At 70.9% G+C, this 189,866-nt stretch carries 144 protein-coding genes, 1 tRNA gene, 2 rRNA genes, 3 pseudogenes and 1 riboswitch; of the genes and pseudogenes, 102 read left to right on the plus strand and 48 right to left on the minus strand.

What is annotated here, in order from left to right; translation table 11 throughout:
• The 4 genes from H343_RS0118735 to H343_RS0118750 all read left to right on the plus strand — a co-directional run.
• Window positions 1-231, plus strand: a 23S ribosomal RNA gene (locus H343_RS0118735); the annotation flags it as partial.
• A gap of 159 nt (window positions 232-390) precedes the next feature.
• A 5S ribosomal RNA gene (rrf, locus tag H343_RS0118740) occupies window positions 391-507 on the plus strand.
• A 103-nt stretch (window positions 508-610) separates the two neighbouring features.
• Window positions 611-1,297, plus strand: a complete 687-nt coding sequence (locus H343_RS0118745) for a DegT/DnrJ/EryC1/StrS family aminotransferase (protein ID WP_028432405.1) — start codon at window positions 611-613, stop codon at window positions 1,295-1,297.
• Window positions 1,298-1,423: 126 nt separating this feature from the next.
• Window positions 1,424-1,496, plus strand: a tRNA-Thr gene (locus H343_RS0118750).
• An 87-nt stretch (window positions 1,497-1,583) separates the two neighbouring features.
• On the opposite strand, the gene H343_RS0118755 is transcribed toward H343_RS0118750, so the two are convergent.
• Complete coding sequence (locus tag H343_RS0118755) at window positions 1,584-4,199, minus strand: SpoIIE family protein phosphatase (RefSeq protein WP_028432406.1); 2,616 nt, start codon at window positions 4,197-4,199, stop codon at window positions 1,584-1,586.
• A 514-nt stretch (window positions 4,200-4,713) separates the two neighbouring features.
• Between H343_RS0118755 and H343_RS0118760 the strand changes: the two genes are divergently transcribed.
• The 9 genes from H343_RS0118760 (at window position 4,714) to H343_RS0118800 (ending at window position 19,272) form a co-directional block, all read left to right on the plus strand.
• Window positions 4,714-10,371: a HAMP domain-containing protein gene (locus tag H343_RS0118760; RefSeq protein ID WP_028432407.1), complete on the plus strand. Its 5,658-nt coding sequence runs from the start codon at window positions 4,714-4,716 to the stop codon at window positions 10,369-10,371.
• 246 nt (window positions 10,372-10,617) lie between these two features.
• Window positions 10,618-11,319 (plus strand): response regulator, encoded by a 702-nt coding sequence (locus H343_RS0118765; RefSeq protein WP_028432408.1) that lies wholly within the window; start codon window positions 10,618-10,620, stop codon window positions 11,317-11,319.
• A 274-nt stretch (window positions 11,320-11,593) separates the two neighbouring features.
• Window positions 11,594-14,326: a DNA translocase FtsK gene (locus H343_RS0118770; protein WP_028432409.1), complete on the plus strand. Its 2,733-nt coding sequence runs from the start codon at window positions 11,594-11,596 to the stop codon at window positions 14,324-14,326.
• A gap of 191 nt (window positions 14,327-14,517) precedes the next feature.
• Window positions 14,518-15,321, plus strand: coding sequence for a helix-turn-helix domain-containing protein (locus tag H343_RS0118775; RefSeq protein WP_028432410.1), 804 nt, complete (start codon window positions 14,518-14,520; stop codon window positions 15,319-15,321).
• A 138-nt stretch (window positions 15,322-15,459) separates the two neighbouring features.
• The gene (gene rimO / locus H343_RS0118780; protein WP_028432411.1) at window positions 15,460-17,070 is read left to right on the plus strand and encodes a 30S ribosomal protein S12 methylthiotransferase RimO; all 1,611 of its coding nucleotides are present in this window, start codon (window positions 15,460-15,462) and stop codon (window positions 17,068-17,070) included.
• Complete coding sequence (gene pgsA / locus H343_RS0118785) at window positions 17,067-17,756, plus strand: CDP-diacylglycerol--glycerol-3-phosphate 3-phosphatidyltransferase (protein WP_028432412.1); 690 nt, start codon at window positions 17,067-17,069, stop codon at window positions 17,754-17,756. Before rimO ends, pgsA begins: the two co-directional genes overlap by 4 nt.
• Window positions 17,753-18,313, plus strand: a complete 561-nt coding sequence (locus H343_RS0118790; protein WP_051265523.1) for a nicotinamide-nucleotide amidohydrolase family protein — start codon at window positions 17,753-17,755, stop codon at window positions 18,311-18,313. Before pgsA ends, H343_RS0118790 begins: the two co-directional genes overlap by 4 nt.
• Before the next feature lie 130 nt (window positions 18,314-18,443).
• Complete coding sequence (locus H343_RS0118795; protein WP_028432414.1) at window positions 18,444-18,827, plus strand: helix-turn-helix domain-containing protein; 384 nt, start codon at window positions 18,444-18,446, stop codon at window positions 18,825-18,827.
• 145 nt (window positions 18,828-18,972) lie between these two features.
• Window positions 18,973-19,272 (plus strand): hypothetical protein, encoded by a 300-nt coding sequence (locus H343_RS0118800; protein ID WP_028432415.1) that lies wholly within the window; start codon window positions 18,973-18,975, stop codon window positions 19,270-19,272.
• Window positions 19,273-19,369: 97 nt separating this feature from the next.
• Here H343_RS0118800 and H343_RS0118805 read toward each other — a convergent pair whose 3' ends face one another.
• Entirely contained in the window at window positions 19,370-20,188 is an 819-nt protein-coding gene (locus H343_RS0118805; protein ID WP_028432416.1) for a DNA-formamidopyrimidine glycosylase family protein, read from the minus strand.
• Window positions 20,189-20,200: 12 nt separating this feature from the next.
• Entirely contained in the window at window positions 20,201-24,910 is a 4,710-nt protein-coding gene (locus H343_RS0118810) for an ATP-dependent helicase (protein ID WP_199778952.1), read from the minus strand.
• 168 nt (window positions 24,911-25,078) lie between these two features.
• Here H343_RS0118810 and H343_RS0118815 point away from each other — a divergent pair, with 168 nt between their 5' ends.
• The 5 genes from H343_RS0118815 to recX all read left to right on the plus strand — a co-directional run bounded on the left by H343_RS0118815 (window position 25,079) and on the right by recX (window position 28,525).
• Window positions 25,079-25,819, plus strand: coding sequence for an AzlC family ABC transporter permease (locus tag H343_RS0118815; RefSeq protein ID WP_028432418.1), 741 nt, complete (start codon window positions 25,079-25,081; stop codon window positions 25,817-25,819).
• Window positions 25,816-26,172: an AzlD domain-containing protein gene (locus H343_RS31480; RefSeq protein WP_051265525.1), complete on the plus strand. Its 357-nt coding sequence runs from the start codon at window positions 25,816-25,818 to the stop codon at window positions 26,170-26,172. Before H343_RS0118815 ends, H343_RS31480 begins: the two co-directional genes overlap by 4 nt.
• Window positions 26,163-26,357: a DUF3046 domain-containing protein gene (locus tag H343_RS0118825; protein ID WP_028432419.1), complete on the plus strand. Its 195-nt coding sequence runs from the start codon at window positions 26,163-26,165 to the stop codon at window positions 26,355-26,357. Before H343_RS31480 ends, H343_RS0118825 begins: the two co-directional genes overlap by 10 nt.
• Window positions 26,358-26,668: 311 nt before the next feature.
• Entirely contained in the window at window positions 26,669-27,796 is a 1,128-nt protein-coding gene (gene recA, locus H343_RS0118830; protein WP_028432420.1) for a recombinase RecA, read from the plus strand.
• 3 nt (window positions 27,797-27,799) lie between these two features.
• Window positions 27,800-28,525, plus strand: a complete 726-nt coding sequence (gene recX / locus H343_RS0118835; RefSeq protein WP_028432421.1) for a recombination regulator RecX — start codon at window positions 27,800-27,802, stop codon at window positions 28,523-28,525.
• A 150-nt stretch (window positions 28,526-28,675) separates the two neighbouring features.
• On the opposite strand, the gene H343_RS31485 is transcribed toward recX, so the two are convergent.
• The 5 genes from H343_RS31485 to H343_RS0118860 all read right to left on the minus strand — a co-directional run bounded on the left by H343_RS31485 (window position 28,676) and on the right by H343_RS0118860 (window position 34,176).
• Window positions 28,676-30,382, minus strand: coding sequence for an FAD-dependent monooxygenase (locus H343_RS31485; RefSeq protein ID WP_037904322.1), 1,707 nt, complete (start codon window positions 30,380-30,382; stop codon window positions 28,676-28,678).
• A gap of 349 nt (window positions 30,383-30,731) precedes the next feature.
• A complete protein-coding gene (locus H343_RS0118845) occupies window positions 30,732-31,601 on the minus strand; it encodes an amino acid ABC transporter permease (protein ID WP_028432422.1) in 870 nt (289 codons plus the stop codon).
• Window positions 31,598-32,245: an amino acid ABC transporter permease gene (locus H343_RS0118850; RefSeq protein WP_028432423.1), complete on the minus strand. Its 648-nt coding sequence runs from the start codon at window positions 32,243-32,245 to the stop codon at window positions 31,598-31,600. The genes H343_RS0118845 and H343_RS0118850 overlap by 4 nt, the downstream gene beginning before the upstream one ends.
• 104 nt (window positions 32,246-32,349) lie before the next feature.
• Complete coding sequence (locus H343_RS0118855) at window positions 32,350-33,270, minus strand: glutamate ABC transporter substrate-binding protein (RefSeq protein ID WP_028432424.1); 921 nt, start codon at window positions 33,268-33,270, stop codon at window positions 32,350-32,352.
• Between the two features lie 129 nt (window positions 33,271-33,399).
• The gene (locus H343_RS0118860; RefSeq protein ID WP_028432425.1) at window positions 33,400-34,176 is read right to left on the minus strand and encodes an amino acid ABC transporter ATP-binding protein; all 777 of its coding nucleotides are present in this window, start codon (window positions 34,174-34,176) and stop codon (window positions 33,400-33,402) included.
• A 297-nt stretch (window positions 34,177-34,473) separates the two neighbouring features.
• Here H343_RS0118860 and H343_RS0118865 point away from each other — a divergent pair, with 297 nt between their 5' ends.
• Together H343_RS0118865 and H343_RS31490 are read left to right on the plus strand one after the other, a co-directional pair.
• Window positions 34,474-35,208, plus strand: a complete 735-nt coding sequence (locus H343_RS0118865) for a response regulator transcription factor (protein ID WP_028432426.1) — start codon at window positions 34,474-34,476, stop codon at window positions 35,206-35,208.
• Between the two features lie 27 nt (window positions 35,209-35,235).
• Window positions 35,236-36,678, plus strand: a complete 1,443-nt coding sequence (locus tag H343_RS31490) for a sensor histidine kinase (protein WP_037904323.1) — start codon at window positions 35,236-35,238, stop codon at window positions 36,676-36,678.
• 130 nt (window positions 36,679-36,808) lie between these two features.
• Here H343_RS31490 and H343_RS0118875 read toward each other — a convergent pair whose 3' ends face one another.
• From H343_RS0118875 to H343_RS0118885, 3 genes are all read right to left on the minus strand, one after another.
• Window positions 36,809-39,856 (minus strand): glycoside hydrolase family 38 N-terminal domain-containing protein, encoded by a 3,048-nt coding sequence (locus H343_RS0118875; RefSeq protein ID WP_028432427.1) that lies wholly within the window; start codon window positions 39,854-39,856, stop codon window positions 36,809-36,811.
• A gap of 268 nt (window positions 39,857-40,124) precedes the next feature.
• Entirely contained in the window at window positions 40,125-40,469 is a 345-nt protein-coding gene (locus H343_RS31495; RefSeq protein ID WP_051265526.1) for a hypothetical protein, read from the minus strand.
• A gap of 124 nt (window positions 40,470-40,593) precedes the next feature.
• On the minus strand, window positions 40,594-41,625 hold the full coding sequence (locus tag H343_RS0118885; protein WP_028432428.1) for a TAXI family TRAP transporter solute-binding subunit: 1,032 nt from the start codon (window positions 41,623-41,625) through the stop codon (window positions 40,594-40,596).
• A gap of 78 nt (window positions 41,626-41,703) precedes the next feature.
• On the opposite strand from H343_RS0118885, the gene miaB reads away from it, so the two are divergent.
• Both miaB and H343_RS0118895 read left to right on the plus strand, forming a co-directional pair.
• Window positions 41,704-43,197: a tRNA (N6-isopentenyl adenosine(37)-C2)-methylthiotransferase MiaB gene (gene miaB / locus H343_RS0118890; RefSeq protein ID WP_037904325.1), complete on the plus strand. Its 1,494-nt coding sequence runs from the start codon at window positions 41,704-41,706 to the stop codon at window positions 43,195-43,197.
• A gap of 277 nt (window positions 43,198-43,474) precedes the next feature.
• Window positions 43,475-44,206, plus strand: coding sequence for a hypothetical protein (locus H343_RS0118895; RefSeq protein WP_028432430.1), 732 nt, complete (start codon window positions 43,475-43,477; stop codon window positions 44,204-44,206).
• Window positions 44,207-44,335: 129 nt separating this feature from the next.
• On the opposite strand, the gene H343_RS0118900 is transcribed toward H343_RS0118895, so the two are convergent.
• Together H343_RS0118900 and H343_RS0118905 are read right to left on the minus strand one after the other, a co-directional pair.
• Window positions 44,336-44,554, minus strand: coding sequence for an antitoxin (locus H343_RS0118900; RefSeq protein ID WP_028432431.1), 219 nt, complete (start codon window positions 44,552-44,554; stop codon window positions 44,336-44,338).
• 39 nt (window positions 44,555-44,593) lie between these two features.
• Complete coding sequence (locus H343_RS0118905; protein WP_028432432.1) at window positions 44,594-44,824, minus strand: hypothetical protein; 231 nt, start codon at window positions 44,822-44,824, stop codon at window positions 44,594-44,596.
• A gap of 183 nt (window positions 44,825-45,007) precedes the next feature.
• Between H343_RS0118905 and miaA the strand changes: the two genes are divergently transcribed.
• The 6 genes from miaA to hflX all read left to right on the plus strand — a co-directional run bounded on the left by miaA (window position 45,008) and on the right by hflX (window position 53,268).
• The gene (gene miaA / locus H343_RS0118910; protein ID WP_051265528.1) at window positions 45,008-45,979 is read left to right on the plus strand and encodes a tRNA (adenosine(37)-N6)-dimethylallyltransferase MiaA; all 972 of its coding nucleotides are present in this window, start codon (window positions 45,008-45,010) and stop codon (window positions 45,977-45,979) included.
• Between the two features lie 106 nt (window positions 45,980-46,085).
• Window positions 46,086-46,649 carry a hypothetical protein gene (locus tag H343_RS36020; protein ID WP_028432434.1) on the plus strand — a complete coding sequence of 188 codons (564 nt, stop codon included), beginning with the start codon at window positions 46,086-46,088 and terminating at the stop codon, window positions 46,647-46,649.
• A gap of 84 nt (window positions 46,650-46,733) precedes the next feature.
• Complete coding sequence (gene dapF, locus H343_RS0118920; RefSeq protein WP_028432435.1) at window positions 46,734-47,603, plus strand: diaminopimelate epimerase; 870 nt, start codon at window positions 46,734-46,736, stop codon at window positions 47,601-47,603.
• A gap of 136 nt (window positions 47,604-47,739) precedes the next feature.
• Complete coding sequence (locus H343_RS0118925; protein ID WP_051265530.1) at window positions 47,740-49,935, plus strand: HD domain-containing protein; 2,196 nt, start codon at window positions 47,740-47,742, stop codon at window positions 49,933-49,935.
• Between the two features lie 159 nt (window positions 49,936-50,094).
• Entirely contained in the window at window positions 50,095-51,552 is a 1,458-nt protein-coding gene (locus H343_RS31500; protein WP_051265532.1) for a M1 family metallopeptidase, read from the plus strand.
• Between the two features lie 186 nt (window positions 51,553-51,738).
• Window positions 51,739-53,268, plus strand: a complete 1,530-nt coding sequence (hflX, locus tag H343_RS0118935) for a GTPase HflX (RefSeq protein ID WP_028432437.1) — start codon at window positions 51,739-51,741, stop codon at window positions 53,266-53,268.
• 123 nt (window positions 53,269-53,391) lie between these two features.
• On the opposite strand, the gene H343_RS0118940 is transcribed toward hflX, so the two are convergent.
• Window positions 53,392-54,591 (minus strand): hypothetical protein, encoded by a 1,200-nt coding sequence (locus H343_RS0118940; RefSeq protein WP_028432438.1) that lies wholly within the window; start codon window positions 54,589-54,591, stop codon window positions 53,392-53,394.
• Window positions 54,592-54,745: 154 nt separating this feature from the next.
• Window positions 54,746-55,963: a hypothetical protein gene (locus tag H343_RS0118945; RefSeq protein WP_028432439.1), complete on the minus strand. Its 1,218-nt coding sequence runs from the start codon at window positions 55,961-55,963 to the stop codon at window positions 54,746-54,748.
• 243 nt (window positions 55,964-56,206) lie between these two features.
• Between H343_RS0118945 and H343_RS31505 the strand changes: the two genes are divergently transcribed.
• The 4 genes from H343_RS31505 to H343_RS0118965 all read left to right on the plus strand — a co-directional run bounded on the left by H343_RS31505 (window position 56,207) and on the right by H343_RS0118965 (window position 63,091).
• Window positions 56,207-58,240: an IucA/IucC family protein gene (locus tag H343_RS31505; RefSeq protein ID WP_486586955.1), complete on the plus strand. Its 2,034-nt coding sequence runs from the start codon at window positions 56,207-56,209 to the stop codon at window positions 58,238-58,240.
• 64 nt (window positions 58,241-58,304) lie between these two features.
• Window positions 58,305-59,090: a GNAT family N-acetyltransferase gene (locus H343_RS0118955; protein ID WP_028432440.1), complete on the plus strand. Its 786-nt coding sequence runs from the start codon at window positions 58,305-58,307 to the stop codon at window positions 59,088-59,090.
• Between the two features lie 82 nt (window positions 59,091-59,172).
• Window positions 59,173-61,032, plus strand: a complete 1,860-nt coding sequence (locus H343_RS0118960; protein WP_486586963.1) for an IucA/IucC family protein — start codon at window positions 59,173-59,175, stop codon at window positions 61,030-61,032.
• Window positions 61,033-61,072: 40 nt separating this feature from the next.
• Window positions 61,073-63,091, plus strand: coding sequence for an ATP-dependent DNA helicase (locus H343_RS0118965; RefSeq protein WP_028432442.1), 2,019 nt, complete (start codon window positions 61,073-61,075; stop codon window positions 63,089-63,091).
• A gap of 161 nt (window positions 63,092-63,252) precedes the next feature.
• Here the strand turns inward: H343_RS0118965 and lexA are convergent.
• Window positions 63,253-63,927 (minus strand): annotated as a pseudogene (gene lexA / locus H343_RS0118970) (transcriptional repressor LexA); the annotation flags it as partial.
• A gap of 559 nt (window positions 63,928-64,486) precedes the next feature.
• Between lexA and nrdR the strand changes: the two are divergent.
• From nrdR to H343_RS36025, 7 genes are all read left to right on the plus strand, one after another.
• Complete coding sequence (nrdR, locus tag H343_RS0118975) at window positions 64,487-65,053, plus strand: transcriptional regulator NrdR (RefSeq protein ID WP_028432444.1); 567 nt, start codon at window positions 64,487-64,489, stop codon at window positions 65,051-65,053.
• 126 nt (window positions 65,054-65,179) lie between these two features.
• Entirely contained in the window at window positions 65,180-68,074 is a 2,895-nt protein-coding gene (locus tag H343_RS0118980) for a vitamin B12-dependent ribonucleotide reductase (protein ID WP_028432445.1), read from the plus strand.
• A 206-nt stretch (window positions 68,075-68,280) separates the two neighbouring features.
• Complete coding sequence (locus H343_RS0118985; protein ID WP_028432446.1) at window positions 68,281-69,129, plus strand: NAD(P)H-binding protein; 849 nt, start codon at window positions 68,281-68,283, stop codon at window positions 69,127-69,129.
• 74 nt (window positions 69,130-69,203) lie between these two features.
• Window positions 69,204-69,812, plus strand: coding sequence for a YdbC family protein (locus H343_RS0118990; protein WP_028432447.1), 609 nt, complete (start codon window positions 69,204-69,206; stop codon window positions 69,810-69,812).
• Between the two features lie 27 nt (window positions 69,813-69,839).
• A complete protein-coding gene (locus tag H343_RS0118995; protein ID WP_028432448.1) occupies window positions 69,840-70,499 on the plus strand; it encodes a histidine phosphatase family protein in 660 nt (219 codons plus the stop codon).
• 192 nt (window positions 70,500-70,691) lie between these two features.
• The gene (locus H343_RS0119000) at window positions 70,692-71,387 is read left to right on the plus strand and encodes a ribonuclease HII (protein WP_028432449.1); all 696 of its coding nucleotides are present in this window, start codon (window positions 70,692-70,694) and stop codon (window positions 71,385-71,387) included.
• Window positions 71,388-71,747: 360 nt separating this feature from the next.
• A complete protein-coding gene (locus tag H343_RS36025) occupies window positions 71,748-72,083 on the plus strand; it encodes a hypothetical protein (RefSeq protein ID WP_028432450.1) in 336 nt (111 codons plus the stop codon).
• Window positions 72,084-72,151: 68 nt separating this feature from the next.
• On the opposite strand, the gene H343_RS0119010 is transcribed toward H343_RS36025, so the two are convergent.
• Entirely contained in the window at window positions 72,152-74,350 is a 2,199-nt protein-coding gene (locus H343_RS0119010; protein WP_028432451.1) for a DEAD/DEAH box helicase, read from the minus strand.
• Between the two features lie 141 nt (window positions 74,351-74,491).
• On the opposite strand from H343_RS0119010, the gene H343_RS31510 reads away from it, so the two are divergent.
• The 6 genes from H343_RS31510 (at window position 74,492) to H343_RS0119040 (ending at window position 84,623) form a co-directional block, all read left to right on the plus strand.
• On the plus strand, window positions 74,492-75,733 hold the full coding sequence (locus H343_RS31510; RefSeq protein ID WP_051265534.1) for a DUF4192 domain-containing protein: 1,242 nt from the start codon (window positions 74,492-74,494) through the stop codon (window positions 75,731-75,733).
• A 109-nt stretch (window positions 75,734-75,842) separates the two neighbouring features.
• Window positions 75,843-77,978, plus strand: coding sequence for a glycogen debranching N-terminal domain-containing protein (locus H343_RS31515; RefSeq protein WP_078505882.1), 2,136 nt, complete (start codon window positions 75,843-75,845; stop codon window positions 77,976-77,978).
• 85 nt (window positions 77,979-78,063) lie between these two features.
• Window positions 78,064-78,819, plus strand: coding sequence for an NUDIX hydrolase (locus H343_RS0119025; protein ID WP_028432452.1), 756 nt, complete (start codon window positions 78,064-78,066; stop codon window positions 78,817-78,819).
• 122 nt (window positions 78,820-78,941) lie between these two features.
• Window positions 78,942-81,413 carry an ATP-binding cassette domain-containing protein gene (locus H343_RS0119030; RefSeq protein WP_028432453.1) on the plus strand — a complete coding sequence of 824 codons (2,472 nt, stop codon included), beginning with the start codon at window positions 78,942-78,944 and terminating at the stop codon, window positions 81,411-81,413.
• Between the two features lie 140 nt (window positions 81,414-81,553).
• The gene (locus tag H343_RS0119035; protein ID WP_078505884.1) at window positions 81,554-82,561 is read left to right on the plus strand and encodes a FadR/GntR family transcriptional regulator; all 1,008 of its coding nucleotides are present in this window, start codon (window positions 81,554-81,556) and stop codon (window positions 82,559-82,561) included.
• Window positions 82,562-83,009: 448 nt separating this feature from the next.
• Window positions 83,010-84,623 carry an RNA polymerase sigma factor gene (locus tag H343_RS0119040; RefSeq protein WP_486586956.1) on the plus strand — a complete coding sequence of 538 codons (1,614 nt, stop codon included), beginning with the start codon at window positions 83,010-83,012 and terminating at the stop codon, window positions 84,621-84,623.
• A 525-nt stretch (window positions 84,624-85,148) separates the two neighbouring features.
• On the opposite strand, the gene H343_RS0119045 is transcribed toward H343_RS0119040, so the two are convergent.
• Window positions 85,149-85,379: a DUF7455 domain-containing protein gene (locus H343_RS0119045; protein ID WP_028432456.1), complete on the minus strand. Its 231-nt coding sequence runs from the start codon at window positions 85,377-85,379 to the stop codon at window positions 85,149-85,151.
• 425 nt (window positions 85,380-85,804) lie between these two features.
• Between H343_RS0119045 and H343_RS0119050 the strand changes: the two genes are divergently transcribed.
• The 4 genes from H343_RS0119050 to H343_RS0119065 all read left to right on the plus strand — a co-directional run bounded on the left by H343_RS0119050 (window position 85,805) and on the right by H343_RS0119065 (window position 91,416).
• Window positions 85,805-87,988, plus strand: coding sequence for a DNA topoisomerase IV subunit B (locus H343_RS0119050; protein ID WP_051265536.1), 2,184 nt, complete (start codon window positions 85,805-85,807; stop codon window positions 87,986-87,988).
• A 109-nt stretch (window positions 87,989-88,097) separates the two neighbouring features.
• Complete coding sequence (locus H343_RS31520; protein WP_051265539.1) at window positions 88,098-88,640, plus strand: DUF485 domain-containing protein; 543 nt, start codon at window positions 88,098-88,100, stop codon at window positions 88,638-88,640.
• Window positions 88,637-90,223 (plus strand): sodium/solute symporter, encoded by a 1,587-nt coding sequence (locus H343_RS0119060; protein WP_028432458.1) that lies wholly within the window; start codon window positions 88,637-88,639, stop codon window positions 90,221-90,223. The genes H343_RS31520 and H343_RS0119060 overlap by 4 nt, the downstream gene beginning before the upstream one ends.
• A gap of 332 nt (window positions 90,224-90,555) precedes the next feature.
• The gene (locus tag H343_RS0119065) at window positions 90,556-91,416 is read left to right on the plus strand and encodes a glycoside hydrolase family 16 protein (RefSeq protein WP_028432459.1); all 861 of its coding nucleotides are present in this window, start codon (window positions 90,556-90,558) and stop codon (window positions 91,414-91,416) included.
• A gap of 59 nt (window positions 91,417-91,475) precedes the next feature.
• Here the strand turns inward: H343_RS0119065 and H343_RS31525 are convergent, their stop codons facing one another.
• The gene (locus H343_RS31525) at window positions 91,476-93,320 is read right to left on the minus strand and encodes a sensor histidine kinase (RefSeq protein ID WP_051265541.1); all 1,845 of its coding nucleotides are present in this window, start codon (window positions 93,318-93,320) and stop codon (window positions 91,476-91,478) included.
• Between the two features lie 252 nt (window positions 93,321-93,572).
• Here H343_RS31525 and H343_RS31530 point away from each other — a divergent pair, with 252 nt between their 5' ends.
• Window positions 93,573-94,787, plus strand: a complete 1,215-nt coding sequence (locus tag H343_RS31530) for a CobW family GTP-binding protein (RefSeq protein WP_037904333.1) — start codon at window positions 93,573-93,575, stop codon at window positions 94,785-94,787.
• 297 nt (window positions 94,788-95,084) lie between these two features.
• Here the strand turns inward: H343_RS31530 and H343_RS0119080 are convergent, their stop codons facing one another.
• Window positions 95,085-97,532: a DNA topoisomerase IV subunit A gene (locus H343_RS0119080; protein ID WP_028432460.1), complete on the minus strand. Its 2,448-nt coding sequence runs from the start codon at window positions 97,530-97,532 to the stop codon at window positions 95,085-95,087.
• A 286-nt stretch (window positions 97,533-97,818) separates the two neighbouring features.
• On the opposite strand from H343_RS0119080, the gene H343_RS0119085 reads away from it, so the two are divergent.
• The 3 genes from H343_RS0119085 to H343_RS0119095 all read left to right on the plus strand — a co-directional run bounded on the left by H343_RS0119085 (window position 97,819) and on the right by H343_RS0119095 (window position 101,944).
• A complete protein-coding gene (locus tag H343_RS0119085; RefSeq protein ID WP_028432461.1) occupies window positions 97,819-99,159 on the plus strand; it encodes a M16 family metallopeptidase in 1,341 nt (446 codons plus the stop codon).
• 44 nt (window positions 99,160-99,203) lie between these two features.
• Window positions 99,204-100,574 (plus strand): M16 family metallopeptidase, encoded by a 1,371-nt coding sequence (locus tag H343_RS0119090; protein ID WP_028432462.1) that lies wholly within the window; start codon window positions 99,204-99,206, stop codon window positions 100,572-100,574.
• Between the two features lie 524 nt (window positions 100,575-101,098).
• Entirely contained in the window at window positions 101,099-101,944 is an 846-nt protein-coding gene (locus tag H343_RS0119095) for a M23 family metallopeptidase (protein WP_028432463.1), read from the plus strand.
• Window positions 101,945-102,293: 349 nt separating this feature from the next.
• On the opposite strand, the gene H343_RS0119100 is transcribed toward H343_RS0119095, so the two are convergent.
• The gene (locus H343_RS0119100; RefSeq protein ID WP_028432464.1) at window positions 102,294-102,578 is read right to left on the minus strand and encodes an HPr family phosphocarrier protein; all 285 of its coding nucleotides are present in this window, start codon (window positions 102,576-102,578) and stop codon (window positions 102,294-102,296) included.
• Window positions 102,579-102,718: 140 nt separating this feature from the next.
• Between H343_RS0119100 and H343_RS0119105 the strand changes: the two genes are divergently transcribed.
• The 4 genes from H343_RS0119105 to H343_RS31535 are packed head-to-tail and all read left to right on the plus strand — an operon-like array spanning window position 102,719 to window position 108,040.
• Window positions 102,719-105,457 (plus strand): GNAT family N-acetyltransferase, encoded by a 2,739-nt coding sequence (locus H343_RS0119105; protein ID WP_028432465.1) that lies wholly within the window; start codon window positions 102,719-102,721, stop codon window positions 105,455-105,457.
• 27 nt (window positions 105,458-105,484) lie between these two features.
• Window positions 105,485-106,069 (plus strand): DUF5998 family protein, encoded by a 585-nt coding sequence (locus tag H343_RS0119110; protein WP_028432466.1) that lies wholly within the window; start codon window positions 105,485-105,487, stop codon window positions 106,067-106,069.
• The gene (locus tag H343_RS0119115) at window positions 106,069-107,262 is read left to right on the plus strand and encodes an alkaline phosphatase family protein (protein WP_028432467.1); all 1,194 of its coding nucleotides are present in this window, start codon (window positions 106,069-106,071) and stop codon (window positions 107,260-107,262) included. Before H343_RS0119110 ends, H343_RS0119115 begins: the two co-directional genes overlap by 1 nt.
• Before the next feature lie 49 nt (window positions 107,263-107,311).
• Window positions 107,312-108,040, plus strand: a complete 729-nt coding sequence (locus H343_RS31535; protein WP_078505888.1) for a thymidine kinase — start codon at window positions 107,312-107,314, stop codon at window positions 108,038-108,040.
• A gap of 15 nt (window positions 108,041-108,055) precedes the next feature.
• On the opposite strand, the gene H343_RS0119125 is transcribed toward H343_RS31535, so the two are convergent.
• Window positions 108,056-108,850 (minus strand): VOC family protein, encoded by a 795-nt coding sequence (locus tag H343_RS0119125; protein ID WP_051265543.1) that lies wholly within the window; start codon window positions 108,848-108,850, stop codon window positions 108,056-108,058.
• A 176-nt stretch (window positions 108,851-109,026) separates the two neighbouring features.
• Here H343_RS0119125 and H343_RS0119130 point away from each other — a divergent pair, with 176 nt between their 5' ends.
• Window positions 109,027-109,854: a sulfurtransferase gene (locus H343_RS0119130; protein WP_028432469.1), complete on the plus strand. Its 828-nt coding sequence runs from the start codon at window positions 109,027-109,029 to the stop codon at window positions 109,852-109,854.
• A 182-nt stretch (window positions 109,855-110,036) separates the two neighbouring features.
• Here H343_RS0119130 and sepH read toward each other — a convergent pair whose 3' ends face one another.
• Window positions 110,037-111,113 (minus strand): septation protein SepH, encoded by a 1,077-nt coding sequence (gene sepH / locus H343_RS0119135; RefSeq protein WP_028432470.1) that lies wholly within the window; start codon window positions 111,111-111,113, stop codon window positions 110,037-110,039.
• Between the two features lie 575 nt (window positions 111,114-111,688).
• A complete protein-coding gene (locus H343_RS0119140; RefSeq protein ID WP_028432471.1) occupies window positions 111,689-113,026 on the minus strand; it encodes a D-arabinono-1,4-lactone oxidase in 1,338 nt (445 codons plus the stop codon).
• 128 nt (window positions 113,027-113,154) lie between these two features.
• On the opposite strand from H343_RS0119140, the gene H343_RS0119145 reads away from it, so the two are divergent.
• Entirely contained in the window at window positions 113,155-114,336 is a 1,182-nt protein-coding gene (locus H343_RS0119145) for a ferrochelatase (RefSeq protein ID WP_078505890.1), read from the plus strand.
• A gap of 173 nt (window positions 114,337-114,509) precedes the next feature.
• The gene (locus H343_RS0119150) at window positions 114,510-115,319 is read left to right on the plus strand and encodes an inositol monophosphatase family protein (protein WP_028432473.1); all 810 of its coding nucleotides are present in this window, start codon (window positions 114,510-114,512) and stop codon (window positions 115,317-115,319) included.
• A gap of 76 nt (window positions 115,320-115,395) precedes the next feature.
• Here H343_RS0119150 and H343_RS35605 read toward each other — a convergent pair whose 3' ends face one another.
• Window positions 115,396-115,569: a hypothetical protein gene (locus H343_RS35605; protein ID WP_199778955.1), complete on the minus strand. Its 174-nt coding sequence runs from the start codon at window positions 115,567-115,569 to the stop codon at window positions 115,396-115,398.
• A 310-nt stretch (window positions 115,570-115,879) separates the two neighbouring features.
• On the opposite strand from H343_RS35605, the gene H343_RS0119160 reads away from it, so the two are divergent.
• The 4 genes from H343_RS0119160 to H343_RS31540 all read left to right on the plus strand — a co-directional run bounded on the left by H343_RS0119160 (window position 115,880) and on the right by H343_RS31540 (window position 119,414).
• Entirely contained in the window at window positions 115,880-116,533 is a 654-nt protein-coding gene (locus H343_RS0119160) for a response regulator transcription factor (RefSeq protein ID WP_028432474.1), read from the plus strand.
• Between the two features lie 5 nt (window positions 116,534-116,538).
• Complete coding sequence (locus H343_RS0119165) at window positions 116,539-117,819, plus strand: sensor histidine kinase (RefSeq protein WP_486586957.1); 1,281 nt, start codon at window positions 116,539-116,541, stop codon at window positions 117,817-117,819.
• 397 nt (window positions 117,820-118,216) lie between these two features.
• Window positions 118,217-118,516, plus strand: a complete 300-nt coding sequence (locus H343_RS0119170; RefSeq protein WP_028432476.1) for a DUF4193 domain-containing protein — start codon at window positions 118,217-118,219, stop codon at window positions 118,514-118,516.
• 19 nt (window positions 118,517-118,535) lie between these two features.
• Window positions 118,536-119,414 (plus strand): hypothetical protein, encoded by an 879-nt coding sequence (locus tag H343_RS31540; protein ID WP_486586958.1) that lies wholly within the window; start codon window positions 118,536-118,538, stop codon window positions 119,412-119,414.
• 10 nt (window positions 119,415-119,424) lie between these two features.
• Here the strand turns inward: H343_RS31540 and H343_RS0119180 are convergent, their stop codons facing one another.
• Window positions 119,425-119,913, minus strand: a complete 489-nt coding sequence (locus H343_RS0119180; RefSeq protein ID WP_028432477.1) for a DUF3093 domain-containing protein — start codon at window positions 119,911-119,913, stop codon at window positions 119,425-119,427.
• A gap of 94 nt (window positions 119,914-120,007) precedes the next feature.
• On the opposite strand from H343_RS0119180, the gene H343_RS0119185 reads away from it, so the two are divergent.
• The 5 genes from H343_RS0119185 (at window position 120,008) to H343_RS31545 (ending at window position 123,424) form a co-directional block, all read left to right on the plus strand.
• Window positions 120,008-120,628, plus strand: a complete 621-nt coding sequence (locus H343_RS0119185) for a PaaI family thioesterase (protein ID WP_051265544.1) — start codon at window positions 120,008-120,010, stop codon at window positions 120,626-120,628.
• Window positions 120,625-121,146, plus strand: coding sequence for a dUTP diphosphatase (gene dut / locus H343_RS0119190; RefSeq protein WP_028432479.1), 522 nt, complete (start codon window positions 120,625-120,627; stop codon window positions 121,144-121,146). Before H343_RS0119185 ends, dut begins: the two co-directional genes overlap by 4 nt.
• A 1-nt stretch (window position 121,147) precedes the next feature.
• On the plus strand, window positions 121,148-121,933 hold the full coding sequence (locus H343_RS0119195; protein WP_028432480.1) for a DUF3710 domain-containing protein: 786 nt from the start codon (window positions 121,148-121,150) through the stop codon (window positions 121,931-121,933).
• A 169-nt stretch (window positions 121,934-122,102) separates the two neighbouring features.
• On the plus strand, window positions 122,103-122,519 hold the full coding sequence (locus tag H343_RS0119200) for an OB-fold nucleic acid binding domain-containing protein (RefSeq protein ID WP_028432481.1): 417 nt from the start codon (window positions 122,103-122,105) through the stop codon (window positions 122,517-122,519).
• Window positions 122,516-123,424, plus strand: coding sequence for a DUF3159 domain-containing protein (locus H343_RS31545; protein WP_078505894.1), 909 nt, complete (start codon window positions 122,516-122,518; stop codon window positions 123,422-123,424). Before H343_RS0119200 ends, H343_RS31545 begins: the two co-directional genes overlap by 4 nt.
• 51 nt (window positions 123,425-123,475) lie before the next feature.
• Here H343_RS31545 and H343_RS0119210 read toward each other — a convergent pair whose 3' ends face one another.
• Both H343_RS0119210 and H343_RS0119215 read right to left on the minus strand, forming a co-directional pair.
• A complete protein-coding gene (locus H343_RS0119210; RefSeq protein WP_028432482.1) occupies window positions 123,476-124,153 on the minus strand; it encodes a potassium channel family protein in 678 nt (225 codons plus the stop codon).
• Window positions 124,154-124,187: 34 nt separating this feature from the next.
• Window positions 124,188-124,856 (minus strand): potassium channel family protein, encoded by a 669-nt coding sequence (locus H343_RS0119215; protein WP_028432483.1) that lies wholly within the window; start codon window positions 124,854-124,856, stop codon window positions 124,188-124,190.
• 78 nt (window positions 124,857-124,934) lie between these two features.
• Here H343_RS0119215 and H343_RS31550 point away from each other — a divergent pair, with 78 nt between their 5' ends.
• The 17 genes and pseudogenes from H343_RS31550 to H343_RS0119305 all read left to right on the plus strand — a co-directional run bounded on the left by H343_RS31550 (window position 124,935) and on the right by H343_RS0119305 (window position 150,656).
• Complete coding sequence (locus tag H343_RS31550; protein ID WP_486586964.1) at window positions 124,935-126,980, plus strand: APC family permease; 2,046 nt, start codon at window positions 124,935-124,937, stop codon at window positions 126,978-126,980.
• A 350-nt stretch (window positions 126,981-127,330) separates the two neighbouring features.
• The gene (locus H343_RS0119225) at window positions 127,331-128,362 is read left to right on the plus strand and encodes a 2,5-dihydroxypyridine 5,6-dioxygenase NicX family protein (protein ID WP_028432484.1); all 1,032 of its coding nucleotides are present in this window, start codon (window positions 127,331-127,333) and stop codon (window positions 128,360-128,362) included.
• Window positions 128,363-128,413: 51 nt separating this feature from the next.
• A complete protein-coding gene (locus H343_RS0119230; protein ID WP_028432485.1) occupies window positions 128,414-129,682 on the plus strand; it encodes an FAD-dependent monooxygenase in 1,269 nt (422 codons plus the stop codon).
• A 106-nt stretch (window positions 129,683-129,788) separates the two neighbouring features.
• On the plus strand, window positions 129,789-131,207 hold the full coding sequence (locus H343_RS0119235) for an MFS transporter (RefSeq protein ID WP_028432486.1): 1,419 nt from the start codon (window positions 129,789-129,791) through the stop codon (window positions 131,205-131,207).
• A gap of 166 nt (window positions 131,208-131,373) precedes the next feature.
• Window positions 131,374-132,243, plus strand: coding sequence for an FAD binding domain-containing protein (locus tag H343_RS0119240; protein WP_028432487.1), 870 nt, complete (start codon window positions 131,374-131,376; stop codon window positions 132,241-132,243).
• Window positions 132,240-134,651 carry a xanthine dehydrogenase family protein molybdopterin-binding subunit gene (locus H343_RS31555; protein ID WP_051265547.1) on the plus strand — a complete coding sequence of 804 codons (2,412 nt, stop codon included), beginning with the start codon at window positions 132,240-132,242 and terminating at the stop codon, window positions 134,649-134,651. Before H343_RS0119240 ends, H343_RS31555 begins: the two co-directional genes overlap by 4 nt.
• Window positions 134,648-135,151 (plus strand): annotated as a pseudogene (locus H343_RS31560) ((2Fe-2S)-binding protein); the annotation flags it as partial. The gene H343_RS31555 and the pseudogene H343_RS31560, both read left to right, overlap by 4 nt.
• Before the next feature lie 143 nt (window positions 135,152-135,294).
• Entirely contained in the window at window positions 135,295-136,041 is a 747-nt protein-coding gene (locus tag H343_RS0119255) for an SRPBCC family protein (RefSeq protein ID WP_028432488.1), read from the plus strand.
• Window positions 136,038-136,736, plus strand: a complete 699-nt coding sequence (locus tag H343_RS0119260) for an isochorismatase family protein (protein WP_486586959.1) — start codon at window positions 136,038-136,040, stop codon at window positions 136,734-136,736. The genes H343_RS0119255 and H343_RS0119260 overlap by 4 nt, the downstream gene beginning before the upstream one ends.
• Before the next feature lie 28 nt (window positions 136,737-136,764).
• The gene (locus H343_RS0119265) at window positions 136,765-137,649 is read left to right on the plus strand and encodes an alpha/beta fold hydrolase (protein WP_028432490.1); all 885 of its coding nucleotides are present in this window, start codon (window positions 136,765-136,767) and stop codon (window positions 137,647-137,649) included.
• 42 nt (window positions 137,650-137,691) lie between these two features.
• On the plus strand, window positions 137,692-138,174 hold the full coding sequence (locus H343_RS0119270; RefSeq protein ID WP_028432491.1) for a MarR family transcriptional regulator: 483 nt from the start codon (window positions 137,692-137,694) through the stop codon (window positions 138,172-138,174).
• 200 nt (window positions 138,175-138,374) lie between these two features.
• Window positions 138,375-139,127 (plus strand): aspartate racemase/maleate isomerase family protein, encoded by a 753-nt coding sequence (locus tag H343_RS0119275; protein ID WP_028432492.1) that lies wholly within the window; start codon window positions 138,375-138,377, stop codon window positions 139,125-139,127.
• Between the two features lie 214 nt (window positions 139,128-139,341).
• A complete protein-coding gene (locus tag H343_RS0119280; protein WP_028432493.1) occupies window positions 139,342-140,691 on the plus strand; it encodes a class I SAM-dependent RNA methyltransferase in 1,350 nt (449 codons plus the stop codon).
• Window positions 140,692-140,983: 292 nt separating this feature from the next.
• On the plus strand, window positions 140,984-141,178 hold the full coding sequence (locus H343_RS0119285; protein ID WP_028432494.1) for a ribbon-helix-helix protein, CopG family: 195 nt from the start codon (window positions 140,984-140,986) through the stop codon (window positions 141,176-141,178).
• Complete coding sequence (locus H343_RS0119290; protein WP_028432495.1) at window positions 141,175-141,567, plus strand: type II toxin-antitoxin system death-on-curing family toxin; 393 nt, start codon at window positions 141,175-141,177, stop codon at window positions 141,565-141,567. Before H343_RS0119285 ends, H343_RS0119290 begins: the two co-directional genes overlap by 4 nt.
• Before the next feature lie 854 nt (window positions 141,568-142,421).
• Window positions 142,422-144,500: a hypothetical protein gene (locus H343_RS0119300; RefSeq protein ID WP_486586960.1), complete on the plus strand. Its 2,079-nt coding sequence runs from the start codon at window positions 142,422-142,424 to the stop codon at window positions 144,498-144,500.
• 84 nt (window positions 144,501-144,584) lie between these two features.
• Window positions 144,585-150,656: a hypothetical protein gene (locus H343_RS0119305; protein WP_028432497.1), complete on the plus strand. Its 6,072-nt coding sequence runs from the start codon at window positions 144,585-144,587 to the stop codon at window positions 150,654-150,656.
• Window positions 150,657-151,409: 753 nt separating this feature from the next.
• Here the strand turns inward: H343_RS0119305 and H343_RS0119315 are convergent.
• Window positions 151,410-152,471, minus strand: coding sequence for a class I SAM-dependent methyltransferase (locus tag H343_RS0119315; protein ID WP_028432498.1), 1,062 nt, complete (start codon window positions 152,469-152,471; stop codon window positions 151,410-151,412).
• Window positions 152,472-152,816: 345 nt separating this feature from the next.
• Between H343_RS0119315 and H343_RS0119320 the strand changes: the two genes are divergently transcribed.
• Entirely contained in the window at window positions 152,817-153,455 is a 639-nt protein-coding gene (locus H343_RS0119320; RefSeq protein ID WP_028432499.1) for a hypothetical protein, read from the plus strand.
• 118 nt (window positions 153,456-153,573) lie between these two features.
• On the opposite strand, the gene H343_RS0119325 is transcribed toward H343_RS0119320, so the two are convergent.
• From H343_RS0119325 to H343_RS0119335, 3 genes are read right to left on the minus strand one after another with little or no spacing between them, the layout of a single operon-like run.
• Window positions 153,574-155,058, minus strand: coding sequence for an MFS transporter (locus tag H343_RS0119325; RefSeq protein ID WP_078505900.1), 1,485 nt, complete (start codon window positions 155,056-155,058; stop codon window positions 153,574-153,576).
• Window positions 155,055-157,067, minus strand: a complete 2,013-nt coding sequence (locus H343_RS0119330) for a PEP/pyruvate-binding domain-containing protein (RefSeq protein WP_028432501.1) — start codon at window positions 157,065-157,067, stop codon at window positions 155,055-155,057. The genes H343_RS0119325 and H343_RS0119330 overlap by 4 nt, the downstream gene beginning before the upstream one ends.
• Entirely contained in the window at window positions 157,064-158,548 is a 1,485-nt protein-coding gene (locus H343_RS0119335; RefSeq protein ID WP_028432502.1) for an ATP-grasp domain-containing protein, read from the minus strand. The genes H343_RS0119330 and H343_RS0119335 overlap by 4 nt, the downstream gene beginning before the upstream one ends.
• A 387-nt stretch (window positions 158,549-158,935) precedes the next feature.
• Here H343_RS0119335 and H343_RS0119340 point away from each other — a divergent pair, with 387 nt between their 5' ends.
• On the plus strand, window positions 158,936-160,243 hold the full coding sequence (locus H343_RS0119340) for a PAS domain-containing protein (protein ID WP_028432503.1): 1,308 nt from the start codon (window positions 158,936-158,938) through the stop codon (window positions 160,241-160,243).
• A 93-nt stretch (window positions 160,244-160,336) separates the two neighbouring features.
• On the opposite strand, the gene H343_RS0119345 is transcribed toward H343_RS0119340, so the two are convergent.
• Window positions 160,337-161,107, minus strand: a complete 771-nt coding sequence (locus H343_RS0119345; RefSeq protein WP_028432504.1) for a D-Ala-D-Ala carboxypeptidase family metallohydrolase — start codon at window positions 161,105-161,107, stop codon at window positions 160,337-160,339.
• Between the two features lie 519 nt (window positions 161,108-161,626).
• Here H343_RS0119345 and H343_RS0119350 point away from each other — a divergent pair.
• Both H343_RS0119350 and H343_RS34335 read left to right on the plus strand, forming a co-directional pair.
• Window positions 161,627-162,358, plus strand: coding sequence for an NAD(P)H-binding protein (locus H343_RS0119350; protein WP_028432505.1), 732 nt, complete (start codon window positions 161,627-161,629; stop codon window positions 162,356-162,358).
• A 36-nt stretch (window positions 162,359-162,394) separates the two neighbouring features.
• On the plus strand, window positions 162,395-162,835 hold the full coding sequence (locus tag H343_RS34335) for a DUF3800 domain-containing protein (RefSeq protein WP_078505902.1): 441 nt from the start codon (window positions 162,395-162,397) through the stop codon (window positions 162,833-162,835).
• Between the two features lie 77 nt (window positions 162,836-162,912).
• Here the strand turns inward: H343_RS34335 and H343_RS36030 are convergent.
• The 3 genes and pseudogenes from H343_RS36030 to H343_RS34340 all read right to left on the minus strand — a co-directional run.
• Window positions 162,913-163,047 (minus strand): annotated as a pseudogene (locus tag H343_RS36030) (hypothetical protein); the annotation flags it as partial.
• A gap of 27 nt (window positions 163,048-163,074) precedes the next feature.
• Complete coding sequence (locus tag H343_RS35610; RefSeq protein ID WP_199778959.1) at window positions 163,075-163,278, minus strand: hypothetical protein; 204 nt, start codon at window positions 163,276-163,278, stop codon at window positions 163,075-163,077.
• A complete protein-coding gene (locus H343_RS34340; RefSeq protein ID WP_037904339.1) occupies window positions 163,275-163,547 on the minus strand; it encodes a hypothetical protein in 273 nt (90 codons plus the stop codon). The genes H343_RS35610 and H343_RS34340 overlap by 4 nt, the downstream gene beginning before the upstream one ends.
• Before the next feature lie 309 nt (window positions 163,548-163,856).
• Between H343_RS34340 and H343_RS31580 the strand changes: the two genes are divergently transcribed.
• The 4 genes from H343_RS31580 (at window position 163,857) to H343_RS0119385 (ending at window position 169,784) form a co-directional block, all read left to right on the plus strand.
• On the plus strand, window positions 163,857-168,485 hold the full coding sequence (locus H343_RS31580) for an RHS repeat domain-containing protein (RefSeq protein ID WP_158679582.1): 4,629 nt from the start codon (window positions 163,857-163,859) through the stop codon (window positions 168,483-168,485).
• Between the two features lie 4 nt (window positions 168,486-168,489).
• Window positions 168,490-169,125, plus strand: a complete 636-nt coding sequence (locus H343_RS35335) for a hypothetical protein (protein WP_158679583.1) — start codon at window positions 168,490-168,492, stop codon at window positions 169,123-169,125.
• 160 nt (window positions 169,126-169,285) lie between these two features.
• Window positions 169,286-169,462 carry a hypothetical protein gene (locus H343_RS34345; RefSeq protein ID WP_199778957.1) on the plus strand — a complete coding sequence of 59 codons (177 nt, stop codon included), beginning with the start codon at window positions 169,286-169,288 and terminating at the stop codon, window positions 169,460-169,462.
• Window positions 169,455-169,784, plus strand: a complete 330-nt coding sequence (locus H343_RS0119385; protein WP_028432506.1) for a hypothetical protein — start codon at window positions 169,455-169,457, stop codon at window positions 169,782-169,784. The genes H343_RS34345 and H343_RS0119385 overlap by 8 nt, the downstream gene beginning before the upstream one ends.
• A 117-nt stretch (window positions 169,785-169,901) precedes the next feature.
• Here H343_RS0119385 and H343_RS0119390 read toward each other — a convergent pair whose 3' ends face one another.
• The gene (locus H343_RS0119390; RefSeq protein ID WP_028432507.1) at window positions 169,902-170,234 is read right to left on the minus strand and encodes a hypothetical protein; all 333 of its coding nucleotides are present in this window, start codon (window positions 170,232-170,234) and stop codon (window positions 169,902-169,904) included.
• A gap of 179 nt (window positions 170,235-170,413) precedes the next feature.
• On the opposite strand from H343_RS0119390, the gene H343_RS31585 reads away from it, so the two are divergent.
• The 4 genes from H343_RS31585 (at window position 170,414) to H343_RS0119405 (ending at window position 172,000) form a co-directional block, all read left to right on the plus strand.
• Window positions 170,414-171,247: a Scr1 family TA system antitoxin-like transcriptional regulator gene (locus H343_RS31585; RefSeq protein ID WP_078505904.1), complete on the plus strand. Its 834-nt coding sequence runs from the start codon at window positions 170,414-170,416 to the stop codon at window positions 171,245-171,247.
• Complete coding sequence (locus H343_RS36035) at window positions 171,169-171,381, plus strand: DUF397 domain-containing protein (RefSeq protein WP_486586961.1); 213 nt, start codon at window positions 171,169-171,171, stop codon at window positions 171,379-171,381. The genes H343_RS31585 and H343_RS36035 overlap by 79 nt, the downstream gene beginning before the upstream one ends.
• 83 nt (window positions 171,382-171,464) lie before the next feature.
• Window positions 171,465-171,749, plus strand: a complete 285-nt coding sequence (locus tag H343_RS0119400) for a type II toxin-antitoxin system prevent-host-death family antitoxin (RefSeq protein ID WP_028432508.1) — start codon at window positions 171,465-171,467, stop codon at window positions 171,747-171,749.
• Window positions 171,746-172,000, plus strand: a complete 255-nt coding sequence (locus H343_RS0119405) for a Txe/YoeB family addiction module toxin (RefSeq protein ID WP_028432509.1) — start codon at window positions 171,746-171,748, stop codon at window positions 171,998-172,000. Before H343_RS0119400 ends, H343_RS0119405 begins: the two co-directional genes overlap by 4 nt.
• Window positions 172,001-172,064: 64 nt before the next feature.
• Here the strand turns inward: H343_RS0119405 and H343_RS0119410 are convergent, their stop codons facing one another.
• Both H343_RS0119410 and H343_RS0119415 read right to left on the minus strand, forming a co-directional pair.
• On the minus strand, window positions 172,065-172,889 hold the full coding sequence (locus H343_RS0119410; protein ID WP_028432510.1) for an aldo/keto reductase: 825 nt from the start codon (window positions 172,887-172,889) through the stop codon (window positions 172,065-172,067).
• A gap of 93 nt (window positions 172,890-172,982) precedes the next feature.
• A complete protein-coding gene (locus H343_RS0119415) occupies window positions 172,983-173,777 on the minus strand; it encodes an SDR family oxidoreductase (RefSeq protein WP_028432511.1) in 795 nt (264 codons plus the stop codon).
• Between the two features lie 389 nt (window positions 173,778-174,166).
• Between H343_RS0119415 and H343_RS0119420 the strand changes: the two genes are divergently transcribed.
• Entirely contained in the window at window positions 174,167-174,628 is a 462-nt protein-coding gene (locus H343_RS0119420) for a MarR family transcriptional regulator (protein WP_028432512.1), read from the plus strand.
• 99 nt (window positions 174,629-174,727) lie between these two features.
• On the opposite strand, the gene H343_RS0119425 is transcribed toward H343_RS0119420, so the two are convergent.
• Both H343_RS0119425 and H343_RS0119430 read right to left on the minus strand, forming a co-directional pair.
• The gene (locus tag H343_RS0119425) at window positions 174,728-176,230 is read right to left on the minus strand and encodes an SLC13 family permease (protein ID WP_078505906.1); all 1,503 of its coding nucleotides are present in this window, start codon (window positions 176,228-176,230) and stop codon (window positions 174,728-174,730) included.
• A gap of 17 nt (window positions 176,231-176,247) precedes the next feature.
• Complete coding sequence (locus tag H343_RS0119430; protein ID WP_158679584.1) at window positions 176,248-177,435, minus strand: CoA transferase; 1,188 nt, start codon at window positions 177,433-177,435, stop codon at window positions 176,248-176,250.
• 143 nt (window positions 177,436-177,578) lie between these two features.
• On the opposite strand from H343_RS0119430, the gene H343_RS0119435 reads away from it, so the two are divergent.
• Window positions 177,579-178,523, plus strand: a complete 945-nt coding sequence (locus tag H343_RS0119435; protein WP_028432515.1) for a LysR substrate-binding domain-containing protein — start codon at window positions 177,579-177,581, stop codon at window positions 178,521-178,523.
• Window positions 178,524-178,567: 44 nt separating this feature from the next.
• On the opposite strand, the gene H343_RS0119440 is transcribed toward H343_RS0119435, so the two are convergent.
• Complete coding sequence (locus H343_RS0119440) at window positions 178,568-179,752, minus strand: 4-hydroxybenzoate 3-monooxygenase (RefSeq protein ID WP_028432516.1); 1,185 nt, start codon at window positions 179,750-179,752, stop codon at window positions 178,568-178,570.
• On the minus strand, window positions 179,749-181,014 hold the full coding sequence (locus H343_RS31590; RefSeq protein ID WP_078505910.1) for an MFS transporter: 1,266 nt from the start codon (window positions 181,012-181,014) through the stop codon (window positions 179,749-179,751). The genes H343_RS0119440 and H343_RS31590 overlap by 4 nt, the downstream gene beginning before the upstream one ends.
• A gap of 118 nt (window positions 181,015-181,132) precedes the next feature.
• On the opposite strand from H343_RS31590, the gene H343_RS0119450 reads away from it, so the two are divergent.
• Complete coding sequence (locus H343_RS0119450; RefSeq protein WP_486586962.1) at window positions 181,133-181,909, plus strand: IclR family transcriptional regulator; 777 nt, start codon at window positions 181,133-181,135, stop codon at window positions 181,907-181,909.
• A gap of 130 nt (window positions 181,910-182,039) precedes the next feature.
• On the opposite strand, the gene H343_RS0119455 is transcribed toward H343_RS0119450, so the two are convergent.
• Genes H343_RS0119455 through H343_RS0119465 form a run of 3 tightly spaced genes read right to left on the minus strand, consistent with a single transcriptional unit; the run spans window position 182,040 to window position 185,004 of the window.
• Window positions 182,040-182,846 carry an ABC transporter ATP-binding protein gene (locus tag H343_RS0119455; protein ID WP_028432518.1) on the minus strand — a complete coding sequence of 269 codons (807 nt, stop codon included), beginning with the start codon at window positions 182,844-182,846 and terminating at the stop codon, window positions 182,040-182,042.
• Complete coding sequence (locus H343_RS0119460) at window positions 182,843-183,958, minus strand: iron ABC transporter permease (protein WP_028432519.1); 1,116 nt, start codon at window positions 183,956-183,958, stop codon at window positions 182,843-182,845. Before H343_RS0119460 ends, H343_RS0119455 begins: the two co-directional genes overlap by 4 nt.
• The gene (locus H343_RS0119465) at window positions 183,955-185,004 is read right to left on the minus strand and encodes an ABC transporter substrate-binding protein (protein WP_028432520.1); all 1,050 of its coding nucleotides are present in this window, start codon (window positions 185,002-185,004) and stop codon (window positions 183,955-183,957) included. The genes H343_RS0119460 and H343_RS0119465 overlap by 4 nt, the downstream gene beginning before the upstream one ends.
• 30 nt (window positions 185,005-185,034) lie before the next feature.
• Window positions 185,035-185,200: riboswitch (cobalamin riboswitch) on the minus strand.
• Between the two features lie 310 nt (window positions 185,201-185,510).
• Here H343_RS0119465 and H343_RS0119470 point away from each other — a divergent pair.
• The gene (locus H343_RS0119470) at window positions 185,511-188,402 is read left to right on the plus strand and encodes a BTAD domain-containing putative transcriptional regulator (RefSeq protein WP_028432521.1); all 2,892 of its coding nucleotides are present in this window, start codon (window positions 185,511-185,513) and stop codon (window positions 188,400-188,402) included.
• A 345-nt stretch (window positions 188,403-188,747) separates the two neighbouring features.
• Here H343_RS0119470 and H343_RS0119475 read toward each other — a convergent pair whose 3' ends face one another.
• Window positions 188,748-189,323, minus strand: coding sequence for a M23 family metallopeptidase (locus H343_RS0119475; RefSeq protein ID WP_037904342.1), 576 nt, complete (start codon window positions 189,321-189,323; stop codon window positions 188,748-188,750).
• Window positions 189,324-189,455: 132 nt separating this feature from the next.
• A partial coding sequence (locus H343_RS0119480; protein ID WP_028432523.1) for an ATP-binding protein occupies window positions 189,456-189,866 on the minus strand: 411 nt, incomplete at its 5' end.

Genomic DNA, 189,866 nt, shown 5'->3' on the forward strand with positions numbered 1-189,866 from the left:
GACGGACGGACCTCTGGTGTGCCAGTTGTTCTGCCAAGAGCATGGCTGGTTGGCTACGTTCGGGAGGGATAACCGCTGAAAGCATCTAAGCGGGAAGCCTGCTTCGAGATGAGGACTCCCACCCCCGTGTGGGGTTAAGGCTCCCGGGAGACGACCGGGTTGATAGGCCAGATATGGAAGACCCGTGAGGGTTGGAGTTGACTGGTACTAATAAGCCGAGGGCTTGACCACAGGTACTTCTGCTCGCGTCCACTGTGCGGTTTCTGAGACAGCAACCCCACACCCAGCACCACGTGACATGTGAACAGTGTGTGTTTGCTGAGACTTCCCCCCCTTGCCGGGGCGTGCCACTACGTGTGGCAGGCCCCGGGAGAAGTGGGGGGTGTGAGTTTCGGTGGTCATAGCGTCGGGGAAACGCCCGGTTACTTTCCGAACCCGGAAGCTAAGCCTGACAGCGCCGATGGTACTGCATGCGGGAGCGTGTGGGAGAGTAGGACACCGCCGAACAACACGTGAATGGGCCGTGGTTCCCGGAGACTTCACTCCGGGAACCACGGCTCTTTTTCATGCTGTCACCGGCAGTTCATGTCCCGCCCCCAGCATCGTTTCCATGGGGACGACAGAGATAGCGGCATCGGGTGTCGCCACAGGGGACGAGGTCGTGGTGCCTGCCTTCGGGGGCACCGAAGTGGCGGAAGCTGTACGGGCGTTGGGTGCCCGGCCGGTCTTCGCGGACATCGATCCGAGCAGCTTCTGCCTCGATCCCGTCGCGGCTGATGCGGCGGTCACGGACAGGACGGCCGCCATAGCGCCCGTCAGTCTCTTCGGACATCCCGCCGACATGGTGTGCCTCCAGGAGCTTGCCCAGCGGCGTGGACTGCGGGTCGTCGACCCCGGCTCCGGCAGTTCCCTGGTGTCGGTCGACGCGGTGCGGCGTCGGCAGAAGGCAGCGCACCTGGACGCCCGACTGCGCGGTGTGGTCGTTCCGCGTGTCGCTCTGGGAGTTGAGCACGCCTACACGGACTACGTGGTGCGCGTACCGGGCAACGGACGGCCGGATCGTGACGCCTTCAAGCACGCGCTGCGCGCACGCGGGGTGGAATGCTACGTACCGGTGAAGACGCCGGCGCATCGCACCTCTGAATTCCGCACCGATGTACGGCTGCCGGAGTCCGAGCGTGCGGCGGACGAGACGCTCGCGCTGCCGCTCAGCGCGTCTATGACGAAGCGTGAACTGCAGCGAGTGGTATCGGCGTGCAACGGCCTCGGCGGTCTGCTGATGGAGCCTGCCTGCTGAACCTGCCTGCTGAACGCTCCTGAGCCGGCAGCGTGTTGACGGTCAGCGGGGATCTCCGCCGAGGACGGGGCGCCGTTCGTTCGGCGCACTGCCGCACATCGGGTAAGATCAGTGACGCCGCAGCGCGCCCCAATAGCTCAGTCGGCAGAGCGTCTCCATGGTAAGGAGAAGGTCAACGGTTCGATTCCGTTTTGGGGCTCAGGGTTTGTGAGTCGGAGAGGCCTTCGCCAGTGGGCGGGGGCCTTTTCGGTGTTCTGAACGCCTTCGGGCAGCAGCCGGAGGGTCCCTATTCGGGAACGCGCATGGCGACGATCGCCATGTCGTCGGATGGTGCGTCGCTGGCGAAGCGTTCGACGGCACGCATGATGCGTGCCGCCACCGCGCCCGCGGTCAGGCCCGTGCAACTGGTGAGCACCTCCGCCAGGCCGTCGTCGCCCAGCATGCGGGTGCCTTCACGGCGTTCCGTGACCCCGTCGGTGACGCAGAGCAGGACATCGCCGGGGGCGAGGATGATCGTTTGTTCGTACAGTTCGAGGTCGTCCATCACGCCGAGGAGGGGCTGAGGGTCGGCGGCCGGCTCCACGCTGCCGTCCTGTCGCAGGCGGAGCGGCAGCGGATGGCCCGCGCAGACGACCTTGAGCTCGGCGCTGCCGTCGTGCTGCGGCCGCAGTTCGCCGTACAGCAGCGTCAGGAAGCGGCTGCGCGCGCCCTCGTCGAGGATGGCGGTGTTGAGGCGGTCCAGCACGGCCGGGCCGCCCAGGCCCTCGCGTGCCAGCAACCGCAGGGCGTGCCGCGCGAGTCCGGTGACGGCGGCAGCCTCGGGACCGGTGCCGCACACGTCGCCGATGGCGAAGCCGTAGGTGCCCTCGGAGATGTCGAAGAGGTCGTAGAAGTCGCCGCCGACCTCGTTTCCCTCGCCGGCGGCGCGGTAGATCACCTCGACCTCCACGCCTCCGCTGACGTCTGGCAGCTCCGGAGGCAGCAGACTGCGCTGCAGGGACTGGCTGATGGCCGTGCGCTCCGAGTAGAGCCTCGCGTTGTCGAGTGCGAGCGCGGCACGACGGGAGAGGTCTTCCGCGAGTTCGAGGATCTCCTGGCGGAAACGCTCATCGGTCGGCTTGCCGAGCGTCAGCATGCCGATGACACGGTTGCGGGCGACGAGCGGAAGGACGACTGTCTCTCCGCCGACCGCGGTTGCGGTGGCCCGGGCCGCGCCGGGCGAGAGGTGGTGTTCCTCCTCGCCGAGGACCACGGTCCGCAGGGAGGTGCGCAGCGCGGCGGAGTGGGCGGCGTCGGCCGGAGCGCTCCACACACGGGCGCCCGGCGTGGGTACCGGGTCGGGCGGGTCGACTCTGGAGAGCAGGGCCTTGAGGTGGTCGATGCGGTCCTCGTCCTCGTGCAGAACATAGGACAGCTTGGGGTCCGATCCGGGCTCGGCGACCGTATAGACCGCGCACCAGGCGGCCAGCGTGGGCACCGTCATCTGGGCCATCAGCGCGAGTGTCTGGTCGCGGTCGAGTGTGCCCGCCAGCAGGTCGGACGCCTCGACGAGGAAGGAGAGCGAGCCGCGGCGCAGGCGCTCCAGCTCGGTGAGGCGGGCGCGTTCGACGGCCAGTGCGATCCGGTCGGCGGCGAACTGGAGCCGGAGTGCCTCCTCGTTCGTGTACCGGCCCGGTGATTCGGTGGCCACGCCCAGCGAACCGGTCAGCCGGCCCTCGACCTTGAGCGGCACGGTGACCACGGAGCGCATGCCGGTTCCGGCCAGCAGCGGGACCGCACCGGGAACGACTGCGAGGTCCTCGTGCACGGACGGCATCCGCGCGGAGCCGTAGCGCCCCGTCCCCGCCTCGACCGGGACCCGCGCGAAGCGCTGCCGGGCGGAGGGGAGGCCGGTGGAGGCGCGTACCTCGAGCTCGGTCTCGTCGTCGGTGGCCAGCAGGAGGTAGGCGGCATCGCCGTCGAGCATGTCGCGTGCGCGCTCGACGGTTCGCTGCAGCAATCCGTCGAGGTCGTCGGGCGCGGGGGAGCCGATGAAGATCTCGAACGGGTCGGCTGGGCTCTCGCCGCCGTCCTGGCGGCTGGCGGAGTCGGGTGCCGGGGAGCGCAGCGGGGTCTGGAGGACGGCCCTTTCGTGGTCGCGCACGAGCAGGCAGACGGTGGACGGCTCGCCGTCGCTGTCCCTCACGCGAAGGTGTGACGCGTAGACGGGGATCGTACGGCCGTCGGAGCCCCGCATCCCGTAGGAGCCCTCCCAGCGGGAGAGCTGCAGCGCGTCGGCGATGCCCGTGCTGGTACCGGGGGTGTGCGGCCAGGCGGCGAAGTCGGTGAAGGGTTTGCCGACGACCTGATCGGCCGGATACGCGAAGAGCCGCTCGGCGTCCTGGTTCCATGCGGCGACGGCACCTCCCCGGTCGACCTGTACGACGGCGACGTGTACGCGCGTATCGGCCACGGGAAGCGCGTCGTCGGGCAGTGCGGGACCGGCGGCCCGGGTGCCCACGGGGCGGTCGGGAAGATCGAGGCTGAACCAGACGCGCTTGTCGGCGGCCGTGTAGTCCACGCCCCAGTGGGAGGCCAGCGCGGCGCACAGCAGCAGTCCGCGTCCGCCCTCGCGGTCGGGGCTGCCCAGGACCTGGGCGGGGTCCTGGAGGGGCAGCTCGCGTTCGGGGTAGCGGTCGACGACCTCGACGCGGACGCCGTCACCGTCCCGCAGGCAGACGACTTCGGCCGCGGTGCCGGCGTGGACGACGGCGTTGGTGACGAGTTCGCTGGTCAGTACGACGGCGTCGTCGACGATGTCGCCCAGTCCCCAGCCCTGGAGGGTGTCCCGCACGAAGGCGCGGGCCGTCGCGACGGAACGTCCGACAGGTTCGAACGTGGCCGCTGCCCTCGCGGTGATCACTGGTCTCCCTTTGCCTCGCTGCTCACTGCCCGCGGGCGCGCCGTCCTCCGCCCCGGCCGGGTCGTGCTGCGCCACTATGGCGGGTGCTCTCAAGCTGTCGGAGGCCGGGTCGCCGCCGTTGCCGCCGTTGCCGGTGAACGGGAGACCCATGTCGCCGTCGACGGGTGCACCCCCGCGCCCGGCGCTGTGTTCCTGCGTCACCCGCGGCGCCCCTCCGTTGCCCATTGTGCTCTCACGGCTGCCCCAGCAGTTTCGTACTCTTTTGCGCGCCTTCGCACCCTTGTGCCCTCCCCCGGCACATCGGGTGGATGGACAGCCGGAGGCCAGGTTACTTACGTTCGCAGTGTGCGCGGGTGCCGGATCCAGTGTGTTTTCCGTCCGGGCCCTGTGGAGAGCTGGGTGCCATGCCGCCGAACTGTTATCGCCTGGTTCGGGCGGGGTGAAACACTGGGAAGGCTCGAAGCGAAAACCCGGGTATGGCGGGCAGGACGGTCGACCCTTCGGGAGGGACACGGTGGAGTCTGGCGCGACGGCGCGTGGTACGAGTACGCGCGCGAAGGGCGGGCGCTCCCGGAAGAGCGGCAAGATCGAAGTGGACGCGGCCTCCGTGAACCGGCTGCTGACGGCTCTGACGGCCATGCGCGACGGTAACTTCCGTAAACGGCTCACCGTCACGGGCGACGGGCCGATGGCGGAGATCGCCGCGGTCTTCAACGAGGTCGCCGACCAGAACCTGCACCTGACGGGTGAGCTGGCGCGGGTCCGCAGAGTGGTCGGCCGTGAGGGCAAGCTGACCGAGCGGCTGGAGACCGGTACGTGCGAGGGCTCCTGGGCCGCCGCCATCGACGCGTCGAACGCGCTGGTGGAGGACCTGGTCAGGCCCGTCTCCGAGGTCGGCAGGGTGCTCTCCGCCGTGGCCGAGGGCGATCTGGAACAGCGCATGGATCTGCGCTCGCGCGGTTCGGACGGCAGCGGGCATCCGCTGCGGGGCGAGTTCCTGAAGGTCGGGCGTACGGTCAACGGGCTGGTGGATCAGCTCTCGACGTTCACGGACGAGGTGACGCGCGTCGCCAGCGAGGTCGGTACGGAAGGGAAGCTGGGCGGTCAGGCGCGGGTGCGCGGCATGTCCGGCTCCTGGAAGGACTTGACCGACTCCGTCAACACCATGGCGTCCCGGCTGACCGCGCAGGTGCGGGACATCGCCCTGGTGACGACCGCGGTGGCCAAGGGTGATCTGTCGCGCAAGGTCACCGTGCACGTGGCCGGCGAGATGCTGGAGCTGAAGAACACCGTCAACACGATGGTCGACCAGCTCTCCTCCTTCCAGTCCGAGGTGACGAGGGTCGCGAGGGAGGTCGGCACCGAAGGGGAGCTGGGCGGTCAGGCCCGGGTTCCGGGTGCCGGCGGCGTATGGGAGGACCTGACCGACTCCGTCAACCTCATGGCGGGCAATCTCACCTCGCAGGTACGCGAGATCGCACAGGTGACCACCGCGGTCGCCAACGGCGACCTGTCCCAGAAGATCACTGTGAACGCGCGCGGCGAGGTCGCGCAGCTCGCCGAGACCATCAACACGATGACCGAGACGCTGCGCACCTTCGCCGACGAGGTGACCCGCGCGGCGAACGAGGTCGGCACCGAGGGCGTCCTGGGCGGTCAGGCCCAGGTCCCGGGCGCCGCCGGCATCTGGAAGGACCTCACCGATTCGGTGAACACGGCCTTCCGCAACCTCACCGCGCAGGTGCGGGACATCGCGCAGGTGACGACGGCGGTGGCGAACGGTGATCTGTCGCAGAAGGTGACCGTGGATGTCTCCGGCGAGATGCTGGAGCTGAAGACCACGGTCAACACGATGGTGGATCAGCTCTCCTCCTTCGGCGCCGAGGTGACGCGCGTCGCGCGGGAGATCGGCGTCGAAGGGGAGCTGGGCGGTCAGGCGCAGGTGCCCGGAGCGGGCGGCACCTGGAAGGACCTCACCGATTCGGTGAACACGGCCTTCCGCAACCTCACCGGACAGGTGCGCAACATCGCGCAGGTGACGACGGCGGTGGCGAACGGTGATCTGTCGCAGAAGGTGACCGTGGATGTCTCCGGCGAGATGCTGGAGCTGAAGAACACCGTCAACACGATGGTCGACCAGCTCTCCTCCTTCGCCGAGCAGGTCACGCGGATGGCCAGGGACGTGGGTACGGAGGGCCGGCTCGGCGGTCAGGCACGCGTGGACGGCGTCTCCGGAACGTGGAAGGACCTCACCGACTCCGTCAACTTCATGGCGGGCAACCTCACTTCGCAGGTGCGCAACATCGCGCAGGTGACCACCGCCGTCGCGCGCGGTGACCTTTCGCAGAAGATCAAGGTCGACGCGCGCGGGGAGATCCTCGAGCTGAAGAACACCATCAACACGATGGTGGACCAGCTCTCCTCGTTCGCGGAGCAGGTGACGCGGGTGGCCCGCGAGGTGGGCACCGAGGGCCGGCTGGGCGGTCAGGCGCAGGTGCCGGGGGTCGCGGGCGTATGGCGCGATCTGACGGACTCCGTCAACGGCATGGCGGGCAATCTCACCGACCAGGTGCGCAACATCGCGCAGGTCGCGACAGCGGTGGCCCGCGGTGACCTTTCGCAGAAGATCACCGTGGACGCGCGCGGGGAGATCCTCGAGCTGAAGAACACCCTGAACACGATGGTGGACCAGCTCTCCTCGTTCGCGGAGCAGGTGACGCGGGTGGCCCGCGAGGTGGGCACCGAGGGCATCCTGGGCGGTCAGGCGGAGGTCAAGGGCGTCTCCGGGACGTGGAAGGACCTCACCCAGTCCGTCAACTTCATGGCGAACAACCTGACCTCCCAGGTGCGCAACATCGCCGAGGTGACCACCGCGGTCGCCCAGGGCGATCTGTCGAAGAAGATCACCGTCGACGCGCGCGGGGAGATCCTCGCGCTGGTGACGACCGTCAACACGATGGTGGACCAGCTCTCCTCCTTCGCGGAGCAGGTCACCCGCGTCGCCCGTGAGGTGGGTACGGAGGGCATGCTGGGCGGCCAGGCACGGGTGCCCGGTGTCACCGGCATCTGGAAGGACCTCAGCGAGAACGTCAACCTGATGGCGAACAACCTCACCAGCCAGGTCCGCAACATCTCCCAGGTCGCCACCGCCGTGGCGAACGGTGACCTGACGAAGAAGGTCACCGTCGAGGCGAGCGGCGAGGTCGAGCAGCTCGCGGACACCCTCAACACGATGGTCACCGCGCTGTCGACGTTCGCCGAGGAGGTCACCAGGGTCGCCCGCGAGGTCGGTACGGACGGAGTGCTGGGCGGTCAGGCGAGGGTGGCCGGTGTCGCCGGCACCTGGAAGGACCTGACCGAGTCGGTGAACTCCATGGCCTCGAACCTGACCGGACAGGTGCGGAACATCGCGATGGTCACCACGGCCATCGCGCGCGGTGACCTGACCAAGAAGATCGACATCGAGGCCAACGGCGAGATCCTGGAGCTGAAGACGACCATCAACACGATGGTGGACCAGCTCTCCTCGTTCGCCGAGCAGGTGACACGAGTGGCCCGCGAGGTCGGTACGGACGGGCAGCTGGGCGGCCAGGCGCGCGTCCAGGGCGTGGCCGGTACCTGGAAGGACCTGACCGACTCGGTGAACGAGATGGCGTCCAACCTGACGCGTCAGATGCGCGCCATCGCCGACGTGGCCACCGCCGTGACCCGGGGCGACCACAACGTGCGCATCGACGTGGAGGCGGCGGGCGAGATCCTGCAGCTCCAGGGCTACATCAACACCATGATCGCCAATCTGCGCGAGACCACCCTCGCCAACCAGGAGCAGGACTGGCTCAAGGGCAACCTCGCCCGTATCTCCGGCCTCATGCAGGGCCGCCGCGACCTCGCCGACGTCGCCGGTCTGATCATGAGCGAGCTGACGCCCGTGGTCTCGGCGCAGCACGGCGCCTTCTTCCTCGCCGTCTCCACCGACGAGGACAACGAGGGTGTGGGCATCGGCGCGGGCCACAGCGCGGACGGGCAGTACGAGCTGCGTATGAGGGGCAGTTACGGCTACTCGAAGGGCACCATGCCCACCACCTTCGCGCCCGGCGAGTCGCTGGTGGGCACGGCGGCCCAGGAGGCGCGCACGATCCTGGTGGAGAACGCGCCGCCCGGCTATCTGAAGATCTCCTCCGGGCTCGGTGAGGCGCCGCCGGCGCACGTCATCGTGCTGCCGGTCGTCTTCGAGGGAACGATCCTGGGTGTGATCGAGCTGGCGGCCTTCCAGCCCTTCGAGCAGATCCAGAAGGACTTCCTCAACCAGATCGCCGAGATGATCGCGACCAGCGTCAACACCATCAGCGTCAACACCAAGACCGAGGTGCTGCTGCGCCAGTCGCAGGAGCTGACCGAGCAGCTGCGGGAGCGCTCGGCCGAGCTGGAGAACCGGCAGCGGGCCCTCCAGGAGTCGAACGCGCAGCTGGAGGAGAAAGCGGAACAGCTCGCGCAGACCAACAGCGACATCGAGATCAAGAACAGGGAGATCGAGGAGGCCCGGCAGGTGCTGGAGGAGCGCGCCGAGCAGCTGTCGGTCTCGATGCGCTACAAGTCGGAGTTCCTGGCCAACATGAGTCACGAGCTGCGTACACCGCTCAACTCGCTGCTCATCCTCGCGAAGCTGCTCGCGGACAACGCGGAGAGCAACCTCTCCCCCAAGCAGGTGGAGTTCGCCGAGACCATCCACGGCGCCGGCTCCGACCTGCTCCAGCTCATCAACGACATCCTCGACCTGTCGAAGGTCGAGGCGGGCAAGATGGACGTCAGCCCCACCCGTATCGCGCTCGTCCAGCTCGTGGACTACGTGGAGGCCACGTTCCGGCCGCTGACCGCGGAGAAGGGGCTGGACTTCTCCGTACGCGTCTCGCCCGAGCTTCCCGCCACACTGCACACGGACGAGCAGCGGCTGCTGCAGGTGCTGCGCAACCTGCTCTCCAACGCGGTGAAGTTCACCGACGGGGGCGCCGTCGAGCTGGTGATCCGCTCCGCGCGCACCGACGTCCCCGAGGTGATCCGCGAGCAGATGCTGGAGCACGGCTCACTGCTGGACGCGGACGCGGAGATGATCGCCTTCTCGGTGACCGACACCGGCATCGGTATCGCCGCCGGCAAGATGCGGGTGATCTTCGAGGCGTTCAAGCAGGCGGACGGCACGACCAGCCGCAAGTACGGCGGTACGGGTCTGGGGCTGTCCATCAGCAGGGAGATCGCCCGTCTGCTGGGCGGCGAGATCTATGCTGCCAGCGAGCCGGGCCGTGGCTCCACCTTCACCCTCTACCTTCCGCTGCATCCGACCGAACTGCCGCCCCAGGGCTATGCGCAGATCGGTTCGGGCACGCTTGCCGTCTCCGCCGCGGCGGAGACCGGGGCGGCCGCGGCGGAGCGCGTCGCGGGGCTCCAGCGGTCCGCGGCACCGGAGCTCGAAGCCGGTGAGGGCGCCGCGGAGGCGGGCGAGGAGTACGAGGAGGAAGATGTCGCCACCTCCGAGGCGGAGCGTGCCGCGGCCTCGCTCGTACGCCGCCGCCGGCAGCGCTCGGACACGGAGCCGGGCGCGCAGCGGCAGCTGCCCGTCGAGGCGCAGCCCGAGCCGCGGGCCCTGCAGAACGGCCGGGGAGCGAGTACCGCCAACGGCCGCCAGAGCGAGGGCCGTACGGTCTCGGGGCCGGGGGCGGGCCCGGATTCCGGACGGACGCCGGACGACGCCTGGCTGCACAGCGGGCAGGATCTGGTCGAGCCCGGCCCCGGTGGCGACTTCGGTGGTGAGAAGGTGCTCATCGTCGATGACGACATCCGCAACGTCTTCGCGCTCACGAGCGTGCTCGAACAGCACGGTCTGCAGGTCCTCTACGCCGAGAACGGCCGTGAGGGCATCGAGGTGCTGGAGCAGCACGACGACGTGACCGTGGTGCTGATGGACATCATGATGCCCGAGATGGACGGCTATGCCACGACCGCGGCCATTCGCCGGATGCCGCAGTTCGCGGGGCTGCCGATCATCGCGCTGACGGCGAAGGCCATGAAGGGGGACCGGGAGAAGAGCATCGAGGCGGGGGCGTCCGACTACGTGACCAAGCCCGTGGACACCGACCACCTGCTGTCCGTCATGCACGAGTGGATGAGCGCGCGTTGATGTGGCACGGTGCAGTTGGCGCTCGTCTGCGCACGCAGTGTGGCGAAGACGTGTGGAGATGTGGTCAACGGGGAACCTTCTGATCCCCGGGGACGTTTCTGATGTGTGCACAGTGACATCACGGTGACAGGGTGTGGCGAACGGCGGCGTGCGACTACGATGACACGCACAAGGACGGGCGGCGGTGTCAGAGAGCCGTCCCCAGGGGCGGCGTCCGAGGCGTTGCCGGGGCGAGGAGGACGGGCCATGGTGCAGAAGGCCAAGATCCTCCTGGTCGATGACCGGCCGGAGAATCTGCTGGCGCTGGAGGCCATTCTCTCCGCGCTCGATCAGACGCTGGTACGGGCATCGTCAGGGGAGGAAGCGCTCAAGGCGCTGCTGACGGACGATTTCGCGGTCATTCTGCTCGACGTTCAGATGCCGGGCATGGACGGTTTCGAGACCGCGGCACACATCAAGCGCCGGGAGCGTACGCGCGACATCCCCATCATCTTCCTCACGGCCATCAACCACGGCCCGCACCACACCTTCCGTGGCTATGCGGCCGGCGCGGTGGACTACATCTCCAAGCCGTTCGACCCGTGGGTGCTGCGTGCGAAGGTCTCGGTCTTCGTCGAGCTCTACATGAAGAACGTCCAGCTGCGCGAGCAGGCCTCCCTGCTGCGGCTCCAGTTGGAGAACGGCGCCGCCCCGGGGCACTCCCCGGAAGGACCGGGGGACGAGGCGGGCGAGCCCCCGGGGCTGCTGGCGGAGCTGTCCGCGCGGCTGGCCGCGGTGGAGGAGCAGGCCGAGGCCCTCTCCAAACAGCTCGGAGACAGTTCGGAGTCGGCCACCGTGGCGACCGCCGCGCACCTGGAGCGCAAACTGAGCGGTCTCCGCAGGGCACTTGACGCGCTGGAGCCCGGTGCGGGCGGCGGCGCCTCGGCGCAGGTCCCCTCGCAGAACTGAAGCGCCCGTCGGGGACGCCGACCTGTCCGGGCGACGGCCACGGCCGCCTGTGCCGGCCGGTCCGTCGGCCCGGGTCCGTCGGCCGGCCCCGTGCCCGTCCGCCGCGCCCGGTCCGTGAGGGGCGGAAGTGAGCGCGAGTCGCGTGTCCTCCCTCCCGGCTCTGCGCCGCGGGGCGGTCTGATCTCCCGTCAGGGGCGCCCGCACGCTGTGCCCGGCAGCCCCTGCTGCCGGTCCGTTCGTGCCTCGAGCGCCCGGCGGCGGTAACCTCACCGGCATGGCCTCTCGTACGTCCGGCACCGGAAAGGCAGCCAGGAAAGCGCCCGCGAAGAAGACTGCCGCGAAACGGCCGCCGGCGAAGAACGCCACCGCCAAGAAGGCAGCGGCCAAGAAGCCGGCCGCCAAGGCGAAGGCCAAGTCCCCGGCCAAGCCCGCGCCTTCGCCCACGAACGGCGTCTTCCGGCTCGTACGGGCGTGCTGGCTCGGCGTGGCGCATGCGGTCGGTGCGCTCTTCCGCGGCATAGGACGCAGCACCAAGGGGCTCGACCCGGCCCACCGCAAGGACGGTCTCGCTCTCCTGCTGCTCGGTATCGCGCTGGTGGTCGCCGCCGGTACGTGGTCCAACCTGGAGGGGCCCGTCGGCGATCTCGTCCAGATGCTCATCACCGGTACGTTCGGGCGGCTGGATCTGCTGGTGCCGATACTGCTCGGGGCGATCTCCGTACGGCTGATCCGGCACCCGGAGAAGCCGGAGGCCAACGGCCGTATCGTCGTGGGCCTTTCCGCCCTCGTCATCGGCGGGCTCGGGCTGGTGCACATCGCGTGCGGATCGCCGGGACGCGGGGAGGGGAACGAGTCCGTCCAGGACGCGGGCGGTCTGATCGGCTGGGGGGCGTCCCGGCCGCTCATCCAGACGGTCGGAGAGGTGCTGGCCGTTCCGCTGCTCGTCCTGGTCGCCGTCTTCGGGCTGCTGGTCGTCACCGCGACGCCAGTCAACGCGATTCCCCGGCGGCTGCGTGGGCTGGGGGTACGGCTGGGTGTGCTGGACGAGCGCTCCGGCTCCGACCCGTTCGAGGACGGCTCGCACGACGAGGACCTGGAGGAGGGACGCCCCGCCCGTCGGTCCCGCTCCCGCCCGCACAACATGCGCAAGGACTATCTGGACCCGGCCCACGCGGAGAAGGAGGCCCTGGACGAGCGCCGCGTCACTCGTAAGAGGCGGGCCGGGCGGGGAGCGGGCGATTCCTCCGACTCCGTCGACGTAGCCGCCCAGGCGGCGGCCTCGCTGGACGGGGCGCTGCTGCACGGCGTTCAGCCTTCACCGCACGTCGCCGATGTCAGCAGCGGCGTCTCCTCCGCCGAGCGGCGCAGGGCCGCGGGGGACAGGCCGGTGACCGAGTCCCCGCAGGAGGGCCGCGAGGGAGCGGACGAGGTGGGGGTCGAGCGCACCCCCGTACCCGATCTGACGAAGCCGCCGGTGGCGAAGGAGCCTGAATCGCTCCCTCCGCGTGCCGAGCAGCTTCAGCTCTCCGGCGACATCACCTATGCGCTGCCTTCCCTGGACCTGCTGGAGCGTGGCGGTCCGGGGCGTACGCGCAGCGCGGCCAACGACCAGGTGGTCGAGTCCCTGACGACCGTCTTCAGCGAGTTCAAGGTGGACGCCGCCGTCACGGGCTTCACACGCGGCCCGACGGTCACCCGTTATGTGATCGAACTCGGTCCCGCGGTCAAGGTCGAGAAGATCACGGCGCTGACGAAGAACATCGCCTATGCCGTGGCCAGCCCCGACGTGCGCATCATCAGCCCCATCCCGGGCAAGTCCGCGGTCGGCATCGAAATCCCCAACAGCGACCGGGAGATGGTCAATCTCGGTGACGTGCTGCGGTCGGCGGACGCCTCCGGCGAGGAGCACCCGATGCTGGTGGGGCTCGGCAAGGACGTCGAGGGCGGCTACGTCTCGGCGAATCTCGCACGGATGCCGCACATCCTGATCGCCGGCGCGACCGGCTCCGGCAAATCCTCCTGCATCAACTGCCTCATCACCTCCGTCCTGGCCAGGGCCACTCCGGAGGACGTACGGATGGTCCTGGTGGACCCCAAACGGGTGGAGCTGACGTCGTACGAGGGTGTCCCGCACCTGATCACGCCGATCATCACCAACCCCAAGAAGGCCGCCGAGGCCCTCCAGTGGGTCGTGCGTGAGATGGACCTGCGCTACGACGACCTGGCGGCCTACGGGTACCGCCACATCGACGACTTCAACACGGCGGTGCGGAGCGGCAAGGCCACGGCGCCGGAGGGCAGCGAGCGGGAGCTGGCGCCTTACCCCTATCTGCTGGTCATCGTGGACGAGCTGGCGGACCTGATGATGGTGGCGCCGCGCGACGTGGAGGACGCCATCGTGCGCATCACGCAGCTCGCGCGCGCCGCCGGCATCCATCTGGTGCTGGCGACCCAGCGTCCGTCCGTCGACGTCGTCACCGGTCTGATCAAGGCGAATGTGCCCTCCCGGCTCGGTTTCTCCACCTCCTCCCTGGCGGACAGCCGCGTCATCCTCGACCAGGCGGGTGCCGAGAAGCTGATCGGCAAGGGCGACGGTCTCTTCCTGCCCATGGGGGCGAACAAGCCGGTGCGTATGCAGGGTGCCTACGTCGGCGAGGACGAGATCCACGCGGTCGTCGAGCACTGCAAGGCGCAGATGTCGCCGGTCTTCCGTGAGGACGTGACCGTCGGGCAGGGCAAGAAGAAGGAGATCGACGAGGAGATCGGGGACGATCTGGACCTGCTGTGCCAGGCGGCGGAACTGGTGGTCTCCACGCAGTTCGGCTCGACGTCGATGCTCCAGCGGAAGCTGCGGGTGGGCTTCGCCAAGGCGGGACGGCTGATGGACCTGATGGAGTCGAGGGGCGTGGTCGGGCCCAGCGAGGGGTCCAAGGCGCGCGATGTGTTGATCAAGCCCGAAGAACTCGATGGTGTGCTCGCGGTGATCCGCGGGGAACCTCATTCGTAAGGATGAGTGAGGCAACCGTTTCTCCGGCGGATACGTCAAGTTGGAGAAGGGGAGCGGCCGGAGGTGTCCCGAGTCAGGCGGTATGACAATCCTGATGGCGTACATGGTCCGGCCGCCCGCTTGCCCCGCTCTTTTGCTCCGCCCCTAGACTGAATGTCCAGCAGGTGGCTACACGCTCGAAAGGCGCCCCCGTGTCCATCGGCAATGAAGCGGAAGAGGACCGGCCCACAGTCGGTCAAGCCCTCCAACAAGCCCGTATCGACGCACGGCTGACCATCGACGAGGTCAGTACGTCGACGAGAGTGCGCGTCCCCATCGTGCAGGCCATCGAAGCGGATGATTTCACCCGTTGCGGCGGTGATGTGTACGCCCGCGGGCACATCCGTACACTCGCTCGCGAAGTCGGACTGGAAGCCGAACAGCTCGTCTCGCAGTACGACGCGGAGCACGGCGGCCGCCCCCGGCCGACGGAGCCCGCGACGCTCTTCGAGGCCGAGCGCATCCGTCCGGAACGCAGAAGGCCCAACTGGACCGCTGCCATGGTCGCCGCGATCGTCGCGGTGGTCGGGTTCGTCGGCTTCACCCTCGTCGGTGGGGAAGGCGGTTCCACGCCCTCGACCGCGGAGGAGACCCCGTCCTCCTCCAAACCCTCCAAGTCGAGCGAGCCTTCGAAGTCCGCCGATCCCGCTCCCGCCGACCCCAAGCCCTCCGACAGCGCGATCGCCGCCGCACCCGCCGACAAGGTGACGGTGCAGATGACGGCCGAGCAGAACGTGTGGATCTCCGCGGAGGACCACAACGGGCGCCTGGTCCACGAGGGTGTCCTCCAGAAGGGCAAGAGCAAGACCTTCACGGACGACAAGCGGCTCAACCTCGTCCTCGGCAACGCCGGCGGGGTGACGCTGTACGTCAACGGCAAGGAGGTCGAGGACGTCGGCGAGGACGGCCAGGTCCAGCGGCTCTCCTACACCCGCGGAGACCCCGAAGCGGGCTGACGAGTGGGTCCGAAGTTCCGCCTTCCTCCCCTGAAGCGGGCGGCGGGACTTCGGACTTACTCGTCCGCGTTCATCCTTGCGGGAACGGCACCGTCACCTCCGGATGGTGGGCACGACGCGACAAAGTACGCTGAGTCCATGCCCGAGACCCGCACCGTCGCCCTTGTCACCCTTGGCTGCGCACGCAACGAAGTCGACTCCGAGGAGCTCGCAGGCCGCCTGGCGGCGGACGGCTGGGAGCTCGTCGAGGAAGCCGCGGACGCCGATGTCGCGGTGGTCAACACCTGCGGCTTCGTCGAGGCCGCGAAGAAGGACTCCGTCGACGCGCTGCTCGAAGCGAACGATCTCAAGTCCGGCGGGGCCCCGGCCGGGAGCGCGAACCGCACACAGGCCGTCGTGGCCGTCGGCTGTATGGCCGAGCGGTACGGCAAGGAACTGGCGGAGGCCCTTCCCGAGGCCGACGGTGTGCTCGGCTTCGACGACTACGCCGACATCTCCGGCCGTCTGCAGACCATCCTCGGCGGAGGCGTGCACGCCCCGCACACCCCGCGCGACCGCCGCAAGCTGCTTCCGGTCACCCCCGCGCAGCGGCAGCACGCCGGTGAGGACGTGGCGCTGCCCGGCCACGGTGCCGGAGGGGGCAGCCACGGCGGGACGGGCACAGCCGACGCTGACGCCCCTCTGAGCGCCCCCGCGGACCTGCCTGCGGGTGTGGCCCCGGCCTCCGGTCCGCGGGCGCCCCTGCGGCGACGGCTGGACGGGAGCCCCGTCGCCTCCGTGAAGCTGGCCTCCGGGTGCGACCGGCGGTGCTCCTTCTGCGCCATTCCCTCCTTCCGGGGTTCCTTCATCTCGCGCCGGCCCTCCGACGTCCTGGGTGAGACGCGCTGGCTGGCCGGGCAGGGCGTGCGCGAGATCATGCTGGTCTCGGAGAACAACACCTCCTACGGCAAGGACCTGGGCGACATCCGGCTCCTGGAGACCCTGCTGCCCGAACTGGCCTCGGTGGAGGGCATCGAGCGGGTCAGAGTGAGCTATCTGCAGCCGGCCGAGATGCGGCCGGGGCTGATCGACGTACTGACCGGGACCGAGAAGGTCGCCCCTTACTTCGACCTGTCCTTCCAGCACTCCGCGCCGGGTGTGCTGCGCGCGATGCGCAGGTTCGGGGACACCGAGCGGTTCCTTGGGCTGCTTGAGTCGATCAGGGCCAAGGCCCCGCATGCGGGTATCCGGTCGAACTTCATCGTCGGCTTCCCCGGCGAGCGTGAGGAGGACGTCGCCGAGCTGGAGCGTTTCCTCGGCGCGGCGCGGCTCGATGCCGTCGGTGTGTTCGGTTACTCGGACGAGGACGGCACGGAAGCGGCCGGCTACGAGGACAAGAACGACCCGGACGAGGTGGCCGAGCGCCTCGCACGTGTCTCCCGGCTGGCGGAGGAGCTGTCCGCGCAGCGTGCCGAGGAGCGTCTCGGCGAGACGGTGCGGGTGCTCGTGGAGTCCCACGAGGACGCTGAGGAGGGCGAGGACGGCGGCGGGGCCAGGGCCGTGGGGCGCGCGGCGCACCAGGCGCCGGAGACGGACGGCCAGGTCCTGCTGAGCGGTGGCGCCGCACCGGTACAGGAGTTCGCGATCGGACGTATGGTCGAGGCGAAGGTTGTCGCCGCCGAAGGCGTGGACCTGATCGCCGAGCCGCTGGGCGGCGTCCTCGAAGGGGGTCACGCAGGCGGCCGAGCCGGCGAGGAGACTGGCGGATGACGGGCATGCCGGCCTCCGCGGCGAGTGGTGGTGCGATGGCCGAACCCAAGCCCCAGCCGTCCCCCAAGCCTGCGGCCGTCCCGGCCGCACGGCAGGTGAGCCTGTGGAACATCGCCAACATCCTCACGATGGCACGGCTGCTCCTGGTCCCCGGATTCGTCGCGCTGATGGTGTGGCAGGGCGGCCACGACCCGGTCTGGCGTTCCTTCGCGTGGGCCGCCTTCACCGTGGCGATGATCACGGACCTCTTCGACGGGGAACTGGCCCGCCGCTACGACCTCGTCACCGACTTCGGCAAGATCGCCGACCCCATCGCCGACAAGGCGATCATGGGGGCGGCCCTCGCCTGCCTCTCCGCGCTCGGCGACCTGTCCTGGTGGGTGACGGGCGTGATTCTCTTCCGGGAGCTGGGCATCACGGCGATGCGCTTCTGGGTCATCCGGCACGGCGTGATCCCGGCCAGCCGCGGCGGCAAGCTGAAGACGCTGGCGCAGGGCGTGGCCGTGGGCATGTACGTACTGGTCCTCACCGGTCCGCTGGCGACGATGCGCTGGTGGGTGATGGCTGTGGCCGTGGCGCTGACGGTCCTGACCGGGCTCGACTACGTGCGGCAGGCGGTCGTCCTGCGCAGGGCGGGACGTGCACGTGAGCGCACGGAGGGGGCCGGAGGGGCGGTGCAACCGTGAGCGGCGCCTCCCAGCAGGCCGAGGAGGACTACTTCGATGTCGCCGCACACGTTCTGGAGCTGCTCGTGGACGCCGGTGAGACGGTCGCCGCGGCGGAGTCGCTGACGGGCGGCATGGTCGCCGCCGAGATCACGGCGGCACCCGGCTCCTCGCGGGCGTTCCGCGGATCGGTCACGGCGTACGCGACGGACCTGAAGCGGAAGCTGCTGGGCGTGGAGGGCACACTGCTGGCCGAACGGGGTGCGGTCGACGGAGAGGTGGCGGGCCAGATGGCCCGGGGCGTACGGGCAGCTCTGGGGACCGACTGGGGCATCGCCACCACGGGAGTCGCCGGCCCGGAGCCGCAGGACGGGCAGGAAGTCGGCACCGTCTTCGCAGCGGTCACCGGCCCGCGGGGCAGGACCGTCGTGCGCGAGCTGAGACTGGACGGGGACCGCGCGACGATCCGTAAGGGGAGCGTCACCGGCGTACTGGGGCTGCTTCGCGATGAACTCGCGGGCGGTGCGCGGCCGAAGAGTACGGAACAAGACGGGGGGAATGGATGTTTGCAGCCCTGAGTGAACACGACATCGCTCCCCGCACGGGCACAGCCCGAGGCGGTACGGTGGATGCTGAAGGATTCACGCCCCCTGGGGTGGTGGGTATCAAGCTGTGGAAGACGCCGCGCGTTGAGAGGGAGGAGCACCGATGATTCTGCTCCGTCGCCTGCTGGGTGACGTGCTGCGTCGGCAGCGCCAGCGCCAGGGCCGGACCCTGCGCGAAGTCTCTTCATCTGCCCGGGTTTCGCTCGGGTATCTCTCCGAGGTCGAGCGTGGCCAGAAGGAAGCATCTTCGGAGCTGCTGTCCTCGATCTGTGATGCGCTGGACGTGCGGATGTCCGAGCTCATGCGGGAAGTCAGCGACGAGCTGGCCCTCGCGGAGCTGGCAGAGTCCGCCGCGAGCGACACGGTGCCTGCGCCGATGCGCCGTACGGTGCTCAACCCCGTCTCCGTGACATCCGTCACAGGCGTTCCGGACGAGCGTGTGACGATCAAGGCGCCTGCGGAGGCCGTGGACGTGGTCGCGGCCTGACGCGTCTCGCACGGCGCGCACACTGTTCTGATCGTCGAAGGCCCCACCGGCAGGTCCGGTGGGGCCTTCGTGTGTGGTCGCGCGATTGCGCACGGTGCGTGAACATGGACGGTGCGTAGTCCCGATCCGGGCAGCGGGAGGTGAGATGACGGCGCCGAGCCGCTCACTGCTGTCGCGCTGCGTCCTCTCGGTGGTCGGCGGCATGTGCTGGGCGTGCGCGGTGTGGCGCCCGGAGGGCGGCGGGAGCGGCCCGGAGGAGACGGCTCTGGCCGCCGTCCTCGGATGGGGGCTGGGAGTGCTGCCGGTCCATGTGCGGCTGTGGGGCCCGTGGTCAGGTGACGAGGAGCGCGGGCGTGGCGGTGAGTCGTCCCGCCGTGGGGGGAAGCGCCCGACAGTCAGGAGGTACAGGGCAGATCAGCGGTCGCGCGGGGACCGGCGCGGCTGACAGGGGACCTGCCCGGCCCGGCAGGGCTCCTCCGCGCCGTGCGGGCGTGGCTGCCCGTCCCGCCCGTCCCACCCGTCCCACGCGTGCGGCCGCTGACTCAGCCCGGGTGCGGGCCCGGCTGGCAGCGGGGGCAGTAGAAGGCGGTACGCAGCCGCTGGGGCGGGCCGTGCGGACCCGCGCGCACGAGGGCGCCGCAGCGGTGGCAGGGCCGGCCCGTACGTCCGTACACCCACAGGGCGCGGTCGCGGTCAACTCCGCCGGGGGCACGGGTCGTACGGCGGGCGAGGCGGTCCTTGTTCGCCTCCAGCAGCCTCTTCGCCGCGCCGAGCAGCCGGACGGGCAGCGGCGCGGTGAGCTCGCCGACCGGGGTCCAGGGCGATGTGCCGGCGAGGAAGCACAGTTCGCTGGCGTAGACGTTTCCGATCCCGGCGAGATTGCGCTGGTCCAGCAGGGCTTCCACCAGGGGGCGGCCGGGCTGGGCCGACAGGCGGCGCCCGGCCTCGTCGCCGTCCCAGTCGGCGCCCAGAAGGTCGGGGCCCAGATGTCCCAGAGCGGTCGACTCCTCAACTGTGCGCAGCAGTTCGAGAAGGGGGAGCCGGTATCCGGTGGCGGTCGTGGTGTCTGCGGCGAGGACCGCCCGGATCTGGTGCGCCGGGCCGCCTCCGCCGCGCGTACGGCCCGAAGGGGTGCTGATGCGCCAGGCGCCCTCCATCCCGAGGTGCGAGTGGATGGTGACGCCGCCCTCGACGCGCATGAGGATGTGCTTTCCCCGTGGGGCGACTTCGAGGACCCTGCGTCCGGTGAGATCGGCCGTGGCGATCTGCGGCACCCGGAAGTCCGTACGGGACAGGGTCCGTCCGCCGAGGGCCTCGTGCAGCCGGTGTGCGCTGTACCAGACGGTGTCTCCTTCGGGCACGACTTCCTCCCGCTACCGAGCGCGCAGCCGCAGGCCCTTGGGCGTGGCGTGGAAACCCGCGCCCTCCAGCAGCGTTCCGATGGGGGAGCCCAGAGCGGACGCCCCGTTGACCCGCTCCACGGTGACCGTGCCGAGGGCGCCCTCCTGCGCCGCACGCGCCAGCGCCTCGGCGGCGGTGGCCAGGGCCGGTGAGGCATCAGGGGAAGGGGCCTGACCGGCCTGTGTGCCGGGCGGGTTGCCGCCCGGCCAGGCCAGCAGTGTCCTGCCGCCGCGCTCCATGTAGAGGGTCAGCTCACCGCCGACCAGGACGACCACCGATCCCGCCTTGCGCCCGGGCTTGTGGGTGGCGCCCTCGGGGGCCTCCGGCCAGGGCAGAGCCGCGCCGTAGGCGTTGGCGGGGTCGGCGGCGGCGAGGACCACCGCCCGTACGTGAGCTTCCCGTTCCCGTGCGGTGTGCACGGCACGCAGCCGGTCGATGGCGCCGTCCATCGCGAACTGGGCCGCGCCCAGGCCCTCGACGACATACCCCCGGCGGGCCTGGCCGCTCTCCTCGAAGGCCGCCAGCACCCGGTAGGCGGCGGAGAATCCGCCCTGCACCCCCTCGGCGGCGACCGCGCCCCGCGTCACGATGCCGTGCCGGTCCATCAGGGTGCGGGCCAGGGCGTGCGCGCGGTGCGTGGCGTCGGTCTCGGCCTCGGGCAGCAGGGACCAGCGGCCGGCGACGGTCGGCGGGCCGTTACGGGAAGCGGCGGGCCGGTTCGTACCGGTGCGGACAGCGGCGGCGGTCAGCGAGCCGTAACGCCCGCGGGGCGCCGCCCGCTTGGCCCGGTGGGCGGTGGCCCCCGCGGTGCGGCCGGAACCGAGGAGGGCGCGCAGCGGGGCCAGCGAGTCGTTGCTGACCCGGCCCGACCAGGCCAGCTCCCACAGGGCGTCGGCCAGTTGAGGATCGGTCACGGCCGGGTCGGTGCCGGCACGCACATGGTCGGCGATCTGACGGAAGAACAGCCCGTAACCGGCGCCCAGCGCCTCCAGGACGGCGCGGTGAAGCGGCGTCAGCTCCAGTGGCAGCGGCGGCGGGAGGAGGAGCGGGGCGGTGTCGGCAGGATAGAGGGAGAGCCAGCCGTCCTTGCCCGGCAGCGAGCCGGCACCCGCCCAGACGATCTCTCCGGACGTGGTCAGTTCGTCCAGCAGAGCCGGGCTGTAGTCCCGTACGCGGCCCGGCAGCACCAGCTTCTCCAGAGCCGACGCGGGCACCGGCGCGCCCTGCAACTGCTCGACCGTACGCACCAGTCCGTCGGTGCCGCGCACACTGCCCGTCCCCAGGTGCTGCCACTGCGGGAGGAACGCCGCGAGCGCCGGCGGCGGCACCGGTTCCAGTTCGTGCCGCAGCGCGGCCAGGGAACGGCGCCGCAGCCGGCGCAGCACCGCGGGGTCGCACCACTCCTGCCCCACCCCCGCCGGATGGAACTCGCCCTGCACGAGACGGCCGCCCGCCGCGAGACGCTGCAGCGCCCCCTCTGCGACCGCCGTGCCCAGACCGAAACGTGAGGCGGCGTCCGCGGACATGAACGGCCCGTGCGTACGCGCGTACCGGGCCAGGAGGTCACCCAGCGGGTCGGGCACCGGCTCGGTGAACGCCTCGGGCACGCCCACCGGCAGCGCGGCCCCCAGAGCGTCCCGCAGCCGGCCCGCGTCCTCCACGGCCGCGAAGTGCTGCCGTCCCGCGACACGGACGCGCACGGCACGGCGAGCGGCTTCCAGGTCGGCCGCCCACTGCGGGTCGGCGCCCCGCTCCCGCAGTTCGTCCGTGGTCAGCGGTCCCAGGAGCCGGAGCAGATCGGCAACCCCTTCGGCGTCCTTGACGCGCCGGTCCTCAGTGAGCCACTGCAGCTCGCGCTCCAGCTCACCCAGAACCTCCGCGTCCAGCAGCTCCCGCAGCTCCGCCTGGCCCAGCAGCTCCGCCAGCAGCCGGGAGTCCAGCGAGAGCGCGGCGGCACGGCGCTCGGCCAGCGGCGAGTCGCCCTCGTACAGATACTGCGCGACGTAGCCGAACAGCAGAGACCGGGCGAACGGCGAGGGGTCGTTGGTGGTGACCTCCACCACGCGGACGCGGCGCGACTCGATGTCGCCCATCAGCTCGGACAGGCCCGGCACGTCGAAGACGTCCTGCAGGCACTCGCGCACCGCCTCCAGCACGATCGGGAAGGAGCCGAACTCGGAAGCGACCTGCAGCAGTTGCGCCGCCCGCTGCCGCTGCTGCCACAGCGGGGTGCGCTTGCCGGGGCTGCGCCGCGGCAGCAGCAGCGCCCGGGCAGCGCACTCGCGGAAGCGGGCGGCGAAGAGGGCCGAACCGCCGACCTGGTCGGTGACGATCTGCTCGACGTCGCCCTTGTCGAAGAGGACGTCGGAGACGCCGACCGGAGCCTGACCGGAGTCGAAAGCGGCGTCCCCGCCAGAGGTCTCCTCCTCAAGCAGGTCCAGCCCCATCAGATCGGCGTCGGGCAGCCGCAGCACGAGCCCGTCGTCGGCGTGCATGACCTGGGCGTCCATGCCGTGCCGCTCGGTCAGCCGGGCGCCGAGGGCGAGAGCCCAGGGCGCGTGCACCTGGGCGCCGAAGGGTGAATGCACGACCACGCGCCAGTCGCCCAGCTCGTCACGGAAGCGCTCCACGACGATCGTGCGGTCGTCGGGCACGTGGCCGCAGGCGTCGCGCTGCTCGCCGAGGTAGGCGAGCAGGTTTGTGACGGCCAGTGTGTCGAGCCCGGCAGCGGACAGCCGCTCCCTTGCGGCCTCCTGCGTGAGCGAGCCGACCTCCCGCAGGAACGCGCCCAGCGCACGCCCCAACTCCAGGGGACGCCCCAGCTGATCGCCCTTCCAGAACGGCAGCCGGCCCGCGACGCCCGGTGCGGGCGAGACCAGCACGCGGTCGCGGGTGATGTCCTCGATCCGCCAGGACGTGGTGCCCAGCGTGAAGACGTCCCCGATCCGCGACTCGTAGACCATCTCCTCGTCCAGCTCACCGACCCGGCCCCCGCCCTTCTTCGGATCGGCACCGGCCAGGAAGACACCGAACAGGCCGCGGTCCGGGATCGTGCCCCCCGAGGTGACGGCGAGCCGCTGCGCGCCCGGCCGGCCGCGGACCGTCTGCGCCACCCGGTCCCAGACCAGACGGGGCCTCAACTCCGCGAACGCGTCGGACGGATAGCGTCCCGCCAGCATGTCCAGCACCGCGTGGTACGCCGACTCCGGCAGGGAGGAGAAGGGAGCGGCACGGCGGACGAGCAGCAGCAGCTCCTCCACGTCCCACGTGTCCACCGAGACCATCGCGACGAGCTGCTGAGCCAGCACGTCCAGCGGATTGGCCGGGACGCGCAGAGCCTCGATGGCGCCCTGACGCATCCGTTCCGTGACGACCGCCGACTGCACCAGGTCGCCGCGGTACTTGGGGAAGACGACACCCGCCGAGACCGCACCGACCTGATGGCCCGCACGGCCCACCCGCTGCAGCCCGGACGCCACGGACGGCGGCGACTCGACCTGTACGACCAGATCCACCGCCCCCATGTCGATGCCCAGCTCCAGGCTGGAGGTCGCCACCACGGCGGGCAGCCGCCCCGATTTCAGCTCCTCCTCGACCAGGGCGCGCTGGTCCTTGGAGACCGAGCCGTGGTGCGCGCGGGCGAGCAGCGGGGGCGCTCCCCTGGCCGAGCCCGCCTCCGCCATCAGCTCGGCGGGGGAGTGGTGCTCGGGCATGGGCTCGCCCGTCGCCCGCTCGTAGGCGATCTCGTTGAGCCTGTTGCACAGTCGCTCCGCCAGCCGGCGGGAGTTGGCGAAGACGATCGTCGAGCGGTGCGCCTGCACGAGATCGGCGATGCGCTCCTCCACCGACGGCCAGATGGACGGCTTCCCGCCGCCACCGGGGCCGTCGCTCTGCGGAGCGGTGCTGTCCTGGGCGGGCGAACCGCCCAGCTCCCCCATGTCCTCGACCGGCACGACCACCGACAGGTCGAACTCCTTGCCGGACGGCGGCTGCACCACCGTCGCCCTGCGCTGCGGTGAGAGGAACCGGGCCACCTCGTCCACGGGACGTACCGTCGCGGAGAGTCCGATCCGCCGCGCAGGACGCTCGAGGATCTCGTCGAGCCGCTCGAGGGAGAGAGCCAGATGGGCGCCGCGCTTGGTGCCGGCCACGGCGTGGACCTCGTCGAGGATCACCGTTTCCACACCCGAGAGGGCCTCGCGGGCCGCGGAGGTGAGCATCAGGAACAGCGACTCGGGCGTCGTGATCATGATGTCGGGCGGCCGGCGGGCCAGCGAGCGGCGCTCGGCGGCCGGGGTGTCACCGGAACGGATGCCGACCCTGATGTCCGGCTCGGACAGGCCCAGCCGCAGCGCCTCCTGGCGGATGCCCGTCAGCGGACTGCGCAGATTGCGCTCCACATCGACCGCGAGAGCCTTCAGAGGCGAGACGTACAGCACACGGCAGCGTTTGAGCGGGTCGGCGGGCGGGGGCGTGGAGGCGAGCCTGTCCAGGGAGGCGAGGAAGGCGGCCAGGGTCTTGCCGGAGCCCGTGGGGGCGACGACCAGGGTGTCCGACTCCTCGGCCAGGGCACGCCAGGCCCCCGCCTGCGCGGCGGTGGGCGCGCGGAACGCCCCCGTGAACCAGGCGCGCGTCGCGGGGGAGAAGACCTCGAGCGCCGAGGCCGGTGACGTCTGACCCATGGGATCCATCGTGCACCCCGGCGCTGACAACGCCGCCGCACGGCGCAGACGGCGGGCGTCCCGGCGGCGGGCGTCCTGGCGGCGGCGCTCCGGGACGGGCGCGGTCCCGGGGCGTGAGCCGGAAGAACGCACGTGACCGGGCAGCCCCGCCTCGCCCAGCGTGGGCCCGTGCTCGAACAGACAGACCCCTCCCAGCCGCCGGCCGGGCCTTCCGGGACGGCGGGCGAGGACCGCGCGGTCATACGTGACGCGCTCGGCGTGGGAGTCGCGGTGGGGCTGTCCGGCTTCGCCTTCGGCGTGACGGCCGTGGGCGCGGGGCTCAGCCTTCCGCAAATCTGCGCGCTCAGCCTGTTCGTCTTCACCGGGGCGTCCCAGTTCGCACTCGTGGGAGCACTCGCGGCGGGAGCGAGCCCGCTCACCGCCGCGGCGGGCGCGTTCTTCCTGGGAGTGCGGAACACCTTCTACGGCCTGCGTCTGGCCACGCTGCTCCGGCTGCCACGGCTCACGCGTCCCTTCGCCGCCCACCTGGTCATCGACGAGACCGCGGCGGTCGCCCTGGCCCAGAAGGGCTGGCGCGACGCCCGTATCGGCTTCACCGTCACCGGCGTGACCGTCTTCGTGCTGTGGAACCTCACCACGCTGCTCGGCGCGATGGGCGCGGACGCCCTGGGGGACACCCGGCGCTGGGGGCTGGACGCGGCCGGGCCGGCGGTCTTCCTCGCCCTGCTGGCCCCCATGCTGCGTACGGCCTCCGCACGGATCACCGCGGCACTGGCGGCCGTGGTGGGTCTGGGCCTGCTGCCCGTACTTCCCGGCGGGGTGCCGGTGCTGCTCGCGGCACTGGCGGCACCGGCCGTTCTGGTGGTGCGGGGGCGCGTCGCCAGGAGGACGGGAGGGGAGGCCACGTGACCGTCTGGACGGCTCTCGCGGTGACCGCGGTCGCCTGCTACGGGGCAAGGCTGCTCGGACTGTCCGTGCCCGAGGGCATGCTCGAACGCCCCTTCGTGAGGAGGCTGGTGACGCTGCTTCCGGTCGCGCTGCTCGCGGCGCTCACCGCGCAGCAGACTTTCAGCGACGGTGGTGCGCTTCTGGTCGACGCCAGGGCCGCGGGGCTGTCCGCGGCATTCGTCGCGCTGCTCCCGCGTGCGCCCTTCCTCGTCGTGATCGCGGCGGCGGTGCTCGTCACCGCGGGCGTGCGGGCGCTGGGTCAGGCGGGTCGGGTCCGGCGCGGAAGGGCTGGATACTGGGTGACATGCGGTTGACGGACTTCTGGCAGCGGATGGCGGACCACTTCGGGGAGGCTTACGCGGACTCCTTCGCCCGGGACCATGTGATGGCGGAACTCGGCGGCCGTACGGTCTGCGAGGCGCTCGACGCGGGGTGGGACGCGAAGCAGGTGTGGCGGACGGTCTGTGCCGTCATGGACGTTCCCGCCGAGAGGAGATGAGAGGAGCCCGGCGTGGGCGGCCGCGTCCGTGAGTGCCGGCGCACGGACGCAGGGGAAGCCCGGCGAGGGCGGGTGCGGTACTTCGTTGCGTCTCCAACCGGGAGCACGTTCCTGAGCAGCGCTTTCGTGGGTTATCCACAGCAAACCGGGGCGACTTGACGCGAAAATCGAACATCGATTCTCATGGAGCTCCTGGCGGGTACTCCCGTTCCTGCCCCCTCGCCCCGGAGCGAGATCCGGGGCGATTGTCAGTGGCAGCCGCTAGCGTCGTTGACGTGAAGCGATCGACTCAAGCAAACCGGGTGGCACCGATGGCAGAAACCGACCGCGAGAAGGCGCTCGAAACAGCCCTCGCGCAGATTGAACGGCAGTTCGGCAAGGGCGCCGTGATGCGCATGGGGGAGCGGCCGAACGAGCCGATCGAGATCATCCCCACCGGGTCCACCGCCCTCGACGTCGCTCTCGGTGTCGGCGGTCTGCCGCGCGGCCGTGTCGTCGAGGTCTACGGCCCGGAGTCGTCCGGCAAGACGACCCTGACGCTGCACGCGGTGGCCAACGCGCAGAAGTCGGGCGGCACGGTCGCGTTCGTCGACGCGGAACACGCACTCGACCCCGAGTACGCGAAGAAGCTCGGCGTCGACACGGACTCGCTGATCCTCTCCCAGCCGGACAACGGCGAACAGGCCCTGGAAATCGTCGACATGCTGATCCGTTCGGGCGCGCTCGACCTGATCGTCATCGACTCCGTGGCCGCGCTGGTCCCGCGGGCGGAGATCGAGGGCGAGATGGGCGACTCCCATGTCGGCCTCCAGGCCCGCCTGATGAGCCAGGCGCTGCGGAAGATCACCGGCGCGCTCAGCCACTCCAAGACCACGGCGATCTTCATCAACCAGCTCCGCGAGAAGGTCGGCGTCATGTTCGGCTCGCCCGAGACCACCAGCGGTGGCCGTGCGCTGAAGTTCTACGCGTCGGTGCGGCTCGACATCCGCCGGATCGAGACGCTCAAGGACGGCACCGACGCGGTGGGCAACCGCACCCGCGTCAAGATCGTCAAGAACAAGGTCGCCCCGCCGTTCAAACAGGCCGAGTTCGACATCCTCTACGGCCATGGCATCAGCCGTGAGGGCGGGCTGATCGACATGGGTGTGGAGAACGGATTCATCCGCAAGTCCGGCGCCTGGTACACCTACGAGGGCGACCAGTTGGGGCAGGGCAAGGAGAACGCCCGCAACTTCCTCCGTGACAACCCCGACCTGGCCAACGAGATCGAGAAGAAGATCAAGGAGAAGCTCGGTGTCGGGCTGACACCGCAGGAGCCCGAGGCGGAGCCCGGCGCCGATGCGGCGGGCGCGGGACCGGCGCAGCCTCCCGCGGCCAAGGCGGCGGCTGCTCCCGCGTCGAAGGCCAAGGCGGCCAAGTCGGCCGCCGCGAAGAGCTGATCCGTGACACGGCGCAGCCAGTGGCCGGTGCGCGAAGACAGCGGTGATCCCACCTCGTCGAGGGCCGAGGTGGGATCACCGCGCACACGGCGCGGCCGTGCACGCGGTCGCGTGGGACGTACCTCCACCGACGGACCCGGTGATCCGGACGCTGGCGGAGGCCCGCAGGAGTCCGAGGACGCCGGCGGCACCCTCCGGTCGGAAGCGGGACATGCCCAGGACCGGGACCCGGCGGAGCAGGCGCGTGCCATCTGCCTGCGGCTGCTGACCGGGACGCCGCGTACCCGGCAGCAGCTTGCCGATGCCCTGCGCAAGCGCGACATTCCCGAGGACGCCGCACAGGAGGTGCTCTCCCGATTCGAGGAGGTCGGGCTGATCGACGACGTCTCGTTCGCGGACGCCTGGGTCGAGTCCCGGCACCACAGCAAGGGGCTGGCGCGCAGGGCACTCGCCCGTGAACTGCGTACCAAGGGTGTGGAGCCGGCGGTCATCGACGAGGCCGTGGGGCAGCTCGACTCCGAGCGGGAGGCGGAGACGGCGCGCGCGCTGGTCGAGGGCAGGCTGCGCGCCACCCGGGGGCTGGAGCGCAACAAGCGCATCCGCCGCCTCGCCGGGATGCTGGCACGCAAGGGGTACGGCGAGGGCATCGCACTGCGCGTGGTCCGTCAGGCTCTGGAGGAAGAGGGCGAGGACCCGGAGTTGCTGGAGCGGTATCTGCCGGATGACTGAGCGGCCGAAGACGTGCACAACGGCAATGGCGGCCGCCGAACACCCCTGCGGTCGCCCGGCGCTGCGCCCCTGAATCGTTGAGCCGTTGAGCCGTTGAGCCGCTGAGCCGCTGAGCCGGTGTGACGGTGCCGACGGTGGACCACAGGCCCGCTACCGGCGTGCCTCCCCCGATGCCTGCCGTCGGCCGGGAAGGTTGAGCGTGCCGCCACGCACCGCGTCCGCGCAGGCCCGCAGCTGACCGATGCGAGGTCCGGGCAGCGCCGCCACGAGATGCCCGTCCGGCCGTATCACCAGCACCGTGTGGGCGGTCGCCCCCGGGTAGTCCTCGGTCACCAACAGCTCGGCCCGCAGCGGCAACGCCTCCACCGCGCGCGCCAGTTCGGGCATCATCCCCGCCGACAGCCAGTGCCGGCTGTCCCACACCCCGGTGCCGGGAGCCACGAGCACCACCAGCAGTTCGCCGCCCCTGCCGCACAGTCGCTCCCGCAACCGCCCCCGCTCGCCGTTCAGGGCGATGACCGGTACGTCGTCCACGGGTGCTCCCGGCCGGGTGCCGACGAGCACCGAGTCGACGGAGCCGGCCGGCGGCGCCAGTGGCGAGCGCCTGTAGGCGGCGGGCGCCCCCAGCAGTCCGCGTCCCAGGTGCCCGTCCGTCAGCAGCTCCAGCGTCGTGCGGGAGCTGCCGGGCAGTATCCCGCGCAGTCCGCCGCCGTCCCGGCGCGCCACCGGCAGCGCCTGGTCGACTGCGCGGAGCCGGGCACCGACGGCGCCCCGCCGCTCGGCCTCGTAGCTGTCGAGCAGTGTCTCCAGGGCGTCCCGGTCGACGCGCGGGCCTCGTACACCGCCCGCGTCGTGCCAGGCCACGGCGAGTTTGAACGCCAGGTTGGCGGCGTCGCGAAGTCCTTCGTCCACGGACTGCACGCCCAGTGCGCCGACTTGGTGGGCGGCGTCCCCGGCGAGGAAGGCACGTCCGACACGCCAGTTCCGGGCGAGACGCTGGTGCGAGGTGTGCACACCGGTGTCGAGGAGTTCGTAGGGGCCCGGCTCGGCGGCACCGGACTTCCGGCCCCGCCCGGTGCCGTACCACTGGGCGAGGGTGGAGTGGACGCGGTCCAGCAGCGCCTCAGGGGTGACGAGTTCGCCGCGTGGCGGGAGCAGCCAGTCCAGTCGCCACACCCCGCCGGGCAGCGGCCGTGCCGTGACTTCGCGGTGGGCGCCGCCGAGGTCGCGGTCCAGCAGGGCTTCGGTCCCCGCTTCGGTCTCCCACGGGAGTTCGGTCCGCAGCGCGGCGACGGCGTGCCGTTCGACGGCGGTGCGTCCGGGGAAGCGCACGCCCAGCAGCTTCCGTACGGTCGACCGGGCGCCGTCGCAGCCCACCAGATAGCTGCCGCGCCACCATGTGCCGCCGCCGCGTGCGGGTTCGCCGCCGGAGCCGCGCGGCCGGGTGTGTGCGGTGATGCCCGCCGCGTCCTGTTCGAGGATGTCGAGGTGGCTGCCGGGGAGGACGCGGGCGAGCTTCTCCTGTGCGAGTGCGGTCCGTAGCCCGCGTTCCAGTGTGTGCTGTTCCAGGTGGAAGGGCGCGGTCTCCTGCGTCAACTCCACGTCCTGCACGGGCTGCTGACGCCGTCGTGTACGCCAGTGCGTCCAGCGTGCGGCCGGGAGTGCGGGCGGGGCGCCGCCGACGGGCAGCCAGGCCGCGGTGTCGGGCCGCAGCAGGCAACTGCGGGCGGCGCGGGGGACGACCTCGCCGTCGCCGCTGTCCAGTACGAGCGAGGGCACCCCGAACCTGGCCAGGGCCAGCGACAGCGCGAGCCCGGTCGGTCCCGCACCGACGACGATGACTTCGGATTCGCTCACGCGCGCGTCTCCGGGCGCCGCAGGGCACCACGAGCCGCCCAGGCCGCGCAGGCGGCCGACGAGGGGGATGTGGGAACAGGTGGAGCCGTGCGCACGATCACGGAATGTATGCAACCCAGTGCGGGAGCACCCGTCAAGCTGCGGGGGCTCCACGGAGCCGGGCGCCCGGACAGATCATGACAAGTCAGGGTCGCCTCTTCCCGCTGCTTCCCAGCGCTCCCCGAAGCATCAGCACGCCACGCACGTGGCGCCCGACGCACGTACGCACGTGGCGCACGTACGGCATGTACGTGCGCCACGTGCGTCGGGAGGCGGGAGGCGGGAGGCCCGCTCCGTCAGACCCGCTCCGTCAGGCGGCGGGCCCTCCGCCGGGGGCGGCCTCGGGGGTCGCCGGCTGTGCCTCGGCCACCTTGATGCCCGTCTTGGCCCGGCGCCCTCGCTTCTCGATCCAGTTGGCGAACGCCGAGAGCGCGAGGCACATCGCGACGTAGATCGCACCGAAGACGAGGACGACGGGGACGTAGGGGTTCTCGCCGTCGACGAGGATGGTGCTGGCCATCTGGCGTCCCGCGTAGAGCAGTTCCTCGTAGGTGATGACGAAGCCCAGAGAGGTGTCCTTGAGCGTGACGACGAGCTGACTGACGATCGTCGGCAGCATGGCCCGTACGGCTTGCGGGATGAGTACCGTGATCATCACCTGGGTCTTGTTCATCCCCAGCGCGTAGGCCGCCTCGCTCTGTCCCTTGGGGACGGAGAGGATGCCCGCGCGGAGCACCTCCGCCTGTACGGCGCCGTTGTAGAGCGTGAGACCGATGACCACAGCCCACAGCGGGTCGCTGGTGAAGAAGCCCACCCACAGCACGTAGATGGTGATCAGCAGCGGTACGGCGCGGAAGAGTTCGATGACTCCGGTCGCCACCCAGCTCACGGCCTTGTGGTCGGAGAGCCGGCCCACGGCCAGCAGTGCCGCGAGCAGCAGGGAGAGAACTCCGGCCATCGCGAACGCCTGCAGCGTGCTGATGAGGCCGTTCGCGATGGAGTTGCGCACGCCCGCGTAGTTGAAGATGTCCCACATCGCGCCGTCCAGCTGCCCCTTGGCCGCCAGCCGGTAGACGATGAAGGCGAGGAGTGCGAGCAGTGCGCCCGTGCCGGCCACGGCGTAGATGCGGTTGCGCATGCGGGCCTTGGGGCCCGGGGTGTCGAAGAGGACGGAGCTCATCGGGCGACCTCCAGCTTCCGCTCGAGCAGCCGGAAGAAGCCGCTGATGAGGAAGACGAGAACGAGGTAGGCGAGGGCCACCCAGACGAAGATGACCATGACGTTGAAGCCCTTGTCGCTCAGCACCTTCTGGACGCTGAAGAGTTCGGGGTTGTTGAAGGCGCCCGCGATGGCCGAGTTCTTCGTGAGCGCGATGATGATGCTGCTCAGCGGCGGCAGCACGGTACGTGTCGCCTGCGGCAGTACGACCATGCGGAGCGTCTGCACGAAGGTCATGCCCAGGCTGCGGGCCGCCTCCGCCTGCCCGAGCGGGACGGTGCTGATGCCGGAGCGCACCGCCTCGCACACGAAGGCCGAGGTGTAGAAACCGAGCGCCAGCACGCCGAGGACGTACGAGCTGATGCCGGGGAAGACGATCTGCGGCAGCACGAAGAAGGCCACCAGGAACAGCAGTGTCAACGGGGTGTTGCGCAACAGCGTCACCCACACGGTGCCGAACGCACGCAGGGGCGGCACGGGCGAGACCCGGAAGCCGGCTATGAGCACGCCCAGCACGAGCGCGAGCAGAGCGCTGGTCGCGGTCAGCGAGACCGTTCCGAGGAAGCCGTCGCGGAACAGGTCCAGGTGGTCGAGCAGAACATTCATAGGGTCTCCGCAGGGCGGTCAGGGAATGCCGCGTCCCGTACGCCCGCCCGCGTGTGCGGGCGTACGGGACGCGGGTGGCGCGGTCGGCCGGCGGTCGGCCGGGGTCAGCGCTCGAGGGCCGGGGGCTCCTCGAACTTCGAGCCGGAACGGCCGAGCGTCGCGTCGTACGCCTTCTTGTAGCTGCCGTCCTTCTGGTGGGCCTCGACGGCGTCGAGAACGGCCGTCTGGAGCTCCTTGTCGTCCTTCTTCAGGCCGATGCCGTAGGGCTCGTCGCTGAAGGTCTCACCGACGACCTTGAGCTTGGTGGGACGCTCGGCGGCGTAGCCCTTGAGGATGGCGTCGTCGGTCGTCATGGCGTCGACCTGGCCGTCCAGAAGCTGCTTGACGCAGTCGGTGTACTTGCCGAACTCGACTGCCTCGGCGCCGTACTTGTCCTGGTTGTCCTTGATGTTCTGCAGCGGCGTGGAGCCGGTGATCGAGCAGATCTTCTTGCCCTTGATGCTGTCCGGGCCCTTGATCGACTTCTCGTCCTTGCGGACGAGCAGGTCCTGGCCGGCCATGTAGTACGGGCCCGCGAAGCTGACCTGCTTCTTGCGCTCGTCGTTCATGGTGTAGGTGCCGACCATCAGGTCGACCTGGCCCTTGGAGATGGCGGTCTCCCGGATCGAGGAGTCGATCGTCTTGAAGGTGACCTCCTTCTCCGGGTCGAAGCCCAGGTCGGCGGCGACCATCTTGGCGACCTCGATGTCGAAGCCCTCGTACTCCTTGGAGGAGGGGTCCTGGAAGCCGAGGTAGGGCTGGTCGGACTTGGCGCCGATGATCAGCTTGCCGCGCTTCTGCGCCTTCTTCAGCACCGGCGAGTCGACGTCGACGTCCTCGGCGACCTTGTACTCCGGCAGAGCCTTCTTGTCGGTGTCACCGCCCGGCTTGTCGCCGGCGGTGCCCTCCTTGCCTCCGCAGGCGGAGGCCGACAGCACGACGGAGAGGACCACGGCCGCCGAGGCGGCGGTCTTGCGGAACTTCATGAGGAACATCCCTTGCTCAGTGATTCTGCGGGGCGGCGTCCGACTGCCGGTGGGGTGGCGGCCGGCGGACCGGGGCGCCGGGGTGCCGGTCCGCCCACTGCGGGGACCCCGCTCGGCCCGGCGGACACGTCAGTGGTGAAGGATCTTCGCGAGGAAGTCCTTCGCCCGGTCGCTGCGGGGGTTGTTGAAGAACTGCTCCGGTGTCGCCTCCTCGACGATCCGGCCGTCGGACATGAAGACGACCCGGTTCGCGGCGGAGCGCGCGAAGCCCATCTCGTGGGTGACGACGACCATCGTCATGCCCTCGTCGGCGAGCTGCTTCATCACCTCGAGGACCTCGTTGATCATCTCGGGGTCGAGCGCGGAGGTGGGCTCGTCGAAGAGCATCACCTTGGGGTCCATGGCGAGCGCGCGGGCGATGGCCACCCGCTGCTGCTGCCCTCCGGAGAGCTGCGCCGGGTACTTGTCGGCCTGGTTGCCCACGCCCACCCGGTCGAGCAGCGCGCGTGCCTTCTTCTCGGCGGCCTGCTTCTCCGTGCGCCGGACCTTGGTCTGTCCGAGCATCACGTTCTCCAGCACCGTCTTGTGTGCGAAGAGGTTGAAGGCCTGGAAGACCATGCCGACGTCGGAGCGCAGCTTGGCCAGCGCCTTGCCCTCCTGGGGCAGCGGCCTGCCGTCGATGGAGATGCTGCCGGAGTCGACCGTCTCCAGGCGGTTGATGGTGCGGCACAATGTGGACTTGCCTGACCCCGAGGGCCCGATGACGACGACGACCTCTCCGCGCGCAATGGTCAGGTCGATGTCCTGGAGCACATGCAGCGCGCCGAAATGCTTGTTGACGTTGTCCAGTACGACCAGGTCGTCCGCGGCCGGCGCGGCGTCCTTGGTCACCGATACTTCGCTCATCGGCGTGTAGCTCCGTCCTCGTCGGTTGCGAGGACACTAATGAGCCTCTACCACCAGCGTCATTACATCTGAGGGGAAATTGAGCATAACGATCCCGTCGCGGAGCGGAACACCGCACGAAGAGCGGGCCACGCCGAGCCGGAACGGCAGCGCGTCGCTCACTGTGCCGTACCGGCTGCATAACGGAAACCCCCTTACGGCGAGGAACCCCTTGACTCACCTGCGCAATTACGGGTGGATGCACTGCCAGGGCACACTCGCCGCAGGGTCGGCACGGCACCGCGGAGGGAGGTCCGGATGAGGCTTCTGCTCGTCGAGGACGACAACCATGTCGCCGCGGCGCTCTCCGCCGTGCTCGAACGGCACGGCTTCGAGGTCGTGCACGCCCGCAACGGCGAGGAGGCGCTCCGGGAGCTGCTGCCCTCCGGCGACGCGGCCCCCTTCGGGGTGGTCCTGCTCGATCTCGGCCTGCCCGACCAGGACGGCTTCGAGGTGTGCGGCCGCATCCGGAAGATCAGCTCCACCCCCGTGATCATGGTCACGGCCCGCGGCGGCGTACGCTCGCGCATCCACGGCCTCAACCTCGGCGCCGACGACTACGTGGTCAAGCCCTACGACACCGGGGAGCTCCTGGCCCGTATCCACGCCGTCAGCCGCCGCTCCGCCCCCGAGGAGAGCGCCGAGGCCGCAGGCGCGGAGGACACGGCCGGCGGTTCCGCGGCCTCCGGAAGCACGATCGACCTGGGCCGGGTCGTGATCGAACTGCCCACCCGCAAGGTGACCGTCGACGGAGCGCTGGTGGCGCTGACCCGCAAGGAGTTCGATGTGCTGGCGCTGCTCGCCCAGCGTCCCGGTGTCGTCTTCCGCCGGGAGCAGATCATCAGCGAGGTCTGGCGCACGAGCTGGGAGGGGACGGGGCGCACGCTGGAAGTCCACGTGGCATCCCTGCGCTCCAAGCTGAAGCTGCCCGCGCTGATCGAGACGGTGCGCGGCGTCGGGTACCGGCTCGTCGAGCCGGGTCTGTCGGCCTAGGTGCGCGAGGAGTCGGTTCGGTCCGGTATGCGCAGTCGCCTGCTTCCGCTTCTGATCGTCCTGCTCGCCGGGGTGCTGCTCGCTCTGGGTTTCCCGCTCGCCGCGAGCCAGGCCGCGGCGGAGCAGCAGCGCGTCGTCGTCGACCGCATCGACGACACCGCGCGCTTCGCCGCGCTCGCACAGTTCGTGGCCTCCTCGGACGACGAGGACGAGCGCAGGGAGATCCTCCAGGACGAGCTCGACCGCTACCACGCGCTGTACGGCATCAACGCCGGTGTCTTCCTCCGCGACGGCCGCGCGATGGCCGCCTCGCCCGACGGATGGGAGGTGCCCGGGGACGGAGCGGGCGCCGACGCGTTCGCCGAGGCGCTGGCGGGACGGCGCAGCCATGACCCGGCTCAGGTGTGGCCCTGGCAGCGGGAGGCACGTATCGCCGTCGCCTCTCCCGTCATCCGTGACGGCGACGTGGCGGCCGTCGTCTTCACCGACTCGCCGACCCACCAGCTGCGTTCACGCATCCTGCAGGACTGGCTGCCGATCGTCGCGGGCGAGTTCGCCGCGATGCTCCTCGCCGTCGGCCTCGCGCTGCGCCTGACGGGGTGGGTGCTGCGCCCCGTACGGACGCTGGACCGGGCCGCCCACGAGATCGCGCTGGGCAAGTTCAAGTCCCGCGTCGCCGCCTCCGGCGGTCCGCCGGAGCTGCGGCGGCTGGCCCGTTCGTTCAACGAGATGGCCGACAACGTCGAGGACGTGCTGGAGCAGCAGCGTGCCTTCGTGGCGGACGCCTCGCACCAGCTGCGTAATCCGCTCTCCGCGCTGCTGCTGCGCATCGAGCTGCTCGGACTGGAGCTGCCCGGACAGCACGAGGAGTTCGCGTCCGTCCAGGCAGAGGGCAAGCGGCTCGCGCGGGTGCTGGACGACCTGCTCGACCTGGCGCTGGCCGAGCACTCTCCGGCCGACCTGCGGCTCACCGATGTGGCGGAGGTCGCGGCCGAGCGCGTGGAGGCGTGGCGTCCCGTCGCCGAACGCAAAGGCGTCACGCTGGAGTCGGCCGGACAGTCGGCCGCGACCGGCTGGGCGGACTCCGTGGCGCTGTCCAGCGCGCTGGATGCCGTGGTCGACAACGCGGTGAAGTTCACCCCGGAGGGCGAGCACGTCACCGTGAGCGTCGCCTCCGAGGGAGACCATGTGCGCGTCGACGTCGCCGACGGAGGGCCGGGGCTGAGCGAGGGGGAGCTGGAACGCATCGGCGACCGCTTCTGGCGCAGCAACCGGCACCAGAACATCTCCGGGTCGGGGCTCGGCCTGTCCATCACGCGGGCTCTGCTCACCGCCGGCGGGGCGAGTATCTCCTACGCGCCCAACGAGCCGCGCGGGCTGCGCGTCGTGATCACCGTGCCGCGCAGCAAGCCGTCGCCGGACGACGAGTCGGTGCCGCAGCCGTCCACGCGTCCGTCACCGAAGGTGTGACGCACAGCGGCCGGGCGGTTGGACGCCGGCCCGGCCCGGCCGCTGTGCACATCGGGTCTCCCGGCGAACCGGCGAAACCGGCGAACCGGACGCCGGCCCGTCCGCCGGTCACCTCACCCGGGCGTGCGGTTCACTGCCCGGACGCCTCCCTGCCCAGCCGGAGAGTGAGGATCTGGAACGGCCGCAGGGCCACCTCGACCGAACCGTCGGCCGACAGCTCCCGGCGCGGGGCGTCCGCGATCGGCCGCTCCAGCAGATCGGTCTCGGTCACCGACGTGACCGGCGTCCCCGTCGAGAGCACCGCGCGCGCACGCCCGCCGTGCGACTCGTACAGCCGCACCACCAGATCGCCGCTGCGGTCGTCCGCCAGCTTGACGGCTTCGACCACCACCTGATCGTTGTCCACTCCGAGCAGGGGGGCGACAGCGCTTCCACCGCCCCGCACGGTGCGTTCCGGCAGGTTGATCCAGTGGCCCTCACGTACGGCGTCGCCCACCGTCGCGCCCGGCGCGAGGGCGAAGCGCAGCGTGTGCGTGCCCTGGTCGGTCTCCGGGTCGGGGTAGCGGGGGGCGCGCAGCAGCGACAGCCGCACCGTGGTGGTCTGGCCGCCGTCCTCGCGGATCTCGCGGGTGACGTCGTGCCCGTACGTGGAATCGTTGACCAGGGCGGTTCCCCAGCCCGGCTCCTCGACCTGCACCCAGCGGTGCGCGCAGATCTCGAACTTGGCCGTCTCCCAAGAGGTGTTGGTGTGCGTGGAGCGGAAGACGTGACCGAACTGCGTCTCGGCCGCCGAGCGGTCCGCCTTCACATCCAGCGGGAACGCCGCCTTGAGGAACTGCTCGGTCTCGTGCCAGTCCACCTCCGTCTCGATGTCCAGCACCCTCGAGCCCGCGCGCAGCGTGAGCAGCTGCACCACGGTGGAGACACCGAAGGAACGAGCGACGCGGACGGTGGCACGGTCCTCGGCCGCTTCCGTCAGCGACAGCTCGTCGGTGCCGGTGAGGTCGGTGACGTTGTGCCGGTAGAAGGCGTCCACGTCCCAGGCGTCCCAGTGGTTGGGGAAGTCCGGGTGCACCTGGAGGAGGTTGGCCGCCGCACCAGGTGCGACGCTCTCACGGCGTGCGTCCTCGTCGTAGGCGGAGACGACCAGGCCGCGCCCGTCCACCTCGATCCGCAGCAGCCCGTTCGTCAGCACCCAGCCGCCGCCCGGCCGCTCCTCGGCCGAGACGGGCGTGCCGAGCGCGAGTTCACGCTCCGGGGCGGCGCCGCCGGCCGCGACTCCGCGCCGTGCGTGCGGGGCGGCGTTGAAGACGAGCGGGGTGTCGCCGTCCCCGGCGAGCGCCGCCTGCGCCTCCTTGATGATCCCTTCCAGCTCCGCCCGCACACGTGCGTAGGTCTCACGTGCCTCACGGTGGACCCAGGCGATCGACGAGCCCGGCAGGATGTCGTGGAACTGGTGGAGCAGCACCGTCTTCCACAGCGCGTCGATCTGCTCGTACGGATATACGTGCCCGGTGCGTACGGCCGCCGTCGCCGCCCACAGCTCCGCCTCGCGCAGCAGCGACTCGCTGTGCCGGTTGCCCTGCTTGGTCTTCGCCTGCGAGGTGTACGTGCCTCGGTGCATCTCCAGATACAGCTCGCCCGCCCACACGGGCGCCTTGTCCGCGTACTCCTCCTCGGCCTTGGCGAAGAACTCCGCGGGCTTCTCGATCGTCACCCTCGGTGAACCCTCCAGGTCCCGCAGCCGCTCCGCACGGGCCAGCATCTCCCGCGTGGAGCCGCCGCCGCCGTCACCCCAGCCGAAGGGCGCCAGGGAGCGTGTGGCGGCGCCCTTCTCCTGGTAGTTGCGAGCGGCGTGCGCCATCTCGGCGCCGCCCAGGTCGGAGTTGTAGGTGTCCACCGGCGGGAAGTGAGTGAAGACGCGTGTCCCGTCGATGCCCTCCCACCAGAAGGAGTGGTGCGGGAACTTGTTCGTCTCGCTCCAGGAGATCTTCTGGGTGAGGAACCACTTCGCGCCCGCCAGCTTCACGATCTGCGGCATCGCCGCCGTGTAGCCGAAGGAGTCCGGCAGCCACACCTCCCTGGTCTCCACGCCGAACTCGTCGAGGAAGAAGCGCTTCCCGTACACGAACTGGCGGGCCATGGCCTCGCCGCCGACCATGTTGGTGTCGGACTCCACCCACATGCCGCCCACCGGCACGAACTGGCCGTCCGCCACCTTCTTCTTCACCCTCGCGTAGACCTCGGGCCGGTGCTCCTTGATCCAGGCGAGCTGCTGGGCGGAGGACATCGCGAAGACGAACTCCGGGTGGTCGTCCATGAGGTTGACCATGTTGGAGGCGGTACGGGCCACCTTTCGCACGGTCTCGCGCACCGGCCACAGCCACGCCGAGTCGATGTGCGCGTGCCCGACAGCGCTGATGCGGTGCGCGGACGGGCGCGCGGGTGTGGCGAGCACACCGCGCAGCGCGGCGCGTGCGCGGGAGGCGCTGCCAACGATGTCATGCAAGTCAGTGGCGTCCAGGGAGTCCTCGATCGCACGCAGCAGTTCCCAGCGCCGGGCGTCCTCCAGGGGCAGCTCCTGCATCAGCGAGCCGGCGACCTCCAGGTCCTGCACCAGCTCCCAGACCTCGGCCTCGAAGACGGCGAGATCCATCCGCCGCAGCCGGTAGAGGGGCCGGTCGCTGGAAGTCAGCCGGTCGCCCTGGTACGTCGGCGTCTGCGGTGTGTTGACGATGGGATTCGCCGCCGCCTCGACGAACAGCTCCACCTCCTCGCCGCCGGCCGCCGCCTCCGCGACACGCACCCAGTCGTTGCGCGGGTTGAGCGCCTTGACGGCTTCACCGTCCGCCCGGTAGATCAGCCCCTCGCACTGGAAGCCGGGCATGTCCCGGTCGAAACCGAGGTCCAGTACCGCCTCGACGGTGCGGCCCTGCCACTCCTGCGGTACGCGTCCGGTCACCCGGAACCACGTGGTGCCCCACGCGGGCCCCCACCGCTCACCGACCTTCGACGGCCCGTACGCCGCGGACAGTCCCTCCGCCACGGGTACGGGCTCGCCCGGCGCGTCCCACCGCTGCACGGTCAGTTCGAGAGGGCTGCTGTACACGGCGGGCCTGATGCGCTCGGCCAGCACACGGCGCAGGCGGTCCTCAACGATGCGTCGGTCGTCGTGCATGGAGGCTGCTCCGATCTATGGGTCCGTTCCACCTGATGAGGACCCTGCCACCATGAGCGCCGGGAAGATAGCGGTTGTACGCCGGCCCGCTGTGGCGTATGGGAGGAAGCGCGGGCGGGCCGAGCGGAGACCGTGAACGCGCCGAGCATTCCGAGGCTTCGCGCCGTGAAGATGCCCGGGTCGCCGAGGGAGCGCTGTGCGGTGGCCGTGGAGCTCTCCGCGGCGTCTGCCGCATCCGCCGCTTCCGCCGCGTCCCCCCCGTGCGTGTTTACCGGTGCACCTTCCTCTTCGAGACGTTGCCGTCCCTGTCGTGGGTGACCCATTCCCCGGTCTTCCTGCCGTGGTCGTAGGAGCCCTCGTCCCAGAGCGTCCCGTCGGCGTACCAGCGCTTCCACGGGCCGTGCTGTTCGCCGTCCACGAACGCCCCCTGCTGGAGCAGGCCGCCCTCCTTGCGGTGCCAGACCCATTCGCCGTCCAGCACGCCGGCCTTGTACGTGCCCTTCGCCTTCACGCCGCCGTGCTGGAAGTAGAAGGTCCACGGGCCGTGGCGTTCACCGTCCGCGTACTCGCCTTCGGCCGAGACCGTTCCGTCCCTGAAGTGCTCCTGCGCCATGGCCCGGAGCCTAAGCTCCGGCACGGTCCGGTGCCCACATGCGGGGGCACGGGACCTGACTGCCCCGGTCGGCGGACGCGGGAAGCGGCAGCCGTCCGTGCGGTGCGCAACCAGCCCGCCCGGCCTACGGTTTGACCGACCTGTAGTAGCGGCTTGCCCCCCTGTGCAGCGACAGCGGAGCCGTGTAGATCGCCGTCCGCAGGTCGACCTTCTGCGCGGCGTGCACACGGTCGCCTATCTGGTCGCGGCTGTTGAGCACGGCGCGGGTCATGCCCTCCGTCAGGGCCGCGTCCGTACGTTCGGTCGTCACCAGCAGGTTGGCCACGGCCACGGTGTCGACGGGCTGGCCCTGCTGAACGGACGGATAGGCGTCGGCCGGCATGACCGCGGCGCGGTAGTAGCGCGTCTCGGGCTGCAGTGCGTGCAACTGCGGCACGAGGTCACCGAGCTGGACGAGCTGGATGTTCGTCTTCGCCGCCAGGCTCTCGATGGCGATCGTCGGCAGCCCGCCGGACCAGAAGAACGCGTCCAGCTCGCCCTTCTCCAGCATGTCGGGCATGCGGTCGATGCCCGCACGCACGGCGCGCACGTCCTTCTCGACGTCCAGTCCGGCGGCGCGCAGCAGACGGCCCGCGATGAGGTTCACGCCGGAGCGTTCCTGGCCGACGCCCACGCGCAGGCCCTTGAGGTCCTTCGCGCTGCGCACGCCGGAGCCGCCCGGGACGATGAGCTGCATGTAGTCGTCGTACAGGCGCGCACACGCGCGCAGCCGGTCCGCGCCCGGCTCCTCGTCGTCGCGGTAGGTGGCCACCGCGTCCGCCGCCGCGATGGTGAAGGAGGCCTTGCCGGACGAGACCATGTCCAGGTTCTGCACGGAGCCCTGACTGGGCAGGAGCCGCAGGTCGACACCGGGCATGTCGCGGTGCAGCCGCTCCTTGAGGAGGCTGCCGTAGCGCGCGTAGACACCCGTGGGGACGCCGGTGGCGAAGGGGACCTTGCCGCTGGGGGCGGGGCTGCCTCCCGGAACCAGCCACCACGCCAGCAGCCCGAGCACGACGGCGACGGCCCCGGCCGCGCGCAGCAGCGCCCTTCTGCTCGGGCGGTGGCCGCCGGGACGGAGCGCGAGACGGCGCGCGAGAGGGCGGAAGCTGACCATGGCGGTGATCGTGCCAGCCGGGAGCCCGGGAAGCGAGGGGCGGGCTGCGGGGGTGAACGCGTACTCTGGTCGACTGAGATGACTGCGAAGACTTATGAGCTGCGGACGTTCGGCTGTCAGATGAACGTCCACGACAGCGAGCGCATGGCGGGCCTGCTCGAGGACGCGGGCTATGTACGGGCGCCCGGGGACGCGGACGGCGCCGATGTCGTCGTCTTCAACACCTGCGCGGTGCGGGAGAACGCGGACAACCGGCTGTACGGCAACCTCGGGCAGCTCGCCCCGAAGAAGGCCGCCCGCCCCGGCATGCAGATCGCCGTGGGCGGCTGCCTGGCGCAGAAGGACCGAGACACGATCGTGAAGAAGGCCCCCTGGGTCGACGTCGTCTTCGGCACGCACAACGTCGGCAAACTGCCCGTGCTGCTGGAGCGCGCCCGCATCCGGGAGGAGGCGCAGGTCGAGGTCGCCGAGTCGCTGGAGGCCTTCCCCTCGACGCTGCCCACACGGCGTGAGAGCGCGTACGCGGCCTGGGTCTCCGTCTCCGTCGGTTGCAACAACACCTGCACGTTCTGCATCGTTCCGCAGCTGCGCGGCAAGGAGAAGGACCGCAGGCCCGGCGACATCCTCGCCGAGGTGGAGGCGCTGGTCGCCGAGGGCGTCTGCGAGATCACGCTGCTCGGTCAGAACGTCAACGCCTACGGCTCGGACATCGGCGACCGTGAGGCGTTCAGCAAGCTGCTGCGCGCCTGCGGACGCGTCGAGGGTCTGGAACGGGTCCGCTTCACCTCGCCGCACCCGCGCGACTTCACCGACGACGTGATCGCCGCCATGGCCGAGACGCCGAACGTGATGCCGCAGCTGCACATGCCGCTGCAGTCGGGCTCGTCCCGGGTGCTCAAGGCGATGCGGCGCTCGTACCGGCAGGAGCGCTTCCTCGGAATCATCGAGAAGGTGCGTGCGGCGATGCCGGAGGCGGCCGTCTCCACGGACATCATCGTGGGCTTCCCCGGCGAGACCGAGGAGGACTTCCAGGAGACCCTGCACGTGGTGCGCGAGGCGCGCTTCGCGCAGGCGTTCACGTTCCAGTACAGCAAGCGGCCCGGTACGCCCGCCGCCGAGATGGACGGGCAGATCCCGAAGAAGGTCGTGCAGGAGCGGTACGAACGGCTCGTCGCCCTCCAGGAGGAGATCTCCTGGGAGGAGAACAAGAAGCAGGTCGGCCGCACGCTGGAGGTGCTGGTCGCCGAGGGCGAGGGACGCAAGGACGACGCCACCAGGCGCCTGTCCGGCCGCGCGCCCGACAACCGGCTCGTCCACTTCGCCCGTCCCGGGGAGCCCGTACGGCCGGGCGACACCGTCACCGTCGAGGTGACGTACGCGGCGCCCCACCACCTCCTCGCGGAGGTGCCGCCGACTGCGGTGCGCCGCACCCGCGCCGGCGACGCGTGGGAGGCGCGGAACGCGGCACCGGACGCGCCGTCGAAGCAGCGGGGCGTGATGCTGGGTCTGCCGGGCCTCGGCGCTCCCGCGGAACCGCTGCCCGCCGACGCGGGCGGCTGCAGCGTGTGCTGAGGCGCCGGCCGACGGGCGCGAAGGGCAGCGAGAGGGCGTGAGGCGCACAGCCGGGAGCTGATCGCTGAGGCGCTCCCGCTCCGCGGCACTCGTGCACCGGCAGCTCGGCGTACAGGCCGACCCGCCAGATCAGGCCGACCGGACCGGACCGGGCCGCGGGAGGGCCGGAGGGCCGTCCACCGGCCGTCAACCTGCCGCGACCCGAACCGGCCCCGGTCCGGTGAGAGTCCGGATCACGCGGGTACGGACGGCGACCCGCGGCGCTAGGCTGCCCGCCATGCTTGTCGCCGCCGCCGTGTGCCCCTGTCCGCCGCTGCTCGTTCCCGAGGTCGCGGGAGGCGCCGCCCACGAGATGGACGACGCCCGCGCCGCCTGCGACGACGCGCTCGCCGTCCTCGCCGCGGCCCGTCCGGACCGCCTGATCGTGGCCGGCCCCGCCGATCAGGCCGCGCGGGGAACCCACCCGCAGGGCACGCGGGGCTCGTTCAAGGGCTACGGGGTGGATCTGGAGGTCCGCCTCGGCAAGGGGGACGCACCCGACGCCCATCCGCTCCCCTCTTCCCTGGCCGTGGGGGCGTGGCTGCTCGGGCGTGCGGGCTGGACGGCCGCACCCGTCGAGGGTCTGGGCGTCGGCGAGCCGCTGAGCCGGGAGCGCTGCGAGGAGACGGGCCGTCAACTCGCCGGCGGTGCCGAACGGACGGCTCTGCTGGTGATGGGCGACGGAACCAACTGCCGCACCCTGAAGGCCCCCGGCTACTTCGACGGGCGTGCCGCCGCGTTCGACGCGCAGGCCGCCCGCGCGTTTCAGGTCGCCGACCCCGCCGGACTGCTCGCGCTGGACGAGGAGTTGGGCTTCGAGCTGGGCGCGTCCGGACGTTCCAGCTGGCAGGTCCTCGCGGGAGCGGCGGCAGCCGCCGGCGTACCCGGAGGGGGCGGCGCGCTCGACGGACGCCTGCTGTACGACGAGGCTCCCTACGGTGTCGGATATCTGGTCGCGAGCTGGGCCTGAGCTTCCGGCCGAGCGGCACAGGGAACACGTCACGCGGCCGGACGCGAGGGCGCCCGCCCACCGTCGTCGCGGTGGACGGGCGCCTGTGCGCCGCGGCCGTCTGCGGGGCTGCGGAAGCCGGCGAGCGGGTCAGGACCCGGTCGGGCCCTTCCCGCCGCCGTGTCCTTCTCCGCCCTGGCGGCCGAGCTTCTCGGCCTGCTCCTTGGCCTTCTGCGTGCCGGTGCGGATCTTGTTGCTGTACTTGCCCTTGGTCTTCGAGTCAGCCACGTTCCCGGCCTTGTCGAGTCCCCTGGACACCTTGTCGCTGTGCTGGCTCAGCATCCCTTTGACCTTGTCCATGAAACTCATGGTGGCCACCTTCCTTCTGTCCGGCGTGCCTGCGGCTTGTCAGTTGCGGGCGTCGTCGGCGGCTTCGCTGTCGGCCACTTCCTCGGCGGACTGCTGCTTCGGAATGCCGACGTCCTGGGATTCGTGTCCGTCCCCGGTGCCGTGCTCCGCGCCGGTCCTCTCTTCCTTCGGCTTCTCGCCCGCCCCGGCCTCGGCAGCCGTCGCGGCGCCGGGGGCCGGCTTCCGCGGTGAACGGGAAGAACGGCGCAGAAGCCTTGCAAAGACGCCCATAACTACACTCCTGACCTTACTCTGTGGCCGCGTTCCGGGAAGCGGGGGCTTCCGGTGCCCGCGGCCGCACCGTCCCTGAATTCGGCTCCGGGACCCTCGAACAGGCAACGAACCGGAAGGTGCGGCGTCACGTCGCCCGTTCGGGGTTGAGGGGGTGCGCGGGAGGTTTGCGAGACTGACGGCGTGAATGCCGCAACTCCCTCCTCGCCCTCCTCACCTTCCTCCCGCCGCGGCGCTCCGCCCGTCGTGGCCGTCGTGGGACCCACCGCCGCCGGGAAGTCCGACCTGGGCGTGGACCTCGCCCGCCATCTGGGCGGCGAGGTCGTCAACGCGGACTCGATGCAGCTCTACCGCGGTATGGACATCGGCACGGCGAAGCTGAGCCCCGGAGAGCGCCGGGGCGTGCCGCACCGTCTGCTGGACATCTGGGACGTCACCGTCGCCGCGAGCGTCGCCGAGTACCAGAGGCTGGCGCGTGCCGAGATCGACAGGCTGCTCGACGCGGGCCGGGTCCCCGTCCTGGTGGGCGGCTCGGGACTGTACGTACGGGGCGCGATCGACGTCATGGAGTTCCCGGGCACGGACCCCGCCGTACGGGCGCGGCTGGAGCGGGAGCTGGAGGCAGACGGCTCGGGGCCCCTGCACGCGCGGCTGGCGGAGGCCGATCCGGGGGCCGCCCGCGCGATCCTGCCCAGCAACGGCCGCCGCATCGTGCGCGCGCTGGAGGTCATCGAGATCACGGGACGTCCCTTCACCGCCAATCTCCCCGGGCACGAGGCCGTCTACGACACGGTGCAGCTCGGCGTCGACGTCGCACGGCCCGAGCTGGACGAGCGGATCGCCCTCCGCGTGGACCGTATGTGGCAGGAGGGGCTGGTCGCGGAGGTGCGGGAGCTGGAGGCGGCCGGGCTGCGTACGGGCCGCACGGCGTCGCGGGCACTGGGCTACCAGCAGGTGCTCGCGGCGCTGGCGGGGGAGTGCAGCGAGCAGGAGGCGCGCGAGGAGACGGTGCGCGCCACGAAACGCTTCGCCCGCCGCCAGGATTCGTGGTTCCGGCGCGACCCGCGCGTCCACTGGCTGAGCGGCGCGGCGGGGGACCGGTCGGAACTGACCGGGAAGGCGCTGGCCCTGCTGGAAGAAGCGGTCACAGCCTGATCACGTCATGGCATCATGACGCCCCGCGCGCCCGTCGTGGGTCTTCCGGCGTGCCATCATCGACCTCGTTCGGAGCCTGCAGCCGTAGTTGGGAGGGCGGGTGGCGATGGAGGCCGGCCCTCGTGACAATGAGGAGACTGCCGTCGACGACGCCGAGCGCGACGGGTCAGTCGGAGGTCCCGGCGGCCTCACGGGTCCCGGCGGCCGCGGCGCGGGCACGCACCACGGCAATGGCGGTGCCCTGACCGACGGCAGGCACGGAGAGGACGTCGAGGGCGTCGACGGCATCGGCCGCGACGAGAGCACCGACTTCCCGCTCGACGAGACCCCCGTGGAACCGCACGAGCTGCGTCCGCCGCGGAAGCTGCGGCTGTGGCAGATCGCTCCGGTCGTGGGGCTGAGCGCGCTCGGTTCGCTCATGTTCGCCTTCCCGCTCGCCTTCGAGCCGGGCGGCGGAACCGGCGCCGTCGTCTCCATGCTGGGCCTGCTGATCTGCGGGTGCGCGGCCGGCTGGGGAGTGATGACCGCCCGGCGTGTGGGTCTGACCTGGCCGGGGCTGCCCGCGCGGGGCTCGGGCGAGCGTCCGGACTGGCGGGTCGTCCTCCTCTACACGGTGATCGTGGGCACGGTCGTCGTGCTGGCGATCTGGCGTGTGGCCAGACTGCGCTGAGCGTCCGGAGAGCCTGCTCACGCTGCTGCGCACCGTAGGGCGGCGAGCGGCGACGCGGCGTCCTCCTCCCGTACGATCGGGGCCATGACCAGCGCACAGCCCGTGCCGTTCCTCAAGGGGCACGGCACCGAGAACGACTTCGTGATCATTCCCGACCCGGACGGCTCCCTCGATTTGTCTGCCCGGACCGTCGCCCGGCTGTGCGACCGGCGTGCCGGCATCGGCGGCGACGGGCTGCTGCGCGTGGTGCGCTCAGCGGCCCACCCTCAGGCGCGGACGATGGCCGGGGACGCCGAGTGGTTCATGGACTACCGGAACGCCGACGGCTCGTCCGCGGAGATGTGCGGGAACGGCGTACGTGTCTTCGTGCGCTACCTGCAGCACGCCGGCCTGGCCAAGGCGGGCGAGATCGCCGTCGCCACCAGGGCCGGTGTGCGGCGTACGCGTCTGCGGGAGGACACCGCGGAGGTCACCGTGGCCATGGGGCCCGCGACGTTGCCGGGCGGCGAGGTCACCGTCCGCGTCGGTGCACGTACCTGGCCCGCCACGCACGTGACCACCGGCAACCCGCACGCGGTCGCCTTCGTCGAGGAGCTCGCCCACGCGGGGAGGCTGTTGGACGCCCCGGAGGTCGCCCCCGCGGCCGCCTATCCGAACGGTGTGAACGTCGAGTTCGCCGTCGGCCGCGGGCCGCGGCACGTCGCCCTGCGCGTACACGAGCGCGGCTCCGGGGAGACCCGGTCGTGCGGGACGGGCGCGTGCGCCGTGATGGTCGCCGCGGCGCGGCGTGACGGCCTCGACCCGGCGTCGGACGGCGTGCCGGCGACGTACACGGTCGACGTGCCCGGCGGACGGCTGGTGATCACCGAACACACCGACGGCGAGGTCGAGATGACGGGCCCCGCCGTGATCGTCGCGGAGGGCGTCATCGACTCGGACTGGCTGCACGGCTGAGCACATCCGTGCCCAAACGACGCTCGAATGGGTGATCCGTTTCACGCTGCGCAGGACCCGGTCATCACCGTGTGCTGGGGTCGGTACCATCACAGGCCCGGGCCTGGCCGGGGTGTCGCGTCAGCGGGAGGTGCCCATGAGGAGTCTGCGAAGGCTCAGCCACGCGGCCCTGCTGGGGCAGGCGCCACGCCGCCACGGTCTCCCCGACGCCATCGAGCACGTCGCGAAGGTCCACCGTGCCCACCACCCCCGCGCGGATCTCGGCGCTCTGCGCCGCGCGTATTTACTGGCCGAGTCCTCGCACCGGGGCCAGATGCGCAAGAGCGGCGACCCCTACATCACGCACCCCCTGGCCGTGACGCTGCTCCTGGCCCAACTGGGCGCGGAGACCACCACGCTGACCGCGTCCCTGCTGCACGACACGGTCGAGGACACCGACGTCACGCTGGAGCAGGTGCGCCGCGAGTTCGGTGAACAGGTCGGCTATCTCGTCGACGGCGTCACCAAGCTGGAGAAGGTCGACTACGGCGCGGCGGCGGAGCCCGAGACGTTCCGCAAGATGCTGGTGGCCACCGGCAACGACGTCCGCGTGATGTCGATCAAGCTCGCCGACCGGCTGCACAACATGCGCACGCTCGGCGTCATGCGTCCCGAGAAGCAGGTCCGCATCGCCAACGTGACCCGCGACGTACTCATCCCGCTCGCCGAACGGCTGGGCGTCCAGGCCCTCAAGAGCGAGCTGGAGGACCTGGTCTTCGCCATCCTGCACCCCGACGAGCACGCGCTGGCCCGGGAGCTGATCGCGGAGCACGCGCGGCAGCCCGATCCGCTCACGGGCGTGGCCACCTCGGTGCGGCGCCTGCTGCGGGAAGCGGGCATCGCCGCGCAGGTCCTGATCCGGCCGCGGCACACGGTCTCGGTGCACCGGCTGCGCCTGAAACGGGGCGAGTTGGGGCCCTGCGACTTCGCACGACTGCTGATCATGGTCGAGGAGGACGCGGACTGCTACGCGGTCCTGGGCGAGCTGCACACCTGCTTCACGCCCCTCGTCGCCGAGTTCAAGGACTTCATCGCCGCACCGAAGTTCAACCTCTACCAGTCCCTCCACACGGCCTTCGCCGACGACGAGGGCAGAGTGGCCGAAGTCCTGGTGCGCACACGGCAGATGCACCGCATCGCCGAGGCCGGAGTCATCGCGCTCGGCGATCCGCACGGCGCTCAGGCCCAGGAGAACGACGGCGCCGCCGAACCCGGCCCCGGCTGGCTCTCCCGCCTCCTGGAGTGGCAGAGCCACGCCACCGACACCGAGACCTTCTGGGCGGAGCTGCGCGACGAACTCGCCCAGGACCGTGAGATCACCGTCTACTGCGCCTCGCCCGGCGTCGCCTCCGCGCCCAGCGGCGGGGCCCTGCCGCTGCCCGCGGGCGCCACGTGCGTCGACGCGGCCTACGCCCGCTACGGCGAGGCGGCACACCGCTGCATCGGCGCCCGCGTCAACGGACGGCTGACCGCGCTCAGCACCGTGCTGCTGGACGGCGACGCCCTGCAGCTGTTCCTGGAGCCTGCCGCGAGCGCGCCGTCCGGCCCGTCGCCGGAGTGGCTGAGCCACGCCCGTACGCCGGCCGCCCGAATCGCCATCCGGCGCTGGCTGGAGGCCCATCCCTCTTCGTCCGAAGGGGAGTTGACGACGGTGGGCGCGGCCGGAACCGCCGGCGCCGCAGCCGGTGCGGTCGGCCGTACGCTGACCAGCGCCGCGACCGCTGCGCCACCGCCTCCGCCGCACCCGTCGGCCACGGTCGCGCCGCCCGGGGACGGGGGCGGACACACGCCCTCCGGGGATGCGACGTCCGCCGAGGAGACCCGTGTACCGGAAGGGGCGGTCCCCGTCGTCGCGGACGACGCGCAGGCGGTCGTGCGCCTGGCGCGCTGCTGTACGCCCGTGCCGCCCGACTCCGTGACCGGCTTCGCGGTGCGCGGCGGCACCGTCACCGTGCACCGTGAGGGCTGCCACGCGGTCACGCGCATGATGGCCATGGGGAGACAGCCGGTCGCCGTGAGCTGGGAGAAGGGCGCGGCGGGCTGCCGGGTGACGCTGCGCGCCGAGGCGTTGGGCCGTCCGCATCTGCTGGCCGACCTGACCGAGATCATCGCCGCGCAGGGCGCCGCGGTCGTCTCCGCCGACGTCGAACCCCCGCGTGAGCAGCGCGTCGTGCACACCTACACGCTGCAACTCCCCGATGCCGCCGGGCTTCCCGGCCTGATGCGCGCCATGCGCCGCGTCCCCGGTGTCTACGACGTCGCCCGTGCCAGCCGTCCGCTGCCCACTCGCTGATCCGCACACCGCCGCGTCTCCGCGTCCGGTCCTCGCGGGGCCTCGGGCGCGGGCCCGCTGCCGCTGCTCAGCGCACCGGCTGCCGCCTTCTGACTCCTTTCGGGTGTGCCGCTGCTGCGGCATCGCGGAGCGCCGCGGGCCTGCTGGTAGCGGTGAGGCATGGTGCTCTCATACCGTCCCGCGACGCGGCAGGTCCACCCCTGCACGTGTACGGCCGTGGTCGCCACCGTCTTCGCGCTCGTCGGCGCGGGTGTGCCCGCACCGGCGCCGCTCGGCGTGGGCGACCGGATCTATCCCTACCTGGGCAACCCCGGCTACGACGTACGCGCCTACGACCTCTCCTTCGACTACTCGGGAGAGAACACCGAGCCGCTCCGTGCCCGTACAGCCATCGAGGCGGACGTCACCGCCCCGAGCGGACTGCCGCGCTTCAACCTCGACTTCACGGCGGGAAAGGTGAGTTCCGTCCGGGTCAACGGCCGGCCCGCCCACCACCGGACGCTGAAGGAGGACCTGGTCGTCACGCCCGCCGACCCGGTGCGCACCGGCGAGCGGATGCGCGTGGTGGTCCGGCACACCAGCCCCACCGGCGAGGCCGGGAAGGGCGGCTGGCTGCGTACGCGCGACGGACTGGCCATGGCGAACCAGGCGGACGCCGCTCACCGCGTCTTCCCCGGCAACGACCACCCCTCCGACAAGGCCGCCTTCACCTTCCACGTCACGGCCCCCAGCGCTCTGTCGGTGACTGCGGCAGGCAAGCTGACCGGGAAGAAGCGGAAGGGCGGCCGGACGGAGTGGACGTACCGGCTCGGACACCCCATGGCCACCGAACTCGCGCAGGTCTCCATCGGCCGCTCGTCAGTGCTGCGCTCGAAAGGCCCGCACGGGCTGCCCCTGCGGGACGTCGTGCCGCGCGGGGACCGTGAGGCGCTGAAGCCGTGGCTGGAGAAGACCCCCGGGCAGATGAAATGGCTGGAGCGGCGCCTGGGCCGCTACCCGTTCGAGACGTACGGGCTGCTGGTCGCCGACGCGGACACGGGATTCCAGCTGGAGACCCAGACGCTCTCGCTCTTCGAGAAGTCGCTGCTGACCTCCGACGCGGTCCCCGCCTGGGAGAAGGAGGCGGTCATGGTGCACGAACTGGCCCACCAGTGGTTCGGCAACAGCGTCTCCCCGCACCGCTGGGAGGACCTGTGGCTCAGCGAGGGCAACGCCACCTTGTACGAGTGGTTCTACGCGGCCGGGCGGGGCGGCCCGTCGGTGGCCTCACGGGCGCGCGACGCCCACAGGCAGTCGGACTCCTGGCGGCAGAAGTACGGGCCGCCGGCCAGACCGCGCCGGACCGGGCCACACACGGACATCTTCCGGCCCAGTGTCTACGAGGGGTCCGCACTCGTGCTCTTCGCGCTCCGCGCGAGGATCGGCGCCGACGACTTCGAGCGCCTTCAGCGGGAATGGGTCTCCCGTCATCGCGACGGCAGCGCCTCCACCGAGGACTACATCGACCTCGCCAGCCGGATCTCCGGCAAGAACCAGAGCCGGTTCCTGAAGGGATGGCTCTTCGGCGAGAAGACCCCGCCGATGCCCCGCCGTGGGGGCGTGCCCGAATCCAGGTGACGCGACGTGGGCTTCGTGCCACCATTTCCAGCGGCGCACGAAGCGCCCGGCGGCGCCGGGCCGGGAATCAACATGGCCCGGCGAGCGTTCACGAAGCAGGGACGACCCCTGCAACCCGGAGCCTGAGCGTTTCAGGCGCCGGGGCATTCCGGGCCTCCCCGCCCCTTCCCACGACGTAAGGATCAAATGACCCTCTCCTCTTCCTCATCGCCTGCTTCTGCGTCCCGTACAGCCCGTGGTCTGCGTGCCGCCGAGTCCGATCACCGGGCCGACGCCCTGATGGAAGAGGACGTCGCCTGGAGTGACGGGGTCGACGGGGACCGCGACGGAGAGCAGTACGACCGCTCCGAGCGGGCCGCGCTCCGCCGCGTCGCCGGTCTCTCCACCGAGCTGGAGGACGTCACCGAGGTCGAGTACCGGCAGCTCCGGCTGGAGCGTGTGGTGCTGGTCGGCGTGTGGACCTCCGGCACCCCGCAGGACGCCGAGAACTCCCTCGCGGAGCTCGCCGCCCTTGCCGAGACCGCCGGTGCCAACGTGCTCGACGGCCTCATCCAGCGCCGCGACAAGCCCGACCCCGCGACGTACATCGGCTCCGGGAAGGCGGAGGAGCTGCGTGAGATCGTCCTGGGCAGCGGCGCCGACACCGTCGTGTGCGACGGTGAGCTCAGCCCGGGCCAGCTGATCCACCTCGAGGACGTCGTCAAGGTGAAGGTCGTCGACCGCACCGCGCTGATCCTCGACATCTTCGCCCAGCACGCCAAGTCCCGTGAGGGCAAGGCGCAGGTGGCGCTGGCGCAGATGCAGTACATGCTGCCGAGGCTGCGCGGCTGGGGTCAGTCCCTGTCCCGTCAGATGGGCGGTGGCGGCTCCGGCTCGGCCGGAGGCGGCATGGCCACCCGTGGCCCCGGTGAGACCAAGATCGAGACCGACCGCCGGCGCATCCGCGAGAAGATGGCCAAGATGCGCCGCGAGATCGCGGAGATGAAGACCGGCCGCGAGATCAAGCGGCAGGAGAGGCGCCGCCACAAGGTGCCCTCGGTCGCCATCGCCGGATACACCAACGCGGGCAAGTCCTCGCTGCTCAACCGCCTCACGGGCGCCGGTGTCCTGGTGGAGAACGCCCTGTTCGCCACCCTGGACCCGACAGTCCGCAAGGCGGAGACTCCCAGCGGGCAGCTGCACACGCTGGTCGACACCGTCGGCTTCGTCCGGCACCTGCCGCACCACCTGGTGGACGCCTTCCGCTCCACGATGGAGGAGGTCGCCGAGGCCGATCTCATCGTGCACGTGGTGGACGGTGCGCACCCGGCTCCCGAGGAGCAGCTCGCTGCGGTACGCGACGTCATCCGGGACGTCGGCGCCGCGGACGTCCCCGAACTGGTGGTCGTCAACAAGGCGGACGCGGCGGAACCGCTCGTCCTGCAGCGACTGTTGCGCGCCGAGAGGCGTGCGCTGGCCGTCTCCGCCCGCACGGGGCAGGGCGTCGAGGAGCTTCGCGAGCTCATCGACAGCGAACTGCCACATCCCGCCTCTCAGGTGGAGGTGCTGGTGCCCTACACCGCGGGCAACCTCGTCTCACGGGTGCACAGCGAGGGCGAGGTGCTCTCCGAGACCCACACGGAGGAAGGCACGCTGCTCAAGGCCCGGGTGCACGCGGAACTCGCTGCGGAGCTGAGCGGCTTCGAGCCCGCACCGGCAGCAGCCGAGCGGCTGTAGCGGCCGCGGCCGCCGGCGTGCCGAGGGGCACCGCCCCGGTTCGCTGCGGCTGCCCGGCCGTCCCCGGCACGACGCAGGGCCCGCCTCCTCTTACGGAGGCGGGCCCGGTTGCGTCCTCTCGCCTCAGTTCCGGCCCGCGTACTTCTTGCTGACCCCGTCGAAGACGCCCTTCGCGGTCGGGCCCAGACGCGGGCCCGCCAGCCAGGTGGCCGGCTGCGGACCGATCGAGTTCACCGAGACCAGTTCGGGCTTGCCGCCCTCGCCCTTCATGAACCAGCCGCCGCCCGAGGACCCTCCCGTCATGGTGCAGCCGATGCGGTACAGGGCGGGCTGCGACGGGTCGAGCGTCAGCGCGCCGGGCCTGTCCGTGCAGCTGTACATCCGCGCCCCGTCGTACGGGGGCGCCGCCGGATAGCCGTAGGAGCTGAGGCCGGAGAAGCTGTCGGCGCGCGGCGCACTGAAGTTGATCTTCACGGCGGCCCCGACCGTCTCCTCCAGGGACTTACCGGTGCGCTGCTCCGGCCGTACATGCAGCACGGCGAAGTCCTGCTGCGCACCGCCCCCACCGGAAGCCGCGCCCTTGGTGATCCAGTAGTCGGTGGTCTGCGCCCACTCCCCCCACCACTGCCCGTACGGAGCGACGTCCTGCGGCTGCGCGTTCTGCACCCGGGCGGGGGAGAGGCCGCGGTTGTTGTAGGCGGGCACGAACATGATGTTGCGCAGCCAGCCGCCGCTCCGCCCGGAGTGGACACAGTGCCCGGCGGTGGCGACCAGATTGGACTTGCCCGGGTTGCGGGGGTCCTGGACGACGGTGCCGGAGCAGACCATGGGCCCCTTCGGGGTCTCCATGAAGACCTTGCCCGCGGGAGCCGCGTTCCTGGTGTACGGAGTGTCCACGGTGCGGGCGTCGACCGGGCGTGGTTCCGGCCCGCTGGCGCTCGCGCCGGTGGCGGCCTCGACATCGGAGGGGACGCGCTTGCCGTTGTCCTCCGCCTCGTCCATGCGGTCGCGCTTCCAGTGGTCCTCGATGTACGGGTTGACGAAGTCGGACCCCTCACGGATCCACTGCTCGCGGTCCCAGTTCTTCCACTCGCCGTCCCGCCACTTCTCCAGGTCCTCCATCGAGCTGGGCAGGTCCTCGGGCAGCTTGTCCGGGATGCCGAGGTCCTCGGTCGAGGACGGCTCGGCCGAGGGCCTGGCTCCGGCGTCCGAGGTGCCGCCGTCGCCGGACTGGCAGGCGGTGGCGGTCAGGGCGAGCGCCGCGGCCAGAGCGGCGGCGTGGAGTACGGGGCGGTGGCGCCCCTGCCTGCGTATCGATGGCATCGGAAGATTCCCCCGGGCGGGCTCGTGTGTCAGAAGGCCGTGCTGACGTGCTGCTGTGTTGCTGTGCTGACGGGACTCGGGTGTCCCGCGGGGAGCAGCCGGGACGAACACGGCGCGAAGTGCCGCGCCGGCCGTCCCGGCCGCTCCCCGTTGGCTACTTCTTGGCGATCCGGTCGAAGACGCCCTTGGCCTCCGCGCCGATGCGCGGACCGGCCAGCCAGCCGCCCCCGACAGGACCGATGGAGGTGACGGACAGCAGTTGCCTGCCGCTGGGGCTGAGCCAGCCGCCGCCGGAGGACCCGCCGGTCATGGTGCAGCCCACGCGGTACATGGTCGGCTCGCTCGGGTTGATCGTCAGACGGCCGGGCTTGTCGGTGCAGGAGAGCATCTTCGCCCCGTCGTAGGGCGGCGCCGCCGGGTACCCGTACGGCGTGAGGCCGGAGACGGACTTCACCCGGGGCGTGCCGAAGTTGACCTTCGCGGCCTTGCCGACGGTCTCCTCCAGCGACGGCCCCGCCTTCTTGTCCTCCGGCTGCGCCTTCAGTACGGCGAAGTCCTGCGCGGCACCCTTGCCGCCGACCTTGGAGCCTTCCTTGATCCAGTGGTCGGTGGTGCCCGCGTACTTCGCCCACCAGACGCCGTCCGGTGCGACGTCCTTGCGTTCCGCCTTCTCCACCTGCGCGTTGGAGAGGCCCTTGGGGTTGTACCGCGGCACGAAGACGACGTTGCGGAACCAGCCGCCGCTGCTGCCCGCGTGCACGCAGTGCCCCGCGGTGGCCACGAGGTTGGACTTGCCCGGGTTCTGCGGGTCCTCGACGACGGTGCCGGAGCAGACCATGGGGCCCTTCGGGGTGTCCATGAAGACCTTGCCGACGGGCGGGGTGCTCTTGGTGTAGGGGAGCTTGACCGGCTTCGCCGGCACCCGTGAGGGGGCCGGGTCGGTGACGCCCTCGTCCTCACCGGTGCCGTTGTCGCCGCCGCTGCCGTCGTCGAACTCGTCGTCCTCGACCTTGCGGTCGTTGCTGTCGGCGTCCTTCATCCGGTCGGGGTCCCACAGGTCCTCGATGATCGGGTTGACGAACTCCTTGGCCTGGCGCAGCCATTCGTCCCGGTCCCAGTTCTTCCACGCGCCGTCGCGCCACTTGTCGAGGTCCTCCAGCGAGCTGGGAAGGTCCTTCGGCAGCTCCTCCGGCAGTCCCAGCTCCCGCTTCTCGTCACTGCCCGGCTCGGCTGCCGACCGGGAAGCGCTGGGCTTGCTGTCCGGGTCCTCGTCTTCGGGCCCGCAGGCGGTGGCTGTCACGGCCAGGGCGGCGACGACGGCGGCGACGGTCAGCGCGGGACGTCGCCGCGTGGACCGGAGGTTGGCTGACATGAATGAACTCCCCCTGAAACTCTCTTGCTGCCTCTTGAGTTGTCGTGACCCCGCCCGCGGCGAGGTGGGCACCCACTATGCCCGGTGACGTGGGGGACGGGTCCGGCAGGGTCCACGGTTCCGACCGGTTCACCCCAGGGATGTTCACCTCGCCCGTGATCCGGGGGCGCCGGCTTCGTTGGTACGTACGGGGGACACCGGCCCGCTCTGACAGCGGGCCCGGCCGAGACCGGAGGAGACCTCGTGAACGCCCGTACCGGAGCCGCAGGCACCAGGCCAGAGACGGTGCGCGAAGTGCCCGTTCCAGATGCTCCCTCTCCCTCTGCCTCCACCGTTCACTCTCCTCCTCCCGCCGTCCTGCCGGGGCAGGCCCGGACCTCGCCGGGGGGCGTACACCCGCAGCCGGGCGCCGCATTCGAAGCCGATGCGCCCGAAGCCACCGCGCTCGAAGCCGACGTGCCCAGGGTCGTTGCTGCGCCGGGACCCACGGCCCGGCCGGGGGAACCCGCACACGCCGCGAACGCCGAGGCGGCCGGGAATCTGCTGCGCTGCTGGGTACGCGAGAACGACGTCCCGCAGCCCGCGCAGGACATCCTCCGCATCGTCCTCGAGGCCACCGGCGTCGTCCTGCGTGTACGCGTGCACCACTGGTCGCCCACCGGGCGGCACCACTTCGGACCGCCGCTGCTCGACGACGCCCCGGCGGAGGCCGCACCTCTCGACGCGGTGTCGCTGGCGGCACTCATGGGGCGTGAGGCGGCACACCGGACCCGTACAGCGGGCTCAAGACCGACGGGAGCCGAACTCGCGGAGGCCGCCGGGCTCGTCGCCCGTGTCGCCGACTCCGTCCAGCGCACCGCCGAGTTCCTCACGCGGCGCGGCGCGGAGCCCGAGGACCCGCCGGGCACCGGCCCGTTCCTGGCCGGTGAGCAGGCGCTCGTACTCGGTCACCCCCTGCATCCCACGCCCAACAGCCGCCAGGGGCTCACCGATGCCGAGTCCGCGGCGTACTCGCCCGAACTGCACGCCGCCTTCCCGCTGCACTGGATGGCGGTGGACACCTCCGTGCTCGCCCGGGACTCCGCCTGGACGGAGCGCGGCAGAACCGTCCCCGGCGAACAGCTCGCCCTGCGGCTGGCTGGCGAGGAGATGACCTCGCGGCTGCCGCCCGGCACCGTTCCGCTGCCGCTGCACCCGTGGCAGGCGCGTCAGCTCCCTCACCGGCCCGACATCGCCCGCCTCCTGGAACAGGGCCTGCTGCACGACCTGGGAAAGGCGGGGGAGCGGTGGCACCCCACGTCCTCCGTGCGCACCGTCGCCCGTCCCGGCGGACCCGCCATGCTCAAGCTGTCGCTGGACCTGCCCATCACCAACTCCCGCAGGAACAACCTCCGCAAGGAGCTGCTGCGCGGTCTGGAGGTGCACCGTCTGCTGCGCGCGGGCCTCGGCGTCAAGTGGCGTGCCGCGCACCCCGGTTTCGACATCGTCCGGGACCCCGCGTGGCTGGGCGTGGACAGTCCGGACGACGGGCTGCCGGTCCCCGGCCTCGACACGGTCGTCCGGCACAACCCGTTCGGGCCCGCGGACGACGCCGTGTGCGTCGCCGGACTGACCGCCCCGCGGCCCTGGCCGGGAGCGGGAGGAGCGCTGCGCTCACGCCTGGCCGACATCGTCGCGCGGCTGTCGGCGTGGACGAACCGGCCCGCGGAGGCGGTGGCCGCCGAGTGGTTCCTGCGCTACCTCGACGCCGTCGTCACCCCCGTTCTCTGGCTGGACGCGCACGCGGGCATCGCCCTGGAGGCCCACCAGCAGAACACGCTGGTGCTGCTGGACGGGGCCGGGTGGCCCGCAGGCGGCCGCTACCGCGACAACCAGGGCTACTACTTCCGCGAGTCCCGCCGCGACGAGCTGCGGCAGCGGCTGCCCGGCGCGGAACTCGGCGCTGCCAGTGACTCCTTCGTCCCCGACGCGGTGACCGATGAGCGCTTCGCGTACTACCTCGGCATCAACAACGTGCTCGGTCTGATCGGGGCGTTCGGTGAGCAACGGCTCGCCGACGAACGCCTGCTGCTCGCCGGTCTCCGCCGCTACCTGCGCAGGCAGGCCAAGCGCGACGGGGGCGAGCCCGTCTCACCGCTGCCCTCGCTGCTGCTGGACTCACCGACGCTGCGCTGCAAGGCCAACCTGCTCACACGGCTGCACGGCATGGACGAACTCGTCGGCCCCGTGGACACCCAGTCCGTCTACGTCACCATCACCAACCCGCTGGTCCACTGACCCGCGGGCCGAAGCCGCCACGCGCGGCACGGCCCCGAGCACCGGAGAGGAGGCGCGTACCGGAATGGACCAGCCCACCCCGCCCCCTTCCGGCTCCTCCAGCGGCGACGACACCCTCGACCTGCAACTGGCCGACGAGCTGGCCGCGTTGCTGGCCGGGCACGGGACCGCCACCGGGGAGGCAGCGCGGACCGCAGGGGACGAGCAGCCGCCCCGGGGTCAGTTCGCGGAGAGCCAGTTCGCGGAGGGCTCCGCGGCGGCCGTTGCTCCGGCGCAGTCCGCCCTGCTCGACGCGGTCCACACCTGGCCGCCCTCCCGCACACCCGTCGGCACGATGCGGCTCGTCCCCGTCCGCATGGAGCGCGACCTGCGGCTGATCACCGCCTGGATGAACGACCCGGCAGTGGACGCCTTCTGGGAGCTCTCCGGGCCCGAGGACGTGACAGCCGCGCACCTGCGCAGACAGCTCGAAGGTGACGGACGCAGCGTGCCCTGCCTCGGCGTCCTGGACGGCGTCCCGATGAGCTACTGGGAGATCTACCGCGCCGACCTCGACCCCATCGCACGGCACGTACAGGCCCGGCCGCACGACACCGGCGTGCACCTGCTGATCGGCGGCGTACCGGACCGCGGCCGCGGCCTCGGCACCGCGCTGCTGCGTGCCGTCTCCGACCTCGTCCTGGACCGGCGGCCCACGTGCGGCAGGGTGCTGGCCGAGCCGGACGTGCGCAACGTCGCCTCCGTCGCGGCCTTCCTGAGCGCGGGATTCCGGCTGTCCGCAGAGGTGGACCTGCCGGGCAAACGCGCGGCCCTCATGGTGCGCGAACGGCAGCTGCGGGAGGTCCTCTGACAGTCGGCCGGCCACGCCCGTACGTGCGCGTTCCCCACACTCCACTGCCCCTGTCCCCGAGCAAAGGAGAACCACAGTGCACCTGCCGACCGCTGACGACGGCCGCGACGATCCCTGCGGCCCGGCGGAGCTGCGTGTGCCGCCGGGCCTCGACCCGGACAGCTGGCGCCGTGCCGGACACCGGCTGCTGACAAAGATGATCAGCGAGTTCGCGTACGAGGAGATCATCCACCCCGAGCCGGAGGCCGGCCCCGGGCACGACGCTCCGCAGGAGTCCGGGCCCGACAGCGTCCTGCCGGGCACCGCTCGCGCGTACCGCCTGCGCGTCGACGGCGAACTCACCCTCCGCTTCCGGGCACGCCGCGGCGCGTACGGACACTGGTGTGTCGACCCCGCCTCCCTCACGCCCCCGGGCACGGGTCCCTGCGAGTTCCTCGCCCGCGGCCACGAGACCCTGCTCGGACTGAGCGGCGACACCGCCGGTCACCTCATCCGCGACGTGACCGCCACCCTCACCGCCGACGTCCACCTGGCCGCGCGCGAGCTGACCGCCGACCGCCTCGTCGACCTGGACTACGCGGAGCTCGAAGGCCACCAGAAGGGCCATCCCTGGCTCGTCGCGAACAAGGGACGGCTGGGCTTCTCCGCATCCGACGCCGCCCGGTGGGCACCCGAGGCGCGACGCGCGCAGAGCCTGCCCTGGATCGCGGTACGCACCGGCCTCGCCGCCTACCGCGGCGTTCCCGCACTCGCCGAGGCGCACAGCCTCTACGCCCGCGAGCTGAGCCCCGACACCCTCCGCGACTTCCGGCAGACCCTGCGCTCCCGCGGGCTGGACGACGAGGAGTACCTCTATCTGCCCGTACACCCCTGGCAGTGGGACGAGACGGTCGCCCCGCTCTTCGCGGAATCCCTCGCCGCCGGGGACGTCGTACCGCTGCGCACGGACGGCGATCTGCGGCTGCCCCAGCAGTCGGTCCGCACCTTCCTCAACACCAGCCGGCCCGAGCGTCACACGGTCAAGCTGCCGCTGTCCGTCCTCAACACCCTCGTCTGGCGCGGACTGCCGACGGAGCGGACGCTCGCGGCCCCCGCCGTGACCGAGTGGATCCACGCACTGCGTGACGGCGACCCGTATCTGCGGGAGGAGTGCCGGGTCGTCCTCCTCGGCGAGGTCGCCTCCGTCACCGTCGCCCACCCGCTCTACGACCGGCTGCCGCGAGTGCCGTACCAGTACCGGGAACTGCTGGGCTGCATCTGGCGCCAACCGCTGGCCGCGCAGCTGGAGTCCGGTGAGCGGGCCAGGACTCTGGCCTCACTCATCCACACGGACGCCCGTGAGAGGTCCTTCACCGCGGAACTGGTCGAGCGTTCCGGACTGGAGGGCGGCGTGTGGCTGCGCCACCTCTTCTCGGCCCTGCTCCCACCGCTGCTGCACTTCCTCTACCGCTACGGGACGGTCTTCTCGCCGCACGGCGAGAACGCCGTCGTCGTCTTCGACGAGTCGGACGTGCCGGTGCGGCTGGCGGTCAAGGACTTCGTGGACGACGTCAACGTCAGCGCCGCGCCGCTGCCCGAACTGGAGGACATGCCCGAGGAGGTCGGGGAGGTGCTGCTGCGTGAGGAGCCCGGCTTCCTCACGCAGTTCATCCACTCCGGCCTCTTCGTGGGAGTCCTCCGCCATCTGGCCCCGCTGTGCGCGGAGCAATTGCGCGTACCGGAGGAGCAGTTCTGGTCACTCCTGCGGGCGGAGATCGACCGCTACCAGGCCCGGTTCCCCGAACTGAAGGACCGCTTCGCGCTCTTCGACCTGCTCACCCCGCGCATCGACCGCCTGTGCCTCAACCGCAACCGTCTGTATCTGGACGGATACCGCGACCGCGCGGAACGCCCGCACGCCGCCGTGCACGGTACGGTCGCCAACCCCCTGTACCGGGTGTGACCGACGTGCTGTCAGAGGCTCCGCGTAGGGTGCGGTGTCTATGAGCAAGCCCGCCCTCCCCGATCTCCTCCATGCCGCTGTCACCGCCGTCGGCGGCACGGAACGTCCGGGTCAGGCCGCCATGGCCGAGGCCGTCGCCGAGGCCGTCGACAGCGGCACCCACCTGCTGATCCAGGCGGGCACCGGCACGGGCAAGTCCCTGGGCTATCTGGTCCCCGCCCTGGCACACGGCGAGCACGTCGTGGTGGCGACGGCCACGCTCGCGCTGCAGCGTCAACTCGTCGAGCGCGACCTGCCGCGCACGGTCGAGGCACTGCACCCGCAGCTGCGCCGCCGCGCCGAGTTCGCCATGCTCAAGGGCCGGTCCAACTACCTGTGCCTGCACCGGCTGCACGAAGGCGTGCCGCAGGAAGAGGAGGAGGGCCTCTTCGACCCGTTCGAGGCGGCGGCCCCCACCTCCCGGATCGGCAAGGACCTGCTGCGTCTGCGCGACTGGTCGGACGAGACCGAGACCGGCGACCGGGACGACCTTCGCCCCGGCGTCTCCGACCGGGCCTGGTCCCAGGTGTCGGTCTCCGCCCGCGAATGTCTCGGCGCGAGCAAGTGCGCGTACGGGGCGGAGTGTTTCGCCGAGGCGGCGCGCGAGCGCGCCAATCTCGCCGACGTCATCGTCACCAACCACGCACTGCTCGCCATCGACGCCATCGAGGGCGCCTCGGTGCTGCCGCCGCACGACGTGCTGATCGTGGACGAGGCACACGAGCTGGTCTCCCGCGTGACGGGCGTGGCCACCGGCGAGCTGACACCCGGCGGCGTCAACCGGGCGGTGCGCCGCGCCGCGAAGCTCGTCGACGAGAAGGCCGCCGACCGGCTCCAGACGGCCGCGGAGAGCTTCGAGAGGCTGATGGAGCTGGCCCTGCCCGGGCGGCTGGAGGCCGTCCCGGAGGACCTGGGGCACGCGCTCATGGCCCTGCGGGACGCCGCGCGCGGCTGCATCACCGCCATCGGGAACACCCGTGACCGGTCCGTGCAGGACGAGGACGCCGTACGCAAGCAGGCCCTGGCCTCCATGGAGTCCGTGCACGACGTGGCCGAACGGGTCGTCGAGGGCTCCGAGTTCGACGTCGTCTGGTACGAGCGCCACGACCGGTACGGCGCGTCGCTGCGTGTCGCTCCGCTGTCGGTCGCGGGGCTGCTGCGCGAGAAGCTGTTCGCCGACCGTTCCGTCGTGCTCACCTCGGCGACACTCAAGCTGGGCGGAGACTTCAACGGCGTGGGGGCCTCGCTCGGCCTGGCGCCCGAGCGCGTGGTCGAGGACGATTCACCGGGCGGCGACGGCGAGGCGTCCGGGGATGAGACCCCGCAGTGGCGCGGCCTCGACGCCGGCTCTCCCTTCGACTACCGCAAGCAGGGCATCCTCTACGTCGCGAAGCATCTGGCCCAGCCCGGACGCGAAGGCCAGCGGCGGGACATGCTCGACGAGCTCGCCGAACTGGTCGGCGCGGCAGGCGGCCGTACGCTCGGGCTCTTCTCCTCCATGCGGGCCGCCCAGGCTGCCGCGGAGGATCTGCGCGGCCGGCTGGATGTCCCCATTCTGCTGCAGGGGGAGGAGACGCTGGGCGAGCTGATCCGCCGCTTCGCGGAGGACGCCGAGACCTGCCTGTTCGGAACGCTCTCCCTGTGGCAGGGCGTCGATGTGCCCGGCACCAGCTGCCAGTTGGTCGTGATGGACCGCATTCCCTTCCCCCGGCCCGACGACCCGCTGATGAGCGCCCGTCAGAAGGCCGTCGAGGAGCACGGCGGCAACGGCTTCATGGCTGTGGCCGCGACGCACGCGGCGCTGCTGATGGCGCAGGGGTCGGGGCGGCTGGTGAGGGCGTCCGGCGACCGTGGAGTGGTCGCCGTGCTCGACCCGCGGCTGGAGCGGGCGCGTTACGGCGGCTTCCTGCGCTCCTCGATGCCCGACTTCTGGTACACGACGGACCGCAATCAGGTGCGGCGCTCCCTCGCCGCCATCGACGCCGCGGCCAAGCAGGGAACCGCGCCCGGCCAGGCGTAGCGCGGCGCGCTCGGTGTCCGGGCACCCCGCGCACGCAGGGGGTGCTGGGCGCCCGGTGCTGACCGCGTGCCTGGGTGCGCGGTCGTGCGTCCGGTCACGGCAGAGCCGCCGGCCCCGGCAGGGAGCGGCGGCTCACGACCCGTGAGAGGCGGGCTGGTGCCTCACACCCTGCGCAGTACCGCGACCACCTTGCCGAGGATCGTCGCGTCGTCACCCGGGATCGGCTGGTAGGAGGCGTTGTGCGGGAGCAGCCACACATGTCCGTCCTCGCGCTTGAAGCGCTTGACGGTCGCCTCGCCGTCCAGCATCGCGGCGACGAAGTCCCCGTTCTCGGCGACGGGCTGGCGGCGCACGGTCACCCAGTCGCCGTCACAGATCGCCGCCTCGACCATCGAGTCACCGACGACCTTCAGCACGAACAGTTCGCCGTCCCCGACGAGTTGACGCGGCAGCGGGAAGACGTCCTCGACCGATTCCTCGGCGAGGATCGGGCCGCCCGCGGCGATGCGGCCGATCAGCGGTACGTACGAGGCGGACGGCTTGCCCGTCGTGTCCGTGGTGGTCTGTGTGCTGGGAGTGTCCGATCCGCGCACCTCGTAGGCGCGGGGACGGTGCGGGTCCCGGCGCAGGAAGCCCTTGCGCTCAAGAGCCATCAGCTGGTGGGCGACGGATGAGGTGCTGGACAGGCCGACGGCCTGTCCGATCTCCCGCATGGACGGCGGGTAGCCGCGCCGCTGCACCGAGTCACGGATCACCTCGATCACCCGGCGTTGCCGGTCGGTCAACCCGGAACTGTCCGCGCGGATTCCCGGAGGTCGGCCGGGCAGCGAGCGCTTGGCTTGCTGCCCCTCCTGTGCCTCCGCGTCCAAGGCCTCATCCAGCGGCTGAATGTGGTCGAGTGACTGCGCGGAGCGGTTCTGGGAGGTGATGGTGGCACTGTCTGCGGTGGTGGTCACGTCAGCCCCTCTCGAGCGGTTCTCCCTAGTGGGACAACGGTAGTTGGTTTCGAAAGGTTGCGCCAAACACACGTTCGAGTGAAAATTTCTGGTTCTTCTGACTCGGGCCGCGCCGACGGTGTAACCCCTCACCCGCGGCCGGCTCCGGGGCTGCCGCCAGGAGTCTCGCAGCCGCGCCCCCGTCGCGTCGCCCGTGCCCGGCTCGCGTAGTCTCGGGGAGCGCCGCAGGGGTGCGACACGCGTCGCCGCATCTGACGCACCGACACCAGATCTAGTGGTTAGATTGGCGGGCGCCACCACAAGTTGTGGTCCCCCGGGATCCCTTCGCGCATTCGTCGCTTATGCTTGTGGCAACTTCGCGAGGCCCGTGCAGGGCCCGCCGAGGGCGTACCTGTCATGCACGATCCGGGCTTTCGCAGGCTCAGGAGGGTGGGGAGAAATGCACTGTCCCTTCTGCCGGCACCCCGACAGCCGCGTGGTCGACAGCCGTACCGCCGACGACGGCACGGCGATCCGGCGACGCCGTCAGTGTCCCGACTGCTCCCGGCGCTTCACGACGGTGGAGAGCGCGTCCCTCATGGTGATCAAGCGCAGCGGCGTCACCGAGCCCTTCAGCAGGGAGAAGGTGATCGCCGGCGTGCGCAAGGCGTGCCAGGGGCGCCCCGTCACGGAGGACGCCCTCGCCCAGCTCGGCCAGCGGGTCGAGGAGGCGGTGCGCGCCACGGGCAGCGCCGAGCTGTCCGCGCATGACGTCGGCCTCGCGATACTCGGCCCGCTCCAGGACCTCGATCTTGTGGCCTACCTGCGCTTCGCCTCCGTCTACCGCGCCTTCGAGTCCCTGGAGGACTTCGAGGACGCCGTCCAGGAGCTGCGTACCGCCCGCTCCGGCGGCGCGGGAGACGCGGACGGGGCGCAGGGCGCGCAGGAGCCGGGCGGCGGGGGCAGTGGGGCGGAGGGCGCGGGCGGAAGCCCCGGAGCGCCCGTGGCGGTGCCCGCCGCCGACTGAGCGGCGGCAACTCGGACCTTTGGACCAGGCCGGCGCGCGCAGGAGCGCGGCGGCCGTCGGACAGACATCGTGCCCCGGGAAGATTCGGGGTACATCGGGGCGTTATGCCCGGTACAGGGAGGCGGAATGACAGAGACGACCAGCGGTCCGGCACGCGGCTGGCGCGCGAAGGGCGGCAAGGTGAAGACGGGGCTGCGCATGGAGCGCATCCACACCACTCCCGGGGTGCATCCGTACGATGAAGTGGAGTGGGAGCGCCGCGACGTCGTCATGACCAACTGGCGTGACGGCTCGGTGAACTTCGAGCAGCACGGCGTCGAGTTCCCCGCCTTCTGGTCGGTGAACGCGGCCAACATCGTCACCAGCAAGTACTTCCGCGGGGCCGTCGGCACGCCGCAGCGCGAGAGCAGCCTCAAGCAGCTGATCGACCGCGTGGTGAAGACCTACCGCGCAGCCGGGGAGCAGCACGCCTACTTCGCCACTCCCGAGGACGCGGAGATCTTCGAGCACGAGCTGGCCCATGCCGTGCTCCACCAGATCTTCAGCTTCAACTCCCCTGTCTGGTTCAACGTCGGCACCGCACAGCCGCAGCAGGTGTCGGCCTGCTTCATCCTCTCCGTCGACGACTCCATGGAGTCGATCCTCGACTGGTACAAGGAAGAGGGGATGATCTTCAAGGGCGGCTCCGGTGCGGGGCTCAACCTCTCCCGTATCCGCTCCTCCAAGGAGCTGCTCTCCTCCGGGGGCAACGCCTCGGGCCCGGTCTCCTTCATGCGCGGCGCGGACGCCTCCGCCGGCACGATCAAGTCCGGCGGTGCCACCCGCCGGGCCGCGAAGATGGTCGTACTCGACGTCGACCACCCGGACGTCGAGGCGTTCATCGAGACGAAGGTGAAGGAGGAGGAGAAGATCCGCGCGCTGCGCGACGCGGGCTTCGACATGGACCTGGGCGGCGACGACATCGCCTCCGTCCAGTACCAGAACGCCAACAACTCGGTCCGTGTGACGGACGCGTTCATGAAGGCTGTCGAGTCCGGGGCGAAGTTCCCACTCCGCGGCCGCATGACCGGCGACGTCGTCGAAGAGGTGGACGCCAAGTCCCTCTTCCGCAAGATGGCCGAGGCCGCGCACGTGTGCGCCGACCCGGGCATCCAGTACGACGACACGATCAACACCTGGCACACCTCGCCGGAATCGGGCCGCATCACCGCCTCCAACCCGTGCAGCGAGTACATGCACCTGGACAACTCGTCCTGCAACCTCGCCTCGCTGAACCTGATGAAGTTCCTGCGGGACGACGACGAGGGCAACCAGTCCTTCGACGCCGAGCGCTTCGCCAAGGTCGTCGAGCTGGTCATCACGGCGATGGACATCTCCATCACCTTCGCCGACTTCCCGACGGAGAAGATCGGCGAGACCACCCGGGCCTTCCGCCAGCTCGGCATCGGCTACGCCAACCTCGGCGCACTGCTGATGGCCACCGGCCACGCCTACGACTCCGAAGGCGGCCGCGGCCTCGCCGGCAGCATCACCTCCCTGATGACCGGCACCTCCTACCGGCGCTCCGCCGAACTGGCCGCCGCCGTCGGCCCGTACGAGGGCTACGCACGCAACGCCGACGCCCACAACCGCGTCATGCGCCAGCACTCCGACGCCAACGCCGCCGCGCGGCGCGCCGACGACCTGGACACCCCCGTCTGGGCCGCGGCCACGGAGGCGTGGCAGGACGTGCTGCGGCTGGGCGCGAAGAGCGGCTTCCGCAACGCGCAGGCATCGGTGCTGGCCCCGACCGGCACCATCGGCCTGATGATGGACTGCGACACGACCGGCGTCGAACCGGACCTGGCCCTGGTGAAGTTCAAGAAGCTGGTCGGCGGCGGGTCGATGCAGATCGTGAACAACACGGTGCCCAAGGCACTCAAGCGGCTCGGCTACCAGACGGAGCAGGTGGAGGCGATCGTCGAGCACATCGCCGAACACGGCAACGTCGTCGACGCCCCCGGCCTGCGGCCCGAGCACTACGAGGTCTTCGACTGCGCCATGGGTGACCGCTCCATCTCCCCGATGGGGCACGTACGGATGATGGCCGCGGCGCAGCCGTTCCTCTCCGGCGCCATCTCCAAGACCGTCAACATGCCCGCCTCCTCCACCGTCGAGGACGTCGAGGAGATCTACCTCCAGGGCTGGAAGCTCGGCACGAAGGCTCTCGCCGTCTACGTCGAGAACTCCAAGGTCGGCCAGCCCCTCTCCGCCAAGCGCAAGGAGGAGAAGGCGAAGGCGGAGCCCGAGCCGGAGAAGGTCATCGAGTACCGGCCCGTACGGCAGCGGCTTCCCAAGGGGCGTCCCGGCATCACCACCTCCTTCACGGTGGGCGGCGCCGAGGGCTACATGACGGCGAACTCCTACCCGGACGACGGTCTCGGCGAGGTCTTCCTGAAGATGTCCAAGCAGGGCTCGACCCTCGCGGGCATGATGGACGCCTTCTCGATCGCCGTCTCTGTCGGCCTGCAGTACGGGGTGCCGCTGGAGACGTACGTATCGAAGTTCACCAACATGCGCTTCGAGCCCGCGGGGATGACCGACGACCCGGACGTGCGCATGGCGCAGTCGATCGTCGACTACATCTTCAGGCGCCTGGCGCTGGACTTCCTGCCCTTCGAGACGCGTTCGGCGCTCGGTATCCACTCCGCCGGTGAGCGTCAGAGGCACCTGGAGACGGGCTCGTACGAACCGTCCGACGACGAACTCGACGTGGAGGGACTCGCCCAGTCCGCCCCGAAGGCCGAGACGGTCGGCGAGGCACGGGAGAAGGCCAAGGAGGAAGCCAGGGCCGAAGGCACCGGTGAGGTTCAGGCCGCCGCTCCGGCACCGGGCGGTGCCCACAACTCCACGGAGCTGATGGAGATCCAACTCGGTCTGAACGCCGATGCGCCGCTGTGCTTCGCCTGCGGCACCAAGATGCGCCGGGCGGGCAGTTGCTACCTCTGCGAGGGCTGCGGCTCGACCAGCGGGTGCAGCTAGGTTCTGTCCCACGGAGGTCGGTGACGGTGATCACGGGCGGCGCCGGCAGCGACACCCGTGACCCGGGCTGACGCCCGTGACCGGAGCTGAGGGGCGGGGACCGGCGGTGAGCCGGGCCCCGCCCCTGCCGTTTCTCCAAGCTGTCCCTGCGGGTGTCTTCGGGCCGGGCCGTGCGCCGGTTGCGTCGCTGCCCGAGGATGGACGGTATGAGCGCCGGCAGCATCCCTGTACTGGTGACCGGCGGCACCGGCACTCTCGGCCGGGCCGTCGTCGCGCGGCTGAGGGAGGGCGGGCACGCCGTACGGGTGCTCAGCCGCCGTCCCCGTCCTGCGGAAGGCGGCGGGCCCGGAGCTCGGCGAGCGGAAGCGGGCAGGCAGGAGACGCCTGCCGGGCCGGACGTGCCGGAGTGGGTGACGGGAGATCTCTGCACCGGAGAGGGCCTCGATGCGGCGGTGAGTGGCGTCGCCGGCATCATCCACTGCGCCACGACCGGATCGGGGAAGGACGTCGTGGCGGCACGGCAGCTGACGGAAGCGGCGCGGAGGGCGGGCGGAGAAGCGCACCTCGTCCACATCTCCATCGTGGGCGTCGACCGCGTGCCCTTCTTCTACTACCGGGCCAAGCTCGAGTCGGAGCGCGTCGTCCAGGACAGCGGGCTTTCCTGGTCCCTCCTGCGCACCACGCAGTTCCACGACCTGATCGCACGCGTCACCACGGTCCAGCGCAAGCTGCCGGTCACTCTCTCTCCCGCCGGGATGACGGCCCAGCCGATCGACGTGAGCGAGGTGGCGGAGCGTCTGGTGACGCTGGCGCAGGGCCCGCCCGCCGGGCGGGTGGCCGACATGGGCGGACCCGAGGTGCGTACCGCCCGCGAACTGGCCCAGCTCACACTGCACGCGTACGGGCTGCGCCGCCCCGTGCTGTCCGTGCCGCTGCCCGGCAGAGCCGCGCGCGCCTACCGCGCGGGGCACCACACCGCACCCGAGCACGCGGTGGGCCGCGTCACTTACGCGGAGTATCTGACGGCCGCCGCCGCGCGCGCGAAGAGAGGGTGATTCCGCTCCCGGCGCGGGACGGCACGGGACGGTGTGCGTACGGCTTGTCACCCTGTTGGCCGTACGATGGCGCGGTGCTGGTCAAGTGGATGCGCTGCACCGTGGTGGACCGTCGGGGGTTCGAGCGGGGGCAGCGGAAGTGGGCGGGGCTGCTCGGCGAGCCGGGATTCCGGGGGCAGGGCGGCGGCTGGAGCCGTGCCCGGGAAGGTGTCGCGCATCTCTTCGGGTTCTGGGAGAGCCGTGCCTTCTACGACTCGTTCATGGCCCGCTCGCACGACCGGCTGCACGCCGCCCAGCTCGGCACGTACAAGGACATGCGGGTGCGGCTCTTCGAGTACCGCTTCGATGTCAAGACCGGCTTCCGTCCCGTCTTCTCGGACGCCGACCTGCTGCGGGTCGCCCACTGCCGGGTGCGCGGGGACCGTATCGATCACTACACGCTGATGCAGGAGAAGGTGTGGAACCCGGCGATGGCGGGGTCGCCCGGAATGTTGCGCGGGGTCTTCACCCAGGCACAGGCCGAGGACGAGTTCATGGTGCTCTCCATGTGGGATTCGGCCGCCGAACACGGCAAATACCGCACGGAGCGGGTCGAGCGGCTGGCGCTGCGGGCCCAGCTGGGAGCGGATGTGACCGGAATTGCCGGAGATGTGATCGATCTCGAGCCTTCCTGGACCGTCTGATTCTCCGGGGGACCCTAGAGTGGCCGTATGGCACGCCCCCGTCGCATCGTCCTGATCCGGCACGGAGAGTCGGAGGGGAACGATGACGACTCCATCTACGAACGTGTGCCCGACCATGCTCTGGCACTGACCGAGACAGGTGTGCGGCAGGCAGAGGAGACGGGGGAGAGACTGCGCAAACTCTTCTGCGAGGAGCGGGTCTCCGCCTACGTCTCGCCCTATCGGCGGACGCATCAGACGCTCACCGCCCTCGGGCTCGACCCCGCCCTGCTGCGCGTTCGGGAGGAACCTCGTCTTCGGGAGCAGGACTGGGGGAACTGGCAGGACCGCGAGGACGTCGGCAAGCAGAAGGCCTACAGGCAGGCATACGGGCACTTCTTCTACCGTTTCGCGCAGGGCGAGTCCGGTGCGGACGTCTACGACAGGGTGAGCGTTTTCCTGGAGAGCCTGTGGCGCAGCTTCGAGCAGCCTGATCACCCGCCCAACGTGCTGATCGTCACCCACGGTCTGACCATGCGGCTCTTCTGCATGCGCTGGCTGCACTGGTCGGTGGCGGAGTTCGAATCGCTGTCCAATCCCGACAACGCGGAGACGCGTACGCTGGAACTGGGGAAGGACGGGCGCTACCACCTCGACCGGCCCTTCGAGCAGTGGTGCACCCCCCGCCCGTACGGCCCCAGCATCTGAAGACGCCGCGAAGAACGCCGCATCATGAACGACCGACCTCAAGACCCCGCATCCAGCAGCCTGTTGGGCGAGCCCGAGCCGGCTCTTCCCGAGGGCGGGGCGGCCCTCACACCTCTGGAGGCGCCAGGCTCCGTGAGGAGGGGCCACCCCGGCCGACGAGGAGCGGAGAGTTGGCGCTACGCTGATCCCGCCATGCCGTACGAGCCTCCAACTCACCGCGTCGAGCGGTCGCTCCGCGCCACGACCGGTGCCAAAGTCATCGCCGGGATCGACGAAGTGGGGCGCGGCGCGTGGGCCGGGCCCGTGACGGTCGGTGCCGCGATCACCGGGCTGCGGCGGCCGCCCGAAGGACTCACAGACTCCAAACTCCTCACCGTCAAGAGGCGCACGGAACTCGCGCGGGTCCTGGACGGCTGGGTCTCGGCTCATGCCCTCGGCCACTCCTCGTCGGAGGAGATCGACGCGCTGGGTATGACAGCGGCGTTGCGGCTGGCCGCGGAGCGTGCTCTCGAAGCGCTCCCGCTGCGGCCCGACGCGGTCATCCTCGACGGCAACCACGACTATCTCGGGGCTCCGTGGCGGGTGCGCACCGTGATCAAGGGGGACCAGTCCTGCGTCGCGGTGGCTGCGGCATCCGTGCTCGCCAAGGTGCGCAGGGACGGGCTGATGGCTGAACTCGGCGCCGAACACGCCGACTTCGCCTTCCACGACAACGCGGGCTACCCCTCGCCGGTGCACAAGACCGCTCTGCGGGCCCTCGGCCCCACGCCGTACCACCGGCTGTCGTGGGCGTTCATGGACGCGCTGCCGCGCTGGCAGCACCTCAAGCGCACACGTGTCGATCCGGCCGGAGAGGATTCCAGCGCCGAGCAGTTGGGCATTTTCTGAACCGGCCCCGCGGAGGTCGTACGTGACCGGCTGAACCCGCTTACGGGCCCCGCACCGACGTTTGATAGACATCACTCCATGCCTCTCACTCCTGAGGAGCCACAGATTCGCGAGACCGTCCCGGGCGCCCAAAGCACAGCGGCCACAACCCGGACTCCACAGCCTTCCCGCCCCGCAGCACCGGTTCCCGGCCCCCGGGCCGCGTCGCGCCCCGCGCCGCCGCGTACGGACAGCAAGGGGCCCACGCCCGGCCGTCCCGGCACCGTCCGCAGCGGTGGACCGTCGGCGGCGCGTCCCGCCCCGGCCGCCGCTGCGCCGGCGGCGCAGATCGAACTGGTCCCCGCCACCGACACCACAGCAGTGGATGTCGCGGACGAGACCGTCGACAAGCTCCTCGACGACGGCACCGCCCCGGGCGAGATCCTCCTGATCACCACCGGCGAGCAGCACCCCTGGGCTCAGCACGAACTCTCCTTCGGTGAGGACGCCTACTGGCGTCAACTTGCCGACGGCGGGGACGTCTTCTGTGTGCACGCCACAGCCCTGGCGCCTGTGCCACAGCGTTCCGTGGTGGTCCTCGCCGTGAACGGCGGCACGGACGGGGAGGCCGCACAGGCACTGCCCGCCGCGCTGGCGAAGGCGAAGAACCGTCTTGTCGTCTGCGGTGACCCGCAGCGGCTGCGCGACCTTCTCTGAACCGGGCGGACCCGGCTCTTCGTGACCGGGTACCGCGGTACCGCGGCCCGGTCCGGGCCGGGTGCCGCTCAGCCCGCCACTGCGAGAACCAGCGGCAGCACACGTGGCGCCCCGGCCTGCCGCAGCAGCCGGGCCGCGACCGCGAGGGTCCAGCCCGTCTCGGTGAAGTCGTCGACGAGCAGCACCGGGCCGCGTGCTTCTGCTACGGCCTGGGCCGGGCCCGCCGGCAGGGTCAGTGCCCCGTGCAGCGCACGGAGCCGCTGCGCTCCGTTGCTGCGTGCGCCGACGGGCGGGGCCGCACCCTCCGTGCAGGTCACCGTCCCGAGCAGGGGTATGCGGCCGACGGCCGAGATCCGTTCCCCCAGTGACCGCACGAGCTGTGGACGCGTCCGCGAGTCGACGGTGACGACGCCGACGGGACGGGCCGACGACTCCTCGGCGCCGGGCGCCCAACCGCCGGGCCCCTTGGCCCAGTCGGCCAGCACCTCCACGACGGCACGCGCCACATCGTCGGGGACCGGGCTGTCCTGAGCCCGGGGAGCCAGCAGCGGGCGGAGCCGATTGCCCCACCCGATGTCCGACAGCCTTCCCAGCGCCCGCCCTGTCGCGGCCTGTTCGGCAGCGGGGATGCGCCCCTTCAACTGCACACCGATCGCGGGCAGTCCGGTAGGCCACATCTTCCGGGGTTCCACCTCGACGCCGGGCCTCGCCAGTTCCCCGCGGGCCGCGTCCAGCGTGGCGCCGGAGACCTCCGGGGCGAACCGTGCTCCCGCGCAGTTGTCGCAGCGTCCGCACGGGGCGGCTTCCTCGTCGTCCAGCTGACGGCGGAGAAACTCCATCCGGCACTCGGTGCCCGCCGCGTACTCCCGCATGGCCTGCTGCTCGGACTCGCGTTGTCGCGCCACCCACGCGTACCGCTCGGCGTCGTACGTCCACGGCCGGCCCGTGGCCGTCCAGCCGCCCCGTACGCGCCGTACGGCCCCGTCCACGTCCAGAACCTTGAGCATGGTCTCCAGCCGTGACCGACGCAGCTCCACACGAGGCTCCAGCGCCTGCAGCGACAACGGGCCGTCCGCCGCCGCCAGCACGTCCAGAGTCCTGCGCACCTGATCCTCCGGGGGGAAGGCGAGCGAGGCGAAGTAGCTCCAGATCGCCTCGTCCTCGCGGCCGGGCAGCAGCAGCACCTCGGCGTGTTCCACACCGCGACCTGCCCTGCCCACCTGCTGGTAGTAGGAGATCGGGGAGGAGGGCGAGCCGAGGTGGACGACGAATCCCAGATCTGGCTTGTCGAAGCCCATTCCCAGAGCGGACGTGGCCACCAGTGCCTTGACGCGGTTCGCCAGCAGGTCGGCCTCGGCGGCCTCCCGCTCGGTGTTCTCGGTTCTGCCGGTGTAGGAGGACACATGGTGTCCGCGCCCCCGCAGGAACGCCGTGACCTCCTCGGCCGCCGCGACCGTGAGCGTGTAGACGATCCCCGAGCCCGGAAGCTTCTCCAGGTGGTCGGCGAGCCATGCCAGACGGTGTGCCGCGTCGGGCAAGCCGAGCACTCCCAGGCAGAGACTCTCCCGCTCCAGCGGCCCCCGCAGCACGAGCGCGGCGCCCTCGGCCGACTCCGCCCCCGTGACCGCTCCCTCGCCCTGCGCCCCGGTACCGAGCTGTTCGGCGACGTCCGCGGTCACTCTCGCGTTGGCGGTGGCCGTGGTGGCCAGGACGGGAACTCCTGCGGGCAGTTCACCCAGCATGGTGCGCAGCCGGCGGTAGTCGGGGCGGAAGTCGTGGCCCCAGTCGGAGATGCAGTGGGCCTCGTCCACGACGAGGAGTCCTGTCGCCGCGGTGAGTTCAGGCAGGACCTGATCCCGGAAATCCGGGTTGTTGAGCCGCTCCGGACTGACGAGCAGGACGTCCACGCTGCCCTCGGCGATCTCCGCCTGCACGGCCTCCCACTCCTGAGCGTTGGAGGAGTTGATGGTGCGGGCGCGGATCCCGGCTCCTTCCGCTGCCGCCACCTGGTTGCGCATCAGAGCGAGCAGGGGCGAGACGATGACGGTCGGACCGCTGCCGCGGGCCCGCAGCAGTGCCGTCGCGACGAAGTACACCGCCGATTTCCCCCAGCCGGTGCGCTGCACGACCAGAGCCCGCCGCCGCTCGGCGACCAGGGCTTCGACAGCACGCCACTGGTCCTTCCGCAGCCGGGCACCGCCCGAGACGTCACCGACGAGGCGGGAGAGAACACCGTCGGCCTGGACGCGCAGCTCTGTGTCGTTCATGCCTCCATGCAACCGGATGGCGGGCGCATCCGGCGAATGCGCCCTGTGGACGAACAGGAGTCAGTACTACAAGAAGTATGAATGGGGCTGCCTGTGGACAATCAATGACATCGGGCCTGACGGATCCGGCACTGTCCTCGCATGACACGTGAGCACAAGCACCGCGGCGACGGCGAACATCCGGCACATGAAGAGCAGGGGAGAGGCGCGGCCGCCGATGGCCGGTCAGGGGCAGGGAACGAGATCTCGCTTCGCGGTCCGGCCGAGCTGGCCGATGCCCTGCCGTATCTGCTGGGCTTCTACCCGGACGACTCCATCGTGGTCGTCGCTGTGCACGGGGAGCGCGGACGATTCGGCGGGCGGATCAGGATCGGCATTCCCACCCGCCCCGAGGAGTGGCGCCCGGTCTCCGCCCAGGTCGCCGCGTGCCTCGAGGAGCACGTGAAAGCAGGGGGCCGGCGGCCGGACGGCGCCATCGTCTACCTCTGTCAGGACCCGGCCGCCGGCGAAAGCGGCGCGGCCGTCACGGAACGGCTGCGACCGCTGGCCCAGGCGCTGCGCACCGCCTGTGGCGAGCGGGAGATGCCGGTCTATGAAGCGCTGTGTCTCTCCGCCGGAGCCTACTGGTCCTACTGCTGCCCCGACTCCTCCTGCTGTCCCGCAGAAGGACGGCCACTCGGCTCTCCCGGTACCTCTGCCATGGCTGCTGCCGCCGCATACGCGGGGATTCGAGTGAGCGGCTCGCTGCGGGAGATGGAACGGAGGCTGACCCCCGACGGGCACGCGGGAGCCCAGGGTCAGGAGCGTGCACTGGACGCCGCGAGCGCCGCGCTCGTGCCACGCATGCTCGCGCCCGACGGCCGCGCGCGTGTCGCGGCGGAGACGCTGGCCCTCGCCGAGAGGACGCTGAACCGCTTCCGCGAAAGCGCACCGGACGGGAGCGAGCCCGCGGTCGCGGACGCTCACGACGACGCTCTTCTCGGCCACGAGGCCGCGGCGGCGATGATCCTCGGCCTTCAGGACCGCAGAACACGCGACCGGGCCGCCGAATGGATGGAGGGCTCCGACGCCGGTCCCGCGCTGCGGCTGTGGCGGGCCCTGGCCCGGCGCTGCGCAGGGTCCTACACCGAGCATGCAGCCGCGGTGCTGACTCTCGCGGGGTGGGTCGCCTGGTCGGGCGGGGACGAGCCCACGGCCCGCGTCGCGCTCGACCTGGCGCTGCGCCGCGACCCCGACCACGTCTTCGCCAGGCTCCTGCACCGGGCTCTGGGGGACGGGCTCGACCCCGAACCGTTGCGCCGCTGCATGCGCAGGGAACGGGCCGCCCGCCGCACGGCGGACACATGCGCCCGAACGGACCCGTTGCCGCGCGGTATTCCGTGACCTGCCCGGCGGCCGGGCCGTTCATCTCTGGCGGACGCCGCTCATCCCACGCATCGGGCCAGTGCCCGGCCATACAGACCAGAGGAAGCGGAGGGACCCCATGCCTGCGATGTCGCAGCCGACTTCGCCGCAGCCGCACAGGCAGCAAGTACCGGATCGTGGACCTTCGGCGTCGTCCGGAGTGCCGAAGGCGGGCGCCGGCGGTGGGCACGGGCGCCCGCAGCCCGCGCAGCCGCCGACGGTGGAACACCAGTCGGTACACTCCGCACTGATCTGTGTCGCCGCGCCTTGTCTGTCCATCTCGCCCGAGCACGGCCAGCTCACCGGAGAGGGCATGCAGGGCGTCTACCACGCGGGACGACGCGTGATCTCACACTGCCATCTGCTGGTGGCCGGCCGGGAGCCGGTTCCTCTCAAAGGGTTCATGGTCGGGGCCGGTCAGGCACGCTTCGTCGCCTCGGCGCGTACGGCGGTCGGCTGCGGACCCGATCCGGAGATCGTCGTCGAACGGCTGCGTTCGGCCGGCGGCGGCGAGCGCATTTCAGTCCGCAACGCGGGCGGGCGCACGCTGCGGTTCCCTCTCGAACTGCGCCTCGGCACGGACCTCGCCGACATCGCGGCCGTCGCCGTCGGACATGCCGGGGCCGAACTCCCGGGCTCCGTGCACGGGCCGGGTCTGGCATGGACGTGCGGAGATCTCCGCGCCGGGGTCTCCGCCGAACCTCAGGCCGACACCATCTGGGCGCGGACGGGGCTGCTGCGATGGGACTGGACGCTCTCACCCGGCGAGACCCGCACGGTGGTGCTCAGTACGGAGCTCGCTCGCACAACCAGGGAACCCGTCAGCGGGGACCCCGGTAGGCGGCCTGCCCGACTACCGGCCTCCCGGGCTCCCAGACCGCCGCGGGTGTGGCACGACGCCCGCGCGGGAGGGGACGACAGCAGGGTCGGCGCACTGTTCCGTTCGGCACTGGACGACGCGAACGCGCTGCTGATGACCGACCCCGCCGTACCGTCCGACCTCCATCTCGCCGCGGGAGCTCCCTGGCGCTGCGCACTCTGCCCCGCCGAGTCCCTGAGGGCGGCGCGGATGATGCTGCCGCTGGGCACCCGCCTCGCTGCGGGCACCCTGCGCACACTCGCCCGGAGCCAGCTCACCGGGCCCGGCGCGGACGCGGGGCGCCTTCCCGGAGCGCTGCGGCACGCGGGTCCGTACGCACCGCCCGGCTGCACCGGGACCGAGGCCACGCTCCTCTTCCCCACGGTGCTCGCGGAGGCGTGGAGATGGGGGCTGAACGAGTGCGACACGGAGCAGCTCCTGCCCGCCGCCCAGCGGTGCCTGGCATGGATGCTCGCCGCCTCCGACGGCGGGGTCTACGTCCCCGATCCCGCACCCGACGGCCCGTACCGGTGCGAGGTGCAGGCCCACGCACACCGGGCGGCGGTGCTCGGTGCCGAACTGCTGGACGCCTGCGGATACAGCGGAGGAGGGGAGTTGAGGGCCTGGGCGGAGACGCTGCGCTCCGCGTTCCACGAAGACTTCTGGTACGAGGACGCGAGCGGGGGAAGGCCCCTCGCCCTGCGTACGCCAGGTGGGGCAGCGGCCGCGTGTCTGGGCTCCGGGGTGGTGGAGTTGCTGGACACCGGACTGGTCGGAGGCGGAGATCCAGCCGTGGGACTGCTCACCGCGGACCGGACCGAGCAGCTGACCCGGCTGCTGACCGCGCCGTGCGTCGATTCCGGGTGGGGTCTGCGCAGCCTCGACCGCCGCGCGGAGGCACACAATCCGTTCGGTCACCGCAGCGGCGCGGTCCGCGTCCAGGACTCGGTCACCGCGGTGGCCGGACTCGCGGCGGCCGGCCGTCACGAGGATGCGGGATCGCTGGTGCACGGTGTGCTGGACGCCGCGGTGTACTTCGGGCTGCGCCTGCCCGAGATGTACGCGGGGGAGCAGCGGGGCGAGGGCGGCGTGCCCTTGCCGCATCCGGCGGCGTGCCGTCCCGCAGCGGTGGCGGCGGCCGGCGCCGTCCAACTGCTCACCACTCTCGCCGGAGTCCGCCCGGACGTGCCCGCCGGGACGGTCAGTGTGCGCCCTCTGAGACCGGCCCCGCTGGGAGCCGTTACTTTCACCGGGCTGCGACTGGCGGGAGAGCCCTTCTCGGTGCGGGTGAGCGGCGAGGGGGAGGGACATGTCGAGTCGGTCGCCCGGAGTCTGCGCCTCGCTGACCCCCCGGACGTGGGGTGATGAACCACGTCCGTGGCCGGACCGCCATGAGGAGGCGGCCTGCGAACAGCCTGTTTATCGTCAGGGAGACGACTATGATCACGGCATGCCCTACGACCCGTCGGCCTTCCCACCCTTCGCCGTCACCGTCGATCTGGTGGTGCTCACAGTGCGCAGACACGCGCTCTGCGCACTGGTCGTCCGACGTGGTGAAGCGCCCTACTCGGGGATGTGGGCACTGCCCGGCGGCTTCGTCCGCGCCGACGAGGACCTGGCCACGGCAGCGGCACGCGAACTCGCGGAGGAGACCGGGCTGCTGTCCCAGGATCGAGGAAGCAGGGCACCGGGAGCCCATCTCGAACAGCTCGCCACCTACGGCGACCCGTACCGGGACCCCCGCATGCGTGTCGTCAGCGTCGCCCACCTCGCGCTCGCACCGGACCTGCCCGCGCCTACGCCGGGCGGTGACGCGCGCGGCGCCCGCTGGGCCGAGATCGGCGCCCTCCTCGGGGCGGATGACGCCCCGGCCCGCGACGGTCAGGACAAGCCCGCGCTCGCCTTCGACCACGACCGGATCCTCGCCGCGGGGGTGGAGCGAGCGCGATCCAAGATCGAGTACTCCTCGCTCGCCACCGCGTTCTGCCCGCCCGAATTCACGGTGGGGGAGTTGCGCAGGGTCTACGAGGCCGTGTGGGGCGTGGTGCTGGACCCGCGGAACTTCCACCGGAAGGTGACAGGCACCCCCGGCTTTCTCGTTCCCAGCGGTGGGACGACCACCCGTCAGGGGGGCCGTCCGGCACAGCTGTTCCGCGCCGGGGGCGCCACGCTGCTCAATCCGCCCATGCTGCGGCCCGAGGTCTGACGGGCTCGTTCGGTACTCCCTCCGCAGGGGGACTTGGCCGGGTGGGGCACATTGCCCGGAAAGCCTGAGATGTCACGTTATCTTGCGTGGATGCGTCCCCCACGCGTTCCGCGGGAGAAGCGATGATCCAGGCCATCGGGCTCACCAGCCTGCCTCGCCGGCACCAACTGAAGCCGACCGTCGACGACCTCACCTTCGAGGCACGTCCCGGCCGCGTCACCGTGCTTCTCGGACCCGAGGGTTCGGGCAAGAGCAGTGCCGTGCGCCTCATGCTCGAGCTCCAGCCGGGGCGCGGTGTCACCCTCTTCCGCGGCCGTCCCGTGCACAGAGTCGCCCACCTCGCCCGCGAGGTGGGCGTGTTGCTCGGCGACGTGCCCGGCCACCCGGCGCGTACCGCCCGCAGCCATCTGCGCATGCTCGCCGCCGCCGCCGGTGTCCCCGGGGACCGGGCCGACGACGTGCTCGACGTCGTCGGCCTCAGCGGCCTCGCCGACCAGCGCATGAGCGCTCTCTCTCGCGGTATGGACCGACGCCTCGGTGTGGCCTGCGCCTTGCTGGGGGACCCGCACACACTGATCATGGACGAACCCACAAGTGGTCTCTCTCCCCGCGAGACCAACTGGCTCTGCTCACTGCTGCGTGGATACGCGAAACAGGGCGGAACCGTGCTGGTCACTTCACGCCTGTCCGAAGAGGCCGCGGATCTCGCCGACCGCGTCGTGAGCATCGACTCCGGCCGCCTCGTCGCCGATCAGGAAGCCGCCGACTTCGCACGCACGCGACTGCGGCCGCGGGTCGCCGTCCGGACACCGCATGCGGAGCGCTTCGCGGCGGTACTGTCCCAGGAGGCCCGCAGGGCGGGGCCGTCCGGAAGGGACGGCGGTCCGCTGAAAGTCGTCCACGAAGGCGGAACCCGCGTCTCGGTGTACGGCAGCAGCTGCTCCGAAGTCGGTGAGTTCGCCTACCGGCACGGCATCCTCGTGCATCAACTCACTCACGAGAGCGGCGCCGAGGGAGACGCCTCGGCACCGGCACCGCTCGACCGTGCCGACGGCCGTCCGTCCCAACGGCCCCCCTCCGCACAGGAATCGGCCGGAGAAGGCGCGGCCGCCGCGCCGGTGACGGCGGACCCGGCGCCCGCCTCCGACGATCCGTCCACCGGCGCCGCGGACTCGGCCCTCCCGCCTGAACCGGGGGCCACCGGCCTCACCGACGCCACCGGCACAGCCGCGACCGGCGAACCGGAGTACGGGGCCGGGACGGCCCCGGCGGCGGAGCAATCCGAGCAGACCGTCCCTCCGGGCGAGGAGACGGCACAGGCCGCGCCCATGACGGCCGACCAGGAACCTGTCTACGCACTCGTCGCCGGGTCCTCGCCGGACTCGACGCTCCCGATCGCAAACGAATCCACGTCTGCCTCCGCACCCGCGATCGCGTCCACCGGCACTCCGACCGCTCCGACCGCTCCGTCAGCTTCCGCCGGTTCCACCTCACCGGCGGCTCCCTCCCCGGCCGCTCTCTCCTCCTCCGCACCCTCTCCCACGGCGCTGACGTCTCCGGAGGAGACAACCGTCCGCATCAGCGACACGCCCCTGGCGGGCTCCGGCGGTACACCGGCCGCGACCACCGCGGAACTCCCCACCGCGGACAGCCTCCGGGCCGCCTGGACCCCGATCCGTCCCCCCGCGCGTCCGGCGGCGGAACTACCGCCGCGGCTGCACGCGCTCGCGCACCCCGGCCCGGCAGCCCCTCTGCGCTACGAACTGTGCCGTCTGTTCAGCGTCAGGACGACCTGGATCATTTTGGCCGCAGCTGTAGCGACGGCGCTGTGCACGGCGCTCGTGCTCGCACGCACCGGCATCGGCCTTCCCTCGTCGGGCAGTTCGGTCGCCCCGGCCGTACGCCTCCTCACGGGATGGCCTTCGGGGGGCGTCTTCCTGCTGCCTCCCGCGGCTGTCGCTGTCGGCCTCCTCGGGGCGCTGGCGTTCGGCGAGGAGTTCCGCCATCCCGCGCTCGCACCCGCACGTTCGTCCGTCCCGCGCAGGCTCGGCCTTCTCTCGGCCAAGCTCGCGGTCTCCGCCGCCCTCGCCGTGGCGCTGAGCCTCGTGGTTGCCGTCCTCAACTCGGCAGGCGTGAGCCTGTTCTTCGGCGGCGACGTCCTCGCACTCCCGGCCGACACGGCCGCCCCGGACTCCTGGCCGTCCTCCGCTTCGTCCCCTCCCCGGGGTGACGCGCCCTGGCAGCTCCACGTCGCCGCGGTGCTCGCCCTCACTGTCGGCTGTGCCTGGGCGGGGCTTCTGGCCGCGGGCATCTTCCGGTCGGCCGCGGCCGGTACGGCTGTGGTGCTGGCGGTGCCGACGCTTGTCGCCCCCGCGGTACGGACGTTGCTCGGCGGACCCGCGGGCCGCTCCCTCGAAGGGCTGCCCGGGCGACTGGAGTCCGCTCTGCTCGTGCCGTGGCCCCCGGGCGCTGAGGACTGGGTGTCCGCGGGGTTCCGGATCGCGTCGCAACCTGTGGGCCCTGCTTTGGTGTTGTCGCTGGCGGCGCTGCTCTTCGCCTACCTCCTCACCGCGGTCCGCAGCCGGGCGCGATGAGCGCTCAGTGGCAGCGCGGGCACGGCCGGAGCGCCGAGCGGGACCTCAACATCGCGCATATGACGTGCAGATGAGCCCCTGGCATCGCCGTCCTTCCGATAAGGCGTCAATTGTCAGGAAGTCAGCGATCACCCTTTCGTGTGCTTTTCACCAAAGCCCTCAAGCCCGTGCGGAGCGCCGCCGACAAAGGATGCGTGACTACCCTTGCGCACACCATGATGACCGCGGCCCGCTCAGCCGACTCCGGCCTTGCCGGCCCGGGTGAAGTCGACCGATACGCATACGCCGAGTCCTCGGGCACGGCACGCACGACCAGCAACATCACTGCCTGGCAAGGCTCGGAGGCCGACATCAACCGTGTCGGCCGCCGCGCCGCCGGCAGTCGCGGACGTGGTCTGCACGGCCAACTCGTACAGCAGCTCGGTCAGATGATCGTCTCCGGTGACCTGGGCGCCGACCGCCCGCTGGTCCCCGAGGAGATCGGGCACCGCTTCGAGGTCTCCCGTACCGTCGTCCGCGAGTCCCTGAGGGTCCTGGAGGCAAAGGGCCTCGTCAGCGCCCGGCCCAACGTCGGTACCCGGGTGCGCCCCGTCAGCGACTGGAACCTGCTCGATCCCGACATCATCGAGTGGCGGGCCTTCGGGCCGCAGCGTGAGGACCAACGCAGGGAACTGCGGGAACTGCGCAGCACCATCGAGCCGTTGGCGGCCCGCCTCGCCGCGGGCCAGGTGCGGGACGAGGTGCAGCAGCGCCTCGCCGACATGGTCGAGATCATGACCCATGCCCTCGGCCAGGGCGACACCCTCACCTTTTCCCGGGCGGACGCCGAGTTCCACGGGCTCCTGCTGCAGTCCGCCGGCAACCGCATGCTCGAACATCTCTCGGGCATCGTCTCCGCCGCCCTTCAGGTCTCGGGAGGCCCCGCCACCGGATGCGAGCGGGCGACCGAGGCATCCGTCGCGCACCACCAGCGCATCGTGGACGCTCTGGGTGCGGGCGAGTCGGCCGCTGCGGAGACGGCGATGCGTCAGCTGCTCGGCGTGCGGCCCGAGGCGGCGGCTCCTCCGGTTCCCCAGCCGGGAGGCTCCGCGGGCAGCGGTGCTGCCGCCGGTTCCGACCATGTCGTTCCGCCTCCGCGCGAGCACTGAGGCGGGGACGGGGGAGTGGTCCGCGTGGCCGTTCCCTGCGGGCGGAGCGCCGGGCGGGCGCGCACGAGCAGTCCGCGTCTGACAAGCCGCGACCCGCGGCACATACGGCTGCGCCGCCGGCCTCCCGGCGGCGCAGCCGTGTCGGGGGTCGTGTGTCGGGAAGGGTGTCGTAGACGCGGTGGTGTGTGACTGCACCTCGTACGGACGTCCTTTTAATCCCTCTTTCATGAAGTTCTCACGAGAATGTATGGATGCAGGATGTGACCCGGGCCACGCGTATTGCCCGTAACGCTTCGCGTCGCAGCGCGATGACTCAAGAGGTGACAGCCGCGGAGGGAATACGGCACCTGCGTCCGGCGCTCATAGAGGCGCTGTACCCCTCCACTGCTCAGCCCGCGCCGTCGGTTCATCCCCACCGGCGGCTTGCCGTTTCCATCGTTCCGAGAGGTTGTTCGTGTCGGCCAGCACATCCCGAACGCTCCCTGCGGAGATCGCCGAATCCGAATCTGTGGTGGCGCTCATCGAGCGGGGAAAGGCTGAGGGGCAGATCGGCGGCGACGACGTGCGTCGGGCCTTCGAGGCTGACCAGATTCCGCCAACCCAGTGGAAGAACGTACTGCGCAGCCTCAACCAGATCCTCGACGAGGAGGGTGTGACGCTGATGGTGAGTGCCGCCGAGGCCCCCAAGCGCACCCGTAAGAGCGTCGCGGCGAAGACTCCGGCCAAGCGCACCGCCACGAAGGCGGTACCGGCCAAGACCCCAGCCGCGAAGAAGGCAGCAGGCGAGCCCGAGGTTCCGGCGGAGACCGACGCGGTCCTCGCCGAGGAGGCCGTCGAAGCGGTTGCTGCCGAGGTGGCCGCCGAGCCGGTCAAGAAGGCCGCGGTGAAGAAGGCCACTGCCAAGAAGACTGCCAAGAAGGCCGCCGCGGCCAAGAAGACGGCCGCTCCGAAGAAGACCGCGGCGAAGAAGTCCGTCGTGGACGAGCTTCTCGAGGGCGCGGAGGAGCCTCCCGAGGAGGCACCGGCCAAGCCGGCGAACAAGCCCGGCGCGGACGACGGCCCTACGGCCGAAGTCAAGGCCGAGAACGAAGCCTTCGTACTCTCCGACGACGACGAGGACGACGCCCCGGCGCAGCAGGTGGCCGCCGCCGGCGCCACCGCCGACCCGGTCAAGGACTACCTCAAGCAGATCGGCAAGGTTCCGCTCCTCAACGCCGAGCAGGAGGTCGAACTCGCCAAGCGCATCGAGGCGGGCCTCTTCGCCGAGGACAAGCTGGCCGCCGAGGACAAGCTGGCGCCCAAGCTCAGGCGCGAGATGGAGATCATCGCCGAGGACGGCCGCCGCGCCAAGAACCACCTGCTGGAGGCCAACCTCCGTCTCGTGGTCTCCCTGGCCAAGCGCTACACGGGCCGCGGCATGCTCTTCCTCGACCTGATCCAGGAGGGCAACCTCGGTCTCATCCGTGCCGTCGAGAAGTTCGACTACACCAAGGGCTACAAGTTCTCGACGTATGCCACGTGGTGGATCCGCCAGGCCATCACCCGCGCGATGGCCGACCAGGCCCGCACCATCCGTATCCCGGTGCACATGGTCGAGGTCATCAACAAGCTCGCGCGCGTCCAGCGTCAGATGCTTCAGGACCTGGGCCGCGAGCCCTCACCGGAGGAGTTGGCCAAGGAACTCGACATGACCCCGGAGAAGGTCGTCGAGGTCCAGAAGTACGGCCGTGAGCCCATCTCGCTGCACACTCCGCTCGGTGAGGACGGCGACAGCGAGTTCGGTGACCTCATCGAGGACTCCGAGGCGGTCGTCCCTGCCGACGCGGTCAGCTTCACGCTCCTCCAGGAGCAGCTGCACTCCGTCCTGGACACGCTCAGTGAGCGTGAGGCGGGGGTCGTCTCGATGCGCTTCGGTCTCACGGACGGCCAGCCGAAGACTCTCGACGAGATCGGCAAGGTCTACGGCGTGACCCGTGAGCGGATCCGCCAGATCGAGTCCAAGACGATGTCCAAGCTGCGGCACCCTTCCCGCTCCCAGGTGCTGCGCGACTACCTGGACTGAGGCCGGCGGGCGTCCGTACGCACCTGTGGCAGGGGCCGGTGATTCCTTCGGGGAGCACCGGCCCCTGCCACAGGTGTGCGACTCCCCCGCCCGGGATGCGGAACTGCTCCATCCGAATCATTCTGGGTGGTCCGGAAGGCCCGCTGCCGGAGTGATGGGAGGCCCTATGGATCCGCTGTGCACGAGGAGGCCCGCCGGCTCCGCCGACGGTGTGCGGGAGAGCGGGAAAGCGGGGAGTGCGGGGGCCGCGGCCCGTCCCCGTGGGGCGGGTTGTGGCGCAATCGCGCAGCGGGCAAGCGCGCGGCCGTTCGGAGAAGTCTTTGCGTTCCGGTACGCCGGGAGAGCGTTCGCGGAGAGCGGAATTCATGGGCCGACTGATTCGTCGGCCGGCCGGTCCCGGATCAGCGGACCAGTGGTGCACAGGGAAAGGCGGCCACCCGGCGTTACCGGGTGGCCGCCCACCGAATCCGGCCTCAGTGCCGGTCCGAGCTCGTCATGTCGGGACGTCGTATCGGGTCAGGCCGCTCAGGCGTCTCCGGCTTCCGTGTTCGCGGGAGCCGCAGTGAGCTTCTCCGTCTCGTCCTGTATCTCCGCGGCGATCTTCTTGAGCTCTGGCTCGAACTTGCGACCGTGGTGGGCGCAGAACAGCAGCTCCCCGCCGCTGAGCAGCACGACGCGAAGGTAGGCCTGGGCGCTGCAGCGGTCGCAGCGATCGGCGGCCGTCAACGGAGTCGCGGGGGTCAGAACAGTAGTCACGTCGCCTCTTCTCTAGCTCGACGAGCTGTCGTACCAGGGTCAACATCCAACCAGGTCGAAAACGTTCCCGCTCTCGACGATTCCCGGAAGATTTCTCCCCGGGGCGGCTGCATGTTGCCGGGTGGCGGCGAATGAGCCGTATTACGTGGGTTGCTTCGTCGTCATGTCACATGGTTGCTGTTGTCCAGTTGTTTGTCTGTGCAGTGTTCCCGTTGTTGAAGGGGACGTGCCCGGAGCCTAAATGGTTCATGCGCCAAAGGGAACGTGATGTGTGTGTCACCCGTCCAAGTTATCGAACAAATGATCGAGCATGGGCTACCATGAGCTCCTTCCTGGGTGGCGCGGCACGCCCCCTCCTGCACTCTCGGTACCCTCTGACGCGGCAACCAGCCACCACAAGCAGAATTCAGCGAGGAGCGAACCGCGTGACCGCCGACCTCCCCCTGGCCTCCGGTACGGGGAACGCCAAGCCGTCCACCGCGCTGCTCACCGGCGCCGACCGGGACGGAGGCTCCAACTACACCGCGCGGCACCTGCTCGTTCTCGAAGGGCTGGAGGCAGTCCGCAAGCGCCCCGGCATGTACATCGGCTCCACCGACAGCAGGGGCCTGATGCACTGCCTGTGGGAGATCATCGACAACTCGGTCGACGAGGCCCTGGGCGGCCACTGCGACCGCATCGAGGTGACCCTGCACGAGGACGGCTCTGTCGAGATCACGGACAACGGCCGCGGCATCCCGGTCGACGCGGAGCCCAAGACCGGCCTGTCGGGCATCGAGGTCGTCATGACGAAGCTGCACGCCGGGGGGAAGTTCGGCGGGGGCTCCTACGCCGCCTCCGGCGGTCTGCACGGTGTCGGCGCCTCCGTCGTCAACGCGCTCTCCGCCCGCCTCGACGTCGAGGTCGACCGCGGCGGCCGTACGCACTCCATCAGCTTCCGGCGCGGCGTTCCCGGCATCTTCACCGAGTCCGGCCCCGACGCCCCCTTCGATCCCTCCAGCGGCCTGCTCAAGGGCCGGAAGCTGCCCAAGAACCGCACCGGCACGCGCGTGCGCTACTGGGCCGACCGGCAGATCTTCCTGAAGGACGCCAGGCTCTCCCTGGAGACACTGCACGCCCGCGCCCGGCAGACCGCCTTCCTGGTGCCCGGCCTGACCCTGGTCGTACGCGACGAGCGCGGTCTCGAGGGGAAGGGCAAGGGGACCGAGGACGCCCAGGGGGCGGCTGAGGGCGCCTCCGAGGAGGTCTTCCGCTATGACGGCGGCATCAGTGAGTTCTGTGAGTACCTGGCGCAGGACAGGCCCGTCTGTGACGTGCTGAGGCTGCAGGGCAAGGGCCAGTTCAAGGAGACGGTGCCCGTCCTCGACGACCGCGGTCACATGATCCCCACCGAGGTGCAGCGCGAGCTGGACGTCGACATCGCGCTGCGCTGGGGGACCGGCTACGACACCACGCTGAAGTCCTTCGTGAACATCATCGCCACGCCCAAGGGCGGCACCCATGTGACCGGGTTCGAACGCTCGGTGACCAGGACCGTCAACGAGGCGTTGCGCTCCTCGAAGATCCTGCGAGTCGCCGAGGACGACATCGCCAAGGACGACGCGATGGAGGGCATGACGGCCGTGGTCACCGTCCGGCTGGCCGAGCCGCAGTTCGAGGGGCAGACCAAGGAGGTTCTGGGCACCTCGGCCGCCTCGCGCATCGTCGCGCAGGTCGTGGCCAAGGAGCTGAAGGCGTTCCTCGGCTCCACCAGGCGTGACGCCAAGCAGCAGGCCCGCTCCGTGCTGGAGAAGGTCGTCGCCGCGGCAAGGACGCGTATCGCGGCGCGGCAGCACAAGGAGGCGCAGCGGCGCAAGAGTGCCCTGGAATCGTCGTCCCTGCCCGCCAAGCTCGCCGACTGCCGCAGTGACGATGTCGACCGCAGCGAACTGTTCATCGTCGAGGGGGACTCCGCGCTGGGGACGGCGAAGCTCGCCCGGAACTCGGAGTTCCAGGCGCTGCTGCCGATCCGCGGCAAGATCCTCAACGTACAGAAGTCCTCCGTCGCCGACATGCTCAAGAACGCCGAGTGCGGTTCGATCATCCAGGTGATAGGAGCCGGGTCCGGGCGGACCTTCGACATCGACCAGGCCCGCTACGGCAAGGTCATCTTCCTCGCCGACGCGGACGTCGACGGCGCGCACATCCGCTGTCTGCTGCTGACTCTCTTCCAGCGCTACATGCGGCCGATGGTCGAGGAGGGCAGGGTCTTCTCCGCGGTGCCCCCGCTGCACAGGATCGAGCTGATCAACCCCAGGAAGGGGCAGGAGAAGTACATCTACACCTACTCCGACAACGAGCTGCGGCAGACCTTGCTCGAACTCGAGCGCACGAAGGTGCGCTACAAGGACTCCGTGCAGCGCTACAAGGGCCTGGGCGAGATGGACGCCGACCAGCTCGCGGAGACCACGATGGACCCGCGCCACCGCACACTGCGCCGCATCAACATCAGCGATCTGGAAGCGGCGGAGACCGCGTTCGACCTGCTGATGGGCAGCGAGGTGGCGCCGCGCAGGGAGTTCATCAGCTCTTCCGCGGCGACCCTGGACCGCTCGCGGATCGACGTCTGACCGACAGCGGGTCGAGCCCGGTCATACCGGTCAACCAGTACGTCACCTGAAGTGATGAAGAGCCCCGGATGCTCCATCCGTGATCTTCTGTGCGTGTCCATCCTTGGGCATGCGCACCGACGACCCCTGGTACGACGCCCTGGCCTCCGGCCGGGGTGACGAGAACGCGCCCGCGACGGCAACGCCCCCGCCCCGCGGCGGCGAGAAACACGACGAGGCGGGCGACGCGCAGGCCGCGGTCTATCTCGCGGTCCAGCGCAGCGCCGCCTTCCAGCAGGTGCGCAGGCGCTACCGCAGCTTTGCGCTGCCCGTCAGCGCCGCGTTCCTCCTCTGGTATCTCGCCTATGTCGTGGCGGCCACCACCGCCCCGGGGCTGATGGCCCGTCCGGTCGCGGGAGTTCTCAACGTGGCCATGGCGGCCGGGCTCGCGCAGTTCGCCACCACCTTCCTGGTCACCTGGGCCTACGTTCGCCACGCCCGGCTGCGGCGGGACCGGCTCGCGCTCGAACTGCGCTGGGAGACACAGGACATGGCAATGCACGCTGCAGGGCGGAGTGCCGGGGCGTACGGTGCGCCCGCGAACGGGCCGCCCGGTGCCACGTCCCGCGCCGGCGTGCCCGCCGCGCGAACCTCCTGGGGAGCGACGCGGTGACCGGCAGCCATCAGGCGCTGACGCTGCTGCTGTTCAGCGTCGTCATCCTCCTCACACTCGCCATCACGAGCCGGGCGAGCCGCAGGCGGCAGGGTTCGCCGGAGGAGTTCTACGCCGGCGGCCGGCTGTTCACCCCGATGGAGAACGGATTCGCCATCGCGGGCGACTACATGTCGGCGGCCTCCTTCCTCGGCATCTCGGGCGTCATCGCTCTCTTCGGCTACGACGGGATGCTCTACGCCGTGGGGTTCCTCGTGGCGTGGCTCGTCGTGCTGCTCCTCGTCGCCGAGCTCGTGCGCAACTGCGGGCGCTTCACGCTGGCCGACGTCGTCGCCGCACGGATGCGCGAGCGTCCCGTCCGTATCGCCTCGGGTATCTCCTCCGTCACCGTCTCGGTGCTCTATCTCGTCGCGCAGATGGTCGGCGCCGGCACTCTCGTCGCGATGCTGCTCGGCGGCGCGAGCGGAACGGCGCGGTCGTGGACGGTGATCGGCGTGGGCGCGCTCATGGTCGTCTATGTCTCGTGCGGGGGAATGCGCGCCACGACGTGGATTCAGATCGTGAAGGCGGTGCTGCTGCTGGGCGGTGCCCTCGCGCTGACCGTGCTGGTGCTCCTGCGTTTCGGCGGCGATCTCGGCGCCCTGGTGAGCACAGCGGCCGAACGCAGCGGTCACGGGCGGGACTTCCTCACCCCGGGCCTGCGCTACGGCGGCGGCTGGACGCACCAGCTGGACTTCATCAGCCTCGGACTGGCGCTCGTACTGGGCACGGCGGGGCTGCCGCACATTCTCTCGCGCTTCTACACGGTCCCCACCGCACGTGCCGCGCGCCGGTCCGTGGTGTGGTCGATCGGCCTCATCGGGGCCTTCTATCTGATGACGATCGTGCTGGGCCTCGGCGCGGCGGCGCTGCTGGGCTCCGGTGCGGTACGCGAGTCGGACCCGGCGGGCAACACCGCCGTGCCCCTGCTGTCGCTGGAGCTGGGCGGCGGAGCCGAATCGGCCGGGGGCGCCTTGCTCTTCGCCGTGGTCGCCGCCGTCGCGTTCGCCACCATTCTGGCCGTCGTGGCCGGCATCACGCTCGCCTCTTCGGCTTCGGTGGCCCACGACCTGTACGCCTCACTGAGCAGGCGCGGTACGCGCGGTGAGGTGGGCGTGGCCCGGATGGCCGCGATCGGAATCGGCGTCGTCGCCATCGGACTGGGGCTGCTCGCGCAGCAGCTGAATGTGGCGTTCCTGGTGGGACTCGCGTTCGCGGTGGCCGCGGCGGCCAACCTTCCGGTGCTCCTCTACTCACTCTTCTGGAGCCGTTTCACCACGCGCGGTGCCGTGTGGTCCGTCTACGGCGGGCTCGTCCCGGCCGTCGTGCTCGTCCTGCTCTCGCCCGTCGTCTCGGGTGGGCCGGGTGCGCTCTTCCCCGGAGCCGACTTCGCCGTCTTCCCGCTGGAGAACCCGGGCCTGGTCGCGATTCCCCTGGGGTTCCTCGCGGGCTGGCTCGGCACCGTGACCTCGCGGGAGGAGGCGGACGCCGCCAAGCACGCGGAGACAGAGGTGCGTTCGCTCACTGGTGCGGGTGCGGCGTGACGTTTCCGGTCGTCAGATTGTGAAGAACAAGGTCCAGACCTATTGACATGTTCGCGGCATGGGTCGAGATTGTGTTCAAGAGGTAACGGCACGTCAGTCCGTACGATCCGCTCATTCCTTCGCGTAGGCCGGCATGCCGGTACGAGAGTGCCCCTGTGTGAACGGCCCTGCGCACCGGCCCCGCTGAGCCGGGTGCCCCGTTCCCGCTCGGGGTCCGGCAGGAGTGCGGCGGTCCAACCGGACGTGCCGGAGCGCTACACCCGGCCGCCCCCCGACGGCCGGGTCCTTCTGGGCCGCACCCGCGGTCACTCCCACAGGAAGGCAACCGCTCGATGAAACCCAGGACTTCACTGACAACCGGTCTGCTCGCCGCCCTCGCACTGGTGGCCACCCCCCTCGTGGCCGCTCCCGCGGGTGCCGCCGAGCCTCGAGCCGCAGGAGCGGAGAGCGCCGTGGCAGCCTTCACCGACGACTTCGACGGGCCCGCGGGCTCCGCCGTCGACGGATCCAAGTGGAAGCTTGAGACGGGGGACAACGTCAACAACCACGAGCGGCAGTACTACACCTCGGGAACGGACAACGCCGCCCTCGACGGCCAGGGCAACCTCGTGATCACAGCCAAGAAGGAGAACCCCGGCAACTACAACTGCTGGTACGGGCCGTGCGAGTACACCTCCGCGCGGCTCACGACCGCGAGCACCTTCACCACCACGTACGGGCACGTCGAGGCCCGTATGAAGCTCCCGCAGGGGCAGGGGATGTGGCCCGCGTTCTGGATGCTGGGTGAGGACATCGGCAGTGCCGGCTGGCCCGACTGCGGTGAGATCGACGTCATGGAGAACGTGGGATTCGAACCGAGCACCGTGCACGGAACGCTGCACGGACCGGGCTACTCCGGGTCCGGCGGAATCGGCGCCGGCTACTCGCTCCCTGACGGGGAGAAGTTCGCCGACGACTTCCACACCTTCGCCGTGGACTGGTCACCCGAGAAGATCACCTGGTCGGTCGACGGCAACGTGTACCAGACCCGTACCCCTGCCGACCTCAACGGCAACCGCTGGGTCTTCGACCACCCCTTCTACATGATCCTCAACCTCGCGGTCGGCGGCTACTGGCCCGGCGACCCGGACGGCAGCACCACCTTCCCGCAGCAGCTCGTGATCGACTACGTCCGCGTCACCGGCGGCAACTGACGGCCGCAGCAACGCGGAAACGGGGGCGGCGCAAGGCGGACGCGAGGAGGAGTGCGCGGTCACGACGGCTGTGTGCGCTCCTCGCGCTCCCGTCCTCCGGCACCGGCCGGGTGCAGCGCCTGTGGCAGCACCACCGTGAACTCCGCACCGCCCCCCGGTGCTTCACCGGCCAGTGCCGTCCCCCCGTGACGTTCGGCGAGACGCCGCACCAGTGCCAGGCCCAGCCCCCGCTGCCGGTGCGGGGGCGGTTCCTTGGTGGACCAGCCTTCGGAGAAGACCAGTTCGCGCTGTTCACGCGGGATGCCGGGGCCGCTGTCGGTGACGCGTACGACGATGTCTGTGGCGTCCGTACGGGCGGCGCCGTCCGGTCCGGTCGCGCCGTCCGTACCATCGGTGCCCACCGTAGGAGTGGCGCCGTCCGGCCCCGCCGAGCCGCCCGGGCCGCCCCCGGTACGCAGTTCCACCGTCACCCGGGCCTGATCGGAGCCGGCCGCCGCGTCCACCGCGTTGTCGACGAGGTTGCCCAGCACGGTCGCCAGCTCCCGCGGATCGACCAGCCGGTCGGGCAGGTGCGTGCCAGGCGTGATGTGCAGCGCGACGCCCCGCTCGCCCGCCACGGTCGCTTTCCCGACCAGCAGCGCGGCCAGCAGCGGGTCACCGACCCGCTCGGCGATCTGCTCGGCCGTGGCCCTGTGCACCCCCACGGCTTCGCTGAGGTACTGCACAGCATCCTCGTGCAGCCCGAGTTCCAGCAGACCCAGCAGGATGTGCATCCGGTTGGCGTGCTCGTGGTCCTGGGCCCGCAGAGCGTCGATCAGGCCGCGGGAGCCGTCGAGTTCGCGTCCGAGCAGTTCCAGCTCCGTACGGTCGCGGAGGGTCGCGACAGCGCCGCCGTCAGCGGTGGGCATGCGGTTGGCGACCAGTACCCGGCCGCCGCTGACGGTGAGCAGATCGGTGCCGGTCACGCTGCCGCACAGCACGTCGGCCGTACGGCCGGGGCCCAGCACGTCCGCCGGCGGACGCCCGGTGTCCCCGGGGCTCAGCTCCAGCAGCCGCTGTGCCTCGTCGTTGACGAGACGGATGCGTCCGCGCGAGTCCAGGGCGACGACGCCCTCACGGATGCCGTGCAGCATCGCCTCCCGCTCGTCGAGCAGCGAGGAGATGTCGGAGAAGGCGAGATCGTGGGTCTGACGCTGCAGGCGCCGGGAGATGAGCACGGCGGCGAGCACACCGACCGCGAGGGCGCCGCCCGCGTACGCGAGCAGCTCCGGCACGGCACTGAGCAGCCTGTCCCGCACACCTTCGTAGGCGATGCCGACGGAGACCGCTCCGACCAGCCGGCCGTTCCCGTCGCGCAGCGGCACTTTGCCGCGTGCCGACCGGCCGAGTGTGCCCTCGTCGATGTGCCGCACCTCGTTCCCGGCGAGCGCGGCGCTGGGATCGGTGGAGACGTGCTTGCCGACGCGACGGGGCTCGGGGTGGGACCAGCGGATGCCGTTCCTGTCCATGACCACCACGTAACCCGCGCCCGTCGCCTTCCGTATGCTCTCTGCCCGCCGCTGGACCGGGCCGTCGGCAGACGGATCGGCGCCCGAGGTGAGCCGCCGGGAGAACCCGGGCTGCGCGGCTGTGGTCTGTGCGATGGCCAGGGCACGGTCCATCGCCCGGTCGTCCAGTTCGTCGCCGAGCGGGGCCAGGAAGAACGCCGTGACCAGGGCGGTGACGCCCGCAGCGAGCGCCAGCTGCGTCAGCAGCACCTGGGCGAATACCCGCCGCGGCCACCGGAGACGTACGCGTGGTGTACGCAGGCGCCGCCGCCCGGCGTCCGGTCCGGGCGGTGCCGGCCGCCCGGCGGGCGCGGGCGGACCGGACGCGGCGGCGGACTCGTCGGCTGGAGCGGTCAAGGGAACCTCGGGGCGTACGCGATGGGCCGGCCGGGCGTCCTCACGTCCTCGCCCGGGCAATGACGCCGGTGAGGACGGGCGGCGTGCCAGGACCGTAACCGTTCGACCGGCCCGGCCGACAGGGCCGGCGGTGCCCGGCCGTGGACGGGCCCCACCGCCGGGCCCACCGGCGGCCGTCGTAAGCACAGGGCGGCCGGCACGGTCGAATACCATCAGCAGCCGTCCTGTACAGCACCCTCTGGAGGCCGCCCCGTGAGCACCCGACGTGTACCGGTCATCGTGCTGGCGGGATTCCTCGGCTCCGGCAAGACCACCCTCCTCAACCACCTTCTGCGGCACAGCCGGGGAACCCGCATCGGCGCGGTGGTCAACGACTTCGGCGCCATCGGGATCGACGCGATGGCGGTGGCCGGACAGGTCGACTCGATGGTCGCCCTGGGAGACGGGTGCCTGTGCTGCGCCGTCGACACCAGCGACCTGGACGAGGTCCTGGACAAACTCGCCCACCCCTCCGCGGGGATGGACGTGATCGTCGTGGAGGCCAGCGGACTGGCCGAACCCGAGACGATGATCCGTATGATCCTCGCCGCCGGAAGCGAACACATCGTCTACGGCGGGCTCGTCGAGGTCGTGGACGCCGCCGAGTTCGAGAGCACCCGCGCACGCCATCCTGAGCTGGACCGGCACGTGCGGGCAGCCGATCTGGTGGTGCTCAACAAGTGCGACCGAGTGGCGGAGCCGGAGCAGCGGGCCTTGGGGGAGGAGCTGGAGAGGCTCAGTCCCGGCACGCCGGTGCTGCGGGCCGCGTACGGGCAGGTCGGTCCCGGGCTGCTCTTCGAACCCGCGCGGCGTGAACGTCCCCCCGTCGAACAGCTCTCGTTCGACGATCTGCCCCGGGAGGGGGACGACGAGGGAGGCGAGGGCCGCGAGCACGGCGGGGGAGCCGGGGGCGACCACGCGGGTCATCTGCACGCGGTCTACGAGAGCGTGGAGTTCACCTCGGACCGGGCGCTGCACCCCAGAAGATTCCTGGACTTCCTCGACAGCCGTCCCGCGGGTGTCTACCGGATCAAGGGCTTCGTCGACTTCGGCACGTCCGATCCTGCCAATCGCTACGCCGTACACGCGGTCGGAGGCTTCCTGCGGTTTGCACCCTCCCCTTGGCAGGACGATGCGGAACGGCTGACTCAGCTGGTGCTGATCGGCTCCGGAGCGGACGCCGGGGCGCTGCGCAAGGAGCTGGCGGGGTGCGTCGCAGACGACGCGCGCGACGCCGCGGACCCGCACGCGCTGTGGGGCGTCCTGCGGTACGTGGAGGAGGAGCCCGGCGGCGCGTTCGACCCGGACCGGGGCATGGACCCGGACTCGGACTCGGACTCGGGCACGGACCCGGACTTGGGCACGGACCCGGACTTGGACCTCGGGGTTCCAGGTCGGGAACCGGACCGTACCCCCTTCACGGACTGATCCCGCGGAAGGGGCAGGTCCAGCAGCACGGCACAATCCCGCACCGCAGCACAGCGGCCGGCCGGCGCACGCCGGACCGTGCCTCTCGGACGCCGGCGCTCCTCAGGCCCTGTCTGACACATCTCGCCCTGCTCGCGACGACTGGCACGCACACCCTCCCCCGCTTCGGGGGAGGACCCCAGCGTTGTCGCATCGCCCGAGCAGCCCACTGCGAGGGTCCTCCTCCGCCTTGCAGCTGCAGGCGCCGTCCGCTGCGAGCACCGCCCGCGGCGGACGGCGCCCCTTGTCGGACAGGACTCAGACCGGCCCCGCGATCACCGCGACCGGCTTCGCCAGCGGTACCCCGGAGCCGTCCCGGCGCGGGTCGGGCTCGGGCAGCTCCGCCGGAGTGCCGTTCTCGGCCGCAGCCTTCGCCGGCGTGGGACCGGCCCAGGCCATCGCGAGACAGTCCTCACCCTTGAGGAAGCGCTGACAGCGCACTCCGCCCGTCGCCCGCCCCTTCCTCGGGAACTGGTCGAACGGGGTGAGCTTCGCCGTGCTGATCGAGTCGTCCAGCGTCCCGTGCGAACCGGAGAGGGTGAAGACCACCGCGTCGACCGACGGATCGATCGCCGTGAAGGAGATCACCTTCGCGTCACCCGTGAGTTTGACGCCGGCCATGCCGCCCGCCGCCCGGCCCTGCGGGCGCACCTGCCCGGCCGGATAGCGCAGCAGCTGCGCGTCGTCGGTGATGAAGACCAGATCCTCCTCGCCCGTGCGCAGTTCTGCCGCGCCCACGATGCTGTCGCCCTCGCGGAGGGAGATGACCTCCAACTCCTCCTTGTGAGCGGGGTAGTCGGGCACCACCCGCTTGACCACGCCCGCTTCGGTGCCGATCGCGAGCCCGGGTGAGGACTCGTCGAGCGTGGTCAGACAGACGATCCGTTCGTCCTCCTCCAGGGACAGGAACTCCGAGATCTGCGCCCCGCCCGCCAGATGGGGCGTGGACGCCGACTCCGGAAGCTGCGGCAGATCCACGACGGTCAGCCGCAGCAGCCGCCCGGCCGAGGTGACGGCGCCGACCTCGCCGCGTGTGGTGGCGGGCACGGCCGAGACGATCACGTCGTGCTTCACGCGCTTCGCCGCCTGGTCGAAGACCGGCTCGCCGTTGGCCGTACGCGCGAGCAGACCCGTGGAGGAGAGCATCACGCGGCACGGGTCGTCGGCGACCTCCAGCGGCACCGACGCCACGGGGGCGCCCGCAGCCTCCAGCAGCTCGGTGCGGCGCGGCGTGCCGTACTTCTTCGCGACGGCGGCCAGTTCGCTCGAGACGAGTTTCCGCAGTTCCGTGTCCGAGTCCAGGATCCGGGTCAGTTCCTCGATCTCCGAGCGCAGCCGGTCGCGTTCGCTCTCCAGCTCGATGCGGTCGAACTTCGTCAGGCGCCGCAGCGGCGTGTCCAGGATGTACTGCGTCTGGACGTCGCTGAGCCCGAACCGGGCGATGAGGGACTCCTTGGCCCGTGCCGCATTCTCACTGGATCGGATGATCCTGATGACCTCGTCGATGTCGACGAGCGCCACCAGCAGCCCCTCGACCAGGTGGAGCCGGTCCTGCCGCTTGGTGCGCCGGAACTCGCTGCGCCGCCGCACCACGGTGAAGCGGTGGTCGACGTAGACCTCGAGCAGCTCCCTCAGGCCCAGCGTGAGCGGCTGACCGTCCACCAGCGCCACGTTGTTGATACCGAAGGACTCCTCCATCGGCGTCAGCTTGTAGAGCTGCTCCAGCACCGCCTCCGGGTTGAAGCCGTTCTTCACCTCGATGACCAGGCGCAGGCCGTGGGCGCGGTCCGTGAGGTCCTTGACGTCCGCGATGCCCTGCAGCCGCTTGGAGTTGACCAGGTCCTTGATCTTGGAGATGACCTTCTCCGGGCCCACCGCGAAGGGCAGCTCGGTCACCACCAGCCCCTTCCGGCGCGGCGTGACCTGCTCCACCGACACCGTCGCCCGCATCTTGAAGCTGCCGCGGCCGCCCGCGTAGGCGTCCTTGATGCCGTCCATGCCGACGATCCGGCCGCCCGTGGGCAGGTCCGGGCCGGGCACATGACGCATCAGCGTCTCCAGGTCCGCGCCCGGGTGCTTGATCAGATGCCGTGCGGCGGCGATGACTTCGCCCAGATTGTGCGGCGGCATGTTCGTCGCCATGCCGACTGCGATGCCGGACGAGCCGTTCACCAGCAGGTTCGGATAGGCGGCCGGGAGCGCGCCCGGTTCGTCCTCGCTGCCGTCGTAGTTGGGTGCGAAGTCGACGGTCTCCTCGTCGATCGACTCGACCATCAGCCCGGCCGCCGGCGCGGCGCGGCACTCGGTGTACCGCATCGCGGCGGGCGGGTCGTCGTTGCCGAGGGAGCCGAAGTTGCCGTGTCCGTCGACCAGCGGCAGCCGCATGGAGAAGGACTGGGCCATGCGCACCAGCGCGTCGTAGATCGCGCTGTCACCGTGCGGGTGGAGCTTTCCCATCACCTCGCCGACGACTCGGGCGCACTTGACGTAGCTGCGGTCGGCGCGCAGTCCCATCTCGTGCATCTGGAAGAGGATGCGCCGCTGGACGGGCTTCATCCCGTCGCGTGCGTCGGGAAGCGCGCGCGAGTAGATGACCGAGTAGGCGTACTCCAGGAAGGAGCCCTGCATCTCGTCGACGACGTCGACGTCGAGAATGCGCTCCTCGAAATCGTCCGGCGGCGGAGTCTTCGTACTGCGGCGGGCCATCGCGGCTTGGGCTCCTTCGTGCGTACGGTACGGACGGCTGCTGTCGAGCCGGTACGAGGCGGGAGTGACGCGGACCATTGTGGACCGCGGCAGTGACAACCCGCTCCCCGGCCCGGCGGTCGGGGTGCCCGACGCGCCGCCCAGGCGGGAGGCCGGTGCGGAACGAGCCGGGTTCCCGCACGTACCGTACGGGAACTTCGCACGCCGTCGGCGCGGTTGCATAGGGTGACAGGACCGCTTGCCACGACGTGCACACAACTGACGCGATCGAAGGGACTCCACGCCCATGGGTCACACGGCCACGCCCCCGCCATCCACCGGCGGGCTCACAGCGACCGAGCACCGGCTGGCCAACGGCCTGCGTGTGGTGCTCTCCGAGGACCATCTGACCCCTGTCGCGGCGGTCTGCCTCTGGTACGACGTGGGCTCCCGCCACGAAGTCGCAGGGCGTACCGGACTCGCCCACCTCTTCGAGCACCTGATGTTCCAGGGCTCCGCGCAGGTGCGGGGCAACGGTCACTTCGAGCTGGTGCAGGGTGCCGGCGGTTCGCTCAACGGCTCCACCAGCTTCGAGCGCACGAACTACTACGAGACCATGCCCGCGCACGAGTTGGAGCTCGCGCTCTGGCTCGAGGCCGACCGCATGGGCTCGCTGCTGACCGCCCTGGACGAGGAGTCCATGGAGAACCAGCGCGACGTGGTCAAGAACGAGCGCCGCCAGCGGTACGACAATGTGCCCTACGGCACCGCGTTCGAAAAGCTGACCGCGATGGCCTATCCGGAGGGCCACCCCTACCACCACACGCCGATCGGTTCGATGGCCGACCTGGACGCCGCCTCCCTGGAGGACGCACGGGAGTTCTTCCGTACGTACTACGCGCCCAACAACGCGGTCCTGACCGTCGTCGGCGACATCGACCCCGAGCAGACACTGGCCTGGATCGAGAAGTACTTCGGCTCGGTGCCCGGCCACGAGGGCAAGAAGCCCCCGCGCGACGGCACCCTCGCCGAGACCATCGGCGAGCAGCTGCGCGAGGTCGTGGAGGAGGAGGTCCCTTCCCGCGCCCTCATGGCCGCATACCGGCTGCCGCACGACGGCACCCGTGAGTGCGACGCGGCCGACGTGGCGCTCACCGCGCTCGGCGGCGGTGAGTCCTCGCGTCTGAACAAGCGCCTCGTGCGCCGCGACCGGCTGGCGGTCGGCGCCGGGTTCGGGATGCTTCGGCTTGCGGGGGCACCCTCGCTGGGCTGGCTGGACGTCAAGGCGTCCGGCGGCGTCGAGGTCGCCGCCATCGAGGAGGCCGTCGACGACGAGCTGAAGCGCTTCGCCGAAGAGGGGCCGACCCCGGAGGAGATGGAGCGGGCACAGGCCCAGCTGGAGCGCGAGTGGCTGGACAGGCTCGCCACGGTCGGCGGACGCGCGGACGAACTGTGCCGCTACGCCGTACTGTTCGGCGACCCCCAGCTGGCACTGACGGCGGTTGAGCGCGTTCTCGACATCACACCCGAGGAGGTACGGGCCGTGGCAGCCGCGAGGCTGCGCCCGGACAACCGCGCCGTGCTCGTCTACGAGCCGACCGAGCCCGCCGCCGACGCAAACGACCAGAGCGAGGAGCCCGCCCAGTGAGCGACGCCCCCACCCCCGCACAGACGGCTGCGGCAGGTAATTCCATGGAGTTCCACCCCCAGCCGAAGGGCGGCAGCCCCAAGCCGTGGGCTTTCCCCGCGCCCGAGCGCGGCCGGCTGGGCAACGGGCTGACGGTGCTGCGCTGTCACCGCCCGGGACAGCAGGTCGTCGCCGTCGAGGTCTCCCTCCTCGCCCCGCTGGAGGCCGAGCCGCGAGGCCTGGACGGCGTCGCGACGATCATGGCCCGCGCCTTCTCGGAGGGCACGGACAAGCTCGACGCCGAGCAGTTCGCCGACGAGCTGGAGCGCTACGGCGCCTCCCTCGACGCCTACGCCGACCACGCCGCCGTACGGGTGTCGCTGGAGGTCCCCGCCTCACGGCTGCACAAGGCGCTCGGGCTGCTGGCCGACGCGCTGCGCGCCCCCGCGTTCCCCGAGAGCGAGGTCGAGCGTCTGGTGAACAACCGCCTGGACGAGATCCCGCACGAGCTGGCGAACCCGACCCGGCGTGCGGCCAAGGAGCTGGCCAGGGAGCTGTACCCGGCCGACTCCCGCATGTCCCGGCCCCGCCAGGGCACCGAGGAGACGGTGGCCCGTATCGACGCGCAGGCGGTCCGTGCCTTCTACGACGCACACGTACGTCCCGCCACGGCCACCGCCGTGGTCGTCGGTGACCTCGAAGGCGTCGACGTGGACGCCGCGCTGGCCGACACCCTCGGTGCCTGGACGGGCTCCACGGCCGAGCCGCGTGCTGTGCGGCCGGTCACCGCGGACGACACCGGCCGCGTCGTCGTCGTGGACCGGCCGGGCGCCGTGCAGACGCAGGTGCTCATCGGCCGCGTCGGGCCCGACCGGCACGACCGTGTCTGGCCGGCGCAGGTCCTCGGCACGTACTGCCTGGGCGGCACGCTCACTTCCCGTCTGGACCGCGTGCTGCGCGAGGAGAAGGGCTACACCTACGGTGTGCGCGCCTTCGGGCAGGTGCTGCGTTCCACCGCGGACGGCACGGGCGCGGCCCTGCTGGCCATCTCCGGCTCGGTCGCCACGGACGTGACGGCCCCGGCGCTGTCCGACCTGTGGCAGGTTCTGCGCACGCTGGCCGCCGAGGGGCTCGGGGAGGACGAACGGGACGTCGCCGTGCAGAACCTGGTGGGCGTCGCGCCGCTCAGGTACGAGACAGCCGCCGCCGTGGCCGACACCCTCGCCGAACAGGTCGAGCAGGAACTCCCGGACGACTTCCAGGCGCAGGTGTACGCACAGCTCGCGCAGACCGGCACGGTGGAGGCCACGGCCGCCGTCGTCAACGCCTTCCCGGAGGACCGGCTGGTGACGGTCCTCGTCGGTGACGCCTCCCAGATCGCCGAGCCCGTAAGGGAGTTGGGGATCGGCGAGGTCAAGGTGGTCACGGGCGGCTGAACGCTGCCCGAGGCGTGTCACTCGCCGTCAGGCGTGCCGTCGTCCCACGGGGCGGCTCCGGTCCGAGCAACGGACCGGAGCCGCCCCGAGGCCGTTCGCGTATGTCCGTATTGGTGGCGGGTTGACCCGGTCCCTTGTGTGGCGAACGCGACAAATCAAGGGTTTGGTTTGGCAGTTGGCAGATGCCCCATTTAGCGTCGATCCGGCTGTTCGTCAGAAGTGACCGCGACCGCGGCCGACGTTCAGCGTCGCCGAGTCCTCCGCGCCACCAAGCACAGGAGGAACCGGGGGCCCTTCCCTCGTGGCGCCGCACGGCGCAGAGGGTCCCTTCCCAGCCGGACCGGAAGCCGGGCTGCGCTGGAAGGGGTGGGGTGAATCGGCAGGCCTCGCGGGAGGCCCGCCGTAGGAGACCTTCCTGCTCCGAACCGTCTGGGGGTCCCCCGCACCGGCAGGGGTGGGCTCAGCCCGCCCGTGTCAGGGGAGACCCGGTAGGCGAGAAGGAAGGAAAGGAGCTACGCCAGCCCATGGCGTTCACCCATGCAACGGGGAAGCACCGTCGTCCCCGCCGCAGACCGCGCCGCGGCGCGAACGCAGTCGGCATAGCCGGCCTGACGGCGGCCGGTGTCGTCACCTCGCTCGCGACGCCCGCGATGGCCGGGACGGGCCAGCAGGGCAAGGCCACCACGGCGCCCGTCGCTGCCACCGGCGAGGTCGTGGAGGTAACCGGCGCCGCCCCGGCCGCCGCCGATGAGGACGGGACGGGCCTGGCCCGTGCCGTCGGTTTCGGGGACTCGATCGCAGACACCGTCAGCGACCAGGCGCGCGCGCAGGAGGCCGCGGCCGCCGAGGCCAAGGCCGCGGCGGAGGCCGAGCGCAGGGCCGCCGCCGAGAAGGCGGAACGGGAGCGTGAGGCGAAGGAGAAGAAGGAGAGGGCGGCGAGGGCTGCCGAGCGTGCGGCGCTCAACTCCTGGGTCGCACCGCTGGAAGACCCGTCCCTGTCCACTCCGTACCAGGCGTCGAGCGGGCTGTGGTCCTCCGGCAGCCACACCGGCGTCGACTTCGTGGCGCCCCAGGGGACCGGGGTGAAGGCGGTCGCCGCGGGTGAGGTCGTCGAGGCCGGGAGTGACAGCTCGTACGGCAACAGTGTCGTGATCGAGCACAAGGACGGCACCTACACGCAGTACGGCCACCTGTCCTCCGTCAGCGTCTCGGCGGGGCAGTCGGTCACCTCCGGCCAGCAGATCGCCCTGTCCGGTTCGACGGGCAACAGCACGGGCCCGCATCTGCACTTCGAGGCCCGTACGGGCCCGGACTACGGCTCGGACATGGACCCGGTCGCGTACCTGCAGAAGCACGGCGTCGACCTCTGATGCCCTGACCGCGGGCGGTCCCGGGCCCCGGCGTCCGCGCCGGTGCTGTGACCGTCCGCGGGCCCGGGTTACGGGTGCGTACGCAGCAGCCCCCGGCCGTGGGAAGCGGCCGGGGGCTGTGCCGTGCGTCGTCCGCCCCGCCGTCCGTGCCGCGACGGGCTGTCCCGGCCGGCGGGCGGCGGGGAGGCTCGGAGGCTGAGGGCTCACTCCAGGGAGGTGGCCGGCCGCGTCATACGTCACGCGCAGCGGCCCGCACATGCGAAAAGGACGAAATCCACGGCGGCGGCCGCGAATTCCATCCGTGGGTGAAGGGGCGCGCCGTGCTGCGGGGCACGGGCTCCGCGCGGGGTCAGACCGTCTCGGGCAGCTCTTCCAGGCCTTCGGAGACCAGCGTGGCCAGGCGCTCCAGAGCACCCTCGGCGTCGACCGCCTCGGACGCGAGCACGATCTCCTCACCGGCCTCGGCGCCCAGCCCCAGCACTCCCAGCATGGAGGCCGCGTTGACCGGGGTGCCCTCGTCGCCCTTCTTCACGGTGACGGGAACCCCCGCGGCGGCCGCGGCGCGGCAGAAGATCGAGGCGGGGCGGGCGTGCAAGCCCTCGGCCCAGCCGACGGTGACGCGGCGCTCTACCATGATTGTTGCCCTTCGAGTCGTTCTTCCGGCATCCGGCCGACAACCAGTTTCGCATGCCGTCCGTGTCCCTCCGCCGTGCCCCCGGGGGCGCGGGAGGACGTACCGCGACGCCCCGGGCCCCGCGGCCTTACCCTGAGCCCATGCGTACCCCGGAGGACCGTGCCTACCCGGCGCACTGGGAGGCCGACGTGGTGCTGCGTGACGGGGGCACCGCCCTCATCAGGCCCATCACTGCGGACGACGCCCAGCGGCTGGTCAGCTTCTACGAACAGGTCTCCGACGAATCGAAGTATTACCGCTTCTTCGCCCCCTATCCGCGTCTTTCGGACCGTGATGTGCGCCGCTTCACCCACCACGACTACGTGGACCGGGTCGGCCTCGCCGCCACAGTCGGGGGCGAGTTCATCGCCACCGTTCGCTACGACCGGATCGACGACGCCGGCCGCGCCGCCGCCGCTCCCTCCGCCCAGGCCGAGGTGGCCTTCCTCGTCCGCGACGACCACCAGGGCAGGGGAGTGGCGTCCGCCCTCCTCGAACACGTCGCGGCTGTGGCCCGTGAGCGCGGGATCCGGCGTTTCACCGCCGAAGTGCTCCCCGCCAACAACAAGATGATCAAGGTCTTCACGGACGCGGGCTATTCGCAGCGCCGCAGCTTCGAGGACGGCTCCGTCCATCTCACCTTCGACCTCGAACCCACCGAGGCGTCCGTCGCCGTGATGCGTGCCCGCGAACAGCGCGCGGAGGGCCGCTCCGTGCAGCGGCTGCTCGCCCCGGGATCGGTCGCCGTGATCGGCGCCAGCCGTTCGCCGCGCGGTGCCGGGCGGAGCGTGCTGGAGAGCCTGCACAGCGGCGGCTTCACCGGCCGTGTGTACGCGGTCAACCACGAGTTGCCCGAGGGCGCGGAGGAACTGGGCGGCGTCCCCGCCCACCGGTCGGTCTCGGACGTGCCCGAACCGCTCGACCTCGCCGTCGTCGCCGTTCCGGCCGGCGCCGTCCCGGCCGTGGCGCGGGAGTGCGGCGAGGCGGGCGTGCGGGGACTGGTCGTGCTGACCGCCGAGTTCAGCCGCGACGAGCAGCGCGAACTGGTCCGGCTGGCCCGCTCGTACGGCACCCGCGTCATCGGACCCAACGCCTTCGGGCTGATGAACACCGCGCCGGACGTACGCCTCAACGCGACGCTCTCGCCCGAGATGCCGCGCCGCGGCCGCGTCGGACTCTTCACGCAGTCCGGTGCCATCGGCATCGCGCTGCTCGCAGGTCTCCACCAGCGCGGCATCGGCCTGTCCAGCTTCGTCTCGGCGGGCAACCGGGCCGACGTGTCGGGCAACGACGTGCTGCAGCACTGGGACGACGACCCCGACACGGACGTGGCGCTCCTCTATCTCGAATCCATCGGCAATCCGCGCAAGTTCACGCGGCTCGCCAAGCGCACCGCCGCCCGCAAGCCGATGGTCGTGGTCAAGGGCGCCAGGCACAGCGCGAGCGCGCCGCCGCCCGGTCACGCCGTACCCGTCTCCCGTACGCCTGCCGCGACCGTCACCACGCTGCTGCGGCAGGCAGGCGTGATCATGGTGGACACGGTGACGGAACTGCTCGACGCGGGCGCCCTGCTCGTGACCCAGCCGCTGCCTCCGGGGCCCCGCACCGCGATCCTCGGCAACGCCGAATCCCTCGGGCTGATCACCTACGACGCCTGCCTCGCCGACGAACTGCAGCCCCACCCCGTACGAGACCTGACCACCGCCGCCACTCCCGACGACTACGCGCGAGAGCTGCGCGCCGCGCTCGAGGACCCGGAGACCGACGCTGTCGTCGTCACCGCGATCCCGTGGGTCGGCCGGACCCCTGTCGAGGAGCTGGCGGAGGCGCTGCGCGAGGCATCGGCGGGCGCCGACAAGCCCGTCACCGTCGTGCACCTCGCGATCGAGGGTCTGGACGCAGCCCTGTCCGAACGCGGCATCCCCTCCTGCCCCGCGCCCGAACGCGCCGTGCGGGCGCTCTCGGAGGTCTCGCGCTACGCACGCTGGCGGCGGGAGGCGGAAGCCCCGGGCCGCGTACCGCAGTTCGAGGTCGAGGAGACGGCCGCGTCCGCGCTGCTGGAGCGTGCTACGGCCGGCGCCGCCGCGCCGCCTGCGGACCCTGCCCCGCTCCACCCCGGCACTGCCTCGGCCACGGCCGCCGAACGGGACGGCAGCCTCACCCTCGGAGCGGACGACGTCGCGGGCCTGCTCGCCTGCTACGGCATCACCGTCCAGCGGACCCGCCCCGCCCCCGGCCCGGACGAGGCCGCCGACGCCGCCCGCGTGCTGGGCTATCCCGTCGCCCTGAAGACCACCGCCGCGCATCTGCGGCACCGCGCCGACCTGGGAGGCGTACGCCTGGACATCTCCTCCGAGGCGGAACTGCGCCGTGCGTACGCCGAGCTGACCGACTCCTCCGCCGAGCCCGAGGAGCTGCGCCCCGTCGTGCAGGCCATGGCGCCGCGCGGCATCGACACCGTCATCAGGGGAGCCGTCGATCCCTCGATCGGGGCGGTGCTCTCGTTCGGTCTCGCCGGTACGCCCAGCGAACTGCTCGGCGACGTCGCGCACCGCCTCGTCCCGGCCACCGACAAGGAGGCCGCCGAACTCGTCCGGTCGCTGCGCAGCGCCCCCATACTCTTCGGCTGGCGCGGCACACAGCCCGTCGACACCGCGTCCCTGGAGGATCTGCTGCTGCGGGTCTCGCGCCTCCTCCACGACCATCCCGGGGTCGTCTCCGTGGACCTCGAACCCGTCGTCGTCTCGCAGCACGGGCGCACGGTGCTCGACGCGAGCGTCCGCGTCGCAGAGCGCTCACCCCGCGCCGACCTGGGCCGCCGCAGCCTGCCCGCCTACTGAGCCCCCCGGGCCCGTAGGATGGCCCGCATGGCGAAGACCGGTACGACGACCCAGGGGCTGCGCGCCGCGATCGAGCGCAGTGGCTATTACCCGACGCTCGTGGCCGAGGCCGTGGAGGCCGCGGTCGGCGGCGAGCCCGTCGAGTCCTACCTCGTGCACCAGGAGACGACCTTCGACTCCAACGAGGTGCGCCGCCATGTCACCGTCCTCGTCCTCACCGGCACCCGGTTCCTCGTCAGTCACACGGACGAGCAGCCCGCGGACGGCACCTCGGGCGCCCCGTACGCCACGACGTCCACGGAGTCGGTGAAGCTCCAGCGCCTCTCCTCCGTGGTGCTCTCCCGTGTCGTGGCGGACCCCGAGTCGTACTCGCCGGGCACGCTGCCCCGGGAGGTGGTGCTGACCATCGGCTGGGGCGCCGTCTCCCGGCTCGACCTGGAACCCGCGACCTGCGGGGACCCCAACTGCGAGGCGGACCACGGCTACACGGGCTCCTCCACCGCAGACGACCTTTCGCTCCGCGTCAGCGAGGCGGCCGACGGGCCCGACACCGTACGGCAGACACTCGCCTTCGCCCAGGCGCTCTCGGAGGCGACGGTGACACCTTCCTGATGGCACAGGCCGCCCCCGCCAGCCAGCAGGAGCCCCTACCGCTGGACCCCCGCACCGCGCCCGTACCGCGCTACGGCCAGGCGTCGCTGTCGGACGTACTGCCCGCCATCGCCACCGCGCAGGGCCTGCCGGGCGTCGAGACGACGCTGCGGCTCGAACCGGCCGACCGTGCCTGTGTGTTCCTCGTCGACGGAATGGGCTGGGAGGCGCTGCGCGCCCACCCGGACGAGGCCCCGTTCCTCACCTCGCTGCTGCCCAGCTCGCTGAACGCGACGGGGGAGCCCCTCACCGCGGGATTCCCCTCCACCACCGCGACCTCGCTGGCCTCCGTCGGTACGGGCCTGCCGCCCGGCCGGCACGGCCTGCCCGGCTACACGGCGCTCGACCCGGACACCGGGCGTCTGATGAACCAGCTGCGCTGGCAGCCGTGGACCGACCCGTACGTGTGGCAGCCGTACCCGACCGTCTTCCAGCTCGCCGACGCGGCCGGGATCGCCGCGAGCCAGGTCTCCGCACCGCATTTCGAGCACACCCCGCTGACCCGTGTCGCGCTGTCGGGCGGCACCTTCCACGGTGTGCTCGCGGCCGAGGACCGCATGGACCTGGCCGCCGCACAGCTGGCCGCCGCCGACCGCTCACTCGTCTACACCTACTACGCCGAACTCGACGGCAACGGCCACCGCTACGGCATGGACTCCGACGCCTGGCGCGGCCAGCTGATGTACGTCGACCGACTCGCGCAGCGTCTCGCCGAGCAGCTTCCGCCGCGCTCCGCGCTCTACATCACCGCCGATCACGGCATGGTGGACGTCCCTGCGACGCCTCAGGCGCGGTTCGACGTCGACGAGGACTGGGAGTTGAGCGCCGGGCTCGCCCAGCTCGGCGGTGAGGGGCGGATGCGCCATCTGTACGCCGTCCCCGGTGCCGCGCGCGACGTGTACTCCGTGTGGCGTGAGGTGCTGGCCGGCCAGGCATGGGTGGCCGGGCGTGAAGAGGCCGTCGAACTGGGCTGGTTCGGGCCGCACGTCGATGAACGTGTGCTGGCCCGGATCGGCGACGTGGTGGCGGCGATGAACGGGGACGCCGCCGTCGTGGCCACCGAGCGGGAGCCCAAGGAGTCCGCGCTGATCGGCATGCACGGCTCGGCCACGTCCGCCGAGCAGTTCGTCCCGCTCCTCGAAGTACGTACGTAGCCCCGCCGCGACCGACCCGTCCGCCCCGTGCAGAAAGGCCGACGTTCCCATGCCAGAGCTGGTGTTCTTCTCAGGAACGATGGACTGCGGAAAGTCGACGCTCGCTCTGCAGATCGAGCACAACCGCTCCGCACGCGGCCTGCAGGGCATGATCTTCACCCGCAACGACCGTGCGGGTGAGGGAAGACTCTCCTCCCGGCTCGGCCTGGTCACCGACGCCGTCGAGGCGGTGCAGGGGATGAACTTCCACGCCCACCTCGTCAAGCACCTCACCGCGGGCGGCCGTACCGACTACATCATCGTCGACGAGGCGCAGTTCCTGGCCCCGGAGCAGATCGACCAGCTCGCGCGCATCGTCGACGACCTGGGCATGGACGTCTTCTCCTTCGGCATCGCCACCGACTTCCGCACCCGGCTGTTCCCCGGCTCGCAGCGGCTGATGGAACTGGCCGACCGCATCGAGGTGCTGCAGGTCGAGGCCCTGTGCTGGTGCGGTGCACGCGCGACGCACAACGCCCGTACGGTCGGCGGGAAGATGGTCGTCGAGGGAGCCCAGGTCGTCGTCGGCGACGTCGGGGACCCCACGGGCGAGGTCGGCTACGAGGTGCTGTGCCGCAGGCACCACCGCCGCCGCCTCACTGCGTCGGCGGCCGGGGCGGGCGCGCTCTCCCCGGACGTGCTGCCCATCGACGCGCCCGCCACCCCCCAGGTGGACGAGGTCCCGCGGGTGCCGGGGGCGCCGCACGTGGGCGAGGCGGTCCGCTTCCCGTCGGGGTGAACCGCGCCCGCGCCCTCAGGTCTTGGCGATCACGCTGAACTGGGCTCCTTCCGGGTCGGCGGCCGTCGCCACCCGGCCGTAGGGCGAATCGCCCGGCTCGTGCACCACCTTGCCGCCGAGCTCACCGACCCGCCGCACGGTCGTGTCGGTGTCCTCGACGGCGAAGTACGTCTTCCAGTGCGGCCCGCGGTCGCGCGGCAACTCCCGGCCCACACCGTGGATTCCGGCCACGGGACCGCCCTCCAGCAGGAGCGTCAGATGGTCACCGTCGCCGGCACCGCGTTCGTCCGCGGAGTCGTAGCCGAAGACGGCGGAGTAGAAGGGGAAGGCCACCGAGGCGTCGGGAGTGACCAGTTCGTACCAGACGGGCGCTCCCGCCACGCCGGCCGCCGAGGGCGTCAGCGCGGGCTGCGGAGTGGTCTGCCAGACACCGAAGGTCGCGCCGACGGGGTCAGCCGCGATGGCCATCCGGCCGGCCTCGTCGGCGTCGAGCGGTCCGACGGCGACCGTTCCGCCGCGTTCCCGGACGAGGTAGGCGGTGGCGTCGGCGTCGTCACTGGCCATGTAGGGCAGCCAGGAGGGGCGCAGACGGCGCCCGGGTGCGATCTCGCCCAGGCCGGCGACCTCCTGTCCGTCCACCATCGCCCGTACGTACGGGCCCAGTTGTTCGGGCCCCGAGTAGAACTCCCAGCCGAACAGCTCGTGGTAGAACTCCTGGCTTCTCTCCAGCTCGTGCACCAGCACGCTCGCCCAGCACGGTGTGCCGGGGGCGTGCCTCGCGTGCGGATGGCGAGCTGTTGACTCCGTCATATTTCTCTCCCTCATGACCGTCATCGATGCGGTCGCGTCGTATCGACTGCTGTGTACTGCTTCGGGACCCGTGCCCCTGTGATGCTCGCACCACCTGAGGTGTGCCGCTCCCCGACAGCGCCGGGTAATTCCGTTTCCGGCCGGTCTGTGGGCCGGGACTGCGCGAAAATGGCGGAATGACAGCCATCACTTCCGCCTCGGCTCTCGCACGCGACCTCGCCCGGGGCGAGGCTCCGGTCCTCCTCGACGTCCGGTGGCAACTCGGCGGCCCGCCCGGCAGACCCGCCTACCTTGCGGGTCACCTTCCGGGCGCGGTCTATGCCGACCTGGAGGAGGAACTGGCGGGGCCGCCAGGCGAGTACGGCCGCCATCCCCTGCCCGACCTGGAGGTCTTCACAGCGGCTGTGCGGCGTGCCGGTGTATGTGACGCTCGTCCCGTCGTGGTCTACGACGGCGGTCAGGGCTGGGGCGCCGCCCGCGCGTGGTGGCTGCTGCGCTGGGCGGGCCACGAGGACGTCCGCGTGCTCGACGGCGGCCTCGCCGCCTGGGAGGGGGAGCTGGAGAGGGGCGATGTGACCCCGGAACCGGGCGACTTCACTCCCCGTCCGGGGGCACGTCCGCTGCTCGACGCCGACGGGGCGGCGTCGACGGCCAGGAACGGACTGCTGCTGGACGCGCGCGCCGCGGAACGCTACCGGGGCGAGGTGGAGCCGGTCGACCCGGTCGCCGGACACATCCCCGGCGCCGTCTCGGCGCCCACGGCCGGCAACGTGACGGCGGAGGGCCTGCTGCGCTCCCCGGACGAACTGCGGGCCCGCTTCGCCGCCCTGGGTGTCACACCGGACTCCGAGGTGGGCGTCTACTGCGGTTCGGGCGTCTCGGCCGCCCATGAGGTACTCGCGCTGGAGGTGGCCGGCATCGAAGCGGCGCTGTACGCCGGATCGTGGAGCGAGTGGTGCGCCGATGCCGCCCGGCCGGTCGCCACGGGCCCCGAGCCCGGCTGAGCGGTCTCGCTGAACGGACCCGCAGAACGGGCACGGCAGAACGGTCGCGCAGAACGATCCAGTCGAACGATCCGGCCGAACTCCAGGTCCACAGGGGCGCGTCGGGCCTCGCGACGCGCCCTCCCTCCGCACCCGCGTTCGCGGAGCGGGGGAGGGTACGAACGCAAGCCCGGTGGCCGGAGTCAGTCCTTCTTGCGGCGCGTCCCGAAGACGATCTCGTCCCAACTCGGCACCGCGGCGCGGCGGCCCGGCCGGACGCCGTCCGCCTCGGCCTGGCGGTCGGTGTTGCCCTTCAGCCGGTCGCGGTGCGCACTGACCGAACGCGGCATCAGCACGTCCGCATACGCCGAACCCGCACCGGCAGCCGTCGCGGGAGGCTCGACGGCCTCCTCCTCGTCCTCGGCCTCCTCCTCGTCCTCGGGCGAGGAGTCGGTCTCGGCGGTGGAGGAGGACTGCGCGCCCACCGTGGACGGGCCCTGCTGCTCCGGTACGACCATGTCGCCCCGGAAATTGGGGACCGCCTCCAACAGGCTCGTCAGGGAGTCGGGTTCGTCCTCGGCGTCGGTGCTGTGCACGCCGTCGCCGGAGAAGGACGCCGGCTCCAGCTCCGCACGGTCGTTGCGGTCCGCGCGCTCCCGGGGGAGCCGCGCGATCCGCGGGACGAAGGGGAAGCTGGGCTCGGGGGTGTCGTCGGTCTCCCCGATGAGCGAACGCGCCTCGTCGTCGACGGCCTGTACGAGCCGTCTCGGCGGGTCGTACGTCCATGTCGCCGAGTGCGGCTGACCGGCCACGCGGTAGGCGAGCAGCACCTCCCAGGTGCCGTCGTCACGCCGCCAGGAGTCCCAGTGCACCGCGTCCCGGTCGGCGCCGCGCATCAGCAGCCGCTCGGCCACGGCCTCGCCGAGCTGCGGTCCCGCGTTCTCCCCGGGGCGGCGCACCGGCGTCTTGCGGGCGCGCTCCGCCATGAAGGCACGCTCGGCGAGAACGGGGCCCTCGAAGCGGCGTACGCGGTCGACGGGGATACCGGCGAGCTGGGCGACCTCCTCGGCGGAGGCACCGGCCCGTATACGCGCCTGGATGTCCCGCGGCCGCAGGTGGCTCTCGACCTCGATCTCGATCTGGCCGAGCCTCGCGCGGTCGTTGCGTACGGCGGCACGCAGCCGCTCATCGATCGGAAGGGTGTATTCCGTGCTGTCGGCAGCTTTGAGCACCAGTCGTGTGCCGTCGTTGCTGACGGCCACGACACGCAGTTCGGGCATGGGAACCTCCCGGGTGGTGCCTGCCGACGTCACGTGCGTCGCTGCTCCCGCTGGACGAGTGTGGCCTGCCCGGGCGGGGCCTGCCACAACCGTGCCGACGTGCTCGGCGCACCGGGACCTTCCCGGAACCGCCGGACGGCACGGCTATCACTTCGCAACGCACAGTGACCGTCCTCGTCACCTGTGCTGCCTGCGCCGGGCCTGAGCCGAGGCCAGGGCTCGTCACACTACTCCATTAGGACCACGGGGGTGGACCGCCGCGCCGTTCAAGTTGGTCGTGGTGAAGGGGGTTTGGGGTCCGGACAAGCCTAGAAAGGGCGTCGGCGGGTGGCAAGGGTCACAGATCCGCCCGGAACGGAACCATTGCCTTCGTCTATTGCCCGCTTACGTACGTGGATTGAACGAATCGAGCGGGCCGGAGTATTGACACCGGGAGGCAAGTCCCCCGGGCCGCCGCCGACTTCACACAGTCGCCATTCGGGGGGGGAGGACGGCCCGCCGAGTGCGCGGGGGGCTCACGGAAGCAGAGCGCCAGTCGGGGCCGGTGTGCTGTGCGCCCCCTGTCCGTGCCCGGATCACTCGCCCAGCACGCGCCGCAGATAGTCGTTGCCGAAGACCCGTTCCGGATCGAGCCGGTCCCGCAGTGCCGTGAACTCCCGGAAGCGGGGATGGACGGACGCCAGGTACTCCGCGTCCCGCGAGTGCAGCTTGCCCCAGTGCGGGCGTCCGCCGTGGGCTGTCATGATCCGTTCGGCCGCCGTGAAGTACGCCTCGTGCGGCGTCCCCCGGTACATGTGCATCGCGATGTAGGCCGTGCGGCGTCCCCCGGCCGTCGAGAGGGGGATGTCGTCGGCCGGCGCCGTACGCACCTCGACGGGGAATCCGACCCGGAACCGGGAGCGTTCGATGAGCTCCTTCAGCTCGCGCAGCGCCGGCATCGCCGCCTCGTGCGGCAGGGCGTACTCCATCTCCAGGAAACGCACGCGCCGCGGGCTGGTGAAGACCTTGTAGGGGATGTCGGTGTAGGTACGGGCGGTCAGGGCCCGGCTGGAGATCCGGGCGACGGAGGAGACGACGGCGGGCGCCGCGGCGCCGAGCGAGCACGCCGCCTGGAAGACGCCGTTGGAGAGCAGTTCGTCGTCGATCCAGCCGCGCACCGCGGGCAGGGGGTCGGCGGGACCGCCGCTACGGTTGTTGCGCTTGGTGTTGCAGCCGTCCGTGTGCGGGAACCAGTAGAACTCGAAGTGCTCGTTGCCGGCGACGAGTTGATCGAACTCGGACGTCACCCTGCCGAAGGACATCGGCTCCTCACGGGCGGTCAGCAGGAATTCCGGCTCGATGGCGAAGGTCACTTCGCTGATCACGCCCAGCGCTCCCAGCCCGAGACGGGCCGCGGCGAAGACCCCGGCGTTCTCCCGCTCCGAGCAGCGCAGCACCGAACCGTCCGCGCACACCAGTTCCAGCGCGGTCACCTGGGCCGCCAGCGACGCCGATGTGCGGCCCGTGCCGTGGGTGCCCGTGCTCACCGCCCCGGAGACCGTCTGCTCCATGATGTCGCCCATGTTGGTCAGCGACATCCCGGCGGCGGCCAGGGTCTCGTTGAGGTGCTTCACCGTGGTTCCTGCGGCCACCGTGACCGTACCGGCCTCGCGGTCCAACTCACGGATGCCCACCATGCGTTCGGGCCGTATCAGCATCCCGTCCGTGACGGCCGCCGCGGTGAAGGAGTGACCGGTGCCGGCGGCCTTGACCCGCAGCCCCTCCTCGCGGGCCCGCCGCACCGCCTCGGCGAGGGCGGCGGTCGAGGAGGGCGCGACGGTACGTGCGGGGGCCTGGGCGACGTTGCCCGCCCAGTTGCTCCAAGTCGTCCGGGGTCTGCGGGCCGTCCGGCCGCTCGTCCGCTGCGCCTTCATCCTGGACCTGTCCCCTCTCACGGTGGGATCGGATCATACTCACGGTCCATGACCCCCGGCTCGTGCGGTCGGGGCTGCCACCGGGAGGCAGAGCGTCTCCGCCCGCCCGGGGGTGACAGGATCGGGACATGTCCGAAGCGCTGACCTCTCCCGATCCCGCCGACGGCCCAGCTCCCCGGAACGGCCACGGCCCCGACGGCGCCCTGCCCTACGACGCGCTGCTGCTGTTGTCGTTCGGCGGGCCGGAGGGCCCCGACGACGTCCTGCCCTTTCTGGAGAACGTCACCCGCGGCCGCGGCATCCCGCGCGAACGCCTGGCCGAGGTCGGCGAGCACTACTTCCTCTTCGGCGGGGTCAGCCCCATCAACGCCCAGTGCCGCGAACTGCTGGACGCGCTGCGCGAGGACTTCGCCCGCACGGGAGTGGACCTGCCCGTCTACTGGGGCAACCGCAACTGGGCCCCGTACCTCACCGACGCCCTGCGCGAGCTGGCGCGAGACGGCCGCCGCCGCGTACTGACGCTCGCCACCAGCGCCTACGCCTCCTACTCCGGCTGCCGCCAGTACCGCGAGAACCTGGCGGAGGCCCTCGCCACGCTGGAGTCCGAGGGCCTTCGCCCGCCCCGCGTGGACAAGCTGCGGCACTTCTTCAACCACCCGGGCTTCGTCGGGCCGATGACGGACGGTGCGCTGTCCGCGCTGGCCACGCTGCCCGAGGCCGTGCGGGACCGTGCGCACCTCGCCTTCACCACCCACTCCATCCCCACCGCCGCAGCAGAGGTCTCCGGACCGCCGCACGCGCACGGTGCGGGGGGCGCGTACGTCGCCCAGCACCTGGACGTCGCGCGGCTCGTCGCCGACGCCGTACGGGAGCGCACCGGCGTCGAGCGCGAGTGGGAACTGGTCTACCAGTCGCGCAGCGGCCCGCCACGGGTCCCCTGGCTGGAGCCGGACATCTGCGACCACCTGGAGTCGCTGCACGGCCGGGGCGCGCCCGCCGCCGTGATGGTGCCCATCGGCTTCGTGTCGGACCACATGGAGGTGCTCTACGACCTCGACACCGAGGCCGTCGCCAAGGCGCAGGAGCTCTCCCTGCCCGTGGCCCGTTCCTCGACCGTCGGCGCGGACCCGCGGTTCGTGGCGGGCCTCAGGGAACTGGTGCTGGAGCGGGCCGCCGCCGAGCGTGGCGCGCGGCCCGAGCGCTGCGCCCTGGGCACGCTGGGACCCAGCCACGACGTGTGCCCCGTCGGCTGCTGCCCGGCCAGGACACCGAAGCCCGCCGCGGCGGGTGCGGACAGCCCCTACGCGTAGGTCAGGGGTGAGCCGGCCCTCCCGAGGGGGAAGCACAGGGGCAGGAGGACGAAGACACCCTGCGCCGGCACAGCGGCACAGCGGCACAGCAGCGCACCAGCGCACCAGTACGGCAGCACAGCGTCACCGGACCGACAGCCACAGAGCAGCACGACCCGCCAGCAAGGAGAACCGTGAGCGCTCCGCTCGGCCAGCTCAAGGCCGAACTCCTCGAACTCGCCCTGGAGGTGGCCCACCGGGCCGGTGCCCTCCTCCTGGACGGCCGCCCCGCCGACCTGGAGGTCGCCGACACCAAGTCCAGCGCAGTCGACGTCGTCACGGAGATGGACCTGGCCTCCGAGAAGCTGATCACCGGCTACATCGGCGAGCACCGCCCGGACGACGGCTTCCTCGGTGAGGAGGGGGAGTCCTTCGAGGGCACCAGCGGCGTCCGCTGGGTCGTCGACCCGCTCGACGGGACCGTGAACTACCTCTACGGGCTGCCGGGCTGGGCCGTCTCCGTCGCCGCCGAGTTCGAGGGGGAGACCGTCGTCGGCGTGGTCGAGGCCCCGCCGCGCCGGGAGACGTTCCGTGCGGCGCTCGGTCACGGCGCCTTCTGCAACGACCAGCCGCTGCACTGCCGTCCCGCGCCGCCGCTGGACCAGGCACTGGTCGGCACCGGGTTCAACTACGTCGCGGCGCGCAGGGCCGCGCAGGCAGACCTCGTACGGCAGCTCATCCCGCGCGTGCGCGACATCCGCCGCTCCGGCTCCGCCGCCGTGGACCTGTGCGACGTCGGCGCCGGGCGGCTCGACGCCTTCTACGAGCGCGGGCTGCACCCCTGGGACCTGGCCGCCGGCGACCTCATCGCCCGCGAGGCCGGTGCCCGCACCGGCGGCCGGCCCGGCCGGGAGCCCGACGGCGAACTGGCCCTCGCGGCCTCCCCGGGGGTCTTCGAGATCCTCCAGCCCCTCCTGGACCGCCTGGGCGCCTGGCACGACTGAGCCCCGGGCGCTCGGTGCCCGGGGCTCAGGGAGGGGACAGGGTGAAGGCCGGCGGCCTCGGCCGCGGCCCGGTGGCTCAGGCCGTCGCAGCGCCGATCTGCACGCCGTGCTCGGCGGCGATGCGGCGGAGGTCTTCCAGTTCGGCCTGTTCGACGTCCACGAGGAAGTCGTCGCCCGACTCGCGAGCGCGGCTCAGATCGGTTTCTGTGTTCTGTATGCGCTGCAGGATTCCGGCAGTGAACGCGTCCATGGTGCGCCCCCTCGTCATGGGTCGGTGGCACAGAGCTGTGCCGAGGGTCCTGTCGATCTGATCACGGCGTGCTTCCCTGGCTGGACGGTCGGCAGCCTGCCGGCTAGCCGCCTTCAGGGCGTGATCGCGGGGTGTGCCCCTCGTCCTCCCCCTCGGCAACCTCAGAGAAACCTCAAGGTGCACAAAAAATCTGACGAGCTGGGTGGGGCCCGCTCTTACCGCCGATTTACCGAGGTACGGGGCAGGATGACAGCACTGTGATCCCCCGCACCGCACACCCGCGGACCCGTGCCCGAGGAAGGAAGGCGCCGTGCGTGTACTCGTCGTCGAGGACGAGCAGCTGCTCGCCGATGCCGTGGCGACCGGTCTCCGCCGGGAGGCCATGGCCGTCGACGTCGTCTACGACGGTGCCGCGGCCCAGGAGCGTGTCGACGTCAACGACTACGACGTCGTCGTGCTCGACCGCGATCTGCCCCTCGTGCACGGCGACGACGTCTGCCGCAAGATCGTCGACCTCGGCCTCCCCACCCGGGTGCTGATGCTCACCGCCTCCGGCGACGTGAGCGACCGCGTCGAGGGTCTGGAGATCGGCGCGGACGACTATCTGCCCAAGCCCTTCGCCTTCTCCGAGCTGGTGGCGCGCGTACGGGCGCTCGGCCGCCGCACCACCTCGCCGCTGCCTCCCGTTCTGGAGCGCTCCGGGATCAGGCTGGACCCCAACCGCCGCGAGGTCTTCCGCGACGGGAAGCAGATCCAGCTCGCGCCGAAGGAGTTCGCGGTCCTGGAGGTGCTGATGCGCGGCGAGGGCACCGTCGTCTCCGCCGAGCAGCTGCTGGAGAAGGCGTGGGACGAGAACACCGACCCCTTCACCAACGTCGTACGGGTGACGGTGATGACCCTGCGCCGAAAGCTCGGTGAGCCCGCGGTGATCCACACCGTTCCCGGCGCCGGATACCGGGTCTGAGCGCCGTGAGTGCCCCCACCAATCCCCCGGGCGCCGCACGGTCCCCGCAGCAGCCGCCCGTGCCGGCCGCGGCGCCGCCGAAGCCCACCTGGGACCCGCGCGAACCCTCGCGCCCCCATCCCTGGCTGCGGCCCACCATCCGGATACGGCTCACCCTGCTCTACGGCGGCATGTTCCTCATCGCCGGCATGGTGCTGCTGACGATCATCTATCTGCTGGCGGCACAGGCGCTGCACGAGGGCAGCAAGCTGCCCTTCCGCATCCTCAACGCCAACGCCCAGCTCACCTCCGACAGCTGCCCGGGGCTGACCGGCACGCTGCCGAGCGGCCAGTTCATGGAACGGCTCAGCGAGTGCACGGACGCGCAGCGGGCGGTCGCTCTGGACGAACTGCTCCAGCGCTCTCTGCTGGCGCTGCTCGGCCTCGCCGTGGCCGCCTTCGCCTTCGGGTACGTGATGGCCGGCCGGGTGCTCTCGCCGCTGGGCCGCATCACCCGTACCGCGCGCCAGGTCGCCAGTTCCGACCTGCACAAGCGGATCGAGCTGGAGGGCCCGGACGACGAGCTGAAGGAGCTCTCGGACACCTTCGACGAGATGCTCGACCGGCTGGACCGAGCCTTCACCGCGCAGCAGCGCTTCGTCGCCAACGCCTCGCACGAACTGCGCACGCCGCTCGCGATCAACCGCACGCTGCTGGAGGTGCAGCTCTCCGATCCGCAGGCCTCTCCCGAGCTGCAGCAGCTCGGTAAGACGCTGCTGGCCACGAACGAGAGGAGCGAGCAACTCGTCGAGGGGCTGCTCCTGCTGGCCCGCAGTGAGAACGAGATCGTCGACCGCAAGCCCGTCGATCTGTCGGAGGTGGCCGGACAGGCCGTCGAGCAGGTGCGCGCCGAGGCCGACAGCAAAGGCGTGGAGCTGGGCGGAGTGCGCCGGCCCGTCTACGTACAGGGGAACGGTGTGCTTCTCGAGCGCGTCGCTCTCAACCTTGCGCAGAACGCCGTGCGTTACAACCAGCAGCAGGGCGGCTGGGTCGCGGTCGGTACGGAGGCTGTCGCGGGGCACGCGGTGCTCGTGGTGGAGAACACCGGCCCCGCGGTCCCCGCGTACGAGATCGACAACCTCTTCGAGCCCTTCCGGCGGCTGCGCACCGACCGTACGGGCAGCGACAAGGGCGTCGGCCTGGGGCTGTCGATCGTGCGGTCGGTGGTGCGGGCGCACGGCGGGACGGTGACGGCTCACCCCCGTGAGGAGGGAGGCCTTGTACTGCGGGTTGTACTGCCGGTCTGAGATGATCATGACTTGGAGGGGAAGTGCCGTCAGTTCGCTATATGCGGAATTTGTCCCGCGGGTGCGCATCGCCGGGCTTTGTGATCGATCACACACGCGAATCCCGTGCTCCTACCCTGGGTGATCTCGTTACGGGAGGAATTACCGGAAAATCCAGGTTTCCGCAGGTGGGAATCGTGGGCAGTACCCGGGGTGCGTGCGCGCACTGCGACCAGGGGACCGTCTAGGGTCCTCCTCGACAGCCGACGCGATCACCTCTTCAGGGGTGCGGTTGGGTGTCGATCGAGTAACAGACCTTGATGTGAGGCAAAATCTCCGCCTCAGGTCGGGCACAACTCCGGCCTCTCACGCGTTACGTGCGCTGGAGACACCAAGAAACCCAGAGGGGGAGAGCGAAATGGCAACGGACTACGACACCCCACGCAAGACCGATGACGACGTCAATGAAGACAGCATCGAGGAGCTGAAGGCCCGGCGGAACGACAAGTCCGCGTCCAACGTCGACGTGGACGAGTTCGAGCAGGCCGAGGGCCTGGAGCTGCCCGGTGCGGACCTCTCCAACGAGGAGCTGTCCGTGCGGGTCCTGCCGCGGCAGGCCGACGAGTTCACATGCATGAACTGCTTCCTCGTCCACCATCGGTCCCAGCTCGCCGCCGAGAAGAACGGACAGCCGATCTGCCGCGACTGCGCGGCCTGAACGGAGTGGGGCTGCCGTAGTGGCGGACGAAGACGCGCGTGAGGACGAGCGGGGCGGGCCTGACCAGCACTCCTCGCTCGTACCGCTGCCCGCGCAGCCGCGCTCCCGCGGCCGGCTGCCGTGGCCGCGGAGGGGGCGGGGCGCAGACAAGGCAGGTGCGCATGACAAGGGCGCCGAGCCGGCAGTGCCGTCGCAGGAGGAGGCCGAGGGGGGAGCCGAGGCCACGAGACGCAGCAAGCTGCGCGGCTTCATGGGCGTGGTCGCCGACCGCGTCATCGACGTCGCGCCGCGCATCCCGGTGCGCGACCTGGCGACGCTGCGCCGGCAGTTCCCCGGCCTCGGGCCGGAGGAGATCGCGGACAAGCTGGTGCTCGGGGCGGTGCGCGGCTCCGCGACCGTCGGTGCCGGCGTCGGGGCTGCCGCGATGCTGCCGGTGCCGCCCGCTATGCCCGCCGAGCTGGCCGCCGAGATCGTCGGTGTCGCCTCGGTGGAGCTGAAACTCATCGCCGAGCTGCACGAGGTCTACGGCCGGCGTCCGCCGGGGGACACCTCACAGCGTGCGGCCGCCTACCTCGGAGCGTGGACGTCCGAGCGCGGCATCGACGTGACCAGACCGACGACCCTCAACGCCGCCCTGGGCGGCCAGATGAAGCGTGAGCTGCGACAGCAGCTGCTCAAGCGCACCGTGCGCAACCTCCCGAACCTGACGCCGTTCATGGTCGGTGCCGCTGTCGGCGCCGTGATGAACAGCCGTGACACCAGGAAGGTCGCCGACAAGATCCGTACGGATCTGCGCTCCGCGGGCCACGGCTGGGAAGAGCTGCCCCACGGACAGCAGGGCGAGGACGGCGTTCCCGGCGCACCCGCCCTTCCGCCCTTCCGGCCCCCGTCGCCCTGAACGCGCCTCCTCACCCTGGACGCGGCTCCGCGGGCGGTCCGGTGCCCGCGCCGGACGCACGGAGTGCGTCCGCCAGCTGACGCGGGGTGCGCGTGGAGAGATAGATGTAGGGCGTCGGGTCGTCCGGGTCGGCGACCTCGACGCGGACCGCGGTGGGAATGTAGCTGCGCAACAGCATGTGAGCCCGCGGGTCGGCCTTGTGCCGCCTCCAGGCGAGGGCTTCCTCCCCCTCCAGCACATGTGCCTTCCCCAGCGCCGACAGGGGGACACGGGCGTCGCCGGCGACCAGCGACCCGGCCACGACACGGACGCGCGCCGAACCGTAGGAGCTGACCATCACGGCTGCGAGCGCGGCTCCCGCCACCAGCCCGCCGAGCATCGGCAGTGTCCCCAGGGGAAGCATCATCAGCGCCGCGGCGACGCCCGCGAGCGCGGCGATGAGCCACCAGGAGCGGGGTGCGGTGAGACGTTCGTCGTAGGGCCGTTCCCGAGCAGACATGGACCCAGCTTGGCACGGCGGCTCCGCCCGTCCGCCAGGTGCCCGCACCCCGCGCGGCCATTACCGGTCGGTCACACGGGTAAGGTCTGCACACGTGAGTGCAGCCCCGTCGAACGCGCCGGACCCCCGGCCGGAACCACCGAAGAGATCGCTGACGCCGCCGCCCGGCGCGGTCGCCGCGGTACGCCACCCCGGCGCACCGGCTCCCGGAGAACTGCTGGGCTCCCACTACCGGCACTGTTTCGGCTGCGGCGGCGCCCAGGAGCACGGCCTGCACCTGGAGGCCAGGGCGGGCGAGGGCGTGAACGTCACCGCCGAGTTCACCGTGCGTCCCGTGCACCAGGGCGCTCCCGGCCTCGCGCACGGCGGCGTCCTGACCACGGCGCTGGACGAGACCATGGGCTCGCTGGGCTGGCTGATGCAGGTGATCGCGGTCACCGGACGGCTGGAGACGGACTTCCTGCGTCCCGTGCCCGTGGACACCGTTCTGCATCTCGACGCGACGGTCACCGCCGTATGGGGACGGAAGATCTACACCAGGGCGACAGGGCGGATCGGGGGCCCGGACGGCCCCGTGGCCGTGCGCGCGGACGCCCTGTTCATCCAGGTGAAGGTCGAGCACTTCACCGACAACGGACGGGACGAGGAGATCCAGGCCGCCATGGCCGACCCCGACCAGGTCCGCCGCGCCCGAGCCTTCGAGGTGAACCCGTGACCAGGCATCCCGTCGACGTACTGCTGCGCCGCCTCGACCCGGACGTCCCGGTGCCCGCCTACGCGCACCCCGGCGACGCCGGCTGCGACCTCGTGACCACCGAGGCGGCCGATCTCGCGCCCGGCGAGCGCGCCGTTCTGCCCACGGGCGTTTCGATCGCGCTGCCCGACGGGTACGCGGCGTTCGTGCACCCCCGCTCCGGGCTGGCGGCCCGCTGCGGCATCTCTCTGGTCAATGCTCCCGGAACCGTCGACGCCGGGTACCGTGGGGAGATCAAGGTGATTGTGGCCAATCTTGATCCGCGCGAGTCCGTGCGGTTCGAGCGACTCGACCGCATTGCCCAACTCGTCGTCCAGCAAGTGGAGAAGGTGCGTTTCCACGAGGTGGCGGAGTTGCCCGGCTCGGCACGGGCCGCGGGGGGATTCGGCTCCACAGGCGGCCACAACGAAGCCGCCGCACAGCAGAATGACTACGTTCCGGTCGGAGCCGACCGGCATGCCGACCTGAGAGGACAGTGACGTGTTCGGACGTCGTCGCAAGAAGAGCGAAGAGCCTGAGGGCGCCTCGGACGACTTCGGGACGGACGGGCAGGACGCCGCCCAGAAGGCCGACCCCGCCGACTCCGTCACCGACGCCGAAGCGGCCCGCGTGAAGCTGCCTCCGCCGCCCCGTCCCGACGGCCCCTGGGACGTCAGCGAGGTGACCGACCCCGCAAACGGCCGGGTGAACCTCGGCGGCATGTACGTGCCGGGCGTGGAGGGCATGGAGCTGCGGGTCGAGGTCGCCGGCGAGTCGATCGTGGCCGCCACGCTCGTACTGAGCGACAGCGCGGTCCAGCTCCAGGCGTTCGCGGCCCCCAAGCGTGAGGGACTGTGGGAAGAGGTACGCGAGGAGATCGCGACCGGTATCACCAAGCAGGGCGGCATCATCGACGAGGTGGAGGGCCCGCTGGGCTGGGAGCTTCGCGCCCAGGTCCCGGTGCAGCTCCCGGACGGCACGAACGGTGTGCAGGTCGTGCGGTTCGTCGGTGTCGACGGCCCGCGCTGGTTCCTCCGCGGCGTCATCTCCGGCCAGGGCGCGGTCCAGCCGGAGGCGGGCGTCCTGCTGGAGCAGGTCTTCCAGGACACCGTGATCGTGCGCGGAGACTCCCCGATGGCTCCCCGCGATCCGATCGTCCTCAAGCTGCCCGAGGACGCCCAGATGGTTCCGGACGGTGTGCAGCAGGAGACCGTCGAGGAGGGCTCGCGTTTCGCGGGTGGCCTCGACAAGCTCCAGCGCGGCCCGGAGATCACCGAGGTGCGCTGAGCGGGCCTTCCGTCGTGCCTGCCGTGGGGCGTCCGTGTGTGCGGGCGCCCCACTTCCGTGTGACGGGCGGGAGCGCACGGCGCTGCGGGCCCCCGGGGCCCTGCGAGGCGGGTCTCGGCAGGTTCGGCCGGCCGGGTTCCGGGCACCCTCTCACCGGTACGCTGGCATCATGACTGGCTCCATCCGGGCAGAGAAGGCACCACGGGGCGGGGGCGGGCGCTTCAAGCGCTTTCTCGAGCGGCTGTCCTCCTCCGAGGAGGACCTTCACTCGCAGGAGCTGCGGGCTGCGGCCGACAGCAAGGGATGCACACGCATCGCCCAGTGCCACGACCGGCAGATCGTGCGCGTCACGGGTACGCTGCGCACCGTTACCCTGCGGCCACGCGGCGGGGTGCCGACGCTGGAGGCGGAACTGTTCGACGGGTCCGCCGCTTTGGATGTGGTCTGGCTGGGCCGTCGCGCCATCGCCGGGATCGAGCCGGGCCGCATCCTGATCGCCTGGGGGCGGATATCCCTCAACCACGGCCGCCCGGTGATGTTCAACCCCAAGTACGAGCTGCGACCCTCGGACAGGAGTAGCGGGTGACCCCCCTCGACAAGCCGGCCCCCGGCGGAACCGGCGCACGGACCGGTACAGGCCCGGAGACCGGAGCCGGAGAAGAGACCGACAGTGAGGCGGCCGCACCGCGGGCCGTCACCGAAGCCGCCCTCTTCGAGGCTTTCGGCGGTGTGCGCGGGCTGGTGGAGACGACCGTTCCCGGTCTCGTCTTCATCACCATCTACACGGTCAACAAGGACATCCACGCCGCCGCGCTGACAGCCCTCGGCCTCTCCGCCGTCATGGGGGTCTTCCGGCTGATCCGCCGGGACACCGTCAAGCACGCCTTCAGCGGCGTCTTCGGAGTCGCCTTCGGTGTCCTCTTCGCGATGATGACCGGCAACGCCAAGGACTTCTATCTGCCGGGCATGCTCTACACGTTCGGGCTGGCGCTGGCCTACATCATCACCTCGGCCCTGGGCGTGCCCCTGCTCGGCCTCGTGCTCGGGCCGGTCTTCAAGGAGAACCTCTCCTGGCGCAAGCGCAACCCCGGGCGCAAGAAGGCCTACACGAAGGCCAGTTACGCCTGGGGCTTCATCCTCCTCGCCAAGTGCGCCATCCTCTTCCCGCTGTACTGGTGGGCGGACACCACGCAGTTCGGCTGGGTGACGATGGCGCTGAAGATCCCGCCGTTCCTGCTGGCCGTCTATCTGACGTGGATCTTCCTGGCCAAGGCTCCGGCGCCGATCAACGTCATCGAGGAGATGGAGGCGGAGGAGAAGGCCGAGGAGGAGCGTGAGCGGGCGAGGCGCGAGGAGAGCGACGTGCTCGACGCGGCCGGCGGCCAGGTCGTCGACGACGCCTCGCGTGCGCTGCTCGACGAGTCCGCCCGAGCCCCTCAGGCCGACGCGGGCACCGACCCCGGGACGGGCGGCGGGCGCCACAGCCGCTGAGCCGAGCCGCGGGGCCGGCGGCGGGCGGCCGCCGGGCCCGCTCCCCGGGCGTTACTCCTCGTCCGGTTCGCTGCGGACCGAGAGCAGGTCCTCCAGCTGCGTCTCCCGTGCGGGGGCGGCGACGAACAGCAGCTCGTCCCCCGCCTCCAGGACGTCGTCCGCGTCGGGCACCAGGACACGGTTGCCGCGGATGATGGTGACCAGGGCGGTGTCCTCCGGCCACGTCACATCGCCGACGCGGGTCCCGGCGAGCGCCGCCTCCGGCGGCAGCGTCAGTTCGACGAGGTTCGCGTCACCCTGGGAGAAGCGCATCAGCCGCACCAGGTCGCCGACGCTGACGGCCTCCTCAACGAGTGCCGACATCAGCCGGGGCGTGGAGACGGCGACGTCGACGCCCCAGGATTCGGTGAACAGCCATTCGTTCTTGGGGTTGTTGACACGTGAGACGACCCGCGGCACCCCGTACTCCGTCTTGGCGAGCAGTGAGACGACGAGGTTGACCTTGTCGTCGCCGGTGGCCGCGATCACCACGTTGCAGCGCTCCAGAGCCGCCTCGTCGAGCGAGGTGATCTCGCAGGCGTCGGCCAGCAGCCACTCCGCCTGCGGCACACGCTCCACCGAGATCGCCGTCGGCGCCTTGTCGATGAGCAGCACCTCGTGCCCGTCCTCCAGCAGCTCGCCCGCGATCGAGCGGCCCACGGCGCCCGCGCCCGCAATCGCTACCCTCATCGGCCGAGTCCCCTGTTCGCTGTGCGTGCGCCGTTCACGAGCGGGCCTCCTCGGGCCCGCGGGAGAAGGCTGCCTCCACCTGGTCCATCTGGTCGCAGCGCATCATCACGTGGACCAGATCGCCCTCCTGGAGGACCGTCTCGGAGGTCGGAAGCATCGCCTCACCCACCCGCGTGAGGAAGGCGACCCGCACTCCGGCCTCCTCCTGGAGCCTGCTGATCCGGTGCCCTACCCACCTTGTGGATGTGTGCACCTCCGCCAGCTGCACTCCGCCGCTGGGGTCCCGCCACAGCGGCTCGGCACCGGAGGGCAGCAGCCGCCGCAGCATCTGGTCCGCGGTCCAGCGCACCGTCGCCACCGTGGGGATGCCCAGGCGCTGGTAGACCTCGGCCCGCTTGGGGTCGTAGATGCGTGCCGCCACGTGCTCGATGTCGAACATCTCCCGGGCCACGCGGGCCGCGATGATGTTCGAGTTGTCACCGCTGCTGACGGCTGCGAACGCGCCGGCCTCCTCGATGCCGGCCTCCCGCAGGGTGTCCTGGTCGAAGCCCACCCCGGTCACGCGGCGACCGCCGAAGCCGGACCCCAGACGGCGGAAGGCCGTCGGGTCCTGGTCCACGACAGCGACCGTGTGCCCCTGCTGTTCCAATGCCTGTGCGAGCTCAGCGCCAACCCGGCCGCAGCCCATGATCACAACATGCACGCCCGTCCCTCTCGTCACCTACAGCGGGCCGTCTCAGCATCGCACGGCTGACCGCATACGATCCTCCCCGTGCCCAGGATGACCCATCTACCCAAACGCCTTCTGCTGGGGCGTGCTCTTCGCAGCGACCGCTTGGCCGAGACGCTGCTGCCCAAGCGGGTCGCGCTGCCGGTCTTCGCCTCCGACCCCCTCTCGTCGGTCGCGTACGCACCGGGGGAGGTGCTGCTGGTCCTGTCGGTCGCCGGGGCTGCCACCTACCGCTTCAGCCCGTGGATCACCCTGGCCGTCGTGGTGCTGATGTTCACGGTCGTCGCCTCGTACCGGCAGAACGTACGCGCCTATCCCTCCGGCGGCGGCGACTACGAGGTTGCCACGACCAACCTCGGCCGCCGTGCGGGGCTGACCGTCGCCAGCGCCCTGCTGGTCGACTACGTGCTGACCGTCGCCGTCTCCATCTCCGCCGGCATCGAGAACCTCGGCTCGGCCGTCCCCTTCGTCGTCGAGCACAAGACCGCGACCGCGGTGGGGACCATCGTCCTCCTCACGCTGATGAACCTGCGGGGCGTGCGGGAGTCGGGCAGGCTCTTCGCCATCCCCACCTACTGCTTCGTGGCGGGCGTCTTCGCGATGATCGTGTGGGGCGTCATACGCGGGTGGGTGCTGGGCCAGGAGATGCGGGCGCCCACCGCCGACTACGGGATCAGGGCCGAGAGCGGCGGTGATCTGGCGGGCTTCGCCCTCGCCTTCCTGCTGCTGCGTGCCTTCTCCTCCGGCTGTGCGGCGCTGACCGGTGTCGAGGCGATCAGCAACGGTGTGCCGGCCTTCCGCAGGCCCAAGTCGAAGAACGCCGCCAACACCCTCGCGATGATGGGTCTGATCGCCGTCGTCATGTTCGTCGGCGTGATCCTCCTGGCGCTGGCCACCGGGGTGAAGATGGCGGAGTTCCCGGCACGGGACCTGATCATCGACGGCGAACCGGCGGGCGCCGGATACGCGCAGGACCCGGTCATCTCGCAGGTCGCGATGGCCGTCTTCGGTGACGGCAGCCTCCCCTTCCTCTTCCTCGCGGCGGCCACCGCCCTTGTGCTCTTCCTCGCCGCCAACACCGCCTACAACGGCTTCCCGCTCCTGGGCTCCATCCTCGCCCAGGACCGCTACCTGCCGCGCCAGCTGCACACCCGCGGCGACCGTCTGGCCTTCTCCAACGGCATCGTGCTGCTGGCGGGGGCGGCGGCCATACTCGTCGTCGTCTACGAGGCCGACTCCACCCGTCTCATCCAGCTCTACATCGTCGGTGTCTTCGTCTCCTTCACGCTCAGCCAGACCGGCATGGTCCGGCACTGGAACCGGCTGCTGCGTTCTGAGACCGACAGCGGCGCGCGCCGCCGCATGCACCGCTCCCGCATGATCAACACCTTCGGCGCGTTCTGCACCGGCCTCGTCCTGGTCGTCGTGCTGGTGACGAAGTTCTCGCACGGGGCCTGGGTCTCGCTGCTGGGCATGCTCTTCTTCTACGGCCTGATGACGGCCATCCGAAGGCACTACGACCTGGTGGCGGAGGAACTGGCCGCGGACGACCCGGAGGAGAAGCGGGTCAAGCCCTCCCGCGTTCACTCCATCGTGCTCGTCTCCAAGACGCACAAGCCGACGCTGCGCGCCCTGGCCTACGCACGGCTGATGCGCTCGGACTCGCTGGAGGCGCTGACCATCAGCGTGGACGTGGAGGAGACCGCGCAGCTGCGCAGGGAGTGGGAGAAGGCGGGCATCGACGTCCCGCTGAAGATCCTCGACTCGCCGTACCGCGAGATCACGCGCCCCGTCATCGAATACGTCAAGCGGCTGCGCAAGGAGAACCCCCGTGACGTGGTCAGCGTCTACATCCCGGAGTACGTCGTCGGCCGCTGGTACGAGCAGCTTCTGCACAACCAGAGCGCGCTGCGCCTGAAGGGGCGGCTGCTCTACACCCCCGGCGTCATGGTCACCTCCGTGCCGTGGCAGCTGGAGTCCTCGGAGGTGGCGCGGAAGCGTCTGAAGAGGCGCGCGGACTGGGACGCGCCCGGCTCCGTGCGCCGTGGGCCGGCGGCGGGTTCCGCGCCGGGGAAGCGCAACGGGCGCGAGAGGTAGGCCCGGGATCAACGGGCCCCGGGCAGGCGCGAGTTGAGTGCGAGGGCGCGCCGCGGAGGCTTTCCCGGGCCGCTCCGCGGGGGCCCGGACGTTGATTTCCGCCGTGAAAATTCGGCGTCAACTCGTGGGCGAACCCTTGCCAAGCCGAGTTAGTACGTGTTCGGATTAGTTCCACCAGGCACTCACGGCCTGTGCATCTTTGCTGGTCAGAGCCCAAGCGGAGGGCCGTATTCGGCCTGCGCTCGTTCCCGCGTTCAAGGCGACGCACTGCTGACGCCGCTCCCGTACCCCGGTGAGGCGGCGTCCCGTGGCCCCCATAGCTGAAGCGAAGACTCCTGGAGGAAGACCCCATGTTCGATCTGTCGTCCGTAGACCTGCTCGACGCCTTCACCCGCGAGCTGGAGCTGTGCAAGGTGCGGGAGGGCGAGCACGTCGTCGTCCTGGCCGAGCCCGCCAGCCGCGGGGACTACGTCGCAGCGGCCTTCGGAGCCGCGAAGTCGCTCGGAGCCCACGTCATCGCGGCGACCGTGCCCGGCGGCAGCCCCGCGCCGATGCCCAGCACCCACACCGGAGCCGGTCCCGGACTGACCTCCGTACTGGAGGACACCACCGCGCAGGACCTGCTGAAGTCGGCCGACCTCGTCGTCGACCTCACCCAGGAGGGCTTCATCCACGCCCCCGTGCAGCAGGAGATCCTCAAGGCGGGCACCCGGATCATCTTCGTCTGCGACGCCCCCGACGTGCTCATCCGCAACCTCCCCCAGGAGGGCGACAAGGACCGGGTCCTCCAGGCCGCGGGGCTGCTGAAGCGCTCGTCCACGATGCACGTCACCTCCGAGGCCGGAACCGACCTGACCGTGCAGCTGGCCGGCGCCCACCCCGAGTTCCAGGTCGGCTTCGCCGACGACCCCGGCCGCTGGGACCACTGGCCGAGCACCATGGTCCTGTGCTGGCCGGAGTTCTCCGACGGCCGGCTGGTGCTGGCCGAGGGCGACATCCTGCTGCCGTTCAAGGAGTACGTCCGCGACCCCGTCACCCTGCAGATCTCCGGAGGGCACATCGAGAAGGTCTCCGGCGGCGGCGAGGCGAAGCTGCTGGAGGCCTTCTTCGCCGACGCACAGGACGAGTGGGCGCGCAGCCTCTCCCACATGGGGTGGGGCCTGATGAAGAGCGCCGACTGGTTCGCCACCGCCATGTACGGCAAGGGCGACCTGATGGGCATGGACGCCCGCGCGTACGCCGGCAACTTCCTCTGGTCGACCGGGCCGCACCCCCATCTCGGCCGTGAGTCCTACTCCCACCTGGACATCGCGATGCGCGGCTGCTCCGTGGCCGTGGACGGCACGGACGTCGTGACCGGCGGCCGGCTCGTCGAGAGCTGACCGCATCCGCAGTCCGTACGCGAAGTCCACCCCGCACGCCTTGGAGGAACATTGGCGTCGAGCCAGTCTTTCGAAGTCACCGTCGTCGGCGGCGGTCTGGGCGGTCTCACCGCTGCCCTCGCCCTGCGGCACCGGGGCATCCGGGTCACCGTCCTGGAACAGGCCCCGCAGCTGGGCGAGGTCGGCGCCGGAATCCAGACGGCCCCCAACGCCAGCCGCGTCCTGCTCGGACTCGGTCTGCGCCGGCAGCTGGAGGCCATCCACACCGAGCCGCAGGACCAGGTGCGGCGGCGGTGGAAGGACGGCAGCGTCGTCGGCCTGACCAGGCTGGGCCGGTTCTGCAAGGAGAGGTACAACGCCCCGTACTGGCACTACCACCGCGCCGACCTGCACCGCGTGATCATGCACGCCTGTACGGACCCCGACGGCCCCGGCCCGATCGTCCGGCTGCACACCGACAGCAAAGTCGTCGAGCTGGACCGCACGAACCCCCTGCGGCCGGCCGCCGTCACCGCGGACGGCGGCCGCCACGAGTCCGACGCCCTGATCGGCGCGGACGGCATCCGCTCCCGCGTGCGCGACCTGATGGGCGGGGAGGACACGCTGCTCTTCTCCGGCGAGATGGCCTACCGGGCGCTCATCCCCGGCGATCTGATCGCCGCCGACCCCGCCACGCGCTGGCTGGTGGACCGCTACCAGAGCACCATCTGGTACGGACCCGACCGGCATCTCGTGCACTACATGATCCGCGGCGGCGAGTACCTCAATGTCGTGGCGTGCGTGCCGTGCAGCGAGGAGGCCGCCGAACGCTGGGTCGTACCCGCCAGCGCGCAGGAGCTGACCGAGGCATTCCCCGGCTGGGACGACCGCGTCCCGGCGATGCTCTCCAAGGCCAAGGAGGACGTCTCCTGCTTCGCCCTCCACTACCGGCGTCCCGACCCGGTGTGGATGGAGGGCAGCGTGGCGCTCCTGGGGGACGCCTGCCATGCGATGCTTCCCTACCAGGCACAGGGCGCCTCGCAGGCCATGGAGGACGCCGCCGTACTGGCCGAGGAACTGGGCGCCGTCACCGTCGACGGCATCCGGGGGGCGCTGCGCCGCTACGTGGACCGGCGGGCCAAGCACGCCGGGATGGTGCAGCAGGCGTCGCTGCGCAACAAGACCTTCTACCACTACCCCGACGGGCCCGAGCAGCGTGAACGCGACGCGAAGCTCGCGCACTTCGACGGTGAGTCCGACGTCTCCTACGACTGGCTGTGGAGCGGCACGCCGCTCAACGACCCCGACCTGGAGGCCTTCTCCTACCAGTTCTCCCGGTGAGCTGCGCGGGCGCGCCGTCGTGGCGGCCCGCTGACAGGCGAGCGAACCGGCGGCTGTTCCCGATGCCAACACCGCGCACGTGCCACACCGAACCGTGGAGCAAACCGTGAAGACAGGCGATCAGATAGTCCAGGAACTCCCCTGGAAATGGGGCGTCCAGGGCAAGATTTTCATCATCGGTGGTCTCGGCTACCTGTTCGACGCTTGGGACATCGCACTCAACGGCTTCCTGATGCCGTTGCTGAGCAAGGACTTCGACCTGACCCTCAGCCAGAGCGGCCTGGTCGCCACGGCCAACCTCGTCGGAATGGCGGTCGGCGCCGTCGTCTGGGGCGGAATCGCCGACCGGATCGGGCGCAAGAAGGCGTTCAGCGCCACCCTGCTGATCTTCGCCGTCTTCTCCGTGCTGGGGGCGCTCTCGCCCGACTACTCGGTCTTCCTCATCCTGCGTTTCCTGGCCGGTGTCGGCCTCGGCGGCTGTATACCCGTCGACTACGCCCTGGTCAGTGAGTTCTCGCCGAGGAAGCACCGCGGCCGCATCCTCACGGCCCTGGACCTGTGGTGGCCCATCGGCGTCACACTGTGCGGACTCGTGGCCACCATGATGGTGCCCCTGCCGGGCAACTGGCGCTGGATGCTGGCGACGATGGTGCTGCCCGCGCTGCTGCTGTTCTGGGTGCGCCGCGGCGTCCCGGAGTCGCCGATCTACCTCACCAAGGTGGGCAGGGCGGCCGAGGCCCGCAAGATCATCGACGACCTTGTGGCCCGTACCGGTGCCGTGCCCGAGGAGTACGAGATCCCGGTGCCGGCGGCGGGCGAGGGCTCCGACAGGCCGAAGGGTCTGCGGGCCGGCGTCGACCAGTTCCGCAGGCTGTGGAAGTACAACCCGCGCATCACCTCGGTCTCCTGGCTGCTGTTCATCACGATCATGCTGGTCTACTACGCGGCCCTCACCTGGATGCCCTCGATCCTCAAGGAGGAGGGCTACAACGACACCGCCTCCTTCATGGGCCCCACGCTGATGAGCGGCGTCGGCATCCTGGGCGTACTGGCCTCCACCTGGCTCGTCGAGATCATGGGCCGCAAGTGGCTCATCGGGGTCTCCGCCCCCGTCGCCACGGCCGCGCTCGTGGGATTCGCCGTGATGCTGAAGGCGGAGACGGCCGCACTCATCTGGATCGCCGCCTTCGGCTTCCTGATCCAGCTCACCATCCCGGTCCTCTACGCCTACGCCGCCGAGCTGTACCCGACGACACTGCGCGCCAGCGGCTTCGGCTGGGCGTCCTCGGTCAGCCGGGTCAGCACCGGGTTCGCACCGATGCTCTTCGGCTCGGTGATGTGGCCGCTGCTCGGGCTGCCGCTGACGTTCGCCGCGCTGGGCGTGGTCGTCCTGCTCGCCGTCGGCTGGATGGCCGTCGCCGCCCCCGAGACCAAGGGCAGGTCGCTGGACGACATCGACGAGGGAGAGGTGGACGGGCCTGCCGGCGTCCCGCGTCCGGTGCACAAGGAGCCCGTCCAGGGCTGAGGCGCGGGCACGGGTCTTGGGTCTTGGGTCTTCAGGGCCCGTGCCCCCGCCGCCGGTCGCGGAGCCCGGTGGTCCGTCACCGAAGCGCGGGCCACGAGCACACGGCACACGGCATCGGCATCGGCACCGGCATGGAGCACAGCCCGGGGGAGCGGAGAGGAGAGAGATGAAGCCCGCTGCATTCACCTATCACCGCGCGCGTGACGTCCGCGGCGCCGCCCGCCTGCTCGCCGGACTCGGCGACGAGGCGAAGGTCATCGCGGGAGGCCAGAGCCTGGTCGCGATGATGAACTTCCGTCTCGCCCGGCCCGCACACCTGGTCGACATCGGCGGGCTCACCGGCCTCGGCGGCCTGCGTACGGACTCCGGCGGTGCCCTGCACATCGGCGCACTCACCACGCACCACGCCGTGGAGCGCGCCCCGGCAGGCGTGCTCGGCCCCGGCTTCGCCGTCATCCGTGACGCCATGCGCTGGATCGGCCATCTCCCCATCCGCACCCGCGGAACGGTCGGGGGCAGCCTGGCGCATGCCGACTCGACAGCCGAGTGGGGGCTGCTGGCGGTGCTGCTCGACGCCGTGCTGGTGGCGGAAGGCCCGGACGGTGAACGCCGCATCCCGGCGGGGGAGTTCTTCCAGGGGTACTACACGACCGCGCTGGAGCCCGACGAGATCCTCACCGAGGTCGTCTTCCCACGTCCCGCTCCGCGGGCCGCGCTCACCGAATTCGCCGAGAGGCAGGGCGACTTCGCGATCGTCTCGGCGGCGGTGGACCTCCGGCTCTCCCCGGACGGCGGCACCGTGACCTCCGGTCGGGTGGCGCTGGGCGGCGTCGCCCCGCTGCCCGTGCGCATGCCCCGGGCCGAGGAGGTGCTGGGCGGCGGGACCGCGCCGGGCGCCGGACTGTTCGCCGAGTGCGCCGCCGTGGCCGCGGAGTCCGCCGATCCGCCCGGTGACGGCAACGGCAGCGCGCACTACCGCAGGTCCCTCATCCGCACGCTCGTGGCCCGCGCATGCGAGGAGGCGATGGCCCGATGACCGCAGCAGGGCGGCACCGCGAGAACGACAGCAGGAGCGGCAGCGACGCCGCTGCCGGGGCGAAGGAGAAGGGCAACTGGGTCGGCGCGTCCGTCGGACGCCGTGAGGACCCCCGGCTGGTGTCCGGACGCGGCCGGTTCACCGACGACATCGACCTGCCCGGCATGCTGCACGCCCAGTTCGTACGCAGCACCGCAGCCCACGCCACCGTCACCTCCCTCGACCTGTCGGCGGTCCGGCAAGTACCGGGTGTGGTCGCCGCGTTCAGTGCCGAGGACCTGGGCCTGGCCGACATCACCGCGCGACTGGGGCGCCCCCCGGCCGAGTTCGTCCCCACCGCCATGCCGGTGCTCGCCCGCGACCGCGTCCGCTACGCGGGGGAGCCGCTCGCGGTGGTCGTGGCACGGGACGCCTACGCCGTCGAGGACGGTCTGGAGGCGGCCAGGGTGACCTACGAGGTCCGCACCCCCGTCACCAGTGAGGAGCAGGCCCTCGCCGAGGGAGCTCCCCTGGTGCACGACGAGGCGAGCGCCAACACGCTCCTGGACGTCTCGATGTTCGCGACGGAGGGGATCGACACCACCTTCGACGAAGCGCCCTGCGTCGTCCACGTCGAGTCCAGGACCGGACGCCAGAACGCCCTCCCGCTGGAGACCAGAGGCGTCGTCGCGAGCTGGGACCACCGCGAGGACCAGCTGCTGCTGCAGACCTCCACGCAGGTGCCCCACCAGGTGCGTACGGCGGCCGCGCGGTGCATCGGTCTCGACGAACGGGCGGTGCGGGTCGTGGTGCCCGACATGGGCGGCGGCTTCGGGCAGAAGTGCGTCGTGGGCCGCGAGGAGATCGCCGTCGGCGCGGCCGCGATGAAACTCGGCAGGCCCGTGAAGTGGATCGAGGACCGCAAGGACGCCCTGAGCGCCTCCTTCCTCGCCCGTGAGCAGCACTACGACGTCCGCGCGGCCTTCGACGGCGACGGCCGCATACTGGGGCTGGACGCGACCATCGTGTGCGACATGGGCGCGTACTCCTGCTACCCCTTCACCGCGGGCATCGAGCCGCTGATGGCCTCCGCCGAGATGCCCGGCGTCTACAAGGTCCCCGCCTATCGCGTACGGGCACGGGCGGTGACCACCAACAAGGCGCCCACGGCGCCCTACCGGGGCGTGAGCCGCCCGCAGTACGTGATGGTGATGGAGCGGCTCTTCGAACGGGCCGCGCGTGAACTGGGCCTGGAGGCGACTCAGCTGCGCCGCCGGAACCTGATCACCGACTTCCCCTACACCGGCGTCAACAACATCACCTACGACCCGGGTTCGTACCGGGAGTCGCTCGACCTGTGCGAGTCGGCGGTGCGTGAGGAGGGCTGGTACTCCGTCAAGGAGGAGGCCGCCGCACAGGGACGGCACATCGGCATCGGATACTCCTGTTTCAGCGAACGCACCGGCTACGGCTCGGCCGCCTTCGCCCAGCGCAAGATGGAGGTCGTGCCGGGCTTCGACATCTCCGAGGTGCGCATGGACACCAGCGGCGCACTGGTCGTCACCACCGGCACCATGAGCCACGGCCAGAGCCACGAGACGACCCTCGCCCAGATAGCGGCGGACGAACTCGGTCTGGACATCGAGCGGGTGCGCGTCCACCAGGGCGACACCGACCGCATCACCTACGGATTCGGCACCTTCGCCAGCCGCTCCATGGCCATCGGCGGCAGCGCGGTCAGACTCGCGGCGGGCAAGCTCGGCGAGAAGCTGAAGCTGATCGCGGCGGGCGTCCTGGACAGCCCGCCCGAGGAACTGGAGCTGGGGGAGGGCCTGGTGCGACGCCCCGCCGACGGCAGCACAGTCCCCTACGGTGAACTGGCCGACATCGCCCACCTCAAGGCGCACCTGCTGCCCAAGGACGTCGAGCCGGGTCTGACCGCGACCGCCTCCTTCGACGTCTTCAACGACGGCACCTTCTCCAACGCCACCCACGGCGTCGTGGCCGAACTCCACGAAGGGACCGGCCGGGTGGAGATCCTGCGCTACATCTGCGTCGAGGACTGCGGCGTCGCCATCAACCCCAGGGTCGTCGACGGCCAGACCCGCGGCGGCATCGCACAGGGCATCGCCGGAGCGCTCTTCGAGCAGGTCACCTACGACGAACAGGGCGCACCCTCCGCCGTCAGCTTCATGGACTACAAGGTCCCCACTGCGCTGGAGATCCCGGAGGTGACCATCCACCACCTGGAGACGCCCTGTGCGTTCACGGAGACCGGGGCCAAGGGCGTCGGCGAGGGCGGCACCATCGGGGCCCCCGCCGCGGTGCTCAACGCCGTCAACGACGCGCTCCGCCCGACCGGAGTGGAGCTGAACGACACCCCCGTCACCCCGGAGACCGTCCTCGCCGCACTGGAGCACACCTCATGACGGACACCACGCACCAGCCGCAGCAACAGCAGCTTCTCGGCCTGCACGTCAACGGCGAGACCCACGAACTGCTCACCGAGCCGCGCCGCACCCTCGTCGACGTGCTCCGCCACGAACTGCGCCTGACCGGCACCCATGTGGGCTGCGAGCACGGGATCTGCGGCGCCTGCACGGTGCTGCTCGACGGGCAGCCCGTAAGGGCCTGCCTGATGTTCGCAGCGCAGGCGGAGGGCCACGAGATCCGCACGGTCGAGTCGCTGGCCGACGGCTACGAACTGAGCGACCTGCAGCGGGCGTTCGCCGAGCACCACGGCCTGCAGTGCGGCTTCTGCACTCCCGGCTTCCTGATGCTCGCCGAGGGGTTCCTGGCCGAGCGGCCCGAGGCTTCGAAGGAGGAGATACGGGAGGTCGTCGCCTCCAACATGTGCCGGTGCACCGGCTACCAGACCATCGTCGAGGCGATCGACGACTGCGCCGCCCGCCGCAGGGCCGCCCTGCGGGAGCGGCTGGAGGGCGGCGCGGAGCAGCAGCACGGGGGCGGACACGCGGGCGGGAGCGGCGGGTTCCCCAGCGGCGGATTCCCCCGCGCCGGCGAGAACAGCGAGACCGTGCCGCCGTCCGGTGCGGCATGCGAGGAGGTTTCATGCAGCTCAACAACACGGTCCCGGTGAACGCCGCGCCGGAGGAGGTCTTCGCGCTCGTCAACGACGTCGAACGCGTCGCCGCCTGCATGCCCGGCGCCACACTGGAGGGCAGCGACGGCGACGCCTGGTCGGGCAGGGTGAAGGTGAAGGTCGGCCCGATCACCGCCGCCTACGCCGGCACCGTCCGCTTCCTGGAGGTGGACACGGAGCAGCGGCGGCTGCGTGTGCAGGCGCGCGGCGCGGACACCCACGGCAGCGGGGACGCCGAGGCCGAGGTGGAACTGGTGGTGGCCGAGGCTCCCGGCGGCGCGGAGCTGCGGCTGGTGACGGACCTCGTCATCCGCGGGAAGATCGCCCAGTTCGGCAAGGGAGCGGTGGCGGCCGTCTCGGAGAAGATCCTGCAGCAGTTCGCCGGGAATCTCGGCAGCCTGCTGGAGCAGGACCGCCACGGCCCGCAGGGCGCCTCCGCCGGGACGCACTCCCCGCCCGCCGGCGCGGACGCCCCTGCGGCCCCGCTGCCGTCCGGCGCACAGCTGCCCGCCCCCGCGGGCGCCCACCTCGCCCCCGCGGGCACCTTCGCCGCTGGGCCCGAACTCGACGGGCTCTCCGTGCTCCTCCCGCCCGCCGTGACCAAGTACGCCCCTCTCGCGGGCGCGTTCGCCTTCGGCCTCTTCGAGGGCTGGCTGCTCGGGCGCGTCCTGACCCGGGAGAGGCACCACTGCTGCACCGTGAGGAGCAGCAGGTGAGCGGGGAGACCTCCGTGCGGCCGGGCAGGTACGGGCCGGAGACGGACCGCACCTACGAGCGCGCCGGATTCGGCGCACGAGTACGGCGCGGTAGCCGCCCCGCGCTCGTCGTCGTCGACCTCACCCGCGGATTCACCGAGGACTCCTACCCCTCGGGCGCCGACCTGAGCGAGGTCGTCCACGCCACCTCGACACTGGTCCGGGCGGCACGCCCAGCCGCCGTACCGGTGATCTGGACCGCCATCGCCTACACCCCCGCCGAGGCCGAGGGACACGTGGTGACCTGGCTGGAGAAGGCCCCCGGGATGCGCGCCCTCGTCGAGGGCAGCGATGCGGTCGCGCTCGATCCGCGGCTGCCCGTGCTGCCGGAGGACCAACTCGTGGTGAAGAAGGGCGCGTCCGCGTTCTTCGGCACCTCCCTCGCCGCGACCCTGGTCGGGCTGGGCTGCGACACCGCGGTGGTCTGCGGCGCCACCACCAGCGGCTGCGTGAGGGCCACCGCCGTGGACGCCGTGCAGTCCGGCTTTCCGGTGCTCGTGCCCCGCGAGTGCTCCGGCGACCGGGCCCAAGGGCCGCACGAGGCCGCCCTGTTCGACATCCAGGCCAAGTACGGCGACGTCGTGCCCCTCTCCGACGCCCTCGCCTATCTGGAGAAGCCACCCGCGCGGGAGCACCCCGGCCGCCCCGCCCGCTGAAACCGCCTCCCACCCCGAGGAAGAACGCATGTCACAGCGCACGATCACCCAGCCCGCGCTCGCCGACCTCGCCGACGTACCCGCCACCAGCCGCTGGATCCGCTCCGGTTCGCTGCGGCTGCACGCCCTCGACTACGGCGGGCGTACCGGCGACGCGCGCGTACCGCTGCTGCTGCTGCCCGGCATCACCAGCCCCGCCGTCACCATGGACTTCGTCGCGCGGCACCTGACCGATCTCGTCCGCCCCGTCGTCCCGGACGTCCGGGGCAGGGGCCTGTCCGACGACGGCCCCGAGGACGGCACGGGCTACACCCTGGAGGCGTACGCGGAGGACACCGAGGCGTGGATCTCCGCTCTCGGCCTGGAACGCCCGCTGCTGGCCGGTCACTCGATGGGCGCGCGTATCGCGGCCGTCACGGCTGTACGGGCGAAGGTGGCGCTGCGCGGCACCGTGCTGGTCGACCCCCCGATGAGCGGCCCCGGCCGCGACCCGTACCCGACGACGCTGCCCGCCTTCCTCGGCCAGCTCGAACAGGCGCTGCGCGGCACCGATGCCGAGGAGGTGGCCCGTTCCTGGCCGCGCTGGCCGCGCCGCGAACAGGAGTTGCGGGCGCGCTGGCTGGCAAGCTGCGGTGAGCGTGCGCTGCGCGAGACGCACCGGAGCTTCGAGACGGAGGACTTCTTCGCGTGGTGGCCCTCGGTGCCGGGGCCCACGGAGCTGATCCACGGCAAGGACAGCCCCGTCGTCACCGCGGAAGGCGTCAAGGAGGCCGCCCGCACGCATCTCGGAGCGCGGCTGACGGCCGTCCCGGACGCCGGGCACATGGTCTTCTGGGACGATCCCGAGGCCGCACTGGCCGCTCTGCGCGAGGCGTTGAGCGCCCAGCTCGACGAGTCGGCGCGGGCGGGATGATTCGCCGGGCAGAGCCTTCGACGCCCGTGCTTTAGTGGGCCCATGGCTGACAAGACCTCACCGTCCACGGGCACCGCCGCGCCCCCGGCGGCCCTGCTCGCGGCCCCCGGGTACCAGGTTCGCCGTCTGTACCAGGCATACCTCGCGGCATGGGTGCGCAGCGTCGATCCGACGCTGACCGGCCCGCAGTTCGCGGTACTCACCGCGGTGAACGCCGCTCCCGGGCACGACCAGAGTGCGATGGCCTCCGCGGTGGCGCTGGACACCTCCACCATGGCGGACGTCGCCCGGCGGCTGGAGAGGCGCGGGCTCATAGTGCGCCGTACGGCGGCGGACGACGGCCGCCGCAAGCTGCTCTTCCTCACCGAGGAGGGGGAGAAGGCGCTGCGGGAGGCCGACGACCGCGCCCGCGCCCTGGACGAGCGGCTGCTGGAGTCGTACGCCTCCGCGGCGGACCGCAGCCGGCTGATGCACGAGCTGACGGCGCTTGCCGACCACTGGGAGGGGCTCTCGGCGGAGAGCTAGTCAGGGGAGCCGGGCACGGGGGCTGGGCACGGCAGCCGGTTCCGGCGCCGGCCGAGTCCTGTGGCCGAAGAGCCGGAGCGGGCCCCGGAGGAGCGATGTGTCCGGGGCTCTTGCGCCAGGAGATAGTACGTGTTCGGATTAATTCACCGCGCGGAGCGGAAGAGAGCGCTCCGCCTCCGCCGGAGACTCCTGGAGGCCCCATGGCAGACCACCACATCGGCATGATCGTCCCCAGCTCGAACCTGACGATGGAGACCGAACTGCCGCGCATGCTGCGCGCACGCGAGGACGACCGGCCCGGGGACCGCTTCGTCTTCCACAGCAGCCGCATGCGGATGCAGCAGGTGACACCCGAGCAACTCAAGGGGATGAACGCCCAGACCGAACGGGCCGCCCTCGAACTCGCCGACGCCCGCCCCGACGTCGTCGCCACGGCGTGCCTCGTGGCGATCATGGCCCAGGGCCCCGGACACCACTGCACCGCCGAGGACGAGATCACCTCCGTGCTGCGCGCCCAGGACGCCCACGCGCCGGTCGTCTCCAGTGCCGGAGCGCTGCTGGAGGGCATCAGGGCCCTGGGCGTGCGCCGCGTCGCCATCGTCACCCCTTACATGAAGCCGCTCACCGAGACCGTCGTGCACTACATCGAGGACGCCGGCATCGAGGTCGTCGACTCGCTCAGCCTGGAGGTGCCCGACAACCTCGCCGTGGCCCGCCTCGACCCGGGGGGCCTGCGGGAGCACTGGCAGCGCCTGGACGTGTCCCGCGCCGAGGCGATCGTGCTGTCCGCGTGCGTGCAGATGCCCTCGCTGCCGGCGATCCAGGACGTCGAGGACGCCTCGGGTCTGCCTGTACTGTCCGCAGCGACCGCCACCGCGTACCGCATCCTGGCCGAACTCGGCCTGCCCACGGCGGTGCCCGGGGCGGGCAGCCTGCTCGACGGCCGGCACTGAGCGGCCGGCACCGGGACGGGCGGGGCCGGGGCCGGGCGGGAGACGTGGATCGGGCTGGGGACGTGGATCGGGCGGACGGTAGGTGCCCGCGCGGCAAGTAGACTGACGGGCTGGGGCCGCCCCGTTCGCGGAGCCCGTCGCCGCCCGGCCGCGTACCGCCGCGCCGCGCACCCGCCGATGCCGTACATCCCGTACCTCTGGAGCTGTTCCCGCCATGCCCGAAGCACCCGCAGACGCCCTCGCCCCTTCCCTGGCCGGCGAGGAGTACGAGGTCGAGATCGGCCCCGTCGCGCACGGCGGGCACTGCGTCGCCCGTACCGAAGGGGGGCGGGTGCTGTTCGTACGGCACACCCTTCCCGGCGAACGCGTCGTCGCCCGCGTCACCGAGGGCCGTGAGGACTCCCGTTTCCTGCGCGCGGACGCCGTCGAGGTGCTGGAGGCGTCCAAGGACCGCATCCCCGCGCCCTGCCCGTTCTCCGGCCCGGGCCGCTGCGGCGGATGCGACTGGCAGCACACCAAGCCGGGCGTCCAGCGGCGGCTGAAGGGCGAGGTGCTCACCGAACAGCTCCAGCGGCTCGCGGGGATGACACCCGAGGACGTCTCCTGGGACGGCACCGTCGAGCCCGCACCCGGCGACAAGGTTCCCGCGGGCGAGGTGCCCGCCTGGCGCACCCGCGTCCAGTTCACGGTGGACGACCAGGGCCGCGCCGGGCTGCGGCGGCACCGCTCGCACGAGGTGGAGCCCGTCGACCACTGCCTGATCGCCGCGCCCGGCGTGGAGGAGCTGGGCATCGAGCAGCGCGAGTGGCCGCAGATCGCCGCCGTCGAGGCGACCGCCGCCACCGGTTCCCAGGACCGGCAGGTGGTCCTCACACCCAAGCCCGGTGGCCGGCTTCCCATCGTCGAACTCGACAAGCCGGTCTCGGTGTTGAGGGTGAGCGAGCGGCAGGGCGACAAGGGCGAGCTGCACCGCGTGCACGGGCGGGACTTCGTCCGCGAACGCGCCGACCACCGTACGTGGCGGGTCGGCGCGGGCGGCTTCTGGCAGGTGCACCCGCAGGCGGCCGAACTGCTCGTGGACGCGCTGATGCGCGGACTCACCCCGCGCAAGGGCGAGATGGCGCTCGACCTGTACTGCGGCGTCGGCCTCTTCGCGGGCGCGCTGGCCGACCGGATCGGGGAGACGGGCGCGGTGCTGGGCATCGAGTCCTCCAAGCGGGCCGTGGAGGACGCCCGGCGCAACCTCGCCGACTTCGGGCGGGTCCGCATCGAGCAGGGCAAGGTCGAGGCCGTACTGCCGCGCACGGGGATCACCGAGGCCGACCTCGTCGTCCTCGACCCGCCGCGGGCGGGCGCGGGCAAGCAGACGGTCCGGCACATCGCGGGCCTCGGCCCGCGCCGCATCGGATACGTGGCGTGCGACCCGGCCGCGCTGGCCCGCGACCTGGGCTACTTCAAGGAGGCGGGTTACGTGCCGCGCTTCCTGCGCGCCTTCGACCTGTTCCCGATGACGCACCACATGGAGTGCGTGGCGATCCTGGAGCCTGCTGGAAAGGGATCCTGACCTGCGCTTTTGTTGTCCAGGTGGGTTGCTGGACCTGTTTCCCTCCGGGCAGCGGTTCGAGCGGGCGGATCGATCTCTACAATTCGCTGGCCTGCGGGTTCTTGAGCAAGGCGTTTGTATGGGCGACGCCTTGAGAGGGGCGTTCGGGGATCCTTGACGCTCGGATGACGCTCGCAGCGGAAGTCTCTGCTGTGCCTCCTCAGGCGCTGCGAGCCGCTGTCCTGGGCCCCACATTTCCAGAGGGCGCGGCTCGACCGCGCCAGCCGTGATACCGATCAGGTATCATTGCTCTATGGCGATGACACTCCGACTCCCCGATGATCTTGACGCGAAGCTCACCGAGCGCGCTCGTCGGGAGGGTCGCAGCAAGCAGGAACTTGCCATCGAGGCCATCCGTGATGCCCAGGACCGGGCCGAGCTGAAGGTCGATCAAGTTCTGGTCGAGCTGATGGACAGCGATGCGGAGATCCTGGACTACCTGAAGTGACGGACGTGCGCTATCTCCAAATCGACGAGATCCTGGCCATCGCCCGCACGGTCAACGGTACCGAGCACAGCGTGCGTGACATGGGCCTTCTGGTGTCGGCGATCGAGCGACCCCGCACGAATGTGTTCGGGGCCGAGTTGTATCCCACGCTGCACGAGAAGGCTGCGGCGTTGCTGCACTCCGTCGCCCGCAACCATGCGCTGATCGACGGTAACAAGCGCACCGCCTGGCTCGCCATGCGTGTCTTCCTGCGGTTCAACGGCGTCAGCGCGAGTACCGTCCCGCCGCCCGTTTCCGTGGCCGGCCCGTTCGTTGAGGGCGTCGCGCAGGACAACGTCGATGTGCGGGCCATCGCCAGGCGCCTTTCGACCTGGTTCCCGATTCCCTGACGTTCGACGAGGTGAGGATGCATCATGTGGAGTGCATGGCGATTCTGGAGCCTACTGTAAAGGGGATCTGACCTGCGATTTTCGTGGGTTACTCGGGTGTAGTCGGACGGGCTCAGACTTGTTCTCCGATGTGTGCGAAGTGGAGCACGCCACTGCCAGACCAATTGCCCTGACCTGCGGTTCCGATCCGTGACGGGAAGGCAGGCGAGTGCTGCCACCGGTCTTCACGGGTCCGCGCAAGGCGGCCCTGGCGCTCATGTGAGATTCGCTTCAATCGGGTGTCAGCTCACGCATGAGGTCGTCATGCGGTCCGTGCGTCGAGTTGCACGGAGCGTGGCAGGGCGCCCATCAGGAAGGTGACCGGCGGTCCGGTGTCGACGGGGTTGGTGGAGTGCTGCAGCGGTACGAGCAACTTATGCACCGGGCTGTGCCTGTTGCGCGTCGTGAACCTGGCCAAGGGTGACTACGACTGTGCGGTTAGCGCTCCGGTTCTACGGCATTCGTGAAGCGGTGAGCGGATTCGGTCGTCGTGGGGCCATCGCAAAGTGATGAAAGCGCCACATGAAACCCAGAATGGGCATACTCTGCGGAAATCACTGCAGGTGGGTCGGGGCGACCTGAAGTGCGGCGGAGGTGTCATGGGTGGGGACCCGTATGTGTCAGCAAGAGGGGTCGGAGAACGCGAGTGGACGGGGGTGCCGGATCCGTACGGTGACCAGGCTCTCCTGACCTCTGCCATGACGGAGGGATACGACGCCGTCCCTGGTCAGGAACGCAGTCGACTGCGGAGCTTTCTCGAGGCGGTTGTCGCGGCCCGCCCGGCGCCGGTGCACACCACGGTCGCCTTAAACGCCGTGTACTTCGGGTACGAGCTCGGTGGCGACGGCTACGGCGGAAGCCCGCTGTGCCTCGATGACTTCCCCGTGATCACCTTCGGAGAGCGCGCTCCCGTGCTCCCGGTCGGTGCCATGGTGTGTGTCGCCACCGGGTCGGACCCGCTCTACGTCGAAATCGTCTACAGGGAGGGCGCGCACCCGGAGGTGGGCGCGCTTGGTGACGTACCGGCTTGGGTTTCGGGGGCGCCTGCGGGCGCCGAGGGCTCGGGCAGGCCGGGTGTAGACGCCGAACCACGGCGCAGGGAGCTGCTGGTCCCGGACCTCCATGCCTTCGGTCCGGCGCTGAGCCTGTCACCGGCCCAGCTTCATCGCTTACGCACACGCGGGCGATGGATCAATGAGGACGGGCATGTCGTCGTCGACGTGTGCTATCCGTCCTCGCAAGCCGCCCGGAGCGACGATCTGACGGCCTACGCGGACCATCTCCTGACGACGGCTCGGGAGCAGCTTCTCAGCCCCTTCGTCCCTGTTTCCCTTGCTTCCCTGGTGGGCGGCACACACGATGAGGATCTGCGAGCGGGACTGCTCGGCCTCCTCGACACGGTGCGGGGTGTCCTCAACTCCAGTGCCGTGCTGCGCACCTGGGGCCACTACGCCATGACCCGTACCTCCCTCGCGGACTGCTGGCGGGACACCGGACCGCTGGGGGGCGACGACCTCAGGTCTCTCGTGGCTGCGGTCGAGCGCGCGGCCACCCCGGCGAGGCGGCGACACGGCCTCACCGCTCCGAACACTGTGTACACAGCGGTCGGACCAAGGCTTCGCGGTTTCCCCGGGGCGGCGGAGCGGCTCAGGGGAGCAGGGTATGCCGCTGCGGTGTGCCGGGCGAACGTGGCGCTCGCCGATGTGGTCCAAGGGGACAGCGACCATGGCATGTTCGGCAACGGCTCCCGGATCACGCTTGACGATGCCTTCGAGGGGGGAGGGGTGTGGCGGTCCCACCATCCCGGTGACGCAGAGGCACCCCGAGACCCCCTGGTTCCGGCCGGCCGCGGCTGGAACTCCACACTGCACGCACTGCTGGAGCCAGAAACGGAAGTGGAGCTGGAACCAGTAGATGCGCCTCTCGCCGACGAAGACGTCCTCGGTATCGGCGATCTCCTGCGAAGCAACGCGCAGGAGACCGTCTGGCGGGCTCCCCTGCGGCTGGCCCATCTCATCGGCGGCTGGATTCCCTTGCACCCGTTCGTCGTGGAGGAGCTTTGCCGGCCCCACGGCACGCATCTCACGCTTCGCCTCGAACTCGATCATGTTGGTGAGACGTTGGACGAGAAGGAGGCGGTGCAGAACGTCGCTGCCGAACTCGGGGACAACTCGGGCCGGTTGACGGGAATCGTGTGGCCCGGCGACTTCTTTCCCGGCCTGATGCTGGAACTGCGCCGACTCCGGGGCGATACAGTGATCCGCCTCGCAACGACGCGGCTGAAGGAACGCGTGCAGGCCGGTGACCGCGAGACGGAGCACTGTTACGACCCTCGTGTGCTCACCAGGGAGGACGTGCCGGGCAGTAGCCGCCATGGTGACAGCGCGGTCGGGCTGGGTCCCCGGCAACTGGTGATGCGCACCGTGCGCCGTTGCGGTCTGCTCACCCTGGACGGTCATGCCCTAATGGACCGGTCGGTCCTGCCGAGCGCGGTCTATGGGCGCCGACCCGCCCGGTCGCAGGCCGCCGCCCTGGACTCGGCCGTCGCGGAACTATTCGCGGAACGTCTTTTGGAGCTGGGGCTCGGCAGCCGGGACGCCTGGGGGCAGCCGCACTTCCCGCCGCGTGACGGACAGCGGACCATTCCCCTCATCGGCTACCGCCCGGCCAGACCGCGGGTGATACGTCCGTGGGGCGGTGGCGAACCGGGCGATGAGGGACTGCGCGGCGCTCAGTTCGTTGCAGGTCATCTGCGCCGCCTGCGGCCGGGATGTCTGCCCAGCGACGGTCAGCGCGCGGTCTTCCGGGAACACTGCCGCAGGCTCGGCAAGGCGGACGGCTGGGAACTGCCGTACGGCTACACGTTCGTGACCGAGCACACGCGCGGCCGCTGACCCTTCACGGCTTTCGCGTGTCCATGGCTCCGGCCCCTCACCCACAGGCTTCTTTCGTCACCCACGGAAACGGAGTGCGTGTACATGCAGGATCGCTACCTCGTCGTCACAGGGCCGCCGTGGTCCCCGCCGAGCGTCTCGGCCGAGGACCTGGAAGGCCTGGCCGCCACGCTCAACGCCTTGGACTCTCCGGCCGCCGCCGCCCTGAACGACCTGACGGCGGACATGGTGGAACTCGCCTTCAACTCCCTGCGCCCCAAGCATCGTCAGAAATTGCTTGCCAGTCTGGGCATCCGCATGTCGGCTCCTCGACGGGTGAGCAGTGCCCTGTGCCGGGACGTCCTCGCCAGGCTGCGACGCGAGTCGCGGCAGCACACCTGCACATGCGGGATCAAGGGCCTTACGGTCACTGTGATGAACCAGGTGGGCCACTTCGTCTTGGCGCACGACGGGGAGACGGTTCCCGACCCTGTTGCCCGGTGGGGCGCTACGCTGGTCCGGGCCACCGTGTTCGCGTGGTGCAACGCCTCCGTTGCTGACGCCCACGTCCTTGCCTGGGCGGCGGACCAGGACTGGTTCGGCGCGACGACCGACGACGAGAAGGCGGCCCGGCTCGCCCACGTCGCTGCCGCAGCGCGTCCCTTCGTGGAGGCTTACCCCGATTTCGCCCTTGGAGCGGCGGAAGACGACGGGCTGGCGCTCGCGGATGACAGTGAACCAGGGGGCGCTGCCATCGCCGACCGGCCGGGCACCGGCGCCCCCGCACCGGAGACCGCGGTAGCGGACCCCGGCACTTCGCATGAGGAGACCGCTACCGCGTCCGGCAGCACCGGGACCAAGGCGGGGACAGCTCCCGAGGAGGCATGTCGGCAGCTGGAGTCCGTCCTTTTAGAGGCCCGCCGGGGCGCGGAGAAGGCCATCGACGCGGTAATGGACGGCCGCCCTCCGCAGGACGCGGACCTGGCCCCGCTCGCTGCACTGAGCACTGTTTTCAACGACGTGGAGGCGCTGTTCCGGGCCGCCGGGATCGAGGGGGTACCTCGCCGCCTGGAAGACATGGCGCGTGCCGCACGCGCACACCGGACAGCGCAGGAGCGTGACCTCCAGGCCCGCGAGCCGCTGCGGGAACTGCTGGATGTCGCCTATCGCCCGGACAGCTCCGCCGCTACCGCCGCTGCCGCAGAGGCCGTGCGCGGCGCGGCCCGCCGCCTGCTGGACGTGCCGGTGTGGGAGGAACCGCATCGGGAGGAGAGCGCCGCGCTCGCCGCCCTGGCCCGGCTCATCAGGTTGGGACGACAGGCAGATGCCGCGACGGAGATCCTGGCACTGCAGACGCAGGTCGTACGGGCCCTGCCCATGTGCGCCATGGCGGTGCTCATCGCTCCCGAGCTGACGCTGCACCAGCCGGTGGACGGTGACCCGCACCCTGCTGGGACCGACGAGGCGCTCGGCACCACCGAGCCCGCCGACGCCGAGACGACCGCAGAAGACGGAACCGTGCCGTCGACCGCACCGATGGAGGCGATCGCGCCCCAGCCCGCCGCCGGACCGGAAGCCACGAAGACCGCCGAGTCCGTCCACGCCCCTGACGCAGACGCCGCGCCGGCCGCCGACGGCGACTCGGCGCCCCCTACGTTCGTTGACGCGCCTGTCCAGGCACCCGCCGAACCCACGCTTCCTCCCGTGCAGGACATACCCGCCCGGGAAGCGGATCCGGCGGCTGACGACGCAACCGATGAGGCCGCGGGCGAGGGGGTCCTGGCGCAGCTGGTTGTGGAGCGGCGCTTCGGACTCGCCCACCATGTGGCGAGAGCCGCAGGCCACTCCGAGCCCCAGGCGGCGGCGATCCGCTTGGCTGGTGCCGCCGCGCTGCTCACCTCCGGGGACAGCCAGAGCGCCCGGCTGACGGCGGACCTGCTCCAGGAGTACGGCGGATACGCGGGCCAGGACAGCGAGGACAGCGAGGGCAGCGAACTCCTCCTGCTCCCTGCCCTGCTGCGTACCGCGCTGATCACCGGCGACCACGCTGCGGGCGCTCAGGTCAAGGCACTGGTGCCCCGGCTCCCGGACCGGCTGGGCGAGGCGGCGGCCGCCGTTGCCGACCGTGCCCTCAGCGGCGCCTTGTTGATCGCCTCGCCACTGGCCGCCGACGTCTCTGAGACGGAGGCCCGGCTGCGGGAGCTGCGCGAGCAGAGCCGTGCCCTGCTCGCGCCGCAGCGGCTGCGGTTCGCACGGGCGACGGAGATTGCCAAGCGCTGGCTCGCCCCCCACGACGGGATGCTCGGATCGCTGCTCACGACCGTAGTCGATGACGACCGCCACGCGCTGCAGCAGGTGCGGGAGCAGGCCGATCGGCTGTCGAAACTGGCCGAGGTCAACAGCGAGATCGACCGGATGGACCGCAAGTACCGCTCGTCCAGACGCAAGCCGGTTCAGGGCTCCGGGCGGCAGGACCTGGTGCATCTCGTGGAGCGGGCCGTCAACCTGGTCAAGGAATGGTGCCTGGCGGTCGACGGCACCCGTCGCGGCGACCGTTCCGACGGCAATCGGGCGGTCAAGGAGATCTCCTCCCTGCGACAGTCCCTGTTGGATGGCAGGGAAGCGGCGCTGGGCGAGTTGGAGCGGTTGGCGCGGCGCCCGGACACCCTCTCGGGCGCTATGGCCTGGGCGGCCCACGCCTCGATGGAGGAGTTGTTCGCTCTGCTGGCTGGCGACACCGCGACCACGCGTTCCGGCGGTCCCGTCGACCCAGCGCTCGTGCTGGACGCGGAGCTGCTGAAGGTGTGTGACACCCGTGACGAGCGGCCGTCGCCCGACGAACTGCTGACCGCGGTTGACCGGAACTGGCAGGAGGCTCTGGGGGAGCGGCTTTCCCGCGACGCATTCACCGCGGCCCGTGACATCGTCGAGCTGGCCGGACGAGGGCTGCTGCCTGCCGTCGGGGCGGGGGAGTTCGTCCCGCCCGCGGAAGCCGAAATCGACGACAGGGAGAACACCCGGCGTGCGCAGCTGCGGAAGGCACACGACGCACTCGTCGCCGAGCTGCACCGTGCGCAGGCCGATGGCGCCGTGACCGAGGACCAGGACCTCGGTCTTCAGGAGTTGCTTGCCGACGCCCACAACCGCCTCGAAAGCGCCGACCGACACGACCTGCTGCACGTGCGGCGGGCGCTCGACACGGTCCGGAGTGGTCTGCCGACCTTCCGGGCGCAGGCGGCGGACCGGATCCGGGCTCGTCTCGACGCCCTGGACCCCTCCGTGGAGGAGCGAGCCCAGGTCCTACGGCGTTTGGAGACGAACGACCTGGCCACCGCTGCCGACCTCGTCTACTTCCTGGAGATCGGCGAACCGGTCCCCGAGATCGAGGGCGGCGAGTCCCATCTGACCGAGTTCTTCCTGGCGGTGCCCGACGGCCTGCCCGGAGGGATCGACCATGAGCTCGTCAAGCTGGTCCGGTCCGGCGGCAAGCATCCGATGGTCCCCGTCCTGGACTACGGCGGTCTCTCCACCGACCAGGCGGCATTGGCGGCCGACGCGCTCGACGAGTGGCGCGCGCTTGCCGTCACCGAACGGAAAGACCGGCTCCAGGTGGCTCCGACGCGGCAGGTGCCGCCTCTCCTCAAGCTTCTCGGCTACGACGCCAAGAGCGCCAGGCCGCTCGACGACCGATCCCAGCACCGGCGGGAATACCGTCTCTTCGAAGCGACCGGAGTGGAGATCAATGGCAGGGCGAAGGCCCCCGCGTTCGGCTCGGAGATCAAGGAGCAGGGTGGCAACCTGCGGGTGATGATGGTCTGGGGTAGGCCGCCCGCCAAGGTCGTCATGAGCTGGGCTGAGCGGGACACCAGCGGAGCGAGCCTTCTCGTCGTCTACTTCGGCACGCTGAGCCGTGAGGCCCGAGTCGAACTCGCCGCCGGCTCCGACCGGTTGCAGCCGCTGCTCGTGGTGGACGACGCGGCCCTCGCCTATCTCGCGGCCTGCGGCAATCGCCAGGTCAGCGCCGCCACGCAGACCCTGCTGCCCTTCTCCGGCGTCAACCCGTACATCAGGGAGAAACGTGGCCGGATCGGCGGTGAGATGTTCTACGGCCGCGACGCCGAACGCAAGAGCATCCTCGACCCGCGCGGCACCCAGGTCATCTACGGCGGCCGGGGCCTGGGCAAATCGGCGCTGCTCGCCGACGCCGGGGAACTGTTCACGGAGCAGCGCCCCGGCTATCACCAAACGGTGTACGTCAACCTCGACCAGGAGAACATCGGCAAGGGCAGCTCGCGCGGACCGGAGGCGCTGTGGAGCGTCCTGCTGAGGGAGCTGACCGTGGCGCAGGTACTCGAGGAACGGCCGCAGGGGCGCGGAAAGCGACAGGAGACCTCCGAGCGGGTGCGCGCCGGCATCCGGACCTGGCTGGACGGGGACTCCCGCCGCCGACTGCTGATCCTGCTCGACGAGTGCGACCAGTTCTTCGAGGCCGACGCCCCGCGATTCGACCAGACCAAGAAGCTCAAGGGCCTCGGGTCCGACACCAAGGATGTGGCGAAGGTCGTCTTCGCAGGGCTTCACTCCGTGCAGCGCTTCTCAAAGCTCGCGAGCAACGGGCCGTTCGGCCACCTCGCTCAGACCCCGAAGGTGATCGGCCCGCTGGCTCCCCAGGCGGCTGCGGAACTGCTGGTCGAGCCGATGCGGGCGCTCGGGTTCGAGTTCAAGGACCTGGATCTCGTCAACCGTGTGCTCGGCTACTGCTCGTACCAGCCGTTCCTGCTGCAGATGTTCGGGCACCGGCTGGTCGAGCTGATGCACCGCAAGAGGACGCGGCGCGGCGCCGGGGAACCCCCTTACGAGGTGAAGGTGACCGACATCGAGATCGTGGAGTCGGACGCCGCGCTCCGGGACAGCATCTCGGCAGCCTTCAAGGAGACGCTGAGCCTCGACCACCGCTACGACGTGATCGCCAATGTGCTGGCCTATCATGCCCGCCATCACGGCCTGGAGGTGCGGCTAAGCGACACGGAGTTGCGCGAGGAGTGCGAGACGTACTGGCGCAAGGGTTTCGAACAGCTCGACACCGAAGGTTTCCGCGCCTACCTCTCCGAGATGGTGGGTCTCGGTATCCTCGCGCCCAACCACGACGGACTGGGCTGGCATCTGCGCGGTCCCAACGCCCTGCGCATGATCGGTACCTCCCACGAGGTGGAGGCACGTCTGCTTAGGGCCGAACAGGACTGTGAACTGCAGAAGAGCATCGTGCAGGAGGGCCGCCCCGAGCTCCCCGACGGGCGGCTGGCTCCGCTGACCAACACCCAGCTCGACGACCTCCTGGGCGAGCGATCCAACCGGACCCGAGTCGTCCTCGGCAGCACCGCCACAGCAGTCACCGACATCGCCCCTACCTTGCGCACGATCGCCGGACCGATCGACGGCTGGACGCTGCCACCCGTGGGCAAGCCCAGCGTCTACAAACAGGAACTTACCGGCGGACGCCCCGGAGAACGACGGGTCGTCATCAGCGACTTCGTCAACTACCGGGAGCCGGTCCGGCCCGAAACCTGCCGCGAAGCCGTCGACCTGGCCGAGACTCTGCTGCCCGCCATTCCGGGGGTCACCCGCGCGGTTGTCCTCGTCACCGACCCCGCTCAGCTCGCCCTGTGGCGCTCCCTGCTGACGGGAACCGAACCCACCTCGGCCGCCCCGGTGGTGCTGCGTAGGCATGATCACCGCAGCTTGCGTGGTTGGGTCCAGCGCGTCAACGTGTTTCACACGGAGGGCCGCCTGGGCCGTCTCCACGAACTGACCGGCGGCTGGCCGCTCCTGGTGGACCGAGCCCATCGCCTGCACGAGGAATTGGGCGGCCCCGACGAGGTGTTGCGTCGTCTGGCCGACCTACGCGCGGACCGGGCCGAGGCCCGCGCATTCGCTGAGGCGACCGGCGTGTACGCGGATCCGCTCCTGGCTGCCGGATACCAGGCTATCAATGACGAGTTCGAGGACGGCCTCTTCGATCTGGAAGGCGCGGTGACCGCCGTCGCGCTCAAGATCGACGACGAGGACGAGGCGCGATGGGTCGTCAACTGCCTCGACGCCCTCCAGATCTTCGACCGCGAGGGCATTCAGCTGCGCCTGGAACCGGTGCTCCGGGAGTGCGTGGCGCTCAACGGGTGACGGAGCCGCACGTGAATCGTGACCGGACATGGCCGTGGCGATCGCGGGCGGGCCGGTCGCGGTTCAGCAGTGGGCGGAGGACCGTTTGCTCCGACGTGGGCAGGGCGTGTAGAGGCGAGACCAGGAACCCTGGTAGACCGCGCGACCTCCTCCGTGCTGCTCAGGGCTGAACGGACTAGCGGCAACCAGATCACCCCGAGGGATCCGCCTCGCTCGCCCGCGAGGTCGGGTGGTCCGACACCGACCCAGCACTGTCCGCCGTGAAGCTCGTTTGACTCTGAGCCCCTTCAAGCTGCACATCAAGCCGAGAATGCGCCTCTGACCTGGCCTCTTCTGTGGCTTGCTCAGGCCGACACCTTTACGATGACGCACCACATGGAGTGCGTGGCGATCCTGGAGCCCCTGCGATAGGGCTTTGGACCCGCTGCTCTCCTGGTGAGTCCGGTCGACGTGACGGAGACCCGGTGACGGAGACCCGGTGACGGAGGTCCGGGGACATCGCGTGCTCCTCACGCCCGGAGCCAGGAGGGTCCGTACGGCCGGGACGCCCGTCGGCCTCTGCCCATGTGGTCCCGGTTGCCCACGTGGCTCCCGGGCAAGCTGATGCAGGCTCCGGAGACCCCGCGGCCGGGCCCGTGTTTCGACCGGCGGGGGCGTCCCGACGGTCAGACCATCACCCGGTCCGCCGGATCGTGCGGCACGAGCGCCATGGGCGAGTGGTGGAGGAGCGATCCCTCGGGCTCCGTGACGGTCTCAGGACGTCAGCTGCGCCAGCACCCGGTAGGTGTTGGACATGCCGCGTTTGCGGCCGATCGGTGCGGTCACGCGGTCGACCAGCAGCGCCGCCACCGCCACGGGAATGCTCGCGACGAACGCCGCCTTGCGCAGCACCTTGCGGAAGCGCGACGGAGGAGCCGGCCGCCAGGCCAGGTTCTCTCCGGAGATCGAGGCGGCGTTCACGATGAGGAGCGCCGCACTCACCGCGTCCGTGGCGATGTGCGGTTCGGCCCGCTGTTCGGCGACCACGGTGAATCCCAGTTCCGTCAGCCGCGCGCGCAGGTTCGCGAGCGGCATCATGTGGAGGTGCTGGGGCTGCAGCCAGGCCGTCCACCAGCGGCCGAGCAGCCGGCTCCAGGCGGACTCGGGGTCCGGCAGTTCGATGGAGAGGTAGCCGCCCGCGGGGAGTGCTGTGCGGGCGGCGGCGAGTTCCTTGCCGGGGTCCAGGGTGTGTTCCAGGTAGTGGTACATGCTGATCACGTCGTACTGGCCGGCGAGTTCCTCCGCGAGTTCGACGAAGTGGCCCTGGTAGGCCTTGCGGATGCGTCCCTCCTGCTGGCCGAGCACGACGCCCTCGGTCATGTCGAGCCCGTCGAACTCGGTGTCCGGCAGCACCTTCTTCGCGTCCTGCGGGAAGTGTCCGTGCCCGGTGCCGATGTCGAGCCACTGCTTTGGCGTGCCTGCCCGGGCGAGGACCATGCGGGCGCGTCCCTCGTGGCCCGAACGGTTGAACTGGAGCGCCGAGTTCATGTCGTCTGCGCCGAGCCCGTCGTAGAAGTCCCGGTAGTAGAACTCGAGGCCGTCGGCGTTCAGCCGCGGATTCTGGAATATGTGCCCGCAGTCCGCACAGGATTCCAGTACGAATCGTCCCGGCTTGTGCTGTATGACGTCCGAGGTGCGCAGTACCACCTTGAACGGCTTCGTCGACGCGCACCACGGGCAGGTCTCGCGGCGGGGTTCGAAGAACCGACCGGTTCCATCGGCAAGGTCGGACATGTACGCGGGTCTGCGTGCGGCAATCTTTTCGCTCTTCGTCATGGGCGCGGATGCTATACGGTCCCGGCGGCGCGGGGCCGGGGCTGCGGTGGTCCGTCCTGGAGACTTGCGCACCGGCCCGTCGCGGCCACCGTGGGCAGAAGGACGGCTGAACTGCGGTTCCGTGCACACGTGTTGTGTGCGGTGCACGCGTCGCGGGCCGGGGGATCGAACGGGTCCGAGTGGTGTGCGCGGTTGAGGGGTATGGCGTGATGGAGCGGTGAGGGGAAGAGGGTTCTTCCGGGCATCCGAGGGCGGCGTGGGCATTCGCGTCCGTCCTTGTATGTCATGCACCGGACATCCGCGCATCCCCCCGGGGGGTGCGCCTCGAAGAAGGGCGCCGACGCCATGAACAGACCCGCCTCCCGAGGCTTCTTCCGTACGGGCCTCGTGCTGGGTGCCGTAGTGGTGTCCACCGCACTGGGTGCCGCGGCGAGCGCGGCCGCGCCGGCGGCGACCGTACTCAACGGGCCCGAAGCCTCCACGGGAACGGCCGAGGGCGCCGGACACGGCTGCGCCATCGTCTACTTCGACCTCGGCGAGACCCTGGTGCACACGGCCGAGGACTCCAGCACCGGCTACCTGCCGGGTGCGGCCGCGTACTTGCGCGAACTGCGGGAGCGTGACATCGAGGTCGGGCTGATCACCAACGTTCCCCCCGAATGGGGCGAGACCGACGCCGAGCGTGCGGCCGCCCTGAAGAAGGAGGTCGACGGGACCTGGAAGGGCTCCGCCCCCTTCGCCTGGGAGGACTTCGGCGACCGGATCCTCACCCCGCGCACCGAGGCGGAGCGCAAGCCGGCACCCGCCCTCTGGGAGCGCGCCAAGGAGGACGCAGACGGCTGCCGCCTCGTCTACGAGGCCGAGACCGCCGAGGAGACCGAGGCCGCCGCCTCGCTCGGATACGTCGCCTACCAGATCGGGCAGCCTTCCCGCCCCGCCTACCTGCCGGCCCGCGTGATCGAACGCCTGGCGCACGGCTCCTGACGCAAGCGGGCCGCGGCGGCCGCGGGTGCGTGGAGGCTCCCCTGTGGCCTCCACGCACTCCGCAGGCATGCACGCCCGCACGCCCGCACCCGGGACAGGGGACGGGCGTGGGCCCGTCCTACCCGCCGGCCTTGGGGTGCGCGTCCGCTGCCGGGCGCTCCGCCCCGCCCGCACCGGACGTCTCCGACGCGCCAGAGACCGCCGGCCCGTCCGTACCGGACGGCGCCACCCGGCGAACGACCAACTGGAAGACGCCGATCAGCACCGCGGTCGCCAGGGCGCTGTGCCACAGCAGGGCGTCCAGCTGTCCGGCGGAGAGGTAGGCGCCCACGGCCACGGCGGCCAGCGCGCACACTCCGCGGTCCACGATCGACTCGATCGAAAGGAGCGTGGTCCGCGGGGCGTCGGCGGGCACGGCGTCGTTGACCAGCTTGCGCTGGACCGGGTAGGCGAAGCCCGTGGCGGCGGCGAACAGGCAGAGCAGCGCGACGACCGTCCAGGGGCCGCCGAGGGTGATGCCCGCCAGGGTGACCGCGAGGGCGAGGCTGAGGACGGACACCCAGGCCACCGGTTTCAGACGCCTGCTGAGCCACTGAGGGCGCGCGGCGCCCACGGCCTCCGCCACCGTCATGGCGGCGAGTACCCCGCCGTGCGAGGACTCGCCGATGCCCTGGTCGAGCAGGATCGGCTGGAAGAGGTTGACCTGGCAGATCCGCGACAGCGTGAAGACGGCCACGCCCTGCACCATCACCAGCGCCAGCCACCGCGAGGAGAAGACGCAGTGCAGCGCGGCCTTCGCCTCGCGCAGCGAGGTGCCGCGTCTGCGGCCGCGACCCGACGTCCGGGACTCCTTCCCGGAATTGGGGTTCCGCCCGCTCCACTTGATCCGGCCCTTCCGTCCGGTCCGGTCCCTCCAGCCGGTCCGGCCCGATGCGGCGGCAGCCCCCGTCCCCGCGGTGGCGGCAACCCGGGGCAGGGCCACGGCGCACACCAGGGAGCCGGCCGCGCTGACGGCGCTCAGGACGTACGGGGTGGGCTGAGCCAGGGCCATCAGCGGCCCTACCAGCGGCCAGCACAGCACTTTCGCCGCGAGTCCGAGAGCCCGTGCCGTGCCCTCCGCCTTCAGGTAGTGCTCGTCGCACCCCTCGGCGCGCAACCCGTCGTACAGGTAGGCGCTTGCCGCTCCCGAGGTGAGGGAGCGGCCGGCGGCGATGGCGAGGAAGTGGAGCAGGAACCCGGTGTAGGAAGGGCTGAAGACCGGGGCGAGGTTCGCGGCCGTCATCACGACGGCTCCGGCGCGCAGGCAGTTGCGGGCGCCGATGCGGTCGGCGATCAGCCCGGTCGGGATCTCGAAGAGGCAGAAGGCCACGTAGTAGATGCTCTGGATGCCGAAGATCTGCCCGTCGGAGAGTCCGGCGTCCTTCTGGTACGCGTAGAACACCGGCATCCACCACAGCAGGTTGAACAGCAGCTGGAAGCCGTAGTTGAGCCGGACGATGCGCCGGGCGGTACCGGTCAGGGCCCTGCCGGTCAGGGCGGTGCCCTTCAGACCGGTCGCCGGCGGCCGCGCGGCCGGGCCCGGCCGCGGGAGGCGGGGGCTCACAGCGCGTACGGGCGGATCTGGACCAGGCGGAAGTCGCCCTGGTCGGTCAGCAGCCACTCGATGTCCAGGGGGCGGTCCACCTCGGGTGCGCTGAAGTGGGACTGCAGCAGCCGCCCGGTCAGGGACAGGTCCGTGAGCCGGGCGCGCACGGCGGCGGACAGCCCCTCGCTCCAGGAGCCGAGGGCGACGGTGCGGCCGCCGCCCTCGACGGTGTTGTAGAGGTACTGCTGCGGCAGGACGGCCCCCTCGACCACCTCTTCGGGCGACCCCGGCGAGCAGTTGAGGTAGACGTTGCGGAAGTCCTCGCGCCGGGTCGGATTGCAGGTGACCAGGACGCCGCCGAGCGCGGCCGGAACGTAGCGCTGGATGATCACACCCATGTACGTGTCGTCCAGGGAGATGCCCACCTGATGGCGCAGCCGCACGCTGCGCGGCGAGAGCAGGGAGGCCCACACCTGGCGTACGGCGTCGAGGAGTTCGCCTGTGCCGCGGGCGGTGGTCACGGAGTCGTAGACACCGGCCGCGGAGAAGCCCGGGAGGTCCTCGGCGTTGGAGGAGGAGCGCACCACGAGGCGGTCGCCCGCGGCGAGCGGGGCGGGGAAGGCCCGGGTGATCTCCCGGGTGACGGGCTCGGGCATCGGGGCGTGCCGGATGAGGTGCTGGAGCTGGAGGCAGAGCGGGTCGAGCACGTCGGTGGCGTCGAGTTCGAGCGCCATCTTCAGTTTGCCGATGCCCTGCTGGAGCGCCGGGAGGGAGGTGAGGAAGCGGTGCTGGAGGGAGAAGGGAAGAGCGACACCCTCGGGGGCCTCGACCGTGCCCGCCACGAACGAGCCTGCAGCGGCGCGCAGTTCCTCGACGGAGGGGGTGCGCAGGCCGAGCCGGGCCGCGAGGTGCCCGTAGAGGTCCTCGCGCGGCGGGCGGGGGCGGCCGTAGAACGCGGTCAGGTCGGCCGTGCGGCTGTCGAGGACGTGGTGCAGCTCTCCGAGGTTGGCCGCCTTGGTGCCGTAGCGGTCGCGGTCGGCGCCGCGCAGCCGGGGCAGTTCGAGTACGGGTGCGTCTTCCAGGAGCGGCGGTTCGAGCCGGATGCGCTGCTGGTGCCAGACCGGGGCGCGCAGTTCGGGAGCGTGCTCCAGCCGCTCCAGGGTGATCTCGTCCTCGCGGACCCGGTAGCGGACCCAGGCGCCGTCCAGGCCGTCCCTCTCCGCGAGTTCTTCCAGGTCGCGCACGATCGCGTTGGGGATGTCCCATCCGGAGGCGAGGACGTTGGTGTGGGAAAGCGGCGTGATGGGCGCGGTGTTGATGAATCCGGCCACCCGCTGCACGTCGTCGGGCAGGCAGGGCATGGCGACGATGTCCGACCAGCCGAGCTTGCCGGCGGCCGCCTCGTACCCCTCCACGGTCCGAAAGCAGCGCAACCGGCCGGTGGCCTCACCGGTGTTGAGCGGCGTCCGGGTCCGGGTGCCGAAGAGCTCGTGACTGAGGATGCGCGGCACCCGCTGCTCACTGACGGCCGCCAGCTCCTCCTCCTGACCGTGGTTGGCGGGCTTGAGCAGGAGCGGCAGCCTGCCGTCGACGCGTTCCCTGACGAAGCCGTGGAAGAACTCCAGCAGCGACCCGTGCATGGTGTCGGCCTCGGTCGTCTCCAGCACCAGGAAGGTGCGCTCGCGGCCGTCGGCGTCCTCGTCGGCGTGCAGGGACAGTACGCCGAGCAGGAAGCGCCGATCGGGGTCCATGTAGACGGAGGCGTTGAACTCGTCCAGCGCGGCGTCGAGTTCGGCGAGGTCCATGCCGAGCACGCGGGTTGCTATGTAGTTGACGTGGAAGGGGTGCGCCGCCGTGTCGAGCAGGTGCCAGGTGTCCTCGGCGCGGTCGACGACGACTTTCAGGTAGGGGTGGCCGGCCAGGGCTCCGGCCAGTGTGCGGAACAGCGGCAGCGAGAGGTTCTCGCCGACCACCGTGCGGTCGGTCGCGGATTCCGGGGTGCCGGTGGAGAGCCGGGCGGTGCTCATGGGCGGACCCCCTTGATCTCCGCGGCCGGCCGCAGGCGGGGGCGGGCGGCGGATGCGGAAGGCGACTGCGACTGCGACTGGGCCTGTGTCTGCGACTGCGCCGCGGCGGGCCCGTCCGGCACGGAGTCCAGGGCCGGCGGCAGTACGGCGGGCAGGGCGTCCACCAGTCCCATGAAGTCGCGGAGCACGGTGCCCGCGTCCACGGCGGAGAGCAGGCACAGGGCCGCCATGGTGTTCGCTCCGGCGGCGGGGTCGTAGACCGGCACGGTGCTGCCGTCGGGCAGCGAACTCTCCGGGACCACCGAGAGGCTGCTGCCCTCGCTCAGCGCGGCGGCCTCCTGCACCACGGGAAAGTCCCAGACCCTGCGGTCCCGCCAGGCCTCGCCCTCCCCGTCCACCGCGAGGACGACGAGGGAGCCGGCAGCGCCCCGCGCCTGCTCGGGGCCGAGGGCGCGCTCCGGCCAGTCGACGGGGCGGCCCAGAAGGTGGTCGACGAGCATGCCGACGAGGTCGAGTCGGAAGACCTCCTCGATCTGCGGGACGGTCATCGCGCCGCCGAAGCGGGCGGCCGTCTCGATCAGCCACATGCGTCCGCCGGCGCCGAGCTTGATCTCGGTGTGCGTGCCGCAGTCGCGCAGGCCGAGGGCGTCGACGGCCTCCCGGGCGAGGGCGACGACGCGGTCCTGGAGGTCCGCGGGGAGCAGTGCGGGGGTGATGCTGGCACGTTCGGTGAACGGCTCGACCGTGGGCATCCGGCCGCTGACGCAGACGGGGTGGAAGACGCCGCCTGCCACCACGCCCTCGACACTGACGTAGTCGCCCCAGCCGGGCTCGTCGAACCACTCGGCGGTGGTGCCGGTGACGATCTGTTCCACCACGAAGTGCGCCTCCGCCTCGCCCACATGGAGTTCGGCGAAACCCAACCGGGCGGATTCGGCCATCACTTCGCGTGAGCGCTGCCAGGCGGCGTCGGCCTCCTGCGGGGAGCCGATGATCTGGTGAGCGGTGGAGCCCGCGCTCCAGGCCGCCTTCAGCAGCATGGGGAGGGGAAGAGCGCCGGCGGCCTCGTGGAGGTCCGCCTGCGTGGCGACGGGGCGGAACTCCGGCTGCGGCAGACCGCGTTGCCGCCACCTGTGCCGCATCATCCGCTTGTCGCGGGCGAGTGCGGCGGCGCCTCCGGCTCCGGCGAGGCCGAGCGTTTCGCATGCCTCGGCCACGGCCACGACCGCGTACTCGGAGAAGGTGAGCACCGCGTCCGCACCCACGGCCTCGGCCCGCGCGACGATCATCGAGGCCAGGTCGGACCGCTCCGCTTCGGCGGGCGTCACGACCGAGGCGCACAGACTCGCGGCGGAATCGGCCACCGCCGGCGGAAGCGCGCTGAGCGCCAGCAGGTGCACTTCCGCTCTCGCGGCCGCCCGGGACAGGACGTGGCCGAGCGGCGGACCACCCTTCGCGTGCACCAACAGCACTGTGCTCACTGAGTTTCGTCTCCCATCGGTCGTCCCCTCCGGGGCCCGGGCAGTGGCCCGCCCCGCCGCCCGGTCGCCGGAGCGGCACCAGGCCGGGACACACGGCGGCGCAACCCGCGTAGATCACAAGGGGTGACCGGCGTCCCACTCAAGGGAATCAGGCGGCGGGGTCCAGGGGTGCCGCGGGAGACCGGTGGCAGTCAGGCAAATGCCAAAGCCGCAGGAGTCGTTGAGTGACGGTGAAGGTCCTGTGATCACGTGCGGTCCGTACGGACGGAGGACGTACCACCCGCACGCCGCGAGGCGGCCGGAAACCGGGCATGGGCGGCACCCGCGGGGGATAGGCATCGCGGTGTCCCTCCCGCCGCCCGTAGGGGCATGGACGGAAAGGCCGTCGTGGATGATGCGAGTCTCAGAGCGCTGCTGGAACACCTCCCCGTGTCCTGGTGGGAGGCCGATGAACACTGGCACCTGCTGGAGAGGGGCGGCGGCGCCTTCACCGACCTGACCACCGCGCAGCGCTTCCTCGACCGCCTGCGTCAGGAGGTCTCCCCGCCGGGGCTCCAGGGGCGCTCCGCCGAAGCCGGCCGCAGCCTGGTCGAGTTCGACGGCCGGACCTTCGATGTGAGCCGGCTCCCGGCCGGCAGCCGGGGTGAGGCCCGCCGCGGACTCGCGGTGGAGGTCGCGCCCCGGCCGGCGGGCGTCCGCCCGTACGCCGCCTTCGCGGACGTCGCGGACTTCGCACCGGCCGCGGCGTTCATCCGCGACCGTGACGGCTGCTACCTGTGGGCCAACCACTCCTACGCGCACCTGTACGGCACCACGCCGGAACGCGTCTTCGGCAGCCGCATCGAGGACCTGGACTCACCGGCCGACGCCGCCCAGTTCCGCGCCCTGGACCAGGAGATCCTCAGCCGGGGCAAACCGGTGCGCCACACCTTGAGCTACCACCGCTCGGACGGCAGCACCGGGCAGGCGGCCGGACACCGCTTCCCCGTCCAGGAGAACGGCCGGACCTGCGTGGCCGGGATCTACGTCGACATCACCGAGCAGACCCGCGCCATGAACCAGCGCCGGGAGGCCGAGGACAGCCTGCGGGCGCTGCGTGACCACAGCGGTCTGCCCTGCGCGCTGCTCTCGGCCAACGGCCGTATCGAGCAGGCGAGTACGGCCACCGCCGAACTGTTCCGGACACGGCTGTCCGACCTCGTCGGCCGCCGCGCCCACACCCTGCTCGCCGTCACACCGGACCTGAGTCTGAGCCGGCTGCGCCTGGCGTGGGAGAGGCTGATCGCCCGCCGCGTCAGACGGGTGGAGACCTCCGCCCTGCTCCTCGACGCCCAGGGGTGCCAGCGTCGCGCGCGGCTCCACCTGACGACGGTGAGCCGAACCGCCGGGCGTGCCGCACATGTGTGGGCCGTCGTCACCCACCAGAGCCTCGCCCACGAGGCCCATCCCCCGCTCACAGCCGCGCAGATCCGCATCCTGTCCCTCCTCGCGGAGGGCAGCACCAACGGCGAGATAGCCACCTCGCTGAAGCTCTCCCGGCAGACGGTGGACTACCACCTCAGCCGGCTGCGTGACCTCTTGGGCGCCACGACCAGACCCGCCCTCATCGCCCGTGCCTACGTCCTGGGCATCCTCGACCCCGGCGACTGGCCCCCGCGCCCGGCCACGACCACCCTCCCCCTCGGCTCCACCTGAGCCGTGCGGGCGCCCGCCCGCGCCCGTACGGCGGACGCCCGCCCGGTGCCAGGCACCGGGCGGGCGTCGCGACCTGTGGAGAGGGGCTTCGGCTCACATGCCGCAGCTGGGCGCCGACCAGAAACGGCCGTTGCCGCCCGCGACGTGGGTGTGGTCGTCGTGACCCGGGTAGCCCGGGCCGAGGATCTCCGTGAAGCCGTGGTTGCGGGCCGCCAGAGCCAGGGCGCAGAAGCCCTGCGAGCCGGCACCGAGGTCGGCCGCGTGCCCGTACATGTGGCGGCTGTTGGCCGCGCCGCCCACGGCGCTGTTGCAGGCCACGCTGCGGAAGCCGCCGTTGACGGTGATCGGCTTGTCGCCCATGGCGTGCCGCATGGCCTGGAGCTTCCACATGGTCACCAGGGCGTTGGCGCGGGCCGTGGCGGCGCCGACCTTGCCGCCGGACCAGTCGGAGTTGCAGTTGTTGAGTTCGCCGTAGGTGAAGTTGGCCGGGGTGCAGTCGTCGTCCTGCAGCGCGTAGATCTTGTTGAAGGTCTGCGTCCCGGCGACGCCGTCGGCGGAGAGACCGTAGGCGGACTGGAAGCGCTGCACCGCGGCCTTGGTCGCCGGGCCGAACTGGCCGTCGATGGCGAGCTGGCTGCCGGACCCCGGATACCCGGCGACCCTGATCTGCAGCTGGCGAACCGGCTCACCGGATGAGCCTTCGCTGAGCGTTCCGTTCCAGGTGTAGCAGCCGTCGGCGACGGCCGCGTCAGCGGTGGCGGCAGGTGCGGGGCTCGCGACCGCGGGCACGGCGGCGGGGCCTGCGAACATCAGGCCCGCACCCGTCAGTACCGACAGCAGCACTCTGGCAGAACGTGAACTCATGGGGGATTGCCTCTCCTTGAACGATGGCAGGAACAGAGAGGCATGAGAGTGGCCGGATTCCCAACTCTTGTCAAGAACGCGTCAAGAAGCAGTGAAACCCGTCAAAGAGCGGTTCAAGCCCGGCAGGATGCCGCCCGCTCGTGACATGCGAGGCGGTTCGGTCGGGGAATGCGAGTGCTCCACGAGAGCGTGCGATCCCGCTCGGAGCGCCGGCGGCCGCGATCAGGACATGCGCCGACGTGGCGGGAGGCGGAACGGCGCGGAGTCGGTGAGGCCGGAGATGATCCGCCAGGGCGCCCGCCTCGCGGCCACGGCCGACCGCGTCCGGGGTGAGCCCTGTTCCCGTCCGTGACATGACACCTCGGCCCGGGCCCCGACTGCCATGTTCTGCGATCAAGTCACTCCAATGCGTGAACCAGGTGCGAGTGGATCCGGTGGCCGCATGAGAAGGTGCGACGCGTCAAAAGCGGCATAAGACTCATTGCGGACGCTGAGCGGTCCGGGAAGGCAGGGCACGACATGAGGATCGCAGTGATCGGGGGAACCGGGCTGATCGGCTCCCGGGTGGTGGAGGACCTGAACGCGGCCGGGCACCGGGCAGTGCCGCATTCGCTCTCCACCGGGGTCGACGTTCTCACCGGTCAAGGCGTGGACGCTGCGCTGGCCGACGTCGACGTGGTGGTCAACCTGACCAATTCCCCCACCTTCGACGACGCCTCCCTGGCGTTCTTCCGCACCTCGATGGACAACCTCCTGGACGGGGCCCGGCGTTCAGGGGCCGGGCACTTCGTCATCCTGTCCATCGTCGGTGTCGACCAGGTGCCCGAACTCGACTACTACCGGGCCAAGGCCCTCCAGGAGGACATCCTCAAGGCAGGCCCCGTTCCCTACTCCATCGTGCGCGCGGCCCAGTTCATGGAGTTCATCGAGGCCGTACTGACCTGGACCGCGGACAGCGCCACCGTCCGCCTGCCCCGCACCCCGCTCCAGCCGGTCGCCGCCGCGGACGTCGCCGCCACCGTCGCCGAGGTCGCGGCCGGACCACCCCTGGGCGGCACCCTCGACCTCGTCGGTCCGGACACCTACCCCCTGGACGAACTGGGCCGCATCACCCTCACCGCCAAGGGAGACGCACGTCCGGTGACCACCGACGACACCGCCGGCATGTTCGCCGCCGTCCACGGCGACGTCCTCACCTCCGGGAACGGCGCCCGCGTCGCCCCGACCCGCTATGCCGACTGGCTGAGGTGACAACGCGGGGACCGGCAGGACTCGGGTGCGCTCGACCTGAGGGCGGACCGCTCGTGCCGGACCGGTGCCGGGCCCCACCCGTCACCGCACCAGCTGGTACTGCGGCACCTGTTGGAGCAGATCTGTGACCACGTGGAGTCGCGTGACGAGCTGGCACTGGTGATCGCGGACGAGGTCGACGGAGCCGAGGATCACCGGCGCCACTTCCGTGACTACCAGGCGACGGGCACGGGCGGGCCCCTCAGCAGTACCCTGCCGTGCCTCGTCGACACCATCCACTTCGCACCGTCGGAAGCGAGCCGCCTGCTTCAGGCAGCGGACCTGATCGCATATCTGCACCGGCGTCTGGTCAGCGGACGGGACGGCGACACCCGGGCTCGCAAGGCCAACGAGACGCTGTGGTCCTTCGTGGAGCCCTGCGTGGTCCACCGGCGCTGCTGGGCTCCGGAGCAGCAGCAGCGGCGACGAAGGAGCTGAGCAGCACAAAGGCCCCGCATCCGCGGGGCCTGAGGCGAACCGGGCGTCAGTTTCTGAAGACGTCCCTGGGGCTGACTTTAACATGACGGCCGCCCGGCGCTGCTTCTGCACCCGGAGGTCCAGCCGAGCACGAACTGTTCCCTCAGCAACCTCTGGTGCAGCCGCCGCGTACGGCCGTCCGGCAGCGTCTCGAGGACCTGCACCCCGTCGAAGCGCGTTGGCGTCGGCGACGCGTGCGCTCAACAGCTCGGCGGGGGAAAGGAGTTGGACGTGAGCGACGTCCACGTCCCATTCGCGGCGCCGCTGAGCGGGCGGAGCTGGAGGTAGGGCCCTTCGTGGCCCATGACGACGCCGACGCGGTCATGTGCGGTGTCGCGGACGGCGAGGCCGACGGCGGGTTCCGTGCGCGGAACGCCGGGCCTCGGCACCGGGTTTCCGGTCACCTCCCGGCTCCCTCGACGATGACGGCGGCCAGGGCGACAGCGACAGGGGCGGAGCAGACGCCGGGGTGGATGAGTGCGTAGCGGGCGGCTGTTCCGGCGCCGGTGTCGTCGCCCTCGCTGTCGCCTTCGACGGTGTCCTGCCACGGGGTGCGTACGTCCATGGCGGGACACCTGGGCCGTGCCCTATGGGCGTACGTGATGGGATCGTCCCGCTCGCCGATCGACGGGGCGTGACCGTTGTCGTGGTCCGCAGATGGCTGGATGGGCATTGCTGTGCTCCCCGACTGGATTACTCATGATTTCGCGAACCTCGGCGCGACGGTTGGCTACCGTGCGTGCTGAGGCGAATTCGAGAATGCATCCAGTACGGGACGGACGCACCGCTGAGGGGTCTTGCTTCCCCGCTGGGCAGGTCACGTTCCACACCTTCCACTCCAGCAGTACCTCAACGTCCATGGTCTGGCCTTTCCTCCCGTGTGCCGGTGACCGGGAACCCGGTGGAGGCGTCGACACGTCGCGTGCCATGGTTGTTTGAGCTTTTGGGGCTCAAGTCACGGGGGGACGGGGGGTGTTGGGTCGTGGGTTATACGATTCCTGAGGGTGTCGACACGATGCTGGACGTGGTCGGTGTGGGGTGGCCGAACGTCGATGAGGACGCCTACCGCGACATGGCGGACGCGTTGCGGGAGTTCGCCGAGGACGCGGACGAGGACGGCCATTCGGCGCATCAGCACATCCAGCGGCTGGTCTCCTCCGGTGAGAGTGAGGCGCTGACCGCGCTGAACGGGCACTGGTCGAAGGTGCGGGGCAAGCACAAGGACATGGCCAAGGCCGCGCGGATCATCGCCGGGGCGTTGGACAAAGTCGCCGATATCATCGTGGCGCGGAAGATCGCCGCGGTGGCGGAACTGGCCGAGCTGTGCGCGACGGTGGGTATCGCGCTGGCTGCGGCGCCGGTGACGGCGGGCCTGTCGACGCTGATCGCCGGCGGGAAGATCGTGGCGACCCGGATCGCGTTCAAACGCATCCTGAAGGAGATGGCCGAGGAGGCCGTCGCGGAGGTCGTCGCCAAACTGACCGAGCCGGCGGTGGCCTCGCTGGAGAACCTGGCCGCCGACCTGGCGATCGGGGTGGCTTCGGACGCCCTGGGCGTCGAAGGGGGCGCAGGCAACTCCGGTGCGGGCGACATGCAGTTGGCCTCCGCCGGTGGCGGCGCGAGCGTCGGCGCCGGCGGCAAGGGCAAGCTGCACATCGACCACGGGGAGCACGACAACGCGGGCACGAGACTCGCTGCCGTGAAGGTGTCGATGAACACTGGTGCGAGCGGCAAGCTGTCCAAGGCCAAGGGCCACCACGGCCGGGCCAAGGGCAAGGACAGCCTCACGGCCGTGCTGGACACCACCATCGAGGGGGTCACCGAGAAACTCACCAGGGGGCTGAAGGACCTCGGCGACCACGTCGGGGACACCCTCCCGCGGGGCATAAAGAAGATCTCCGACGACCACAAGACGAACGAGCAGAAGACGCGGGACAGGTTCAAGGGCGTCGACAAGCCGGGCGACGGCAAGGACCGCACTCCGGGCAAGGTGAACACCGAGAAGCGCAACTCGCCCGGTACGAGGCCGAATTCGACGCGTGACGCCAAGGCCGATCCGGGCGCCGTCTCCCGCTCCGAGCCCAACCGGGCCTGCAAGAGCGACCCCGTCGATGTGGCCACCGGCGAGATGATCCTGGCCCAGACGGACCTCGCGCTGCCGGGCGTCCTGCCGCTGGTGCTGCGTCGCACGCACGTGTCCAGCTACCGCTACGGGCAGTGGTTCGGGCCGAGTTGGGCCTCCACGCTGGACGAGCGGCTGGAGCTGGACGACCGCGGCGCGACCTGGGCCCGTGAGGACGGCTCCCTGCTGGTCTACCCCGGGCTGCCCCGCGAGGAGGGCGAGCAGGTCTGGCCCGTCGAGGGCGACCGGCTGCCGCTGACCTGGGCCGAACAGACCGTCCTGGGCGACGTCACCTACACCGTCACCGATCCGCACACCGGCCACACCCGCCGCTTCACCGGCAACCCCTACAAGGGCGGCCTGTACTGGCTGACGGGCATCGAGGACCGCAACGGCAACGGCATCGAGATCACCCGGGGCGACGACGGCCTGCCCGCCACGGTCGTCCACGACGGCGGCTACACCGTGCGGATCACCACCGACACCGAACTGGGCCGCGTCATCGGCGTATCGCTGCGCACCCCCGAGCGCCTGGTACGCGTCGTCTCCTTCGGCTATGACCTCTCGGGCAACCTGGACGCGGTCACCAACTCCAGCGACATTCCTCTGCGGTTCACCTACGACGACGCCGGCCGGGTCACCTCGTGGACCGACCGCAACAACTCCACGTACGGATACGTCTACGACACCGCCGGCCGCGTCGTAGAGACGGTCGGACCGGCGGGCTATCTCTCCTCCCGCTTCACCTACGACACCGACAACCGGATCACGCACTACACCGACTCGACCGGCGCCGTGACAGTCCTGCACTTGAACGAGCTGCGCCAGGTCATCGCCGAGACCGACCCCAACGGGCACACGGTCCGTCAGGAATGGGACCGCTACGACCGGCTGCTGTCCCGCACCGACCCGCTGGGCAACACTACGCGCCTGGAGTGGGACGAGGCCGGCAACCTCACCGCCGTCCACCTCCCGGACGGCAGCACCTCCACCGCCGCCTACAACTCCTTCAACCTGCCCGTGGAGTTGACCGGCCCCGACGGCACGGTGTGGCGGCAGTCCTGGGACGAGCGCGGCAACAACACCGCGATCACGGCTCCGGACGGCGCGGCGACTGTCCTCACGCACGACGCGGCGGGCGCGGTCAGCTCGGTCACCGACCCGTCAGGCTTCGCGCGCACCTTCGTCAACAACCAGGCTGGCCTGCCGACTTCGGCATCCGATCCCCTGGGGCGGACGGCAACGGCGCAGCGAGACGCGTTCGGCCGCCTGGCGCAGATGACCGACCCACTGGGCGCGGTCACGCGCATGGAGTGGACGACCGAGGGCAAGCCCGCTCGTCGGACCGCACCTGACGGGGCGGTCGAATCGTGGAGGTGGGACGGCGAGGGCAACTGCCTCACGCACACAGACCCCAACGGCGGGGTGACGGCCTTCGAATACACGCACTTCGACAAGATGGCCGCCCGCACCACGCCCGACGGCGTGCGCCACGAGTTCGGCTACGACACCGAACTCCGCCTCACCCGCGTTCTCAACCCGCAGGGCTTGACGTGGGATTACGCCTACGACCTAGCCGGGCGCCTGACCGTCGAGACGGACTTCGACGACCGCACAGTCAGCTACGAGCGGGACGCGGCGGGCCGGGTCGTCACGCGTACGACTCCGCTCGGCCAGCACATCCACCACACCTACGATGCCCTCGGGCGTCTGGTGGAGAAGGATGCTGCGGGGGTCCGCACCGCCTATTGCTACGACGCCGCGGGGCAGTTGATATCAGCGGCGTCCCCTACCTCTGCGCTCAGTTTCGAGCGGGACGTCGTGGGACGGCTGCTGTCGGAGACCGCTGACGGCCGTACCACGCGCTACACCTACGACGCGGCAGGCCGCCGCACCTCCCGCACCACGCCCACCGGGGCGGTGACGCAGCTCGCCTACGACGAGGTCGGCAACCGCACCCGACTGGACGTGCACAGCCACCACCTTGACTTCTCCCACGACGAACTCGGCCGCGAAGTCGAGCGCGCCTTCGGCTCGGGGACCCAGCCCGTCACCTTCACCACGAGCTGGGACGCGGTGGGACGCCCCACCGAACAGTCCCTCGCGACCCAGGCACGGACGCTGCGCTCCCGGGCCTACTCCTACCGCCCTGACAACCACCTCACGAGCGTCACCGACCAACTGACAGGCCGTACACGTGCGTTCGATCTGGACGCCGTCGGGCGTCCGGTGACCGTCACGGCGGAGAACTGGACCGAGCAGTACGCCTACGACGCCGCGGGGAACCAGACGAGCGCCGACTGGCCAGAACGAGCACGCCACACAGAGGCACGAGGCGAGCGCACCTATAACGGAACGCAGCTGGTCACTGCCGGCGCGGTGCGCTACGAACACGACGCCGCGGGCAGGCTCACGCTGCGGCAGAAACGCCGCCTGTCGAAGAAGCCCGACACCTGGCGCTACGAGTGGGACGCAGAGGACCGCCTCGTCTCCTGCACCACCCCTGACGGCACCGTCTGGACCTACACCTACGACCCGCTGGGCCGCCGCACCGCCAAGTACCGCTTGGCGAATGACGGTTCAGCAGCCGAAGCCATCCACTTCACCTGGGATGGCACACGCCTCGCCGAACAGTCCACGCCCGCCAACGGCGTCACACTGACCTGGGACTACGAGGGCCACCGCCCCCTCACCCAACTGGAGCGCCGCCTCGACCAGGTGGACCAGTCGGAGATCGACTCCCGCTTCTTCGCCATCGTCACCGACCTCGTCGGCACCCCCACCGAACTCGTCGACGAGACAGGCGAGATCGCCTGGCACACCCGCACCACACTGTGGGGCACCACCACCCACAACCGAGGCGCCACCGCCCACACCCCGATCCGCTTCCCGGGCCAGTACGCTGACCCGGAAACCGGCCTGAACTACAACTACTTCCGCCACTACGACCCCGACACCGCCCGCTATACAAGCCCCGACCCTCTGGGTCTGGCCCCGGCGCCGAACCCGGCAACGTACGTCTACAACCCGCACACGTGGACGGATGTCCTCGGGCTCTCTCCGTGCAGCCCTGGTACAGAGAACGATGCCCGCCTTGCCCTCGATCGCGCTGAAGAATTGCAATCACAGCGGAACGACTACTTCATGGCGGACAGGAAGGGAACGACTGCCGTGATCGGAGTCTTCAACTCGGAGACCGGGGAGTACGTCAATCGAGTCGGCATCAACGGGAGCGGAGACATGCCGTCGAACTGGTCACTGCGCCCCGGAGAAGAGTTCGTCCAGGCACCAGGCCACGCCGAGCAAGGAATTCTGGACTCGTTGGGCCCGAATGAGCATGCTGTATACGGTGGCGCCTCACGCAACTTCTGCAGAGACATATGTTTGCCCTTGATCGACACTCGTGGTGTTGAGCTGGGTGGAGTGGGCATACGAGGGCACATGCCCCAAAATTCTCCGTTCACAATGTTCTGGGCTCAGAGGGAATGATCGCATGGCTCGCAACGAAATTGTTTACAACGCACTCCGTGCCGCATCCCCCGAAGAACTCGTTGCCTTTTGCGCGAGTTGCGCCGACCGGGCAAGCGGAATTTTCGAACTAATCCACGACCGCTCCGAACAGGAGCGATTCGATGAAGCGCTGAGCCTGGGCTGGCGCGCGGTGGCCGGTGAGGATGTCGAGGATGCAGCCACCGAGGTCGTCGACGTGATGGTTGCCGAACTGGACGAGGACGAGGAAGATGACCCACATAACCAGGGTTTCTACTCATCTCAAGTTGCAATGCTGGCCGTCAACACCCTTTCCGTCTACTTGAACCCCGCCCCTCAGCAGGCTGAAATGTCGGGACAGACACTGGAAACACTTCTTTCGGATTTTGACCTCACTTTGAACGGTGGTGGGTCCGTAGTCACGAGATACGGCGATACCCCTCGACCAGCAGGTGAACTGCAGCGTCTGGAACAGGAGGCCCAGACCTCTTTTACAGACGCCTTGATCAATGGCACGGGTGACAGGCTCACACCAACAGCGATCGAGGAACTCAGAGCGTCCTGCTTCAGGTTTCGAGCTGGGATCGCGGATCGCCTCCGAGCGGTGGCTGAAATCAAGAATTGGGAGGTTCCTACTTAACGAGGTCGAACTGGTGGAGTCGTAGGGGCTGGCGGGTCGTCGCTTCCTGCGGTAAGACCACGGCCTGCGGTATCCACAGGTAGGCGGGCTAGTCGCTGAAGGCGACACAGGACCCCGGGGCGAACATCTACGTCGCGTCCCGTCCGAATACCTCGCCCAGTTGAAGGCGGAGAGCGATTTCGCCGATGTGCAGGCGGACGAAATGACTCCGCAGCAGTATCAGGAACTGGCAGCCCGCTACAACCGCGGTCCGTACTGGGAGAGCGACGCCGCCCAGCGGCACGGAGACGGCTTCAACCGCAACATCGACAAGGCCAGGCAGGCTCTTCGTGACTGACTCCGACGTGCAGCCTCGTACCCGCAGGGCGGCCGCAGAGGCGGTACGTGCCCTGTGCGGGCTCGTCCTGCTGGCGCTGCACGTCGTGGGGGGCTACTTCGTGCTCGTCGCCTTGCTGACCACGTCGGAAGGTCCGTGGGACACAACGGTCACGCAAATGGCCAGGATGTGGGCCTTCTTCGGCGTCGTGACGGAGGCGCTCGCCGCAGCTGTCACTGCGGCGTTCGTCGCGCTCGCCCGCTTGCGGAAGTGGTGGTACGCGATTCCCGCTCTGCTCATCCTGACGGCAGTCGTGCGGATGGTGTTTGCCCCCGAGGCGTGAGGAACCGGGGCCCATCCGTGGGCGTCAGGGGTGGCTGCGCCGTCTCGGGCTCCTGCACCTCCTCGCCTCGTCCCGGGTGCCGCGGTGAGCGGGACCTTCGCGCTCTCTGACGACCTGTCACCCGCTGGCTCCCCTCACGATGACGGCGGCCAGGGCGAAGGCGACAGGGGCGGAGCAGACGCCGAGGTGGACGAGGGCGTAGCGGGAGGCTGCTCCGGCGCCGGTGTCGTCGTCCCCGCAGTCGCCATCGACGGTGTCCTGCCACGGGGTGCGTACGTCCATGGCGGGAAGTTGGATGCCCGCGCGGGTGAGCGCGTGGGCGAGTGCGTCACGCGCGTCGATCGCCTCCTGGATCTTGACTGGGGCGGACCGCTTGGCCGAGCCGGTTCCCGTGGGGCCGGCTGCGGTGTCGAGCGTGTGGTCCAGGGGCGTGCGTCGCTGCGTAGTCATGGAGTGCTCCCTGTGTCATGGATTATGAGGGTTCGCTGCCCCGATCGCGCGTCGTGAACTACGGTGCGTGATGAGGGCCTTACGAGCATGCGGCCGACTTCCGGACCGCCGCACCGTTCGCGGGTGGTGCTTCCCCGGGGGTCCGCGCAAGCTCCACACCTTCCACGGAGGGAGCCGTCATGCCGACGAGACGAGCGGTCACGGGGCGCAGCCGTGAGCCACGTGCGCGGTTAGCGGAGGAGCTGCGGTTACTGCGCACGAAGCGCGGGGCCAGCCTGCGGCAGACCGGTGAACGGCTGGGCTGGGACTGGTCGTTGTTCGGCAAGATGGAGAACGGCGAGACGCTGGGCGGCCCCGAGGTCGTACAGGCCCTCGACCAGCACTACGGCACGCCGGGCCTGTTGCTGGCGCTCTGGGAGCTGGCGGTGAGCGACCAGACGCAGTTCCGCGAGCGCTACCGCCGCTACATGGCGCTGGAGGCGGAGGCGACGAGCCTGTGGCACTTCGCGGTGAGCGTGCTGCCTGGTTTGCTTCAGACGCCGGGGTACGTGCGTGAGGTGCTGGCCGCCGGCGGACTCAAGGGCGAGGAACTGGCGCAGCAGGTCGAGGCGCGCATGGGGCGACGGGAGTTGCTGCACGGTGACGACGCGCCTCCGTTCCGCACGATCCTCTCGGGGGCTGTGCTGCGGACGCCGCTGCGGGACGCGGGGGAGTGGCGGGCGCAGTTGGAGCACTTGGGGGAGGCGGCGGAGCGGGCGGGGGTTGTGGTGCAGGTGCTGCCGTTCAGCGCTGGACCGTACGGGCGGGACAGCACTGGTGTGTGGTTCCTTCGCCTGGCGGGCGGACGTACCGTCGTCTATGCGGAGAACGCCTATCGGGGTGAACTCATCGAGGAAGCGTCGAGGTCTCCGACGACTTCACTGCCGTCGTCCCGGTGCGCGACAGCAAGAACCCGCGCGGACCGGTCCTTGCCTTCGCGGCGGACTACTGGTCGTCGTTCGTCGCAGCCGTGAAGGACCGCGAACTGGCCCTCCGGCCCACAGGCGGCAGACTGCAGCGGGATGCTGCCCCGGCGACCGGCAGGCGGTACGCGGGGGCTGCCCGGCGTCGTCCCCAGCGCTGCGGCACGGCCGTGGACGCCTGCTAGTCGCGGCAGGCGAGGCTGGTTCTGGAACGACACTCCACTCCAAGTGGTACGTTATCCAGTACCACTACAGGAGAGGCTGTTTCATGTCCATCACTGCCTCCGAAGCTCGTAAGAACCTGTTTCCGCTGATCAAGCAGGTCAATGAGGACCACGACTCGATCGAGATCGTCTCGAAGCACGGCAACGCTGTCCTGGTCTCGGCGGATGATTACGCCGCCCTGCGTGAAGGTGCGTATCTGCTGCGCTCCCCGGCGAACGCGCGCCGCCTGCTCAATGCCTATGAGAACGCGCTCAGCGGCGCGGGTCTGACTGAGCGCGAGCTCATCGACCCGGACACCGCCGAGGACGCCGGGGGCAACGCCGCGTGAGGCTGGTCTTCGAGGATGAAGGCTGGGAGGACTACACGTCCTGGCTCAAGGTCGACCGCAAGATGCTGGCTCGCATCAACAAGCTCATCGAAGCGATACGCCGAGACCCCTTCCAGGGCATTGGCAAGCCTGAGCCGCTCAATTGCCACTTGCCCGGGGCCTGGTCCCGGCGCATCGATGACGAACACCGTCTTGTCTATCTGGTCACGGACAACGAGATCATCGTCATCGCGGCTCGCTACCACTACTGACAGACGCCCCGGCAGTCATGAACGTTCGTCGATCGCTCTCGCACGCGGCCGTCCGTTCACGGCGTCAGTTGAGGGTGTCGGGGTCGGGGCCGGTGCGTGTGCCGTCGTTCAGCGGGGCGATGGCGGCGATCTCGTCGTCGGAGAGGGCGAAGTCGAAGACGTCGAGGTTCTGGCGGATGCGTTCCGGCGTCACCGACTTGGGGATGACGATGTTGCCGAGCTGGAGGTGCCAGCGCAGGACGACCTGTGCGGAGGTCTTGCCGTGCGCCTCGGCGATGGCCGTGACCGCGGGCTCGTCCAGTACGCCGCCCTGTGCCAGCGGGCTCCACGCTTCCGTGGCGATGCCGTGCTCGGCGTGGAAGGCGCGCAGCCGCTCCTGCTGGAGGCGGGGGTGGAGTTCGACCTGGTTGAGGGCGGGGGCGACGTCCGTGTTCTCCATCAGTCTCGTCAGGTGATCGGGCTGGAAGTTGGAGACGCCGATGGCGCGGGCCCGTCCGTCGGCGTGGATCTTCTCCAGCGCCCGCCAGGTTTCCACGTACCGGTCGCGGGCCGGCAGCGGCCAGTGGATGAGGTAGAGGTCCACGTGGTCCAGGCCCAGCTTCTCCAGCGACGCGTCGAAGGCGCGGAGTGCCGCGTCGTGGCCCTGGTCGTCGTTCCACAGCTTGGTGGTGACGAACAGCTCCTCGCGGGGGATGCCGGAGGCGGCGAGGGCGCGTCCGACGCCCTGTTCGTTGCCGTAGACGGCGGCGGTGTCGATGCTGCGGTAGCCGGCTTCGAGTGCCGTTGCCACGGCGGCGGTCGTCTCCTCGTCGGGGATCTGGAATACGCCGAACCCCAGTTGCGGGATGCGGACGCCGTTGCCGAGTGCGACCTCGGGGACGGTGCTCATCGTGCGGTTTCCCTTTCTGCCGGGAGGATCTGCCGGGTGGGCCTGTCGGGAGAAGGCTGTCGGGAGGGGCCGCCCCGGTGGGCGGCCGGATGGTCACGGTATGAGGGTCGGTGCGACGCCGCCGTCGACGCGCAGGGCGGCCCCGGTGGTGGCCGAGGCCTGTTCGGACGCCGCGTAGAGGACGAGGGCGGCGACCTCCTCGGGACGGATCAGCCTGCCCAGCAGCGAGGTGGGGCGCTCCTGTTCGATGAAGGCGCGCTCGGCCTCCTCGAAGGAGGTGCCCGGTCCCACGCGGTCGTTGATGAACTCCTCGACGCCGGGGGTCAGGGTGGGCCCCGGCAGTACGGAGTTCACGGTGACGCCCGTGCCGGCGACCTCCTGGGCCATGCCGCGGGAGAGGGCGAGCTGGGCGGTCTTGGTCATGCCGTAGTGGACCATCTCGGTCGGCGTCATGACGGCGGACTCGCTGCTGATGAAGAGGACCCGGCCCCATCCGCGCCCGGTCATGCGCGGGGTGTGGTGGCGTGCGAGGCGGACGCCGCTGAGGACGTTGACGTCGAAGAAGCGCTGCCATTCGGCGTCCGGTATCTCGAAGACGGGGGCGGCGGAGAAGACGCCGGTGTTGTTGACCAGGACGTCGCAGTCGGGCACGGCGTCGATGAGCTGCTGGGTGCCCTCAGCGGTGGAGACGTCCGCCGCCACGGGGCGCACCGTCTTCGAGCCCGTCTCCTCGGCGACGGCGCGGGCCGCCGCGGCGGTGCGTTCCTCGTCGCGTCCGTTGACCACGACGCCGGCGCCCGCGCGGGCCATCGCCACGGCGACGGCCTTGCCGATGCCGGCGGTGGAGCCGGTGATGACGGCTGTACGGCCGGAGAGGTCGATCTGCATGGGGATTCCTTCCTGTGCGGCGCCCCGCTGTGGGCAGGTGAAAAGCCGCCCGTGGCGGTGTCGGGGAACGAACCGGAGCGCCGACCGGCACGTTACTTGCGCACGCAGCTAGTTGCAAACGCGCTATAAAGCTCTACGCCGATAATGGTCTCGTGGTGTGTACTCGCCCCGGTCCCCGTCCCGGACCCGGGCGGCGGGGACGCGGGCGGCGGGGAGCGGGACGGGTGCCGCAGCGGCGGCCGGTCAGGCGGCGCCAACGGCCTGAGCGGCATGTCAGGGCGGCATGTATGCACGCTGCTCCAGCGCCGGGAGGGCACCGGCCGCGGTCGGTACAACTAGCCTGGGCAGCCTGGGCCGGGGCGGCTCCCGCCCGGGGGAGGGAAGAAGAGATGACCGCGTCGGACCCGGCGATGACAGCCCTCGCGCAGAGCTGGTGCGCACTGTCCCTGCTGCACGGCCGGATCGAGGCGCACATCGAGCGTGCCCTTCAAGCCGGTCACCGTCTGAGCGTCCGTGAGTTCTCACTCCTCGACGTCCTCAGCCGCCAGCACACCGGACCCGGCGGGCATCTGCAGATGAAGCAGGTCGCGGGCGCCGTCGTCCTCAGCCACAGCGCCACAACCCGCCTGGTGACACGGCTCGAGGACCGGGGGCTGCTCTCCCGCTACCTGTGCCCGACCGACAGGCGCGGCATCTACACCGACGTCACCGAGGCCGGCCTCGCCCTCCTCGCCGAGGCGAGACCCACCAACGACACGGCCGTCCGGGAGGCGCTCGACGAGGCCGCCGAGGACCCGGAGGTGGCCCCGCTCGTCCGCGCCGTCGAAGCACTCAAGGTGCCTGCGGTCTGAGGTGACGCCCTTCGTGGCGGCCGGCGGGTCTGCCGCGCGGTGCCGGACGGGCGGCACACCGCCGCCTGCCGGCTTCGCCCTGGACGGACGGGGCCGCGCTCACCACCAGCCGAAGGCGAGCCAGGCGAGGAAGGGCGCGACGACGACCGAGATGATGCCGTAGGTGAGGAGCTGGCGGAACAGGCGGGGCCGGACCTCGGGTTCGGCGGCGCCGAGGATCAGTCCGCCGGTGATGCCGAGCGGGTTGATGTCGACCAGCACCGAGGCCAGAGCGAGGGCGAGCACGCCGCCGACCGGGGAGACGCCGTCGGCGACCAGCGGGGGCAGCAGCGGCATGGCCGTGACGAACACCGCGATGGAACTGGCGGCGAACGAGGTGACGCCGGCGATGTAGCAGAGCACCAGCAGGCTGAGGAGCGGCGATCCGTCCACCCGCAGCAGGTCGCTGAGCTGCTTGAACGCTCCCAGCTCCTCCATCAGACCCACGTACGTCAGCAGGCCGCCGATCAGCAGGACCACGCCCCAGGGGATCTTGGAGACGATCGCGCCGGGTTCCAGCCGGAGGGACAGCTGGAGGACCAGTGCCGCGGTCAGGCCGAGGTAGCCCACGTTCATGTCGAAGCCGACGGAGAGGAAGACGACGGCGAACAGGCAGCTCACCGTGAGGATGCGGGCTCCGCGTCCTCCCGGTGCGGCAGCGGTGGCGGGCGCGGACGGAGGAGCGGGCGCGGAGACAGCGGCGGAGACGGCTGTCGCCGGTCCGGTGCCGCCGGCCGCGCCGGGTGTCCGGGCCGTCTGGGCCGTCTGGGCCGGCCCGGACGGTGTGCCGTCCTGGCCGCTGCCGTCCTGACTGCTGCTGTCCTGCCCGGCGCCGTCCAGGCCCGTGCCGCCCGGCGTCCTGCCGCCCGACGTCGTACTGCCCGGCGTCCTGCCGCCCGGTCCGGTCCCGTACGTGCCCGCTGCGCCGGCCAGGGCCGCCGTGCGGCCCTTCGGCACCGCACCCGTTCGTGAACCGATGAACAGGCAGCCCGCGCAGACGACCAGCCCTGTCAGCAGCCCGCCGAGCAGGAAGGTCACCGGCGCCGAGCCGGGGAGGCCGATGTCGGCCTTGGTGCTCAGCTCCCGGGCGGTGACACCGTAGACGGCGAGCGGCGAGAGCAGTCCGCTGATGATTCCGGTGACTCCGAGGACGGCCGCCACCAGTGGCGAGATCCCGTGCCGCGCGGCGAGGCCCAGGGCGATCGGGGCGACGATCGCGGTCGCGGCAGCGGGCAGGGTGCCGACGGCCGTCAGTACCGCGCCGATGGCGAAGGGGACCAGCGGTACCAGCAGCAGCCGCCCGCCCACCAGCCGCAGCATCAGGTCGAGCAGCCAGTCGAGCGTCCCGTTGAGGTGGGCGGCGGCGAACAGCGCCGTCACACCGACGATGAGCACGAAGAAGTCGGCGGGGAAGAACTTCGTCACGCCCTCCGCCGGCACACCGGCGGCCAGGCCCAGGACGAACGCCGCGGACAGTGCGGCGGGGCCGAGGTCGAAGCGGGGTATCAGGGTCGCCGCGAAGAGGGCGACCAGGACGATGATGGAGAAGACTGCCAAAGTCATGATCAAGCTCTCTTCCGTCAGACCGTTCCTCGTCGGCGCAGTTCGTCGATCTCCGGTTCCGCCAGTCCGGCCAGGTCCCGCAGCACTTCGGTGGTGTGCTCGCCGAGAACCGGCGCGGCCCGGCCGACCGTGCTGTCGAAACCGGAGAAGCGGCCGGCCGGGGCCTGCATGAGACGGCGGCGCCCACGTCCGTCGTCCGGTACTTCCACCACCGACCCGCGGGCGCGGATGTGCGGGTCGGCACAGATGTCGGCCGCCGAGTTCACCGGACCGGCGGCGACACCGGCCTCGACCAGCAGGGACATCAGCGGTTCCAGGTCGCGGGCCGCGACGAAGGCCGCGACGCGCGCCTCGATCTCCTCGCGGTGTTCCAGCCGTGCGGTCATGGAGTCGTGGACGGCGAGGTCGGGGGCGTCCATGACCTCCACCAGCCGCCGCCACATCTGCTCGGTCGAGGCGGGCAGGGCCAGCCAGCGGCCGTCGCGGGTCAGGTAGAGGCTGTTGGGACTGATGTGCGGGTTCTGGTTGCCCTGGCGCGCACGGGGCTCCCCGGTCGCGCTGTACTCGACGACGAAGTCCTCCATCATCCGCAGCAGGGGCTCGTAGAGGGGGATGTCGGCGAGCTGCGCCTCCCCGGTCGCATCCCGCCGGCGCAGTGCGAGCAGGGCCGCGAACGCGGCGTAGATCCCGGTGACGCCGTCGGCGACGGGGTAGCCGGAGAAGACCGGCGGCTGGTCCGGGTCGCCGGTGCGGTGGGTCAGCCCGGCGAACGCCTCGGCCACGCGGGCGAATCCGGGGCGGTCGGCGTAGGGGCCGGTCCGGCCGAACGCGCTCACGTGCACCATCACCAGATCCGGCCGGTACGCACGGAGGTCGTCGAAGTCGATGCGGAAACGGCGCAGCGTCGCCGGGCGGAAGTTGGTCACCACGATGTCCGCGGACGTGGCCAGCCGGCCGAACAGTTCGGCTGCTTCGGGGTGGTGCAGGTCGATCGTGACGCTGCGCTTGGTACGGCCGAGCATCGTCCACGCGGCCGACTCCCCGTCCTCCAGCGGCGGGTAGAGACGCGCGGGGTCGCCCCCGGAGGGGTGCTCGATCTTGATCACCTCGGCGCCGAACTCGCCGAGCAGCGAGGACGCCAGAGGGCCTGCCAGGATCGTCGAGACGTCCAGGACACGCACGCCGCTCAGCGGACCATCGGACACAGGTATTCCTTTCACACCGGGAGCCTCGGATCGCGCGGATCGCGCCTGCAAAGAGGCTGACGTCACCATGCCCTGCGGCTGGAGTGCCGGGAAGCCCATGAAACGAGTTCACGGGTGAAAGGTTCTGTCTTTATAGTGGGCCGATGCGGGTGGAGAGAGCGCGGTACTTCCTGGCCGCCGTGGAGACCGGTTCCCTGCGTTCGGCAGCCGCCCGGTGCGGAGTCAGCCAGCCCACCATCGGTCAGCAGATCGCCCTGCTCGAAGAGGAACTCGACCTCGTCCTGCTCACCCGCAGCCGGCACGGCGTTCGGCCGACACCTGCCGGACAGTCCCTGATCGAGCCGCTCGGCGCTCTGGTCGAGGCGGAGGAGACGGTGCGTGAATCGGCCATGGAATCCAGCGGCGCGTATCGCGGCCGGGTCCAGATCGGGGGCGTCTCGGTGACCGCGGAGACGATCATCGCGCCGGTCGTGGGGCATCTTCGCGAGCACCATCCCCGGCTGCGCTTCACCGTCCGGGAGGGAGCCTCGGCCGACATCGAGGCCGCCGTGGGCAGCGGTGAGCTGGACCTCGGGGTGGTCACCATGCCGCTGGGTCCGCCCGCGTCGGGACTGCGGCGGGTTCCGCTCGTCTCCGCTCCCGTCGGCGTCCACGTCCGTACCGACCATCCGCTGGCAGGGCGCGACCACCTCCACTGGCACGATCTGGAGACCTGGCCGCTGGTCACCATGCGGACGGGCACCGTGATGTGGGAGATGCTGCACCGGCACGTGGCGGAGCCCGACGTCGTCGTCCAGGCCGCCTCCGCGCGGACGGTCAAGGTGATGGTCGGCCAGGGGGCGGGGCTGGGCATCCTCGCCCGCGTCGACACCTCGGCCGACATCCCCGACGTGGTCTGGCTCCCCCTGCGTGACGCCCGTCCCGTCCGCCTCTGCCTGACCCAGCGTCAGGACAGCCAGCCCTCGCGTTCCGCCCTCATCGTCCGCCGGCTGGTGCGGGCCAGGGCGGACGAGCTGACGGACGGGAAGGGCCCCGGCCGCGTCCTGTCACCGTGCACCTGCGGCGGGGCCGACGGCGCCGGCTCATGAGCCGGCCCGGCCGGCGGCGCCCCGTACACGTCCGGGCCCAGGGCTCAGTAGCCGATGGGAAGTCCGGCGTAGTTCTCGGCCAATCCGGCCGCGGCACTCCTGGAGCGCACCACCCACTCCAGTTGCGAGCGTTGCAGCTGCGCGTCGAAAGGGTCACCGGTGATGTGCAGCATGCTGGTCATCCACCACGAGAAGTGCGTGCCCCTCCATACCCGCCGCAGCGCCGTGTCGGTGTACTCGTCCGCCGGGCGGGGGTCGCCTTCGCGCAGCAGGGCCACCAGCGCCCGGGAGAGCAGAGCCACGTCGGCCACGGCGAGGTTCAGGCCCTTGGCGCCGGTCGGCGGGACGATGTGCGCGGCGTCCCCGGCGAGGAAGAGCCGGCCGTACCGCATCGGCGTCGAGACGAAGCTGCGCATGGGCAGGACCGACTTCTCCGTGATCGGCCCCGGCTGGAGCCGCCAGCCGTCCTGTCCGTGGCCGAGTCTGCGGGCCAGCGCGTCCCAGATCCGCTCGTGTGACCACTCGGCGGCGTCCTCGTCCGGGGCGACCTGCAGATAGAGACGGCTGACCGAGTGCGAGCGCATCGAATGCATCGCGAAACCCTCGGGATGCCAGGCGTAGATGAGCTCGTCGGTGGAGGGGGCGACGTCGGCCAGGACGCCGAGCCACGCGTAGGGGTACTCCCGTCCCCATGAGCTGCGCGCGTCCTCGGGGATGCTCCGGCGTGCGGGGCCGTGGAAGCCGTCGCAGCCGGCGATCACGTCGCAGTGGACGCGGTGGGGAGTGCCCTCCGCGTCGTGGAACGTCACCGAGGGGCTGTCACCCCCGATGTCGTGCAGGGCGACGTCGCCGACCTCGTAGTGGGTCTGCTGCCCTGCGGCGGAGCGCGCCTCCATCAGGTCACGGGTGATCTCGGTCTGCCCGTAGACCCACACCGAACGGTCCACGAGCGAGCGGAAGTCGATGTGGTGCCGCTCGTGCGGGAACTGGAGATGGATGCCGCGGTGCTCCATGCCCTCGCGCTTGAGCCGCTCACCGACGCCCGCCTCGCTGAGCAGCTCCACCGTCGAGTGCTCCAGCATGCCGGCGCGGATGCGGCCGCGGACGTACTCGGGGCTGCGGTTCTCCAGCAGGACCGACTCGACGCCGGCACGGTCCATCAGGTGCGAAAGCAGCAGCCCGGCCGGCCCGGCCCCGACGATCACCACCTGCGTGCGCGTCGTCCTCATGAGCCGCTCCTGGTCAGGTACGCGGGCACGGCGAGCAGTGACAGTACGGCCAGGACGGCCGCGACGGAGAAGGCGTAGAAACCCCACGGGTAGGCGATCCCCGCGCTGACCAGCAGGCCACCGAGGAACGGCCCGACGATCGCACCGAGGCGTCCCACCCCCGCGGCCAGGCCGAGGGCGGTGCCCCGCACCTCGGCGGCGAAGAGGTGCCCGACGAACGCGTACACCAGCACCTGGGCGCTGAAGACGAACACACCGGCGAGGAAGACCGCCGCGTACACCACCGCCGTTGACTCCATCTTCACCGACAGCAGCGCCAGGAAGACCGCCGAGACCGCGAACCACAGCAGCACGGTGCGCTTGTTGCCGTGGGCGTCCGAAACCCGCCCGGCGAGCAGCAGACCGGCTATCGCGCCGAGGTTGAGTGCGAGCAGCAGCCCCAGCGAGGCGCCGACCGAGTAGCCCGCGGCGCCCATGATCTGCGGCAGCCAGGTGTTGAGGCCGTACACCAGGAGCAGGCCCATGAACGAGGCGACCCAGATGCCGATGCTCACGCGCAGCAGCCGTCCGCGCATGAGGGCGGAGGGCCGTACCGGTGGCTCGGCGGGGGAGGCGGCCTTGCCGCGCGCCTCGGTGAACGCCTCCGACTCCGGCAGCTTGGCCCACATCAGCGGCAGCGTCAGCAGTCCGGCCGCGCCGCCGAAGACGAACATCGCCTCCCAGCCGAGGCGGGGGATGAGCACGATCGCCAGCAGGGCCGTGAGCACGGCGCCCACGTGGTAGCCGGTCATCATCCGCGTGACGGCCGAGCCGCGGCGGCCCGGCGGTGCGTACTCGGTCATGTACGCCAGCGCGGTGGGCAGACAGGCGCCCAGGCCCAGGCCGCTGAGGAAGCGCAGCGCCACGAACGTGGCGATGTTCGGGGCCCACGCGATCGCGAGAGTCAGCACGGAGAAGACTCCGATGCAGACCAGCAGGCTCGCCCGCCGGCCGAAACGGTCGGTGAGCGGACCGATCGCCACCGCGCCGATGCCGACGCCGACCAGGCCGAGCGTGGCCGCGGTCGTCAGCGAGGCGGAGTCGAAGCCGAGCGCCTCCGTCTCGGTGAGGGTGGGGATCACGGCTCCGAGTACGACGAGGTCGAACCCGTCGAGCGCGACCGCGAGCCAGCAGAGCAGGACCGGCCAGAAACCGCCCTCGGCGGCGCGTGGGGCTCCCGTGCCGGCAGCGGCGGGGGAGGGCTGCGGGGACGTTGACGACATGGTGTTTCTCCTTGTCGGGGTGACCGACATCATGGTGCGTGGCACACTCCAGGCACAGCATCGTCTTTCACTGAGCGGAAGCCGTATGGCCGGAAACAGCAGTCAGCCCGGTCGGACCGTGGCGTCACGCATGCTGGCGATCCTCGACGCCTTCGACTCCGGGCACCCGCGGCTGACCCTCACCGAGCTCGCCCGGCGCGCGGAGCTGAGCCTGGCGACCACCCACAGGCTGGTCGGCGAGCTGACCCGCTGGCGCGGTCTGGAGCGCGAGGAGGACGGCACGTACAGAGTGGGGCTGCGTCTGCTGGAGCTGGGACTGCTGAGCGGTCTGCACACGCGGCTGCGCGACACCGCCATGCCGTTCATGCAGGAGCTGTACGAGGCCACACGGGAGAACGTCCATCTCGCCGTACGCGACGGCGGGATGGCGCTGTACGTGGAGAAACTCACCGGCCACCGGTCGGTACCGATCATCTCCCGCAGCGGCGGACGGCTGCCGCTGCACACGACCGGCGTCGGCAAGGCACTGCTCGCCTGGGCGACGTCCGCCGACATCGACGAGCAGCTGGCCCGGGAGCTGGACCGCCCGACGAGGTACTCGATCCGCGAGCCGGGCAGGCTGCGGCGCGAGCTGCGGCGCACGCGGCGGCGCGGGTTCGCCACGACGCGTGAGGAGATGACGCTGGGCAGCTGTTCGGTCGCCGGCCCCGTGCTGGTGGAGGGTGAACCGGTCGCGGCCGTCGGCGTGGTCGTCCGTTCCGGGGCGCTGGAGCTGGACCGGCTGGCTCCCCCTGTACTGGATGCCGCACGGGGTATCGGTGCCCGGCTCGCCGAGGTCGGCGACGACCCCTACCCCGGCTACGTGCACGACCTGGGCCTGCGGCAACGACGCTGAGAGTCCGTCCTGCGTGTCCCGTGTGTCGCGGGCATCCCGTGCGTCCGTGCCGTCCCGGCCGTCCGTCGCGGACGAGCTGCCCGCCGTGCTGCCCGGCCGGCCCGGGCCCGCACCGGCCGGGCCGCTGCGGTCAGGACCCGCCGCGTCCGGTGTGAGCCTCCTCGCCGGGCAGGAAGGTCACCTGCGGCGCCCCGGTGCGCGGATGGACCGTCACCTCGCCCGCCACGCCGTACACGTCCTCCAGCAGCCCGGGGGTGAGCACCTCGGCGGGCGGCCCGTACGCGGTGACCTCGCCCTCCCGCAGGACGTAGAGACGGTCGCAGTAGTAGGCGGCCAGATTGAGGTCGTGCAGCGCCATCAGGACGGTCGCGGGCAGCCGCCGCAGAATGCCGAGCACCTCAAGCTGGTGCCGTATGTCGAGGTGGTTCGTCGGTTCGTCGAGCACCAGCAGGCTCGGCTCCTGGGCCAGGGCACGGGCGATGAGCACGCGCTGGCGTTCGCCGCCGGAGAGGTGCTCGAAAGGCCGGCCGGCCAGTTCGGCCGTGTCCACCGACGCCAGGGCCGCCTCGATGAGACCGGCGTCCCTCGCGGTGTCGCCGTCGAGCAGACGCTTGTGCGGCGTGCGGCCCATGGCGACGACCTCACGCACCGTCAGGTCGAAGTCCGCGCCGGACTCCTGCACCACCGCGGAGAGCGTCCGGGCCAGTTGGCGTGGGGACAGCGACCAGGCGTCCGACCCGTCGACACGCACCGAGCCGGTCTCGGGACGCAGCACGCGGTAGACGGCGCGCAGAAGGCTGGACTTGCCGCTGCCGTTGGGGCCGACGAGGCCGATCACCTCACCGGGACGGGCTTCCAGCGACACGTCCCGCACCAGATGGCGGGCGCCCGCGGTCAGCGTGACGTGCTCGACGTCGAGTCCGGTCGCGCTCTTCATCCCACCCCCCGGCCGGTGTCACGCCGGGCGTTGCGGCGCATCAGCCACAGGAAGAACGGCCCGCCGCACAGCGCCGTGAGCACACCGACGGGGATCTCCGCCGGGGCGGCGACCGTACGGGCGGCGATGTCGGCCCACACGAGGAAGACCGCTCCGCCCAGCGCGGCTGTCGGCAGCACCGCGCGGTGGTCGCCGCCCACGAACAGCCGCACGATGTGCGGCAGCATGAGACCGACGAAACCGACCGGCCCGGCCGCCGCGACCAGAACCCCCGTGACGAGGGAGAGCAGGACGAACATCCGGGCCCGGAACCGCGCCACGTCCAGCCCCATCGTGGCGGCGGCCTCCTCGCCCGCCAGCAGCAGGTTCAGCGACCGGGCGTGCACCAGCAGGACGGCGATGCCCAGCAGCAGCGCGCCGCCGGGCAGCCACAGCGTCGACCACTGAACGCCGCCGAGGCCGCCGAGCGTCCATGCCAGGACGGCACGCGCCTCGTTGCCGCGGTCGGTGGTCAGCAGCAGCAGGTTCATCACGGCGCTCAGCACCGCCGCCACCGCCACACCGGACAGCACCAGCCGCACCGGGGTGATACGGCCGCCGGTCCGCGCGGTGGTGTAGACGAGCAACAGCGTGAGCAGGGCCCCGGCGAAAGCGGCGGCCGACAGCGATGCCGGCCCGAACAGGCTCACACCGAAGACGATCACGGCGACGGCGCCGAGGGACGCCCCCGAGGACACCCCCAGCAGATACGGGTCCGCGAGCGGATTGCGCACCAGAGCCTGCATGGCGGTCCCCACCACGGCGAGCCCCGCCCCCGTCACCGCCCCCAGCAGCACCCGCGGCCCCCGCACATCCAGGACGATCGTCTCGCGCGCCCGCGACCAGACAGGGTCCGGCCACCCGGCGCCCAGGCGGTGGGTGACGATCCCCCACACCTCGCCGGGCGGCACATGCACCGAGCCCACGGCCAGGCCCACCGTCACCGAGATCACGAGCAGGACCGCGAGCACCGCCAGGGCGAGGGCGAAGGACCGCGCCCGTAGGCGTTCGCGGGGAGCCGTGGTCGGAGTGGACGGGCGCGAGGCGGGTGTCACCGCGGCCGGGGCCGTCACCGGAACCGCTCGGGGTGCAGTCCGCGGGCCAGGTCCTCCACGGCGTACGGGGGACGCACGCCCACCAGTGTCGCGGTCAGCGGCAGCACCACGAACCGCTCGTTCTTCACCGCGGGAACGTCCGCGAGGGCGGGCCGCGACAGCAGGAACTTCTTCTTCCGCTCCACGCTTCCGGCCCCCGCGTAGTCGTAGATCGCGATGACCTCGGGCTTGCGGGCGACGACCTGTTCCCAGGACACGTCACCGAAGACGTCGTCGAGGCCGGCGAAGACGTTCCGGCCGCCGGCACGCCGGATGATCTCGGTCCCCAGGCTCTTGCCGCCGGCGGTGAACGCCGCCTTCTCTCCGCTGTCGTAGACGAACACGGGCACGCGGGAGGTGCCCTCGACCGCACGGCCCGTCCGCTCGATGCGGCCCCGCAGGTCGGCGACCAGCTTCTCGGCACGTTCCGGCACACCGAAGATCGCACCGATGGTGCGGATCTCCTCGTAGGTGTCCTCCATCGACACCTTCTTTTTCCCGCAGTACTCGCGGTTGAGGTAGGTGTCGATGCCCGCGTCGGCGAACGCGTCGCGCGAACGGCCCTCCTTCTGGGCGAACGCGCTGCCGTAGCCGCCGTAGACGAAGTCCGGTTCGGCGTTCAGGACGGTCTCGAAGGAGGGCTCCTTCTTCGCGATCTCGGGGACCTTCCGGTATTCCTTCCTGAGTTCGGGCAGCACGGCCGAGTCGGGGAAGGCGGTGCCCACCATGCGCTCCCCCAGGCCGAGGGAGAGCATCAGCTCGGCCGGATGCTGGTGAATGGTGACCACGCGGGACGGCGGCTTGTCGTACGTCGTGCGGGTCCCGCAGTTGTCGACGGTGACGGGGAAGCCCTCTGCCGCCGGTCCGCCGGAATTCCGGTCCCCGTGGGCCGGACCGGAGGAAGCGCCGCCGCAGGCGGTCAGCAGCGTCGCCGACAGGGCGAGGGCCGACGCCGCGGTGCGCAGGGCACGGCGGCGCGGACGGGAAGGGGGAAAGAAGACAGGACGGGGCGTGCCGTCGTACACGTGAAGCCTCCTGGGGAGTCCGCGCTCCTCGGAACGGATCCGCGACGGGCCAGTGTCCTGACTCCCGGATCGACGTTCCCCCGGCCTTCCCACGCGGCGCGCAGTGGCCCTCACAAGGGGGGTGCTCCCCGGTCACAGTGGCGGGACCGTGCCGGATTCGCACCGGCTTCCTGTCTCCCGTCGCGGCGGTGATCAGCCGATCCTACGTTCTCCCGGCAGGCGGCCGACAGGGCGCACTGCCCCGGCGCCCGCGGACTTCCGGCGGTGACCCCGGCGCGCGGCCCGAAACGCGTTGTGGCCGGAGGCCGGGACATGCCGCGTTCCCCGGACGGACATTGCACGCCGACCGGTTGAGTGTGCCGCCGGCGGTCCGGTCGCCGGCGGTCCGGTCGCCGGCGGCGGCGCGGGTGGACGCAACGGTGGGCGACCTCTCCCGAAACCCTGTTCGGCGTGCTTCGCGCACCGGTACGCTGCGCCGCAACTGCGGATCATCGCGGAGGCGTTGAATGGGGGAGCAGCCGACGTTCGGGGTGCTGGGATCGCTCCAGGTGAGTGCGGACGGTGTCCCGGTCCGGTTGGGCGGGCCCAAGCCGAGAGCGGTGCTCGCCACGCTGCTGTTGCAGCCGGGCGGGTTCGTCTCGCTCGACCTGCTCACGGAAGTCCTGTGGCCCGGCGGCGCGCCCCGGTCCGCCGTCGCCAACGTCCGTACCTACGTGCGCACGCTGCGGCAGACGCTGTCGGCCGCGGGCGTCGCCACCGACGGGCTGAGGACGGAGCCTTCGGGCTACGCCCTCGACGTCGGCCCCGGTGACGTCGACATGCTGCTCTTCGAAGAGCGACTGGACCGGGCCCGCGCGGAGCGCGACCGGGGCGACGACGCCGCCGCGCTGCGCGGATACGAGTCGGCGCTGGGACTCTGGCGCGGCGGCGTGCTGCAGGACGTGCCCTCCAGCGTGGTGTGGGACCCGGCGATCACCAGGATCGAGGGGCTGCGGTCCGTCGCGGTGGACGAGTGCCTGGAGGTCCGGCTGCGCCTGGGGGACTACGCGTCGCTGGTGGCCGATCTGAGGTCCCGGCTGGCCGAGGATCCGCTGCGGGAGGACCTGTGGCGGATGGTCGTGCACGCGCTGCACGACTCGGGCCGCACCACCGAGGCCCGCTCCGCGTACGCCGAGGCGGAGAGGATCATCGCCGCCGAGCTGGGCATCGAACCGAGCGAGCCCCTGCGCGCTGTGGGGGAGGAGGTCAACGGCTACGCAGGCCGGCGCCGTACCGCGGCGCCCGCCTCGGTGTGCCAACTGCCCATGGACGTACCGGACTTCACCGGCCGCGCCGAGGAGATCGCCGTTCTGGAGCGGCTGTTGTCGGCGGCCGGCAGACAGCCGGTCGTCGCGGTCGTCTCGGGGCCCCCGGGGTGCGGGAAGTCCACGATGGCGGTTCATGTGGCGCACCGTGTGCGCGATGCCTTCCCCGACGGTCAGCTCTTCGTCGACCTGGGCGGGACGAGCGACCAGCCGCGTGATCCCGCCGACGTCCTGGCCGAGATGCTCCGCGGCCTCGGGGTCATCGACAGCACCATCCCCGGTGAACTGGGCGAGCGGGCCGCGTTGTTGCGCTCCCGTCTGGCGCAGCGCCGGTTCCTCATCGTTCTCGACGACGCCGCCGGCGGCGCTCAGGTGCGTCCCCTGCTGCCGGGCACGGGCGGATCGGCGGTGCTCGTCAGCTCACGCCGCCGGATGCCCGGGCTGCCGGCGTACCACTCGCCCCTGGGCGTGATGGAACGCGAGGACGCACGGGCGCTCTTCGGCGCCATCGTCGGAACGGAGCGGCTGCGCCCGGAGGAGGCGGACGTGGACCGGGTGCTCGCCGGTTGCGGCTCGCTGCCGCTGGCCGTGCGGATCGCGGGTGCCCGGCTGGCGAACCGTCCCGGCTGGACCGTCGGCACGCTGGCCGATTTCCTGCACGACGAGCGCGGACGGCTGGACCAGCTCCGCACCGGCGAGATGGAGGTACGGGCCGGCGCGGAACTGAGCTACCGGCATCTGCCCGAACCGGCGGCGAGGGTCTTCCGCGCCTTCGGACAGCTCGGCGACGACGCGGTCGCGGGATGGACCGTCGAGGTGGCCATGGGCCAAGCCGAGGAGGCCGCGGGGGCGCTGGAGACACTGCTCGACGAGCATCTGGTCGAGGTGGTGGGAACGGACGGCCTCGGGCTCCAGCGCTACCGCATGCACGACCTGCTGCGCTGCTACGCCCGGGAGCTGGCCGGGATCGACGGCACCGAAGTGCGCGTGCGGCGGCAGTTGAGGGTCATCGACGCCCTCACCGCGATCGCCCGTTCCGCGAACTCGGCCATGCCCACACGTTTTCTCGGCGTGCTGGGCGAACCGGCACCGTTGACCGGGCCGGCGTCCGCACTCACGGGCACCGTGAGTGCCCGTCCGGTGGAATGGTTCGAGAGCGAACGCCGGCTCCTCGTCGCCGCCGTCGACTCCGCGGTACGGCTCGGTGAGGTCTCCCGGGCCGCCGATCTCGCGATCGAGCTGGCGAGCTTCTTCGACATGCGCGGCTACTACGGCGACTGGCTCAGGACGCATCAGCTCGTGCTCGACGCGATGCCCGACCCTTCCGACGTACGGGCGGCGGCCCTGCTGCGCAACCTCGGCCAGCTCCACCTCTACCAGGACCGGTACGCAGACGCGCTCGAGGCGTTCGACCACTCGCGCGCGCTCTTCGCCGCGCTGGGGCATCTGCCGGGCGAGGCCGTCGCGGCATCCGGAGCCGGGTCCGTCCACCGGGTCGTGGGTGAACTGGACGCCGCGCTCGGGGCGTTCGTCGACGCGCTGCACGCCTTCGGAAAGGCCGGCGACCGGCACGGCGAGGCCGTCGCCCACAACGCCATCGCCTCGGTGTGGCTGGAGCGCAAGCACCCGCAGGCCGCATCCGGGTGGCTCGACGGCGCGCTGGAACTCTCCCGCACCGTCGGCGACCGGCACCGTGAGGCGCAGGTGCGCCGCAGAATCGCCGAACTGCACGAGCTGCGCGGCGAACCGCACATGGCACAGGCCGAACTGGAGCGGGCGCTCGGCATCTTCGACGACCTGGCCGACACGCACTGCGCGGCCTATGTGCAGCAGAGCATCGGCGAACTGTGCCTGCGCCAGGGCAACGAGAGAGAGGCGTCGGCGCTGCTGACCGGCGCGCTCGCCGTGCAGCAGCAGCTGGGTGACCGCCGTGCCGAGGCGCGAGTGGCGTGCCTGCTGGGCGAGTTGCACCACGCGACCGGCCGGAAACAGACCGCGCGGCGCTACTTCCACCGTTCCCTGTCGACGTGGCGCCGGCTGGAAGCCCGTGACCAGGCCGAGTTCGTGGACGCGAAGCTGCGGGCGCTGCGCTGAGGCCGCACGGGGCGCCGCCCGCCGCTCCCCGTGCTGCGGGCAGGCGGGCCCGATGTGCCCGCTCCTCACCGTGCCGGTGCACGCCCGCCCCGTGAACGCCCGCGCGCACCGTGAACGCCCATGCGTCTGAGGCCCGTTGAGGCTCCGGCCGGTGTGCTCAGCACACCGGCCGAGGTGGCCACCGCGACTCCTGTACCTTCCGCCGTCGAGCCGTCCCTCCGCGCGCGGCCCGGCGGCAGATGCTTCGGTGTCGCGGTGGCGGCGTCCGCGGTCGTGGCGGCCGTCACCGACAGGGCTCGGGTGCCTGTCAGCACCCTTCAGCACCCGGTCCCCAGCTGGTGCTGCTCAGCACCTGTTCTTGCTGGTCTGGTAGCGCTTGAGGTAGTCGTTCCACCTGACGCCCTGGATGACCGAGACCACGGTCTGCCCGTTGTGCATCTGCTCGTAGTGCAGGTGCGGCGACATGTCGTAGATCGCGGACGACTTGCCGACCTGGCCGATCTTCTGGCCCACCTTGACCTTGTCGCCCTTCTGGACGGCACGGGTCTTGAGATGGGCGTAACGCGTCCGCCAGCCGTCTCCGTGGCCGATCACGATCGTGTTGCCGTAGCCGTCGCCCGTGGAGTAGTACGAGGCGAGGACCTTGCCCCCGGCGCTGGCGAACACGCGGCGGCCGAGGTCGTCCGGGCTACCGGCGGAGTTGTAGTGGTTCCAGTCGATCGAATGCCCGGGGCTGTGGCCCTTCCAGTTGCTGCCGAGCCATTTCTGGCCGCACAGGAAGGGCATCTTGAAGGCGGGCCGTGCGGTCAGCTTCGCCTCGGGCGAGCCGCCCTGGGTGGCGGCGACGGTCGTCGGGACCAGGACCACGGTGGCCGCGGCCGCGCTCGCGGCGATCAGTGTCCGGCGAAGACGTCTTTGCATGATTCTCCTCGGGTCGTCGGATGACCGGGCGATTCAAGGAGGCGGGCATACAAAGCGGATACATTCCAGCCGTGCGGAGCGCGCGCGGCGGTAGCACAGAGCCCTGTCCGGGCAAGGCACCGTCCGTGCGGCTCAACGGCCGGTCGGCCCCCGGCCGTTCGGCGTGCTGTCTTCCGCACCGGGCAGTGCCTGTTCGGTCCAGATGACCTTGCCTTCGGCGGTGTAGCGGGTGCCCCAGCGTTCCGCGAACTGTGCGACGAGGAAGAGGCCGCGTCCGCCCTCGTCGGTGGTGGCGGCGTAGCGCAGGTGGGGTGAGGTGCTGCTGGTGTCGGAGACCTCGCAGATCAGGGCGCGGTCGCGCAGCAGGCGTACGCGGATGGGGCCGGTGCCGTAGCGGATGGCGTTGGTGATCAGTTCGCTGAGGATCAGTTCGGTGACGAAGCCGACGTCCTCCAGTCCCCATTCCTCCAGCTTCCGTGTGACGTCGGCCCGTACGCCCGCCACGGCCGCGGGGTCGGAGGCCACGTCCCACTCGGCGACCTG

The sequence above is a fragment of the Streptomyces sp. TAA204 genome (genome assembly GCF_000424965.1).

Excerpts from the sequence above, each read along its gene's own strand:
- H343_RS0119065 (WP_028432459.1), top strand. The coding sequence starts at position 90,556 with ATGAAACCCAGGACTTCACTGACAACCGGTCTGCTCGCCGCCCTCGCA.
- H343_RS0119425 (WP_078505906.1), bottom strand. The coding sequence starts at position 176,230 with ATGACTTTGGCAGTCTTCTCCATCATCGTCCTGGTCGCCCTCTTCGCG.
- H343_RS0118845 (WP_028432422.1), bottom strand. The coding sequence starts at position 31,601 with ATGAGCTCCGTCCTCTTCGACACCCCGGGCCCCAAGGCCCGCATGCGC.
- H343_RS31490 (WP_037904323.1), top strand. The coding sequence starts at position 35,236 with ATGCGCAGTCGCCTGCTTCCGCTTCTGATCGTCCTGCTCGCCGGGGTG.
- dapF (WP_028432435.1), top strand. The coding sequence starts at position 46,734 with ATGACCAGCGCACAGCCCGTGCCGTTCCTCAAGGGGCACGGCACCGAG.
- H343_RS0118965 (WP_028432442.1), top strand. The coding sequence starts at position 61,073 with ATGAGCAAGCCCGCCCTCCCCGATCTCCTCCATGCCGCTGTCACCGCC.
- H343_RS0118980 (WP_028432445.1), top strand. The coding sequence starts at position 65,180 with ATGACAGAGACGACCAGCGGTCCGGCACGCGGCTGGCGCGCGAAGGGC.
- rimO (WP_028432411.1), top strand. The coding sequence starts at position 15,460 with ATGCCCGAGACCCGCACCGTCGCCCTTGTCACCCTTGGCTGCGCACGC.
- H343_RS0118945 (WP_028432439.1), bottom strand. The coding sequence starts at position 55,963 with ATGTCAGCCAACCTCCGGTCCACGCGGCGACGTCCCGCGCTGACCGTC.
- H343_RS0119210 (WP_028432482.1), bottom strand. The coding sequence starts at position 124,153 with ATGAGGGTAGCGATTGCGGGCGCGGGCGCCGTGGGCCGCTCGATCGCG.
- sepH (WP_028432470.1), bottom strand. The coding sequence starts at position 111,113 with ATGCCCGAACTGCGTGTCGTGGCCGTCAGCAACGACGGCACACGACTG.
- H343_RS0118895 (WP_028432430.1), top strand. The coding sequence starts at position 43,475 with ATGCTTGTCGCCGCCGCCGTGTGCCCCTGTCCGCCGCTGCTCGTTCCC.
- H343_RS31500 (WP_051265532.1), top strand. The coding sequence starts at position 50,095 with ATGGTGCTCTCATACCGTCCCGCGACGCGGCAGGTCCACCCCTGCACG.
- H343_RS0119255 (WP_028432488.1), top strand. The coding sequence starts at position 135,295 with ATGCAGCTCAACAACACGGTCCCGGTGAACGCCGCGCCGGAGGAGGTC.
- H343_RS0118955 (WP_028432440.1), top strand. The coding sequence starts at position 58,305 with ATGGACCAGCCCACCCCGCCCCCTTCCGGCTCCTCCAGCGGCGACGAC.
- H343_RS0119145 (WP_078505890.1), top strand. The coding sequence starts at position 113,155 with ATGTCCGAAGCGCTGACCTCTCCCGATCCCGCCGACGGCCCAGCTCCC.
- H343_RS31535 (WP_078505888.1), top strand. The coding sequence starts at position 107,312 with ATGCCAGAGCTGGTGTTCTTCTCAGGAACGATGGACTGCGGAAAGTCG.
- H343_RS0118905 (WP_028432432.1), bottom strand. The coding sequence starts at position 44,824 with ATGGGCGTCTTTGCAAGGCTTCTGCGCCGTTCTTCCCGTTCACCGCGG.
- H343_RS0118940 (WP_028432438.1), bottom strand. The coding sequence starts at position 54,591 with ATGCCATCGATACGCAGGCAGGGGCGCCACCGCCCCGTACTCCACGCC.
- H343_RS0119240 (WP_028432487.1), top strand. The coding sequence starts at position 131,374 with ATGAAGCCCGCTGCATTCACCTATCACCGCGCGCGTGACGTCCGCGGC.
- H343_RS34340 (WP_037904339.1), bottom strand. The coding sequence starts at position 163,547 with ATGCCCATCCAGCCATCTGCGGACCACGACAACGGTCACGCCCCGTCG.
- H343_RS0119320 (WP_028432499.1), top strand. The coding sequence starts at position 152,817 with ATGAACAGACCCGCCTCCCGAGGCTTCTTCCGTACGGGCCTCGTGCTG.
- H343_RS0119180 (WP_028432477.1), bottom strand. The coding sequence starts at position 119,913 with ATGTCTGCTCGGGAACGGCCCTACGACGAACGTCTCACCGCACCCCGC.
- H343_RS0119280 (WP_028432493.1), top strand. The coding sequence starts at position 139,342 with ATGCCCGAAGCACCCGCAGACGCCCTCGCCCCTTCCCTGGCCGGCGAG.
- H343_RS35335 (WP_158679583.1), top strand. The coding sequence starts at position 168,490 with ATGGCTCGCAACGAAATTGTTTACAACGCACTCCGTGCCGCATCCCCC.
- H343_RS0119470 (WP_028432521.1), top strand. The coding sequence starts at position 185,511 with ATGGGGGAGCAGCCGACGTTCGGGGTGCTGGGATCGCTCCAGGTGAGT.
- hflX (WP_028432437.1), top strand. The coding sequence starts at position 51,739 with ATGACCCTCTCCTCTTCCTCATCGCCTGCTTCTGCGTCCCGTACAGCC.
- H343_RS0119400 (WP_028432508.1), top strand. The coding sequence starts at position 171,465 with ATGTCCATCACTGCCTCCGAAGCTCGTAAGAACCTGTTTCCGCTGATC.
- H343_RS31495 (WP_051265526.1), bottom strand. The coding sequence starts at position 40,469 with ATGGCGCAGGAGCACTTCAGGGACGGAACGGTCTCGGCCGAAGGCGAG.
- H343_RS0119095 (WP_028432463.1), top strand. The coding sequence starts at position 101,099 with ATGGCGTTCACCCATGCAACGGGGAAGCACCGTCGTCCCCGCCGCAGA.
- H343_RS31590 (WP_078505910.1), bottom strand. The coding sequence starts at position 181,014 with ATGTCGTCAACGTCCCCGCAGCCCTCCCCCGCCGCTGCCGGCACGGGA.
- H343_RS0119265 (WP_028432490.1), top strand. The coding sequence starts at position 136,765 with ATGTCACAGCGCACGATCACCCAGCCCGCGCTCGCCGACCTCGCCGAC.
- H343_RS0118800 (WP_028432415.1), top strand. The coding sequence starts at position 18,973 with ATGACGGCGCCGAGCCGCTCACTGCTGTCGCGCTGCGTCCTCTCGGTG.
- recA (WP_028432420.1), top strand. The coding sequence starts at position 26,669 with ATGGCAGAAACCGACCGCGAGAAGGCGCTCGAAACAGCCCTCGCGCAG.
- H343_RS0119330 (WP_028432501.1), bottom strand. The coding sequence starts at position 157,067 with ATGAGCACCGCCCGGCTCTCCACCGGCACCCCGGAATCCGCGACCGAC.
- H343_RS0118770 (WP_028432409.1), top strand. The coding sequence starts at position 11,594 with ATGGCCTCTCGTACGTCCGGCACCGGAAAGGCAGCCAGGAAAGCGCCC.
- H343_RS0119010 (WP_028432451.1), bottom strand. The coding sequence starts at position 74,350 with ATGAACGACACAGAGCTGCGCGTCCAGGCCGACGGTGTTCTCTCCCGC.
- H343_RS0118795 (WP_028432414.1), top strand. The coding sequence starts at position 18,444 with ATGATTCTGCTCCGTCGCCTGCTGGGTGACGTGCTGCGTCGGCAGCGC.
- H343_RS31515 (WP_078505882.1), top strand. The coding sequence starts at position 75,843 with ATGTCGCAGCCGACTTCGCCGCAGCCGCACAGGCAGCAAGTACCGGAT.
- H343_RS0118900 (WP_028432431.1), bottom strand. The coding sequence starts at position 44,554 with ATGAGTTTCATGGACAAGGTCAAAGGGATGCTGAGCCAGCACAGCGAC.
- H343_RS0119315 (WP_028432498.1), bottom strand. The coding sequence starts at position 152,471 with ATGACGAAGAGCGAAAAGATTGCCGCACGCAGACCCGCGTACATGTCC.
- H343_RS0119350 (WP_028432505.1), top strand. The coding sequence starts at position 161,627 with ATGAGGATCGCAGTGATCGGGGGAACCGGGCTGATCGGCTCCCGGGTG.
- H343_RS35605 (WP_199778955.1), bottom strand. The coding sequence starts at position 115,569 with ATGGACGCGTTCACTGCCGGAATCCTGCAGCGCATACAGAACACAGAA.
- H343_RS0119110 (WP_028432466.1), top strand. The coding sequence starts at position 105,485 with ATGGCGAAGACCGGTACGACGACCCAGGGGCTGCGCGCCGCGATCGAG.
- H343_RS0118855 (WP_028432424.1), bottom strand. The coding sequence starts at position 33,270 with ATGAAGTTCCGCAAGACCGCCGCCTCGGCGGCCGTGGTCCTCTCCGTC.
- H343_RS0118745 (WP_028432405.1), top strand. The coding sequence starts at position 611 with ATGGGGACGACAGAGATAGCGGCATCGGGTGTCGCCACAGGGGACGAG.
- H343_RS0119030 (WP_028432453.1), top strand. The coding sequence starts at position 78,942 with ATGATCCAGGCCATCGGGCTCACCAGCCTGCCTCGCCGGCACCAACTG.
- H343_RS0119435 (WP_028432515.1), top strand. The coding sequence starts at position 177,579 with ATGCGGGTGGAGAGAGCGCGGTACTTCCTGGCCGCCGTGGAGACCGGT.
- H343_RS31550 (WP_486586964.1), top strand. The coding sequence starts at position 124,935 with ATGACCCATCTACCCAAACGCCTTCTGCTGGGGCGTGCTCTTCGCAGC.
- H343_RS36020 (WP_028432434.1), top strand. The coding sequence starts at position 46,086 with ATGGAGGCCGGCCCTCGTGACAATGAGGAGACTGCCGTCGACGACGCC.
- H343_RS0119305 (WP_028432497.1), top strand. The coding sequence starts at position 144,585 with ATGCAGGATCGCTACCTCGTCGTCACAGGGCCGCCGTGGTCCCCGCCG.
- H343_RS0119105 (WP_028432465.1), top strand. The coding sequence starts at position 102,719 with ATGCGTACCCCGGAGGACCGTGCCTACCCGGCGCACTGGGAGGCCGAC.
- H343_RS0118825 (WP_028432419.1), top strand. The coding sequence starts at position 26,163 with ATGCGGTTGACGGACTTCTGGCAGCGGATGGCGGACCACTTCGGGGAG.
- H343_RS0119090 (WP_028432462.1), top strand. The coding sequence starts at position 99,204 with ATGGAGTTCCACCCCCAGCCGAAGGGCGGCAGCCCCAAGCCGTGGGCT.
- H343_RS0118925 (WP_051265530.1), top strand. The coding sequence starts at position 47,740 with ATGAGGAGTCTGCGAAGGCTCAGCCACGCGGCCCTGCTGGGGCAGGCG.
- H343_RS0119100 (WP_028432464.1), bottom strand. The coding sequence starts at position 102,578 with ATGGTAGAGCGCCGCGTCACCGTCGGCTGGGCCGAGGGCTTGCACGCC.
- H343_RS0119285 (WP_028432494.1), top strand. The coding sequence starts at position 140,984 with ATGGCGATGACACTCCGACTCCCCGATGATCTTGACGCGAAGCTCACC.
- H343_RS0119085 (WP_028432461.1), top strand. The coding sequence starts at position 97,819 with ATGGGTCACACGGCCACGCCCCCGCCATCCACCGGCGGGCTCACAGCG.
- H343_RS0119345 (WP_028432504.1), bottom strand. The coding sequence starts at position 161,107 with ATGAGTTCACGTTCTGCCAGAGTGCTGCTGTCGGTACTGACGGGTGCG.
- H343_RS0119475 (WP_037904342.1), bottom strand. The coding sequence starts at position 189,323 with ATGCAAAGACGTCTTCGCCGGACACTGATCGCCGCGAGCGCGGCCGCG.
- H343_RS0119130 (WP_028432469.1), top strand. The coding sequence starts at position 109,027 with ATGACAGCCATCACTTCCGCCTCGGCTCTCGCACGCGACCTCGCCCGG.
- miaB (WP_037904325.1), top strand. The coding sequence starts at position 41,704 with ATGACTGCGAAGACTTATGAGCTGCGGACGTTCGGCTGTCAGATGAAC.
- H343_RS0119440 (WP_028432516.1), bottom strand. The coding sequence starts at position 179,752 with ATGAGGACGACGCGCACGCAGGTGGTGATCGTCGGGGCCGGGCCGGCC.
- H343_RS0118810 (WP_199778952.1), bottom strand. The coding sequence starts at position 24,910 with ATGGGTCAGACGTCACCGGCCTCGGCGCTCGAGGTCTTCTCCCCCGCG.
- H343_RS0119115 (WP_028432467.1), top strand. The coding sequence starts at position 106,069 with ATGGCACAGGCCGCCCCCGCCAGCCAGCAGGAGCCCCTACCGCTGGAC.
- H343_RS0119225 (WP_028432484.1), top strand. The coding sequence starts at position 127,331 with ATGTTCGATCTGTCGTCCGTAGACCTGCTCGACGCCTTCACCCGCGAG.
- H343_RS0119455 (WP_028432518.1), bottom strand. The coding sequence starts at position 182,846 with ATGAAGAGCGCGACCGGACTCGACGTCGAGCACGTCACGCTGACCGCG.
- H343_RS0118995 (WP_028432448.1), top strand. The coding sequence starts at position 69,840 with ATGGCACGCCCCCGTCGCATCGTCCTGATCCGGCACGGAGAGTCGGAG.
- H343_RS0119200 (WP_028432481.1), top strand. The coding sequence starts at position 122,103 with ATGACTGGCTCCATCCGGGCAGAGAAGGCACCACGGGGCGGGGGCGGG.
- H343_RS31510 (WP_051265534.1), top strand. The coding sequence starts at position 74,492 with ATGACACGTGAGCACAAGCACCGCGGCGACGGCGAACATCCGGCACAT.
- H343_RS0119140 (WP_028432471.1), bottom strand. The coding sequence starts at position 113,026 with ATGAAGGCGCAGCGGACGAGCGGCCGGACGGCCCGCAGACCCCGGACG.
- H343_RS0119025 (WP_028432452.1), top strand. The coding sequence starts at position 78,064 with ATGCCCTACGACCCGTCGGCCTTCCCACCCTTCGCCGTCACCGTCGAT.
- H343_RS0118985 (WP_028432446.1), top strand. The coding sequence starts at position 68,281 with ATGAGCGCCGGCAGCATCCCTGTACTGGTGACCGGCGGCACCGGCACT.
- H343_RS0119415 (WP_028432511.1), bottom strand. The coding sequence starts at position 173,777 with ATGCAGATCGACCTCTCCGGCCGTACAGCCGTCATCACCGGCTCCACC.
- H343_RS0119000 (WP_028432449.1), top strand. The coding sequence starts at position 70,692 with ATGCCGTACGAGCCTCCAACTCACCGCGTCGAGCGGTCGCTCCGCGCC.
- H343_RS0118765 (WP_028432408.1), top strand. The coding sequence starts at position 10,618 with ATGGTGCAGAAGGCCAAGATCCTCCTGGTCGATGACCGGCCGGAGAAT.
- H343_RS0119410 (WP_028432510.1), bottom strand. The coding sequence starts at position 172,889 with ATGAGCACCGTCCCCGAGGTCGCACTCGGCAACGGCGTCCGCATCCCG.
- H343_RS0119420 (WP_028432512.1), top strand. The coding sequence starts at position 174,167 with ATGACCGCGTCGGACCCGGCGATGACAGCCCTCGCGCAGAGCTGGTGC.
- H343_RS31520 (WP_051265539.1), top strand. The coding sequence starts at position 88,098 with ATGCGCACCGACGACCCCTGGTACGACGCCCTGGCCTCCGGCCGGGGT.
- H343_RS0119275 (WP_028432492.1), top strand. The coding sequence starts at position 138,375 with ATGGCAGACCACCACATCGGCATGATCGTCCCCAGCTCGAACCTGACG.
- H343_RS31585 (WP_078505904.1), top strand. The coding sequence starts at position 170,414 with ATGCCGACGAGACGAGCGGTCACGGGGCGCAGCCGTGAGCCACGTGCG.
- H343_RS0118850 (WP_028432423.1), bottom strand. The coding sequence starts at position 32,245 with ATGAATGTTCTGCTCGACCACCTGGACCTGTTCCGCGACGGCTTCCTC.
- H343_RS0119080 (WP_028432460.1), bottom strand. The coding sequence starts at position 97,532 with ATGGCCCGCCGCAGTACGAAGACTCCGCCGCCGGACGATTTCGAGGAG.
- H343_RS0118865 (WP_028432426.1), top strand. The coding sequence starts at position 34,474 with ATGAGGCTTCTGCTCGTCGAGGACGACAACCATGTCGCCGCGGCGCTC.
- H343_RS0119390 (WP_028432507.1), bottom strand. The coding sequence starts at position 170,234 with ATGACTACGCAGCGACGCACGCCCCTGGACCACACGCTCGACACCGCA.
- H343_RS0118860 (WP_028432425.1), bottom strand. The coding sequence starts at position 34,176 with ATGAGCGAAGTATCGGTGACCAAGGACGCCGCGCCGGCCGCGGACGAC.
- H343_RS0119270 (WP_028432491.1), top strand. The coding sequence starts at position 137,692 with ATGGCTGACAAGACCTCACCGTCCACGGGCACCGCCGCGCCCCCGGCG.
- nrdR (WP_028432444.1), top strand. The coding sequence starts at position 64,487 with ATGCACTGTCCCTTCTGCCGGCACCCCGACAGCCGCGTGGTCGACAGC.
- pgsA (WP_028432412.1), top strand. The coding sequence starts at position 17,067 with ATGACGGGCATGCCGGCCTCCGCGGCGAGTGGTGGTGCGATGGCCGAA.
- H343_RS0119125 (WP_051265543.1), bottom strand. The coding sequence starts at position 108,850 with ATGACGGAGTCAACAGCTCGCCATCCGCACGCGAGGCACGCCCCCGGC.
- H343_RS31555 (WP_051265547.1), top strand. The coding sequence starts at position 132,240 with ATGACCGCAGCAGGGCGGCACCGCGAGAACGACAGCAGGAGCGGCAGC.
- H343_RS0119170 (WP_028432476.1), top strand. The coding sequence starts at position 118,217 with ATGGCAACGGACTACGACACCCCACGCAAGACCGATGACGACGTCAAT.
- H343_RS0118885 (WP_028432428.1), bottom strand. The coding sequence starts at position 41,625 with ATGGTCAGCTTCCGCCCTCTCGCGCGCCGTCTCGCGCTCCGTCCCGGC.
- H343_RS0118875 (WP_028432427.1), bottom strand. The coding sequence starts at position 39,856 with ATGCACGACGACCGACGCATCGTTGAGGACCGCCTGCGCCGTGTGCTG.